We start from the raw sequence: 225886 nt of genomic DNA, 5'->3' as shown, positions 1-225886 counted from the left end.
AGGGTAGCGAACAGGACCCACTGCCAGTGGAACGCGAACTGGTCAATCACCATCACCACATTGGTGCGCAGCCAGAACGTACGCGATTCCACCTCGATGTCATGGGCTGAGAAGATTGCAATCAGGGCCCCTTTGCCTAGAAGCAGGCCGATCAGCAAGGCGAATGCTGAGGAGAGTGGGAATTGCACCTGCTTGCCGACCCATCGGGCCATCAGCAAACTGACGAGAAGAGCGCCTGCAGCGACGACGCCCTGCTCGAAGTGTTGCATGCCGAGGAGCACGCCTAGGGTCAACACTGCCCACTGGTGGGACGCCGCGACAAGCACGAGTGCAGTCAGAAGCAACGTCAGTCCGTCCATGCCGACCCAGAAGTAGGCCGTTCCGGATACGGGGAGTGTCGCAAAAATCACCGCGGCCGACCGACCCAGGTCACGGGGAAGCCGACGCAGCAGGAGCGCGAACATCACGATTTCGAAGGCTACGGCGAACCCGAGATGCAACAGAAAGTATGGGGCGAAGCTTGTCGCTCCGAGGGCCCAGGCCAAGAACATCGCCAACCAGTTCCAGAACAGGTAGTCGGCATTCGGGTCGGCGAAGTTGGGGTCAGCGAAGGGATTTTGGGCAGCCATTATGGACAGTGAGAGGTTAGGGATCCACCACACACCGGTCTTGAGCAGGATCACGCCGATAAGAATCGCGGTGAAGAGCCACGGTCGGGTCTCAAAGACGAGGCGCTCGAGAATACGAAGGACCTTCATCGTCGCGAGTCCCCCAGGGACCATCGTCGGTGAAGGCTCAGACCCTCCAAGGGATGATTTCGAACCTCTCGCGAACAATGGGGGCGCGTTCGCAGGCAAGGCCAGCGTCCTGGCGCGTTTGACTTCTGGCGTACGCGTTCGTGGTAATGATCGATGGTGTTGGCCGCCACCGGTACGCGAACCACCGAGTCACTATTCACGAACATGACCTTCTCATTCCATGAGTTGACGCGTGGGGGTTGACGGCAATGCACGCGACCTGCTGCGAACTGGTGCGGGACATGAGCAGGCGCAAAGGGGAGCCAGCGCAGGCATTCAGGGAGCAATGGCATCCTCCTGACCAGCGTCTAAGCGTCCGCATACTGTGAAAGGAACTCCGGGCGGAAGGTCTACGAGGAGCCCCACGCCTGGTGCCGTGACGCCGACGTAGACCTCGCTGGTGTCGCCGACGACCATTGGCACGGACGCGCTCGTCACGGTTCCGTCCCGCAGACGAACGGTGGTGCGGTCGGTCTCCGAGAGAATCAGCCTGGCTTGGGCCCCTTCCCTTCCTGATGGGATCTCGAGGACGCTGCCGACTGCCCCGAGGCCGATGGAGCAGTCGCCTGAGGGCGATGTCTCAGTGCCCTCGACAGTGGCTACCGCCTCGGGCAACCCCCAGGAGGTCGGAGCCGCGCTCACCTGGAGAGCCGCCCGGGCGGTGAGGCGATCGCGTGCGGTCACGGGACCGTCCGGGAGGGCGGCGGCCACTGAGTCGAGACGCAGCGCGTCGGCCGTGATGTTCGGGTTGTAGGACTCGTCAACGGCGTTGTCCAGAAGTCGCTCGGACGAACGAGCCAGCTCGCTGGCGGCAATGGTGCGAGCGCGCAGGTCGGGAGTGAGGGTGTCCCGACCCACGCGGAAGTCGACCGTTCCGAGGATCCCCGGGATGACTAGCAGGCCCAGGATCGCCGCTAGCGCGACCGACCCTTCGACCCGCCGGGTCTTCAACCGGTCCCACAGGCTGTGCAGCACGAGGGCGAGCGCAGGGAGCAGCATCAGCGCGCCGAAGTAGGAGTAGCGAGACGGCGAGGTCGACTCAGGTCCCAGGCCGCCGCGCGAGTCCGCAAGGATCAGGTAAGTGATCACTGCGGTGGCTGCGCCCGACAGCGCCAGGGCGCGGCGCGCGCTGTCAGGTTGGAGCGTCAAGGCGGCCGTCAGCAGTCCGATCACTAGGACCGGTCCGACCCCTTCGAAGCCGGTCATGCGCTCCCAGGTGACGGACAGGCCCTTCCAGGCCAGAGGCATCACGTCGACCGGCCGGCTTTCCGGGATGCCGGTCTCGGCCTGACGACCCCAGACGATGAACCAGGCGGCGTACACGATCATCGGCGGGACCGCGAGCACCAGCGCTCGCCGCAGACCGTGGCGCGCGAATGTGAACGCGCCGAGCCAGATGAGCATCGGAATGCTCGTGCTGGCTGTCATCAGCGACAGGACCGAAAGCGTCCAGATGATCACAACGGTCCGGCGACCCGTCCAGCCGGCGGAAAGCAGGAGGGCGGCCAGGCCGAAGACCGCAGTGCCGATCATTCCGATCTGGAACGACCACAGCAGGTTCTCAGCTCCGGCGCCGAGGAAGACCAGCACCGCGGTGACGCCGGCGGAGACCCACGGGTGGATGCCGCAGCGGCTCTGCACCAGGAAGAGCAAGACGCACGCGACAGCGTGTGCTGCGACCGGGAGCGCCGCGAACACCAGGAAGTGGTGCAGCCCGAACACGGAGTAGAGCGCCCGGTAGATCAGGACCGGGACGGTGCTCCAGTGCTCGTTGTGCGGAGCCATCAGGCTCTCGACCGGACGCTCGCCGAGGTCGCGAGCCAGCAGGAAGGCCCAGTCGTCGCCGAAGAACCACAGGTGGCGCGCCTGCGTCAGCAAGAACACCGAGCCGATCAGGACGATCAGGACGGTCGTGACGAGCGGCCACCGCTCCCTGGGCAGTCGCACCGAGAGGTCGTCGAGCTCAGAGACGACCGTCGGCGACGGCCTGCGTCACCCACGGGATGACCTCGTCGAGCATGTCGTCGAGCGTCGTGGTGCACTCGAAGCCCAGCACGTCCTTGGCCTTCTGGACGTCGGGCACGCGCTTCTGCACGTCGTACTCGTAGGCCTCGTCGCTCACCAGCGTCAGGGGCGCGTCGCCCTTGATCTTGCGCCAGATCACCTCGGCGAGCTCGCGGACGGTGGTCGACTCGGCCGTCGAGATGTTGAAGTCCTCGTTGTAGGCCGCGTCCTGGCTCATGCACTCGACGATGCCCCGGGCGAGGTCGCCGCCGTAGGTGTAGTGGCGGACCTGGTTGCCCTCGCCCAGGATGTGCAGCGGGTCCTGGCCCTTGACGATCTTCTGCACGATGTCGGGCACGACGTGGCTCATGGCCAGCTTGACGTTGCCGGAGGTCACCTCGACGTCACCGAGGGCACGGCCCTCACCGACGCCGACGCAGTTGAAGGGGCGCACGATCGTGTAGGGCACCTTGTACTGGTCCCAAGCGGCCTTGGCGAAGTATTCGACCGCGAGCTTCTGGAAGCCGTACGACGACAGGGGCGGCGGGATCTTCCGCTCGTCGCCCTCCTTGGAGGGCCAGTGCTCGGTCGACTCGAAGACCATCGAGCTCGAGAGATAGGTGACCTTCTTGAGCTTGCCGTGCTGGAAGGCCTCGATCGCCGCGTCGCACTGGGAGGCCATGATCCGCTCGTTCTGGGCGAGGAGGTCGTAGGCGTAGGCGTGGAAGTAGGAGATGCCGCCGATCAGGGCTGCGCCGGCGATGAGGTGGTCGCAGTCGGCGAGCAGCTTCTTCATGACGTCAACGTTGCGGCAGTCGTCCTCGTAGAAGTGGTAGTTGGGGTGGTTGTCGTAGGACTTCTCGACCTTGCCGTACTTGGAGTAGTTGTCGATGCCGACCACGGTGTATCCGCGGCTGAGGAGCTCCTCGACGACGTAGCCGCCGATGAAGCCGGCCGAACCCGAGACGAGGACCTTCTGGTCGTTGCTCACGATGACTTTCCGTTCGTTGTGGTGGCGCGTTGATTGAGGGCGGCGATCCGGGCGGCCTGCTCGGAGACCTGTTCGAGGCTGAGGGCCGGACCGAAGGCGAAGCGGTACCAGCGGAGATACTTGGGGATCCAGGCCTTCATGTCGAAGTTGGAGTCGCCGATGGTGCGGTCGAGCCAGATGGTCGGGAGCTCCGCGACCGGGCGGCGCAGGCGTCGCGCCTTGGCCGTGAGCTCGAGGCCGATCTCGAAGCCGCTGGTGCTGTGGATCCCGACCTCGCGGATGAAGTCGGTCGAGTAGGCCTTGAAGCTGTTGGTCGCGTCCTGCGTGCCGACCCGGGCCAGGACTCCCAGCGAGCGCCCGGCGCCCTGGGAGATGAGGCTCTTGAGGAGCGGGCCGCCGACCTGCTGCCCACCGGGGCAGTAGCGCGACGCAGCGGCGACCACGACCCCGCGCTCGACGAGGCGTGCCAACGGGTCGATCTGGCGCGGGTCGTCGGACCCGTCGGCCATGGTGACGACGACGACGTCGTGGCTGGCGTGGTCGATGCCATAGCGGATGGCGTGGGCCGGGCCGCGACCATAGGTGTTGACCAGGACGCTCAGCCCGTCGCCATACCTGGGGTGGCCCTTGACGACCGGGACCGTGCTGTCCTCGGCGAAGTCGACGACGACGAGCACCTCGAGGACCGACTCGACCGCCTGGAAGATGCGGTCGAGGACGGGCACGACGCCGTCCTGCTCGTTGTAGGCGGGAATGACGACCGACACCGCCAGCGTCATACGGTCGTCCCGTTGCCGAGGAGGTTCCACACGTCCACAACCGGCTTGTCGGTCACCACGTCGGCGTAGGTCTTGTGCGGAGCCCCGATGACGAGCACGTCGGAGCGCTCGAGGACCTCCTCGAGCGGCAGCAGGCTGTCGTCCACGGTGACGTAGGGGTCGGTGCAGAACACCTCCCGCGAGCGGAACTCGAGGATCCGCTTGAGCTTGTAGGAGAGGCTGGAGCGGATGTCGTCGCTCTCGCCCTTGAAGGCCATGCCCAGGATGCCGACGCGGAGGTCGGCGAGGTCGTGGGCCTGCTCCATGCGGGTGACGAGATAGAGAGGGAGCCCCTCGTTGACCAGCATCGCCGAGTGACCCAGGACGTAGGAGTTGTCGGTGAAGGCCGCGAGCTGCATCGTGTCCTTGAACAGGCACGGGCCGGCGGCGAAGCCCGCACCGGGCATGTCGGCGGCGCGGGGGTAGTCGTGGGCGAGCGCCTTGCGGATCCGGTCGTAGTCGAGACCGTGGTCGTTGGCCATGACGTAGAACTGGTTGGCGGCGGCGAACTTGATGTAGCGCCAGTTGTTGGTGAACAGCTTGGCCAGCTCGGCCTCTTCGGGATCCAGCTCGACGACGCTCGGCGTGAGCGCTCCGAACAGCTTCGCCGCACGGTCGCGCGCATCCTGGGTGCGGGCGGAGACGATCTGGGGCAGCGTGAAGAGCTCCTCCATCGCCCTGCCCTCCGCGATCCGCTCGGGACAGAAGGCGACGTCGAGGTCGAGACCCGCGTCGGCGAAGAGCCGCTCGATCGTGCGCGTGACTCCGGGATAGACGGTGCTCCGCAGCACGACGAGCTGCCCGTCGCGGAACGAGCCGAGCGACTCGCGCAGGGCCTTGGTGACCGCGTGCGGGTCGGGGTTGAGGTGCTCGTCGACCGGGGTGCCGATCACGACGACGACCACCTCGGAGCGACCGATGACCTCTGGGTCGGTGGTGGCGGTCAACCTGCCGGCGGCCAGGCCCTGCTGGAGGACCTCCTGGGCGCCGTCCTCCATGAAGGGGAGCTCGCCGCTGAGGACGAGGTCGACGGCGCGTGCGTCGATGTCCTGGATGGCGACGTCGAGCCCGCGCGAGGCGAGAGCGATGGCGAGCGGGAGACCGACGTGGCCGCAGCCGCCCACCACGACCACGTCGTGGTCGAATGTCGTGCCGGACAAGGGCCAGTCCTCCTGGGTCGGGAAATCTGGCCCCAACCTATAGGCCGCGGGCCTAGGACTGCGCAGCCGGCCGCAGGGTGAGGCTGATCGAGTTGATGCAGTAGCGGTCACCCGTAGGGGTGCCATGGCCGTCGGGGAACACGTGACCCAGGTGTGAGCCGCAGTTGGCGCACCTCACCTCGACGCGGTCCATCCCGTGGGAGGTGTCCTTGATGTATTCGACCGTGTCGCTGATCGGCTGGTAGAAGCTGGGCCAGCCGCACCCGGAGTGGAACTTGGTGCCCGAGGTGAACAGCTCGTGCCCGCACGCCTTGCAGGAGTAGGTGCCCTCGTCCTCGGTGTCGGTGTAGGTGCCGGTGAAGGCGCGCTCGGTGCCGGCCTGGCGCAGCACCGCGTATTCCTCGGCGCTGAGCTCGGCGCGCCACTCCTCGTCGGTCTTCTCCACCTCGTAACCCATGTCCATCAGCCTACGGGGCCGACCCAGAGGCCGGCCCCACGTGCTGGGCCACGTGCTGGGCATCACCTTGACGAGAGTGAGTGGACGCTTGTTCACTGAGTCGATGGCAGCCACCAAGACCCTCACCCTCGCGCGGCGGGCAGGAGCACGTCTCACCACGCCGTTGCACCCCGACGACTACCTGTCCATGATCAACCCGCTCTGGTCCGCGCGCGAGCTGCGCGGGCGGATCGAGAAGGTGATCCCCGAGACCGAGGACGCCGCGACCGTGGTGATCCGGCCCGGATGGGGCTGGCACTACGAGCACCGCCCCGGCCAATACGTCGGCATCGGCGTGCAGGTCGACGGCAAGTTCCACTGGCGCTCCTACTCGGTGAGCACGCCCCCCAAGCGGTCCGGGCGCACCATCGCCATCACCGTCAGGGCCATGCCCGAGGGTTTCCTGTCCAAACACCTCGTGGGCGGGCTGGAGCCCGGAACCATCGTCCGGCTGGCCCTGCCGGCGGGTGAGTTCGTGCTGCCGTCGCCGCCGCCGGCCAAGATGCTGATGCTGGTGGGCGGATCGGGCATCACCCCGGTCATGTCGATGCTCCGCACGCTCGACCGACGCGACACCATGCCCGACGTCGTCGTCCACTACTCCTCGACCACCGAGGAGCGGATGATCTTCCGCGACGAGATCGTGGCGCTGGCCGAGAAGCACCCGACGCTGACGCTGCACCGCCTCCACACCGACCACGACGGGATGCTCGAGCTCGCCGACCTCGACCGGATCGTGCCCGACTGGCGCGACCGCGAGACCTGGGCCTGCGGCCCGGCGCCGATGCTCGACGCCATCGAGGAGCACTGGGAGGACGCCTCGCTCAGCGACCAGCTCCACCTCGAGCGGTTCTCGCTCAAGTTCGACGGTGACGGCGGAGAGGGCGGCACCCTCACGTTCCAGAACTCCAACAAGACCATCGAGGCGGACGGCGCCACGACCGTGCTCGAGGCAGGCGAGGAAGCCGGGGTCGGGATGCCCTACGGCTGCCGGGCCGGCATCTGCCACACCTGCACCCTCACCCTCGTCGAAGGCACGGTGCGCGACCTGCGCAACGGCGAGGAGTACTCCAACCCCAACGATCGGGTACAGACCTGCGTGACCGTCCCGGTCGGCCCCTGCACCCTTGCGATCTAGGAAGGACCAACCATGGCCATCAGTGACGTCAAGGAATACACCCACCTCACCGCCGAGGAGGTCGAGCAGCTCGGACGCGAGCTCGACGCCATCCGCCGGGAGGTCGAGGAGTCCCGCGGTGATGACGACGCGGCATACATCAACCGCCTGATCAAGATCCAGCGCAGCCTCGCGGTGGCCGGTCGGGTCACCCTCTTCGCCTCGCGCTTCCCACCCGCGTGGGCCGCCGGCGCCGCCATGCTCGGAGTGGCCAAGATCCTCGAGAACATGGAGATCGGCCACAACGTCATGCACGGCCAGTGGGACTGGATGAACGACCCGGAGATCCACTCCTCCAACTGGGAGTGGGACACCGCGCAGCCCGCGGAGCAGTGGAAGCACAGCCACAACTACATCCACCACCAGTTCACCAACGTGCTGGGCTTCGACAACGACATCGGCTACGGCATCCTGCGGATGGCGCGCGAGCAGAAGTGGCACCCGGTCTACCTCGGCCAGCCCGTCTACAACGCGTTGCTCGCGACGCTCTTCCAGTGGGGCGTCGCGCTGCACGACCTCGACCTCGAGGCGATCCGCAAGCGCGAGAAGGACCCCAAGGTGCTCGCCAAGCAGCTGCGTCAGATCCGGCGCAAGATCAGTCGCCAGATCGGGAAGGACTACGTCTTCTTCCCGCTGCTCACCGGGCTGGCCGGTCCGGGCAACATCGTGCCGACCATGACGGCCAACGCCACGGCCAACCTGATGCGCAACCTGTGGTCCTACATGATCATCTTCTGCGGGCACTTCCCCGACGGGGCGCTGCACTTCACCGAGGAGGAGCTCGAGGACGAGACCCGCGCGGAGTGGTACCTCCGCCAGATGCTGGGCTCGGCGAACTTCGAGGGCGGACGTCTCCTGCACGTCATGAGCGGCAGCCTGGGCTACCAGATCGAGCACCACCTGTTCCCCGACCTGCCGTCCAACCGCTACCCCCAGATCTCGGTGCGGGTGCGCGAGCTCGCGGCGAAGTACGACATTCCCTACACGACCGGCCCGCTCCACCGGCAGTACGGCCAGGCGCTGCGGACGATCATGAAGCTCTCGCTCCCCAACCGCTTCACCTCCTCCGACCAGCCCGAGCCGCCGACGCCGCCCGTGGACCGGCGTCGCCGTACGGACGCCGAGCGCCCGACCCGGATGGTCGAGACGGGCGGCTGGTCCTCGCGCGCAGCGGCCTCGACGGCATGAGGGCCGACCTGCGCGACGGCTCCAACCGGCTGCGCGAACCCACTCGGGCCTGGGTCACGCAGTGCGCGCTCTCGCGCATCTGCGGGGTCTGTGAGGACGGCCTCGGACGGCCCATCGCGTTCGTGGGGACCCCCTCGAGCGCGACCGGCTCGAGTTCCACCTCCCGCCCATGCACGAAGGGTGTGCAGAGTCGGTGGCGGAGCCCGACCAGGTGGTGGTGACGACGAGCGGGTTCGAGTTCATCCGGCCCGACCGCGACGACCCCGACCAGTCGCCGAGGTTCGCGCCCAACTCACTCCTCTGAGCGGCCGGCCGCTCGGGACTGGCAGGGTGGTGGGATGCAGACCACCCAGATCCTCCTGGCCCAGCGGCCGGTCGGCGAGCCCGACGCCGCCACCTTCAGCACGACGACGCGGTCCCTGCCCGAGCTGGAGGAGGGGCAGGTCGCACTCGCGATCCGCTACCTGTCCCTCGACCCCTACATGCGCGGGCGGCTGAGCGCCGCCAAGTCCTATGCCGCACCGGTCGAGATCGGTGACGTGATGGTCGGCGGGACCGTCGGCGAGGTCGTCGAGTCCAGGTTCGATGGTCTCGCCCCGGGCGACATGGTGCTGTCCTACTCAGGCTGGCAGAGCGCCGACGTGGTGGACGGGCGTCACGTCCGCAAGCTCGATCCCACCCTCGCACCGGTGACGACGGCGCTGGGGGTGCTCGGCATGCCCGGCTTCACGGCCTACGCCGGGCTCCTCGAGATCGGCAGGCCGAAGGAGGGCGAGACGGTCGTGGTGGCCGCTGCCACCGGGCCCGTCGGCAGCGCGGTGGGCCAGATCGCCCGGATCAAGGGCGCGCGCGCCGTCGGGATCGCCGGCGGGCCTACGAAGGTGCGGGCCCTGACGGAGGAGTTCGGCTTCGACGCCGCCCTCGACCACCGCGCCCCTGACTTCCGCGACCAGCTCAAGGCGGCCACCCCGGACGGCATCGACGTCTACTTCGAGAACGTGGGCGGTGGGGTCTTCGACGCCGTACGCCGACGTCTCAACACCTATGCCCGGATCCCGGTCTGCGGGCTGGTCGCCAACTACAACCTCACCTCGCAGCCGGAGGGCCCCGACCAGCTGGCCGGGTTCATGGGCCAGGTGCTGACCCAGAGCCTGACGATTCGCGGCTTCATCCAGGACGAGTTCACCCGGAGCCACGGGCGCGACTTCGTGCGCGAGATGGGTGAGTGGGTCGCGAGCGGGCAGGTGCGCTATCGCGAGGACGTCGTGGAGGGGCTGGAGAACGCCGGTGCGGCGTTCGCCGGGATGTTGCGGGGCGACAACTTCGGCAAGCTCGTCGTCAAGGTGAGCTGATCGGCGCAGCCGCTAGGTTTGCTCCATGGCAGCGGCGAAGGCGGCGATGGTGCTGGCCGGTGAGCGGGAGGTGCGGATCTCCTCGCCCGACCGGGTCATCTATGAGGCGACCGACACCACGCCCGAGGTGACCAAGGTGATGGTCGCGGAATACTTCGCGAGCGTCGAGGAGGGGCTGATGCGCGCGCTGCGCGACCGGCCGACGGCGCTCGAGCGGTGGACGTCCGGGGTGCGGCCGGGGATGAAGCTGGCGACCGGGCCGCAGGACAAGGACGCCGACGCGTTCTACCAGAAACGTGTCCCCAAGGGCGCGCCCGACTATCTCGAGACGGTGCAGATCACCTTCCCGTCGGGACGCACGGCCGAGGAGATCTGCCCGACCGAGATCGCCGTGCCCGTGTGGTGCGCCCACATGGGCACCCTGACGTTCCACCCGTGGCCGGTCCGCCGCGACGACGTCGACCATCCCGACGAGCTGCGCATCGACCTCGACCCGCAGCCCGGGACCACGTTCGGCGACGCCGTGCGCGTGGCTGGGGTGGCGCGTGAGCTGCTGTCCGACCTGGGGATCACCGGCTATGCCAAGACATCGGGCAACCGGGGGATCCACATCTATGTCCGGATCGCGCCGGAGTGGGAGTTCTCGGACGTCCGGCACGCGGCGATCGCCTTCGGGCGCGAGCTGGAGAAGCGGGACGGCGGCGTGACCACGGCCTGGTGGAAGGAGGAGCGCGGCGAGCGGATCTTCATCGACTTCAACCAGAACACCAGGGACCGGACCATCGCATCGGCATACTCCCTGCGGCCGCTGCCGGGCGCGCCCGTCTCGACCCCGATGTCCTGGGACGAGCTCGCGACGGTGACCGACCCGAGGGCCTACAACCTGTTCTCGGTGCCGTCGCGGCTGGCCGTCGACGGCGACCCGTGGGAGGGCATCGACGACGTCCACCACTCCCTGCAGCCGCTGCTCGACCTGTGGGAGCAGCACCCCGTCGAGCTCAACTATCCGCCCGACCACCCCAAGATGCCCGGCGAGCCGCCGCGGGTGCAGCCGTCGAAGAAGGTGGCGTCGCACTGGGACGCCGCGGGCAACCGAGTCGAGTGAGGGACGAACGAGCGACGGCGCCCGCAGACCAGGACCGCGGGCAACAGAGTCGAGTGAGGGACGAGCGAGCGACCGCGCCCGACCAGAGCGCAGGAGGGCAACCGGATCGAGGGGACGTGAGCCTGGCGGGGGGCGCGCGTGTCCACCAGCTGGCGGCGCCCAACGTCCAGAACGGGTCTCGGGTTGTCGCCCGCCGCCATTTCCGGAGCGGTCGGCGCAGTGGACTAGCCTCGCGTCCGTGAGTCCCCACCTGCTCCTCGTCACCGGGTCCGGCCGGTCCGGCACGTCGAGCGTGGCCGGAGCGCTGAAGCGACTCGGCCTGCACGTGCCGCAGCCCGAGGTGCCGGCCGACGAGAAGAACCCCCGCGGCTACTACGAGCCGCAGTGGGTCACCGAGTTCCACAAGCGCGTCCTCAACCCCGTGCCGGTGCGGACGATCGACACCCGTCCGACGGCTGGTGCGATCGCCGCCGAGGCGGGTGGACGGCCGGAGGTCGAGGCCGAGCTGCGCGAGTGGCTCTCGGGCCAGCTCGACGCCGAGCAGGTCCTCGTCAAGGACCCGCGCGCCTTCTGGATCCTCCCGGTGTGGACGCGGGTCGCCGGGGAGCTCGGTGCAGACGTCAGCACCCTGACGATGCTGCGGCACCCGACCGAGGTGGTGCGGTCGCGTGACTCGGCATACCTCACCGAGCAGACGCCGACCTTCCGCCGCCAGCGCGAGACCGCCAACGTCGCCGCCTGGGTCAACGCGGCCTTCGAGACCGAGCGATCGACGAGGTCGCTGGGCCGCGCCTTCGTCCGGTATGCCGACCTGCTGGCCGACTGGCGCACGGCGCTCCACCGGGCGGGGGAGCAGGCGGGGTTGACCTACAACGCCGACCTGACCGTGAACGAGCCGCACCCGGTCGACGACTTCATCGACGCCAAGCTCAACCGCTCGGCGATCACCTGGGACGACATCGCCGTCCCGGCACAGCTGCGCGACCTGGCCGAGCAGACCTGGCAGGCGATGAACACCCTCGTCGACTCCCCGCAGTCGAGGGATGCCATCGCGTCGCTGGCGCGGCTGCGCGAGGACTACGTCGAGCTCTTCGACTTCTCCGAGGCGATCGCGATGGATGCCACCACCGCCCGGGTGAGCGAGGGCAAGCGCGAGGTCCGTCGCAAGCTGCGCGCCGAGATCGACGAGCTGCAGCGCGAGGTCGAGGACCTCAGGTCTCGGCGCTCAAGCTTCTTCCGACGCTGACCGCTCCCACGGCGCCACGAGCGGGAAGTAGCCGGCCAGGAAGTCGGCCAGGGCCGCGTCCACTCGCTCGGTGTCGATGGCGAAGTCGTGGTGGTCGCCGACGCAGAAGAAGTCGTGGTCGCGCGCGCGCAGCTGCTTGAGGTGGCGCTCGACCCGCGCATTGCTGAGGTCGACGAACGCGTGCCTGGCGTCGGCGGCGAACGCGGAACCCGTGATCAGACCGTAGTGCTGCGCGAGGTTGGACAGCATCGAGACATCGGTCGGGCTGCGGAAGGGCGCGCGAGCCGTGCGGGCCACGGCGTCGGGGAAGCGCTCCTCGATCTCGGCCAGGACCGAGACGCGGTGGGGATGGGGGGAGTGCGCCATCACGTGGGTGATGTCCACCCCGAACGCGTCGCGGAGCAGCGCACGGTTGTTCGCAGCCGCTTGCAGGAAGGGCTTGTGGGCCGAGCCCGGCAGCCCGATCGGGGCCTCCCCGACGAAGGCCGCAGCAGCGCCGCCCGGGGAGAAGAACAGCTCCGGTCGGGTCGGGCGGCCGAGGAAGACGTCGTCGTTGACATAGACGAAGTGCTCGGCCAGCCCGGGGATCTTGTGCAGTGCGGTCTCGATGGCCTGGGAGTTGAAGGTCGGCAGGGCATCGGTCGGGAGGATGTCGCGGTGGTCCACCAGCGAGACCCGGGGGTGGTCGGCGAGCCACGCCGGGCGCTGGCCCGCGGTGACGAGGTGGATGTGCCGGACCCAGGGCGCGAACAGGTGCACGCTGCGCATGGAGTGGCGCAGCTCGTCGCGGCTGCGGAACCGCGCCTGACCGGCGGCCTCCTTCGGCGCATCCGACCCCGCCCGGGTGGCCCGGGCTGCGTTCCAGTCCGGGTCGTCGCCGTCGACCCAGGTGTAGACGACGTCGATCGGGAAGGTCACGTCGCTCGGCGTCGGAGCCGCCATCAGCTCCAGGGTCGGTACGGCGACGCCAGCGACATCGACGGACGCGACCGGGGTCCCGGGCGGCACCTGCCTGGTCCACCGGTTGGGGCGCGGCGCGACGAGCGTGCCGTCGGGCAGCTGGTCCCAGAACTCGATCTCGACGCCGGCGTCCTCGCCCAGCCAGGACCGCTGACCCCTGCTGCGCGGCCAGGGCTCGAGCACGACCCGGATGGGTGCCGCGTTGCGCAGTGCCGCGACGAGGTCGCGGGCCGGCATGCGCCGTTCGGGCCAGCCGCGGTCGCCGGGGTCGAGCAGCGAGAAGTGGTCGGGCACCTCCGCGAGCCGCGCCAGGACCGCCGCGCGGTGGGGGGCTGGGACGACCACGACCGGCGCCGGGTTGTCGTGGGTCGGCATCACGAACCATCCGGGGCCGCCCGCGTCAGCCGCAGCGACGGCCAGCCTCAACGCCTCGGCGCGGGCCTCGGTCGGGGTGGCGGACGGTATGGCGACGGGCATCCCCTCCCTGGTGAAGGGGACATCCATGGGAGAAACGGGGGTGCGGGTCGGCGTGTCGCCCCCGGTTTCTCCCATGGATATCCGAGAGAAGATCGCCTCCCACCGCGCCGCAAGGACATCGGCGTCGTAGGCCCGCGAGGCGGCGAGCGCACCGGCGCCGAGGCGTGAGCGCAGGTCGGGGTCGCTCGCGACGGCATGCAGGGCAGCAGCCAGGCCCGCCTTGGAGCCGGCGCCGACGAGGAGGCCGCTGACGTCGTGCTCGATGAGCTCGCGCGGGCCCGACGGGCAGTCGTAGGAGACGACGGGGACGCCCGCCGACATCGCCTCCTGGGCGACCAGCGGGAAACCCTCCGTCTTCGACGACAGCGCGCAGATCGAGGCGGCTGCCCACTCGGGCGCCATGTCGGGCACGGCGCCCGGGAGCTCGATCCGGTCGGCGAGACCGACCTTGGCGGCGTGCGCCAGCAGCTCCTCGCGCAACGGGCCGTCGCCCAGGATCCGCAGCCGCCAGCCGGGGAGGTCGTCGGCGATCTGCTCGAAGGCCCGGACGAGGTGGATGAACTGCTTCTCCTGCACAATCCGCCCAGCCGCGACGATCGTCATCGACTCGAGGGTCGAACACGGCTGCGCGGAGACCGGCAGCGGGTTGGGCATCACCAGCAGCTCGGGCGCCGTGGCTCCGAGCTCGGCTCCCAGCCAGGCGGCGGTCGACTCGGTGAGGAGTGCGACGGCCGACACCCGCGGCGCGAAGGCCAGCAGTGGCTCCATGCCGCCGACACGGTCAGCGGAGCTGCGGTGCTCCTGGTGGAGGATCCTGGTGGCCAGCGGCAGCAGCTGCACGGCGACCGCCATCAGGGCCGGCGTCACGGTGACGACGAGGTCGACGTCGAGGTCGCCCAGCGCGACCATCGCGTCGTCGGTCAGCTCGGAGAACTGTCCGTCCCAGCGCTTCGGCACGAGCCGTGACAACCGGCCGGCGCGCGGGTCGTCCTGCCGGACGTCGGCGAGGTAGTCCACCGCCACCCCGGCGTCGATCGCGTAGTGGGGAGCGTCGGCGCTGCGCGTGACCGAGACGAGGCGTACGTCGACGACTCCCCGACGGGCGAGCGCGTTGGCCTGCGTGATCGCCGAGCGCGACGTGCCCCCCATCCCGTCCAGGTTGAAGACGAGGAACGCGACGCTCGGGCGACTCGAGCGGCGCGGGCGACCCGCGAACCTCACGCGCTCAGAGGCCCGTCACGCCCTCGCCGCTGCCGGCCTGCTCGTCGAAGCTCTCGTGCTCGAGCAGGTGGAGGACGGGCACGCCGATCTTGCGTCGCGCGCGGGAGGTCCAGTCGAGGTGGAAGAACTCGGCGACGACGTGGGGGCGGGTGAGCACGATGACCTCCCGCGCATCGACCTCGTTGACCTTGTCGACGAGGGCGTCGACCGGCGGCTCCGAGGTCACCGCTCCGGTCGCCTGGGCCCCGGCGGTCCGGAGCGCAGTGATCGTCGCCTCCAGGTCGCGGTCGGAGCGCTCACGGCACTCCTCGCGGACGGCCTCGAGGTCGACCTCGCTCATCACCATGGCGGGCGCGGCCATCACGTCGCCGGCCCCGAGGCTGCCCAGGGACGCCTCGATGCGGGCGGAGGCGTCCTCCATCGGGAGCAGCACGTGATAGACGACCCGGTCGGGGATCTCGTTGTGCAGCGATCGAACCTGGGCGGCGTCCTTGGCCGACATGGCCTGCTCGACGAGCAGCACGACGTCGTAGGTGCCGACCCCGTCGTTGATGTCATCGGTCATGTTGCATCGCCTCCACGCGGTTGGTCGGCCCCACTCAGGATCTTAGCGAGGTCATAGGACACAGGCTCCTCCAACTGGTCGTAGCCGCAGGACTCGGGGTCGCGGTCGGGACGCCAGCGCTTGAAGTGTGCGGTATGGCGAAAGCGCCGCCCCTCCATGTGGTCGTACTTCACCTCCAGCACCCGCTCCGGGCGCAGCGGGGTGAACGACAGGTCCTTGCCCGCACTCCAGCGGCTCTGCGTGCCGGGGACCCGGTCGGGGTTGGCGGTGAGGAACTCGTTCCACCGGCCCCACGGGTGATCCTCGATCGAGCACACGAGGGGTTGGAGCTCCTCGATGAGCTCGGCCCGCCGGGCCGCGGTGAAGCTGGCGCTCACCCCGATGTGCTGGAGCTCGCCATCGGCATACAACCCGAGGAGGAGGCTGCCGAGAAGGGGCTTCTCGGGCGTGGAGGTCTTGTGCTCGCGATAGCCGGCGACCACGACGTCCGCGGTGCGTTCGTGCTTGACCTTGAGCATCGTGCGGGCGTTCTGCTCATAGCGCGCCCCCAGCGGCTTGGCGATGACGCCGTCGAGGCCGGCCCCCTCGAAGTCGGAGAACCACCGCTCGGCCTCGTCCGGGTCGAGGGTCGTGCGGGTGAGGAAGCACGGACCGCTGAGGCCGCCCAGCGCCTCGGTCATGGCGGCGCGTCGCTCGCTGAACGGGCGATCGACATAGGACTCGTCACCGAGGGCGAGCAGGTCGAAGGCGACGAACGCGGCCGGGGTCTTCTCCGCCAGCATGTCGACACGGCTCTTGGCCGGGTGGATCCGCTCCTGGAGGACCTCGAACTCGAGCCGGTCGCCGACGGCGACGAACAGCTCGCCGTCGAGCACGATCCGCGCCGGCAGCTGCTCCCTGATCGCGGCCACGACCTCGGGGAAGTAGCGCGTCAGCGGCTTGGTGTTGCGGCTGGTCAGCTCGACCTCGTCGCCGTCCTTGAAGACCAGGCAGCGGAAGCCGTCCCACTTGGGCTCGAAGGAGTGGTCGCCGCTCGCAGGCACGCCCTTGACGGACTTCGCGAGCATCGGCTGGACGGGCGGCATCACGGGCAGGTCCACGTCGCTGACACTAGTGCCGCGGCGACGCTCTAGTCTTGGTCCGCGCGTCCCTCCCGAGGGGCGTCGATCCCCGGTTGGTCTGCCGGCAGGGCCCGCCTGACTTTGAATCAGGATTAGCGACGATGGTTCGACTCCATCCCGGGGAGCAAGGTGTGCCGACGCGTCAGGCCTTCTGCACGCGCTCGGCGCGCACGATGATGTTGGACTCCCACGCCTCACCGTTCCAGTCGGTGCAGGTCACCAGCACCAGGTCGCCCCGGCCGCCGTCCTGGCCGAAGAGCTCGACAGCGTTCTCGGCGACCTCGTCGCGGGTGTAGGTGAACACCTCGGTGGTGCGGAACCGGATCGGCTTGCCGCCCGCGCGCAGCACCACCTCGTCACCGGACTCCAGCGTCCCGATCTCGTCGAGGGCGCCGTCGCCGACGCGCACGGTGTGGCCCGTCACCAGGATCTGACCCCTGCGGGCGCCGGCCTTGGCGCTGCGTTGCCACCAGCCCACGCTGTCGACGTCTGCGGGCGGTGTGAGCACGCCGGCGGTGTTCATCTCGATCGGGAGCACCGGCGCCTCGACCCCGAGGGTCGGCAGCTCGAGCCGCCTGGGCGGGGAGGCGGGGCCGGGCCTGTCCTCGGACGAGGCGACGGCGGACCGGTCTGCCGTCTCCTCCCCGTCGTCGGGGAAGGCGAGTCGCAGGCCGCCGAGGAGCCCGGCGAACAGCAGGAGAGCAACCCCCAGCGAGATCGCAAAGCTGGGCGTGGTTGCGAGTGCTGCCTCGTCGGTTCGGGTCTTCTGCTCGTCAGCCATGGTGTCTCCGGGCTCAGCCCCGGGTGATCACCCTGCGGTAGCCGACCAGGCCCGCAGCGCCGGCCAGGAGCAGCGCGACCGTGACGGGGTCGAAGCCGGAGTCGCCCGCGCCGGAGTCGATCACGGTGGGCACGTCGGGCAGCTTCTTGCCCGGGGCCTTGGGCGCAACAGCGCTCTCCTCGGCGACGAAGCGGCCGTTCGGACCACAGCCGACGTTGGCCACCTGGGCCGACACGAGCGACGCGCCGAGCTCGGCGGCCGCGGCCGGCAGGACCTGTGCGTCGATCGCGGTGACCTTGATGTGGCCAGCGGCAGGGAAGACCTGCTTGTTGAGGGTGATGTCGAGGACGTTCTCCTCGAGGGGCGCCAGCTGGGCCGAGATGTCGTTGACGATGGTGTCGACGATGTTGTTCTTGACCCCTTGGGTGACGGCGGTCAGCCCGGCGAGCTGGGCGTCGAGGGTCGTGGTGAGGTCGGTCTCGAGGCCGGTGATCACGGCGTTCACGACTGCGTCGAGGTCGGTGACGACCTTGGTGTTGGGTGCGGGCTCGACAGGCAGGTTGATCACCTGCACCGTGCGACCGCCCAAGGTGATGCCCAGCTTGGCGTCGGCGATGAAGGTAGTGCCCGACGCCGTGCCCGGGCTCGCGACACAGCGGGACTCCACGGCACCGATGGTGCCGCCGATGTCGAGGTCGGAGAGCGGACCGAGGTTCTCCTGCAGTGCAGCCGACAGCGCAGCGGTCAGCGGCTCGAGGACCTGCGCCTCGACCGGGTCGAGCAGCGCGGCCTGCAACGGGCCGAGCGCCGAGGCGGGGTTGACCGCGGCAAACCCGGTGAGGTCGAGGTTGGCGAAGTTGACGCCGATGTTGTCGCCGCCCTCGATGCAGCGCGTGGAGCCGACCTCGGCCACGACCGCACCGTCACCGGCCACCCCGGCGCACGCCGCGGACTGGCCGTCGCGCTTGTCGTCGACGTTGGCCGTCGCGTCCTGGGCGAGCGTGCCCACCTCGAGGACGTCCTGGCCCTGCAGCAGGGAGATCGGGGGCTGGGACTCGCCGGCTCTGGTCAACGCCTGACCGTCGTGGCTGGCCGTGACCGTGCCGGTGCCGGCAGCCCGACCCGCGACCGAGAAGGTCAGGGCGTTGGCATCGGCCTGGGCCACCGTGGCAGCGAAGGCGGGCGCCATGGTGGCGCTGAGCAGGGTCGTGGCGCCCAACAGGGCCGCCCCTCGAATTGCGGTTCGGCTCACGACTGCGTCCTGTCTCGTGGCCGGGCCACGACTCCTCGGGGGATCCTCGTCGTGATGTGTAACTGTGAGTTACAACTTTCGTTACGCCCAGTCGGCTGCCGGTCCAGTCCACCTGTGCCGGGGGCCTACTCCGAGAGCTGGTCGTCGGTGGCGGGTCGCAGTCGGCGTACGGCGTCGAGGTGGTGTGCGATCAGCCCCTGGGCGGCCAGCGCGGCGATCTCGTCGAGGGTCATCGGCGCCGCGAGGGTGACTTCGTAGTCCTCCCGGTCCATGTGTGCGACCTCGCCGACGGCCGGCGAGTCGGCGAGGGTCGCTGTGAGCGCGTCCTCGTCCTCGGGCACGTCGAGGTCCAGCACGGGCTTCAGCTCGTCACCGATCCCGACGGACCAGTGGGCGCTCTGCGTCTGCGAGGGGCCGACGTCGTGTGTCGAGACCCAGACGAAGTTCGCGACCTCGTCCGCGGTGAGCGAGAGGTTCTCCTCGTCGTCGAGGTAGGAGACCTGTTGCCACACCACCGGAGCGGTGCTCCAGGCCTGTCGGACCGCGGGACGGTCGAGCAGCTCGCGCAGCGTGACGTCCACCCCCGGCGGCACGAGCGCGCCCTTCGGCACCGCCGGCGCCCGCGGCTGGAGCGACCGGTTCTGCTGCGCTCGCCACGACGCGATGTTGGCGACGAGCAGTGCCGTCATCACCCCGACCCACGGCCAGTCGCGCTGGGCCACCTGGATCACGAGGAAGATGGCCAGCAGGGCGATGACGAAGCCCCGGAAGGTCTTGCTGCGCGTCCACTCCATGCGGGGAGTGTGCCAGCGCGCCCCTGGGTCACAGGCCCTGTGCCACCTCGTTGAGCAGCAGGGCGAGCACCACGGCTCCGAGCAGGGTCGCCACCATCACCGCGCGCGAGCGGTCGTGATCGCGGATCAGGGCCACGCCCCCGGTCACGGCGCCCGCGGCTCCGCTCGCCAGGATCGCGACCCCCAGGGTGGTCACGACCCAGTCGTCGTCGAAGCTGGAGGCCGACTCGAGGACACCGGTCGCGAAGCCGATGACCGAGAGGACCACACCGAGCACGGCGGCCGCTGCGAACGCCACGGACCAGCGACCGAGCGGGGAGGTCGGGGTCCACCCGGCGTCGTGATGAGAGCCTGTATCGACATACCTCATGACTCGAGCGTCCATCACCCCCGACCGCGGGGCCAGAGGCGAAGGTCCTGACGCAACCCGTGTTGCTGCGTCCGGGATCTGGAGGACCTTCGGCCGTGTTGCTCGAGCCGCTGGCGCAGGAGACTGGTGTTGTCAGGAGGAGGTCCGGATCATGACCACGCAGGTGAGGGGCCACAGGACGACCACCGGATCGGCTCGCGCCGGGAGCGTCACCCTGGCGCTGGGCGTGCTCTTCGCAGCCGCGGTCGCCTTCACCTATGTCCTGAGCCTCAGCGACGTCGTCGACCCGCCCACCTGGCTCCGGGCCATCGGGCTGGTGTGGCTCCCCGTCGGGCTCTTCGGGGTGCCGGTCGGCTATGCGGTCGCCCGGGAAGGCGAAGGGCGCGACCGGGGCCGTGTGGGCGTCCTCGTCGCGGTCGTCGGCCTCCTTGCCTTCGTGGGACTGGTCGTCGCCATCGGCTGAGCCGGCCCCAGCACCCAAGGATTGGAGGAGGTTGTCATGACTGCCACCCAGCACTCGGCGCAGCTGGACGGGGGGCGATTCACCCGATGTGCGTGGTGGTCCCTCCTCGGGTTCGTGCCGAGCTTCGCCCTGGCGTTCCTGGTGGGCGAGGGCCTCGTCTCCGCTCTCGGCTATCCCACCGGCGGCTCCGAGCAGGCTCCGCTGTGGGTCGCACTGGTCGCGACCCTTCCCGCACTCGTGGTGTTCGTCATCCCGGCCCTGCTGGCCGTCTACTTCGCCCGGCGTGCGATGAGGCTCGGTGACGTCCGGGCACGAACGCCGATGATCGTGGGGCTCACCCTCGCCGCCGTCTTCATCGCGATGAACGTCGTCTCCGGTCTGTTCGTCTTCCTCTTCTCCTGACGTCTGAGCGGGTGACCCGGACCAGCTCGCGACCTGTGTCCTGCGCCCCGCCAACGGCAGCGGCCACCCCCTTTCTTCGGTAGATCTGCCGCATTCGGACCGCGCCCCCAGGGCCCGGGCTCACGGTGGGGGACCTAGTCAGCGCCGCGGTTGTCGCTGGTCTCTTCTGGGTCCGGCGCACCCACCGGGGGGAAGATCAATCGAAGGAGACAGCGTCATGCAGGGAACCGATCCGACGGTCGTGCCGGTCATCCTCTCGGGCGGCTCAGGAACACGTCTGTGGCCGGTGTCGAGAAAGCTCAGCCCGAAGCAGTTCGCACCCATGTTGTCGGGTCGGAGCCTCTTCCAGGACACGGTGCTCCGCGCGGCAGCCGCCACCGAGGCGGCACCGGTGGTGGTGTGCAGCGGGGCCCATCGCTTCGTGGTGGAGGAGCAGCTGGACGCCATCGGGATCTCGCCTGCGCTCATCGTCCTGGAGCCCGTCGCCCGGAACACGGCGGCGGCCATCGCCGCGGCCGCCGAGCTGCTGCTCGAGACCGACCCCGACGCCGCGCTCCTGGTCCTCCCGTCCGACCACTTCGTCCCGGACGAGGAGGCCTTTGCATCCGACGTGCGGGCTGCCCTGCCCGCGGCGGCCGTCGGTCATCTCGTCACCTTCGGCATCACGCCTGCGTGTGCCCACACCGGGTACGGATACATCCGACAAGGTGCGCCGATCTCTGGCATCCCGCGGGTCTTCGAGGCTGAGAGGTTCGTCGAGAAGCCGGCACGTGGAGTCGCCGAGGGCTACGTCGAAGAGGGCAAGTGGCACTGGAACAGCGGGATGTTCCTCCTGCCAGCCGCTCTGGTTGTCCGCGAGCTCTCGCTCCACGAGCCGGACGTCGCGGCACACGTCCGGAGTGCGGTGGCGCGTGCCGCTCGTTCCGCTGGGGTCGTCGAGCTCGACGAGGAGTCCTTCGCTGCCGCGCCCAGCGTCTCGATCGACTACGCGGTGATGGAGCGGACCTCGAAGGCCGCAGTCCTGCCCACCCCCTTGAAGTGGAACGACGTCGGGGCCTGGTCCTCCATGTGGGACGTGTCGCAGCACGACGCCGAGGGCAACGCCGGACGGGGCAACGTGATCATGGTCGACACAGCCGACAGCTATGTCCACTCCGACGGTCCCCTCGTGGCGACGCTCGGTGTCCACGGCCTGGCGGTCGTGGCCACCAAGGACGCCGTGCTCGTGACCGAGCGCGGGCGCAGCGAGGAGGTTCGCGCGATCGTCGAGGTGCTGCACGACGGTGGCCGACCCGAGGCGGACTCCGCGCCCGAGTGCCGACGCCCATGGGGGACCTACGAGTCGATCGACCTCGGTCAACGGCACCAGGTCAAGCACATCGTCGTCCGGCCCGGACACAAGCTGTCCCTGCAGCGGCACCAGCATCGCGCTGAGCACTGGGTCGTGGTGCAGGGGACGGCGCGCGTGGTGCGCGGCGACGAGGTCCACACCCTGACAGAGAACATGTCACTGACCATCCCGCAGGGCGAGGTGCACCGCATCGAGAACCCGGGGCCCGAGCCGCTCCACGTGATCGAGGTCCAGGTGGGGAGCTACCTCGGCGAGGACGACATCGAGAGGCTCGACGACTGCTACGGACGCGCCTAGGAATCCCACCTGGCAGTCGTGCTCATGGGCGTCGATCGACGCCTGCCCGGGAGCGACCTCCGGGGCCCGATGACTTCCGTCGAGCACTGCGTGCTGGCCGGGCGGTGCCATGCGTAGCACCGTCGACGGCTTATTGGCTCCTCACGCTGGACGGCGTGCTCCGGCCGGCGTGGGCGGACCGGCCCAGCCGGGGCCCGATCCGACGCTGGTCAGTCGTGCGAGAGCCACCTCACCCTCGGTCGATCAGCCGACGGCACCGAGGTGTAGGAGCTGGCATAGGTCTGGCTGAGCGAGCTGGAGCTGACCAACGCGAAGCTGTAGGTCCCCGGACCGTTGATCGCCTCTCGCAGGTCGATCGTGCCCGGTGGGGTCGGGACCACTCCGGCCCCGGTCACCTTGCCCGATGACGCCAGCACCGTGGGGGACCAGGCCGGCTTGTTGTTCCACGTCAGCGTGGCCCGGTCCCATCCGTTGTCCGCGACCGCGTGCACGTCGAACCCGGGGTTCGATCCATCGGTCGTCGTCAGCTGGAGATAGAGGTGCTCGAGCTCCGGCAGAACGCGCGCCGGCACGTGCACCTTGAGGTAGCCCACCTTCTGGGTGGTTCCACCCGACACCCGGAGGATCGTGGCGAACTTGTAGTTGGTGGCGGCTGAGCTCCCGCTCTGCGCATAGCCCGAGTCGGCGACGGTCAGCCAGCCGCTGTCGTCGGTGCGGATGGCGGGCGTCGTGAACTGGGTCAACACCCGAGGCGACTGGTTCATCGAGGCGTCCTCCGCGGACACCGCGTACTGGTAGGAGGTGGCCGGCGCCGCACTCCCGTCCGTGTAGGACGTGCCCGTCACGTGACCGATCAGGCTGCCGTCACGGTGGATGGCGTAGCGCACCACTGCGACGTTGTCGGTGGCCGGGGGCCAGGTCAACGCCACCGACCGATAGGACGACGCCGTCGCCGTCAGTGACGAGGGTGCCTGCGGTGGGACGTCGTCCGGTGTCGTGAAGGTGACCGGCGCGCTCATGGCGGAGTGGTTGCCGGAGGTGTCCACCGCGTCGACCGTCCACGTCTGGGTCGACGGTGACGACAGCCCCGTGACCTCGAACGAGGTCGACGTGGACGTAAACGCGGGTTCGCCGTCACGGAACACCGTGTAGCTCGCCACCTCGACGTCGTCGGTGGCGGGGTCCCACACGAGTCGGACCGAGGAGCCGGACAGTGCCGTGACGTCGAGGTTCTCGGGCCTGGCGGGAGGTGTCGTGTCGTCCGACGACTGCGGCGTGGTGATCGGTGGTGCCGTCGCGCTGCCCGCGACGCTGGCGTTGCCAGCCGCGTCGAACGCGGAGAGCGAGTAGACGTACGTCGTGCCCGGTTCGAGGCCCGAGTCGACGTAGTGCCGCTCGTCGGGCCCGACCTCCGCGATCGCCACCCCGTCGCGATGGACGACGAAGCCTGCGATCGCCACGTTGTCGTCGCCACCCTCCCAGGTGACCAGGGCTGTCCTCGCCGAGGTCGCCAGCGCCATCGGTCCCTCGACCGCCTCGGGTGCCCGGATGTCGACGGTGGTGGCCTGCACCTGCTCGCTGAGCGGTGACTCGTTGCCGACGTGGTCCACCGCAGAGACGCGGTAGTGCCACGTCTGCCCCGCGCCGACCACGACGTCTCGATACGTCGTCTCGCTGGCCGGCACCTCGTCGTACGCCTCTCCGTCGCGGTAGACGACGTAGTGGTCGAGCAGCACGTCGTCGGTCGCCGGCTGCCATGCGAGGTCGATCTCGTTCTCCCCGTCGGGAGTGGCGGACAGGCCGCCGGGTGTCGTCGGGGGGGTGGTGTCCGGGGGCCGGGTCACCGTGACCGTCAGCCGGGGTGCGGGCTTTCCGGTCGCCTCCTTGCTGTAGAAGCTCATCGTCGTGGTCCCGGACGTCTGCACGAGTGCGAGCGAGTTCGTCTGGCCGGTGCTGATCAGGTCGGTGACGTCGATCTGCACGGGGACGTCCGCCTTCAGGGCTGTCTGGGTGGTGCCACCGGTCGAACCGAGGGCAGGACCTGGCCAGCCGAGCCCCGCCTCGGTCCACGAGGTGTCTGCCACGGCACGTGCGGTGGCCTTGGCGCTCGTGTTCGCCGCGGGGGTCATGGTGAGCGTCGCGGACTCGATGGTTCCGCTGAACTGGCGGAGGTCGAACTTCATGTACGCCACGTTGGTGGCGCTGCTGCTCTGCACCACTCTGAGCCGGTCGGTGGCACCCTTCGGGCTCGGACTCGTGGATGCGACGTAGGTGTCGGCCAGGAGCGGGGCAACGGTCGGGCTCGAGGTCTGCTCAGGAGTGGTGACCGCCACCTCGTCCGAGAGGGTCTTGTTGCCCCAGGCATCCCGGGCTCGAAGCCGGTAGGTGTAGGTGCGGCCGGGTTGCACGGTGGTGTCCAGGAAGCTGGTCGCGGTCGCAGGGAGGCCGGCCTCGATGACGGTGCCGTCGCGGACCACGTCGTAGCGGGCCACCCCTCGGTCGTCCTGGGCGGTCGGCCATTCGAGGCTGACGCGGGGGAGGTTGCCCTGGAGCGACGTGTTCGCGCTCAGCTGGCCGACCGTCGGGGGCGTGGTGTCCTCGGCCAGGGACTGGCAGGGGATCGAGCCCGAGTCCAGCAGGCGGCCACCGCTCGTCCCGTTGGGAGCAGCGACGCTGAAGTCGAGCCGGTCGGGGTGCAGCACCATCTTCATGGCACCGAAGCCGGTCGCCCACTCGACCGGGTCCGGCCCGGGCTGGCTGCCGAGGACCACCTCCTGTGTCGAGTGGCCGCCGGCACCGACGATGAACTGGGTGACTCCTCGCGGGTCCGGCTGGGCCGAGCCGTCGAGGGGGGCGAACCGCTGGTAGTCGTGGTCGTGGGCGGTCAGTGCCGCAGTGACCCGGTTGTTCGCGAGCAGGCTCCACACGGAGCGCATCCGGTCGGCTGCCGACTCCTCGCCCTGGTTGAACACCGGGTGGTGGAAGTAGGCGACCGTGCACTTGCCGGCGTTGGCGGCGAGGTCGTCGGCCAGCCAGTCGTACTGGGTCCGGACACCTGGCACCGTGCTGGGCTCGTTCTGCAGGACGCCGGGCACGGACGTGGCGAACTTGCTCGTGGAGTCGAGCGCGACGAAGTGCCACCCGCCACTGTCGTAGGAGTAGTAGTGGGGCGGGCTCTTCCAATACCCGAAGTAGCCTTGAGCATCGTCGTCGGCGGAGTATTCGTGGTTGCCGATGACGGGGTTGGTCACTGACTTGAGCGCCCCGTAGCCGTACTGGTCGTACCAGTTGTCGAACTCCTCGGGCGTGCCCTTGTCGTAGACGTCGCCGAGGTAGAGGAAGAGACCGGGATCCCAACGCTCGATGAGGCCGGCGACGTTCGCCTCGGCGGGCTCGCCCCGGCACCGTCCCCGACGGCCCCGACGACCAGCCCCGGGTCGGGCGGCGCCTGGTGGGGGGCGAAGCCGGTGGGCAGGGCGGCATCCTGGTCGTTGCCGTTGACCAGCGCGACCTCGGTGGCGGGCGCCTGGGTCGACCAGCCGTCGTTGACCTCGGCGTAGGCATGCAGCGTCGTCGCGGGGTCATCGGCGTAGCGCGTGGTGTCGAACATGAACGTGTAGCGCTTGCCCCCGGCACCGTCGGGGTCCCCGGACCAGTCGGTGATCAGGTATCCGTCGTCCCGGCGGGTGCAGGGCCAGGTGTCCCGACAGAACACGACCGCCTGGACTCGTGTTCCCGACGGCATGCCCGTCGTGGTGACCACGGCACTGACGGCCACCTGGCCCGTCAGCGAGCTGCCCGGGTCAGGCTGCTCGAGGCAGATGGACACCTCGTAGCCGGACGGCGAGGTGGTCGCGTTGCACACCGGGCTGGCCCCTGCCCGAGGCAGTGGGGCCAGCACGATCCCGAGAAGTATCAGAGCAGCCCCGATCGCAGCGGTTCGCGCGGTCCGACGGGGCGTACGGCGCGGTCCGCGATCCGCGCTCCGAAGACTTCTCGTGGGCATGACGTATTCCTATTCGTAGACGGTGGAGGTGCCGAGGTCGCGGATCGGCCCGAGGAGGTTGCCCGTGAAGTCGTTGTCACGGACGACCGTCCCGATCACTGAGGAGGACACGAGGTTCAAGCCGTACCTCTGCGTCTTCGTCGCCTGCGTGTCGGTCGCGGTGTTGCCGCTGACCACGTTGCGCTGCGACGTGATGCCGTCACTCGTGGAGATCCTGATGCCGTCGCGTCCCGAGACGTCGTCGGAGCTGTTGGTGACGGTGTTCGCGATGACCTGGTTGTCGTCACCGCTGTTGACGTTGATGCCGTCCTGCCCGGCCTGGTCGATCACGTTGTTGCGGATGATGTTGCGGCTGGCCTTCTTGTTGGCCTGATCGGCACCGGTCGAGGCCTTGCCCGCCTGGATCCCGTAGGTTCCCGTGTTCGAGATGTGGGAGTTCTCGATCAGGTTGTCCGTCGCCGCCAACAGGTGGATGCCGATCGAGTCGACTCCGGTGATGACGACTCCCCGTACGACGTTGTTCGCCGAGTTCCAGCTGTCGTTCTTGCCATCGAAGACGATGCCCTTGGCGCGCGAGTCAACGACCTTCACGTTCTCGACGAGGCAGTTGTTGCCGTTGTCGAAGTCGAGCGCATCGCTGGTCGAGCGTCCGGGTCCGCCGGCGCTGACCGTCAGGTCGCGAACCGTGATGTCGAAGGCTCCCGAGAAGTTGAACGGTTCTGTGTCGGCCGCCGCGCTCGTGTAGTTGCGGATGATGGTCTCGTCCATCCCGGCTCCCGCGAACGTGACGTTGTGCACGCCTTGGAACTTGAAGTACTCGGACCCGAAGTCGTAGACGCCGGGCGCGAAGTTCAACGTCCCACCACCGCTGTCCTCGAGCTCCGCCACGGCGTGCTCGCCCGCGAACTTCAACGAGCCGGTGTAGGTGCTGCCGGTCTGTGGCGAGACGGCTTGGTAGACGTCCCCGATGCGCTGCAGGTCGAACGAGGTGGAGGTCGGGGGCGGGGAGGTGTCCAGGATGAGCTGGGGGGCGTCCGCGCCGCTCTCCCTGCTCGCGAACTTGACCGAGGTGTTGTTGGTCGTGGTCAGCGCGAACGAGTAGGTGCCGGCGCCGGTGACGAGCGACGACACGTCGACGGTGTACCAGACTCCCGCAGTGGTCGGCCCTGTCTCGCCCAGTGCGGCGCCGACCGGGGGCCGGTTCTGGTAGCTGAGGCCACTCTCGGACCATCCGTTCTCCGCCACCGAGTGCACGGTGACTCCTGTCCGCTGCTGGCTGAGGGCACGCAGCCGAAGTGCGGCGTAGCCGATGGGGCTGCTGCCGGCCACCGTGAACTTCACGTAGCTGACCAAGGTCGGGCTCCCGTCCGACTTCACGTAGGACCGGGCGCCGTAGTTCCGGGTCGGGCTGCCGGAGTCGACGTAGCTGTCGGCGACTGGGCCCAGCGACGTCGCCGCACCGGCGGGCGGGACGAGCGCGGTGGCGGGCAGCACAGCGATGGCAGCGGCAGCCATCACAGTGGTGATCCTCTTCAAGGTCCTGGACATCGTGGTTCCTCTTTTCGGTCGTTGCTGAGTTGGTGGTGTCGGGCTCGTACGCGTCGTTGGGGAGGTCACGGTGGCGTCACGTCCTCCCCGGGGCCGAAGGTCACGCGCAGGACGTCGGCGACCTCGAGGGCCGCATCGCCGGGAAGCCCTTCGGTGGACACGTAGAGCAGGTCGCAGGGTTCGGGGTGCCCTGTCTGCGCCTCGACCACGAACAGGTCTGGCCGGACCCGGGTGGTCCACTTCCGCGGTGGGTTCGTCCCCTCGACGTCCACCGGTACGAAGTCGAGGTCCTCGAACTCGTCCAGCGCGTCGACACCGACCCAGGCGATCACCTTTCGCGACCGCGTGGCCCAGGTGAGCTTCTCGCCCACGACCTCCGGCGCGATCCGCACGGTCTCGGCGTCCACCGCTCGGAGACCCAGCATGCGCGGTCGCCGTGGCGTCACCGTGCACGCTTCCGCGGTGGCGGGTCTCGTGGCCGCCGCAGCACGGTGCGGGCCATCCGACGGCGCGGACTCTGATGAGCAGCCCGAAGCGGCCAGACCGTGAGCACCCAGGACGCCGACCAGCCACGCTGCCGTGGCTCGCCGGGAACGAGTGCCGCTGTCCTGGGGCCTCACCATGGGTCGGACCTCCGCCTCAGCGCCAGCCTCAGGCGGTCGTCGTCCGCTTCCCAGCCGTCGAGATCGAGGTCCTCGTCCGGTCCGTCCGCCGTCGTCTCTACCCCCTGCCGGTTGCGCAGCCGCCGTCGCACGAGCGCCGACAGCGATCCGGCGATGGTGCCGAACGCCACGACCAGCAGTGCGACCGGACGGACGGGAAACCCTGCGCCGCCGCCGGGAGCGCTGGAGTCGGCGGCGATCTCGTCCGGAACGGTCGCGGAGAGGATGGATGCGAGCGCGCGCAGGCTCTCGTTGCCGTAGCGCGTGCTCGGCTCGACGTGCGAGTTCTCGCTGAACTCGTTCCAGCTGAGGATCGCCACAGCGTCCGGCGAGGAGTTCACCGCGAGCCGCCACTCCTCGCGCAGCGTGTCGCCGTCGTGTCGTTCGATCAGCCGGTGTCCTCCCACCAGTCGAGCGTCGAATCCCGGCGAGACGGAGGGGATCCACAGCCCGCCCGAGGCATGCACGGCTGCGGACAGCTCGTCGAGCCGTTCCTGCGCCCACGTGTCGACGTATGGGTCCATGGCCGACCAGTAGTAGGCGTTGCCGTCCACGTGGGGCGCGACCGCGTCGTACTCCTCTGCGCTGCGCTGGGAGGCAAGCACCCGGGCGCGGTCGCGGACCTGCGACGTCACCCGCCCGATCTGGCGGGGAGTCGACTCCCAGGTCCCCGACCAGATGACCAGCGGACGTCCCTGCACGGAGAAGACCGGGTCGTCGCCGTACTGGTCGACGAACCATCGGAGGTCGTCGGCGACCCGCGCCGGCGGGAGCGGCCGCCGGAAGAAGTCGAGGCCCTGGTAGACGATGCCCAGCGTCAGGTCGTGCTCACGTGCAGTCTCGACCATCAGCCCCAGACGCCGATCGAGGTCCGGCGTGTGCTTCCAGCTCACCAGGAACCCGTCGAGACCGGCGGACTTCGCGTCGCGCGCGTGCGCCGCCATCACCGATTTCTCGTCGCTCGAGTAGCGCCCGAGCAGGGGCAGGTCGGTCTTGGCCCTGTCCCAAGAGGTCGGCGTGTACCAGATGTAGTAGTAGGCGAGCACGGGGAAGCCCACCTCGTCGTTCGCGTACGACGCAGGCGCAGTGGTTCCCAGTGTCCCCAGGACGAGCAGCACGGTGATGAGAAATCGAGGGAGTCGGTTCATGTCGTCGCCTTCTCCGGGCTGCGGCCGGTCTCATCGCGGACAGCCGGCCCCTCTGGGTGTTCCTCGGGCAGTGGTGCCACAGGCTGCTTCGGCCGCCCGGCTCGTCCACGTAGACGCCAGCCGACGACGAGCAGTCCGATGGCCACCGAGAAGACCGCCCCGCCAGCGATGATTAGGTCGGCGCGGCTGATGACGGTGAGCTCGGCCTCCTGCGGCCGCGAGACTGCGACGGGCTGTTCGAAGCCCATCGCGATCGAGCCGCCACTCGCCCGCAGGAGGTAGTGGCCGCGGGCGAGCGCGGCGACTTCGCCGCTCGCCTCGGAGTCGAGCCGCACGCCGCGTTTCGACCCGTCAGGTGACACGACGACGACGCGGTCGCCGACCGAGCGGCGCAGGATGACGTCGCGCACCGCAACTCGCAGTGTGAAGAGCATCAGCGGCACCGTGACCGAGCGCGTCTTCCGCGGCTCGAAGCGGACCTGCCCGCGGTTGACGGCCGTGTTCCCCTCGACGTCCGCGCTCTGCACTGACCAGAGGATGTCCTTGCTGACCAGGCCGTTGGAGAAGCGGACGACGCGGCTGGCATGCAGGGTGAGAGTGGAATCGCCGGGCTTCAGCTCCTCCAATGCACCAGTGCTCCCCTTGATGACGATCGTTCCCACGGCGTCACGAGCGACCGGTCGGTCGGCGAGGTCCACGAGCTTCAGGTCCACCTGCACGTCCTGGCTGAAGGCGGCATACAAGGTGCCGTCGCCACGCTCCCGCTCGATCAGCTCCGAGCCGTACCACGCGTCGAACGTCGCAGTCGTGCCGTTGCCCTGGTCGATCTTCTCGGTGATCGGGGCGAGAGCCTCGACTCCTTCCGGGCAGGTCACCGGCTCGATCCGGACCGTGCCGGACCGGCCTGTCCGATAGCGCCGCTCGTCGACCTGGAACGCGAATCCCTGCACGCGTGGCACCGTGGCCACGACCAGGCTGCGGGCCGGGTTCGGCACGCACTCGACCGCGGGCGCTCCCGACGCGGCGACAACCGGGGCCAGGGACGTTGCGCTGATGGTGAGGATCAGGCCTGCGCCGACCAGGAGCACGTGGAAGATCGACCTGACGCTCATCTTTGTCGAACCCCCGCTCGTGCTCGGTGGTGACGGCCCACGTGCAGGACTGCAGCCAGGCTGATGCCGGTCCCGAGGAGGAGCCCGATGCCGTAGCTCGTGTAGACGACGTCCTGGCCGTCGACCCGGACAACCTCCGGCTTCACCTCCGGGCTCACGAACTTGGGCTCGCGCGGTGGAGCACGGAAGTCGAATGCTGATGACAAACCGTTCGCCGCCGCATCGCGCTCGGCGAGGGGGCGCAGGCCCCAGTTCTCCTGGATGAACTTCAGCTGGGAGGTGAAGTCGATCTCGGTGTGGTCGATGTGGCCCTGCTTGGCGTAGGCGCTGACGAGCAGCGCCGGAGCCCGGAAACCGTAGCCGTGGTCGTCGACCTGCGGCGGGGCCACGTGGTCGTAGAAGCCGCCCCAGTCGTCATAGGTCCACATGAACGCTGAGGATGACCACGAGCTGCTTCGCATCAGTGCACTGATCAGGTTGGACACGAAGGCCTGACCGGCGGCGATGCTTCCCGGCGGGTGCTCGCTCGACCCCGACGGCACGAGGTAGCTGACCGCAGGGAGGGTCCCTTCCTCCAGGTCCTTGTAGTACTCATCCATGGACACGATGCGGCTGTTGAGCTCCGGGTCGTCGACGAAACGGGCGTAGGCGAGCAGCGGGCACCAGATGACCTGCGAACCGCGGTCACTCACTCCGCGCGAGCGGAACGTGATCCGGGGGTCGTAGTTCTCGACGTAGAACTTCCAGGAGATCCCGGCTTCCTGCAGACGGTCGAAGATCGTCGGCACCTTGAAGCCCTCGTCCGGGATCGTCTCCGTCTCCCCACCGGGGGTGCCGGTCACCCAGTACATGTGGTTGGCGACGCTCCCCGCGTTCGCGGACGTGAAGTTGCGGTCGAAGAGCACGAACTCATCGGCCACGTTCCAGTAGAAGGGCAGGTCCGTGCGGTCGTAGTAGCCCATCGGGAGGTCCGGGTTCTCCATGCGCGCGTCGGAGAACGTGGTGAGGAAGCCGTCCATCTTCCCGCCGTTGTACTGGTTCTCGAACGTCTCGAAGTTGTGACCGAGGTCCTCGGTGGCCGTCCCGGTGAGGTGCCAGGGCTCCACGCACTCCCCGGGTGTGCCGGTGGGCATGCAGGTGCCGGGCGGGATGCCGTCGGCGCCCGGATAGGTGCCGAAGTAGTTGTCGAACGTGTGGTTCTCCTGCATGAGACTGATGAAGTGCTTGATGGGCGTGGCAGTGGGAGGAGCGCTGTCTCGTGCGTCGGCGTCGGCGCCAGGCAGGCCAGGAGCAACCGTCAGCAGCACGATGGCGGTGACGACAGCGGCCGCGGAGACTGCGCGACGGAGCGGGCGGGCGCTCATGGCCGCACCTCGTAGACGATGATGACCGGTTTGGTCACCGTCTCCCCGTCGCGTCCGCGCACGGACACCGACTCCGTGTGGATGGCGCGGCCGTTGTAGCGCTCGACGTAGCGGCGCATCCTCGCGGAGTAGAAGGGCGACCTGCCCGCGGAGAACGAGTCCCACACGAGGTACTGCAGCGTGTTGCGTCGGATCGCCAGGTCTGGGTTGGGGATGGGCTGGTAGGTGGGGTTGCGGTTCAGTGGATTGGTGCTGACCGACAACCCGTAGACCCGGCGCCGCCCGTAGAACTCGATGATGTTCGCCATGGACGGTCCGAGGGCGAGCATCTGGGCCCCTTCGGGGACGTTGTCGCGGATCCAGTGCCCGGTCTCACGCCCGCCCGGAACCCCACCGCTGCCGGCGAGGAAGGTGTCGCTCTCGGACGGACGGATGCGGGCGATCGTGGGGACCAGGCAGCTGAGGAAGACGGCTGCGACCATGGCCACCGTGACAGGGGTGCGCCACCTGCCGACGTGTGCCGTGAGCCTGACGACGCCCATCGCCGCGAGCACCGCGACCGGCGTGCTGATCGGGAGGAGGTATTGGAAACCCTTCACCGCCCAGATCTCGAACACGACGATCGGGACAGCGATCCAACAGACCAGCAGCGTCTCCCGCCAGCTCCACCGCTTCCGGGAGACGACGACCGCGGCGACGGCGACAGCGACGACACCCCAGCCGATCGCGGGCGGCACGACCTCGGCATAGAACTTCCAGTCATGGTTCGGCCTGCGGAAGAGCTGCCAGGCCAGGAAGTTCTGACCGGTCTCGCCGCGGTCGGCGAACTTGAGCGACACCGGGTAGGGAGCGAACACCACCAACCAGACGCTCAGTGCCAGCACTGCCGTTCGCACCCTCGTTCCGAGGTGTTGGGCGAGGGCCAGGAAGGCATAGACGCTGCCCACCAGCAGCACACCGGTCTCCTTGGTGAGACAGGTCAGCCCGAGCGCGGCCCCGGCCGCCACCAGCCACCCACCGTGACGTGTCTTGCCATACATGGCGGTCATCAGCAGAGCCAGCGTCGAGAAGGTGACCATCGCCCCGTCCAGGAGCACCTGGCGCGTGACCACCACCTGGTAGGGCATCACGGCGATCACGAGTGCGGCGAGCAGGCCGGCGCGGGGGCCGTACATCGTGCGCCCGAGGTAGTAGGTGAGCACGATCGTCGCCATGCCGAACGCCACCGAGACCAGGCGGCCGAGGACGTCGCTGGTCCCGAACTGGTAGGCCAACGAAACCGTGGTCTGGAACAGCAAGGGGTGGGCGCGGAAGATCGGGAAGTAGGGGAACAGCTCCTCGTCCCCGGCGATGGACGCGGCCTGACCCGCATAGACGGCCTCGTCGCTGTTGAAGCCGACGGAGTTGATCCAGGCCAGTCGAACGACCAGGCCCAGGATCAGGACACCCGCTAGGAGCCCAGAACCGGAGGTCCTGGGCTCCCGCGAGACGTCCTGCGGATGGTGTGCCGGCGCGTGCTGAGCAGCCTTCCGGTCATCTAGCAAGCTCACCTGTGCCCCCATGCGTCCCTGCGCCCCACGCGCGGTCCCTCATGACGACCCTCAGCTGACGAGCGGGACAGTGTCCGCCGCCCGCTCGTGCGCCACCTGCTGGTGGCCGCCCTCGAGCAGCAGCTGGGGGATCCTGTCGGCCCAGTCGAAGCAGTCAGATCCCAGGCGCCGCACGCGGATGCCGGACGCCAGAGCCTCACGCAGGATCTGTTCCTCCCTGGCCCGCAGCTCGGCCCACCCCATTCCGTCCATCACGATGGTCGGCGCGAAGGTCGCGAAGGGCGGGAACCCGTAGGCGTCGTCGGTGTTCTCCAGCAGCTCGGAGACAGCGTCGTCGAGCTCGATCGGTTCCAGGCAGTGCGCAGATCGCTCGATGATGAACAGCTCGCGCACCCTGACCGAGTCCATGGTCAGGCACGGCACGAGCCGGCCTGCGGTGTACTTCGGGGGCGGCACGATGCGTTGGGTCACCGCGTTCATGGCCATGATCGGCAGGTTCGACTTGGCCAGCCACAAGCCGATGCCTCGGCCCTCCTTGCTGTGAAGGCGGCTCTGCAGCCGGAGCTTGCGCCACTCCTTGGCCGTCAGGTCGTCAGCCTCGATCGCACGCAAGGTGTGCTGGCTGATCGTCAGCGGCTTGGGGAAGGTCCTGGCCAGGCCGTCGGTGTCCACGATCGTCATGTCGTCAGACAGGAAGGTGGCCCGTTGCTCGCGCAGCAGCCGCAGGATGGTCCCGGTCTTGCCGGTGTCCGTGCGGGCAGAGAGCATCACGCCGACGCCGCCGATGTCGAGACAGGCCGAGTGCAGCAGGATCTTGCCCTTCGTGACGGCATAGAACCGCAGCAGCGCCTCGATGATGTTCGTGTAGGCCACGTGCGGTGACTTCGCGAGCAAGGGCCCGACCGTCACGTGCAGCGGAGAACCCATCTCCACCCGGAAGCTCGACCCGTGTCGACCGAGGTGCTCCTCGTAGACGGTCACGCCGTCGGCCGACGTCACTTGGGAGTGCGCTCTCATGGGTCCGCCGACCTCCCCGACGCGGACCTCGATGCCGTTGGGTTCGGGCCGGGCCGGGATGCGGAAGTACTCCAGCTCCGGCAGCGGGATCTGCGAGCCGACGCGGACCAGGCCGGGGATGTCGTACTGGTAGTCGAGCCACAACGGCTTGCGCAGTGTGGGCGCAGCCGCGGGAGCGGACCTGGGAGCGGACCTGGCGGCGGACCTGGTGGGGAACGTGATGGTCATGCGGGTACTCCTCGATAGATGGTGCGGTCCACGACCGCGAACCGGGCGACGAACACGAGCAGGAGCGTCGCGATGTTGGCGACGCGGTAGTCCATGGCGAGCTGGGCGATCAGGACGCCCATCAGCGGCAGCCGGATCAGCAGGCTGAGGTTGTTGAGCAGGGCGTAGGACACGAAGCTCCGCATCCAGCCGCCCTGGCGTCGGCGTTGGTAGACGAGCCGATCGCACAGCACGAAGTTCCACGCTGTCGAGAGCTGGGTCGCGAGCAGGGCCGCCATCGCGAGGCCGAGTCCTGCGTGCTCCATGAACAGCCAGAGCGCGGCGGTGTTGACCGCGATCCCGGTCCCCCCGACAGTTCCGACGCCGGCCATGCGGAACCAGCTGCTCGACACGCTGGTCTTGAGGCGCAGCAGGTGACGCGCGAACCTCATTCCTTCGCGGAGCGACGCCTTGCTCTCGCCTGCGTGGCGCTCAGCGAAGACGAAAGGCACCTCCAGCACCTTCAGGGGCGCCAGCCGGACCGCGATCTCCAGCAGGATCTTGAAGCCGATCGGGTTGAACGTCTCGAGATCCAGTGCCGCTCGGCGGACCAGGAACAGCCCGCTCATGGGGTCGGTGATCTGCTGCAGCCGCCGGGGGAAGAACGCCTTCGCCAATCGGCCGGAGCCCAGTGAGACGAGGCTGCGCATCCACGACGACAACCCGTCGGCGTCACCGTCGCCGACGTAGCGGCTCGCAACCACGAGGTCGGCGTCACGGTCGATGGCGGCGCGCAGGAGGCGCGGCACCATCTCCGGGGGTGCTGGAGATCCGCGTCCATCACGACCACCCAGGGCGCTCGGGCGTTCCGGAAGCCGCTGACCACGGCTCCCGACAGGCCACCGGTGCGTTCCTCCCCGGAGCGGTGGACGACTGCGACGCACGTGTTCGTCTCGGCGTACGTGCGCGCGGTGTCCTCGACCACGCGGGGCGTGTCGTCCTCGCTGTCGTCGACGAAGATGACCTCCGCCGGGGTGCCGGCCAACGCGGCGTGCAGCCGCTCCAGCAACGGCACCACGTTGTCGCGCTCGTTCCTGGTCGGCACGATGACGCTGACTTGTGGGACGACCTGGACCTTCTCGGTCGACGCCGGGCTCGAAGCCGTCACGTCGTCGCCGTACGAGTCCTCTCGTCCGTGGTGCCTGAACGAGCCGAGTCGTGCTTCGCCGGTCGTCACAGTCGACATCGGTGCTCCTCTCCCCACCCCTCGTCGGCCTCCGACGAGTGCGCTCCAGCGTGTCCGGAAAGCGGGAGATGCGCGTCACCAAATCAAGTGAACTGGAGAACCGGGCCCGGGCGCGCTCCGGCGCCTGGTCCCTGGTCGTTCCTGTTCTCGGTGTCGCTGGGCGCTTCGCTCAGCGCGCCACGCGGAACAACCCGTGGGCACCCCGCTCGGCATCGACCATGACGTGCGAGACGAACGGGTAGTCGCCCGCCTCGGGGAAGGTCAGCTCCACGAACCCGCCCTGCGCCGCCTGCAGTCCCAGGCTCTGGGCGCCACCCGTGCCGCGGCGGAGCAGATAGCTCCCCTCGGACCAGGTGGTGTCGAACTGGCCGCCGACGACGTGGAACGACGTCGCACGGTTGGGTCCGGCGTCGAGGACCCACACCCGGACCCGCTCGCCGACGCGGGCGGTCAGGGGTTCGTGGTCGTACTGGTTGGCGACCCCGTTGAAGACGACGAGGTCGGGGTCCTCGGCGGCGAGCTTGGTCATGTCGACCTCTCCGCCCTGGTCGCCGAGGAAGAGCTCGGACTGCACCAACACATAGGTGCGGTCCACACGGGGCAGGTCGGGCGGCTCGATGACCACCGCTCCGAACAGACCGTTGGCGATGTGGGCCGACATCGGCATCGTGGAGCAGTGATACATCCAGATCCCTGCACGGTTCGCGCGGAACTCGTAGGTGAGCGACTTGCCCGGAGCGATGGTCCGCATCGGTCGCTCGGGTGCCAGCGCTCCGGCGTGGAAGTCGATCGAGTGACCGATCGAGCCCCGATTGACCAGGGTGATCTCGAACCGGTCGCCCACCTGACCGCGCAGCACCGGGCCGGGCGCGGTCCCGTTGAAGGTCCACAGCCGCTGGGTCACCCCAGGTGCGACCTCTCGCTCGACGTCACGGACCACGAACGTCCGGCGATGCACCCGGCCTGATGGCAACGGCGGCAGCGTCGCGTCGCGCGCCTCGAAGCCCGGTGCCGGGTCGGCCATCAGGTCGAGGTGGTCGGTGGCCGGCGTGGACGCAGTGTCGTCGAGCTCAGCGTCGTCCTCGTGATCGTCCACCTCGGGGAAGTGGCCGGCACTGCTGCCGGCCGGACCGTGCTCGTGGGACGAGTGGTCCCCGGACGTGTCAGCGGCGGGGATGGCGGTGCCGGTCACCTCGACGGCGAGCACCATGCCCATCTGCTTGTGCCCGATCACCGAGCACCAGCCCTCGAGCCCGCGCCCGACAACGCCGACGTCGATGCGCGCGGTCTCGCCGGGGGTGAGGCGGCCGCTGTCGGCCCCGGTGTCGAGCACCAGGTCGTGGACGTCGTCGTCGGTGTTGGTCAGCACGATCACGAGCCGGTTGCCGGCCGGCACCGAGATCTTGTCGGGCACGAAGCGCATGCCCTGCGCCTTCACCTCCGCGGTCGTGGTTCCGCCACTGGCCGCAACACCCGCGGCCGCCGAGGCGCCACCACTGGCGCCGATGGCGGCGGGGTCCACGGCGACGCCCACGGCCACCGTCATGACTGCGAGGGCGAGGCCGGTCGCGGCCAGGCCGGCCACCTGCCCGGCGGGCCGGCCGTGCGTCTCCGGGGTGCGGCCGCGGTCCGCGGGCGGTGTCTCGGACCTGGCGCGGTGCGACGCCCGAACCGCCAGCAGGAGCAGCGGCAGCGTTGCGCCGAGGGCGAGGAGGACGAGCACCGACGCCAGCACCCGCACGACGCTGGGCACCGGCAGGGCGCACAACAGCAGGCCGGCGTTGGCGGCGACCAGCCGCAGGGGCGCGCCCCGGTCCAGGACCGCACTGGCCGCCCGGACGGGCGTCGGGCCGCCACCGAGGGCGACCGGGACGAGGTAGGACAGGGCGCCGAGCAGCACCTGCGCGCCGAAGCCCGCGGCCAGGAACGGCGTCAGCCAGCCGAACACCTCGTCCACGCGCTGCCAGGAGGAGGCGAGCGCGATGCCCAGCCCGAGCGTGGACAGGGCGCCCACCAGCCAGGTGACACCGGCCAGCACCGACCAGGCGGGGAACGATGACGGCGGCTTGCGGCGCAGGGTGTCGGCGAACGCGGGCGCCATCACCAGCAACCCGGCGACATACATCGCGATGCCCAGGGCGGCGACGGGCCGCAGGCCGGCGCCTGCACCCCCCGCCGCGACGACGATCGAGCCGACCAGCACCGGCAGGGCGCGGGCCGATGCCCGCTCGGAGCCAGCCGCGATCCGGGTCCGGAGCATCGTCGGCCACAGGGTCACCAGGGTGCCGACGACGGTCAGGCCGACCCAGCCGAGCAGGTTGACCGCAGCGTGGGCGACTGCCAGCCGGGTGTGCAGCGGGTCGCCGAGCCCGCGTGCGAGCGCCGTGCCGAGGCCGGCCCCGACGGGCAGGAAGCACGCAGCCGCCACATAGAAGCGGACGGACGGGCCGAAGCGGGCCGGGAGCGCTGTCCGCAGCTGGCGCAGGATCGTCCAGCCGTGCCACAGCACAGCGGTGGCGACGGCGGTCGCTCCGGCCAGGGTCAGGAGCCAGACGTCGGACGGGACGCCGGCCACGACGAGGACCACGCCGCCGTTGAGGAGGAGCAGTCGCCGGTTCTGGCCCTGACGGTCCTCGTCGGCCGAGTGCAGGAGCGCGTCGGTGAAATATCTGCTCCAGACCAGGATGGCGTGGCTGACTGCGCCGAGCAGCAGCAGGTGGATCATCAGCCAGCGGGGCGCCGGCACGAACGGGTGCACCAGCGTGATCACGACCGTGGCGGCCAACCAGAACAGCACCGGCAGGTCGCGCAGTGGCCAGAAGCCACGCTTGTCGGGCCGCGTCACGACCGCTCACCCCCGACCGGCTCGGCCTCGCCGCGGACCGTCAGCCCGACAGCGAGGAGCAGGAAGGACAGCACCGCCACGATGTTGAGGACGCCGCCGGTGAGCCAGGAACCGTGGCTGCCGAGGGCGTCGCCCACCCACAACCGCAGCACCAGGGAGGCGTGCAGCAGCACGGCGGGTCCGATGAGTGCGCGGTGGTATGGCAGCGGGCGCCGCACGACCGCGGGCAGGATCACCGGCGCGTGGGCCATGATCATCGAGAACGCGAAGCCGAGGAACACGGCGTGCAGCAGCGCGTCGTAGCGCACGCCGTCGAGGGCCGGACCGTCCAGGAGCCAGATCGCGCCGGCGACACCGAGCCAGCAGTAGCCCGCGAGCATGCACGCCGCCATGTAGCGGGGGAGGCCCGTGGTGTGGATCGTGCGCCGGGCGATGTCGTGGGCTGCCAGCCACCCGGTCAGCGCGAGCAGCGCCGCGCCGAGCAGCGCCGTGCCGGGCCGTGGCCACAGCAGGGCGGCCACCACCCCGGTCGCCAGCCCGGACGCCAGCAGCACCAGCGTCCTGCCGGCTGCCGGGCCCATCGCCAACCTGGCCAGCTCGAGCCGCTCGCCGGCGATGGTCAGCACGATGAACCCGACCAGCCACGGCGCCAGGACCGGGACGGACGCGCCGCCGAGCCACAGCGTCGCCGCTCCGAGGACGAGCACCGCCCCCAGTGCCTGGCACAGGACCGCGTCGTCGCGCTGCCGACGCCACAGCGGCACGTACAACGCGACCAGGGCCGCGGCGCCGGCCGTGAAGAGGCTCTTGCCGAGGACCATCGGGGCCGGCGACAGCAGAGCGAGGGCGCCGAGCCCGAGCAGTGCCGGGGCGACGAAGCCGAGAGGGCGTCGCAGCGCGACGGCCCGTTCCAGGGCGATCAGGGTGCCGACGAAGCCGAGGACCATCAGCATCCCGTGCGCGTCCGGCAACCGGTCGGTCGTCACCGGCGCGGGCAGGCCGAGGAGGAGCAGGGCGGCGTCCAGGCCGGCGAGCAGCGCGAAGCCGGCCGGCGCGAGCAGGGCGAGGCGAGGCAGGAGCGGGGCGGGGACGCGTGGTCGCGCGGTGACTGTCGGCGTGCGGGTCGCGGTGCTCATGCGTCACGCCGCGTCAGGTGCAGGCGGCAGGCGCCGGGCTCGGCGAACGGCACCAGCTCGGTGCCCTCGGTGTCGGCGCCGTACGCCTCGAGTGCGCCCTGGGCGAGGCCGAGGTGCACACCACAGACGACGTCGGGATATTTGTTCGCCGCCTCCAGCAACGGGCACCGGGTGAGCCGGACCACCGAGCTGCGGGCGTCTGCCTGCGGGGCGAACCCGACCTCGTCGAGCAGGGAGACGACCTCTCGTCTCGCTGCGATCGCGCTCGAGCTGGGCTGGGCTCCACGCTCGCGCGCGATCTCCTGGCCCCACTCCCGGCCGGCGGCGGTGGCGTCCTCGACCGGGTTGCTGCTCGTCCGGTGGATGGTCGCGGCCAGGGCCGCGGCGAGGCCTGCATATTCCGGCGACGCAGCCGCGTCGCTGCCGATCGCCTGATAGAGCCAGGCGGGTCGTCCCCGACCGGTGGGGGCGGCCGTACGGCGGTGGGCGTAGCCGTCGCGGACGAGACCGTCGAGGTGCTCGCGCACCGTGTTGGCGTGCAGTCCGGAGCTGGCGACGAGCGCCGCGAGGGTGGTCGGCTCGTTCTGGGCCAGCAGTGCGTCGAGCAGCGAGGCGCGTGACCTGGACAGTGGCGCCCGGACCCGGCCGCTGCTCGGGCGGGGCCCGTGACCGGGGGGTGGCGAGGTGCGCGCGAGGCGATTATTTTCCACGGAGTAGAGTGTACTAAAATCATTCGTACGACGCACAGTTCCCCCCGAAGGAGACGAAAATGTCCGAACTCGTCATCGCCTCGAACGAGGCCGACGCCCACGCAGCCGAAGCGGTCGAGCAGCACCACGCGGTGATGGCCGGTGCCCTCGCGCTCCGCACCGAAGAGCTGGTGGCAGCTGCCTCGCGACCTGACCCGGCCGCGGCAGAGCAGGCTCGTCAGGACCTCGTGGAGTGGTGCGAGCGTGAGCTCGTGCCGCACGCCCTGGCCGAGGAGAAGGCGCTCTATCCAGTGGCACAGGCGACGACCGAGGGCCGCTTGCTGGTCGAGGCGATGCTCGGTGAGCACGTCGTGATCACCTCGCTGCTGCGCCAGGTGTCCGAGGCCGCCGACCCGGTGCGTGCTGCGGCGACGGCGACAGCGCTGCGAGCCGTCTTCGACAGCCACCTGACGAAGGAGAACGAGCTGCTGGTGCCGCTGCTGGCCCGCACCCCCGACGTGTCGCTCCACGACCTGCTGGGCGGCATGCACGAGCTCCTCGGTCATGCCGAAGGAACAGAGGGCAGCGACGCCGAGGCTGGCTGCGGTGGTCACACCTGCTCCTGCGGCGAGGTCGACGGTCCCGGTCATCCTGAGCTGGACGTGCGGACGATCCCGCACGCGATCCGGCACGCCACGATCTTCGGTGCTCTGGAGTCCGTCCGCCCGGGCGGCGGTCTCGAGCTGGTCGCCCCGCACGACCCGCTGCCGCTGCTGGCCCAGCTCGAACAGCGTTGGCCCGCTGCCTTCTCGGTGACCTACAACGAGCGGGGTCCCGAGGCCTGGCGCATCACCCTGGTCCGCAGCATCTGACCGTCAGGACCGGGCTGCGACACGATCTTCGCGCCCGAGTGACGGGCGATACCGTCCATGGGGCTGGGGACCGGGAGGTCCCCAGCCGGTCGGGGACCTCCCTTCCCCAACCGCTGCGCTCGAGAGGAGACTTCGTGGGAGACCAGGTCGACGCTGAGGACGCCCACGAGTGGCAGGACCCGCGATCCACCTATGACGCCCTGCGCTCCAGGTGTCCCGTGGCGCACCAGGCCGACGGCAGCTGGATGGTCCTGCGGCACGCCGAGGTCGTCGCGGCGGCGACGGACCCGCAGACGTTCTCGAGTCGGGTGACCACGCGCCGCGCCATCCCCAACAGCCTGGATGGAGACGACCACGCCGCCTTCCGGGCCGTCGTCGACCGATATCTGACCGACGAGCGGGTCGCGCGCGAGGAGGAGCAGTGCCGAGCGCATGCAGCAGCCATCGTCGACGCCCTGCCTCGCGGGGTGACGGTGAAGACCATCGCCAGTGTCGGCACGCCGTATGCCGTGCGCTCACAGTGCACCTGGCTCGGGTGGCCCGCGGACCTCGAGGACCGGCTGGTCGAGTGGATCCGCGACAACCACGCGGCGTCGAGGTCGGGAGACCGGGACCGGACGAGAGAGGTGGCCGAGCGGTTCGACCACATCATCCGCGAGCTGCTCGACCTCCGTCGCGACGACGAGGCTGCCGCCGACGTCACCAGTGAGCTCCTGCGAGACACCGTCGACGGCCGGCCGCTGACCACCGACGAGATCGTCTCCGTCCTCCGCAACTGGACGGCCGGCGACCTCGGGTCCCTGGCCACCTCGGTCGGCGTGCTCGTCCACTTCCTGGCATCCACGCCCGAGGTCCAGCGACAGGTCCGAGCACTGGTCTCCCACGACGACCGCGCCGCCCTCGACGCGGCGGTCGAGGAGATCCTGCGGATCGACGACCCGTTCGTCTCCAACCGCCGGATCGCAACGCGGGCCGTCGAGCTCGGGGGCGAGGACATCGCAGAGGGCGGACGGGTGCTGCTGAACTGGACGGCGGCCAACCGCGATCCGCTGGTCTTCGGAGATCCCGACCGCTACGACCCTGTCGGCAACGCCGCCGACAACCTGGTGTTCGGGGCCGGGCCGCACGTGTGCCCCGGCCGCGCCCTGACGCTGATGGAGCTCCGGGTGATGCTCGAGGAGCTGCTGCGCCGGACCACCTGGATCGAGCTCGCACCCGATCGCCCGCAGGTCAGGGAGACGCCGCCCATGGGCGGCTGGGCGCGAGTGCCGATCGTGCTGCGCTGACGGGCGCGACGCCTGCCATAGGTTGTCGGCCGTGACCACCAAGCTGATGTTTGCGTTGTGGGACGTCGACGCTGCCGCCCTGCACGCTCCCGAGCTCCACGCCGTCCTCGCTGCGGCCGGTGTCGTCCGACTGCAGCTCAACACCGACGACGAGCACGTCGCCGCAGCCATGCGCATCCCCACGGGCCCGGCGCCCATCGCGGCCGTCGTGAGCGTGTGGGTGCCCTCGGTCGAGGCGGCGTCGCTCGTGACCGCCGCCCTCGCTGCCGTGACCGGCACCCTGGCGGGCTGGGAGGTCGAGGAGCGCCGCCCGATCGAACCGCCCGAGACCTGGGACGGCTCCCGGCTCGACGGCCTGGCCAACATCGCGATCTTGCGCCGGCCCGATGAGCTCGACGTGGAGGAGTGGCGAAACCGCTGGCTCGTCGACCACACGCCGGTGGCGATCGAGACCCAGGCGACGTTCGGCTATCTGCAGAACGTCGTCGTCGCACCGGTCACCGCGATGCCCGACGACGTCGCTCCGGTCGCAGCGCTGGTCGAGGAGCTGTTCCCGGCCGAGGCCATGACCGACATGCACGCCTTCTATGGCAGCGGCGGCGACGACGTCGAGCTCACCGACCGGATCACCCGGCTGATGGCGAGCGTGGCCCGCATCGGGGCCGATCGGGGTCTCGACCTGGTGCCGACGAGTCGTCACCTCTACGAGCTGTCGGACCGGACCTGACGGCTCACTCGTCGCCGGTCAGCGAGAACGACCGCAGCCGGTCGCCCGCGAACCACACGCCGCCGAGGGTGACTGCGACGCTGGCCAGCACCGACCACAGCAGGTTGGCCGGGTCGTCCAGCGACGCCGAGACCTCGTGGCCGATCCGGATCCCCCACTGGCCGATGCTCAGCCACGCGACCCCGCTGAGGAAGCCGCCAGCCAGCCCCTCCCAGACCAGGACGAAGACGAGTCCGACGACCACCGCATGCCGGGTGATCGCCGACAGCGCGAGGAACAGCGCGGAGTACGTCGTCCCGGCCACCAACGAGGCGACCCACCAGGCTGTCGCCTGCTCACCGCCACCGGCGACGAGCCCCGCCGCCAGCACGCCGAGCGAGCCGACGACGAGGGTGGCGGCCCAGGCGACCACCCACTTCGAGATCGCGACCGCGTGCCGGTTGACCGGCTTGGAGAGGAGATAGACGATCGACCCGTCGTCGACCTCCGGACCCAGCACGGAGGACGCAGCGAGGATGGCGACGAGGGGCAGGACCAGGGGATAGCCCAGGACGCTGACCATCGGCCAGGCCGCCTCGCTGTCGGAGGAGAGAGTGCGGATGAGCAGCGTCAGCCCCACGAGCGCCAGTGGCAGGGCGAGCAGCAGCCAGAAGCGACGGCGCCCCAGCAGGGCCTGGAGCGCGAGCTTGGTGATGGTTGCGTTCATCGGTCCACCAGGTAGGAGAAGACGCTCTCCAGCGAGTCATCGCTGGGCGAGAGGTCGAACAGGGTCACGCCGTGCGTGCGGGCCAGCGAGGGCAGCTCGGAGGCGAAGGTGCCGAGGTCGCTGACCTGGACCTCCAGACCCGTGGGGTGCCGGAGGGCGACCGCGGTCACGGCCGCCCGACTCATCAGTACGGCGGCGAGCGCCCGGTCGTCGCTGGAGCTCATCGAGTAGCGCACGGGGCGGTCGGTCATGAGGCGACGGATCGCACCGAAGTCGCCCGAGGCTGCGTGACGGCCCGAGACGACGACCTCGATGTGCCGTGCCAGCCGTTCGACCTCCTCGAGGATGTGCGAGCTGAAGAGCACGGTGCGCCCCTCGTCGCCCAGCCGCCGCAGCAGCTCCATCAGCTGCATGCGTTGTCGCGGGTCGACGCCGTTGAACGGCTCGTCGAGGAGCAGCACGGTCGGGTCGTGCACCAGCGCGGCGGCGATCTTGACCCGCTGGCGCATGCCCTTGGAATAGGTGTCGAGCCGTCGCCCGGCGGGCTCGACCATGTCCACGACCCCGAGGACCCTCTCGGTCGCCTCGGCTGCGTCGGGCAGGCGGTGCAGGTCGGCGTTGGCGCGGACGAACTGGCGGCCGGTGAGATAGCCGAAGCTCAGCTCGCGCTCGGGCACGAGGCCGAGCAGGGGATAGGCGTCCGTGTGCCGCCAGACCGGCTCGCCGTTGAGGGTGACCGAGCCGGACGAGGGAGGCAGGAACCCCGACATCATGGCCATCAGGGTGGTCTTCCCCGCCCCGTTGGGGCCGAGCAGGCCGGTGACGCCAGGCCCGATCGTCATGGTGACGTCGTTGACGGCCACCACGTTGCCGAACCACCGCGAGACCTTGTCCAGGACCAGCGTGCTCATCGGGCACCCGCCTTCGTGAATCGCCTCACCAGGAGCAGCACGGAGCCCGTGACGACGAGCAACGACACGGCTGCGTACGCCACGACCCACGCGCCGGTGGGCTCGGTGAACATCTCGACACCCGCGTCCCACGCGTCGGCCAAGCCGTAGTAGAGCGAACCGGGGGAGAACAGGCCCGCCGCAAGCCCGACCTCGGGAAGGCCCTCTTCCTGCGCGACAGCCTGCACGATCGTCACCAGCGTGCCGACCACGACAAGCATGACGACCGATCCGACGATCGCGAAGCCGCGGCGCAGCGAGTAGGACGAGATCAGTCCCGTCAGTCCGGCGAGCGTCGCAGCCAGCACGACGACCAGCACGAGCGCCTTGCCGAGCGCTCTCGTCTGGGTGCCCACCTCAAGGCCGGCCAGCAACGCTCCGGCGTACAGGACGAGGACCGGACCCGCGATGAAGACGATCAGCGCCGTGGTCAGAGAGAGCCAGCGCACGAGCGCGAAGGTGCTCGGCGAGAGTGGACGTGCGAGATAGAGCACGATCGAGCGGTGCCGCAGGTCACGCGAGAACAGCACGGGGGCCTGGGCGGCCGCGAAGAGGGCGATGAGGGACTGCACCTGGTTGACGTAGCTCGCGTAGGAGACCGGGAGCTCGCTGAGACCGGTGATGGTCACGACTCCGACCAGGATCGCGGCTGGCACTGTGCACATGGCGAGGAGCACGAAAGGCAGGATCTTGGACTTGCCCGACCTGCCGAGGCCGAAGGCGTGACGCAGGCCGGTGACGAAGAGCTGCGTCGCGAGCGCGGCGCTGCCTTCGCGGGGGCCGTCGTAGCCGCGGTAGCCGATGTCGTGGATGGTGCCCGTGCGCTCAGCCATGCGTGCCACCTCCCGGCAGGAAGACGTCCTCGAGGTGCCCCTGGTCGGCCTGGAGGCGGACCAGGCCGAGGCCGAGGTCGGCGACCGTGTCGCGCACGAGGTCGTGGACGGCCAGCGGGTCGGACGGGGGATCCACGACCACGACTGCGCCGCGGGGACGGCATGCCAGCCCGGCCCGGGCGAGTGCTTCGCCGAGCTGGTCGCGTGCCGCGTCGCCTCCCAGCACCTCGACCAGGAGGCCGCCGGTGTGGTGCAGGAAGTCGGCAGTGGCCGAGGAGCGGAGCAGGTGCCCGCCGTCGAGCACGATCACGTGGTCACTGACCTTCTCGAGCTCGCCCAGCAGGTGGGACGTCACGAGCACGGCGATGCCGAAGTCACGTCCGATGCGCTGCACCAGCTGGAGCATGTCGACGCGGGCAGCGGGGTCGAGCCCGTTGGTCGGCTCGTCGAGGAAGACCAGCCGCGGGTCGTGCACGAGCGCCTGGGCGAGCTTGGCCCGCTGCTTCATGCCGGTCGAGTAGCCGCCCATCTGGCGGTAGCGCTCCTCGTCGAGCCCCACGTGGCGCAGGATGTCGGCTGCCCGCTCGCGGGCGACCGTCGCCGGCAGGCCCGACATCCGTCCGAGGTGGACCACGAAGTCGCTGGCGCTCACGTCGGGTGGCAGGCAGTCGTGCTCGGGCATGTAGCCGACGAGCCGCCGGATCTCCGGGCCCTGGGTGGCGACGTCGTGACCCAGGACGCTCGCGGTGCCGCTCGTCGGCTCCAGCAGGCCGAGCAGGATCTTGATCAACGTCGACTTGCCGGCGCCGTTGGCTCCGACGAGGCCGGTGACCCCGTCACCCACCGCGATGTCGAGCGAGGTGAGCGCCTCGATCTGACCGAAGCGCATGGTCAACGCCCTGGTCTCGATCACGTCGCCGCTGGTCCGTGTCACGTCCGCCACGCTAGCGACCGTCGACGATCCGGCCATCAGGGATGGCCCTGACCGCGACCTGACACACTGCCCGCATGGACAACCTCACCGTGATCGTGCTCGCCGCGGGCGGCGGCACCCGCATGAAGTCCAAGACGATGAAGGTGCTGCACCCCATCGGCGGCCGCTCGATGATCGGCCACGTCCTGGCGGCCGTCCAGGCGGTCGAACCGCAGCGGATCGTCGCCGTGGTCGGCCACCAGCGTGACCAGGTGGGGCCGCACATCCAGCAGCTGGTGCCGGACTGCGTGCTGGCCGTCCAGGAGACGCAGGAGGGGACGGGTCACGCCGTCCGCGTCGCGATCGAAGCGGCTGGTACGGCGAGGGGCACCGTGGTCGTGGCCGCAGGCGACACCCCGCTGCTGCGCGGGGAGTCGCTGCGCGCCTTCATCGCCGAGCACGAGGCGGCGCAGCGGGCGGTGAGCATCCTGTCCGGCATCGTGGCCGACCCGTTCGGCTATGGCCGCGTCATCCGCAACCCCGAGGGCGACGTCGAGGCGATCGTCGAGGAGAAGGACGCGACGCCCGAGCAGCGCGAGATCGCCGAGATCAACTCCGGCATCCTGGCCTTCGACGCCGAGTTCCTCGCCGACGCGCTGCCGCGGATCAGCAACGACAACAACAAGGGTGAGTACTACCTCACCGACACCGTGCAGATCGCGCGGGATGCGGGAATGACCGTCGGAGCCTTCGCGATCGACGACGTGAGCGAGACCGAGGGGGCCAACGACCGAGCGCAGCTCGCCGAGCTCGGCCGCTTGCTCAACCAGCGCATCGTCACCGACTGGATGCGCGAGGGCGTGACGGTGATGGACCCGGCGACGACGTGGATCGACGCCGACGTCCAGCTCGCCCAGGACGTGACGATCCTGCCCGGCACCCAGCTGCTCGGCGCCACCGTCGTGGCCGACGACGCGGTCATCGGCCCCGACACCACGCTCAAGGACTGTGAGGTCGGCGCCGGCGCGCGGGTCGTCCGCACGCACGCCGAGCTGGCCGTGATCGGCGACCAGGCCGTGGTCGGCCCTTTCTCCTACCTCCGACCCGGCACCCGGCTGGGCGCGAGGGGAAAGATCGGCGCCTTCGTGGAGACCAAGAACGCGCAGATCGGCGACGAGGCGAAGGTCCCGCACCTCTCCTATGTCGGCGACGCCGAGATCGGCGAGGGCACCAACATCGGGGCGGGGACGATCTTCGCCAACTACGACGGTGTCGCCAAGCACCGCACCGTCGTCGGCCGTCACGCCCGCACCGGTTCCAACAACACCTTCGTCGCGCCCGTGACGATCGGCGACGGAGCGGGGACGGCCGGCGGGACCACGGTGCGCCGCGACGTACCCCCCGGGGCGCTGGCCGTGAGCAGCGGTCCGCAGCGCAACCTCGAGGGCTGGGCGCAGTCGAAGCGTGCCGGCACGGCGCAGGCGGACGCGGCCTCACGGGCAGGTGAACAACAGGTGTCCGACCTCACCGACCCCGGGGTTGGGAACGCAGACGCCGGTGGGACACAATCCTGACGTCGGCAACGAACCCCCGTCGTTGACCGCAGCACCCCGCAGCGAGGAGTCACAGACCGTGAGCGGTTTGAAGAAGACGACCGAGAAGAACCTGATGGTCTTCAGTGGGCGGGCGCACCCCACGCTGGCCACCGAGGTCGTCGACCTGCTCGACTGCGGGCTCGTGCCGCAGTCGGCCTACGAGTTCGCCAACGGCGAGATCTACGTCCGCTACGAGGAGTCGGTCCGTGGCTGCGACGCGTTCGTGATCCAGAGCCACACCTCGCCGATCAACGAGTGGATCATGGAGCACCTGCTCATGGTCGACGCGCTGAAGCGGGCCTCGGCCAAGCGGATCACCGTCGTGATGCCCTTCTACGGCTATGCCCGCCAGGACAAGAAGCACCGCGGCCGCGAGCCGATCTCGGCCCGCCTGGTCGCCGACCTCTTCAAGACCGCCGGCGCCGACCGGTTGATCACCGTCGACCTGCACGCCGACCAGATCCAGGGCTTCTTCGACGGCCCCGTCGACCACCTGATGGCGCTGCCGATCCTCACCGACTACGTCAAGCAGAAGTACGGCGACCAGGAGCTCGCGGTCGTCTCGCCCGACGCCGGCCGGATCAAGGTCGCCGAGCGCTGGTCGGCCCGCCTCGGCGGGGTGCCGCTGGCGTTCATCCACAAGACGCGGCGCACCGACGTGGCCAACGAGGTCGTGGCCAACCGGGTCGTCGGTGACGTCGACGGCAAGATCTGCGTCCTCACCGACGACATGATCGACACCGGCGGCACCATCGTGAAGGCTGCCGAGGCCTGTGTCGCCGCCGGCGCTGCAGGCGTCGTCATCGCAGCCACCCACCCGATCCTCAGCGACCCCGCCGTCGACCGGTTGAAGAACTCGCCGGCCACCGAGGTCGTCGTCACCAACACCCTGCCGATCCCTGCTGACAAGCAGTTCGACAAGCTCACGACCCTCTCGATCGCCCCGCTCATCGCGCGTGCCATCCGCGAGGTCTTCGAGGACGGCTCGGTCACCTCGATGTTCGACGGTCACGCCTGACGCCGGCTCAGGTCGACACGAGCTCCAGGCCGTCGCCCACGAGGTCCTGCGCGACCCTCGCCCGCCCCATGCACACCATCAACAGCTCCTGCATCGGGCCCTCGATCGTCGGCCCGCGACCCCTCACCCAGTCGAGGTCGGTGGCGACCATCCGGGTGCTCCGGACGACCTCGCGTGAGCCGTTGAGGAACGCCAGGGTCCGCGCGCGGTCCGCCGCGACCGCGGCGGCCACCGGAGACATCTCGCGGTGCAGGCCGAGCGCACGCGTCACGTCCTGGTGGTGGACGAGGACGTCGATGAGGGGGTCGACGACCGTGGTCGTGGGCACCTTGCGCAGCGACGTGTCGTAGGTGGCGAAGTCGGCCAGGACGGAGGCCGGGGTGGCACCTGTGCCGAGTCGCTTGACCTCGCGGAACATGATCGTGTTGTAGCCCCGGCCCAGGTTGCGCACCAGCATCGGCGCAAGCTGGGCCCACCCGGTCTGGGGGTGGGCGATGACGTGGGCCGCGACGTCCTTGACGCTCCATCCCGCGCAGAGCGAGGGAGCCTCCCACTGGTCCGGGGCCAGGCCGGCCAGGGTCGTGGCCATGGCGCGCCGTTCCTCGTGGATGTGGCGCCAGGTGGTGGGCTTGTCCATGGCGAGCCTCCTGGAGTTGATCAGAGAGCCTGACTAATATGGTCAGTCTCGCTGACCAATGTGTCAACCCTCGAGGGAGGTGGACGATGTCGTTGCCCACGCCGCTGCTGATGTTCATCGTGCAGCGCCACGCCGAGCAGCGCATCTGGGCGCACCTGGCGGAGAACGGCTTCGAGATGACGCCCGCGCAGGGGCGACTGGCGGCTCGGGTGGACGAGGGCGGGAGCCGTCTCACGACGCTCGCCGAAGCGGCCGGCGTCACCAAGCAGACGGCGGGGTTCCTGGTCGACCAGCTGGAGCGCGCCGGCTATGTCGAGCGGGTGCCGGACCCCACCGACGGTCGGGCCAGGCTGGTCCGGATCGCCTCCCGGGGCCGTGCTGCGCAGGCCTGCGCGCGCGAGATGGAGCAACGGATCGAGGCAGAGTTCGCCGAGCACCTCGGTCCGCGCCGCACCCGGGAGCTGCGCCGGGCACTCGAGGCGTTGCGTGAGGTCACCGACCCCTACCTGTGACTCAGCCGAGCACCCGGTCGAGGTCGTCGAGGGCGTCGTTCCAGGTGCGGGCCAGCACCGTCGGGACGGCGTCGTCGCCGGTGGCGGCCAACGCGTCGGCCAGGCGGGAGCGCAAGGCCCGGCGCGCCTCGTCGGGCAGCGGCAGCCACGGGAAGGCGTGCCCGATCACCCTGCCCATGGCTTGCCCGGAGCGACGCCCCAGGTCGAGCCCGTCGGTGACGTAGCGCTCGACCCAGGGTTCCGTGAGCGCGGCCTGCTCCCAGCCCCAGAATCCCGAGGCCACGGCACTGAACTCGTGACTGCCGAGGGTCCCGCCCATGAGCAGGTCCCACGCCTCGGCCTTGGCCTCCGGGGTCGGTATGGCGGCGCGCGCGGTCAACGCGGCGTGGTGTCCGGCGACCGAGCGGTCGCGCTCCGCCTCGGGGTCGATGAAGGCTCCGTCGCCCAGCGAGGCCAGGCGTTGCACGATCCGCCACCGGACCTCCTGGTCGACGTCTGGCAGGTCGAGCCAACGCACGAGGTATTCGTGGTCGTTGGTGGTGGACGCGAGTGCTCGCGCGGCCGCGGCCTCGAGGGCCGGGTCCTCGGCATCCAGCACCACGCGAGCGACGTTGGAGACGCGGTCGAGCAGGGTCGCCAGCTCCGAGGGCGCGGCCTGGCTGCGCACGACCCTCAGGATCAGCGACATCGTCGCCTCGAAGACGATGGGGTGCCGTTCGCGACGCAGGTGGCGGTCGACCAGCCCGGCGAGCTCGGTCAGGTCCAGCTCGTGGGACATCGCCAGGTCGATGACCGACCACCACAGGAGTGCGCGCGTCAGCGGGGACTCGACGTCGGCGAGCCCCTCGGTCACGGCGGCCCACGACTGCTCGTCGAGCCGCAGGCGGGCGAAGGTCTCGTCGCCGGCGTTGGGGACCACGGCCCTCCCGGCGAGCTGCTCGAGACGGATCGGCTCGTCGCCCACGTCGACCACGACCTCGTCCACCTGGTGCATCGCGTCGTCGAACGCCGCGACGGTGATCCGGTGGGGCCGGCTTCCCTCGCGGCGCAGGACGGGCACGGTGCCGTCGCGAGTGGTCACGAGGGTGTCGTGACCGGTCGTGCGGAGCCAGGCCTCGGCCCAGCCGCGGACGTCGCGGTCGGTGCACGAGGCGAGCGAGTCGAGGAAGTCCGCCAGGGAGGCGTTGCCGAAGGCGTGCGTGGTCAGGTGCAGGTTGACGCCGGCCAGGAAGTCGTCGCCCAGCCACAGCCCGAGCTGGCGCAGGACAGCGTTGCCCTTGGCATAGGTGATCATGTCGAAGTTGGCGAACGCGGTGTCGACGTCGACGAGGCGCTCGGCGTCCTCGGCGATGGGGTGGGTGGAGCGGCGGCGGTCGGCGAGATAGCCGGTGGGCTTGCGGGCCAGCGCCGCGTCGGTCCAGGAGTCGGCATACCCGGCAGCGACCCCGGCCACGTCATATCCCATGAAGTCGGCGAACGACTCGTTGAGCCATGAGTCCTCCCACCAGCGCATTGTCACCAGGTCGCCGAACCACATGTGCGCCATCTCGTGGGCGATCACCGACGCGGTGTCCTGGCGCTCCACGGCGGTCGGGGTGCCCTGGGTCAGGATCTCGTCGCGGAACGCGACGCACCCGGGGAACTCCATCGCACCCCAGTTGAGGCCGGGGGTGAACACCTGCTGGTAGTCGTCGAACGGATAGGGCTCGTCGAAGACCGAGGTGTAGTGCTGGAAGCAGGTGCTGGTGATCCGGCGCAGCTCCTCGAAGTCGCGCCGCAGCTCCGGCTCCTGCGAGGCGCGGGCGTGCCAGCCGAAGGGGAGCGTGCCGTCGCCGTACGGCTCGTCCCACGTGGCCGAGACCCACGGGCCGCCCGCGACGAAGAACAGGTAGGACGAGATGCGCGGGGTGGGCTCGAAGCGCCAGGTGTCGCCGTCACGACCGGCGAGGAGCCCGTTGGCCAGCACGGTCCAGTGCGGGGGAGCCGTGACCGAGACCGTGAACGTGCTCTTGAGGTCCGGCTGGTCGAAGCAGGGGATCACGCGCTGGGCGATGTCCATCGCGGTGAATCCGCACACATACCGCTCGCCGTCGGCGGGGTCGGTCGTGACCGTCATCCCGTCGCCGTCGGTGACGTAGGGGAGCCGGGCGCTGACGCTCACCTCGTTGACGGCGGTGAGGTCGTGGAGCGGGATGCGCCCGTCGGCGTACGGCGCCGGCTGCCCGTCCAGCCTCACGTCGGTGCCGCCGACCAGCTCGAGGAAGGTGTTGGCCCCCGGGGACGTGCAGCCGAACCTGATGGTGGCCTCCACGGAGAAGTCCTCGGTGCGGGTCAGGTCGAGGTGGACCGTGGTCTCGACGTCGGTGATCAGCGCGGCGCGCTGGCGTGCCTCGGACAGCTGTAGCGACATGCCGGCCACGCTATCGCCGGAGTGGGCCGGGCGGCACCGCGAGCCGGGCGACGATTGGCGCGCTCACCGGCCTGCCGACTACTCTTGTGCAGTTGCCTCGGCGAGGGAGCTTCGCACTCCGTGATCGACTGGGCCGGCTGGACTTCACGCCGCGCGCCCACGACCTGGATGCGCGGCGTTCTTCGTCTGCTGGCCCACCGACCGCCCCACCCACAGGAGCTGAAATGTCTGAAGCAGAGAAGATCGCCACCGAGACCCGGAGCGAGTTCGGCAAGGGCGCGGCCCGCCGCATCCGCCGCGACAACAAGATCCCCGCCGTCATCTATGGCCACGGCAACGACCCGGTCCACGTCATCCTGCCGGGCCACCAGACCATGATGGCGCTCAAGCACGGCGGCGCGAACGCCCTGCTCGCGCTCGACGTCGAGGGCACCGAGCAGCTCGCCCTGACCAAGGACGTGCAGGTCGACCCGATCCGCCGTGTCATCGAGCACATCGACTTCGTGGCCGTCCGTCGCGGCGAGAAGGTCACTGTCGACGTCCCGATCCACGTCGTCGGCGACGCCGCTCCCGACACGCTGGTCGTGACCGAGAACGCGGTCATCTCCGTCGAGGCCGAGGCCACCCACATCCCCGAGTTCTTCGAGGTGTCGGTGCAGGGCGCCAAGGAGGGCACGCAGATCCTGGCCAAGGAGCTCGACCTCCCGAAGGGCACCACGCTGCTCGCCGACGAGGACCTGCTCATCGTCAACGTGACCCAGCAGATCTCGGCCGAGGCGCTCGAGGCGGAGCTGGAGGAGGCCGAGGCCGAGGCCGGCATCGAGCACGACGTGTCCGACGCCGAGATCGCCGAGGCCCAGGACGAGGCCGCCGCGATCGACGCCGGCGACGACGCTGCTGCCAAGGGCGACTCCGCGGAGTGATCCACCCGTTCCACTGGCTGCGCCGCATCGGGTCCCCCGGTGCGGCGCAGCCGCATTTGCGCCGCCCTCGTGGCGGGGAGGCGCCCTCCGGCTGGGAGGATGAGGCCATGAGCGAGGACGTGTGGCTGGTCGTCGGTCTCGGCAACCCCGGACCGACGTATGCCAACCACCGCCACAACGTCGGCTACCTGGTCACCGACGAGCTGGCCGACCGGATGGGCTCGTCCTTCCGTGCCCACAAGTCCGGTCGGGCTGACGTGGTCGAGGGCCGGCTGGCCGCCCCCGGCGTCCCCGGCCCGCGGGTCGTGCTGGCCCGGCCGCGGTGCTACATGAACGAGTCGGGTGGACCGGTGAAGGCGCTCGCGACGTTCTACAAGGTGTCCCCCGAGCGGATCATCGCGATCCACGACGAGCTCGACATCGCCTTCAACACGCTCCGGGTCAAGCTCGGTGGGGGCGACAACGGTCACAACGGCCTGCGCTCGATGCGCTCCTCCATGGGCACGGGTGACTTCTATCGCGTGCGAGCCGGCATCGGCCGCCCGCCCGGGCGCCAGGAGGTCGCCGACTTCGTGCTGTCCAACTATTCGACCGCTGAGAAGAAGGACCTCCCCTTCCAGGTGTTCGACGCGGCCGACGCGGTCGAGTCGCTGATCAACGACGGCCTGGAGAAGACCCAGCAGCGCTTCAACTCCTGAGTGCCGGGGTCCCGGGAAGCCGGTCACCAATATTGACGAACACCGAACCGGGGCAGGATCCGTCGTCATCGACCGACCGACCATGGCCGGGTCACACCGTGCGGGGCGTGACAAGCGGAACTTGGGGAGAGGCCCATGTCTGTGGCGAGCGTGGTGATACCGGCTCACAACGAGGCTGCCACCATCGAGCGCAACCTGGCCTACCTGTTCCAGGACGTCTGGCCGCTGGAGCTCGACGTCCTCGTGGTCTGCAACGGCTGCACGGACGAGACCGCGAGCCGGGCTCGGGAGGCGGTCGCCGGCATCAGGGTGCTGGAGATCGAGGATCCCTCCAAGGCCGTGGCCGTCAGGGTGGGCAACGAGGCGAGCGGATGCTTCCCTCGAGTCCACGTCGACGCGGACGTGGTCCTGTCGGGCGCCGACCTGCGACGACTGATCCAGCCCTTGCAGGACGGCGGCGTGCTCGCCGCCGCCCCTCGACGAGTCCTGGTGACGGCGCGCAGCAGCTTGGCTGTCCGCTGGTACTACGACGTGTGGGAACGCCTGCCGCGAGCTTGTGACGGGCTGTCCGGCCGCGGGGTCGTGGCCCTGTCCGAGGAGGGGCAGGCTCGAGTCGACGCCTTCTGCGAGGTGATGGGTGAGGAGGACCTCGCCATGACGGAGGCTTTCGCCCCGTCGGAGCGTGTCCTGGTGCAGGACGCAGAGGTCCGCGTGGCGGCGCCCCGTCGATTCGGCGACCTGGTGCGTCGTGGGGTGCGCGCGGCCGCTGGTGACGTCCGGGTCACGCGTGCGACAGCGCGGCTCCAGCGCTCGAGCTTCTGGCGCGAGCTGTGCGGCGCGGTCGTCCACCACCCCCCCCTCATCGTCAAGGTTCCGGTGTTCGTCGCGGTCTCGGCCGTCATCGGGGTCCTTGCCAGACGAGCGATCCGCACGGGTTGACGTCGAGAAGCAGCCTCGCGACGAGCGGTGGGGCAGTGGTCGCCTTGCCACTGCGGGACGCCGAACGATCGGGGCGTGGTGCGAGACGACCGTTGCCGGCTGCAGGGGTGGCTCAGGCCCCCGCGGCGGCGTTGGTCGTGGGATGGACGGTGGCTCCGCCCTTGCTGTGGTGAAGAGCGCCGACACGCTGGCGGTGCCGTCGGCACAGGGGCGGAGCCACCGGTTGCTGCGTCGGCGTGGCCCCCGGGACGTCGAAGGCCCAGCTGTGGGGGGCGGCCCGCCCGATGGGGACCTGCGGCCGGTCGCCTACCAGGCCCTGGACCGAGGGCACGGTGACCTGCGTCATCTGTTCCCTCTTTCCCGACCACGCGTCAACAGTGCTTGGAGCCTAGGGAGCCGACGCGTGCAGCACATGCCGAAAATGCGGCAAAGCCATGCACGATCAGCCGGGAGGTTGCCAGCGGGCGTGACGCGCCATCCCGACGGCGGCCAGCTGTGACGAGACCTCGAGCTTGCTGAGGATCGACTTGACCTGGGTGCGCACGGTCGCCTCCGACACCACGCTCGAGCGGGCGATGTCGCGAACCGTGTGACCCTCCAGGAGATGGCCCAGGACCTGCTTCTCACGAGCGGTGAGCATCTCGAGTCGACGTCGCATGTCCTCGGTCAGCATCCGTTCTCTCCGCCAGGCCTCGAGGAGGCTCTCCAGCTCCTCCGGCGGCATCACGGTCAGTCCTTGCGCGAGCCGTCGAACAACGCTGAGGATCTCCTGCATCGGCCGGCTCTTGGAGATCACCTTGCGAGCACCGGCGCGGGCGCACTCTCCCCAGCGGCCGCGCTCGTCCGACGCCGTCACGACGACGACGTTGGCGCCGGCGCGGGCCAGTGGCGAGATGAGCGGAGTGGCGTCACCGAACCGACCGAGGTCGAGGTCCAGCAGGACGATGCGGGCATTGATGCGCAACGCGGCTGACTTCAAGGTGGCGAGGGAGCCACCAATCTCGGGAAGGCTCAGGCGGCGGACGTCGTAGCCGTCGCGGGACAGTGCGATCTCGAGGGACTCCGCCAGGAGCGTGTGGTCCTCGATCACCAGGACCCGGGTGCTAGGACGAACGCCTTGCGTCACTGACGCTCGCCCCCTCCTGGAGCCGTCCCCGCGGGAGGCGGATGACGAAGGACGAGCCACTCGAGGCATCCGAGTCCGCCAGGACCAGCGATCCACCGTGCTCGGCCACCAGCCGGCGTGCGAGGTTGAGGCCGATCCCCTGACCCGGGGACTCGCTCCGGTGGACCCCCCACTCGAAGATCTGGTCGCGAGCCTCGGGCGGGACGCCGGGACCTTCGTCGGTCACGGCGATCTCCACGACGTCCTCCGCCGACGAGACTGCGATCCTGCTGCGGCTGCCACCGTGGACCGCCGCGTTGTCGAGCAGGATGTTGAGCGCCTCTGCGACGACATCGGGCCGGGCATGGACCACGGCACCTGACGGCTCCCACTCGATGGTGCGTCCCTGCGCACGATGCGACTCCAGGAGCACGTCGAGCGTTGCGTCGACGTCCACCGGTCCGGGCGGGTGGGACGAGTCGCCCACCACCAGTCGCTCGAGGCGGTCCAGCTCGGTGCTGATCGCTCGCTCGAGCCGGGCATGGGCGGAAGATCCAGGGCTCGCGTCGTGGAGGAGTCGCGAGGCCGACGCCGCCCCCACGACGGTGCTGCGGATCTCGTGCAGGGTCTCGTGACTGTGGCGCACGGTGGACTCGACCTCGAGCATCGAGTCCTCGAGGGCGACCATCCGGCGGTGCTGCCAGACGAGAGCCTCACGCAGGAGCCGGAAGGACGCTCCGGCCCAGAGAGCGGCTGCCCCGACCTGCATGCAGGCTGTGAAGAGATCTGTCGCGTCGACGTGTCCGGGCCAGGCCCGCACCGCGTTGCCGAACGCGATCAGCGTGATCGCTGTGGCGAGGCGCCTGCGCGCCCACTGGACCAGGCCGATGTCACGCAGGACGAGACCCGCGACGGCCAAGTAGCCGCACAGGACCATGAGTGACGCGGCCAGGGCTGCCGGCCTCGAGGAGACCGACACCAGGGGATCGAGATGGCCGGTGACGTTCAGCGCGGCCAGGGTGATGCCCGCCCCCAGGCCCAGACCCAGGGGGATGGGCATCGGCAAACCGCGGGCACCGAGGGCTACCAGCCCCAGCACCACGGCGGGGGCCAGGATGTCGTAGCCCACCCCCGAGGTGGCGAACAGGTTCCGGTCCTGCGACAGCACCGACAGGTTGTAGCCGGACGACACCACGACCTGCGTGCCCATCACCACCATGGCTGCCACGGTCCACCCCAGCCGTCGACTGGGTGTCGTGAGCCAGTGGAAGTAGAAGGTCAGCGATGCTGCCAGGAGCATCAGCCCGGCTACCAGGCCGGCGAGCAGCGCCGTGACAGCAGGCCCCCGACCCCCCGGGGCGGTCAGCAGGACGACGACCACCGCTGCCACGGTCAACACCGCGGCCAACACCCCCGACTGCCAGCTGCTCCTCTTGAATTCCTCGAAATCCAGCACAGTCACCACCCTTGCGCCAGTCGGCTAGCGCGCCGATCGGCTCCCCAAACGGTCCCCTGACCGCAAAATTTTGCGTGATATCCCCGAGAACTGCCCGTGAAACATATGCCTGTGGTATTGGCACCTCGTTCGATATTCAACCCATACCCAATTCTGGGCAAGATCCGGACTAGACCACCTCGCGAGCCGCACGGAGACAAGGCCGACGAACCGTCACGATCTCGGCCGGACAGGTCCGCATCCCCAATTCGGTTGAGACCCGGCACCGTTGTGGGGGGCTGCAGGCCGGTGCGTGCACGCTTCCGGGAGAGGTGAGGGAGCCTCTGGTGGGAGAGTTCCATGCGTAAGTTGTGGGCAGCGCACGTCTCGGGAGCAATCGTCCCCGGGACTGCGGTGCTGGTCGTCTCACCCCTGCTGTTGAACGCGCAGGCGGTGTCTGCTGCCCTCCGGGGACGTGGCGTCGCTGCCGAACCGGCCGACTGGGTGGAGGGGGTGCGTCGGGCACGGCAGACGCTCACCGACCGCGACACCGTCCTCATGCTCCACGACCTCAACGACCTCGGAGAGGTCATGGCCGCCCAGGACCTCATCTCGCACTCGCAGGCACGCTTCCTGGTGCTGACCAGCCGCGACGAGGGCCCCGCCTGGGGTGCCCTCCTGGCGGGGGGTGCCGCCGGGATGATGCCGGCCGGCTCGTCCCTCGACGAAGTCGAGGCGGCGCTGGTCCGCACCGGTGAGGGTCTGCCTGTGCTCGTCGAGACCCGACGGTCGAGGCTGGTGCGCGAGTGGTTCCGCTGGCAGGACGAGAACGACGACCTGCGCAGGCGGCTCGGGACCCTGTCGCCGCGGGAGCGCGACATCCTTGCTCGGCTGTCCGCGGGCTCGTCGGTCAAGGACATCGCGGCCGCCCTGGGCATCGCCGAGACCACCGTGCGCGGCCACATCAAGTCGCTGCGGCGCAAGCTCGATGCGGGCTCCGTGCTCACCGCCGTGGCAGCGGCACATCGGTTGGGCAGCCTGCTCCTGGGGGTCGCGGGCCGACCGGGTGCAAGCACCGAGGGGCGACAGCACGACGAGAGCGAGCTGGTGCGCCACTAGGCTGGCGATCGTGACCGAAGCGACCAGCCCTTCCCCGGACGACCTCTCCGACGACCACGCCTTCGCGGCCTGGGCCGCCGACCAGGCAGGTGAGGTCCTGCTGCAGGTCCGCGCCGAGAGCGGCCTCGAGGGCAAGGAGCTCAAGGACGCGGGCGACGCCGCGGCCCAGGAGCTGTTGGCGCGGCTGCTCGCCGAGCACCGCCCCGACGACGCCGTCCTCAGCGAGGAGGCCACCGACGACAAGGCCCGCCTCGACGCCTCACGGGTCTGGATCATCGACCCCCTCGACGGCACCCGCGAGTTCTCCGAGCCGCCGCGCGACGACTGGGCGGTGCATGTCGCCCTCTGGGAGGCCACCGCAGACGGCGGCGAGCTGACCGCGGGCGCGGTGGCCCAGCCCGCGCTGGGGGAGACCTTCAACACCGGTGCGCCCAGCGCCATACCCCCCCGCACGTCCGAGCGCCCGCGGATCGCCGTGAGCCGCACCCGGCCGCCGGCGTTCGTCCAGGCGCTGGCCGCCGAGATCGACGCGGAGCTCGTGCCGATGGGCAGCGCCGGCGTCAAGGTGATGAGCGTCGTGCGCGACGTCGCCGACGCCTATGTCCACGCCGGCGGGCAATACCAGTGGGACAACGCCGCGCCCGTGGCAGTGGCTCGCGCGGCCGGCCTGCACTGCTCGCGCGTCGACGGCTCACCGCTGGTCTACAACGAGGACGACACCTCGCTGCCCGACCTGATCGTGTGCCGCCCCGAGCTCGCCGACCAGATCATCGACTTCGTCAAGCGCCACGGCACCGACTGAGCGGCCGCCGGGCTTCCTCTAGGGCAGTGCCTCCGGATGCCGCTCGAGATAGCGGTCGACCGGGATCGGCCGCTTCGAGGCATAGCCCTCCTCGAGCAGCACGCTCCCGCGCTGCGTGAGGTAGTAGACCTGCCAGCCGTGGTAGCCCAGGAAGGCCTCGGGACGCCGCTGCATCACCTGCGCGTGCAGCGTCACGCCGCGGACGTATGCCGATGAGTTGTTGTAGCGGTAGAGCGCGGCCGCCTTGTTGCGGCTGAAGCCGTTGGCCCGCAGCAGGCGACCGGCGGCGAGGATCGCATCGTGCGGGTCGTTGATGTCGCCGCCGTTGCCATAGATGTCCCAGGTCGTGGGGATGAACTGCATCGGACCCTGGGCGCCGGCGACGGAGGTGCCCCGGATGCGGCCGTAGGCCGTCTCCACGAGGTGGATGGCCGCCAGGAACTCCCAGTCGACGTCATATCGACGCTCTGCCTCGCGGTAGTGGCTGCGCAGGGTGCGCGGACTCGGCGGGGCGACGATCCGCCAGGCGGGGAGCTCGTCCGACAGGCCGGCGGGGCTGGTGGGGTGCATCGAGCGGAACTCGCGACGCGAAGCCACGTTGTCGCGGACGTCGCGACGCCACCTCGCGGGCAGCCGGCGCAGGACTCGAGGCAGCCACCGGTCGTGCAGGCTGGTCTCCCGGATCGCAAGCTGCTCCTGGTGTCCTGCGAGCTCGACCTGCGCGGCGGTGGAGTCCGGGTCGGTGATGACCGACATGGCGGCCTCGAGTTTGCGGGCGGCATCCGCCGGTCCGCTCGGACGGCTGGGGCGCAGGAGTGGCTCCCCGGTGGTGGGGGAGGGCGGCGACGTACGACTGGATGGCGCGCTGCTCGAGCCGGGTCCGCCGGCTGACGGGTCGTCCTCCGCGCAGGCCGGGGCACCGACCAGCAGGAGCAGGACGACCAGAGCGGTTCGCTTCACCGCCTCACCCTACGACCGCGGAGGGCGGCGCTCCGTCGCCCCGTAGACTCACACCCGAACCCCCCTCCGCTGCCGGTTGGGGGTCTAGCCGCGTTCTGGAGCGATGGAGGTCGCCGTGCCACACCCCCCGACGGCGACGCCACTGGCGGCCGCGGCCGATGCAGTGCTGGCCGGACCGGTCCTGGCCGAGGCGATGTCGCAGGCCGCGCAGGTCCGCACCCTGGACCTGACGGGACCGCTGGCAGTGCGGCCGCTGGTCGTCAAGGGGCTCTTCGACGTCGGACGCACCGTGCTCGCCGTGACCGCGACCGCGCGCGAGGCCGAGGACCTGGTCGTCGAGCTCGGTGACCTCATCGACCCCTCGTTGGTCGCCCACTTCCCGTCGTGGGAGACCCTGCCGCACGAACGGCTGAGCCCTCGCAGCGACACCGTCGGTCGTCGACTGGCGGTGCTGCGTCGGCTCAAGCACCCCGGCACCGACGCGAGCAACGGCCCGCTTCGCGTCGTCGTCGCGCCGGTGCGCTCGCTCCTCCAGCCGCAGGTCGCGGGGCTGGCAGACCTGGCGCCGGTCGAGCTGACTCCCGGCTCGTCGATCCCGATGGACGAGGTCGTGCGAGGGCTGGCCGACGCCGCCTACTCCCGGGTCGACATGGTCGAGAAGCGCGGGGAGTTCGCCGTGCGCGGCGGGCTGGTCGACGTCTTCCCGCCCACCGAGGAGCACCCGGTCCGAGTGGAGTTCTGGGGTGACGAGATCGAGGAGATCCGCTCCTTCTCCGTCGCCGACCAGCGGACCCTCGAGAGCCTGGAGAGGTTGTGGGCGCCGCCGTGTCGTGAGCTGCTCCTGACCGATGACGTACGCCGACGCGCCGCCGAGCTCGGGCAGGCCCACCCGCAGCTCGTCGAGCTCACCGACAAGATCGCCGCCGGCATCGCCGTCGAGGGCATGGAGTCCCTCGCACCCGTGCTGGTGGACGAGCTGGAGCTGCTGGTCGATCTCTTCCCCGACAGCACCACCGTCCTGGTGCTCGACCCGGAGCGGGTCCGCACGCGCGCGCACGACCTGGTGGCGACCAGCGAGGAGTTCCTCGGCGCCAGCTGGGCCGCGGCCGCGAGCGGCGGCCAGTCGCCCATCGACCTGGGTGCCGCCTCCTACCGCGAGGTGGCCGACGTGCGCGGGGTGGCCATCGGCCGCAACCTCGGGTGGTGGACCGTCAGCCCCTTCGGCATCGAGAGTCCCGAGCCCGCGCTGTCGACGGGGCCCGAGTCCGACGTCGACGTGCTCGTCGGCGCCGTACCGTCCCGGGCGCTGGGGATCCAGCCGTCCGAGGCCTATCGAGGCGACATCGAGCGGGCCGTGGCCGACATCCGTGCCCTGCTCGCCGACGGCTATCGGGTCACGGTGGTGCACCAGGGGCACGGCCCTGCCCAGCGGATGGTCGAGGTGCTGGCCGAGCACGACGTCGCGGCCACCCTCTCCGACGTCGAGGCAGCCGCCGATCGCAGCGTGGTGACGGTGACGACGGGCTGCCTGGTCACCGGGTTCAACGACCCGACGACGCGCACCGCGGTCCTGACCGGTGAGGACCTCTCGGGCCAGAAGGCCTCCACGCGCGACATGCGCAAGATGCCCGCGCGCCGCAAGAAGCAGATCGACCCGCTCGAGCTCAAGGCCGGCGACTACGTCGTGCACGAGCAGCACGGGGTGGGGCGCTTCGTCGAGATGCAGCAGCGGGTGATGCAGGGCGCCACCCGCGAATACCTCGTCCTGGAATACGGCTCCTCCAAGCGGGGCGCACCCGCTGACAAGCTGTTCGTGCCGGCCGACACGCTCGACCAGGTCACCCGCTACGTCGGTGGCGAGCAGCCCAGCCTCGACCGGCTCGGCGGCGGCGACTGGACCAAGCGCAAGAACCGCGCCCGCAAGGCAGTGCGCGAGATCGCCGCCGAGCTGATCAAGCTCTATGCAGCGCGGCAGGCCACCCAGGGGCACGCGTTCGGCCCCGACACCCCCTGGCAGCGCGAGCTCGAGGACGCGTTCCCCTTCCACGAGACGCCCGACCAGCTGACCACCGTCGACGAGGTCAAGGCCGACATGCGCCGGACGGTGCCGATGGACCGGCTGATCTGCGGCGACGTGGGCTATGGCAAGACCGAGATCGCCGTCCGTGCCGCCTTCAAGGCGGTCCAGGACGGCAAGCAGGTCGCCGTGCTCGTCCCGACGACGCTGCTCGTGACGCAGCACCTGTCGACGTTCACCGAGCGGATGAGCGGCTTCCCGGTCGTGCTCAAGGGATTGTCGAGGTTCCAGACCGACAAGGAGGCCAAGGAGGTCATGGCCGGTCTCGCCGACGGCACCGTCGACATCGTGGTGGGGACCCACCGGCTGCTCAACCCCGACACCCGGATCAAGGACCTCGGCCTGATCATCGTCGACGAGGAGCAGCGCTTCGGTGTCGAGCACAAGGAGCAGATGAAGCGGCTGCGCACCAGCGTCGACGTGCTGGCGATGAGCGCGACCCCGATCCCGCGCACGCTCGAGATGGCGGTCACCGGCATCCGGGAGATGTCCACGATCACCACGCCGCCCGAGGAGCGGCACCCGGTGCTGACCTATGTCGGTGCCTACGAGGACCGGCAGGTGGTCGCCGCCGTACGCCGTGAGCTGCTCCGTGAGGGACAGGTCTTCTTCATCCACAACCGGGTGAACTCCATCGAGAAGGCGGCCGCGCACATCCGCGAGCTCGTGCCGGAGGCGCGGGTCGCGACGGCGCACGGCCAGATGGGCGAGCACCAGCTCGAGCAGGTGATGCTCGACTTCTGGGAGAAGCGCTTCGACGTGCTCGTCTGCACCACCATCGTCGAGTCCGGCCTCGACGTCTCCAACGCCAACACGATGATCATCGAGCGCGCCGACACCCTCGGTCTCTCCCAGCTGCACCAGCTCCGTGGCCGCGTCGGTCGCTCGCGCGAGCGTGCCTACGCCTACTTCCTCTATCCGGCCGAGAAGCCGCTGACCGAGACCGCCCACGAGCGGCTGGCGACGTTGGCGCAGCACTCCGACCTCGGCGGCGGCATGGCGATCGCGATGAAGGACCTGGAGATCCGCGGCGCCGGCAACCTCCTCGGCGGGGAGCAGTCGGGCCACATCGCCGACGTCGGCTTCGACCTCTATGTCCGGCTCGTCGGGGAGGCGGTCGCCGACTTCAAGGGGGAGGCCGAGGCAGAGGCCAAGGAGGTGCGCATCGAGCTGCCCGTCGACGCGCACCTGCCCCACACCTACATCCCCTCGGAGCGACTGCGGCTGGAGATGTACAAGCGACTCTCCGAGGTCCGCGCCGACGAGGACGTCGACCAGCTCCGCGAAGAGCTCGTGGACCGCTACGGCGAGCCCCCGATCGAGGTGGAGTCGCTGCTGATCGTGGCCCGGTTCCGGGCACGCGCCCGACAGGCCGGCATCGGCGAGATCACGATCGCGGGCAAGCACGTCCGGTTCGCTCCCGTCGACCTGCCCGACTCGCGGGTGGTGCGCCTGAACCGTGTCTATCCCAGGAGCATCGTCAAGGCCCCGGTCAGTACGATCCTGGTGCCGCGTCCGCAGACTGCCGTCATCGGGGGCAAGCCCATCGACGGGATCGCCCTGCTTGAATGGGCGCGGCACGTGATCGACGACATCATCGATCCGCCTGCAACCACGTCCTGACCCTGGAGCGAAGAATCGTGCACAAGTTCCGCCTGCTCGTCCCGGTTGTCCTCGCCGGCGTCCTGACGACCACCGGCTGCGCAGGCAGCGCCTCGCCGGGTGTGGCCGCACGCGTCGGGGACGAGACGATCACCGCGGGAGAGGTCGACGAGACGACACGTCACCTCTGCACCGCGCTGGGTGAGCGGTTCAAGGAAGAAGGGCGGCTGGTCCAGCTGGGTGTCATCCGGCAGGGCGTCCTGCAGTTCCTGGTCCTTCGCTCACAGGCCGACCAGCTGGCCGAGGAGTACGGCGTCGAGCCCTCCGCGGCCTATCGGCAGGCCGTGGCCGAGCACGCGCGCACCGCGACCGACTTCCCCGAAGAGGTCCGCGACGACTACGTCACCGTCCTGAGCACCGACGCCCTCGCCTCCGACATCGCCAGCCAGGTCGGACGGATCGAGCTGGCCGAGGAGGGCTTCACCGAGCCGACCGAGGAGCAGGTCCAGCAGGCGGCGCGCGACGCGTTCACCTCCTGGCCCGATGCCAACGGCATCGACGTCGACCCGAAGTACGGCATCGAGCTCGTCGACGGCGTCCTCACCGAGGTCGACACGAGCCTCTCCTTCGCCGTCAGCGACAAGGCCAGGGCGGGTCTGCCCGTAGACCCCGATCCGGCCGACCCAGGTGCAGTCCCCGAGCCCGACCCGGCCTACGTCGGCTCGTTGCCGAGCAACCAGACCTGCGGCTGAGCCTGCCGATGCCCGCGCGCCGATGAACCACGCCGACGGCTCCCCGCTGGTCGAGTTCATCGAGGTGATGCACCAGCTGCGCCAGCGGTGCCCGTGGAAGGCCGAGCAGACCCACCGCTCCCTCGCACGCCACCTGCTCGAGGAGACGCACGAGGCGATCGAGGCGATCGAGGCGGGCGAGGCGGGCGAACCCGGACACCTGTGCGAGGAGCTCGGCGACGTCCTGCTGCAGGTCTACTTCCACGCCGAGATCGCCAGCGAGGCAGGGCAGTTCACCATCGACGACGTCGCGCGCGGCCTGACCGAGAAGATGCGCCGCCGCAACCCGCACGTCTTTGGACCGGCCGACAGCGCCCTGAGCGCGACCGAGGTCAACGACCAGTGGCAACAGCTGAAGGCGGCCGAGAAGACGCGGACTTCGATCACCGACGGCCTGCCTCCGGGCCTGCCCGCCCTGCTGCATGCCGACAAGGTGCTCGACCGGCTGCAGCGCGTCGACGCAGAGCCGGACCCGACAGCGGCGCCGGCGCCCTCCGCGGGGATCGGTGATCGCCTGCTCGACCTCGTGCGCGAGGCGCGAGCCGACGGGATCGACCCGGAGCAGGCGCTGCGCGACGCCATACGTCGTGTCGTGGCTGCGCACGACGGCTCCGACCTGCCGGACGACGAGGGCGGGCGTCCCGCTCGCTGAGGGCCGTACGCCGCGGCCAACCGCTGCGTCTAGGGTGAAGCCCACTGTCTTCCACCCTCACAGGAGCACCCGTGGCATCAATCGCAGCTGTCGGCGCCCGCGAGATCCTCGACTCGCGCGGCAACCCCACCGTCGAGGTCGAGGTCGTCCTCGATGACGGCGCGTTCGGCCGCGCTGCTGTCCCCAGTGGTGCCTCGACCGGTGCCTTCGAGGCCGTGGAGCTGCGCGACGGTGGCAAGCGCTACCTCGGCAAGGGCGTCCAGAACGCCGTCAAGGCCGTGAGCGAGAACATCGCCGGCGCGATCGTCGGCCTCGACGCCGACGACCAGCGGCTGGTCGACCAGACGATGCTCGACCTCGACGCCACGCCCAACAAGGCCAAGCTCGGTGCCAACGCCATCCTCGGCGCCTCGCTCGCCACCGCCAAGGCCGCGGCGGAGTCGGCCGGCCTGCCGCTGTTCCGCTATGTCGGCGGCTCCAACGCCCACCTCCTGCCGGTGCCGATGATGAACATCGTCAACGGTGGCGCCCACGCCGACTCCAACGTCGACGTCCAGGAGTTCATGATCGCGCCGATCGGTGCGGCCACGTTCGCCGAGGCGCTCCAGCAGGGTGCCGAGGTCTACCACGCCCTCAAGTCCGTGCTGAAGAAGAAGGGCCTCTCGACCGGGCTCGGCGACGAGGGCGGTTTCGCCCCCGACCTGGACAGCAACCGAGCGGCGCTCGACCTGATCGCCGAGGCCGTCAAGAGCGCCGGCTTCAAGCTGGGCAAGGACATCGCCCTGGCCATGGACGTCGCGGCCAGCGAGTTCCACGAGAAGGGCAAGTACACCTTCGAGGGCAAGAAGCAGTCGAGCGAGAAGATGATCGACTACTACGCCGACCTCGTCGCGTCCTACCCGATCGTCTCGATCGAGGACCCGCTCGACGAGGAGGACTGGGACGGCTGGAAGGCCATCACCACCGCCCTCGGCGACAAGACCCAGCTCGTCGGCGACGACCTGTTCGTCACCAACGTCGAGCGGCTCCAGCGCGGCATCAGCGGCGGGCAGGGCAACGCGATGCTCGTCAAGGTCAACCAGATCGGCTCGCTGACCGAGACCCTCGACGCGGTCGAGCTGGCCCACCGGGCCGGCTTCCGCAACATGATGAGCCACCGTTCGGGCGAGACCGAGGACACCACCATCGCCGACCTGGCCGTGGCCACCAACTGCGGTCAGATCAAGACCGGCGCCCCGGCCCGTTCCGACCGCGTCGCGAAGTACAACCAGCTGCTCCGGATCGAGGACGCGCTCGGTGACGCGGCTCGCTACGCCGGGGCGGCTGCCTTCCCGCGATTCGGCGGCTGAGCGGGGCAGACTGCTCCACATGGCGCCCCCTTCCCAACGTCGCACTCCGCGGGGTGGTCCCGGCGGCAGCACGCGGCCGGGCACCCGCAGCGGCGTAGAACGAGGAGCGTCGCGCGCTCGGTCGGCCGGATCACGCCCGGCGGTTGCGAGCTCGCAGCCCACCGGTGCCGGGTCCGGTGGGCCTCGTCGACCGCGCCTGACCGGACGGGCTGCCGTGCTGGTGCTGGTGCTGGCCGTGCTGACCGTCTCCTACGCCTCCTCGCTGCGCGCCTACCTCCAGCAGCGTTCCCACATCGACGACCTCAAGACCGCGATCGCCGAGCGGGAGGCCAGCATCAACGCGCTCGAACGCGAGAAGCGGCGCTGGCAGGACCCCGCGTTCGTCCGTGCGCAGGCCCGCGCGCGCTTCGGCTACCTGATGCCCGGGGAGACCGGGTTCCTCGTGCTCGACGAGAACGGCGACCCGCTGGAGACCCGGGTCTCGCTCAGCGACCCCGACGACCGGGCGAGCGTGCCCACGGCCTGGTGGTCGCAGGCCTGGGCGTCGGTCGAGCTCGCCGGCAACCCACCCGCCCCCAGCGAGGGCCCGGCCCTCGAGATCGATGGTGTCAAGAAGCAGTGAACGACCAGCCCACCGATGACCAGCCTGCCGACGCCCCGCCACGGATCCGCGCCGCCGACGTGACCGCGATCGCCGCCCAGCTCGGACGGGAACCACGCGGCATCCACGACATCGGCCACCGGTGCCCCTGCGGCAACCCCGACGTCGTGACGACCGAGCCGCGGCTGCCCAACGGCACCCCGTTCCCCACGACCTTCTATCTCACCTGTCCGCGCGCAGCCTCGCGGATCGGTCGGCTGGAGGGCTCGCACGTGATGAAGGAGATGGAGGAGCGGCTCGCCGACGACCCTGACCTGGCCGCTGCCTACCGTCGGGCCCACGAGCGCTATCTCGAGGCCCGTGCCGAGCTCGGTGAGGTCCCCGAGATCGAGGGCATCTCGGCCGGCGGCATGCCTGAACGGGTCAAGTGCCTGCACGTCCTGGCAGGTCAGTCGCTGGCCCAGGGTCGCGGGGTCAACCCGTTCGGCGACGAGGTGCTCGACCTGCTCGGCGAGTGGTGGGAGTCGGGTCCGTGCGTGTAGCCGCGATCGACTGCGGCACCAACTCGATCAAGCTGCTGATAGGCGAGCGCACCGACGACGGGTTCTTGGTCGCCGTGCGCGACTCACGCGTCGTCCGTCTCGGACAAGGCGTCGACCGCACCGGCGAGCTCGCGACCGAGGCGCTGGAGCGGACCTTCGCCGCGGTCGAGGAGTTCGCCCGGACCATCGAGGGCTTCGGGGTCCCCGCTGACCGCATCCGCTTCTGTGCGACCTCCGCCACGCGCGACGCCCGCAACGCGGCCGTGTTCACCACGGGCGTCGAGCAGCGACTCGGCGTACGCCCCGAGGTCCTCTCGGGCGACGAGGAGGCGGCCCTGGTCTTCGCCGGCGCGCTGGGAGCGGCCCCGGTCACGATCAGCACCCCGGCGCTGGTCGTCGACATCGGCGGTGGCTCGACCGAGCTGGTCCTGGGTGAGCAGCAGCCGAGCCAGTCGACCTCCATGGACATCGGGTCGGTGCGGCTGACCGAGCGCCACCTGCCTGACGATCCGCCCGGCCACGAGCAGGTGGCCGCCTGCGTCGCGGACGTCGACAAGCACCTCGCCGAGTCGGGCGTCGACGTGGCTGCCGCCCGCACGGTCGTCGGCACGTCGGGCACCATCAAGACGATCGCCTGCGGGGTGCTGGAGCTGCCCGGCTATGACCGCGAGGCGTTCGACGGGGTGACCCTGCGCACCGACCGCACGCTGGAGTTCTGCGACGACCTCGTCGCGATGACGGTCGAACAACGTCGTGCCCTGCCCTACATGCACCCCGGCCGCGCCGACGTGATCGCCGCCGGTGCCCTGATCTGGGCTCGCATCCTGGTCCGGTCGGGTGCCGAGACCTACGTCGTCTCCGAGGCGGACATCCTGCACGGGATGGCCCGGGCCATCCAGGCTTGAGCGCGCGCCGTGATGCTGCCCCACCCGCTCACCGGTCAGCCGTTCGAGAGCCCCGTCCCGCCGGGCACCGGCTGGCCCGACGACCCGGCAGCGCCCGACACGCGGGTGGCCCGCACCCCCGCGGGCGTACGCCGACTGGCGCGCGTCGACACGCTCGCCGAGGTCGACGCCCGGGTGAGCGTCTGCTCCGCGTGCCCTCGACTCGTGACGTGGCGCGAGGAGGTCGCGGTGACCAAGCGCGCCTCGTTCTCCGACCAGCCCTACTGGGGCCGGCCGATCGCGGGGTGGGGTGACCCGGAGCCCGAGCTGCTGATCGTCGGCCTGGCCCCCGCCGCCAACGGCGGCAACCGGACCGGGCGGGTGTTCACCGGTGACTCCAGCGGCGACTGGCTCTTCGCCTCGCTCCACCGGACCGGATGGGCTGCCCAGGCCAGCAGCGAGCACGCGGGCGACGGCCAACGGCTGCTGGGCGCCCGGATGGTCGCGACGGTGAGGTGTGCGCCGCCGGCCAACAAGCCGACTCCGGAGGAACGGGACACCTGCGCGCCGTGGATCGCCGCCGAGATCAAGCTGCTGATGCCGAGCGTGCGGGTCGTGGTCGCCCTGGGGGCCTATGGCTGGGACGGCGCCCTGCGGTCGTTCGCAGCGGCCGGCGTCGGCATACCGAAGCCCAGGCCGCGCTTCGGCCACGGCGCCGAGGCGGCCCTGGGTGACGCCACCCTGCTGGGGTGCTACCACCCCTCGCAGCACAACACCTTCACCGGGCGGCTGACCCCCACCATGCTGGATGAGGTGTTCGAGCGGGCCCGCGCGCTGACACAATGAGCCGGTGACCCTCCACGCCATCACCGTCCTCGGGCACGACCGGCCCGGCATCATCGCCGAGACGACCGACCGCCTCGCCGACCTCGGGCTCAACCTCGAGGACTCCTCGATGACCCTGCTGCGCGGCCACTTCGCGATGACGTTGATCTGCGCCGGCGACGCCACCGACGCGGACATCTCGTCCGCGCTCTCGCCGCTCGCCGACGACGGGACGCTCACCGTGACCGTCCGGGAGGTGCCGGCCGAGCCGGCCCCGGTGGCGACCGGGTCGACCTGGGTGCTGACGGTGCACGGGGGAGACCGGCCGGGCATCGTGTCCGCGTTCGCCTCCGAGGTGGCCCGCGTCGGTGGCAACATCACCGACCTCACCACGCGACTCGGTGGGGAGCTCTACCTCCTCGTCGCCGAGGTCGACCTGCCCGCCGACGCCGACCCGGACGCGCTGCGTGCCGCCCTGGACGCTGCTGCCGACCGCCTCGGGGTCGGCGCCACCCTGCGCGAGGCCGAGGCCGACGACCTGTGATCGACGAACGCCTGCGCGCCTGGAGCGAGGACGAGCTGGGCGTGGCCGGGGTCGTCCTCGACGTCGTGCGCGCGCCCGCCGGCGTCCTCTCCCACGACGGTGCGCGCGTCGACCCGACTGCTCCAGAGACGGTCCAGCTCGCCGCCGACCTGGTCGCGACGATGCGGGTCTCGCCCGGCTGCGTGGGACTGGCAGCCCCGCAGGTGGGCGCCGGCGTCAAGGTGTTCTGCGTCGACGTCTCCGCGCACCCCAAGACGCGTGACCACCACGGGACCTTCGTGCTCTGCAACGCCGAGGTCGTCGAGGCGTCGCGCAACGAGAAGGCCCGCGAGGGGTGCATGAGCGTCCCCGACTTCACCGGCGACGTGAAGCGGGCGACCCGGCTCGTGGTGACGGGGGAACTGCCGGGGACCGGCGAGCGGGTCACGTTCGAGACCAACGCCTTCGAGGCGAGGGCACTGCAGCACGAGATCGACCACTGCGACGGGCTGCTGTTTCTCGACCGCGCCGCCGGCGCCCACGCCATCCACGCCCGCAAGACCTACCTCTAGCAGCGCCCTTGCGAGCAGCACGCCCCCGTATCCCAATCGGCAGAGGAAATCGCCTTAAAAGCGACTCAGTCTGGGTTCGAGTCCCAGCGGGGGCACCATCGGGGAACACCCGACCCCGCTGAGGCGTTTGAACTCATGAGCTGCTGCGTAGACTGGCAGCACACGACGCAACGGATCACACACGGCCGTCGCAAGGCCTCCAAGGAGAGACCATGAAGAGCAACAACCCAATTTTCGCCCGATCCGAGCAGTTCAACGGTCGGGCCGCCGGCTACGGTCAGGCGCCGACGTACGGCGACCCCTCCCAGTGGGGGACCGGCACCCCGACCCAGCAGGTCGACCAGGACCGGATGACCGTCGACTCGGTCGTGCAGAAGACCGCCATGACGCTGTTCGTCGTGGTCGTGGCCGCTGCGCTGACCTGGTACTGGACCGGTGACTCGATCACCGAGTCCGGTGCCGCCAACCAGGACGCCATCGGCAAGCTCTACCTCGCGCTGATGGTGGGCTCGTTCGGTGCCTTCGCCCTGTCGATGGTCAACTCCTTCAAGCGGGTCATCAGCCCGGCCCTGGTGATCGCCTTCGCGGTCCTCGAGGGCGTCGCGCTCGGCGCGTTGTCCAAGGTCATCCCTGCCTTCGCCGGGGTGAGCACCGACATCGTGCTGCAGGCGGTCATCGGCACGTTCGCCGCCTTCGCCGGCACGCTGGCTGTCTACAAGTTCTTCGACATCCAGGTCGGCAACAAGTTCCGCACCTTCGTGATGGCGGCCATGTTCGGCATGGTGGCCCTCGGCCTGATGGAGATGGTGCTCGGCGCCTTCGGCAACCAGATCGGCTTCTTCGGCTTCGGCGGCATCGGCCTGCTCTTCGCTGTCGGCGGCCTGGTGCTCGGTGTGTTCATGCTGATCCTCGACTTCGACTTCGTCGAGAAGGGCGTGGCCGCCGGCCTCCCCGAGCGGGAGTCGTGGCGCGCGGCGTTCGCGCTGACCGTCAGCCTGGTCTGGATCTACACCAACCTGCTCCGGATCCTGGCGATCTTCCAGCAGGACTGATCTCCTCGTTCCACACGCGTTGGCCCCGGGATCTCCCGGGGCCTTCGTCGTCTTCGGGGCGCGCCCGGCACGGCGCTGCGTACGGCGCTGCGTACGGCGCCTGCGTACGGCGCAGCCAGGTCCTGCGTCCGCCTCAGGGTCGACCTCGCCTGCGCGCCACCTGCCGGCGGGCTCTCGACTGCTCGCCATACGCCCCCGTCACAGGCGGGTGGTGGGGTCTGGTGGTCCCTGGTGCGGTGTTGTCCGCGGGTGGGAGCAGCACCAGGACCACACCACCCGCGGGTGGTCAAGGGCCGCCGCGGGTGGCCAAGGGCCGCCGGCGGGTGGTCAAGGGCCGCCGGCGGGGGGCTGGGCTGACCTACGCGACGGGACTGGCGGGGTCGACCTCGGTGTCGTCCGAGCCGGCGGGGTCGTCCGACTCCACGGACTCGGGCGACTCGACGTCGGAGGCAGGCTGGCGGCGACGGTGGCGCAGCTCCACCCACCGGCCGCGGAGGCCGCGCTGCGCACCGGAGACCTCGGTGCCGTCGAGCTCGGTGCCGGGGGTACGGGCAGCCTCGGCCGCTGCGGCGGCGACGGGCAGGATCCCCTCGCCGCGCATGGCCTCGAGCGAGACCTCGGCCTCCGGTGCGACGCCGAGGGCGGCCAGCGCGGAGGGGACGAGCACGGCCGCGAGCGACCGGTAGCCGTCGGCGGAGGGGTGGAACCGGTCGGGTCCGAACAGCAGCGCCGGGGCGGCGTCGAACTCCGGGCCCAGAACGTCGCCCAGCGACACGGTGCGCCCGCCTGCCTCGACGACCGCGATGGTCTGGGCCGCTGCGAGCCGACGTGACCAGGTGCGGGCGACCTGCTTGAGCGGCGGAGCGATCGGCTTGATGGTGCCCAGGTCGGGGCAGGTGCCGACGACGACCTCCACGTCTGCGTCGCGCAGCCGACGAACGGCCTCGGCGAGGTGCTGCACCGACTGGGCCGGGGTGACGGTGTGGGTGACGTCGTTGCCACCGATCAGGATGATGGCCACGTCCGGGTCGGTGGGCAGGGCCTTGTCGATCTGGTCGGCGAGGTCGCGCGACTGGGCGCCGACCACGGCGAACTCCCGGAGGTGGACGCGGCGGTCGGCGCGGGCCGCGATTCCGGAGGCGAGGTGGGCACCCGGGGTGTCCTCGACCTTGTCGACGCCATAGCCGGCCGCGCTGGAGTCACCGAGCAGCGCGAGCTTGAGGGCCGGGCCGGGTCGTCCGCGGCCATACCAGCCGGTCGCGTCGGGGGGTGCAGCGTCGGCGATGACGCCGATGGCCCGGCGGGCCAGCTTGGCCTCGGCCACGAGCACGCCATAGAGGCCTGCGCCCAGCACTGAGAGGCCGCCGCCGCCATACACGGCGGCGGAGGCGAGCTTGCGTGCTGCTCCGGCTGTGCCCACGACTTCATGCTACGGGCCAGTACGTGACTACATTGGCCGGTGTGAAGTATGTGAACTCGCTCCTCGACCTCATCGGCAACACCCCGCTGCTGAGGCTGTCCACCTCCCTCGACGATCTCGGGGCTGCTGCTGGTCCGCTCGTGCTCGCCAAGATCGAATACCTCAACCCCGGCGGCTCGGTGAAGGACCGCATCGCGACGCGCATGATCGACGCCGCCGAGGCGTCCGGCGAGCTGCAGCCCGGCGGCACGATCGTCGAGCCGACCTCGGGCAACACCGGCGTCGGGCTGGCGATGGTCGCGCAGGCCAGGGGCTACAAGTGCGTCTTCGTGTGCCCCGACAAGGTCAGCGAGGACAAGCGCAACGTCCTCAAGGCGTATGGCGCTGAGGTGGTCGTCTGCCCGACGGCCGTCGCTCCCGAGCACCCCGACTCCTACTACAACGTGAGCGACCGGCTGGCCTCCCAGCCGGGAGCGTGGAAGCCGGATCAGTACTCCAACCCCCACAACCCGCGCTCCCACTACGAGACCACGGGGCCGGAGATCTGGGAGCAGACCGACGGCAGGATCACGCACTTCGTCGCCGGCGTCGGCACGGGCGGCACCATCAGCGGCATCGGGCGCTACCTCAAGGAGCGCAACCCCGACATCCAGGTGATCGGCGCAGACCCGGCCGGCTCGGTCTATTCCGGAGGCACCGGCCGCCCCTATCTCGTCGAGGGGGTGGGCGAGGACTTCTGGCCCGAGACCTATGACAAGTCCATCGCCGACCGGATCATCGAGGTCTCCGACGCCGACTCGTTCGCGTTCACCCGGCGCCTGGCCCGGGAGGAGGCACTGCTGGTCGGTGGCTCGTCCGGGATGGCAGCGTTCGCGGCCAAGCAGCTTGCCACCGAGCTCGCCGCCGAGGGTCGCGAGGACGCCGTCATCGTGGTGCTGCTGCCCGACTCGGGCCGTGGCTACCTCACCAAGGTGTTCAACGACGAGTGGCTGGGCTCCTACGGCTTCGCCACCGAGAGCGACTCGCACACGCGCACCGTCGGTGAGGTGCTGCGCGGCAAGTCCGGGCAGCTGCCCGACCTGGTGCACACGCACCCCAGCGAGACGGTCGCCGAGGCGGTGCACATCCTGCAGGAGTACGGCGTCTCGCAGATGCCGGTCGTGCGGGCCGAGCCGCCGATCGTCGCCGCCGAGGTGGCCGGTTCGGTCTCCGAGCGCACCCTGCTCGACGCGCTCTTCGCCGGCACGGCCAAGCTCACCGACCCGGTGGAGGAGCACATGTCGGCGCCGCTGCCGACGATCGGCTCCACGTCGCCGGCTCGCGAAGCCGTGAAGATGCTCGAGTCGTCCGACGCCGTGCTCGTCCAGGAGGACGGCAAGCCGGTCGGTGTCCTGACCCGTCAGGACCTGCTCGCGTTCCTCGCGCGCGAGTAGTCCTCCGCGGATGGATCTCTCGACCACCCTGATCGCGCTCCTGGTCGTGGCCGCGCTGGCGGCCGGCTTCGTCGACGCGGTCGTGGGTGGCGGGGGACTGATCCAGCTGCCGGCCCTGCTGATCGGCTTGCCCGGAGCCCCGGTGGTGGAGATCGCAGCCACCAACAAGCTCGCATCGTTCTGCGGGACGTCGATCAGCGCAGCGACATACGTGCGTCGGATCAAACCGGATCCGCGCACCTTCCTGCCGCTGATGCTGGCGGCGTTCATCGGCTCCAGCGGTGGTGCACTGGTGGCCTCGCTGCTGCCGCGCTCGGCCTTCGACCCGATCATCCTGGTCGTGCTGGTGGTGGTCGGGACCTATGTGTGGTTCAAGCCGAGCGTCGGCGAGCTGACCAGGCTGCGGTTCAGCGGTGGCCAGCACATGTCGATCGTCGCGATCACCGGTCTCGGCATCGGGTTCTATGACGGCGCCATCGGTCCGGGCACCGGGTCGTTCTTCGTGGTGGCGCTCGTGGGCCTGCTCGGCTACAACTTCCTCGAGGCCTCGGCGAAGGCCAAGCTGGCCAACTGGGCCACCAACCTCGCCGCGCTCGTCGTCTTCGTCCCTCAGGGGGCGGTGCTGTGGCAGCTGGCGCTGCCGATGGCCGCGGCCAACATCGTGGGCGGCTATCTCGGCGCCCGGGTCGCTGTGGCGCGGGGCGCCCGCTTCGTGCGGGTGTTCTTCCTCGTCGTCGTCGCAGCCCTCGTGATCCGGCTCGCCGCCGGCCTGCTCTTCTAGGACCGTGCGGGCGTGTGCCAGGGGGCTTCCGAAGCAGCTCGGCTCAACCGGTCTCCGTGCCCGTGACGTAGACCCAGCGCCCGCCGCGCCGCTCGAAGACGCTGCGCTCGTGCAGTGTGCCGGCGCCGGCGGGGGAGTCGTAGTGCGCCACGAACTCGACCTGGTCCTGCGAGGCGTCCAGCACCTCGAGCCGGGTCCACGTCACCCCGGCGTCGGAGGTGAGGTCGTCGGGCCGGGTCCGCGGGTGCCAGGTGCGGAAGAGGTAGTCGGTCTCGCCCAGGGCATAGGCAGCGAACCGCGAACGCATCAGCTCCTCGGGTGAGGCTGCGTGGGCAGCACCCCGGTGGAGCACGCCGCAGCACGCGTCGTACGTCGAGCCGGAACCGCACGGGCAGGGGTTGGCGAACACGGGTGCACCCTAGGTGGGGGTGCTGGACAACTTAGCCGCGACACGTAACGTCTCACCCGTCCCCCGAGTAGAAGGAGATCCACAGTGAGCACCACTCGACTCAAGCAGGGCGCAGGCGCCGGAGCGTTCGTGCTGGCAGCAGCCCTGGGCCTGGGCGCGGCAGCCGTCGTGCCGGCCCAGTCAGCCGTCGTCGCCGCCGTCCCCACCGCGACCACGACGACCGTCACCGTGCAGGACTCGACCGTCGCCCACGGCGAGGCGACCAGGATCACCGTCTCGGTCGACTCGGTCACCAACGGTCCCAAGCCTGCAGGCAAGGTGGAGCTCAAGGTCGACGACAAGTCCTACTTCGCCGACCTGACCAACAGCGGCAAGGTCGACTTCGACCTGCCCGTGCTCGACGCGTCGACCACGCCCTATCCGCTGGTCGCGACGTTCACCCCCGCGGATGCCGCTGCGTTCAGCTCCTCGACGTCGGCCCCCGTGCCGGTGACGGTGAGCAAGGACGGGACCACCTCCACGGTCACCGCACGTCACAACAAGATGAAGCGCAAGATCGTTGCCAAGAACACGGTGACCTCTGACCACGGTCAGGTGCCGGTCGGCAAGGTGAAGTTCGTCCTGCGTCGCAACGGCATCAAGATCGCCAAGACGGTCGAGACCCTCAACACCGCCGGCGTGGCCAAGGCCAAGTTCCGCAACGTCCGCAACCGGGGCGACTACAAGGTGGTCTCGCGCTACCTCGGCAGCGACAACTTCACTGCGTCGAAGGGCTCGTTCAAGATCACGCGCTGATCCTCCGTCTGCGCGATGTCGACGCCGCCCGTCCCCGACCTGGGGGCGGGCGGCGTTGTCCGTCTGACGCCTCGTGCTGCCGCTTCCCTAGAACCTGTTCTAGTCTGTGGCCATGACTGTCACGCCTGTGATCGAGGGTTGGTTCAGCACGGGTGAGCGGCCGGCGCTGTTGGGGTCGGCGTGCACGTCGTGTCGCACCGTGTATTTCCCGCCGGTGGGGGGGTTTTGTCGTAGTCCGGTGTGTGAGGGGGTGGGGTTCGAGTCGGTCGAGCTGGGTCGGCGGGGTCGGGTGTGGTCCTACACCGATGCGCAGTACCAGCCGCCGCCGCCCTACATCGCGGCTCACGAGGTGCATGTGCCGTTCGCGTTGGCTGCGGTCGAGCTTCCCGAGGGGTTGGTGGTGCTGGGTCAGGTCGCGGACGGGTTCGGTGTCGCTGAGTTGAGCGTGGGGGCGGTGGTCGAGCTGGTGGTGGAGACGTTGTACGCCGACGAGTCGGGTGAGCGCACGATCTGGCGTTGGAAGCCGGTCGTGGACGACGGGGACGAGGAGACGTCATGACGGGGAAGGTCACGGTCGCGGGGGTGGGGATGCACCCGTGGGGCAAGTGGGGCAAGAGCTTCGTGGAGTACGGGGTGGTCGCGGCCCGGGCGGCGTTGGCTGATGCGCAGATCGGCTGGTCCGAGGTGGACCTGGTCGTGGGTGGGGAGACGGTCCGCAACGGTTATGGCGGGTATGTCGCGGGGGCGACGTTCGCGCAGGCGTTGGGGTGGAACGGTGCGCGGGTCGCGACGTCGTATGCCGCGTGCGCGACCGGTGCCCAGGCCCTCGACACTGCCCGGGCGCGGATCCTGGCGGGTCTCTCGGAGGTGGCGTTGGTGGTCGGGGCGGACACGACCCCGAAGGGGTTCCTGGCCCCGAATGCCGGGGAGCGGTGGGACGACCCGGACTGGTTGCGGTTCCGGTTGCTGGGGATGACCAACCCGGCCTATTTCGCGTTGTATGCGCGGCGTCGGATGGACTTGTATGGCGCCACGTCGGAGGATTTTGCGGCCGTGAAGGTCAAGAACTCCCGCCATGGCCTGGCCAACCCGAACGCGCGGTATCGCAAGCAGGTCAGTGTCGCTGAGGTGATGTCCAGCGCTGTGGTGTGCGACCCGCTGCACCTGCTCGACATCTGCGCGACCAGTGATGGCGCGGCCGCGGTGGTGTTGTGCTCACCCGACTACGCGCGCCGCCACGGGCTGGTCGAGGCGGTGCAGGTCGCGGCGATCTCGACGGTGACCCCGACGTTCCCGAACACGGTGATCGACATGCCGTTGTTGTCCACTGATGCACCCCCACCCTCGTCGCCGGAGGGTGAGGAGAGTGCTCTGTGCCCGTCACGAAACCGGACCTTCAAGCAGTCGATCGCCCACGCGGCCTACGAGGAGGCCGGCATCGGGCCCGACGATGTCGACGTCGCCGAGGTCTATGACCTGTCCACCGCGCTCGAGCTGGACTGGATGGAGGACCTCGCGTTGTGCAAGGAGGGCGAGGCCGAACAGCTCCTGCGTGCCGGGGAGACCACCATCGGTGGCCGGGTCCCGGTCAACCCCAGTGGTGGGTTGGCGTGCTTCGGTGAGGCCGTCCCGGCCCAGGCGCTCGCACAGGTCTGCGAGCTCACCTGGCAGCTGCGCGGCCAGGCCCACGGCCGCCAGGTCGACGGCGCCCGGGTCGGAATCACCGCCAACCAGGGCCTCTTCGGCCACGGCTCCTCGGTGATCCTGACGCGTTGAGGCTCGATGGACCCGCGCGTGCGGCCCGTTGGGCCGGCCGACGTGCTTCGATGGACCTGTGACTGAGATGATCCGTGTCTTCCTGCTCGACGACCACGACGTGGTCCGCGAGGGCCTGCGCTTCCTGCTCGAACGGCAGGACGACATCGAGGTGGTGGGCGACTCCGCGTCGGCGGTGGAGGCGATCGCCCGCATTCCCGCTCTCAAGCCACACGTCGCCGTGCTGGACGGGCGCCTGCCCGACGGGTCCGGGATCGAGGTGTGTCGCGCCGTGCGATCGGTCGACCCGGAGATCCGGGCGCTGATCCTGACCTCCTACGACGACGACGAGGCGCTGTTCGCCGCGATCATGGCCGGCGCGTCCGGCTATGTCCTCAAGGAGATCCGCAGCAGCGACCTCGTCACGGCGATCCGCCAGGTGGCGGCCGGCAACTCGCTCATCGACCCCACCCTGACCGCGAAGGTGCTCGAACGGGTGCGCAACGGCCCGGCGACCGCACCGGAGCTGGCAGAGCTCACCGAGCAGGAGCTGAAGCTGTTGGCCTACATCGCCGAGGGGCTGACCAACCGTCAGATCGGCGAGCAGATGTTCCTGGCCGAGAAGACGGTCAAGAACTACGTCTCGAGCATCCTCGCCAAGCTTGGGGTCGAGCGCCGTACGCAGGCCGCCGTGCTCGCCTCCAAGCTGCTTGGTCCCGGCAACTAGGGACCATCGGCGGTTCGCGCAGGGACCTCGTCCCCTGCCTGGGCAGGGGGCGGCAGGCGAGAGTTGTGGTGCAAAGGAAAACAAGCACCACTACTCGCAAAGAAGGGTTCGTCATGGCCGTCATCCAGCGTCACCACACCATCAGCAGTGAGGGCGTCACGACTGTGACGTCCGAGCCCAGCACCGCGTTCGACAAGGCTCTTGCCGTCCTGCGCATCGCCTTCGGGGTCACCTTCCTGTGGGCCTTCCTCGACAAGACCTTCGCCCTGGGGTTCCACACCGGCTATGACCAGGAGGGCAACCTCGACCGGTTCGGCGACGCCGCCTGGATCAACGGTGGCAGCCCGACCGAAGGGTTCTTGACCTTCGGGGTCCCGGCCGACAACCCGTTCAAGGGCTTCTTCAACGGCCTGGCCGGATATGCAGTCGTCGACTGGCTGTTCATGCTCGGTCTCCTCGGCATCGGCCTGACGCTCATCCTCGGGGTGGGCATGAAGATCGGCACCGCGGCCGGCGCTCTGATGTATGCATTCATGTACGCCGCAGTCCTCCCCCTGGAGAACAACCCCGTCGTCGACGACCACCTCATCGGTGTCATCGTGATGGTCGTCCTCGCCCTCGGCGCAGCCGGCACCACCTGGGGCCTCGGCAGGGTATGGCAACGAACCTCCCTCGTGGAGAAGTTCCCCATCCTGAAGTGACCTGACCGGTCACCCATCCACCAAGACCCGCCCGGTCCACCGGGCGGGTCTCTCGTGTCTGTCCGACAGGTCGCGGGGGTGGCGGCCCACGGCCGGGGGGACCCGGTCAGGCGAGCGGGACCCGCCATACGAGCGTGGTGCCCCGCCCGTCACCCGCCAGCACCTCCAGCGCTCCACCGAGGTCGGCGGCCCGTCGCCGGGCGTTGCGCAGCCCGCTCTCGTGGGGGTCGGACGGCATCCCGATCCCGTCGTCGACCGCCCGCAGCACCAGCTCGTCGGCGCTCACCAGCACCTCGATCTCTGCAGACTCGGCGAGGGCGTGGCGAGCGACGTTGGAGATGGCCTCGCGCAGCACGGCGAGGACCTGGTCGGCCCTGCGGTCGTCGACGGCGGTGTCGATGGGACCACTGGTCCGCACCGTCGGGCTGAAGCCCAGCACCGGGACGTAGTCGCGCACCAGCGCCCGGACCTGTGAGCGCAGGGACGTGCGGTTCTTGTGCTGGAGCTCGAAGATGGTGCTGCGGATCGCCTTGATCGTCTCGTCGAGCGAGGACACCGCGTCGTCGATGCGGCGGGCGACCTCCGGGTTGGAGGCCATCAACGCCACCCCCTGGAGCTGCAGGCCGGCGGCGAAGAGCTGCTGGATCACGACGTCGTGGAGGTCACGGGCGATGCGCTCACGGTCGGTGATCAGGGCAAGCTCCTGGCGGTCCGCGACGGCCTGGCCCCGGTCGAGCGCCAGGGCCACCTGGTCGGCGAAGGTCGCCAGCAGGTCACGCTCGTCGGCGTCGACCAGCGGGGACGTCCGGTCATAGAGCGCGGCGAGCGCGGTGACCGACGCGAGGTGAGCCCGGACGGGGATGACGACCGCCTCGAGGTCGCCCACGGAAAGGCGGAGCAGTGGCGAGACGGTGTCGAGCGTGGGGTCGTCGCGCACCATGTCGACCAGCTCGCGCACGGCAGCGTGGTCGGCCGGGTCGGCTGCGAACGTGTCGCCGTCGGCCGGGTCGGAGGCAAGCAGCACCACGGCTCGAGCGCCCGCGACCGCGCGCGCCGTGCCCACGATGTTGTCGAGGGCGGCCTGGCCGTGCTGGAGGTCGACCCCGATCTCGGCAGTGGCCTCGAGCCAGCGCCGCCGTCGCTCGCTGAGGCCGTAGGTGCGGGCGTTGTCGATGACCAGCCCCGCAGCCCGGGCCAGTGCCTCGACGAGGAGCTCGTCCTGCTCGCTGAAGGGCTGCCCGCCGCGCTTCTCGGTGAGATAGAGGTTGCCGAAGACCGTTCCGCGGATGCGCACCGGCATCCCCAGGAAGGTGTTCATCGGGGGATGGTTGGCGGGGAAGCCGACCGAGCGCGGGTGGGCGGAGAGGTCCACCAGGCGCAACCCCTCGGGCTCGGAGATGATCACTCCCAAGATGCCGTCGCCGTGGGGGAGGTCGCCGATCAGCGCCCTCGTCGCCTCGTCGATCCCGGTGGTGATGAACTCCACCAGCCGGCCGTCGTGGCCCAGGACGCCCAGCGCGCCGTACTCAGCGTCGGTGAGCTCGGTGGCCGCGGTGACGATGCGGGTCAGCACGCTCGTCAGGTCGAGGTCGCTGGCGATCGCCGAGACCGCGTCGAGAAGGGCGGTGGCCGACCCGGTCAGGGGCGGCGTGGTCGTGGGGTCCTCGGGCGTGCTCACGAGGGACAGTGTGACGCGGACCTCGGTGGCGGTCACGCACGGAGCTCACAATGCGCGATGGACCGGGAGGTTCTCCTCGAGGTCCCACCCCGCGCCGAGGCGGCGACCGGTGACCTCGTCCAGGGGGATGCGGAGGTAGAGGGACCGGTGGCCGGACGCCCACGGGCGGGGCAGGACCCGCATGAGGGCACGCAGCTCCTCGTGGTCCTCGACGGCCTCGGTGCGGCCGCGGACGACGACGCTCCAGCCCCGCATCCGGGGATGCTCGAAGTGGTCGACCTCGAAGGCGACCAGACGGTCGCGGCCCTGACTGCCCAGCAGGCTGTACGGCGTCGTGCAGACGACGACGTGTCCGACGCTCACCGAGTAGTTGATGGGCACGATGTAGGGACCGGCGGGGGTCGCGATGGCGACACGACCGACCACGCCTCGACGCAGCAGCGTCTCGCACTCGCTCCTGCTCAGCTCCATCGGCTCAGTCATCGTCGTGGCCCTTCAAGTGGTGGTGGACCTCCATCGTCATCCGCGGCGCGACTGCCCGGCAGGGCCCTTGGTCCCGGGTCGACGGTCCATTGCTCCCGACCGGCCTTTGGCCCCGGGTCTAGCGTGGGCGTCGTGACCAACCAGACCTCCGGCTCACCGACCATGGCCACCCTCGGCGAGCTGCGTGCCTCCGGACACGAGCTCAAGCCCCTCCGCGACGAGATCCGCGCCAACCTCCTCGCTCGGCTCCGGGCAGGGGAGGACCCCTGGCCCGGTCTCCACGGCTTCAGCGACACCGTCATCCCGCAGCTCGAGCGGGCCCTGATCGCCGGCCACGACGTGGTGCTGCTGGGCGAGCGCGGCCAGGGCAAGACCAGGCTGCTGCGCTCGTTGGTGGGCCTGCTGGACGAGTGGTCGCCGGTGATCGCCGGCTCCGAGCTCGGTGAGCACCCCTTCGACCCGATCACCCACGGCGCCAAGCGCGCCGTCGCCACCCAGGGTGACGACCTGCCGATCAGCTGGCGTCACCGCGACGAGCGCTATGCCGAGAAGCTGGCGACCCCCGACACGAGCGTGGCCGACCTGATCGGTGACGTCGACCCGATGAAGGTCGCCGAAGGTCGTTCGCTGGGCGACCCGGAGACGATCCACTTCGGGCTGATCCCGCGCGCCCACCGCGGGATCGTGTCGATCAACGAGCTGCCCGACCTCGCGGAGCGCATCCAGGTGGCGATGCTCAACGTGATGGAGGAGCGCGACATCCAGATCCGCGGCTACGTCCTGCGGCTGCCCCTCGACGTGCTCGTCGTGGCGTCTGCCAACCCCGAGGACTACACCAACCGCGGGCGCATCATCACCCCGCTCAAGGACCGCTTCGGCGCCGAGATCCGCACCCACTACCCGACCGAGATCGACGACGAGATCGCCGTGATCCGGCAGGAGGCGCACCTGGTCGCCGAGGTGCCCGACGTGCTGGTCGAGATCCTGGCCCGCTTCACCCGCAACCTGCGCGGCTCCAGCGCCGTCGACCAGCGCTCCGGGGTGAGCGCCCGGTTCGCGATCGCCGGGGCCGAGACGATCGCCGCCGCTGCGCTGCACCGCGCGACCGTCAACGGCGAGGACGTCGCGGTCGCGCGCGTCGTCGACCTCGAGACGGCCGTCGAGGTGCTCGGCGGCAAGATCGAGTTCGAGACCGGCGAGGAGGGACGTGAGGGCGAGGTCCTCACCCACCTGCTCCGTACGGCGACCGCGGAGGCCGTCCGCGAGCACTTCCGCGGCCTCGACCTCGCGCTCCTGGTGGAGGCCATCGAGGACGGGGCGACCATCTCGACCGGCGCGCAGACCACCGCTCGCGACTTCCTGTCCGGCCTGCCGGTGCTCGGAGAGTCCGAGGTCTATGACGACATCGGCGAACGGATCGGCGCACAGAACGACGGGGAGCGCGCCTGCGCCATCGAGCTGGCGCTCGAGGGGCTCTATCTCGCCCGCAGGGTCGGCAAGGAGTCCGACGGCCGGGAGACGGTCTATGGCTGAGGTCGACCACCCGTGAGCCGCTACCGCAAGTACGACGGCGGCGACCCGTTGGCCCCGCCCGTCGACCTCGCCGAGGCGCTGGACGCGATCGGCCAGGACGTGATGGCCGGCTACAGCCCCGAGCGCGCGATGCGTGAGTTCCTGCGCCGCGGTGGGCAGGAACACCAGGGGCTCGACGACCTGGCCCGGCAGGTCGCGGCCAAGCGGCGCGAGCTGCTCCAGCGGCACAACCTCGACGGCACGATGCAGCAGGTGCGAGAGCTGCTCGACAAGGCGGTGCTGGCCGAGCGCGGACAGCTGGCGCGCGACGTCGTGCTCGATGACACCGACCGGGCGTTGCGTGAGCTCCAGCTCGACAGCCTGCCCGACTCCACGGCGGCGGCAGTCAGCGAGCTGGCCGCCTATGACTGGACCTCGACCGAGGCGCGCGAGGCCTATGAGGAGATCAAGGACCTGCTCGGCCGCGAGCTGCTCGACCAACGCTTCGCCGGCATGAAGGAGGCGATGGCAGGCGCGACCGAGGAGGACCGCGAGGCCATCAACAAGATGCTCGGCGACCTCAACGACCTGCTGGAGAAGCACGCTCGGGGCGAGGACACCGACCAGGACTTCGCCGACTTCATGTCCGAGCACGGTGACTTCTTCCCGGAGAACCCCTCGAACATCGACGAGCTGATGGACGCCCTGGCGGAGCGCTCGGCCGCGGCCCAGCGGATGCTCAACTCGATGACGCCCGAGCAGCGGGCCGAGCTGATGGAGCTCTCGCAGCAGGCCTTCGGCTCGCCACAGCTGATGGCGCAGCTGGCTCGAATGGACGCCAACCTCATGGCTTTGCGGCCCGACCTCGACTGGGGTGGGTCCGAGGGCTTCGGCGGTGACGAGGGGCTGGGGCTCGGGGACGGCACCGGGGTCTTCCAGGACCTCGCCGAGCTCGACTCCCTGGGCGAGCAGCTCTCGCAGTCCTATGGCGGCGCCCGCATGGACGACCTGGACCTCGACGCCCTCGCCCGGCAGCTCGGCGACCAGGCCGCCGTCGACGCCCGGACCCTCTCCGAGCTCGAGAAGGCCCTGCGTGACTCGGGCTATCTCAAGCGTGGCTCCGACGGGGAGCTGCGGCTTTCACCCAAGGCCATGCGCGAGCTCGGCAAGGCGCTCCTGCGCGACGTCGCCACCCGGATGTCGGGACGCCAGGGCCAACGCGAGAACCGCAGTGCCGGCGCGGCGGGCGAGCTGTCCGGGGCGACGAAGGCGTGGGAGTACGGCGCCACCGAGCCCTGGGACGTCACACGGACGATCACCAACGCGGTGTTGCGGACGGCGGGGTCGCCGGCGGTCGAGGAGGTCGCGCAGCGACCGTCACGAAACCCCGGCGTGCGCATTCGCGTCGACGACGTCGAGGTGCAGGAGACCGAGGAACGCACGCAGGCGGCGGTCGCCCTGCTCGTCGACACCTCCTTCTCGATGGCGATGGACGGCCGTTGGGTGCCGATGAAGCGCACAGCCCTGGCGCTGCACCAGCTGGTCCGGTCGCGCTTCCGGGGCGACCACCTCCAGCTGATCGCCTTCGGCCGCCAGGCGCGGGTGATGGAGATCGAGCAGCTCACCGGTCTCGACGCGCGCTGGGACAAGGGCACCAACCTCCACCACGGGCTGCTGCTGGCCAACCGCCACTTCCGCAAGCACCCCAACGCCCAGCCCGTGCTGCTCATCGTCACCGACGGCGAGCCCACCAGCCACCTCGAGCCGGACGGACAGGTGTGGTTCTCCTACCCGCCCCATCCGCTGACGATCGCCAACACGGTGCGCGAGCTGGACAGTTCGCGTCGACTCGGTGCGCAGACGACGTTCTTCCGGCTCGGGGACGATCCGGGGCTGGCGCGGTTCATCGAGTCGATGGCGCGCCGGGTCGACGGACGGATGGTCTCGCCCGAGCTCGACGACCTGGGAGCTGCTGTCGTCGGGTCCTATCTCGGTGACCGGTCGGCGTCGACGTACCGCGACCACTTCGGCGGCTGGGCGGGCGGCCGCGGGTTCTGGGTGGGCTGAGCCTCAGCCTTCGGCGAGCATCCGCATCAGCTCGGCACCCATGTGCTCGACGACGGTGTTGAGCGCCTTCAGGGGGCGGATCATCACCGTGAAGTCGACGATCTGCCCGTCGGCGTCCCACGTGATCATGTCGACGCCGCTCACGTCGAGTCCGCCGACGCTGGTGCGGAACTGCAGCACGGCCGAGTCCGGACCCAGCCACTCCCGCTCATAGGTGAGGCGGGGTCCGAGGACGACGAAGGCGGCGGTGAGATAGCCCACGACGGTCTCCCGGCCCTCCTGGGGCGTGTGCACGGCCGGGCTGCGGAAGACTGCGTCCTCGGCCAGCAGGGCGGGCAGTCCGCCCGCATCGCGGCGCGAGACGACGTCGTGCCAGCGGGCAAGGGCGGCGGCTGAGTCCATGCCCGGGATGGTGCCACGTCCGGGCCCGTGAGGGTCAGGACCGCGGTGCGCGAGCCTCAGGCGTCAGCGAAGCCCGGGAGGTGCTCCTCCATGAGCCGGCGGAACGGGGCTTCTGCCTCCAGCTGGCTGAGCAGGCCGAGGCCGCCGAGCCAGGTGCGGTGGATCAGGAGATAGCCGGCGGGGAGATTGAGCTTGGTCGCCACGGTGAAGGCAGGGTCGCGGGGGTTGTTGACGCGCTCGAACTGGGTGCGCATCCACTCGCGGGTGAACTGGAAGCGCTCGACGCTCGCCGGCTCGATGAACGGGCCGAGGTAGTCGAGCACCAGCACCGGGTCCACCTTCATCTGGGGCTTGATGAAGCCCTCCGCGCGCAGACCGGCGACCAGCTCGTCGACGTCGGCGTCGCGGGCGATGCGGATCAGCCGTCCCATCGCCTCCGGGAGGTGCTGTTCGGGCAGCCGGGCGACGGCCCCGAAGTCGAGGATGCCGAGTCGACCGGGCCCGCCGTCGGGGTCCGGGATCAGCCTGAAGTTCCCCGGGTGGGGGTCGGCGTGCAACATGCCGGTGCGGGCGGGGCCGGTGAACAGGAAGCGCGTGAGCAGCTCGCCGTAGTGGTCGCGCTCCTCCTGGGTCCCGACGCGGATGGCGTGGGCCAGGGAGTGTGGCGACTCGAGCCACTCGGTGATCAGCACCGTGCCGCCGTGGGCCACCACGTCGGGGATGACGAAGTCCGGGTCGTCACGGAAGGCCTTGGCGAAGGCTCGCTGGGCCTGGGCCTCGAGGGAGTAGTCGAGCTCCTCGGCGGCGCGGGCCTGGAGCTCGGCCACCAGCGGCTTGATGTCGATGCCGGGGAACACCGGGGCCACGCCGCGCGCCACGCGGGCGAGCTGGCGCAGGTCGCTCATGAGGGCCTCGCCGGCCCCGGGATATTGCACCTTGACCGCCACGTCGCGCCCGTCGTGCCACCGGCCCTTGTGGACCTGGCCGATGCTGGCTGCGGCGGTGGGCCCGCCGTCGAGCCAGACGAGCTGTTCCTGCCAGTCGGGTCCGAGCTCGATCGCCAGCTGCTCGCGCACCGTCTGCGTGGGCATGGGTGGCGCATCGTCCTGCAGCTTGTTGAGGTTCTCGCGGTATGGCGCCACGAGCTCCTCGGGCAGCGCCGCCTCGAGCACGCTCAGCGCCTGACCGAACTTCATCGCCCCGCCCTTGAGCTCGCCCAGGGTGCGGAAGAGCTGTTCGGCCGTCCGCTGCTGGACCTCGGTCAGGACCGCCTCGGCCGGCGCGCCGCCGAGGCGCTTGCCGAAGCCCAGGGCCGTGCGCCCGGCATACCCCAGGGGCAGCGCGGCCAGACGGGCGCTGCGGGAGATGGCCTTGCGGGGGAGCTCGGTCATGCTGCCAGTGTCGCCGATGGGTGGGCACCGTGGTGTATCCGCGCCGTGCGGCAGGATGGCCGGGTGCCCGCACCCCACGTCGTCGCCGTCAGCCGGGACGAGACGCACCGGTTCAGCAAGGTCCCGGTCGAGTCGATCACGCTCGTCGCCGGTCTCGGGGTGCTGGGCGACGCCCACGCCGGCACGCTGGTCCAGCACCGCTCGCGCGTGCGCCGTGACCCCAACCAGCCCAACCTGCGGCAGGTGCACCTCCTGCACTCCGAGGTCTTCGAGGACGCACGCACGATGGGCTACGAGCTCGGGCCGGGCGACCTGGGGGAGAACATCCTCACGGCTGGGATCGACATCCTCGGGCTGCCGGCGGGGACGCTGCTCGACCTCGGCGGCCCCGTCGTCCGACTGACCGGTCTGCGCAACCCGTGCTCCCAGATCAACACGTTCAGGGCAGGGCTCCTCAGGGTCGTGCTGGCCCGCGCCGACGGGACCCCCACCGACCAGCCCGCTCCCTCGACGGCCTCGCCCGCGGCCGCGAGCACGCCGGTCATCCGCAAGGCCGGCGTGATGGCGGTCGTCGAGCACGGCGGCGACGTCGTGCCGGGCCGGGGCATCGTCGTGACGCTTCCCGACACGCCGCACACGCCCCTGGCGCCGGTCTAGGAGGACCGACCACATGGCTGACCGCGATCGCAACGAGCAGGGCCGGGCCGAGCAGGCGCGACCCCGCGACAAGCTCGGGCGGCCGTTGCCCTACGGCGCCGCAGGTGTCGAGCCCATCTCCGAGGAGCCGCTGTCACCCGAGGCGACGCTGGCCTATGCCCGCAGCCTGCTCGACGACGGACGCCCGTTCGCCGCTCATGAGGCCCTCGAGGTCCGCTGGAAGTCGTGCCCCGAGGAGGAGCGCGCGCTGTGGCAGGGACTCGCGCAGCTGTGCGTCGGCCTCACCCATCACGCCCGCGGCAACGCGGTCGGCGCGGCGAGGCTCGTCGAGCGCGCCGCGGGCCGGCTGGAGTCGTATGCGGTGGGCTCCGGGTCGACGTACGGCCTCGACCTCAGCGCGCTGGTCGAGTGCGTGCGAAGTCGGGTGCGGGGCGACTGAGCCGACCCGTCGACGGCGGCCGCCTGCCGGTGGGATAACCCGCGGACCCGCGACTCGTTTGACCTTCTGACGACTCACTGCGGAGGTTGACCACGATGTTGCGATCCACCCGACGACTTGCGGCTCTTGTTGCCGTCCTCGTGACCGCGGCCACTGCGCCCATGGTGCCGGTGTCCGCCGGCGCGAGTCCCGAGCTGCCAGCGGTCGAGGTGCCCTCGTGGCCGACCGACGAGGCCGGGCTCGGCAAGGTCATCGTGGCGTTCGAGGGCGAGGTGATCCCGGGTGGCACGCTCAGCGCGCTGCGGGACCTCGGTGTCGAACGTGCGGTCGAGCTGCCGACCATCGGAGCCGTGGCCGTGACTGCCGAGCTGCCCGTGGTGGACCTCCTCGGCGCGCTCCCTGGTGTCGTCGCCGTCGAGCCCCAGCGCCGGCTGGTGTCCCACCTGTATGCCTCCAAGGAGCAGATCAACGCGATCGGTGTCGAGGAGCCCTCGGCCTACACGACGCGGGTCGGCGGGAAGCGGGTCACCGGCACTCGCCCGGGCGTGACGGGCGATGGCGTGACCGTGGCCGTGCTCGACTCCGGCATCTTCGCCGGCCATCCCGACTTCGGCGACCGCGTGGTCAAGGGACTGAACTTCTCCTATGCCGAGGCGGCCCAGCAGGCGGGCTTCACGGCTGCCCAGTGGGATGCCTATGCCGAGTCCACCGGGGCGTTGGCGCTGCAGGACGAGATCGGGCACGGCACCCACGTCGCCAGCACCGTCGGCGGCGACGGCAGCCTCTCCGAGTCGCAGGGCGGTCCCGACCTGGCCGGCGTCGCGCCCGGCGTCGACTTCATCTCCATGCGGGTGGCGACTCCCGGCTTCGGCATCGTCGACGACATCGACTGGGAGGAGGCCGCGCTCGCGGCGTTCGACTGGACGATCCGCCACCGCGAGGAGAGCGGCATCGACATCACGCAGAACTCCTGGGGCCTCCTCCCGACCGAGCCCAACTGCCTGGGCCTCGACTGCGGTGAGCCGACCGACTTCGACGCGATGTCGGCGATGATCGCCACCGTGGTGGACAACGGCGTGCACGTCGTCTTCTCCGCCGGCAACGACGGCCCCGAGCCGGGGACGATCGGCGGCTACCACGACGCGGCCAACGGGGCAGTCCTCGTGGGCGCGGCGTGCAAGTCGGTCGACTCCTCGGGATGTGTGCCCGGGCAGGAGATCACCGACTTCTCGAGCCGTGGCGCGGCCGACGGCACCGGACCGCAGGTCGACGTGGTGGCGCCGGGCGACACGATCATGGCCGCCCTGTCCCCGTCCGTGCTGGCCCCGCTCACCGAGTGTGCGGAGATCCAGCAGCCCGGCTACTTCTGCATCTCCGGCACGTCGATGTCGTCGCCCCACGTCGCGGGTGTCACTGCGCTCATGCTCGAGGCCAACCCGCAGGCGACCCCGGTCGAGGTGAAGCAGTGCCTGACGTCGACTGCCGTCGACATGATGACTCCTGGCTTCGACATCCACTCCGGGGTCGGGATGGTGGACACCAAGGCGGCGCTGACCTGCGTCCACGCGCTGACGGTGGGGAAGAAGAGGCGCTAGGCCCTCACTGGCGGCGAAGTGCTTCACGGGGAGCAGCGGTCCGCTCACCTGTCGTCGGCCTCCTCCCTCACCAGCCGCGCCCACACAAGGGCGGGAGTGGTGGGCGCGAGGGGGAGATTGTGGGGAAGCGGGCTTGTGTAGAGCGTTCGAACAGGTGTACGATTGAAGGGTACTGGCACCCGTCCCTGGAGAAGGGGCAGGAGACACGCAGAGAACCGGATGTGCCCCGGACGCCGAACGGCTCACGCGTGTCGGACTGGCGCAGCCCGACAAAGCCTCGGGGAACCCACCGCAACCGATCCCGGGCCGGTGGTGACACTCCCCACCGCGATCGGAGGCCAGCCGGATGACGACACGATCACTGGTTCGCGAGTGCGAGCGTGAGATCGACACGGCGCTGGACCGGATGGACGGGATCGAGTTCCTGTGGCTATCACCGGATGAGAAGGCCGAGTCCTTGCGGGCGCTCATGAGGCTCGAGACCAGGATCGCCGCTACTCGGCTGCGTCTGCTGGCGGTGGCTGGCGACGTGGCAGAGAAGTCCGGCGCCCGCGACATCGGGACGTGGCTGCAGCACGCCGCCCGAGTCGACCGGGGGATGGCGCGCCGCACGATGGCCCTGGCGCAGGCGCTCGACCAACGCTGGTCAGTGGTGGCCGCTGCCCATCGCGCCGGAGAGGTCTCGACCGAGCAGGCAGACACGATCGCGCGGGCTCTCGACGCGCTGCCCGACGACGTGGGGGTGGAGGTGTTGGCGCGCGCTGAGCAGGTCCTGGTCGGGCACGCATCGACATACGCGCCGCGAGCTCTGCGGGTGCTGGGGCGCCGCATCCTCGACGTAGTCGCCCCGGAGGTGGGTGAGGACCACGAGCGCCGTCAGCTAGAGGAGGAGGAGCGGCGTGCCCGCCAGACCACCCGGCTCACCACCCAGTCCCACGGAGACGGCACGGCGACCATCCGCATCCGCATGCCCGAGGCGTCCGTCGACCGACTCACGACCTATCTCCACGCGATCACCAACCCGCGCCGGCCCGACGGGTCGCCGGGACACACCGACGCGATGCGCGAGGTGCCCTATGCCACGCGCCTGGGGCACGCCTTCTGCGCGCTGCTCGAGCAGCTCGACCCGGCGGCGCTGCCCGCTCATGGCGGCACGGCCACCACGGTGCTGGTGACCATCCCGCTCGAGGAGCTGCTGAGCGGCCTCGGCGTCGCCACCACCGGCTCCGACGGCCGGATCACCGCTGGCCAGGCGCGCAGGCTGGCCTGCACTGCCAAGATCGTCCCGGTCGTGCTGGGCGCGAAGTCGCAGATCCTCGACCTCGGTCGCGCCCAGCGGCTCTTCACCGCGGCGCAACGCCGAGCCCTCGCGTTCCGCGACAAGCGCTGCCGGGCAGTCGGGTGCGACATCCCCGCCGACTGGGCCGAGGCACACCATCTGCACGCGTGGAGCCGGGGAGGCGCGACCGACCTGTCCAATGCAGTGCTTCTCTGCAGCCACCACCATCACCTGGCCCACGACGACCGCTATCTGCACGACCGTCTGCCCAACGGGGATCTCAGGTTCCACCGGCGGACGTAGGAAGGCGCACGGGTCACCGGGAGACCGCTCTATCGTGGCGGTCGTGGAGCTCGAGTTCGCCGGTGAGGTCGTGGAGTGGCGGGGGCCCGCGCCCTACCACTTCGTCCAGCTGCCCCCGGACGAGGCCGACCTGGTCGACGAGGTCAAGGCCGAGGTGGCCTACTGGGGGGTGGTCCCGGTGACCGCGCGGCTGGGGGAGACCACCTTCACCACGTCGATGTTCCCGCGAGAGGGGACCTACTTCCTCCCGCTCAAGGATGCCGTGCGTCGTGCCGAGGGCGTCGCGCTGGGCGACGTGGTGGACCTGCACGTGGAGGTCGGTCGATGACCGGTCCGAGGCTCATCAACCCCGAGACGCTGGGCGCATGGGTGATCAAGTGCCAGCCGAAGGTGAACCCCGGGGTGACCACAGCGATCCTCGACCGGGACCTCGAGCCGATCACCAGGTTCTGCGTGGCGGACAACTACCGAAGCCGGATGATGGCGGCTGACGACCCGGCGATCCTCTGGATCTCGGGAGACGGCCGGCAGCTGGCGCGGGGGATCTGGGGGCTGGGGCGGGTGACCGGCCCGATCCGCGCCATCCTCGGCGAGGTGGCGAGCTGGGATGTCGGCAAGCTGGAGGTGCCGCTCCATGTCGAGCTGCTGGCCGACGGGGTCTCCGTCGAGGCGATCAGGGCCGCCGGCGTCGGTGACCTCGAGGTGCTGGTGCAGCCGCAGGCCTCCAACCCGTCGTGGGTCTCCAGGGACCAGCTGGCCGCGCTGTCGGGGCTGTTGGACTGGCCTACGACGTCGCCTTCGTGACGCGGTGCAGCACCACGTCGCCGAGCCTTCCTGAGTCGGCTGTCGCCGTCAGGTAGGTGCAGAAGGGCTGGCGGCGGCGGTCGGTGGGGGAGCCGGGGTTGAGCAACCGCAGACCGGTGGCGGTCGTGGTGTCCCAGGGGATGTGGCTGTGCCCGAAGACGAGGACGTCGAGCTCGGGGAACTGGACGCTGCAGCGTTCTTCGCGCCCCTTGGCCTGCCCCGTCTCGTGCACGACCCCGAGGCGGATCCCCTCGATCTCGACGCTCGCGACCTCGGGGAGACGGTCGCGCAGGGCGCCGTGGTCGTTGTTGCCCCAGACGCCGACCAGGCTCCTGGCCCTGGTCTCGAGCTCGTCCAGCAGGCGCTCGTCCACCCAGTCGCCGGCGTGGATGACGACGTCAGCGGTCTCGACATGTCGCCATACCTCGGCCGGCAGGTCGCGAGCATGCTTGGGCAGGTGGGTGTCGGCGAGGATGAGCAACCGGGTCGACATGGGATCCAGTGAAGCCGCGGTGCACCTGTCTGGACAACTTCGGGCCGAGGCGAACCTTTGCCGGCGCCCAGACGTCTCAGTCTGTGCCGCTGTCGAACCGGGAGCGGACACCACGAAACCAGAACGGACAGTCCCATGCGCTCCACCTTCGCCGCACTCGTCGCCCTCGTGGCCGTTCCAGCCGCAGCCTTCTCCCTCGCGACGGCTCCGAGTGCCAACGCCGACTCCATCGGGGTCAAGGACCCCCGCGACATCAACCACGGTGTCGACCTCCGCTCGGTCGAGGTCGATCACGGCACCGACGACATCCGGATCGTCACCACCCACACCAACCTGCGCAGGTCGTTCCGATCGGGCTCGTCGGGCGCCGTCTATCTCGACACCGACCCTGCTCGCCGCGGCCCGGAATATGTGTTCGTCGGCGGCTACTTCGTCGGAACCGACTACACGCTCCTGAAGACCGACGGGTTCGGTTCGCACAACTGGGGCCGACGGGTGAAGGGCAGCTATGACCTCTCGCTCGACTTCGCCGACGAGCAGGTCCGGATGCGGGTCGCCACCACCACCCTCGGATCACCCGAGCGTGTCCGGGTGGCCGTGCGCGTCGCCGGAACCCGTTCCGACGGCACGAGCAAGGGGCTGGTCGACTGGCTTCGCGCGCCCCGCAGCTTCACCGACTGGGTCGCGCAGTAGCCGGCAACGCTTGACTGTGGACTTGGTGTCGCTCCGTGACACCAGGTCCACAGTCAGTGCGCACGCCGGGCTGTGGGCGGGCCAGCAAGCTCGCGGCGGACCGGCTCAGTGGAGTATGGCGACGGCTCTCGCATGCTGCACGAGCACCTCGCTCCTGAGCTCGCGATCGACCACCTGGCTTGCCAGGACGCTGAGCTTGATTCCGTGGTCACGCGCGTAGCGGCGCAGGACGGCGAACGCGTGATCCATGTCCAGGTCCGCCGAGTGAGCGATCACCCCCTTGGCCTGTTCGACGACGATGCGGCTGCTCAGTGCCCGTTGCAGCTGTGAGTTGACCGTTGCGCGGTCGGTCGCGGAACGCTCGTTGACGATGGCGACGCTGGCGACGTGGAGGAGGGCCTGGGCGAGGGCGAGGTCATCGTCCTCGAGGGTGCCTGGCATGTCCCCGAACAGACCCATCGCCCCCAGGACGTGCCCCGTGAGCACCATGGGGAGTGCATGGACTGAGCGATAGCCCACCTCCTGTGCGGCCCGGGAGAACTGCGGCCACCGCTGCTCCTCGTCCGCCAGATCAGGGACCAGCACCTGGTGCCCGTCGCGGAAGCAGTCCAGGCAGGGTCCCTCGTCGCGCTGGAGCTGGAAGACCTCCAGCTGGTGAACTCGATCTGAGGAAGAAGCGGCGAGGTGCAACACACCGCGGCCGTCAGCCAGGAGCAGTCCTGCAGAGGCGACGTCGAGCAGACGGGCGCAGTGATCCGTCAGCTGCTTGAGCACATCGACGACGTCATAGTCATCGACGAGCTCGTTCGACATCTCCACGAAGGCGCGGATGATCTCGCGTTCCCGATTCTCGCTCACCTCGTGCCACCTCCCGCACCGCCGCTGGTGTCCCGCTCCAGCATGAGCCTGCGCTCGACGACGGCCCGCGCGACCTCGATCGCGGTCTGCCCCGTAGCGATGGCATGAGCCCGCAGGCGCACCAGTGCCTCGGTCGCGTCGACGTCGAGGGCCGAGATGAGAATCCCGGTCGCCTGGTAGATCTCCACCCGGTCGAGCTCGGCCAGGTGGTCGGGTTCGCTCCCCATCCTCCGGACCATGGAGTCCTCGTCGGCGCTGAGTTCCCCCGCCCCGGCAATCAGGTCGAGCAACGGCGCAGCGGCCAGCTCCGCGGCCAGCTTGGCACCGGCCAGGGCGTCGCGATCCAACGGCCCAGGGGTCGATCGGAACAGGTCCAGTGCCCCGACGCACACGGACATGATCATGACGGGCATGGCGAAGACTCCACGGACCCCGTCGTCGAGCAGCGCCCCCTTCAGCAGGGGCCATCGCCGTTCCTGCGGCGAGGCGAGGTTGGGAACCAGGACCGTCTCGCGCGTGGCCACGGCATCCAGGCAGGGCCCCTCGCCGAAGGTGAACTGGTATTCGTCCAGGCGACGGCTGGCCTCGCTGCTTGATCCGAACGTCCCGGTGGACGAGCCCTCATGGACCATCGACAGCGCTGCGCCGTCAACGCCGATCAGGCCGACGCAGGTGGAGCACAGCTGGTCGGCAGCGGCGATTCCGCGCTCGCTGTTGGTCATCGCGGCGGTCAGCTCAGCCTTGATGACGTCCAACGAAGCACTCACGGGGTCGATCCTCACACGCTGGTCACGCCGCCGGGCGGCAGCGGAGCAACAAGCGTAGTCCCGTCAGCAGGTCGGGACCCCTCTTGCCCGGGGACTTCCTGTGTGGATCCAGGCCCCCCGATTGGGTCCGGAGCCCGGCGCAGCCGCCTGTCGGCCGGACGGGCGACCGCCGTACCCGTGCTGAGCGGTGTGGCGGCGACCGGCAATGGCATTCTGGGCCGCATGCAGCCCGTCCATGTGTGGATCAGGTCCGAGTCCCGCGACACCGAGCGGCGCGCGCCCGTCGTGCCCGCCGACGTCCCGCTGTTGCTCGACGCCGGGTTCGAGGTGACCGTCGAGGACTCACCCCAACGGATCTTCGAGACCGAGGAGTATGCTGCCGCCGGGGCGTTCGTCGTGGGTGAGGGCACCTGGACAGAGGCGCCCCACGACGCCTATGTCCTCGGGATCAAGGAGCTCCCCGACGAGCCGGCGTCGCTGCACCACCGGCACATCTACTTCGCGCACGCGTTCAAGGGGCAGGAGGACGCCCGGGCGACCCTGGAGAGGTTCCGCCGTGGCGGGGGTCGGTTGCTCGACATCGAATACCTCACCGACGCCGACGGCAGGCGAGTGGTCGCGTTCGGCTACTGGGCCGGATATGTCGGTGCCGCGCTGGGCGTCCTGCACCTGGCCGGCAGGCTCGACGCGCCGCTCGCCCCCATGGGCAAGCACGAGCTCGACGCGGAGCTGGAGCAGGCCGGCAAGGACGGGGCCGATCAGCTGCTGGGGCTCGTCACCGGGGCGCGTGGGCGATCCGGCCGCGGTGCGCAGCGGGCACTGATGACCTCGGGCGTCCCGATCACCCGGTGGGACCGCCAGGAGACGCGCGACCTGCACAAGCAGGCGCTCCTCGGCCATGACCTGCTGGTCAACTGCGTGGTCACCCACACCCCGACGGCTCCGTTCGTGGAGCGGGCGGACCTCGACCACGAGCGTCGGCTGCGGGTCCTTGCCGACGTGACCTGCGACGTGACCGGCCCCACCAACATGCTGCCGGTGAACACCGAGATCACCACGTGGCAGGAGCCGGTCCGGCGACTGCACGGCGGCGACCCGGATCACGGCAGTGCGCCGCTGGAGGTCATCGCCATCGACAACCTGCCCTCCCTGCTCCCGCGCGAGGCCAGCGAGGGATTCAGTGCTGACCTGGTCCCGCACCTGCTCGGTCTCGCCGAGGGTGGCGGGCCGTCGGGGCCGTGGCGAGCGGCCGGCAAGGCCTTCGACGAGGCGATCGCAGCGCTGGAGGCAGGCTCCTAGGTCGCGACCGTCGTCGCCACGTGGCGGCCGCCCGTCACACCTCGGGGAACTTGACCCCGGTGTTGGCGTGGCAGCGGTAGCCGAACGGGTTCTTCGCCAGGTATTGCTGGTGCGCGTCCTCGGCGTAGTAGTACGCCACCCCGTCGGGCAGGGGAGCGGCGGGACGGATCTCGGTGGTGACGTCGCCGAGCCGACGGCGGGCCAGCTCGTCGGCATACACCTTGGTCAGCTCGCGCGCCGTGGCCTCCTGCTCGGGCGAGGTGAAGTAGATCGCCGAGCGATACTGCGTGCCGACGTCGTTGCCCTGGCGCATCCCCTGGGTCGGGTCGTGGATCTCGAAGAACCGCTTCACCAGGTCGCCGAACGAGACGACGGCCGGGTCGAAGACGATGCGGACGGCCTCGGTGTGCCCGGTGCGGCCGGAGCAGACCTCGTCGTACGTCGGGTGCGTGGTGTGACCGCCGGCGTAGCCCACCGACGTCGACCAGACGCCGGGGACCTGCCAATAGATCTCCTCGGCGCCCCAGAAGCAGCCGAGGCCGAAGATCGCGACCTCGTGACCGGCCGGCACGGCGCCGTCACCGAGGTCGGTGACGACGGGCGTCCGGAGGACGACGTGCTCGCCGAGGGTCCAGGGCTGGGAGGACCGCCCGGGCAGTGCCTCGTCGGCGGAGGGGAGGGTGGAGGGCTTGCCGAGTCCGAACATGGCTCCAGTCTCCCCGGCGACCCAAGGAGCACTGGGTCTAGTGTCGATCCGTGACCCAGTCGACCAACAACGAACACACCGACAAGGCCGGCTTCGAGACGCGTGCGATCCATGCGGGCTTCGAGCCGGACGAGATGACCGGTGCGGTGATCCCGCCCATCTATGCGACGAGCACCTACAAGCAGGACGGTGTCGGCGGGATGCGCGGCGGCTACGAGTACAGCCGCTCGGCCAACCCGACCCGCACCGCGCTCGAGGGCGCCCTGGCCGCCGTCGAGCAGGGCGAGCGCGGGTTCGCCTTCGCCAGCGGGCTGGCCGCCGAGGACACCCTGATCCGCTCGCTGACCGGGCCCGGTGACCACGCGGTGATCCCCGACGACGCGTATGGCGGCACGTTCCGCCTCTTCGACAAGGTGGCCAAGGTCTGGGGGCTCGACCACACGCCCGCCGCAGTCTCGGACGTCGAGGCCATGCAGGCGGCGATCGTGCCGGGCCGGACCAAGCTGGTATGGGTGGAGACGCCCACCAACCCGATGCTCACCATCGGCGACATCGAGGCGCTGGCTGCGGTCGCCCACGACGCGGGCGCACTGCTCGTCGTCGACAACACCTTCGCCTCGCCCTACCTCCAGCAGCCGCTCGTCCTGGGGGCCGACGTCGTGGTCCACTCGACGACGAAGTATGTCGGCGGCCACTCCGACGTGGTCGGCGGCGCGCTCGTCGTCCGCGACCTGGAGATCGCCGACAAGATCGCCTTCCACCAGAACTCCATGGGCGCCGTCGCCGGCCCCTTCGACGCCTTCCTCACCCACCGGGGCCTGAAGACGCTGGGGGTGCGGATGGACCGCCACTGCGACAACGCCGAGAAGGTCGTGGAGTTCCTCACCGGGCACGCCAAGGTCGCCGAGGTCATCTATCCCGGTCTCGCCTCCCACGCAGGCCACGAGATCGCGGCCAGGCAGATGAAGCGCTTCGGTGGCATCGTCAGCTTCCGGGTCACCGGTGGTGAGCAGCACGCCCTCGACGTCTGCGCCAGGGCGGAGGTCTTCACCCTCGGTGAGTCGCTCGGCGGGGTCGAGTCGCTGATCGAGCACCCGGGCCGGATGACGCACGCGAGCGTCGCGGGCACCGACCTGGAGGTCCCGGCGGACCTGATCCGGCTCAGCGTCGGCATCGAGACGATCGAGGACCTGCTCGCAGACCTCGACCGCGCGCTCGCGTGAGCCACCTGCAACCGGACGACGTGCCGGAGGCGATCGAGCCCGACATCCGCTTCACCTTGGCGAACGAGCGCACCTTCCTGGCCTGGGTCCGCACGGCCATCGGACTGGTGGGAGGCGGTGTGGCTGTCTTCCACCTGCTGGCCGACTCCGCGGCAACGACCGCCCTCTCCCTGGTGCTCCTGGTGGCTGGTTCGTTCGCGGTGATCGCGGGTTATTCGCACTTCCGCCGGGCGGATCGAGCCATCCGCTCCGGTGAGTCGCTGCCGACGACCGGGGTCGTGGTGGTCGTCATGAGCTGTTCGGTCCTTCTCGCAGCCCTGATCGGCGCCGCGTCGGTGGTCCTGGATGCGTGACGTGCGCCGCCCGAGCCCGGTTGTCGTCTGCGTCGACTTCGGCTCGACCTTCACCAAGGCGGTCCTGGTCGACGTCGAGCGCGGAGACCTCGTCGCCCGCGCCGACCACCCCACGACCCTGCCGGCCGCCGACGGGACCGGCGACGTCCTCGACGGCTACGACGCCTGCCTGGCACAGCTGGCGGAGCAGGACCCGCGGGCCCGGGACGCCGAGGTGCTCGCCTGCTCGAGCGCGGGCGGGGGGCTGCGGATCGCCGTGGTCGGCAACGAGGAGCTGGTGACCGCCGAGGCCGGTCGCCGGGTCGCGCTCAGCAGCGGCGGCAAGGTCGTCGCGGTGCTGTCCGGCGGCCTGGACGCGGATCGCCACGGCGAGCTGCGGGCGGCTGCGCCTGACGTCCTGCTCCTCGTCGGCGGCACCGACGGCGGCAACAGTGCACAGCTCGTCGGCGACGCCGACTTCCTCGCCGCCGCACGGTGGCCGGGTCCGGTCGTCGTCGCCGGGGACGTCGAGTCCCGCGCACGGGTCGCCGCTGCCCTCGAGGAGTCGCAGACGCCATACGTCCTGGCCGACAACGTGGTGCCGCAGATCGGTGTCCTGGCTCCCGACTCGGCCCGCGCCGCGATCCGGGAGATGTTCCTGGCCCATGTGATCGGCGGCAAGCACCTGAGCAAGCGCGCCGACTTCGTCGCGATGGTCCGCGGCGCGACGCCGGACGTCGTCCTGACCGGCGTCGAGCTCCTCGCCCGCGGTCTGGACGAGGCCCGCGCGGGCGCCGGCGACGTGGTCGTGGTCGACGTCGGCGGCGCCACCACCGACGTCCACAGCGTCGTCGAGCTCGACCCGGAGGTCGGCGCGGGTCTCTCGCGCGAGGTGGTGGCCACCACTCCCGTCACGCGGACGGTCGAGGGCGACCTCGGGATGCGCTGGTCGGCTGTCACCACCGTCGCCGCCGGGCAGCTCGACCACCTGACCTCCGCCGCCGAGCGCCGGCACGCCGATCCCGGGTTCCTGCCCGACGACGCTGACGGGCGCGCGGTCGACGAGGCCATCGCAGCGGCAGCGATCGAGGTCGCCCTCAAGCGACACGCCGGCCGCAGCAAGGTCGTGCTCAGCCCCGAGGGTCGGGTGGTCGAGCGCACCGGCAAGGACCTGCGCGAGGTCGAGCTCCTGGTCGGCTCGGGCGGGGTCCTGCGCCACGGCGAGCCGGATGCCGTACGGCGCATGCTGCTCCCCGCGACGGGCCAGCACGACGGGGGTTGGCAGCTGCCACGTGCGCCCAGGATCGTCGTCGACCACGACTACGTGCTGGCCGCCGCGGGGCTGCTCGCCGCCGACCACCCGGAGACGGCCCATCGGCTGCTCACGGGCCTGCGCGAGCGTCGGGTCGGCCATGAGTAGCCTGCAGGCGTGAGGGACGAAGACGCGGAGGGATCCGCAGGGCGCCAGCGTGGCGGCGGAGCCGACGCGCTCGCCCCGACCAGCAGGGCCGTGGCCCCGGTCGGGGACAGTGCGGGGGCCGCCGGTCATCGCGAACGCCGGACGTCGCAGCTGGTGCAGCAGTGGGCGGCGCTGCGCGCCGAACGACGCCCCGCGCCCATCCAGATCTCGACGGGGACGAGCAACTTCAGCCGGGCCCAGGTGCCGTGGGGGCTCGACCTCGCAGCTGCCTGGTCGTGGCGGATGCTCATCATCGGCGGGGCCGTCTATGTGCTCGCCCTCGTGCTGGCGCGCCTCGCGGTCGTCACGCTGCCGCTGGCGATCTCCCTGCTCCTGGCAGCGCTCGCCGGGCCGGGCGTGACGCTTCTGCAGAGGATCGGGCTGCCTCGTGCGCTCGCGGCCGCGATCGTGATGCTGTTCGGGCTCACCACCGTCGTGCTGCTGCTGACCTATGTCGGCCAGCAGGTCGCCGCCGGCGCCCAGGACCTCGCCGACTCGGTGGTCGCCGGCCTGGGTGAGGTCAAGAACTGGCTGCGGCAGGGGCCCCTCAACCTCAGCCAGGGCCAGCTCGACGGCTGGATCGAGTCCACGCAGAAGGCGATCACCGAGAACTCCCGCGAGGGCGGCGCCCTCACCCAGGTGACCGAGGTGGGCACGGCCGTCGGCCACGTCCTGGCCGGGTTCTTCATCGTCATCTTCGCGACCTACTTCTTCCTCGCCGACGGCGGCCGCATCTGGGCGTGGTTGGTGCAGCTGGCCCCGCGCGCCGCCCGGGCACACGTCGACGGCTGCGGTCGCGTGGCATGGGTCTCGCTCGAGCAGTTCGTCCGCGCCACCGTGCTCGTCGCCCTCGCAGACGCGATCGGCGTGATGGTGGTGGCAGCGCTGCTCGGCGTCCCGTTCGTGCTGGCGCTCGGTGTCCTGGTGTTCCTCGGCGCCTTCGTCCCGATGGTCGGCGCGACCGTCGCGGGCAGCGTCGCGATCCTCGTCGCGCTCGTCGACCAGGGGCCGATCACCGCACTGCTGATGCTGGGCGGGGTGATCCTGGTCCAGCAGATCGAGGGCCACATCCTCCAGCCGTTCCTGATGGGGCGCTTCGTCTCGGTGCACCCACTCGGGGTGATCATCGCGATCGGCTGCGGCGTGCTGGTGGCGGGCATCGCCGGAGCACTCATCGCCGTACCCCTCGTCGCGGCGGCCAACGCCGTGGCCAACCACCTGGCCCAGGAGGTCGAGCCCGAGCACTACGACACCCCGTTGATCACCGACGAAGAAGTCGACGACGTCGAACCGGACTTCCAGCAGGACGAGCCCGAGAGGAACCCCCGTGACTGAGGCCGGACCCCTCGGCGTGACGCTGGCCGACATCGAGGACGCTCGCAGCCTCGTCGACGAGATCGCGGTTCGCACCCCGATGGAGGAGTCGCGCTGGCTCTCGGCCCTGGTCGACGGGCCGGTCAGCCTGAAGTGCGAGAACCTCCAGCGCACAGGGTCCTTCAAGATCCGCGGCGCCTACGTCCGCATCTCGCGGCTCTCGGCGGATGAGCGTGCCGCCGGTGTCGTCGCCGCCAGCGCGGGCAACCACGCCCAGGGCGTGGCGCTCGCGGCCACCACGCTCGGGATCAGGTCGACGGTCTTCATGCCCGAGGGCGCGCCGATCCCCAAGGAGAAGGCGACGCGGGGGTATGGCGCCGACGTCCGCTTCCACGGGCGTTATCTCGAGGACGCGCTGGACGAGGCGAAGAGGTTCGCCGAGGAGACCGGTGCCGTGCTGATCCACCCCTTCGACCACGTCGACATCGTCGCCGGGCAAGGGACCGCGGGGCTCGAGGTCCTCGAGCAGGAGCCCGACGTCCGCACCTTGATCGTGCCGACCGGCGGCGGCGGACTGCTGGCCGGGATGGCCGTGGCGATCAAGCTGCGCGCCCGCGCCGAGGGGCGTCCCGAGGTCCGCGTGATCGGTGTCCAGGCTGAGGGTGCCGCCGCCTTCCCCGACTCGCTGCGCGCCGGCGCGCCCGTGGCGCTGTCGTCGATGAACACGATGGCCGACGGGATCGCGGTCGGTCGCCCCGGCGACATCACCTTCGCTGCGGTGCGCGACCACGTCGACGAGATCCGGACGGTCTCCGAGGAGTCGCTCTCCCGGGCGCTGCTGGCGCTGGTCGAGCGCGCCAAGATGATCGTCGAGCCGGCCGGGGCCGCAGCCGTCGCTGCGATCCTGGACTCACCGAGCCACTTCGAGGCCCCCACGGTCGCCGTGCTCTCCGGCGGCAACATCGACCCGCTGCTGCTGAGCAAGGTCATCCGCCACGGCCTGGCCGCCGGTGGACGCTTCCTCTATCTGCGCGTCGTCATCCCCGACCTGCCCGGCGGGCTGGCGGGGCTGCTCGCGCAGGTCGGGTCGGCGGGCGCCAACGTGCTCGAGGTCGCCCACGAGCGCATCTCGCCCACCCTCCACCTCAACGAGGTCGAGGTGCGGATCCAGCTGGAGACGCGCGGCGAGGTGCACGCGGGCAAGGTGATGGCCCAGCTGCGTGCGGCCGGCTACACCGTCTACGAATAGACGACGGTCAGGCGCGGTAGGGCTCGGCGTCGAGGATCTCGACGGTGACGTCCTTGCCCGTGGGTGCGGCGTAGGTGACGGTCTCGCCCTTGCTGTGCCCGTTGATGGCGGCACCCATGGCCGACTGCGGCGAATAGACGTCGAGCTTGTCACCCTCGGCGAGGTTCTCGCGCGCGCCGAGGAGGAACTTCTCCTCCTCGTCGAAGTCGGTCAGGCGCACGGTGACGACCATGCCCGGCTCCACGACGCCGTCGTTGGGCGGCGTCTCGCCGACCTCGGCGCGCCGCAGCATGTCCTCGAGCTGACGGATCCGGGCCTCCTGCTTGCCCTGCTCGTCCTTCGCGGCGTGATAGCCGCTGTTCTCCTTCAGGTCGCCCTCGTCACGCGCAGCCGAGATCTTCTCGATGATCTCGGCGCGGCGGGGGCCCTTGAGGTCCTCGAGCTCGTTCGTGAGCTTGTCGAAGGCATCCTGCGTGAGCCAGATGGTGCCGGCGTCCTGAGTCATGTCGGTGTGCTCCTACTTGTGAATACAACATCTGAATGCGACATCGCATCCACGTGGTGGTGGTGTGGTCCTGCCCATGGGCTTCGGCGGGCGCTCGCGGCCGCAGAGGGCCGGCGCTGCCGGGTGGCAGGTGCTCAGGTTAGCAAGTCAGCGGGGACGCTGCTGATCCGAGGTGACGCAGCCCACAAGCTCGACGGTGTTGGCGCGGCGCTCGGTCCGCACGGTGACCTCGTTGCGACCCTCCTCAGGGGTGAACGAGACCTCCCCGACGATCGTGTGGTCCTCCGCGAACGCTCGCACCTTGCAGGTGGCCTCGACGCCGGTTTCGAGCTGGACGTCGACCTGGGCCGTCGCGGAGCTGTCGCTCGCCACGTCGAACCCGACCATGGCGGACTCGGCATCCGGGGTGCCGTGGCTCCAGGCCACCCACGCGACCCAGCTGAGGAACACGGCCGCCAGCAGGACGGTCAGCGCGGTCAGGGCCCTGCGGCGCCAGGGCGGCGCAGCGCCATACCTCTGCGCGAGGTGGGGGCTGCCGGCTCGGTCACAGTGCCCAGCGTAGAGAACCTAGACTCAGGGCCATGTCGCAGCCCGCCCCCGCCGACGAGCCGCGCCGCGGCTTTCGCCTCATGCACGTGCACGCCCACCCCGACGACGAGTCGAGCAAGGGCGCCGCGTCCACCGCGATGTATGTCTCCCAGGGGGTCGACGTCCACGTCGTCACCTGCACGGGGGGTGAGCGCGGCTCGATCCTCAACCCCAAGATGGACCGCCCCGACATCGCGGCGAACATCACCGAGGTCCGGCGCCAGGAGATGGAGCGGGCCCGCGACATCCTCGGCGTCCGACAGGACTGGCTCGGCTTCATCGACTCCGGCTGGCCCGAGGGCGATCCGTTGCCGCCGCTGCCCGAGGGCTGCTTCGGCCTGATCGACGTCGAGGTCGGCGCCGAGCCACTGGTGCGCCTGATCCGTGAGTTCCGTCCGCACGTCCTGACGACCTATGACGAGAAGGGGGCTATCCGCACCCCGACCACATCATGTGCCACAAGATCTCCGTCGAGGCCTTCCACGCGGCCGGCGACCCGGAGCGCTATCCCGACGCGGGGGAGCCGTGGCAGCCGCTGAAGCTCTACTACCAGCACGGACACAGCCGACCGAAGGCCGTCGCGCTGCACGAGGCGATGCTGGCCCACGACCTCGAGTCGCCCTGGGCCGAGCGTCTCGCCGACTGGCCCGAGCGGCCCGACTGGGACGCCCGCGTCACCACCAAGGTGCCGTGCTCGGAGTTCTTCGGGGTGCGCGACCAGGCCCTGCTGGCCCACGCGACCCAGATCGATCCCGACGGCTGGTTCTTCTCCATCCCCCGTGAGATCCAGGCCGCCGTGTGGCCCACCGAGGACTTCGAGCTCGTCGTCAGCCACGTCGAGTCGCAGCTGCCCGAGGACGACCTGTTCGCCGGCATCCCCCGGCCGAGCGACGCCGACCCTGCCTGAGACACTGGCTGCATGTTCGCCTACACGCACGGCTCAAGCGTCGCCCTGCTCCTGGCCGCAGTCGAGGAGGGCCCCGCGCCCGAGGACGTCAAGGCCGGGTGGACGGCCCTGATCATCTTCCTGCTGCTGGCCGTCGCGGTCGCCGTCCTGGGCTTCAGCCTGGTCAAGCACCTGCGCAAGGCCGAGGCGGCCAAGGACGCGGGGGCGTATGGCGACGAGCCCAAGCGACCCGATCACGACTCGACGACCTGATCCCCGGGGTGCGCTTCGCGGGGTAGTTCTCGGGTAGCACAACCACCCCCGCGACCGAGTAAATTAGGTAAGGCTAACCTTACCCATGTGACACAGACCCTCATCGGCGACGACCTCGTCCTGGGCTACCAGGACACCACCGTGGTGCACGGCGTCTCCGTGCAGCTGCGTCCGGGAATGGTGACCGCCCTCATCGGCCCCAACGGCAGCGGCAAGTCGACGGTGCTGAGGTCGCTGGCGCGCCTGCACCGTCCCGTCACCGGCAGGGTCGGCCTGCGTGACGGGCTGGGGGACGTGGAGGACGTCGCCCCACTGTCGGCGCGCGACTTCGCCCGCCGCGTCACCCTCCTGTCCCAGTCGCGTCCCCACCCGTCCGGCCTCCAGGTCAGGGACGTGGTCGCGTTCGGGCGCCACCCGCACCGTCGCCGCTTCGACGGGCTCCGCGGGGCCGACCACGCCGCCATCGACCGCGCGATGGCCGTCACCGGCATCACGGCGATGGCCGACCGTGCGGTCGACCAGCTCTCCGGCGGTGAGCTGCAGCGCGTCTGGCTGGCGACCTGCCTGGCCCAGGACACGGGTGTCGTGCTCCTCGACGAGCCGACCAACCACCTCGACCTGCGCTACCAGGTGGAGACGCTCGACCTGCTGCGCGACCTCGCCGACGACCACGGCACAGCTCTCGGGGTCGTCCTGCACGACCTCAACCACACCGCCCTCGTGGCCGACCACGTCGTGCTGATGCACGACGGCCGGCTGCGCGCGGCAGGCGCCCCGGCCGAGGTGCTCACCGGCGAGCACCTCTCGGACGTCTACGGCCTGTCCATCGACACGACGCTCGACCCGGAGACCGGGACCGTGCGGATCGAGCCCCAGGGCAGGCACCACCGACGCACCCCGCGTCACACCCATCACCACCACCAGTGAGGAACGCTCATGTTGTCCCTGACCAAGGCCGTGCTGGCCCCTGTCACCCTGCTCGCCGCCCTGACCGCCTGCGGCACCACCGAGGCGAGCGAGGTCGCCGGCAGCGAGGCCGCGCCCGCTGCCTCGTCGAAGGAGTGCACCGACGACACCGAGACGTCGACGGAGCCCGTCAGCCTGACCGACTCCTTCGGCCGTGAGGTCGAGCTGGAGAAGCCCGCGGAGCGGGTGGCCGTCCTGGAGTGGCAGCAGACCGAGGACGTGCTCACTCTCTGCGTCGCGCCCGTGGCCGTCGCGGACGCCGAGGGCTACGCCACCTGGAACACCGCCGAGGAGCTGCCCGAGGGCGTCACCGACGTCGGCACCCGCGGGGAGCCCAACCTCGACGCCCTCTTCGGCGCCAACCCCGACCTGGTGATCATCGAGGCCTACACGCCCGACGACGCGATCATCAAGCAGCTCGAGAAGTACGACGTGCCCGTCCTGGCGACCAGGGGCGCCGACGCCGAGGACCCGATCAGGAACATGACCGACACGTTCGAGCTGATCGCCGCGGCGACCGGCCGCGAGGAGCGGGCCGAGGCCGTCGTGGCGGAGCTCGAGGCGAGCCTCGCCGAGGCGACCGAGGCGCTGGCCGACGTCGAGGACACCGACTTCGTCTACTTCGACGGCTGGATCCAGGGCGGCAACGTCGCCCTGCGGCCCTTCGGCCAGGGGTCGCTGATGGGGGAGCTCGGTGAGTCGATCGGCCTCACCAACGTCTGGGACGGCAAGGTCGACGAGGCCTATGGGCTCGGCCAGACCGACATCGAGGGCCTGGCCGAGGTCAAGGACGCGACCTTCTTCCACACCGGCACGGTCGACCCCGCAGGCGACTTCGTGGTCGAGATGGAGAAGAACGCGATCTTCGAGTCCTTCCCGGCGGTCCGTGAGGGTCGCGTCCACGCGTTCCCGGCAGGCACCTGGACGTTCGGGGGACCCCGTTCGGCACAGCAGGCGGTCGAGGCGTACGTCGACCTGCTGACCGACTGACCTGACAGCGACCGAACGAGAGCACCGATGAGCGACACCGTGCAGCTCGCGCGCCGACCCGCGGCGACGCTGCTCCTGCTGGGGGCTGCCCTGGTGCTGAGTGCCGGCTGGCACCTCACCCAGGGCACCTCCGGCCTGGGCCTGGGTGACGTGCTCGCCCGGGCCGGGGGTGACGCGACCTCGCAGGAGGCCCGCGACATCCTGTGGGGCTCGCGGGTGCCGCGTCTGGCGGCCGGGGTCACGGTCGGCTTCGCCCTTGGCGTCGCGGGTGCGCTGTTCCAGTCGCTGGCGCGCAACGCCCTGGCCTCGCCCGACACCCTGGGCGTGACCGGTGGGGCGTATCTCGCAGTGACGGCCGTGGCCGCCTTCGGGCTGTCGGTCCCGTTGTGGGCCTCCGGCGTCGTCGCCTTCGTCGGTGGCCTCCTGGCGGCCGGCCTGGTGCTGGCCCTCGCCGGCGGCGCGGGGGCGTCGACGACGCGGCTGATCCTGGGTGGCTCGGCGGTCGCCATGGCGCTGCAGGCGGCCACCTCCACCCTGCTCATCCTCTTCGCGCAGGAGACCACCGGTCTCTTCGCCTGGGGGAGCGGGTCGCTCAGCCAGCTCGGCCTCGGCACGTTCCAGCAGCTGGCGCCCCTCGTCGTGGTCGCGACCGGTCTCGGCGTGCTGCTGTCGCGCCAGCTCGACCTGCTCGGCCTGGGCGACGACACGGCGGCGGTCCTGGGCGTGCGGGTGCGCTCGACGCGGGCGATCGGCACGGTGCTGGCGGTCGTGCTGACTGCGAGCGCCGTGACGCTCGCCGGACCCATCGGCTTCGTCGGGTTGTGCGCCCCGGTGCTCACCCGGCTGGTGGGTCGCTTCGTCCCGGCCCTGCTCAAGCACGGTGTCACCCTCCCGGCCGCGGGGCTGGTCGGCGCGCTCCTCGTGGTGCTGGCGGACGCGGTGCTTCGCGGGGTCCTGGGCGCCGACGACGCCATCGCGATCCCGACCGGCGTCACGACCACGTTGGTCGGGGCCGTCGTGCTGGTGGTGCTGGCGCGCCGGGGCCGGGACTCCGGCCCCACCCGACGTCCCCCGGGCAGCCGGGCGGACATGCGCAGCACCCGCCGCGTCGTCGGGGCGATGGTGCTGCTCGTGGTGGCCACGGCGGCGGTCGCCGTTGTCGGCCTGCTCGCCGGGAGCACCTGGCTCAAGCTGGGCGACGTGCTCCTCTGGGCCCGCGGCGAGGGGGCGCCACTGGTCCGCTTCGCCCTCGACGAGCGCAGCCCCCGGATCGCCGCTGCCCTGCTCGCCGGCGGCGCGCTGGCTCTGTCGGGGGCCCTCGTGCAGTCGTCGTGCCGCAACCCGCTGGCGGAGCCCGGCCTGCTCGGGATCACCGGAGGGGCCGGCCTCGGAGCGGTCCTGGCGTCGACGGTGCTGGATGGCGGCAGCACTGTCACGCTCCTGTGCGCCACGGTGGGCGCGCTGGTGGCCTTCGGGCTCGTCTACGCCCTGTCGTGGCGATCCGGTCTCGACGCCGATCGGCTGGTGCTCGTCGGCATCGGCTTCTGGTTCGGCTCCGCGGCAGCCACGACCTTCCTCCTGCTCCGCGCCAATCCCTGGGACACCCCGACGATCTACACGTTCCTGTCCGGCACGACCTACGGACGAAGCTGGGACCAGGTCGTGCCGGTCGCCGTCGCGCTGCTCGCCGCCCTGCCGATCGCGCTGCTCCTGCGCCGCGACCTCGACCTGCTGGCGCTCGACGAGGACACGCCGCGGCTCGTCGGGATGAGGCACGAGCGCGTCCGGCTGGCGGTGCTGACGGTGGCGGCCCTGCTGGCCGCGGCGAGCGTCGCCGCGGTCGGGGTGGTCGGCTTCGTGGGCCTGGTCGCCCCGCACGCGGCGAAGGCGCTCGTGGGCGGTCGTCACGCCCGAACGGTGCCGGTCGCCGTACTCCTCGGGATGCTGCTCCTCGGGGTCGCCGACACCATCGGGCGTACGGCGATCGCGCCGGCCCAGGTCCCGGCCGGGCTGGTGGTCGCCCTGATCGGTGCGCCCTACTTCGTCTGGCTGTTGTCCCGCTCGCGGGCCTGAGTCAGCTCTCCACCCTGCGGGCGTGCGGCTGGCCGGGGTCCGCGAGGACGGGGTGGGTGTCGCCGGCGCGCAGCGCCTCCAGCTGGGCGCAGACCGCCGTGCCGAAGAACAGCGCGATCGAGGACAGCAGCGCCCACAGCAGCAGGGCGAAGATGCCGGCCAGAGGCCCGTAGACACTGCCGAACGAGGCGCTCAGCGAGACGTAGAGCGCGAGCCCGACCGTGGCCACGGCGCTCAGGACGACCGCGATCCCCGAGCCCAGGGCCAGCCAGGTCATCGAGGGCTGCCGCCGCCGCGGTGCGTGGTCCAGCACCAGCGCGATGGCCACGACCAGCAGCGTGAGGCCGATCGGCCAGCGGAGCACGTTCCACCACGTGACCGCGCCGTCCGACCACCCATAGCTCTCGGCCATCGACTCGCCGAACGCGGCGCCGCCCACGATCATCAAGAAGCCGGTCCCGACGGGCAGGGCCAGGACCGCGGTCAGCACGGCCGCGCGGCCATACTTGGCCAGCGCCTTCCGGTCGCGACGGATGCCATAGATCCGGTTCGCACCCCGCTCGATCTGTGCCATGGCGGTGGTCATCGAGAGCAGCGCGAAGCCGAGGCCGAAGACGAGGGCCACCTCGCCGGCCTTTTCCGCCTCGTCCGACTTCTCCACCGCCGACGTCAGGGCGTCGCTGTCGCCGGTGCCGGGGGACAGGGAGTCGACGACGTGGGCCACGACTCGCGCGGGTCGCTCCTCGTCCAGGTCGGCCGCCAGGCCGGTCAGCGCGAGGAGGAACGGCACGACCGCCAGGCAGGTCTGGAGGGCGAGGGCGCGGGAGTTGGTGAAGCCGTCGCCATAGCGGAACCGGACGAAGGACTCCACGAAGATCTTGACCAGACCGTGCTTGCGGGCGAGGCGCCAGGCGTCCAGGGCGTCGAGCTCGTCACCGTCCATCTCGGTGGTGACGGGGACGGTGCGCGCGGTCGTCATGCCCGCACCCTAGGTTCGGTCCCGGTCACCCTGCTGCACCGGGAGTGACTACTGGCCGAGCGGGTTGGCCGCGGCGACCTCGTCCATCACGTCGATGATGTTGCGCAGGTTGATGATCAAGGCTCCATAGATGGGCCACTCGGGCGAACGTTCGGTGGCTCGCAGCTCATCGCTGAGGCCTTGCAGGCGGCTGCGCACCACGAGGATGGCCGCGGGGTCCGCATCCAGGGCTGCGCGACCCGTGTCGCGCAACATCTGGGTCCAGGGCACGGCGAAGAAATCACCCCAGGCCTCCCGGTGCGCCTGTTGACCACCGAGCGTGTGTCCCATGCTGCGGATCTCGGCGATCGCCTGTTCCAGTCGGTGGAGCAGGGCGCGCCAGTCCTGCGGATCTCGCACCGGCCCTGCGGCAGGTCGCGGGTTCCAACGTGCGCTCTCCTGCGCCTGTCGGACGAGTCCCCACGAATGGTCGACATCGTCCTCGAGGTCACGAGCGCGGTCGATCCACCCGACGATGTCCTCGGGCGTGCAGGTGTCGCGGAGACCGTCGGCCATGTCGACGAGCAGCTCGCCGATGCTGTCGTCGATCTTGTCCAGGGCCAGGGCGGCTGTGCGTTGCCGCAGGGGCGGCCAGACGAGGAGGTTGACGAGCAGGCCGACTGCAACGCCGATCGCAGTGTCGAGCAGTCTTGACAGCAGCACGGTGTCGTCGCTGAACCCCGTCGTGAGCACGACCAGGCCCGTGGTGGCGATCGTCGTGGCCTCGGCCCCGAACCAGGGCAGCGCACCGATCACGAGACCGAGGACCAGCAGCACGGCGACCGCCGCCGTGTCCAGCCCCATCACCTCGCCGACGAGGGCCGCGAGCAGCACCGCCAGCACCGTCGCGGCAACCTGTCGCAGCCCACGGGAGAACGTGCGGTAGACGGTGGCGTGGACGACCAGCAGCGCCGACCACGGCGCAAGGAAGGGTTGTTGCAGGTCCAGCACGTTGGCCGCGATCACCCAGGCGACGACCGCGGCCAGGGCGGTCTTGGCGAGCTGGAGCAGGTCGTTCCACCAGATCGGGTCTCTCAGCCTGCGTCTGGTCTTCTCCCTCAGGGTCTCCCTCATCCGATCGACGATACGGAGAAGACCTCGAAGGGACCGGGCGGGGCTCGCGTCGGCCCGAGGCGGCAGGGAGGGTCAGCGCAGTGCGTAGGTCGCCAGCGAGACGCCGACGTAGTGCGTCACGAACGCCAGGATCGTGAACGTGTGGAACACCTCGTGGAAGCCGAACCAGCGCGGCCAGGGGTTGGGTCGCTTGGCGCCGTAGACGATGCCGCCGAGGGTGTAGAGCCCGCCGCCGACGGCGACGAGCACGAGGACGGCGGTGCCGGTCGTGGAGTCGTAGCGACTCATGGCGCCGCTGACGAAGTCACCGAAGAAGAAGACCGGCGCCCAGCCGAGCGCCATGTAGACCGGGGCCGATATCCAGCGGGGTGCACCCGTCCAGAGCACCTTCATCAACACCCCGAAGATCGCACCGCCCCACATCACCGCGAGCATCGTCAACCGGTCGTTGCCCTCGAGCAGCAGCAGCGCGAACGGGGTGCAGGACCCGGCGATGAGCAAGAAGATGTTGGAGTGGTCGAAGCGGCGGAGCCGGCCATGGGCCCTGGGCGACCAGTCGCCGCGGTGATAGATGGCCGAGACCGTGAACAGCACCAGCGCGGTACCCGTGAACACGGCCGACCCGGTGCGGGTCATGGTCGTGGGCGACAACAGGACCAGCACGATCCCGGCAGCGAGGGCCAGGGGTGCCGTGCCGAGGTGCAGCCAGCCTCGAAGGTGCGGCTTGGCCTCGGCGATGACCTCTTCGATGCGCTCGGAGAAGTCGTCGAGGCGATGGCGAAGGACGTCGTTCATTGGACCCAACTTACGGCACAGTAGGTGAGAGATCTCGGCTTCGCGACCCATCTCACGTGAGGCGATGGTCTCCCTGTGCCCCTCGACCGCCCTCGTCATGCGCCTCGTCGGTGAAGAACGAGAAGGAGCCGTCGGTCTCGAGCACGCACAGCTCGATGTCGCTCAGCCGGCGGATGCCCTGGCGGCGGGCCGCCTCGTGGACGTCCTGGATCGTCATCCGCTCGCCTCGCAGGACATCGAGGAGCGGCTCGCCGTCGCGTACGACGATGCGAGCCCGCCCGGCGAGCCACGGCCGGAAGCCGGGGAAGCGCTGGGCCAGCGACCCGAGGGCGAGGCCGGCCACCGCGAAGGTCGCGACCGCGATCACCGCAGTCGTCAGCGAGTAGTCCTCCTGGACGATCCCCTGGCTCACCAGGTCGCCGACCGTGATGAGCAGGATCATGTCGAACGCCGTGAGCTGTGCGACCTCGCGCTTGCCCCCCACGCGGACCACGAGCCACAGGAACAGGAAGATCACCAAGGACCTGATCAGGATGTCCATCAGGGCAGCCTCCAGACGTTGAACGACGTCGAGACGACGGGCTCGTCCTCGACCAGCACGCTGACCGTGCAGTCATCGACCTCCCCGAACTGCCCGGGCGCCTCCCGGGCGTCCAGATGGATCTCGAGGACGTCGCCCGCGACGGGTGGGTCGAACTCGTAGTCGATCCACGAGGGCGCTGCCGTCTCGGCAGCCGGGTTCGGATACCAGTTCTGGAAGTCCATGTCGTCGAAGAGCTCGGCGCACAGCCGCACCTGCACGGCCTTCTCGAACCCCACCGAGGACTCGATGCGCAGCTGCAGCGGCGCGGGCTGGCCGGCCCGGGTGACCCGGGGATGCTCGACGGACAGCGTGTAGCCGGCTGCGCTGGCCGTCTTGTCCCCCGTCATCGGGCCCAGGAGCCCCAGGGCAGCAGCGACGATGATCAGGACGAGCAGGGCGACCCCTGCACGCCGGGACCAGCGGCCTTTCGGGCCCGGTGGGGTGTCGCGGAGGTGCTCGGTGGTGTCGTCGACACCGAGCAGCGGTTCGGTCTTCACGCAGGCCACCCTAGGGGCGGGCTACGATCGCGCTGTGGCTGGCTTGAAGGACGCCGTTCGCCGGGTTCTCTACCCGGCCTACGAGCACCGCGTGGTGAAGTTCCTCCCACCCGACCGCATTCCCCAGCACATCGGCGTCATGCTGGACGGCAACCGGCGCTGGGCCAAGGCCGTTGGCCTGGACACCGCGGGCGGCTACCAGGCCGGCGCCGACAACATCTTCCCGCTCCTGGGCTGGTGCGAGGAGGTGGGCGTCAAGGTCGTCACCCTGTGGCTCCTCTCCAGCGACAACCTGACCAACCGCCCGCCCGAGCAGCTCACCGGCCTGCTCGAGATCATCGAGGGAGCGGTCGCGTCGCTGGCCGCCCAGCGCAAGTGGCGCATCCACCCCGTCGGCGCCCTCGACCTCCTGCCCGCCCGCACCGCCGAACGGCTCAAGGCCGCCGAGGACGAGACCCGCGACATCGACGGCATCCTGGTCAACATCGCCGTGGGCTATGGCGGCCGCCGCGAGATCGCCGACGCCGTACGCTCGCTGCTCCATGAGCACGCAGCGCGGGGGACCTCGCTGGAGGACCTCGCCGACCTCATCGACGCCGAGCACATCGCCGACCACCTCTACACCAAGGGCCAGCCCGACCCCGACCTCGTGATCCGCACGTCGGGGGAGCAGCGACTCGGGGGCTTCCTGCTCTGGCAGAGCGCCAACTCGGAGTTCTACTTCTGCGAGGCGCTGTGGCCCGACTTCCGCCGCGTCGACTTCCTGCGGGCGATCCGCGCGTATGCCGAGCGCGAGCGCCGCTTCGGTTCCTGACCGCAGCCGTTCATCCTGCGTTCGGGCGTGTCGCTCCGGAACGGGCACGACCCGGGCGTACTTTCGAGGGCATCGGCGAGTGGGGAAGCCCGCCGTACTGGAGGCCAGAGATGCGAAGCAACGCACAGCTTCAGAGGGTCCACCGGTCCATTTGTTGAACTGGACCGGGTGAGGTGCGTCGCGCCGGTTCGATAGGGGTAGGCACTCCGTGAGCGCGAAGAAGCAGGTCTCCCAGAACCGCACCTATGTCCTCGACACCAGCGTCCTGCTGGCCGACCCGGGGGCCCTCAACCGGTTCGCCGAGCACGAGGTGGTGCTGCCCGTCGTGGTCATCACCGAGCTCGAGGGCAAGCGTCATCACCCCGAGCTCGGCTTCTTCGCGCGCTCGGCGCTGAGGATGCTCGACGAGCTGCGCATCGAGCACGGTCGGCTCGACGAGCCGGTCCCGGTCGGCGAGGAGGGCGGGTCGCTGCGCGTCGAGCTCAACCACACCGACGCGGCCTCCCTGCCCTCGGGCTTCCGCCTCGGTGACAACGACACGCGGATCCTGGCCGTCGCCAAGAACCTCGCCGACGAAGGCCACGCAGTGACCCTCGTCTCCAAGGACCTGCCGTTGCGGATCAAGGCATCGGCGGTCGGGCTGGACGCGGAGGAATACCGCGCCGAGGCGATCAGCGACTCCGACACGGGCTACACCGGGATGGCCGAGCTCGAGGTCGACGCGACCGAGCTCGACGAGCTCTATGCCGACGGGGTGCTCGACCTGGCCGCCGCCCGCGACCTGCCCTGCCACAACGGCCTGGTGCTGCTCTCGGACCGCGGCACTGCCCTGGGCCGCATCGGCGCCGACAAGCAGGTCCATCTCGTCCGTGGTGACCGGGAGGCCTTCGGGATCCACGGCCGGTCGGCGGAGCAGCGCATCGCACTCGAGATGCTGCTCGACCCCGAGGTGGGCATCGTCTCCCTCGGTGGCCGGGCCGGAACCGGGAAGTCCGCCCTGGCTCTGTGCGCCGGCCTGGAGGCGGTGATGGAGCGCGGCCACCACAAGAAGGTCGTCGTCTTCCGGCCGTTGTTCGCCGTCGGTGGCCAGGAGCTGGGCTATCTCCCCGGGTCGGAGACGGAGAAGATGAGCCCCTGGGGTCAGGCCGTCTTCGACACCCTCGGAGCGCTCGCCTCTCCGGACGTGATCGACGAGGTGATGGATCGTGGGATGCTCGAGGTGCTCCCGCTGACCCACATCCGCGGGCGGTCGCTGCACGACGCGTTCGTGATCGTCGACGAGGCGCAGTCGCTCGAGCGCAACGTGCTGCTGACGGTGCTGTCGCGGATCGGGGCCAACTCCAAGGTGGTGCTGACCCACGACGTCGCCCAGCGCGACAACCTGCGCGTCGGTCGTCACGACGGCATCGTGGCGGTGATCGACAAGCTCAAGGGACACCCGTTGTTCGCCCACGTCACCCTCACCCGCTCCGAGCGCTCGCCGATCGCGGCGCTGGTGACGGAGATGTTGGAGAACGTCGTCCTCTGACTGCGAGGCGGTCCCTGGCGCTGAGTGAGCCACCTTCTGCAACCGCGGAAGGTGGCTCACGCACCGCTGGGGCCGCGCTGCCTGTGGCGCGTGTGAAAGAAGTGACGCAAGCGTCGGGTGAGGCAGGAGATTCCCCCCAGTTCTCGCGTTTGGTTTGCACGACCCCATCAAGTCCTGCATGGTGGCCCGTGACCGTTTCGTGACATCCCCCTGCGTCGCCCGTCCGAGCGGTCAGCCGTCTTCGTGCGGCCTCCCTGTCTTCTACCCCGTGAGAGCTCCTCTGTGACCAAGCCTGAGAAGCACGTTCCCAAGCACCGCGCGCCCGGCAAGCACAAGGCAGTCCGATCAGCTCCCCAGCGGGCCCTGCGACGCTCGGTGGCCCTGACCGGGCTCGCGGCCGTGGCGACCGGCATGGCCGTCTCCAGCGGCGTGGTCGGTGCCCCCGGTCACGAGGTGGGCGATCTCGCCTCCGCCGCGGTGTCCGGCGTCGGGTCGACCGAGCCGGAGTCGGAGCTCACCCGTGCCACGATCGAGCGGCGCAGCGTGTCCCGGACGGTGTCACGATCGGACCGGCGTGGCGCCACCGACGCCCGCAAGGTCGTCGCCCTCTCAGCGGGCCGGGGGCTCGCCGTGACGCGGACCGAGGACCTCTCCGCCGCAGACCCGCGAGACATCGCCCGCGCCCTGCTGCCCGAGTTCGGCTTCGACTCCTCGCAGTTCTCCTGCCTCGACTCGCTCTATGTCTCCGAGTCGGACTGGCGCATCGATGCCGACAACCCGACCTCCTCGGCCTACGGCATCCCCCAGGCGCTGACCCAGCTCCACGACCTGCCGGCCGACTACATGACCTCGGCGGAGTCGCAGATCCGCTGGGGCCTGGGCTACATCCAGGACACCTACGGCACTCCCTGCAACGCCTGGTCGTTCAAGCAGGGCAACAACTGGTACTGAGCAACGACCACGACAAATCACAACCGCCCGGACCGATCGGTCCGGGCGGTTGTGCTGTGACGTGGGGGTCAGCGGCGGTCGCTGCCGACCTCGTCGTCGTAGTAGTCGCGCGAGCCCGACTTGGCCAGGCCGCGGCTGATCATGTAGCCGATCGTCAGCAGCGAGATGTAGAACCACGCCTCCTGGCTGCCGAAGTCGCTCTCGGCGTCGGCCATCGCGGAGGCGATGAGGACGCCGATCACGGCAACCACGTAGGCGATGAGCTCGGTGGTCTTGTAGGAGGACTTCGTCTCGGTGCTGATCCGACGCGCCACGTTGGTGCGGTTGGCGGTGGTGTCATTGGTGTGCGAGGACATGTGATGTCTCCTTCTGGGCGGACGTGAAGTCCGCCGGCTGCTTGCGAAAGCGCCCGTGTCGGGCGCACGACGGCAAGTATCCGGCCCCGACCTGGACATACACACCGCCACTGTGCGCCGGGTCACCCTCGGGACCAGGTCTGGACCTGCGTGCCCGTCGGGCGGCCACCGGGTGGTGGCTTCAGCGAGCCTCGAAGATCGTGACGTGACCGGCGTATTCGCGCTGACCCTCGAACGCCGGCAGGGTGAGGTCGCCTCCGAGGGTGTCGAGGTAGGCCTGTGCGCTCGCGTGGTCGCCGAAGACCGCACGGGTCTCGAGGTCATGGCGGCGGACGTCGTCGAAACGGCGACGCAGGACCGACTCGCCGGTCTCACTGCTGAACCGGGTGACCAGGGGCTTGCCGCCTGCCTCGCGCAGGAGGTCGGCGAGGTGGCCGTTGCCGTTGGTGACGGCCACGAACGTCCCGCCCGGGCGCAGCACCCGACGAACCTCGTTGAGCGCACGCTCGATGTCACGCACGTGATAGAGCATCCACCCTGCATACGCGACGTCGAAGGACGCATCGTCGAAGGGGAGGTAGCAGATGTCGGCCTGCCGGGCGTCGACGCCGCGGGCCGCGGTGAGCTCGACGAAGCGCTCGGAGAAGTCGGTGGCGACCAGCGTGACGCCGGGGAGGGCGTGGATCCGCTCCGCCATCGCGCCGGTGCCGCACCCGATCTCGAGGACGTCGGCGTCCCCGACCAGGGCCCGGTCGATGGCCCGCAGCGCCTCGGTCGTCGGATCGAGGCCGTCGGAGGTCGGCCGCCACACCGAGGCGCGGGTGTCGAGCTTGTCCTCGCTCGCGTACTGCTCACGGACGTAGTCGGCGTCACTCATCTCAAAGGTCACGCGAGAACGGTCTCACGGGTTGCTCACGACACCCACCGCTCAGGGGTGAGTCATCGACTCCAGGTCGAGCGCTGCGTCGAGCTCGTCCTCGGTGAGGTCGCCGCGATCGACATAGCCCATCGCGAGGACCGTCTCGCGGATCGTGGCACCCTCCTTGAGGGCCCTCTTGGCGACCTTGGCCGCCTCCTCATAGCCGATGTGCTTGTTGAGCGGCGTGACGACGCTGGGTGAGGACGCGGCATAGGCGCGCATGCGCTCGGCGTCGGCCGTGATGCCGTCGACGCAGCGCTCGGCGAGCAGCGTCGAGGCGGTGGCGAGGATGCGGATCGACTCGAGGACGTTGCGGGCGATGACCGGCAGCTGGACGTTGAGCTCGAAGCTGCCGCTCGCTCCGGCCCAGGCCACTGCCGCGTCGTTGCCGACGACCTGCGCGCACACCATCAGGGTCGCCTCCGGCAGGACCGGGTTGACCTTGCCGGGCATGATGCTCGACCCGGGCTGCAGGTCAGGCAGGTGGATCTCTGCGAGGCCCGTCGTCGGGCCCGACGACATCCAGCGCAGGTCGTTGCAGATCTTGGTCAGCCCGACTGCGATGGTGCGAAGGACGCCCGAGAGCTCGACGAGGGAGTCCCGGGTGCCCTGCGCCTCGAAGTGGTCGCGGGCCTCGGTGAACTCCTGCCCCGTCTCCTGGCCCAGGTGCGCGATCACCTTGGCGGCGAAGCCCGCAGGAGTGTTGATCCCGGTGCCGACGGCGGTGCCGCCCAGTGGCAGCTCGCGAACGCGCGGGAGGACGGAGCCGAGCCGCTCCGCGGCGTAGGCGAGCGTGGCGGCATACCCTCCGAACTCCTGTCCGAGCATCACCGGCGTCGCGTCCATCAGGTGGGTGCGACCGGCCTTGACCAGGCCGGCGAACTCCTCGGCCTTGGCAGCCAGCGACGACTCGAGGGTCGCCAGCGCCGGCAGCAGGTCCTCGACGACCGCCAGCGTCGCCGCGACGTGGATCGCCGAGGGGAAGGTGTCGTTGGAGGACTGCGAGGCGTTGACGTGGTCGTTGGGGTGGATCCCTTCGCCCGCCAGCGAGGCGAGGACCTCGTTCATGTTCATGTTGGAGCTGGTGCCGGAGCCGGTCTGGAAGACGTCGAGCGGGAACGCGTCGAGGTGGTCACCGCCCGCGACCGTGCGCGCAGCGTCGACGATCGCGCTGCCCTGCTCGGCGGTGATCACCCCGAGCTCGGCGTTGACGCTCGCGGCGCCTGCCTTGATCAGGGCGAGCGCCCGGACCAGCCGAGGCTCCAGGGTGGTGCCGCTGATCGGGAAGTTCTCGATCGCCCGCTGGGTCTGGGCACGCCACAGCGCGTCGGCGGGGACCTCGATCTCGCCGAGGGAGTCGTGCTCGGTCCGGGTCCTTGCGCTCGTCTCGCTCACCCGGCCGACGTTACTCCGCGCGCGCCGGCCCCGGCGAGCCGTGGTCGAACGCTTGTCAGACCGGCTTTGCCAGCATCGTGGCGGTGTCTCCCGAGCGGGGCTCGCGCCAGTCGACCCTCAGCTTCGCGCCCGACCGGTGGACCTTGACCTTGACCCGCTTGACGCAGTTCCAGCCGGCCCGCTCCCGGGTGATCCTCTCGGTGAAGCGGAAGGTGCCCCCGCTCCTGCCGTCGAAGGTCCAGCGGCCGATGCAGCCACCCGCGACGACCCGACCTCGCAGGCGGCCGTCACGCTTGGTGATCCGCACCTTCGCGCCATAGCCGGCGGCCGCGCCGTCGTCGCCATAGACACGTCCCCGCCAGGTCCCGGTGATACCGGTCCCCGCGCTCGCCGACTCCGCACTGATCGGGGAGCCCGCGGCGGCGGTGCTGGCCGTCGTGCTGCCTCCCAGCGGCGAGAAGAGGGCGAGCGTGAGCGCTGCGGCGATGGATGTCCTGCGCATGTGAAACCTCCGAGATGAGATCCGAGTGTCCCGACCGGTGTCGGTCTGTCCTCACCCTAGGAGCGTCAGCGCCGTGCGAGATAGAGGTGATAGGTCTCGGGGCGGTCCTGCAGCAGCACGTCGTGGACCTGCTCCTCGGCGTCGCCGAAGACGCTGCGCAGCGTCGAGAGGAGCTCGGGCGCCTGCGCGGCCGACCAGATGACGAGCACGCCCTCGCGATTGAGCAGGTCGCGGCAACGAGCGAGGAAGGCGCGCTCGTAGACCTGCGCGTTGGCGTCGTGGACGAGATAGCCGGGACCGTTGTCGACGTCGAGGAGGATCAGGTCATAGGTCGAGCGCGCCTCGGCGATCGCCATCGAGATGTCGGTGTTGACGACCTTGACCCGCTGGTCTGCCAGCACCGCGGGTCCGTGCGGGATCGTGCCGTCACGCATCCAGCCGATCAGGGCTTCCTCGATCTCCACCACCATGACCTTCTCGACCCGCCGGTCGGCCAGCACCCGCTGGAGGGTGAAGCCCAGCCCGAGGCCACCGACCACGACGTCGCGCGGGTCGGGGACCAGGTCGAGCGCGGCACCGGCGAGCTCGATCTCGGTGGTGGTCTCGAGGGTGTCCATCACGAAGACCCCGTTGGCGCGCAGCTCGATCACGTCGGGGGCGGTGGGCGACGTACGCCGACGCAGCACCAGCTCTCCGCGCTCTGACTCTGCCCGCGCGATCTCCGCCTGTTCGTTCACGCCGCCCACGCTATCGAGTGACAGGTCTGGACCAGTGGGGGGTCCAAACGGACTATTTTCCGCGGCGCGGCGGGATGTTCCGGATATTTGCTCTCCCGTTGTGCTAATGGGCAGAAGGCGCGCCTAGCGTCCAAGCATCGACCAGTTCGCGGCCCGATCTCTCGGGCGGCCGCATCGTCCCAGTGGGGGATGACTGCCGGCCGACCACGCGGACCGGAGATCCCGGCTCGTGACGCGAGATGGGGCGTTCACAGATGAAGATCATCAGCAATCGGGCCGTCATCGGCTCGCTGGGCCTGGCGGGGGCAGCGGCCGTGCTGCTGGGGCCGGCACACCGGCCACAGCAGGAACCACCACGACGGCAGTGGCGGGCAACCCGACCTGTGTCGGGCAGGGCTACGACTACGGCTTCAAGACCAACGCCGGCGGCGACGAGGACGCGGCGGGCACCTTCGACGACCCGAACAGCGGCGTCGTCGTCACCTGGTCCTACGCCGGCACCTCGAACAGCACGATCAACTGGTCGTCCAACACCGCAGTCAGTGCGGTGATCGTGAAGGGCGGAGATGCGGGCAACGTCCATGCCTACGACCCCGCAGTCCTCAGTGACTCCGGGCTCAGGACTCCGCTGAAGAACGACGGCTACCCAGGTGTCAGCCACGTGGAGTTCTGCTTCAACTACAACGTGACCGTGACCAAGACGGCCAACACGTCCTTCACGCGCACCTACACCTGGGGCATCGACAAGACGGGCTCGGAGACGAGCCTCACCCTGTCGGCCGGTCAGACCCATCCCGTGAACTACACCGTGACCACGACCCGCACCCACGCCGACAGCAACTTCGTCGTGAGCGGCACGATCACGGTCAGCAATCCGTGGCCGATCGCGGCGACCGCTCTGCAGGTCTCCGACTCGCTGGCGGGAGCGGTGGTCGACTGCGGTGGTGCGACGACGGTCCCGGCGAACGGGTCGGTGCAGTGCACCTACTCGGCATCGGTGGCCAGCAACACCGGCGGCACCAACACCGCCACGGCGTCGGCGATCTTCACCACCGCCCGGCGAAGTGCGACCGGCAGTGCGCCATACACCTTCGGCAGCACCCCGAGCGCCGAGATCGACGAGTGCATCACGGTCACCGACACGCTGCAGGGCCCGCTGGGGCAGACGTGCCAGCCACGCATCTTCACCTACACACGCAACGTCGGTCCCTACGCGAGTCCCGGGGTCTACACCGTGCGCAACGTCGCGTCCTTCGTCACCAACGACACCGGAACGACAGGCAGTGACGACCACACCGTGACGATCACCGTCCCCGGTGGTGGCTGCACGCTGACCCAGGGCTACTGGAAGACGCACTCGGCTGAGGGTCCCGCGCCGTACGACGACGGGTGGCTCGCCATCGGCGCAGCCCAGGAGGACACGCCGTTCTACAGCTCCGGCAAGACGTGGCTCCAGGTGTTCAGCACCCCGCCGGCCGGCAACGCCTACTACATCCTGGCCCACCAGTACATGGCGGCGAAGCTCAACGTCCTGAACGGTGCCACTGCCCCGGCAGCCGTCACCTCAGCGCTGACCTCGGCGGAGTCGCTCTTCTCCTCGGTCGGAGGCACCACGCTGACCAAGGCGCAGACGACCACGGCCAAGCAGCTCGCCGGGGTGCTCGGGAGCTTCAACGAGGGAGGCACCGGCCCGGGTCACTGCGACGAGTGACTCCGGCTGCTCTCGGGCTCCGCGCCTATTCCGCCGAGCGGACGCGGATGCCCGAGAGCGGCACGGTCGTGGTGCCGGAGGGGTCGGTGAAGAAGTCGTTGCCCTTGTCGTCGACGACGATGAAGGCAGGGAAGTCCTCGACCTCGATCTTCCACACCGCCTCCATGCCGAGCTCCTCGTACTCCAGCACCGACACCGAGGTGATGCAGTCCTGGGCGAGGCGAGCGGCAGGTCCACCGATCGACCCGAGGTAGAACCCGCCGTGCTCCGCGCACGCCTGGGTCACCACCTTGGAGCGGTTGCCCTTCGCGAGCATCACCTTCGATCCGCCGGCTGCCTGGAACTGCGCGACATAGGAGTCCATCCGGCCGGCGGTCGTCGGACCGAACGAGCCTGACGCCATCCCGGCCGGTGTCTTGGCGGGACCGGCGTAGTAGACGGGGTGGTCGCGGAGATAGGAGGGCATCTCCTCGCCCGCGTCGAGCCGCTCCTGGATCTTGGCGTGCGCGATGTCGCGAGCCACGACGAGTGGGCCGGTCAGCGAGAGTCGCGTCTTCACCGGGTGCTTCGAGAGCTCCGCCAAGATCGCGTCCATCGGCTGGTTGAGGTCGATCTTGACGACCTCGCCGGCAGCGATCTCCTCGGAGACGCCGGCCGAGGGCATGTAGTGCGCCGGGTCGGTCTCGAGCTGCTCGAGGAAGACGCCCTCGGGAGTGATCTTGCCCAGGGCCTGACGGTCGGCCGAGCACGACACCGCGATCGCCACCGGGCACGACGCGCCGTGGCGGGGGAGTCGAACGACGCGGACGTCGTGGCAGAAGTACTTCCCGCCGAACTGGGCTCCGATTCCGAAGGAACGGGTCAGCTCGAGCACCTGCTCCTCGAGCTCGACGTCGCGGATGCCGTGGGCGCTCATCGAGCCCTGGGTCGGCAGGTCGTCGAGGTAGCGAGCGCTGGCCAGCTTGGCGGTCTTGAGCGCGAACTCCGCGCTCGTGCCGCCGATCACGACGGCCAAGTGGTAGGGCGGGCAGGCCGCTGTGCCGAGCGAGCGGATCTTCTCGTCGAGATAGGTCAGCAGGCGCTGCGGGTTGAGGATCGCCTTGGTCTCCTGGAAGAGGAAGGACTTGTTGGCCGACCCGCCCCCCTTGGCCATGAAGAGGAACTTGTACTCCGGCTTCCCCGTTGTCTGCGGCGTCGAGTAGATCTCGATCTGAGCCGGCAGGTTGGTGCCGGTGTTCTTCTCCTCGAACGTCGTCAGCGGCGCGAGCTGGGAGTAGCGCAGGTTGAGCTTCGTGTAGGCGTCATAGACACCCTGGCTGATCGCCTCTGCGTCGTCGGCTCCGGTGAGCACGCCCTCGGACTTCTTGCCCATCACGATGGCGGTGCCGGTGTCCTGACACATCGGCAGCACGCCGCCGGCGGAGATGTTCACGTTCTTGAGCAGGTCGAGGGCCACGAAGCGGTCGTTGCCGGAGGCCTCCGGGTCGTCGATGATCTTGCGCAGCTGGGCGAGGTGGCCGGGCCGCAGGTAGTGGCTGATGTCGTGCATCGCCTCGGCGCTGAGTCGCCGGATCGCCTCGGGGTCGACCTTGAGGAAGGTCTGGGTCTGCCCGTCCTCGCCTGCCACCTCGAACGTGCTGACTCCCTCGGTCGTGACGAGGCGGTAGGGAGTCTCGTCCTCCCCGTTGGAGCCGGCGGTGGGGAGCAGGTCTGAGTAGCGGAACTCGGGCCCGGTCGACGGGCTGGCGGGGGCTGCAGTCACGCCGGAATGCTACGCGTGCGCGACGCTCACCCGGACCGGGGCACCGGCGTGCTGCAGCTCCTCGCGCAGGATCCGGTGGAACGTCCGCGCCATCTCCGCGGGGATGACGCCCTTGCAGTCCACGTGGACCTGCGGTCCTCGTGCGGTGGGCACGGGGTCCGAGACGTAGTTGGGGGTGTATCGGCCCTGCTCCAGGCAAGCCTGGGCGGTGGCGTCGTCGGGGTGCTCCGTGCCGGTCTCGTCCACCCGCATGAACCGGGCTGCGGCTCTCTCCAGCGCACCTGCGACGGCTGCTGCATCCCCGCCGATGACGGTGAACGTCTCGTTGGAGCTGCCCTGGACGTCGTCATGGGCGAACACGGCCGGGTCGATGGTCACCGCCGGCGCCGGCGCCGGGGCGCTCGTGTCCTGGGCCGGCTCGTCGCGCCGCCGCTGCTGCTGGGCACGCGAGCGCACCTGCCACAAGAAGTCCTCCCGATCCTCGGGCGCCACCTCGGGCGGCGGCGCCGGGCGTGCGCGTCGTCGGCCGAGCGCGCCGACCACGACATAGACGACGAGCGCCACCACGATGACGACGAGGACGAACTTGAGCATGGTCAGCGCCAACCCTCGACGAGGGCCGCCAGGTCGGCTGCCAGCTCCTGCTGGAGCTTCGGCCCGAACGTCACTCGCTGCACCCCCAGCTCGCGGAGCTCCTCCAGCGAGCCGGCGGCTGACCCGCTGCGGGGGTTGGCGATCACGTTGACCGGGCCGCTGAGCTCGGCGAGCAGCGTCTTCACCGCGGCTGCGTCAGGAGCGCCGACCGGATAGACGCAGCGCGCACCCGCCTCCTCGCACGCCTTCAACCGGATGATCGCCTCCGACAGCGGGTCGTCGAACTCGCCCTTGCGCAGGAACACGTCGGTGCGGGCGTTGATCACGACGTCGACCCCGGCATCGTCCGCGGCCGCGCGCAGCCCACCGACGTAGTCGGCGTGCTCGGCGACCGAGCGGAGCCGGCCGCCCTCGGAGTGGACCGTGTCCTCGATGTTCAGCCCCACCGCCCCGGCCGCCAGCATCCGCTCGATCAGCTCGGACGGGGCCGCGCCGTAGCCCGCCTCGAGGTCTGCCGTCACAGGCACGTGCGGTACGGCGCCACAGATCCGGCGCACGCCGTCGAGTGCGTCGTCGAGCGACATGTCCTCCTTGTCGCCCTGGCCGCGGGAGTCCGCGAGCGGGTGGCTGCCGATGCTGAGGGCCGCGAACCCGGCGTCGGCGACCGTTCGGGCCGACCAGGCGTCCCAGACGTTGGGCAGGACCAGCGTGGTGCCGGTGTGGTGGAGGTCGAGGAGCGCTCGGGCGCGGGTGGCGGTGTCCATGCAAAGAGCCTGCCACGGCCCTGTGCAGACGTCTGCTAGCGTCCTCGTCGTCCCCACGGGAGCCCGCGGCAGCGGGCTGAGAGGGAGCTGGACGCCGCTCCGACCGTCAAACCTGATCCGGATAATGCCGGCGAAGGAAGCGATCCGATGCTGTCCCGCACCCCTGTGACCCGCCCCTGTGTTCCCCGTCTCTTCTGCCTGGTCTCGGCCGCCGACGAGCTCCACCTGCTCGAGGACCTCGCCCTCGCCGGGGTGACGGGCTTCCAGGTCCGTGACAAGCACGCCACCACCCGCGAGCTGGTCGAGCTCACCCGGCTCGTGCTGGCCGCCGTCTGGCCGGCGGGCGCGACGGTCATCGTCGACGACCGGCTCGACGTCGCACTGGCGGCCGGCGCGGACGGGGTGCACCTGGGAGCCACCGACATGTCGGTCGCGGACGCCCGGCGGGTCGCCCCCGGCCTCGTCATCGGTGCCACCTGTCGCGACGCAGCCGCCGTCGAGCGTGCTGCCGCGGACGGTGCGACCTATGCCGGCTTCGGGCCCGTGTTCAACACGTCCAGCAAGTCCGGCCTCCCGGACCCGCTGGGGGTCGAGGCGATCAGGGGAGCCACGGGGGTGCTTCCCCTGATCGCCATCGGTGGAATCGACGCCGTGGGCGCCCGGCAGTGCCGGGATGCGGGTGCCCACGGCGTTGCCGTCATCGGCGCCCTCTGGCGACCCCCCGACCCGCTCTCGGCCGCGAAGGAGCTGGTGCAGGCGGTCGGCTGATGCGGGTGCACGTCCTGGGCGGCGGGATCATCGGGCTCGCCTGCGCGGTCGAGCTGGTCGATCGCGGTCACGAGGTCGCGGTCAGCGACCCGGCCCCGGGCTCCGGGGCGAGCCACGCCGCGGCGGGGATGCTGTCGCCGGCGGCCGAGGCCTGGCACGGAGAGGCCGCCCTGCACGAGCTCTGCCTCGGGTCTGCATCCCTGTGGCCGGCCTATGCCGCACGGCTGTCCGTGCCGCTGCAGGAGGTCGGCACCCTCCTGGTCGGAGTGGATGCCGGTGATCGCCAGGAGGTCGAGCGCCGGGCGGCGCTGCTCGCAGCCAGCGGTGCCGGCGTCGAGGTCCTGGACGGTCAGCACGTGCGAGCCCTCGAGCCTGCCCTGGGTCGCGTCACCGCCGCGGCCGTGCTCGCGCAGGACCATGCCGTCGACCCCAGACGGGTCGTCTCGGCCCTGCTGTCGAGGCTCGGCGCCCGGGTCGGGGACCAGCCCCCGGGCAGGAGCCCGGACGCGACGGTGATCGCGACGGGGGCTCGGTTGCCGGCGGCATACGCCCATCTCGTTCGTGGCGTGCGCGGCGAGATCCTGCGGCTGCGCGGTGACGTCGGGCTGGGCCGGATCGTGCGGGGATGGGTGCGCGGCGAACCCGTCTATGTCGTGCCCCGCCCCGACGGCGAGCTGGTCGTCGGGGCGACGTCCGAGGAGCACGACGACGCTCCGGTGGTCACCGCGGGAGGCGTACGCCGACTGCTGGGCGCCGCGACCGAGCTGGTGCCCGCCCTCGACCGGGTCGAGCTCGTCGAGGCCCTCGCCCGGGACCGACCCGGCACGCCGGACAACCGGCCACTGGTCGGTCCGACCGCGGACCCCGGGGTCTTCCTGGCCGCGGGCCACTTCCGCCACGGCGTGCTGCTGGCCCCGCTGACCGCGCGACTGCTCGCCGACGCAGTCGAGGGGGCGGCCCCCGACCCCACCTTCGATCCCCGCCGCTTCGCCCCCAGGAGGACCCATGCTGATCAGGCTCAACGGCACACCGCGCGAGGTCGACGCTGCGACCCTCGGAGAGCTGCTCGGCCGGCTGCAGACGGGGTGCGCCGTCGCCGTCAACGGCCAGGTCGTCCGTCGCGGCGAGGTGCTCCACCGGGTGCTGCGCGAGGGCGACGAGGTCGAGGTCGTGACGGCGGTGGCGGGCGGATGAGCTCGCTGGTGATCGCGGGCCGGACGCTCGACTCGCGGCTCTTCCTCGGCACCGGTGGACTCCCGCGCCCGGCGTTGCTCGAGCCGCTGCTCGACGCGACCGAGCCTGGGCTGGTCACGGTCAGCATGCGGAGGGCGCCGTCGACCGCCGCGGGCGGTGTGCTCGACGTGCTGCGGCGTCGTGGAGCCAGGCTGCTGCCCAACACGGCGGGCTGCCTGTCGGCCCGCGAAGCCGTGCTGACCGCCGAGCTCGCTCGCGAGGCGTTGGCGACCGACTGGATCAAGCTGGAGGTCATCGGCGACGAGCGAAGCCTGCTCCCGGATGCGGTCGAGCTGCTCGAAGCGGCGGGGGTGCTCGTCCGGGCGGGCTTCACCGTCCTGCCCTACACCACCGACGACCCCGTGCTCGCGAGTCGACTGGCCGACCTGGGGTGTGCTGCGGTGATGCCGCTGGGCTCGCCGATCGGCTCGGGGCTGGGGGTGCTCAACCCGCACGCCATCGAGGCGGTCGTGGCCGCCGTGGACGTGCCGGTGGTGCTCGACGCGGGCGTCGGCACGGCCTCCGACGCGGCGTTGGCGATGGAGCTCGGCTGCGACGCCGTGCTGGCGGCGACGGCCATCACACGGGCGGAGGACCCGGTCGGCATGGGCCTCGCGCTGCGGCTCGGCGTCGAGGCCGGTTGGGCTGCGAGACAGGCAGGTCGGATCCCGCGGCGTGCCACCGCCCGCGCCTCCAGCCCGGTCGCGGGGAGGATCGGATGAACCTGCCCCGACTGCTCGTGCTCACCGATCGGTCCCAGCTGCGGCTGGGTCGTGGGCTGGCGCGCACCATCGAGGAGTGCGTCGCCGCCGGCCTCGAGGCCGTGGTGGTGAGGGAGCACGACCTCGAGCCGCCGGCCCGACGGGCCCTGGTGGCACACCTCGCCGCGATCGACGGGTTGTTCGTCATCAGCTCCCGCACCAGTGACCCGACGGCCGACGCTGTCCACCTCGCCGCCGCCCAGGATCCGCCGGCGGACGGACTCTTCGGACGCTCCTGCCACACCCGCGAGGAGGTCGGGGCCGCCGCGCGTGCAGGCGCGTCGTGGGCGCTGCTGTCGCCGTACGCCGATGGCGTAACCAAACCCGGACGAGACCCGCTGCCGCCGAGCGCGTGGTCGGGGAACCCGATCCCGGTCTTCGCCCTCGGCGGGGTCGACCCTGCCAACGCTGCCGCAGCACGCGAGCGGGGCGCCCACGGGGTGGCCGTGATGGGCGCGGTGATGCGCTCACCCGATCCGTCGCAGGTCGTCGCCGACCTGCTGGGAGCGCTGCGATGAGCTCACCGCCCGTCGTCCTGGCCGTCGCCGGCACCGACTCCGGAGGCGCAGCCGGCTTGGCCGCCGACCTCGCCACGCTCGGCGCGCTCGGCTGCCACGGTGCCTGCGCGGTCACCGCCGTCACGGCCCAGGACACCACCGGTGTGCACGGGATCCATCCGGTGCCCCGCGCTGTCGTCTCAGCCCAGCTCGACGCCGTGGTCGCAGACCTGCCGGTGTCGGTGGTGAAGACCGGGATGCTCGGCACCTCCGCGGTCGTCCGGCTCGTCGCCGAGCGGCTGGCCCACCTGCCGATCGTCGTCGACCCGGTGCTCGCCGCGACCAGCGGAGCAGTCCTCGGCGACGGTGACGTCGTGCGCGCCTATGTCACGCAGCTGCTGCCGAGGGCCACGCTGGCCACCCCCAACCTCGACGAGGCCCGGGCGCTCACCGGCCTGGACGGGTCTCCCGCCGAGCTGGCCGCGCGACTCGCCGATCTCGGCTGTGCGGTCGTCGTCACCGGCGGAGGCGAAGCGGCCGCCGACTGGTTCGCCCTGCCCGGCGGTCCTGCCCGGGCGTTCGAGCACGTCCGGGTCGACACCTCCAACGACCACGGCACCGGCTGCACCTTCGCCAGCGCCATCGCCGCCGGGCTCGCGAACGGCCACGAGCTCGACGTCGCCATACCTGCTGCCGCGGCCTTCGTCACCGGGCAGCTCACCGTCAGCCGCGACTGGGACCTCGGTCGCGGTCGTGGACCCATCGCCCACACCACGACCACCAACCGCACCGACCATCTCGAGGAGACCCCATGACCGTCCACCCCGCCCACACCCGCGTCCTCGAAGGCCCGCTCGGCGTGCCCCGCACGCGCGTGCAGCTCACCAACGGCGAGACGTTCGACCGCTACTGCACGCAAGGACCCGGTTCGGAGCCCGAGGTCGGCCTGCCCCGGCTGCGTGAGAAGTGGATCGCGGCGCGCGGCGACACCGAGACCTATGCCGGGCGCGAGACGCAGCTGCTCGACAACGGCAAGGGCGCCGTGCGGCGGGGAGAGGCGGCGGGGGAGTGGCGCGGGCACGCCGTGCAGCCGCTGCGGGCGGTGTCCGGTCGCACGGTCACGCAGATGCACTACGCGAGGCGAGGGATCGTCACCGCGGAGATGGAATACGTCGCCGCGCGCGAGTCGTGCGACGTCGAGCTGGTGCGCAGCGAGCTCGCTGCCGGTCGCGCGATCATCCCCGTCAACGTCAACCACCCCGAGGTCGAGCCGATGATCATCGGTCGGCGCTTCCTGGTGAAGGTCAACGCCAACATCGGCAACAGTGCCGTCACCTCCTCCATCGCCGAGGAGGTCGACAAGCTGACCTGGGCGGTGACCTGGGGTGCGGACACGGTCATGGACCTGTCCACCGGGGACGACATCCACACCACGAGGGAGTGGATCGTGCGCAACTCACCGGTGCCGATCGGCACGGTGCCGATCTATCAGGCGCTGGAGAAGGTCGACGGCCAGGCCGACCGGCTGACGTGGGAGATCTTCCGCGACACCGTGATCGAGCAGTGTGAGCAGGGCGTCGACTACATGACGATCCACGCGGGTGTGCTGCTGCGCTACGTCCCCATGACGGCCGACCGGATCACCGGCATCGTGTCGCGCGGCGGCTCGATCATGGCTGGCTGGTGCCTGGCCCACCACGAGGAGAACTTCCTTTACACCCACTTCGACGAGCTGTGCGAGATCTTCGCGCGCTACGACGTCGCGTTCTCCCTCGGCGACGGGTTGCGTCCGGGCTGCACCGCCGACGCCAACGACGAGGCCCAGTTCTCCGAGCTCCGGACCCTCGCCGAGCTCACGTCCCGTGCCTGGGAGCACGACGTCCAGGTGATGGTCGAGGGGCCAGGGCACGTGCCGCTGGACCTGGTCGAGGAGAACGTCGTGCTCCAGCAGGAGTGGTGCCACGGCGCGCCGTTCTACACGCTCGGGCCGCTGACCACCGACATCGCGCCCGGCTACGACCACATCACCTCGGCGATCGGTGCTGCCACGATCGCGATGCACGGCACCGCGATGCTCTGCTACGTCACGCCCAAGGAGCACCTCGGGCTGCCCAACCGCGACGACGTGAAGACGGGTGTGATCACCTACAAGCTCTCGGCGCACGCCGCCGACGTCGCCAAGGGCCACCCCGGCGCACGCGACTGGGACGACGCGCTGTCGAGGGCGCGCTTCGAGTTCCGCTGGCGCGACCAGTTCGCGCTGTCCCTCGACCCGCACACCGCCGAGGCGTTCCACGACGAGACGCTGCCGGCGGAGGGGGCCAAGACGGCCCACTTCTGCTCGATGTGCGGCCCGAAGTTCTGTTCCATGAAGATCAGCCAGGACGTGCGCGACCGGTTCGGGTCCGGCCTCGATCCCGAGGTGGGGATGAAGGAGAAGTCGGCTCGGTTCATGGAGCTGGGTGGGACGGTGTACGTCGAGGGGTGACGCCGCCGGGTCAGGAACCCGCCGGCTCGGCCTCCGGAATCGGTGCCTCCGGGGCTTCACCCGGATCCAGGGGATCCATCCCCGGGTCACCGGCTGGGACAACCTCGGGGTCGGTCTCGGGCTCGATCGGTGTGCTGGTCATGTTCAAGCAGTACTCCTCAGCGAGTCGGCGCGCAAGGCACGACGAGTGGGCGCGCAGTGCATGCCGAGTCGGCGCGCAGGACACGTCGAGTCGGCGCGCGAGCCACTCTGCATGCATCCGGCGCCGACTCGGTGTGTGTTCTGCGCCGACTCGGCGTGCGGCCCGCGCCGACTCGGGTGCGTTCTGGATCAGCGCTGGGCGGGCGGCGCCTCATCTAGGCTGGCGGCATGGGGGAGATGGAGAACCGGCCGCACGACCCGTCGCAGATGCGCATCGGCGACGACGACCGCCACAAGGTGGCAGAGCTCCTCCGGACAGCGGCGGGAGAGGGCCGGCTCGACCTCGACGAGCTCGACGAGCGGCTCGAGGCCACGTGGAGCGCCAAGACGTATGCCGACCTGATCCCCATCACCGCAGACCTTCACCCAGCAGCGCCGGTCGCCCACGCGCTGGTGCCCCGGGCCGGTGCGGGAGCCCCCGCAGTTCCGGGTCACGCCAGCTCGGTGGCGATCATGGGCGACTGCAAACGTCGCGGCGCATGGCACGTCCCGGCCAACCATGCGGCGTTCTCGCTGATGGGCAGCGTCGTGCTCGACCTGCGCGAGGCGACGCTGACCAGCCCCGACACCCTGATCAATGCCAGCGCGATCATGGGCGACGTCAAGATCCTCGTCCCCGCGCACTTCCACGTCGTCGTCGACGGCACGCCGATCATGGGTGACTACGGCCAGGGCAGGGACAAGGTGCCGGCCGACCTGCGACCGGACTCGCCCACCGTGCGCGTGCGAGGGATGGCCTTGATGGGCTCGGTCCAGGTCCAGCGGCTGCCAGCCCCGGGAACCCCCAAGAAATACCTCGGCAGCTACTGACCTCAGGACTTCTCGGCGGAGTGGATCTCCTCGCCCTGGTCAGCCATCTTCTCTGCCCTGGCCATTGACTTGGGATCCTCATGGCCGTGGATCCGGCCTGCGTGCTCCAGGTCGACGGTGAGGTTCTCGCCGGTGGCGGGGTCGAAGAGGTGGATCTTCTCGGCGTCGACCCAGATCTCCGCCTCGTCGCCCTCCCTGATCTTGCTCGCACCGTCGAGGGACACGACGAGCTGGGTGCGCATCGCCTCGCCGTCCAGGTCCTTCTCCAGCTGCGTGAGCTGCTCCTTGACCTCGGGCGGAGCCTCGAACGGGATGTAGGCATAGGCCTCGTTGCCGAGCCACTCGACCACGTCGACCGTGGTCTTGAAGGTCGAGCCCTCCTTCTTGGTCTGCATCACCGATGCGTCCTCGAAGTGCTGGGGCCGGATGCCGGCGATGAGGAGCCCCTTGCCCTGGGCGTTCTTCGACCGGGCCTCGGGGATCTGGACGGTGCCGAAGGGCATCTTGACCGAGGTGCCGTCGACCTCGGCAGGCACGAAGTTCATCGGCGGGGAGCCGATGAAGCCGGCGACGAAGAGGTTGCCGGGGTTCTCGTACAGCTCGCGCGGTGTCGCGAGCTGCTGCAGGATCCCGCGCTTCATCACTGCGACCCGGTCGCCGAGCGTCATCGCCTCGGTCTGGTCGTGGGTGACATAGACCGTGGTGATGCCGAGCTTCTTCTGCAGGCGGGCGATCTCGGTGCGCATCTGCCCGCGCAGCTTGGCGTCGAGGTTGGACAGCGGCTCGTCGAAGAGGAACGCGTCCGCGTCGCGGACGATGGCGCGACCCATCGCGACCCGCTGACGCTGACCACCCGAGAGGTTGCCGGGCTTGCGGTCGAGGTGCTCGTCGAGCTCGAGGGTCTTCGAGGCGTTGCGGACCTTCTCGTCGACCTCGCTGTCCTTGGCCCCGGCCAGCCGGAGGGGGAAGGCGATGTTCTCGTAGACCGTGAGGTGGGGATAGAGCGCATAGTTCTGGAACACCATCGCCAGGTTGCGGTCGCGCGGCGCCAGGTCGTTGACCTTGCGGTCGCCGATGATCATGTCGCCCGAGGTGATGTCCTCGAGCCCCACGATCATCCGCAGCAGGGTCGACTTCCCGCAGCCGGAGGGACCGACGAGGATCATGAACTCCCCGTCGGCCACGTCGATGCTGACGTCGTTGACGGCCGGGAAGCCGTCGCCGTACTTCTTGACGATGTTCTTCATGTTGATGGCAGACATCAGATCAACCCTTCACTGCGCCGGAGGTGAGTCCAGCGACGATCTTGCGCTGGAACAGCAGGACGATGATGATGATCGGGATCGTTGAGATCACCGCTGCGGCCGCCAGCAGGGACGCCGGCCGGTTGAACGGATCGGCCCCCACGAAGAAGGCCAGTGACGCCGGGATGGGTCGTGCCGCCTCGGTCGAGGTCAGCGAGATCCCGAAGACGAAGTCGTTCCAGGCGAAGAAGAACGTCAGGATCGCCGCGGTGAACACCCCGGGTGCCGCCAGCGGCACGATCACCTTGCGGAAGGCCTGCCACGACGTCGCCCCGTCGACCTGGGCCGCCTGCTCCATCTCCCACGGGATCTCGCGGAAGAAGGCCGACAGGGTCCAGATCGCCAGCGGCAGCGTGAACGACATGTAGGGGATGATCAGGCCGATCCAGGTGTCATAGATCCCCAGGGTGCGCCACATGTCGAACAGCGGCCCGACCAGCGACACCACCGGGAACATCGCGATCACCAGCGCCAGCGACAGCACCAGGCGCTTGCCCTTGAACTCGAGGCGGGCGATGGCGTATGCCGCCAGGGTGGCCACGATCACCGAGAGCGCCGTGGCGATCAGGCTGATGCCGATGGAGTTGAGGATCGCGCGGGGGAAGTAGTCGTAGAGCGGGTCGCTGAGGACCTTGTCGTAGTTGGCCCACCCCGCGAAGGTGCCCTCGCCCGGCAGGAAGCCGGGGTTGCCCGCGGTGATGGACTCCTCGGACTTGAACGACAAGGAGATGATCCAGGCCACGGGGAGCAGGCACCACAGCAAGATGAGCGTCACCCCGATGGGGACTCCGAGCTTCTTCATCTCAACTCACCCTTCCTGCCGGGCTGCGGCCAGGTCGACTCGGAACAGCTTGATGATCAAGAACGCGATGACGAGCACCGAGAGGAACAGCAGCACCGACAAGGCGGAGCCCATGCCGAGCTGGAACTGCTCGATCGTCTGCCGGTAGGTGAGGAAGCTGATCGAGGCGGTGTCCTCGGCCCCGGCAGTCATCACAAAGATGTTGTCGAAGATGCGGTAGGCGTCGAGCGCCCGGAACAGCACCGCGACCATGATCGCCGAGCGCATGTTGGGCAGCACCACCTTCCACAGGCGCTGCCACCAGGTGGCGCCGTCGACCTTGGCCGCCTCGACCATGTCCTCGGACACCTGGGCCAGTCCTGCGAGCAGCAGCAGCGACATGAACGGCGTCGTCTTCCAGATCTCGGAGACACAGATCGCGATGACCGCGGGCGTGGTGTCGCCGAACCAGTTGAAGTCTGCGCCGATGAACGGCAGCCACGAGTTGACGAAGCCGTTCTGGTAGGAGAACGCGAACTGCCAGGCGAACCCCGAGACCACGGTGATGATGCCGTAGGGGATCAGGATCGAGGTCCTCACCACCCCCCGGGCGAAGATCAGCCGGTGCATCACCATGGCGAAGATGAAGCCGATGACCAGCTCGATCGCCACGGTCACCAACATGTAGAGGACCGTGATGCCGGTGGACGTCCAGAACAGCGGGTCGGTCAACGCGGTGACGTAGTTGGAGAAGCCCACGAAGCTGCGGTCGTCGGGTGCGGTCAGGGTGTAGTCGAAGACCGAGAGATAGAGCGCCCGCAGCATCGGGAACGCGGTCACGATCAACATCAGGATGATCGAGGGCAGGACCAGCCGCTGGCCCAGCCTGTTCTCGGACTTGCTGCGATCGCTCTCGGCCTTTGGCACCTTCGAGGTCGGGGTCGCCGTCTGCACGGCTGTTGTGCTCATAGCAGCTTCTTCCCTTCCAGTACGGCCTCGAGATATTCAGCGGAGTTCTTGGGTGTGCTCTCCGGGTCGACCGACCTCGGTGAGTGCCACTCGTTCTGGATGGCGCTGGAGATCGTGGCGTAGAACGCGCTCTTCGGCCGGGGCCCTCCGGTGTCCACGCTCTCCTGGTAGAGCTTGATCAGGTCCTCGGGGAAGTCGCCGCTGGCGGCGACCTCGTCGTAGGCCTCGTTGGTCGAGGGCATGAGCCCGTCGTTGAGGGCCAGGTCGACCTGGGCCTCGGTGGAGGTGATGCACTCGGCCGCCTCGATGGCGAACTCGGGCTCGTCGGAGAACGCACCCACGCCGATGTCGATCCCGCCGATGGGCGGCTTGGACTCCTCGCCCTCGACGGTGGCCGGATAGCGCGCCCAGCCGAGGTCCTCGAAGGCCTCCTCGTCGGCCGGGCCGCCGGCCCCACCGATCAGGCCCTTGTAGTTGGCGTAGACGAACGTCCAGTTCACCATGAACTCGCCCGGGTCCTGCCACATCGGGCCCAGCACGGTGCCCTCGTTGGAGACCGAGAGGTCGGGTTGTGCGGCTTCGGACTCGGCGAGCGCCTGCACCACCTCGGCGGCCTTGCGTCCCGCGTCGGAGTCGATGGTCACCTCCGCGTCGCGCCCGGCCTCGGTGTCCTCCACGATGGCGCCTCCGGCACCCGTGACGAGAGCGTTGATCCAGACGAGGTAGCCCTCGTAGAGGTTGGCCTGCACCCCGACCGAGGCGCCGTTGGACTCGGCCGCCTCGATGATCTGCTTCCAGGTGACGGGCTGCTCCATGTCGAGGCCGGCCTTCTCGGCGAGCGACCTGCGATACCAGAGCACCTGGGTGTTGGCCCACAGCGGAATCGCGAAGGCCTTGTCCTCCCAGATGACGGTCTCGGCAGCGCCGGAGAGGTATTCACCCTCGCCCTCGGCACTGGCGATGATCTCCTGCGCCTTCTCCTCCGGCACCTCCGCCAGCCAGCCGGCGTTGGCGAACTCGGCGACGAACACCGGGTCGAGGTTCATCAGGTCGGTGGAGGAGTCCTCGGCGGCCAAGCGGCGGGCGAGCTGCACCCGCTGGTCGGTGGCGCCGGCAGGCAGCTGGTCGACGACGATGTCGTAGTCGTCGGTGCTGCACGACTTCGCGTATTCCTGGAAGGTGGCCACGCCGTCCGGGTTGACGTACCAGTTCAGCTGAGCCTTCCCGGAGTCGTCGCCCGAACAGGACGCGAGCAGCCCGCAGGCCAGCGTCAAGGCTCCTGCCTGAGCCGCCCAGCGGCGTGTACGTCTGCGTGGCTGCGTCGATGAACGAGTCATCCGCCCCCTCCATTCATTTGTGTCCCGGGTCACAGGTCTAGTCCTGATGGGGTCCAGTTGGCAACCTTGAGCCCATGGCAGCCCGTGCGTTCGCACCCGGACGGGTGAACCTGATCGGCGAGCACACCGACTACAACGACGGATTCGTCCTCCCGATGGCCCTGGAGATGGGGTGTACGGCGAGCGTGCGACTCGGCGGGAATGCGTGGGTCGCCCATTCTCGTCAGCAGGCGGCCGAGGTGTCGGTGCAGCCGACGGCGACGCCCGACGAGGCCCCCGTCTGGGCGCGCTACGTCCTCGGCCCGCTGTGGTTGCTGCAGCGCGCCGGTGTGGAGGTCCCGCCGCTGAGGGTCGAGGTGGACAGCGACGTACCCCTCGGTGCCGGCCTGTCGTCGTCGGCAGCCCTGGTCTGCTCCGTCGCCACTGCGCTGGTCGCTGCCCTGGAGCTGGACCCGGACGGGGCGCCCGACCTGCTTGCCCTGACGCGTGCCGTCGAGAACGACGTCGTGGGTGTGCCGACCGGTGGCATGGACCAGCTCGTCTCGCTGCGGGCCCGGCAGGGACATGCGTTGTGGTGCGACATGCGCTCGCTCGTGACGCGGCCGGTGCCGTTCGACCTGGCCGCGGACGGGCTGGCCCTCCTCGTCGTCGACACCCGGGTCTCCCACCGCAACGCCGACGGTGCGTATGCCGATCGCTGCGCCGGCTGCCAGGAGGCCGCTCGGCGGCTGGGCGTCCGTGCACTGCGAGACGTGGCGGGCGAGGAGCTCGAACCCGCTCTGTCGCGGCTCGACGACGAGGTGTTGCGGCGCCTGGTCCGTCACGTGGTGACCGAGAACGAGCGGGTGCTGCGGACGGTGGAGCTGCTCGAGGCCGGCCGCACCCGGGACGTCGGTCGGCTCCTGAGCGACTCCCACAGCTCGATGCGTGACGACTTCCGCATCACCGTCTCCGAGGTCGACCTCGCGGTCAGGGCGCTGGTCGGCGCCGGCGCACACGGCGCGCGGATGACCGGCGGCGGGTTCGGTGGTTGCGTGCTCGGCCTGGTCGAGTCGCAGGCCGTGCAGGAGGCCGAGGCGGCCGTCCTTCACGCGTTCGCGCACGCCGGCCTCACCACGCCGGCCACCTTCACCGCGTCAGCCGGCGGCGGTGCCCGTGTGGTCGACGGCTGAGCCGGACCGGTCAGCCGTGCGGCGGATCCCGTCGACGAACGTGTCGTAGAGGTCGACCGGCAGGTCGTGGCCCATGCCGTCGATGAGCAACAGCTCGGCGCCGGGGATGGCTGCCGCCGTGGCGCGCCCGCCGCTGACGTGCACCATCTTGTCGGCCATCCCGTGGATCACCAGCGTGGGCACGCGCAGGTTGCGCAGGCGCAGTGTGCGGTTGGGCTGGCGCAGGACGGCCAGCATCTGTCGCAGGACCCCGCTGGCCGAGACGCCCCGGTCGAAGGTGTCGCCGCCGCGCTCGCGCAGGACGGCGGGCTCGACGGGGAAGTCGGGAGACCCGATCAGGTTCCAGATCAACGAGTTGGTCTCGATGTAGGTCTCGCGGCCGCCCCGACGGGGCTTGATCAGCGTGGGCAGCAGGTTGGGGCTCTGCCAGCCCACGGTGCGTCGGCCGGTGGTCGACATGATGCTCGTCATGGACAGGACCCGCGTGGGCGCCTCGAGCGCCATCGTCTGCGCGATCATCCCGCCCATGGAGACACCGGCAACATGGGCGGCCTCGATCCCGAGGTGGTCGAGGAGGGCGAGCCCGTCGCCGGCGAGGTCGCTCATGGAGTAGGGCACGCTGCCGCGGCCGGTGGTGAAGGCGCGGACGAGCTGGGCGCGGGTCACGCGCTGGTTGATGCGCGAGGACCGACCGGTGTCGCGGTTGTCGTAGCGGATGACGTGGAAGCCGGCCCGTGCGAGTCGGGCGCAGAAGTCTTCGTCCCACCAGATCATTGGGCCACCGAGGCCCATCACCAGCAGCAGCGGGTCGTCGTCGGGGGAGCCGAACGTCTGGTAGCAGATCTCGACCGTGGGGCTGACGGGAGCGAAGAGCTCCTCGGAGACCGCGACGGAGGAGGGGTTCTCGGGCTTCGATGCTGACGACCTGACCATGCGGTCAAGTGAACACGACCGATTGCAACGATCCGATATCGGCAGTGATCCGAGGGCGGAAATGCTGTTGATTGGTTGAAACGAGGCCTAGGTTCGCGGATGTGACCCACACAACACTCGCTGACTTCCTGCTGCCCGAGGGCTTCGGTCGTCCGCGGGCGCACGCGCTGCTCGGTGAGGGCCGGATCGTCGGTGAGGCCGGGCGCTATGCCCTGTCGACGGTGAGTCGCCGCAGCGAGCGCAAGCAGCTGCCCTACGCCCGTCGCTTCCCAGCACGCGGCGACGAGCCGGTGTTGCTGGTCCCGGGTTTCCTCGCCGGGGACGGCAGCCTCGCCCTCATGCGGCGCGCCCTCCAGCAACAAGGTTTGCGCACCTACCGCTCCCACATCCACGCCAACGTCGGCTGCCCCCTGGGTGTCTCAGAACAGCTCGAGGCGCGACTCGAGTCGATCGCCGAGCGCCGGGGGAGCAAGGTCCGGTTGGTGGGTCACAGCCTGGGCGGCATGCTCGCGCGCGGTGTCGCCGCCCGCCGACCCGACCTCGTGTCGGGGCTGGTGACGATGGGCAGCCCGATGATGGCGCCGGCTGCCCACCACGCCAGCCTCTCGGCCGGCGTGGCCGTGCTCATCCGGCTGAGCCGGGCAGGGCTCTCCGGGGCCATGTCGGAGGACTGCGTCTCCGGTCCCTGCGCTCGTCGCAGCTTCGACGACTGTCAGTCGCCGCTCGCCGAGACGGTCGACTTCACCGCGATCTTCTCCCGCCGCGACGGGATCGTGGACTGGCGAGCTTGCATCGACCCGGCAGCAGAGCCGGTCGAGGTGAGCGCGTCGCACGTCGGCATGGCCGTCGACCCCAGGGTGGTGGCAGCGGTCGCGACGGCCCTGCGGCCCGCCCGCCTAGCTGTCGAAGTCGATTGCGGAGAAATCGCGTAGCTTCGAGAGCTGGTGCTCGCTGCTGATGCGACGGATCGTGCCGCTGCGTGAGCGCATCACGAGCGAGTCGGTCGTCGCACAGTCGGCGCGATAGCGGACGCCGCGCATCAGTTCGCCGTCGGTGATGCCGGTCGCGACGAAGAAGCAGTCGTCGCCGGTGACCAGGTCGTCGGTCGACAGCACGAAGTCCTGGTCGAGGTTGTGGCCGGCGTCGAGGGCACGCTGGCGCTCGTCGTCGTCCTGGGGCCACAACCGACCCTGGATGACGCCTCCGAGCGCCTTCATGGCGCAGGCGGCGATGATGCCCTCAGGCGTGCCGCCGACACCGAGCAGCAGGTCGATGCCGGTGTCGGGACGGGCCGCCATGATCGCCCCGGCCACGTCGCCGTCGATGATGAACTTGATGCGGGCACCGGTCGCGCGGATCTCCTCGGCGATGGCGGCGTGCCGCGGACGGTCGAGGAGCACGACCGTCACGTCGGACGTCGAGCTGCCCTTGGCCTTGGCGACCTGGTGGATGTTCTCGGCGACCGAGTTGCGGATGTCGACGACGTCGGCCGCCTCGGGGCCGGTGACCAGCTTCTCCATGTAGAACACCGCCGAGGGGTCGTACATCGAGCCGCGAGGCGCCACGGCGAGCACCGAGATCGCGTTGTTCATGCCCTTCGCGGTGAGCGTGGTGCCGTCGATGGGGTCGACCGCCACGTCGCACTTGGGGCCGGTGCCGTCGCCGACCTGCTCGCCGTTGTAGAGCATCGGGGCGTTGTCCTTCTCGCCCTCGCCGATCACGACGACGCCGTCCATGCCGATGCTGGAGATCATCACGCGCATCGCGTTGACGGCCACGCCGTCGGCGTCGTTCTTGTCGCCACGACCGACCCAGCGGCCCGCGGCCATCGCGGCCGCCTCGGTCACCCGCACGAGCTCGAGGGCGAGGTTGCGGTCTGGCGGCTGCGTGGACGGCGTCATGGGCGCATGTTATCGGTCATCGGCGTCCGCGCCGTACCGGCTCACGGCGGTGGCCTTGACGCTCAGCCACACCTCGCGGCCGGGGGCGAGCCCGAGCTCGGCGGCCGCCTGGGGGGTGACGTCCGCGAGCAACGGGGGCGAAGTCTCCACCAGGAGGCGTACGGCGTCCCCGTGCGGCTGCGCGCTGGCGACCTGCCCGCTCCACTGCAGGCGCGCCGAACCTTCCGGTCGGGCCAGGCTGACCGTCACGTCACGCGGTGAGAACGTCGTGAAGGTGTCGTCGTCGCGCAGGAGGTTGACACCGACGAGACGGGCGACGTGGTCGGTGGCCGGGCGCGCCGCGACCTCGCGCGGGGTCCCGCGCTGCGCGACCCGGCCCTGGTCGAGGACCAGCACCTCGTCGGCGAGGGTGAGAGCGTCGATGGCCTCGTGCGTGACCAGGATGGCGATGCCGCCGTACGTCGCGAGGTGGCTGGCCAGCTCGATGCGCAACGCCATCGCGACCGTGACGTCGAGTCCGGCGAAGGGCTCGTCGAGCAGCAGGAGGTCGGGCTCGGTGGCGAGCGCCCGGGCGATGGCGACCCGCTGGGCCTGGCCGCCCGACAGCTCGCGAGGTCGGCGGTGGCTGAGGTCACCGATGCCGAACACGTCGAGGAGCTCCTGAGCCCGGCGGTCGGCCTCCTTGCGCGACCTGCCGCGCGCCCGCGGACCGAAGGCGACGTTGTCGAGCGCGCTCAGGTGGGGGAACAACAGCTGGTCCTGGAAGACCAGGCCGATCTGTCTGTCCCGAGCGGGGACGCGGAGCAGGTCGGTGCCGTCGAGCACGGCGACTCCCTGCGCCGGCACGAGCCCGGCCAGAGCGCGCACGAACGACGACTTGCCGGCCCCGTTGGGCCCGATCACGGCGACCACGGAGCCCGCTGCGACGTCGAGCTCGACCTGGGCGCGGCCGGGCACGGACAGGTCGACGTGCAGCCCGGACGACGGGTTCATGGCGTGCCCAGCCAACGGTCGCGGAGCAGCAGCAGGACCGAGACCGAGACGACGAGCATCACGAGGCTCAGCGCCAGCGCGGCGTCCTGGTCGCCCTGACGGGTGACATAGATCAGTGTCGGCATCGTCTGCGTGCTGCCGGGGTAGTTGCCGTTGAACGTGATGGTCGCGCCGAACTCACCCAGCGACCGTGCCCACCCGAGCACCATCCCGGCCACGATGCCGGGCAGCGCCAGCGGAACGGTCACCCGGCGGAAGGTCGTCAGCCGCGAGGCGCCCAGGGTGGCGGCGGCCGCGTCATAGTCGGGATCGGCCGAGCGCAGCGCCCCCTCGATGGCCAGCACCACGAACGGCATCGAGACGAAGACGTGCGCCAGCACCACGCCCCACGCGGTGTAGGGGAAGGCGAAGCCGGTGGTGGCGAGCAAGGGTTCGCCCAGCAGCCCCGTGCGGCCGAACGCCGTCCGCAGCGCGATGCCTGCCACGACCGGCGGGAGGACCAGGGGCACCGTCACCAGCACCCGCACCAGCATGCGTCCGGGGAAGTCGACCCGGGCCAGCAACCAGGCCACGGGCAGCCCCAGGACCAGGCAGACCACCATCGCGGCCGTCGACGTGGTGATGCTCAGCCACAGGGCGCTGCGAAGCGGCGCCGAGCCGAGGTCCTCGGGGAGCGAGCGCCAGTCGACGGCGCCGAGCAGCGCGACCAGCGGCAGCACCAGCAGCGCCACTGCCACCATGGCCGGCACGAGGAGCAGCACGGGCGGTCGACCGAGCGGGTCGCCCCGCCCCGGCGTCCGCCTCGGCGTCCGCCTCGGCGGTTGCTTCGTCGCCTGCTTCGACGCTTGCTCAGGCGCTCGCCTCATGGTGCCTCGAACCCAGCGTCGTCGAGGATGGCTCGGCCCCGTTCGGAGACGACGAAGTCGACCCATCGCTGCGCCAGCTCCGGCGACCCGGACTGCTCGAGCACCGTGACGTAGTGAGTCGTGGACGCGGCGTCCGCCCCGGGAATGTCGATCGCCTCGACGCTGTCGCCGGCTGCCACGGCATCGGTGACATAGACCAGCCCGGCCTCGGCCTCACCCGAGGCGACCTTGTCCAGGGTCGCTCTGACGTCCTCCTCGAGGCTGGCCGGCTCGGCGGCCACGCCCGCGTCCTCGAGCAGGGCCGTCGCGACCCGGCCGCAGGGCGCCTCCTCGGCGCAGCGCACCCAGGTCGTGCCCGTCAGGTCGGCGAGCGAGCGGACGTCGGCCGGGTTGCCCGGGGGAGTCACGATCGTGAGCTCGTTGGTCGCGAACGGCACGATCTCGCCACCCACGCCTGCGTCCTGGGCCACGTCGATCGAGGCCCGGTCGGCCGTCGCCAGGACGTCGCCCGGCGCCCCGTCAGCGGCCTGCCCGGCCAGCTCGCTGCTGGAGCCGAACGAGAAGGTGACCGACACATCGTCATACTCGGCCTCGAAGGCGGTGCCGAGGTCCTCGAAGACGTCGGTCAGCGACGCCGCGGCCAGCACGGTGACCTCGGAGTCGGCGGCCCGGCTGCCGGCACCGCACCCGGTGAAGGACACGGCCAACGTGAGTGCGATGAGCCCACGGCCGAACGCCCGTGTGGAGGGGGTCACGTCCAGGCGGGGCGGCACGGGCGAACGCTAGCCCACCTGTGACAATCGGCGGCGTGAGTGAGAAGCCCGGCCGCTACCAACGCTCGGCCACCGGCATGATCGGCGCCATGCTGGTCACCTTGTTGGCCATCGGCGCCTTCGTCCTGCTGCGTTCGCTCGTGCGCGCGGACGTCGAGGTCGAACCGGAACCCGTCGACTATGCAGCCGCCGCCGATGCTGCCCGCGAGGCCGGGTTCGGCGTCGTGGCTCCCGCGAGCCTGCCCTCGGGCTGGACGGCGACGTCGATCGAGTTCTCCCAGATCGATCCGCAGCTGTGGCGGCTCGGGATGCTCACCGACGACGGGAAGTTCGTCGGCGTCCGTCAGGAGGACGAGTCGGTCAGCGAGCTGGTCGACCTCAACATCGACGAGGACGCGGTCGAGGGCGAGCCGCTGCGCCTGCCGAGTGTCGTCGGCGACACCTGGACCACCTGGACCGACGAAGGCGGTGACACCGGCTATTCGATCGAGTACGGCGACGAGACGGTGCTCGTCTATGGCTCGGCCCCGGCCGAGGACCTGCGCGAACTCATCTCCCGGCTGGAGAAGTAGCCACGGGGACCCGGCTCACGGCGGGGCGCCGGCCGTCTTGGTGGCGAAGCCCATGTAGGAAACCTTGGTGTCCTTGACCTGTCCGAAGTCGAGCCGGCGGCTCAGCTCCCCGTAGGAGATCTTCCCCCGTTTCGCCCTGGACACGTTGAGGAGGAGCGACACCGGGTTCGCGCGTGGTGCCAGACCAGCGATCTCCTGCACGATCAAGCCCTCGGAGCGTAGTCCGGCCTCCAGCTCTTCGGGCGTGATGAACATGTCCCAGTCATGAATGGTGACGTCGTTGATCCGGGTGGCTCGCCATTCCTGAAGCACCTTGATGGCGAGCAGCCTGCTCGTCCTGGTGCGGTTGACGGTGTCGAAGAGGAAGACGCCCTGGGGCGTCAACGCGCGCGAGATCTCGCCGAGCACCCTCTGGAGGTCGGACACGTGCTCGAGCACGTCGCACGAGTAGACGAGATCGAACTCGCCGTCCGCCACGGGCAGGTCCTCCCCGTGGCCGACCCGGTAGTCGATCTCGAGCCCGTTCTCCGCTGCGTGGCGACGTGCGGTGTCGATGGACACCGCGGAGGGATCGACGCCGACGACCCTCGAGCCGAGTCGCGCGAACTGCTCAGCCAGGAATCCACCGCCGCAGCCGACGTCGAGCACCCGCCGTCCCTGCGGGTCCAGACGCAGCCGCTGCGTCAGCACCGTGCGGAAGTAGGTGAGCCTCGCCGGCGTCATGCTCCCGTGGAGCATGTTGAGCGGGTTGTCCTCGTCCCACCAGCCAGCGCCCTCACGCTCGTACACCTCGTTGTCGATCGGCATCGCCGCACCCTCCCGCCAGGTGGATGCCACCACCGTACGAGTGGCTGAGCCGGGCAACGCGATCTCGGTCCTCGAATACCCATTCGTCGGCATGCGGATTGCTGCTCACTCCCGGGCGATGACCTGGTCACTCCTCGGCGGCCGCATCGAGCACGCGTTGGATCAGGAGGGTGGTCGAGATCTCGCCGCTGCGCGGGACGAACACGAGGTTCCCGGCGGTCACGGCGGCGCTGTAGACCGAGTCTGCTGCCTCGGGTGCCAAGTCGTCGCCATGGACCACCGTGGTGATCCCATGCTCGTCCAGGAAGTCCTCTGTGACTCGATCAGGCGAGTCCGGGATCACCTCGTCGACGTATCTGCACGACTCGATCACCGCGACGCGCTCGGCGAGGGTCATGATCGGGCGTCTCTTGTATGAGGCGGCGGTTTCGTCGGACAGCACTCCGACGATCAGCCAGTCACCGTGACGGCGCGCTTCGCGAAGAAGCGCGACATGGCCGGCGTGGAACAGGTCTCCCACCATGTCGACATAGACCCGCGCCGCCCCGGGGTCCGCAGCCACGTCCGGTCTAGCCATGACAGCGCTCCTGCCTTCTCGTCCGCATGGGACATCGAGTCCACAGTTCTACCCGAGGACGCCCTCGGGTCGTCGGCACGACCGGGGCGCGCGAAGCCCGCAGATCACCCCCCGCGAGCCGGTGACTGCAAGGATGCGGCCATGACCTCTTCCGGCGTGGGGCTGAGCCGTCGCGCCAGTCGATTCCTGGCCTTGGCGTCGGCAGTTGCTCTCGCGTCCGGGTGCAGTGGCACCGCGGCGAATCCGGAGGCCGGGGGGACGCCGCGACCGACGTCGGCTGCTCCTACGACCGCGGCCCCGCAGACGCTGGCCGACCTCCCTCGCGGCTCAGCAGAAGCGCCGTACGCACTCGGCCGGACCCTCTTCCTCGGTGACCGCCAGGTCGAGCTCGAGAGCAAGCCGGTGCGCATCCTCGACTCGCCCCATGCCGTCATCGTGTCCGACGCAAGGTTCTCGCTCCTGCGCGTCGACAAGCGCTCCTTCGCGGTGGAAACGATCACGGACGAGGCGACCGGCCCCCCTGTTCTCGATCCGACTGGGCGTCATCTCGCGTGGCAGCAGGATGGGCAGGGCCACCCCGAGGTCGTGGTCGTCGCTCTGGGTCGGTCGGGAGCCCGGTCGATTGCCCGACGCTCCTTCCCGGCAACGCCGACGTGCTGTGACAACCCGTTCCAGGTCGTGGGCATCACGACGCCCGGTGACCTGTATGCCGCCCTTCCCGGCCAGCGCCGAGCCTGGGTCTGGAACGTCCACCACGGACAAGGCCCCCGAGAGATCCGAGGTCTCCGAGGTGGTTTTCTCGTGGACACCACGGCGACCGAGGTCGTGGTGTCTCGCGGGGCAGCGCCGTTGAGCGTCGGCGATGCCAGCGACGGGTCCTATCGCGAGCGCGTGCGGATCGACGCTTCCGAAGCCGTCAGCCAGGACTGGGTCTTCTCCTGGCTTGACGGGGGCAAGGCTCAGGTCGCAGCCACGGACCCCGGTGGTGAGTCTCCAAGCGAGGTGCATCCCGTCAGGCTGCCCCCGGTGGCCGGCCCGCCCCATGAGCTGCCCAGTCTCCAGTGGCTGGATGCAGATGCGTTCGTGCTCGACGTGACCGACAGGTCGGGCCAACGGGCTCTCGTACGGTGCGAAGCACCCTCGGGCGAGTGCGAAGTCGTGCTCGAGCTGGACCGGCGAGCGCTTGTCCCGGAGTGAACGGCGGCGCAAGAGTCGAGTTCACGCACTCTCGGTGCCGTAGTCGTGGTCGCAGCGCCGATGCTCCACGGGTGAGTCCAAGAACCCCGTCACTGTGCCGGTGTTGATGCCTCTCGGCTAGGTCCGTCGGACGAATCGGTAGTCGCCGTTGGGCATGTGTTGGGTGAGGTAGCGGGTGTCGTGGGCGCGGTGGTGATGGTGACAGCAGAGCAGGGCGGCGTTGTCGAGGTCGGTGGTGCCGCCGTCGGACCACGCGCGGGGGTGGTGGGTCTCGCACCAGGCGGCAGGGACGCTGCAGCCGACGGTCTGGCACTGGTGTTGTTGGATCCGGAGGGCTTTGCGCTGCGCCGCTGAGTGGAGGCGGCGGGAGCGGCCGAGGTCGAGGACTGCTGATCGTCCGCCGAGGACGGCGGGCAGGATCTTGGCCTGGCAGGCGAGGCGCCGGGCCTGCGAGGCGGTGATGGTGTCGCCGGTCTCGAGGGTCGCGACCCCGGCTCGTTCGAGGGCGGCGGTGAGCTGGTCGTGGTCGAGGTGGACGGTCACGGTGGTCGCGGTCCCGCCGTGGGCGGGCAGGACCTGGGCGGGCAGGGCTTCGAGGAGGTCGGTCAGCGCCAGGCCGAGAAGGCGCGGCGTGGGGACGCGTTGTCCGTCGGACTCGGACGCCGTACGGCGCGGTGAGGCGAACGCTTCGAGATAGGTCCGCAACCGCGCGGCTGCGGCGTCACTGATCCTTCCCGAGATGCGGGTGGTGCCGTCGCCCTGGGGTGTCAGGGTCAGTCGGGTGCGTTCGGCGGCAGCGTGTTCTTCGCGTTCGAGGGCTTCGCGTTCGGCTTGTTCGCCGATCTCGGGGGCGATGACGTCGAGGACCTTGCGGGCCAGGCGCCGCAGCGGGGTGGGTGCCCAGTGGTCGGCGAGGTCGATGAGGTGGAGCTCGGCCCGTTCGCGGACCGCGGGGGTGACGGTGTCGGGGAGGTCGTCGAGGGCAGAGGCGATGACCCGGGCCTGGTCGAGGTTGACCCGGCCGGCGCGGACCGCGGCGCCGAGGTGGACGTGGTCGGTGTCGAGGGTTCGGGCGAGCCGGTGAAGGCCGATGCTCGGCCGGTGGTCGTGGCGGGTGGTGGCGGCGAACCAGTCGCCTGCCGAGCGGGCCCCGGCCTCTCGGCCACGTCGGCGGAGGCGGCCAGCACCGAGAGCATCAGTCCCTGGGCGCGGGAGACGACGCCGGAAAGCTGGCTGAGGGCTTCGGCCTTGTCGCTGGTGGAGAGGAACGTCGGGTTGAACGTGGCGGCCTTGTCGAAGCCCTCGGAAATGCTCTCGACGACGTCCAGCAGCGTATGCTCTGGGGCTTTGTCGAGGGTCATTTCCATGGCTTGATTCTAGGCAAATTATGAATACAAGGGAACGCCTGTTCGATTTCTTCACAGGTGCGCATCGTGCGAACGGGATATTCACAGGAAAGTCGGTGAGAGCGGCCCGCAATCCACCAGGGCGCAACGCCCGGCACGCGGCGTCACGCCGCCCTCAGCGGGCACCCGCTCGTGCCTCTTGACCCGCTTCCGGACGGGAGCGATGGTGGCAGTCCACACATCGTCCCCGGGAGTCGAGATGCGCCGCCGTCTGTCCACCATCCTCATGCTCGTCAGCGTGCTGCTGGGTTCGCTGCTCACAGGACCGCCGGCAACGGCGATCATCAACGGCACGCTCGACGGCAACCAGCACCCAGCGGTCGGTGGCCTCGTCTCGCCGACCCAGTATTCCGACGGCACGTGGATCTATTGTTCCGGCACCCTGATCTCGCCGACCGTCTTCCTCACCGCCGCGCACTGCGCCACGGACGGCGAGCGCGTCGCGGTGACCTTCGACAGCGACTACGAGGACGGTGACAAGCTCTACTACGGCACGTTCGAGGCAGACCCGGCCTACCCCGGCACCCAGAGCGACTCCCACGACATCGCCGTCGTCGTGCTCGACAAGTCCGTCAAGGGCGTCAAGCCCGCGCAGCTGCCCGAGGCCGACTCGCTCTCCGACCTGTCCGCGACCCAGCGCTTCACGTCCGTCGGCTATGGCGCCTACGAGGTGACCAACGAGCCAGGCGGGCACCGCTATCTCTATGACGACCGTCGCATGGTCGCCACCGGCGAGCTCAACGCGATCAACAAGACCTGGCTGCGCATCTCGATGAACGCCAGCACGGGCGATGGTGGGACCTGCTACGGCGACTCCGGCGGCCCGAACTTCCTCGGCACGACCGACGTCATCGCGGGCATCACGATCACCGGTGACGCTGTCTGTCGTTCCACCAACGTGGTCTATCGCCTGGACACCGAGTCGGCTCGGGCCTTCCTGGGGCAGTTCGTCTCGCTGCCCTGAGCCTCACTCCTCGTCGGCGACGACGGCATCGAGACGTTCGCGCGCGCCGTCGAGCCAGGCCTGCGCGATCTTGGCCAGCTTCTCGCCACGCTCCCACAGCGCCAGGGACTCCTCGAGACTGGTGCCACCCGCCTCGAGGGTGCGCACCACCTCGATGAGCTCCTCGCGGGCCGCCTCGTAGGACGGGTTGTCGTCACTCATCGCTGTCTCCTCCTGCGGGTGGGTCTGCCTGGGTGCTGGTCGCGGTGGCGGCGATGCGTCCGTCCACGACCCGGATGCTGAGCTCCTGCTTGGCTGCGATCGAGCCGACGCTGGTGACGACGTGCCCCTCGGCGTCCTGGACGACGGCATAGCCGCGTCGCAGGGTCGCCAGCGGCGACAGCGACTGCGCCCGAGCGCGTTGGTGGCCGATGTCGTCGGCGGCCCGGTCGAGACGGTGGGAGAGGTGGCGTCGTGCCCGGTCGCGCAGCTCGCTCACCTCGACCGAGCGCTGGTCGAGGATCGTGCGCGGGTCGCGCATGACCGGCCGGGCGCGTATGTCGAGGAGCCGGTCCTGCTCGCGGGAGATGAGCTGGTCGACGAGCTGGCGCAGCCGGTCGCGGGCCCAGACCACGCCGCGGACCTCCTCGGCCATGTCGGGCACGATCAGCTTGGCGGCGTCGGTCGGCGTGGAGGCCCGCACGTCGGCCACGAGGTCGAGCAACGGTGAGTCGGGTTCGTGTCCGATGGCCGACACGACCGGGGTCCGGGCGCGATGGACCGCCCGGATCAGCGCTTCGTCGGAGAAGGGCAGCAGGTCCTCGACAGCGCCTCCGCCGCGCGCGATCACGATCACGTCGATGCCCGGGTCCTTGTCGAGCCGGGCGAGCGCGTCCATCACCTCGGCCGCGCAGCGCACTCCCTGCATGGCGGCGTGGGCGACCTCGAACTCGACCGCCGGCCAGCGCCGCCGCGCGTTGTCGAGGACGTCGCGCTCGGCCGCGCTGTTGGGGCGGTGATCAGACCGATGCGCGCGGGCAGGAAGGGCAGGTCGCGCTTGAGCTCGGGCGCGAACAGGCCTTCGGCTGCCAGGAGCTGTCGGCGACGCTCCAGCTGGGCGAGCAGCTCGCCGATGCCCACCATCCTGATCTCACGGGCCTGCAGGGAGAAGGTGCCGCGGTTGGGGTAGAACGACGGGCGGGCGTGGACCACCACGCTGGCGCCCTCGACGAGCGGAGGGTTGAGCGAGTCGAACAGGGTGCGCTGGCAGGTCAGGGGGATCGAGATGTCGGCGACCGTGTCGCGCAGGGTCATGAAGACGGTGTTGATGCCGGGGCGTCGGCTGACCTGGGCCAGCTGACCCTCCACCCAGACCGCGCCGAGACGGTCGATCCACTGGGTGACCGCATTGGCGACGGCACGCACCGGTGCTGGGGACTCGGGGGTCGCGTCGCGCAGGGTGGGCACGCAGGCGAGCGTAGGCGAGAGGTCCGACAGCGGTCGCCGATCGTCCCCTCAGCCGCGCCACAACTAGACTCGGGCTCATGACCACCGACCTCGGCCTCCCTCCCGTCCTCGACCCCGAGTCGGCTCGTGAGGTGCTGCTCGCAGCGCCCCGCGGCTACTGCGCCGGCGTCGACCGGGCGGTCATCACGGTCGAGAAGGCGCTGGACCTCTATGGCGCCCCCGTCTATGTCCGCAAGCAGATCGTCCACAACAAGCACGTCGTGGCCAACCTGGAGTCGCGGGGTGCGATCTTCGTCGAGGAGCTGCACGAGGTGCCCCAGGGACAGACGGTCGTCTTCTCTGCCCACGGCGTCTCACCCGCGGTGCACGCGGAGGCGTCCGAGCGGGGCCTGAAGACCATCGACGCGACCTGCCCGCTGGTGACCAAGGTGCACCACGAGGCCAAGCGCTTCGCCAGCGACGACTACGACATCTTGCTGATCGGGCACGAGGGACACGAAGAGGTCGAGGGAACCGCTGGTGAGGCCCCCGACCACATCCAGCTCGTGCAGAGCCCCGACGACGTCGCCAACATCGTGGTGCGTGACCCGGCGAAGGTGGCCTGGCTCTCGCAGACCACCCTGTCGGTCGACGAGACGCTCGAGACGGTCGCCGCGATCCGCGAGCGCTTCCCCCTCCTGCTCGACCCGCCCAGCGACGACATCTGCTACGCCACCCAGAACCGCCAGCTGGCCGTCAAGGAGATCTCGCCCCAGGCCGACCTGGTGATCGTGGTCGGCTCGCGCAACTCCTCCAACTCAGTGCGACTGGTCGAGGTGGCGCTCGAGGCGGGGGCCAAGGCGTCCTACCTCGTCGACGACCACACCGAGATCGACGAGGCGTGGCTCGATGGCGTCTCCAACGTGTCGGTGACCTCCGGAGCCTCCGTCCCCGAAGACCTGGTCGAGGGCGTGCTCGCCTTCTTGGCCGAGCGTGGCTATCCCGCCGCCCGCGCGGTCCACTCCGCGGAGGAGTCGCTGATCTTCGCGTTGCCGCCCGAGCTGCGCCGCGACATGCGTCTGGCCAAGCAGGGCTGAGTCAACCGTGGCGCGCTATCTCGACATCCATCCCGACAACCCGCAGCCGCGCCTGGTCACCCAGGTCGTCCAGGCGCTCCGCGACGACGCGCTGATCGCCTATCCGACCGACTCGGGCTATGCCCTCGGCGCCCAGCTGGGCAACCGCGACGGCCGCGATCGGATCCTGTCCATCAGAGGCCTCGACGACCGCCACCACTTCACCTTGATGTGTCGCGACTTCTCCCAGCTGGGTCAGTTCGTGCACGTCGACAACTCGGCGTTCCGGGCGATCAAGTCGGCGACGCCGGGTCCCTACACCTTCATCCTTCCTGCGACCGGTGAGGTGCCGAAGCGGTTGATGCACCCGAAGAAGCGCACGGTGGGGGTCCGCATCCCCGACCACACCCTGGTCTCCGCGATCCTCGAGGAGCTCGGCGAGCCCATCCTCACCAGCACGTTGATCCTGCCGGGGGAGACGGAGGCCCGGACCATGGGCTGGGAGATCAAGGAAGAGCTCGACCACGTCGTCGACGTCGTGATCGAGGGCGAGACGACAGCCGAGCCGACGACCGTCATCGACTGGTCGGGCTCGGAGCCGGAGGTCGTACGCCGCGGTGCCGGTGACGCCGGACGCTTCGAGGCCTGAGGCGTGCTCAGTCCGCCTGCCGGAGACTGCGCTGCCGCAGGGCGAGCGTGCCCAGACAGGTGGCATAGCCGGCCACCAGCGCCCCGCTGTGATGGGCGAGGCCGGAGATGACGGCCTGGACCATGGCGTCGTCGGGACGCGCAACGGTGCCGGGCGCGACCGCCGCCAGCAGGATGAACACCGCCAGCATCATCAGGGGCGGCAGGACCCCGACGGTGAAGAAGTCGTGTGGCTTGACGATGAGCGCCAGGCCGAGGCACAGGACGATGAAGCACAGGTCGAAGAAGAAGCTCAGCTCGCCGACGAGGAGCACGTCGATCGCCACGATCGTGAGCACCAGCGCGATCCCGAGCGCGACAGCCTGGCGGCCGGGCTCGACCCCCTCGCTCCACACGGAACCGGTCTGACTCACGTCCATCAACCTAGGGCGGGGGTGCGGCTGCTCCTCGGCGGCGCGCCGGGTGCCGAGCCCGTCAGGCGCCACGGATGCTCCGGGCCGAGCCGTGCGGGGGCAGGCCCCCGGAGTCGTCGAGCAGCGCCTCCTCGACAGCGCCGGGGACCGCGAGCTCCTCGAGCGCAGCGAACTCCGGCGCGCTGAGGCTCCGTGGGCCCTCCTCGACCTGGCGCGGGGTCGTCAGGTCGTCGGTGGTGACACCCAGCTCGTTGAACCTGCGTGCCGTCACCAGCACCCGTCCCTCGATGGAGCCGACGGCTGCGTTGTAGGCGGTGACTGCCGCCCCGAGCGAGCGACCGACCCTGTCCAGGTGGCCGCCCATCGAGGCGAGCCGCTGGTGCAGCTCGGTGCCGAGCCGACGGACCTCGGCGGCCTGAGCGGCGAGCGTCTCGTGGGACCAGCCGTGGGCAACGGTGCGCAGCAGCGCGATCAGCGTGGTGGGGGTGGCCAGGATGACGTTCTTGGCGGCGGCGTAGTCGAGCAGGTCGGTCTGTGTGTCCAGGGCTGCCGAGAGGAATGCCTCGGCCGGCACGAACATCACCACGAACTCGGGCGTTTCCTCGAGCGAGCGCCAATAAGCCTTGCCGCTGAGCTGATCGACGTGGGTGCGCAGCTGGCGCACGTGTCGCTGCAGGTGGGCTTCGCGCTCGTCGTCGTCCTCGCTCGCGGCTGCATCCAGGAATGCGTCGAGGGGCACCTTCGCGTCGACCACCACCGACTTGCCGCCGGCGAGGTGCACGACCACGTCGGGCCGCAGCACCCCGTCTGCCAGCTGCACCTGCTCGGTGAAGTCGCACCGCGAGACCAGCCCCGCGAGCTCGACCGCCCGACGCAGGTGGAGCTCGCCCCACTGTCCCCGGACCTGCGGCTTGCGCAGCGCCGAGGTCAGCGAGGACGTCTCGCGCCGCAGGGACTCAGTCGTCAAGCGCATGTCGCTCACCTGTTGGCTGAACTGTCCCTGCCATGACGAGCGTGCGTGCTCGAGATCCCTCAGCTGGTCCTGGAGCCGTTCCAGGCCCTCCCGCACGACCGCCTGCTCCTGTCCGCGTTCGGTCAACGCGGCCAGCACGCCCTCGTCGCGCGGACGCGAGCGTGACACGAACCAGCCCAGCCCGAAGCCGAGCAGCACACCGACCGCGAGCATCAACAGGATCGTCAGGATCTCCATGTCGTCGATGGTGCCCGCGACCACCGACAACGGCCGGGAGCCCACGCCCCCGGGCGTCGCTCAGACCAGGTCGACGACCACCGGGGCGTGGTCGGACGGCGCGCCGGCGAAGGCGGCCGGGTCGCGCTCCTCGCGGTCGATGAAGGCGCTGCTCACGCGCCCGGCCAGGGCGGGGGAGGCCACGACGAAGTCGATCTTGAGGCCGCGGTCGCGCTCGAACCGCTGGCGGTAGTAGTCCCAGTAGGTGTAGCCGGGCGCATGCTCGCGCGTCACCTCGACGAAGCCGTCGTCGAGGAAGCCCTGGAACGCCGCACGCTCCGGCGGTGTCACGTGCGTCGACTTCCGGAACTGCGCAGGGTCGAAGACGTCGTCGTCGGTCGGACAGACGTTCCAGTCGCCCACCAGCGCGGTCTCGGTGTCCAGCCAGTCGCCCGCGGCCTCCCGGAGCCGAGCCAGCCAGTCGAGCTTGTAGGCGTAGTGCGGGTCGTCGGGCTTGCGCCCGTTGGGGACGTAGAGGGACCAGATGCGCACGCCACCGCACGTGGCGCCGATGGCCCGCGACTCGGCGGCCAGCGGATCGCCATACGCAGGCATGCCGGGGAAGCCGACAGTGACGTCCTCCAGGCCGACGCGGGAGATCAGGGCGACCCCGTTCCACTGGTTGAGCCCGGCGACGGCGACCTCGTAGCCGCGGGCCTGGAGGCCCATCAGCGGCAGCTGGTCCTCGCGGGCCTTGGTCTCCTGGAGGGCCAGGACGTCGACGTCGTGGCGGTCGAGGAACGCCTCGACCCGGTCGATGCGGGAGCGGAGGGAGTTGACGTTCCAGGTCGCGATGCGCACCCACCCACTTTAGGAGGGGGCAGGGAGAAGGTTTTTGTGCGGTCCTTGCCACGGACGCCGCGGTGGGGGAGGTTCAGCGCACGCACTGTTCTCGGGAAGCGCTGCGTAATCCGAAGTGAACCCCGGGAGCGGTGTGCCCTCACCCACCCACATGGAGGTTTCACATGCGAACTCGACTCGGGTCGATCGCTCTCTCGTCCGTCGCCGTGATGGCAGCTGCCGCGCTGGCAGCCCCGTCCGGAGCGACGGACTCCGGCGCCGCGGCGCCGACCTATCAGGAGTTCAAGGCGTCCACGCTTCAGGACACCGACAACCAGTACATCGTCAACGGTGACGAGCCCGTCGGCTCCAACGCCGACCTGCGCGGCTTCTATGACCGGATGGTCGGCGAATCGGGCCACGAGGACGGCCTGGTCGTCAACACCGTCGGTGGCGTCGACGACCGGTGGTCAGCGACCCAGGCGATGAACCTGACCTACTGCGTGAGCAACAAGTTCGGGACGCAGAAGGCCAACGTCGTGACCGCCATGAACGCCGGCGTCGACATGTGGGAGAGCGCCAGCTCGAAGGTCAACTACACGCACGTGACCTCCCAGGACGGCAGCTGCACCACTCGCAACAACCAGGTGCTGTTCTCGGTCGAGCCGACGAACACCACGCAATACATCGCGCGCGCGTTCTTCCCCAGCACGTCCAAGCGCAGCCGCAACGTCCTCGTCAACGCCAGCTCACTGATGAGCTCTGGTTCCTGGACGCCCGGCAACATCATGGGCCACGAGCTCGGACACACGTTGGGCTTCCGGCACGAGCACACCCGACCTGAGGCCGGCACGTGCTTCGAGGACAACAACTGGCGTCCGCTGACTCCCTATGACGCGGCGTCGATCATGCACTACCCGCAGTGCAACGGCAGCTCGGAGGACCTGTCGATGACCGACACCGACCGGGCGGGAGTGCGCAGCCTGTACGGCGCCTGACAGCCATCGCCATGACGCCCCTCCGGTCACCTGACCGGAGGGGCGCTTGCATCCGCTCGTCCGGGCGTGGGTGCGAGGAAGGCGGTGAGGAGCTGCGGCGTCGATCGGTCAGCGACCTGGATCGCGGTCGTCAGCGGGATGTCCCGGGCGACCACCCGCTCGGACCCGGCGGCCGTGGTGGCAGTGAGCGTCACCAGCCCCGCGCGGCGCTGGAACCACGACGCACTCACCACCCAGCCGATGATGCCGTCGTTCTCCAGGACGGTGCGCACGCGGGTCAGCTCGCCGCTGCCCACCACGAGGTGCTCCGAGGTCGTGGCATGCCCCAGGTTGCGGTATGCCGACTCCGCCACCACGACGGCAAGCAGTGCCGACACGGCCAGGACTGCCAGCGGAACCCACCAGGCCACGTCGACCCAGATCATCGCGACCAGCACCAGGACGGGAGGAACGAGGGCGTTGTCGAGGTGGCGCAGCCATGCGCGGCGCCTGGCTCGCGGTCCGTGGCTGACCAGCGGGACCGTCATGGGCTCGGGGTGCTCGAGCACGTCGGCGCCCACGCGGCGGGCGACCTCGTCGGGGCACGGAGGCAGGATCGCCGTCACGCCCCCTGAGCCCACCCCGGTGGCCAGGGCGGCCAGCTCGGCCCCTCCGACCAGCCGCAGCAGCACCGGCTCGGTGAGCCGGACCCCCCGCACCCGCTGCTCCTCCACAGTGATCGAGCGGGTCGTCAGCAGGCCGGCCGTCAGGTGGAGCGAGCCCGCGTCGCGGGTCAGTCGCATGTTCCACCACTGGACGACATAGCCAGTCACGGCGACGGTGACCCAGCTGGTCAGTCCCGCGACGAAGAGGCCGGCGATCACGAGGGGGAGGGCGAACTGCAGCACCCAGGCCCAGGCCGACCCCGCCACCGCCGCGATCGGCAGCTCATCGCCGACCTGGCCCAGGACACCGGCGACCGCGGCGAGCAGGACGAGCCTGGCCAGGCTGAAGGGCGCGAACCGGATCCAGGACCAATCGATCTCGGCCAGCACCTCGGCTGGTCGCGTCGGCGCCTGGAGCTCGGGCGCCACCTCGGCCCGGTCGTCGGAGGCGGTTGCGGTGCTCGGGTCGCCCATCGGCGTACGACGAGAGAGCAGGCTCGACCGCAGGGCCGACGCCACCTCGCGGGAGACGGCGTCGAGGCTGATGCGGTCGTCGTCGACACCGGTGCCGATCTGGACCTTGGAGACGCCGACGACGCGGTGGAGGAGCGATGCCTCGAGGTCGACGCTGCGGATCCGCTCGAGGGGCGCCGTCTTGGTCCTCTTGTTCAACAACCCCTGCCGGAGCTGGAGCTGGGTGTCGGTGGTCCGGTAGAAGGTCGTGAGCCATGGGATCGCACCGAGCACCAGCGTGCCGATCACGACGATCGGCACCGCCCACCACGGCATGCCACGATCCCCCTGGCTGATCCCGACGAAGGCGACGACGGCGGGGAAGGCGAACTGTCCGACGACCTTGACCGGGTTGATCAGCAGCATCCGCGGGGACAGGCGCCGCCAGGGGTCGGTGGCTGGAGCCGCGGGGTCGGCGGCTGGAGCCGCCGGGTCGGCGGACGGGCCGGTCGCGCCGGGTTCGCTCACGTGGCGTCGCCCTCGGAGGCGCCGGTGATCTCGGTGAGCTCCTGCACGAGCCGGCGGGCGTCCTCGTGATCGAGGCAGTCGATGGTGATCGGACCGGCGGCGGAGGCGGTCGTGACGGTCAGCGAGGCCAGCCCGAACACGCGCATCAGCACGCCCTGGGTCGAGTCCACCGTCTGCACGCGGCTCAGGGGCGCCACCCGGTTCTCGATGGTCAGCCAGCCGGCGCGGGTGTGGATCGCCGTGGGCGTCACCTCCCAGCGGTGGATCCGGAACCGCAGCGTCGGCATGACCAGGACGTGGGCCAAGGGGGCGAGGAGAGCCACCGCGAGGAGCAGGGTCGACCACCAAGGACGTTGAGGCACGAGGGCATAGGTCGTGAGGGCGGCGATCCACACGACCGAGGCGGTGATCAGCGCCGTGACCCGCCAATAGGGAACTGCGCGCGGCGAGACCTGGTGCGCCGGCTCGCGCAGGGCGACGGGGATGTCGACGTGCGTGTCGGGGGACGGCTGGGACGCTGCCGGGATCATGGTCGGAGCCTTTCACGATGCTGGCTGTCGACGTTTCGCCCGAGGGTCCGGCCCGGCCGTAGACTCCCCGCCCGTGGCCCTCACCATCGGCATCGTCGGTCTCCCCAACGCGGGCAAGTCGACCCTCTTCAACGCCCTGACCAAGAACGACGTGCTGGCGGCGAACTATCCGTTCGCCACGATCGAGCCCAACGTCGGGGTGGTGGGGGTGCCCGACGAGCGCCTGCCCCAGCTCGCCGAGGTGTTCGGCTCGGCCAAGATCCTCCCCGCGACGGTGGAGTTCGTCGACATCGCCGGCATCGTGGCGGGCGCCTCGCAGGGTGAGGGCCTGGGCAACAAGTTCCTCTCCCACATCCGCGAGTCCTCGGCGATCTGCCAGGTGACCCGCGTCTTCCGCGACGAGGACGTGACCCACGTCGACGGCGAGGTCAACCCCGCCTCCGACATCGGCACCATCCAGACCGAGCTGATCCTGGCCGACATCCAGACGGTGGAGAAGTCGATCCCACGGCTGGAGAAGGAGGTGCGCGGCGACAAGTCGAAGGCGGCGGTCCTCGATGCTGCGCGTATGGCGCTGTCAGCCCTGGAGGGCGGCACGCCGATCATCGACACCACCATCGACCGTGAGCTGCTGCGCGAGCTGTCGCTGCTCACCGCCAAGCCGTTCATCTACGTCTTCAACTGCGACGCCGACGAGCTCTCCGACGTCGCCCTGCTGGACAAGATGCGGGCGATCATCGCGCCCGCCGAGGCGATCTTCCTCGACGCGAAGTTCGAGTCCGAGCTCGTCGAGCTCGACTCGGACGAGGAGGCTCACGAGATGCTCGCCGAGATGGGCATCACCGAGTCGGGGCTCGACCAGCTCGCCCGCGTCGGCTTCGACACCCTGGGGCTGCAGACCTATCTCACCGCCGGCCCCAAGGAGACGCGGGCCTGGACGATCAAGAAGGGCGCTACCGCGCCCGAGGCCGCCGGGGTCATCCACACCGACTTCCAGAAGGGCTTCATCAAGGCCGAGATCGTCTCCTTCGACGACCTGATGTCGGCCGGCTCCATGCAGAAGGCCAAGGAGGCCGGCAAGGTGCGCATGGAGGGCAAGGACTACGTGATGGCCGACGGCGACGTGGTGGAGTTCCGCTTCAACGTGTGAGTCGATCTCGACCGCTAGGTTCGTCTGGTGACGACACAGATCTCACCCGCACGCCAGCGCAGCCTGCGCCGCTTCAACCTCGCGGCCGCGGCCCTGCACGTCGTGCAGGCCGTGGTGGTCCTCGTCCTGGCGACCGACTTCGCGCTCCCGGTCACGGCCAGCTATCTGGCCGGCCCGCCCGGGACGACACCGCAGGATCCCGTGGTCCTGTTCGACCTGTCGACCGGGCTCGCGGTGGCGGCGTTCCTGGCGCTGTCCGCCCTGGCGCACCTGATCGTCTCCACGCTGTGGTGGCGGGGATATGTCACTGACCTGAGCCGGGGGATCAACCGCGCCCGCTGGGTCGAGTACTCGGTGTCGTCCTCGCTGATGATGGTCGTGATCGCGCAGCTGGTGGGGATCGCCGACGTGACCGCGCTGCTGGCGATCATCGGGGTGAACGCCTCGATGATCCTGTTCGGCTGGCTGCAGGAGAAGTACGAGCAGCCCGGAAGCGGCGGCTGGCTGCCGTTCTGGTTCGGCTGCATCGCCGGGGTGGTGCCGTGGATCGCGGTCGTCGTCTACACCATCGCTCCTCAGAGCGCGTCGGACGCGAGCCCGCCCGGGTTCGTCTACGCGATCATCGTGTCGCTGTTCGTGTTCTTCAACATCTTCGCCCTCAACCAGGTGCTGCAGTACAGGGCCCGAGGTCGCTGGGCCGACTACCTGTTCGGTGAGAACATCTACATCGTGCTCAGCCTCGTCGCGAAGTCGCTGCTGGCGTGGCAGGTCTTCGGCGGCACGCTCGCAGGGTGACCAACGCCGCTCCCGGACCCTGAGAAGTTGGAGCCCGACGGGGCTACGGTTGAGTAACCACCCCCTCGACGCTCAGGAGCACCCACCATGGCGCACATGGCTCCACACAAGGTCCAGCTCCACGGCCACGAGCTCTCCTACGTCGACAGCGGCTCCGGCCCGGTGGTGCTCTTCATCCACGGCATCCTCGGGTCGCAGGGCCAGTGGGCCCACCTCGTCGACGAGATGGACGACGAGCACCGGGTCGTCGTGCCCGACCTCTTCGGGCACGGCGAGTCGGCCAAACCGACGGGGGACTATTCGCTCAGCTCGCACGCCGCGACCCTGCGCGACCTCCTCGACCACCTGGGCATCGAGCGCGTGACGCTCGTCGGGCACTCCCTCGGTGGCGGGATCGCGATGCAGTTCTTCTACCTCTTCCCCGAGCGGGTCGACCGCCTCGTCCTGGTCGCCAGCGGCGGCCTCGGGCGCGAGGTCAACTTCGTCCTGCGCTCGGCGACGCTGCCCGGCGCCCAGCAGGTGTTGGGTGTCGCCGCCTCGGCGCCCGTCCTGGCGCGGGTCGAGGCGCTGGGACGTGGCGCGCAGAAGGTCGGCTGGCGACCGGGCGCCGACGTCGGTGCGATCTGGCGCGGGTTCACCTCGCTCGGTGACCGCGAGAGCCGCCGCGCCTTCCTCGCCACCACACGGGCCGTGATCGACATCGGCGGCCAGAGCATCAACGCCTACGACCACCTCGGCTCCGTGGACCCCATCCCGACCCTGATCGTGTGGGGCTCCAAGGACCGGATGATCCCGGCCTGGCACGCGCTCAGCGCCCAGAGCGCGGTCCCCGACTGCCGTGTGGAGCTGTTCGAGGGCGCGGGTCACTTCCCCCACCTCGACGACCCTGACCGGTTCGCGCGGTTGTTGCGCGAGTTCATCGCCGAGGGCGCGGCCGATCACCCACCGACCGCGGCCGACGACACCTGACGCCGAGCGTCACCGAGCCGTCGACGTGTGCGCACCGACGTTGACGACGCGGCCCGACGAGTCGCGGTAGAAGAACCGCGTGACCCCCCACTCCTCCGCGGTCAGCGGGTGGACGATCTCGACGCCGGTCGAGAGCGCGTTGGCATACGCCGAGTGCACGTCGTCGACGAAGACCGACACGTCCGGGTTGAGCCAGGCCGTGGCGTCGGCGGTCATCAGGCTCAGCTGATGGCCGGCCGGATCGGAGAGCGTCACGATCCAGCCGTGGTCCATCACGACCTGCATCCCCAGTACCTCCGTGTGCTGCCGCACGGCCTCAGCCAGGTCGTCGACTGTCAGGTCGGGGACGATGCGCTCGATCTGCATGGGGTGAGTCGATCAGCCACGCGGCGCCGAGTCCAGCGCCGTGACCTCAGGACGTCCTGCCCGTTGGACCCCTCAGACGAAGCACAGTCCCGACGGAAAGGCATGCCCTATGCGCCGTACGCTCAGATCAGCCCTCGCTCTCGCCCTCCCGCTCACCTTGGCAGGCGCGTTGCAGCACGGCACCGCCCACGCAGCGACGAGCGACCCGCTGCGCGACCTGCAGTGGGGCCTGGACCAGGTCCGAGCCGAGCAGGCCTGGCCCACGTCCACCGGCGCTGGCGCCGTCGTGGCAGTTGTCGACACCGGTGTCGACTTCACGCACCCGGACCTGAGGGCCAACCTGCTGCAGGGCGCGACGTTCACGGGCTGCAAGGGCCAGTCACCGTGCGGGAACGGTGACTTCCGTGGTCCGGACGGCGAGAACAACGCCGACGAGCACGGCACCCACGTCGCCGGCATCGTCGCGGCAGTCACCGACAACGGCCTCGGCGTCGCAGGCACCGCGCCGGACGCCAAGATCCTGCCGGTCAAGGTCCTGGAGGACGGCAGCGGCTCGTTCGAGGAGATCGCCGCCGGCATCCGCTGGTCGGCCGACAAAGGCGCAGACGTCATCAACCTCAGCCTCGGCGGCCTCGCCGGGACCCAGGCCCTCACCCTGACGGGTCTCGAGAGCTCGGTGCCGGAGGCCATCGCCTATGCCAACAGTCGGGGCGTCTCGGTGATCGCAGCCGCCGGCAACTCCGCCACCCCGCTCTGCAACACCCCGGCGTTCGAGCCGGGCGCCGTGTGCGTCGCCTCCACCGACCGCAACGAGACGAAGAGCTGGTTCTCCGAGCTGCCCAACAAGACCGACCTCAAGGCGGTCTCGGCACCCGGTGGCGCCGGCACCCTCTTCTGCGAGGACGACATCGTCTCGACCGTGCCGCTGGGCACCGGCAGCGAGGCGTGCGGTGAGAGCGACTATGACTTCTACGCCGGTACGTCGATGGCCACCCCCCATGTCGCAGGGGTCGCGGCCCTGCTCTTCGCCCAGGGCCGCACCCTGGCCGACGTCGAGGCCGCGCTGCTCGACACCGCACGCCAACCCCTGACCGACGTCACCGGGGTCTACTCCCCGGTCTTCGGCTGGGGCATCGTCGACGCCGCGGCGGCCGTGGCCACCCCGGTCACGGCGACGCCGACCTCGACCGACGGGTCCACCAAGGGCGGCGGCAAGGGCGGCCAGGGCGGCGGCAAGGGCGGCAAGTCCCGCGGCTGACTGACGGCCCTCGTCCGGACCTGAACTTCCACTCCGATGCGTGGAAGTTCGGGCTCACACCCCTCGTCGGACCTGAACTTCCACGCCGATGCGTGGAAGTTCAGGTCCGCTCGCGTTCTCCGCGCCCGAGCCGGCGCAGGCCAAGACGGGGGAGGACCAGCAGGACACCCAGCACGACCGTGGCCACGACCACGAATGGCGTGGCTGTGCCCTGGCCGCTCGACACGCGGAGCAGCAGGCCCCCGACCACCGTGACCAGCCACACCAGCACGCCGGCCGCGACCGTCCCGCCCGGGCGGCGCACCAGCAGCAGCACTGCCCACGCGAGCACGGTGGCAAGCAGGAACGGCCATGCGGTGGCCCACCAGCCGCCGAGCGAGAGGGAGTCGTAGTGGCTCAGGCGTCCCGCGACCGCGAAGAGGCTGACGGCGGCGAGGTCGACCGGGAGCCAGGATCCGTTGCGCACGCCGCGACACTACGTGGCGTACCGCGGGTATCTTCTCCCGCAGAGGCAGCGGAGGGATGGACACGATGGTCTTGCAGGGCGTTGGCAACGAGGTGCGGTCGGCGATCAACTGGGGGGTCGCCCATGGCGTGCCCCGGGTGTTCATCGGGCGGGCGGAGTCCAGGGGCGACCTGCAGGCGGCGCTGATCCGCAGCCGGAGCAACGGGGAGGACCGCACCACCGAGGTGATCGAGGAGATCCGAGCCCGAGGCCCGCTCTACAAGGGGGTCATGGGCTATGTCGCGACCTCGCACTCAGCGGTTCGCCAGGTCCTGACGAGTGACGACTTCCGCAGCGGTTTCCCGGGCAGCGACGGGGCGATCGGCCGCTTGGCGGTGTGGTCGGGGATGCGCGGCTTCCACCCGGTCGAGCCGCCGTCGCTGCTGGTCACCGAGCCCCCGGACCACACGCGCTACCGCAAGCTGGTGATGCGTGTCTTCACGAGGCGGGCGGTGCAGAAGCTCACCGACCGCACCCAGGAGGTCGCCGACCGTCTCCTCGACGACCTCGAGGGTCGAGGCGGCCGCCAGGTCGACCTGGTCGAGGCCTACTGCAGCCAGCTGCCGCTGACGATCATCGCCGAGATCCTCGGGGTTCCCGAGGAGGACCGTCCCCGCGTGCTGGAGTTCGGCGAGGCCGCAGCCCCCAGCCTCGACCTCGGTCTCGACTATGCCCAGCACCGCCGGGTCCGGGCGGGTCTGCAGGCCTTCGACCAGTGGCTGACGGTGCACCTGGACAACCTGCGGCGCAACCCCGGGGACAACCTCCTCAGCGAGCTCGTGGCAGTGCGCGACGAGGACGGTGGCCTCGACGAGCTCGAGCTCAAGGCGACGGCCGGACTCGTCCTGGCGGCCGGCTTCGAGACCACCGTCAACCTGCTCAGCAACGGCATCGCGCTCCTCCACGACCACCCCGAGCAGCGCAAGCTCCTCGAGCACGACCCCTCCCTGTGGGCCAACGCCGTCGAGGAGGTCCTGCGCGTCGACCCACCCGTGCTCCTCACCGGTCGGATGGCGCTTCGCGACACGGTGGTGGCCGGTCGGGCGGTGTCCGCAGGCTCGATGGTCACCACCGTCCTGGCGGGGGCCAACCGCGACCCCGAGGTCTTCGACGATCCGATGACCTTCGACGTCGCGCGTCCCAACGCCCGCGACCACATCTCCTTCTCGGCGGGGCGGCACCACTGCCTCGGCGCGGCCCTGGCCCGGATGGAGGGCGAGATCGGGCTCCGCTCGCTGTGGGAGCGCTATCCCGACCTGCGCCTGCTGCCGGGTGCGCAGCGCCGTACGACCCGGCTCCTGCGTGGCTTCGAGACGCAACCGGCGATCCTGCGACCTTGACCCTGACCCTGACCATGCCGTGGGCGCCGGGCCGATCCACTCCCATGGAGCGACCCCCAGCCATCGGCAGCAGCGCTCCTGCCTAGGCTCGCGCTCATGACGATCATCGAGTGGGACGACCACGTCGCCCTCACGCAGTCCGCCCCCGGCGAGTTCGCCGCCAGCCTCTCCGACGGCTGGGTGGTGGGAGGCGGGGTCAACGGTGGCTACCTGCTCGCGACCATCGGCAACGCTCTGGGCCGGACCGCGCCGGGCAAGCCCGACCCCCTCTCGGTCAGCGCCTACTACCTCTCGGCTGCCGTGCCCGGACCGGCGACGATCTCCACCCGGGTGATCCGCGACGGCGGCAGCGTCGCCACGCTCGCGGCCGACCTGGAGCAGGGCGACGAGAGCCGCATCACCGTCCTGGCGACGTATGGCGACCTCGGCCGTCTCCCCGACGATGTCCGCACCACTGCCGAGCCGCCTGTCCTGCCGCCGCGCGAGGAGTGCTTCTCCAACTCGATGGCGCCGCCGGAGGTGCGTGAGATGGCGCCGTTGATGGACCGCTTCGACATGCTCTTCGACCCGGCCTGCGTCGGCTGGGCTGTGGGTGCGCCGAGCGGCGAAGGCCACATCCAGGCGTGGTTCCGCCTCAACGGCGAGCGCGACCCCGACCCGATCCAGCTGTTGATGGTCGTCGACGCGCTGCCGCCCGTCTCCTTCGACCTCGGGCTGATGGGGTGGGCGCCGACGCTCGAGCTCACGGCGCACGTGCGGGCCCGGCCCGCCCCGGGCTGGCTGCGGGTCAGCCACCGCACCCGCAACGTGGCGGGCGGGATGTTCGAGGAGGACTGCGAGGTCTGGGACTCCGCCGACCGCCTGGTCGCCCAGAGCCGACAGCTCGCCCGGCTGCCGCGTCCCTGACCGCTCAGTCGAACCGTGAGCGCTCCATCGACACGATCCAGCGTCGCCGGGGATGCTCGGTCAGCGACCACAGCCGGTCGGTCGAGGGCCAGTAGGCAAGGTCCTCAGGCCCCATGGGCAACGCCAGCCGCAGCGGCCTGAACCGCCCCGGCTGGCCGGCCAGGATCGTGCCCGGCCACCACCGGCCGTTGGAGACCGAGAGGTGATATCGCCCCCCGGCCAGCACCGCGCCCTGCATCCGCGCCACCCCGCCGTCGTCGAGGGCGATGGGCCGCGAGAACCCGTCCTGGCCGCTGTGGAGCTGCCAGTTGTCGGTGTCGAGCGGGAAGCGCGCGAGCCGGCTGGGCGCGTTGCCCAGGTTGTACTCCCCGCACACGAGGGCCGGCGGGTCAGATCGGCGGTCGAGGGAGAGGAAGGAGTAGCGAAGCTGGTGATGACCCTCGTCGGTGAAGGCCTTGTAGGTGAACCGCACGGGCAGCAGGTAGCGGTGGCCGTAGGACGCCACGCGCTGTCCGTCCACGCCGATCTCGTCGGGGTGGTCGTCATCGCCGAGGACCCGCATGATGTCGTCGACCCGAGCGCTCACGAAGCCGCGCCTCGTCGCCGCGATGTGGAGCCACGAGCCTGCCCAGGCGATCCCGCCGGCGTGGATCTTCAGCGGCCGGAGCTGGAGGTTGGCGTCCTGGTCGAGGACGGGGTGCACGAGCAGCACGTGGCGGTACTTCAAGGTGTCGAGGTCGATGAAGGTGACCCGCGAGCCTCGCTTCACACCGTCGCCGCCGGTGGAATACCAGGTGGTGACGAGCAGTCGGCGCCCGGCGACGTCCTCGGTGTCGCTGGCGTCGGCACTCGTGGAGATGCCCTGGGGGAACCAGGACCGGTCGCGCTGGTCGTAGGCGTCCCAGGTGTAGGCCTCGCTGACGGCACGCCCCAGGAGCCGTGCCGGGACCCGGCTGCGACGGGCCTGCCACTTCAGGTCGCCGAGCAGCCCGTCCAGGCCCGCCGGCTCGCCCAGCAGGGCTGCCAGGGCGGCTATCTCGCGGACGTTCTCGTCGGTCCGCTGGAGGTGGACGCCCTGGACGTAGGACGGTGCAGGCTGGTCGCCGGTGAGCATGCGCCCAACCTAGTTGGACCATCGAGGAGGATGGGGCCCGTGAGCCGAGCGATCTTCTTCGAGGAGGACGACGCGCGCGCCGCCGTACGGCGCCTGCTCGCCAACGGGTTCGACGCGGTCGTCGACCGGGAGCTCCTGTCCGGCGAGGACGACGACGAGGGTCACCCGTGGGCGGTGGTGACCGATGCTCCCGACCTGATGCTCGAGCTGCTGGTCGACGAGCACGACGGGTGGCTGGACAGCGAGACGCCCCTGCCGACCGCGCCGCCGCTCGAGCTGCCGACCGCGCCGAAGCGGATCAAGAAGCCCCTTGGCTGACGCGCCCGTGCGCCCGGTCGGCGCGCTGCCGCTCTTCCCGGCGGTCGCCTTCGTGCTGGTGTGGTCGTCGGGCTACATCTCCGGCCCCTACGGGATCCAGCACGTCGCACCGTTCACGCTGCTGACGTTCCGCTTCGGCGTGGCGGCGGCCATCGCCCTGCTGCTGGCGCGGCTGTTGCGCGGGCCGCTGCGCATCGATCGCTCCACCGCCGTCCGGATCGGGCTGACCGGACTCGCGATGAACGCGGTGCAGTTCGGTGCGATCTACCTCGCGTTCGACGCCGGCCTCGGCGCCACCCTGGCCTCGTTGCTCCATGCGCTCACCCCGGTGCTCACCGCGGCCCTCGCCGCGCTCTTCCTGAAGGAGTCGCTCTCGGCCCGACAGCTGCTGGGGCTCGTCATCGGGGTGGCCGGAGTGGTGATCGTGCTCGGCCCGGACATCGAGGGCGCGGGCGGGCCGGTGGCCGTCGGGCTGGGGGTGTTCAGTGCCATCACGCTCAGTCTCGGCACCCTGGGCCAGCGGTGGATCGGCCACGCACCAGATCCCCTCTGGGCGGCAGCGGTGCAGTTCGCGGTGTCGGTACCGCCCCTCGCCGTTCTCGCCCTCGCGCTCGAGGGCACCCATGCCGTCAGCGATCCCGTGCGGGGAGGCCTGGCGGTCGCCTTCCTGGCGATCGTGAACTCCATCGTCGGCCTGCTCCTGCTGGCTGCGCTCGTGCGCCGTGGGGGTGCAGGATCGGGTTCCAGCCTGTTCTTCCTGTCGCCGCCGGTCACAGCCGTGCTGGCCTGGCTCGTGCTCGGCGAGACCCTCACTGGGCTGGAGGTCCTCGGCCTCTTCGTCGCCGTGGTCGGCGTAGCCCTCGGCACCCGTCGGGCGGCCCCTAGGCTGATCTCATGAGCCTCGACCAGCGTGCCCTCTTCGTGCACGCACACCCCGACGACGAGACGATCAACAACGGCGCGACGATGGCGAGATATGTCGCCGAGGGTCGTGGCGTCACGGTGGTGACGTGCACGGCGGGGGAGATGGGCGAGGTGCTGGTCCCTGACCTGCTGCACCTCTCCCACGAGCGGGACGGGGGCCTGGGCGCGCACCGCCGGGGTGAGATCGCTGACGCGCTGGCCCACCTCGGGGTCACCGACCACCGGTGGCTGGGCGGGTTCGGTCGCTTCCACGACTCCGGCATGGCCTGGCACGCGGACGGACACGCGGTCGCGGCAGAGGTCGTCCCCGACAACGCCTTCTGGCACGCCGACCTCACCGAGGCCGCGGACGAGCTGGTGAAGGTGATCCGGGAGCTGCGACCACAGGTGCTGGTGACCTACAACGAGTTCGGCGGCTACGGCCATCCCGACCACATCCAGGCCCACCGGGTCGCGATGTATGCCGCGTCGCTGGCCGCGGCCCCGGCCTACAAGCTCGCCTTCGGCGAGCCCCACGACATCGCCAAGATCTATTGGTGCGCGATCAGCGAGTCGCGGATGCGCCAGAGCCTGCGCCAGATCCGCGAGTCCGGCGACACCGAGACGTTCGAGGGGATGGATCCGGACGGTGAGATGGGACCGTTCGTGACCCCTGACGAGCAGATCGCGGCGTGCGTGGACGGCACCGACTTCGTGCACACCAAGATGGACGCGCTCAAGCTGCACCGCACGCAGGTCGACCCGGAAGGCTTCTTCTTCTCCGGTGCGGAGTCGGGTCACGCGTTCTGGGGGGAGGAGTTCTACGTCCTGGCGAAGGGCCGGCGTGGGCAGGTGGGCGAGGACGGTCTCGAGACCGACCTGTTCGCCGGTCTGTGAGTGAGCCGGTGAGTGAGCCGGTCCGGGAGCCGGGAGCCGGCGCGCTTGGGCCACTGACGGTGCTGGGCCTGCTGGTCGCGGGTGCGGCGTGCGGCGCCGCGGCGACGCTGGTGCACCGGTGGGGGTGGGGACTGGCGATCGGACTGTTCGCCGCAGTCCTGGGCGTCGTGGCACTACCCGCAGGGTCTCGCAGGCTGGCCTTCGCGGCCGGCTGGATGGCAGCGGTCGGCCTTGCGCTGTGGCCGCGTCCCGAGGGTGACTACTTGATCGCCGCCGATGCCGTCGGATACGCCCTGCTCATCGCCTCCTTCGGGGTCTTCCTGGTCGCTCTCGTCACGCTGCCGGGGCGCGGGAGTCCCACCCCGCGCGATGGTGACGATCAAGGAGAAGTTGGCCGCAGAACCTAGGATCGGGGCCGTGCCGATCTTCGCCAACCAGTCCGACGTCGCCGAGCAGGACGCCGACCTACCCGACCGCGCGGGTGGTCGGGTGGTCTTCTGGCTGCTGCTGGGGCTGGCGCTGCTGGTCGCGGGCGGCTATGTCGCGGCCCACTACGCAGCGGCCGACAACGTCCCCCGCGGCACGACCGTCTCAGGTGTGGACATCGGTGGCCACCCGCGGGCCGAGGCGGCGCAGCGGCTCCAGGCCGGGCTGGCGGAGCGGGTGTCCGGACCGATCGAGATCACGATCGAGGGCGAGCCGGTCAGCGTCGATCCCGACGTCGCCGGCATCGCCGTGGACTACGAGGCCTCCGTGTCCGAGGCAGGCGGCGAGCGCAGCTGGGACCCGGTCCGGTTGTGGAACTACTTCACCGGCGGTCAGGACTTCGAGGCCGAGATCGACGTCGACGAGGAAGCCTTCGGACAGGCCCTCGCTGCCCTCGACAAGGAGCACGGCACCCCGCCCCGCGAGGGCAAGGTGGGCTTCGAGGGCGCCTCCATCACCACGGTGGAGCCGCGGATCGGCCGGGCTCTCGACCCGGCGACGACGCGCGATGCCCTGGTTGCGAGCTATCTGGCCGACGACGGGGACGTCCCTGACCTCGAGCTGTCGAAGTCGGTGCCCGAGGTCGACGAGGGTGACGTCGCCGAGGCCAAGCAGGCCTTCGCCAACCCGGCTGTCTCCGGGCCGGTCACCCTCAACTTCGGCGAGTCGAGCGTCCAGCTCGCCCCGGCCGACTACACCGCTGCCCTGCGCCTCCAACCGGTCGACGGCGAGCTCGTCCCGGTGCTCAAGCCCAAGAGGCTGGCCGAAGTCGTCTCCGGTGTCGTCGCCGACGGAGCGCCGGTCGACGCGACCGTCGCGCTCGTCGGTGGCCGGCCGACGGTGGTCCCCGCCAAGCCGGGCGTCACCTTCGACCAGAAGCAGGTCGAGGCGGGCTTCCTCGACGTGGTCGCGGCGCCCGGGCCCGAGCGGACCCTGACCGTCGACGCGAAGGTCGACAAGGCCGACTTCACCACCAAGGACGCCCAGGCTCTCCAGATCAAGGAGCGCGTGTCGACGTTCACCACCTACTACCCCCACGCCGAATACCGCAACGTCAACCTCGGGCGGGCCGCGGAGCTGGTCAACGGCACCGTGCTCAAGCCGGGGGAGACCTTCAGCCTCAACGAGACCGTCGGCGAGCGCACGGTAGCCAACGGATTCACCAAGGGCTACATCATCTCCGACGGCATCCTCGTCCAGGACCTCGGCGGTGGGGTCTCGCAGATGGCGACCACCACCTTCAACGCGATGTTCTTCGCCGGGCTCGAGGACGTCGAGCACAAGCCCCACTCCTTCTACATCGACCGCTACCCGATCGGCCGCGAGGCCACGGTCGCCTGGGGCTCGGTCGACCTGAGGTTCAAGAACGACACGCCGTACGGCGTGCTCATCCAGGCCAGCGTCACGCCCTCGACCCCGTCGTCCAGCGGGGTGGTCACGGTCTCGATGTATTCCACCAAGCACTGGAACATCACCACCACCACCGGCGAGCGGCACAACATCACCAAGGCGGAGGTCCGCCGGATCGATGACCGGAAGTGCCACCCCAACGAGGGGTACGGCGGCTTCGACATCGACGTCGTGCGCTACTTCGAGCCGGCAGGCGCCAACACCGAGACCCGTGAGCCCGAGACGTTCTCGACCACCTACACGCCCAGCGACACCGTCATCTGCACCAACCCGAACGCGGTCGACGAGTAGGACCCGCCCCCGCGCCCCGCGCCCCGGTCCCGGTCCTCCGGAGCCGGCGTGACTCCCCGGGTGACCCCTCGTTGGACCTGGTGTGCGCCGACTCCTCGCTGTCCTGACGACGTCAGTCCTGCTCGCTGTCGCTGTCGCGCTGGCGCCCCAGCCGGCCCACGCCTTCGTCGGCGACCCGGTCGGTTCCAACGACTGGGCCTGCGCGCCGACCGCTGCCCAGCCGACCCCGGTCGTGCTCGTGCACGGCACGTTCGGTGACCGCCGGAGCCTGCTCGACCGGATCTCCTGGCGTCTCGAGCAGCGCGGCTTCTGCGTCTACTCCCTCGACTACGGGTCCCGCGCCACCGGCCCCATCGAGGAATCAGCGGCCCAGCTGTCGACGTTCGTGGACCGGGTCCTTGCCGCCACCGGAGCGCCGAAGGTGAGCATGGTCGGCCACTCCCAGGGTGGGATGATGCCGCGCTACTACATCAAGTTCCTCGGTGGAGCCGACAAGGTCGACGACCTCGTTGGTCTGGCCGCCTCCAACCACGGCACCTCGCGCTCCGACTCGATGGGCGACTCGGGCTCCTTCTGCTACTCCTGCACCCAGCAGGCCGCCGGCTCGGACTTCCTCACCGCGCTCAACGCGGGAGACGAATCACTCGGCGACGTGAGCTACACCAACGTGGTGACGCGCTACGACGAGGTCGTCGTGCCCTTCGACTCCGGTCACCTCGCTCCGGGACCCGGAGTCACCAACGTGGTGCTCCAGGACACCTGCGGGCTCGACCTCACCGAGCACGTCCAGATCCCGCAGGACGGTCCCGCCATCGCCTGGGCGCTCGACGCGCTGACCCGTCCCGGTCCGGCCGACCCGGCGTTCCGCCCGAGCTGCCTGCCCTGAACCGAATCCGCACGTCCGGGCATCAAGGCGCCGCGAGATAGCGGTTGGAGTGGTGGGTGACGAACCCAATTCCTTCGTATGCCGCGAGGCCGGCGTGGTTGTCGGTCTCGACGTGCAGCCACGCCGTCGTCGCCCCGCGGGACGCACCCCAGTCGAGCAGCTCGGCCATGACGGCCGTCCCGAGCCCCGCGCGGCGGCGATCGGGCTCGACGAAGACGCCGTGCACGCCGAGCCAGTCACCGTCGAGGACGGCCCGGCCCCGCGCCGTACCCGCGCCGAGCACCACCTCGACCCGGTCCCCCTCCTCGTTGCAACGCGCTGTCAGCTGCTCTCCTGCGTCGTTGGTACGGCGCTCTCGAGCACCTGACCGCGCGTTGCAGGTCCGCAGGGCGCGCGAGAGGGGCGCGAGCTGGAAGTGCGAGTCGCCGCCGGGGACCGGCTCCCAGCCGAGCGAGGAGAACCAGTCCTCGTGGCTCGATCCCACGAGCACCTGGACCATCGGCGTCGCGCCGCGCTCGAGATAGAAGTTGCGCACCACGTTGGTGGCGTGGAAGAGCGGCACGCCGGCGTCGCCCATGGCGAGGGCGGAGTTGCCGCGCTTGCGGGGACGCTCGGGGGCCACGACGGGCGTATGGCGCAGCACCCACTCGCCCAGGTCCACCCGCTCGGTCGCGGCCCACAGCGCCAGCCCGTGTCCCTCGGCCTCGCGCGCCGAGACTCGCTGGCGCACGGACGCGCGCGGCGGGACCGGCTTGCCCGTGACGAGGTCGGCCAGCCGGACCTGCACGGGCCCGACGCCCTCCCGGTCGATCACGAGAGCATCCTCGCCCCACGCCGTGCACACGCCCAGGACGTCGGTCGCGCGACCGTCGGGGAGCAGGTGACGGACCACCACGCGCTGGCCCACGACGTGGGGACCAAGCAGGTGCTTGCCCACACTGTGGGGTTCCGACGTGTCCGGCATGTCGAGATACTAAGGTTGGCGGCGTCCCAACCCGTGCCCCAGTAGGAGGATCCGGTGACCTACGTCATCGCCCAGCCGTGCGTCGACCTCAAGGACCGCGCGTGCGTCGACGAATGCCCCGTCGACTGCATCTACGAGGGCAAGCGCATGCTCTACATCCACCCCGACGAGTGCGTCGACTGCGGCGCCTGCGAGCCGGTCTGCCCGGTCGAGGCGATCTTCTACGAGGACGACACGCCGGAGGAGTGGAAGGAGTACTACACGGCCAACGTGGGCTTCTTCGACGACCTCGGCTCCCCCGGTGGCGCGGCCAAGATGGGTGAGATCGACAAGGACCACCCGATCGTCGCTGCGCTGCCGCCCCAAGAGCACGACGAGTGAGTCCGTCGGAGGTTGAGGCGGTCGCACCGCGGCCGTCACCAAACCCCCGACCGCCAGTCTCGACGAAGCTCCCCGACTTCCCCTGGGACAAGCTGACGGCCCTCGCCGCCACGGCGCGGGCCCATCCGGACGGGATCGTCGACCTCTCGGTCGGCACCCCGGTCGATCCCACCCCTGACCTGGTGCAGCAGGCGCTGCGCGACGCCGCCGACTCGCCGGGCTATCCCACGACGATCGGGCTGCCCGAGACGCGGCAGGCGGCGATCGACTGGCTGGCCCGACGCTTCGGTGTGACGGGCCTCGGCCTCGACTCGGTCCTGCCCGTGATCGGCTCCAAGGAGCTCATCGCCTCCCTCCCCGGTCACCTGGGGATCGGCCCCGGTGACCTGGTCGGCTATCCGGAGCTGGCCTACCCCACCTACGAGGTCGGCGCCGTGCTGGCCGGTGCCCGCGGTCTCGCCACCGACTCGTTGACCGCGTTCGGGCCCGAGGTCCCCCGCCTGCTGTGGCTCAACTCGCCGTCCAACCCGACCGGCCGGGTGCTGCCCCCCGACCACCTGCGCAAGGTCGTCGACTGGTGTCGCCAGCGCGGGACGATCCTGGTCTCCGACGAGTGCTACCTCGAGTGCGCGTGGGACGTCCAACCCTCCAGCGTGCTGCACCCCGACATCTGTGGGGGGTCCCACGAGGGCATCCTCGCCGTCCACTCGCTGTCCAAGCGCTCCAACCTGGCCGGCTATCGCTGCGCCTTCGTGGCGGGGGACCCGACCCTGGTCGGCGAGCTCCTCGCCGTACGCAAGAACCTCGGACTCCAGATGCCCGGGCCGCAGCAGCGGGCGATGATCGTGGCGCTGGAGGACGACGCCCACGTCGTCGAGCAGCACGCGACGTATGCCGCGCGGCGGGCCAAGCTCAAGGAGGCCCTGATGATGGCGGGCTTCACCATCGACCACTCCGAGGCGTCGCTCTATCTGTGGGCGCGGCGCGCGGCAGGGTCAGGCGGTGAGGACTGCTGGCAGACCGTCGCCGACCTCGCCGACCTCGGCATCCTGGTGGCGCCCGGTGACTTCTACGGAGCCGCAGGCTCCCAGCACGTCCGGGTCGCCTTCACCGCGACCGACGAGCGCATCGACGCGGCCGTCGCGCGGCTGACCGGCTGAGTCTCACCTGCGGTCGCCGGGCGCTGCCGGCATCGGGTGCGCCTCGTCGGGCTCGGCGTGGGCCTCGACCTGGGGCGTGCCCTCGAATGCCTCCGCGTGTCGCACCCGGACGACGTCGATGGACGACATGCGCAGCACTGAGAGCCCGTCGTCGGCTCCGTGCAGGACGAGACCGTGGCCGTCGAAGGAGCTGACCATGCCGCTCAGCCACTGGCCGGCGACCAGCAGCTCCACCGGGATGTCGGCGTCCTTGGCGCGGCTCAGTGCCGTGCCGATGGTGAGGATGGTGGAGCTCATGCTGCTCATCGAGTGTCCTCAGGGTCGACCCGGGGCCGGTGCCCGGTTCGGGCCACGGTAGTTCATCTTTCTCCCAGCCGCTGTCAGTCGGACACGTCGACGTGGACGTGATCGCGGTGCTCGAGGATGGCGCGGTCACCGCGCGAGGATCCGGGCACGTCGTAGTCGGTCCAGCCGGCGTCCGAGCGGGACCCTGCGTGCCAGATCCGGTCGTCGAAGATCACGGTCTTGATCGAGAGCCGGTCGGCCTGCGCGACGAGGTAGGAGGCGATCGCCCAGCCGCGCTTGCGGTTCGCCGCATTGATCGGCCGGACGAACACGTCGATCGCTCGTCCTTCGTAGTGGGCGGAGCCGGTCATGTGGCCGCTGTTGACACCCCCTGCCTGGAAGCCACCGAGGGACAAGGTGCCGAAGACCGCCTCGAGATCTGCACGCACAGTCGCTGCTCTCTTGACCAGGCCGACGTCGTCGAGCCGGTCGCTGGCCTCGTCGGCACTCCCGCTGGTCTCGCACCAGAAGGCGCCGGGGCTGTTGCCGGTCAGTGCGGACGCGAGTGCCCGTGCATCGGCCTCGTGGTCGGCGTAGGCGTCGGGGAAGCCCGAGCGCTGGACCTCCTGGGCCGCCTCGGTGATCTCCATCGTCTCGTAGGCGTCGACCTTGACCAGCGCGTCATAGAAGGCGTTGGTCGAGTAGACGGGGTCCGTGAGCTGCTCGGGGGTTCCCCAGCCCTGCGACGGGCGCTGCTGGAACAGGCCGACCGAGTCCCGGTCGCCATAGTCGATGTTGACGATCTTGGACTCCTGGTAGGCCGTCGCCAGGGCGATGCTCGCAGCCCGGGCCGGCAGCCCGCGCTGGACGGAGATGGCCGTGATGAGTGCGGCGTTCTCGGCCTGTTCGTGGCTCAGCTCCACGGTGAGGTCGCCGACCTCGGCGGTGCAGCCGGCCGGGTCGATGAGAGGACGGACGCCGCGATCGAACACGACACCGACCGCGACGAAGACGAGCGCTGCCACCAGGGCACCGATGAGCAGCCCGGCCCAGCGTCTGCGGGGTCGCCGGGGGCTCACCTGTCTGCCCATGGTCGTCGTGCTTCAGTCGTTGGCGTGCAGGGCCGCGTTGAGGGTGATTCCCGTCCCCACCCGGGCCCGGGCCTCGACGGCACCGGTCTGGCTGTTGCGGATGAACAGGACGTTGTCGGCACCCGAGAGCTCCTTGGCCTTGACCACGTCGCCGTCGGGCAGCGTCACCTTGGTGCCGGCCGTGACATAGAGCCCTGCCTCGACCACGCAGTCGTCGCCGAGCGCGATGCCGATGCCGGCGTTGGCCCCGAGCAGGCAGCCTCGGCCGATGCTGACGCGCTCGGTGCCCCCGCCGGACAGGGTGCCCATGATCGAGGCGCCGGCGCCGATGTCGGACCCGTCGCCGACGACCACGCCGGCGACGATGCGGCCCTCGACCATCGAGGTGCCGAGGGTGCCGGCGTTGAAGTTGATGAAGCCCTCGTGCATGACGGTGGTGCCGCTGGCGACGTGGGCGCCGAGGCGCACCCGGTCGGCGTCACCGATCCGGACCCCGCTCGGCACGACGTAGTCGACCATTCGTGGGAACTTGTCCACGCTGAAGACGGTGACGTGCTGGCCGGCCGCCCTCAGCCGGGCACGGGTGAGCTCGAAGCCGTCCACGGCGCACGGACCCGCGCTCGTCCACACCACGTTCGTGAGCAGGCCGAAGACACCGTCGAGGTTGATGGAGTTCGGCACGACGAGCCGCGTCGAGAGCAGGTGGAGCCGCAGCCACACGTCGGCGGTGTCGGTCGGCGGGGAGTCCAGGTCGGCGATCTCGACCAGACGAACCTCACGCCGTACGCCGCGGAGCTCGTCGTCGCCCTCGAGCGCGCTCAGCTCGGCGGGAACCGCCGACGCGTCGTGCTCGCCGAGCGTGGGGGAGGGGAACCACACGTCGAGGACGGTGTCGGTGGCGTCGAGGGTCACAAGGCCGTAGCCGGAAGCAGCAGTCACGCGCCAAGCCTACGGAGGAGGCCGAAGGCGCCTGGCGGACCCCGAGCCATGTCCTCGATGTGGACACCGCACGTCGGTCGACGACGACGAGAGCCGCCGCCCTTGGGGGGCGACGGCTCTCGATGCCGATCTCGTGCTGCCTGGTGTCAGCCGGATCTCACCTGCTCACGATGGATCAGGGGACGACCGTGATCGCGATCATGTCGGAGTAGACGTATTCGGCGTACGAAGCGGTCGGCGTGTAGAGCAGCTTCACGTTGTGGGTGCCGACGCCGAGCTCCTTGACCTTGTCCCACAGGGTGTCGCAGACGCCGAAGTCGAACGCGCCAGGGGCCTCGACCGAGTCAAAGGTCAGGTAGCCGGGGGAGGCGCTGCCGCCCTGGATGTCACCGTTGAGGTAGGCGTCGACGTAGCCCTCGCTGGGGTGTCCGCCCTTGAAGGTCACCTGTCCGGTCAGGACCGGGTCGGAGGTGCTGCAGTTGGCCGACTGGGAGACCGTGAACGAGAGTGCGCTGAGGGAGAGCGAGGAGTTGTAGACCACGACCTTCGTGGCGGCCTTGCCGACCCCCTTGACCTTGGCCCTCACCTTGTAGGTGCCGGGGGCCAGCGTCGAGGGCAGCTGGAACTTGGCCTTGCCCTTCTTGAGCTTCTTCTTCTCCTTGATGGGCTGGCCCGCCACCGTGAAGGTGATCTTGCCCCTCTTCTTCTTGCTCTTGGCCGTGACGATGACACCGGCCTGGCCCCAGTGCGAGCCGGGCTTGCTCTTGCTGAGCGTGAGGGCTCGGGCTGCCTTGACCTGGGCAGCAGCGGACACCTGGGTCTGGCCGACCTGGGTGGCGGCGCCGGCTGTGGTGGCCGCGAAGGTCAAGGCAGGGGCCGCCAGGGCGCCGGCCGCGACTGCGGTGGTGATGAGAGTGGCCAACTTGCGCACGTCTGTGCTCCTCGTCTGTTGCACTGAATGGGTGATCTGACTGAACTGCCGATGACGCTTGGCACAGTGTCCGGCAGGCCTCTCCTACCCGTTGGGCGGGTCACGAAACGTCGGCGGGGCGAACGACGAGCTGAGGTCACCCGTCGGGACACGGCGCGAGGACCAGTGGACCGAACGGCGGCTTCACTGGCCCGCACGCCCGTCGATGCACTCGCGCACGAGGTCGGCGTGGCCGCAGTGCCGGGCATATTCCTCGATCATGTGCACGATGAGGTCGCGCACCTCCGTGGGCTGGCCGTGCACGTCGACGACCCTGTCGAGGTCGGTGCGGCCGAGCACCTCGCGTGCGTGCTCGACCTCCGCTCGCCACAGTGACCAGGCTTCGGCGACCAGCGCGTCGTCGGTGTCCCCGGGCCAGCTGAAGCCGGCGTCCTCGTCGGCGCCGCCGAAGAGCCGTGGCAGCTCGGGCCGGCCGGCGATGACGCGGCGGAACCAGCTCTGCTCCACCCGCGCCATGTGCCGCACCAGACCCAGCAGGGAGATGTTGGAGGGCGGCACCGAGCGCGTGCCGAGCTGCTCGGGGCTGAGGTCTGCGCACTTGAGCTCCAGCGTCGTGCGGTAGTGCTCCAGATAGCCGACCAGGCACTCGCGCTCGCCCGACGTCGCCCCCTGCTGCATCCTCGGGTCCTCCGCCTGGGGGAGCCACATGCCGTCGAAGCCAGGTTTCGTCATGCGAGCAGCCAAGCAGACACGAGCCTGCTCGGTCGACGGACTTGCCGCCCACGCCGGCTCACGACCAACACTGCCCGGAAGGGCTCGCCGCAGGGCTACCATCCGGCATGCGCACACGGGGAGTCATTCTGAGCCTGCTGGTCACACCCTTGTTCCTGTCACCGGTTCCGGTGCAGGCGGAGAGCGTCCGGGTGGGGGTCGACGGCGTGGCAACGACGCACGACGCCGGCCATCCGACCAGCTCGGACCCGGGGCGCACCTTGACGAAGGCGACGATCTCCACCGACACCGTCCGCAGCGAGTGGTCGGCCACCGCAACGCTCGCTGGTCAGGTGCCGGCCGGCACCAGCCTCCGGGTCGACTGGACGCTCGGTCGCCAACATCCCCACGGCTGCGAGCCGCTGGTGACGGTTGCCGAGCCCGCGGCTGTCGTCGGGCCGGACAACACCGTCTCGGTGGAGCAGCACGGCTATCCCTTCGACGACCTGGACGGCGACTTCTCGTGCATGACGGCGGTGGTGATCGTCAACGGCGCCGTCTCCGACAGGCTCGTCGGCCCGGTGTCCGAGCGCAACCGGATCGCCGGGGCGCAGGCCGCGCCGGCGGCACCCCTGCTCGTCGCAGCCGGTCGCAGGACCCCGGTGCTGCTCATGGTCACCGCGCACGTGCGAGCCACCACCAAGGTCGTCGTCTCGGGCGCCGGACCCGGGGTTCGGATGAAGGACGTGGTCGTGGGCCCGGTCTCCGCCGAGCAGACCCGGCCGGTGGTCGCCCGCCTTGCCGCACCCGGGATCGCCGACTCCGAGCTGGCTCTCACCGCACGCGACGACGTCGGCAGCGACTCCTTCGACCAGCCGTATGCGTTCAGGGCTCGCAAGATCGAGGCGCAGCGGCCACTGCCGGGGCGCTACGAGTCGAAGGACGGCTCGGTGCGCTTCCAGGTCACCGAGGAGAACCGGGTGGTGCGCCTGCGCACGTCCGCCGTGCTGTGTGAGGGATCCGGCGTCAAGCGGGCGACCTATCCCGTCGAGCTCCGCATGCCGCGGAGCGGTGCGACCGCCAAGGTGACCCAGCTCAGCAGCCGGTGGTTCGGTGCGCAACTCATGACCGTCAGGTCCGGTCGCGTTCGGGGGACGTTCGCGTTCAGCACTCCGACGTGCTCGATGTCGCAGGTCTTCGTGGCCACACGCCAGCGCTGACGGGTCAACTGATTCGCGCTGGGGCGCGGCAGCGCCGTACGATCGCAGGCACAGGCGTCTGAGCCGTCATCAGCGGTGAGCCTCCGGAAGAACGGCGTGGCGACACGCTCACTAGAACCGGACGGGTGGGCCCGTCACAGCCGTGCAGCACGAGTGGCAGCGTCGGGAGACGCCGCAAGCGAGGTGGTACCGCGGCCCGACCCGAAGGTGGGGAGTCGTCCTCGTGGGTCAGATCGATCACCCTCGAGCAGGAGCCACCACCCATGACCTATCCGTTGGTCTCGCACACGTCCGGCAACCCCAAGGCCGTCACCAGCTCGCCGTCCTTCCCGGCGATCGAGGAAGCCGTGCTGGCCTACTGGGACGCCGACGGCACCTTCCAGGCGAGCATCGACCAGCGCGACGCCGAGACCGACGGTGAGTTCGTCTTCTACGACGGACCGCCGTTCGCCAACGGGTTGCCGCACTACGGCCACCTGCTGACCGGCTACGTCAAGGACCTGATCCCTCGCTACCAGACGATGCGCGGAAAGCGCGTCGAGCGCCGCTTCGGCTGGGACACCCACGGACTGCCCGCCGAGCTCGAGGCGATGCGCCAGCTGGGGCTCAAGACCACCGACGAGATCCACGACCTGGGCATCGAGAAGTTCAACGACGCGTGCCGCGAGTCGGTGCTGAAGTACACCGGCGAGTGGCGCGACTACGTCACCCGACAGGCGCGCTGGGTGGACTTCGAGAACGACTACAAGACGATGAACCCCGAGTTCATGGAGTCGGTCATGTGGGCGTTCAAGCAGCTTCACGAGAAGGGGCTGATCTACGAGGGCTTCCGGGTCCTGCCCTACTGCTGGAACGACGAGACCCCGCTGTCCAACCACGAGCTGCGCATGGACGACGACGTCTACAAGCTGCGTCAGGACCCGGCCGTCACGGTCGGTGTCCGCCTCGAGGACCGCGGCGACGACCTCGACGGGGTGCTCGCCCTGGTGTGGACGACGACTCCGTGGACCCTGCCCTCCAACCTCGCGGTCATGGTGGGCGAGGAGATCGACTACGTCGTCGTGGAGGCTCCTGTTCCCGGCACCGACCGGACCGCGCGCTATCTCGTCGCGGAGCCGCGGCTGTCGGCGCACAAGAAGGAGCTCTACCCCGACAGCGACGAGCCGGTGATCGTCGCTCGCCGGACCGGCGCCGAGCTCGTCGGTCGCGCCTACACCCCGCCGTTCTCCTACTACCTCGGCCACGACAACGCGTTCCGCCTCGTGCCGGCGGAGTTCGTGACCACCACGGACGGCACCGGTCTGGTGCACACGGCCGGCGCCTTCGGTGAGGACGACAAGATCGTCACCGACCGCGAAGGAATCGAGCCGGTGATGCCGGTCGGCAAGGACGGGCGCTTCACCGCACCGGTCGACGAGTACGCCGGGATGCTGGTCTTCGACGCCAACCTGCAGATCATGGACCACCTCAAGGCCGCGACCAGGGGCGACGCGGGCGGGTCGGTCACCCCCGGGACCGTGCTGCTGCGCCGCGAGACCTACGACCACTCCTACCCCCACTGCTGGCGCTGCCGCGAGCCGCTGATCTACAAGGGTGTCTCGTCGTGGTTCGTCGAGGTGACCGCGGTCAAGCAGCGGCTGCTCGAGCTCAACGAGGACATCCGCTGGGTGCCCGACCACATCCAGCACGGCTCCTTCGGCAAGTGGCTGGAGAACGCCCGCGACTGGTCGATCACCCGCAACCGCTTCTGGGGCTCCCCGGTCCCGGTCTGGAAGTCCGACGACCCGGCCTATCCGCGCCTCGACGTCTATGGCTCCTTCGAGGAGGTCGAGCGCGACTTCGGTCGGCTCCCGGTCGACCACGAGGGCAACCCCGACCTCCACCGTCCGTTCGTCGACGAGCTGACGCGCCCCAACCCCGACGACCCGCGCTCGCCGGAGGAGGGTCAGTCCACGATGCGCCGGGTCAGCGACGTGCTCGACGTGTGGTTCGACTCCGGCTCGATGAGCTTCGCCCAGGTGCACTACCCGTTCGAGAACGCCGACTGGTTCGAGGGGCACTTCCCGGGCGACTTCATCGTCGAATACATCGGCCAGACGCGCGGCTGGTTCTACACGATGCACGTCCTGGCGGGCGCGATCTTCGACAAGCCGGCCTTCTCCACCTGCGTCAGCCACGGCATCGTCCTGGGCAGCGACGGGCAGAAGATGAGCAAGTCGCTGCGCAACTATCCCGACGTGCGCGAGGTCTTCGACCGCGACGGCGCCGACGCGATGCGCTGGTTCCTGATGAGCTCGCCCATCCTGCGCGGCGGCAACCTCGTCGTCACCGAGCAGGGCATCCGCGACTCGGTGCGCCAGGTGCTGATCCCGCTGTGGAACAGCTGGTCGTTCTTCAGCCTCTATGCCAATGCCGAGTCCTATGCCGCGACGCGCAGCACCAGCAGCAGCCACCCGATGGACCGCTACATCCTGGCCAAGCTGCGTGACTACGTGGCCGCCATGACCCACGAGCTCGACAACTACGAGGTCGCGAACGCCTGCGACTCCACCCGCTCCTTCCTCGACGCGCTGACCAACTGGTACATCCGCCGTTCGCGTGAGCGGTTCTGGAACAGCGACTCCACCCACGCCTTCGACACGCTCTACACGGTGCTCGAGACGGTCTGCCGGGTGACGGCGCCGTTGCTGCCGCTGGTCAGCGAGGAGGTATGGCGAGGACTCACCGGCGAGCGCTCGGTGCACCTGACCGACTGGCCGCTGTCCGAGGAGCTGCCGGCCGACGACGAGCTCGTGACTGCGATGGACTCGATCCGCGAGGTCTGCTCCGCGGGGTCGGCGCTCCGCAAGGCCGCCAGCCTGCGCAACCGCCTGCCGTTGTCCCAGCTGACGGTCGTGGTCGCCGACCCGGACCAGTTGGCGCCGTTCACCTCGATCGTGGCCGACGAGCTCAACGTCAAGAGCGTGCGCCTCCTCGACGTCGCCACCGACGAGGCCCACGCCTATGGCGTCGAGCAGCGGCTCACCGTCAACGCCCGCGCTGCCGGCCCTCGGCTGGGCAAGGACGTACAGCTGGCGATCAAGGGCTCCAAGACGGGCGACTGGTCGCTCTCGGACGACGGGACCGTGACGTCGGGTGGGCTCGTGCTCGTCGAGGGGGAGTTCTCCCTCGAGACCGTCGCCGCCGACACCGGTGCCGACACGGCCACCGGCATGCTGCCGGGCGGCGGCTTCGTCGTCCTCGACACCGCCGTGACGCCCGAGCTCGAGGCCGAAGGTGTCGCCCGTGACCTCATCCGCTCGGTTCAGCAGGCCCGACGCGACGCGGGTCTCGACGTCAGCGACCGGATCTCGCTGCTGGTGAGCGGTCCAGTCGACCTGGTCACCGCCGCAAGGACACACGAGCGGCTGCTGGCCCAGGAGACCCTGGCCACGTCCGTGTCCTATGCCGAAGGGCCGGACGTCGCTGTGGAGGTCACCGCGGTCTGACCCGCTCCGTGGTCGCCGGAGGGGTCAGACGGGCTCGCTGGCCAAAGGTCAGTGGGTCATTGGTGGAAGCGGTTGATCTCGGCCACGAGGTGTCCGAAGCCCTTGTCGACCGGTGTGCCGCTCGGCAGCCAGCCCCACTCCTCCTCGTGGTCGGCGACCCCGCTGGCGAACGCGCCCGTCTCGTCGCGGAACAACAGTCCCTGCACGTGGGGTCGGACCAGCGTCGTCCCGGGTGTCGTGCCGGTTCCGTCACCACGCACCTCGATGCCGGGGGTCTGCTGTCGCAGCTCCGCGGCCGTCGGAGCCGGGGACGCCAGCAGGATCACCCTGGTGCCGACGGGCACCGCCGCGGCGAGCTCGTCGATCGAGGCGACGACCGGCTCGGTCCCTTCCGGGGCAGCGCCGTCGACCTTCACCTCACCGCCTCGCTGGACCTCGACGCTGATCAGGTCGCCGGGGCGGTGCCCGGCCGACCTGGACGTCGAGACCTTGACCGTCAGGACGGCGTTGTAGAGGAACGACTCGTAGCCGGAGCCGTCCGACTCCACGCTCGAGCGTCCGTCCGCCCAGCCGACGACCTCGCCGACCACGACGGAGGAGACCCGGCGCGCCGCCTGGGAGACGGACGCGGTGGCGGGGAAGTCGTACTCGCTGCGACCACGCACCACCGCAGCGTCCACGGCAGCGTCGCCCGGCGCGGCGTCCGCGGTGGCCGCGTGCACGCGGCTGGTCGGTCCCGGCGTCGATCCGGCGTCCGTCACCTGGGTGCTGTTGCAGGCACTGGCGAGCAGGGAGAGGGCGACCGCGGCAGTCACCGTCGAGAGCATCTTCGGCATGGCGTGCGCTCCTGTCAGAAGGATTCGTTGATGTGCTGGGTCTTGTGGTGGTTGCCGTACAGCGTGATGTTGGTCCAGTTGGCGGTCACCTCGCCCGAGCGCAGACAGCTGTGTGCGGTGTCGTTGCCCGGGAAGTCGTTGTCCCAGTAGTGGCGGACCCCGACGGTGTGCCCGAGCTCGTGACAACTTGTCTTGGTGCGCTGGTCGATGGGTCGGGCAGCGGCGTTGATCGTGCCCATGTCGAGCGTGACGTTGTGGATGTCGCACGTCCCGTTGGCCCGGGTCGCGACGCACAGCGCCTGTCCGTAGGCTCCGGAGAGGTCGCCCTGTCGCCACCGCACGTCGGTGTGCTCCTGGCACGACCCGGGGTAGAACGTGGTCACATCGGTCTGGTTGCGCAACCGGGTCATGGCCGCGTCGGCTGCGGTCTGCTGGTTGAAGCTGGAGAGATAGCACCACGCGTGATCCCCGCCGTCGGGGCCACCGTCAGGCTGGGGCGTGTCGGCTCCCGCCGGACTCGTGACCGAGATGAGTCCCGACGCCAGGCCCACGAGCAGGAGCAGCGTGCCCGAGCGTCGACGTCGGTGGTGGGACGCGTCGGTCGTCCGGGTCGTTCCCGTTGCTGAGAAATTCATCCTGTCTCCTTGACCTGAAGGGATGCCCGACGGGTGAACGACCTCGGGCGGACCGGCGTCGGGGCTCTCGTGATCTCGATGCCCGCGTGGGCGGGCAGGCCAAAGTTCCCGAGAGGTGACGACCACGTCGATGGTGACGCAGGTCACACCGAGCGGGCATCCCCCGGTGGGCTCGTTCTTCATGGCACGAACGGGCCATTGCCCGCTCTCGCCTCGACCCCTAAGGAAGCCGCGCGGAGATCTTGTCGAGATAACCCACGACGACGCCCTCCTCGGCGTCGGGGACGCCCCAGATCAGGTCGGTGACGCCCGCCTCGACCCACGTGGCGAAGTCCTCGGGAGCAGGCCTGCTCGTGATCAGCAGGTGGATCTGCGGAGACCCGTCGCGCCCGGCCTCGACCCATGCCTCATGCAGGAGCTTGGACTTGTCGGCGATGCCCTCGGTGCGTGGGGTCGTCATCCAGCCGTCGGCGTTGGCAGCGATCCAGGCGACGGTCTTCGGCCCGGCCTCGGCGCCGATGACGAGAGGGATGTGCGCCTGGACGGGCTTGGGGTAGGCCCAGGAGGGGCCGAAGGAGACGAACTCCCCGCCGTACGACGCCTCCTCCTGTGTCCACAGTGAGCGCATCGCCTCGACGTATTCCTTCAGGACCGTTCGCCGCTTGCCGGCAGGCACGTGGTGGTCGGCGAGCTCGTCGGTGTTCCAGCCGAAGCCGGCTCCGATGGTGACCCGGCCGCCCGAGAGGTGGTCGAGGGTGGCGATCGTCTTGGCCAGCGTGATCGGGTCGGACTCCACGGGGAGCGCGACCGCCGTGGCCAGACGGATCGTGGACGTCACTGCCGCAGCAGTGGCCAGCGAGACCCACGGGTCCAGGGTGCGCATGTAGCGGTCGTCGGGCAGGCTCTCGTCGCCCGTGCCCGGGTGTGCGGCCTGCCGCTTCACCGGGATGTGGGTGTGCTCGGGACGTAGAAGGTGTCGAAGCCGCGCTCCTCGGCAGCCTGGGCACAGGCCGCCGGCGTGATGCCCCGGTCGCTGGTGAAGAGGACGACTCCGTTTCGCATGGCTGCAGACTAGAACACGTTCTCGTTCCGTGTCGTCTGTCGTGTGCGCGGGGATGATTGGATGAATGCATGGCCCATGCCCCCACCCTCGACCTCGGCACCGACGTCGTCTCGTTGACCGAGCAGCTGGTCAACATCGAGTCGGTCTCCCACGACGAGGCGCTGATCGCTGACGCCGTCGAGCACGCCCTGCGCGCGCTGGCGCACCTCACCGTGACCAGGCGGGGCCACACCATCGTCGCCCGCACCGACCTCGACCGCGGTGAACGAGTCGTGATCGCCGGACACCTCGACACCGTGCCGCTCAACGACAACCTGCCCGCTCGGCGCGACGCCGACCTGCTCCACGGCCTGGGGACCTGCGACATGAAGGCCGGGGACGCGGTGATGCTCAAGCTCGCAGCGGACGTCACCGAGCCCAGTCGCGACATCACGTTCATCTTCTACGAGGCCGAAGAGGTGGCCTCGGTGCACAACGGTCTGCGGCTGCTCAGCGAGAGCGACCCCGACCTGGTGCGTGCCGACTTCGCCATCCTGATGGAGCCGAGCAACGCGAGTGTCGAGGCGGGCTGTCAGGGGACCATGCGGGTCGACGTCCGCACCTCGGGCGAACGCGCACACTCAGCGCGCAGCTGGCGGGGCGTCAACGCGATCCACGCGGCGGCACCGGTCCTCGCGCGACTCCAGGAATACGTCGCCCGTCAGCCGGTGATCGATGGACTGACCTATCACGAGGGCCTGAACGCGACCCGGATCCACGGCGGTGTCGCAGGCAACGTGATCCCCGACGAGTGCGTGGTGGAGGTCAACTTCAGGTTCGCCCCCGACCGGAGCGAGGCCGACGCCGAGGCCTTCGTGCGCGACTTCTTCGACGGGTTCGACGTCACCGTCACCGACATGGCGCCCGGTGCGCTGCCCGGCCTCGACCGCCCAGCGGCCAAGGCGTTCGTGGAGGCCGTCGGTGGCGAGGTCGCTCCGAAGTTCGGCTGGACCGACGTGGCCCGCTTCACCGCACTCGGCATCCCGGCGGTCAACTTCGGGCCCGGCGACCCGACCTATGCGCACAAGCAGGACGAGCACGTGCCGATCGAGCACATCGTGCGCTGCGAGCGGCTGCTCAAGGAGTGGCTGGCGTGAAGGCGCGGTTCAAGGGCCCGGTGATGACTCGCCGCGGCCAGGTCGACCAGGGCACGACCGACCAGCGACTCCTCGACTCGGCGGGCTCGGCCGACTGGGTCCACACCGATCCGTGGCGCGTGCTCCGCATCCAGGCCGAGTTCGTCGAGGGCTTCGGGGCGCTGGCCGAGCTCGGGCCTGCGATCGCGGTCTTCGGCTCCGCGCGCACACCCGTCGACCATCCCGACTACGAGCTGGCCGAGCAGGTGGGACGACGGCTCGTCGAGGAGGGCTTCGCCGTCATCACCGGCGGCGGGCCGGGGGCGATGGAAGCGGCCAACAAGGGTGCCAGCGAAGCCGGCGGTGCGAGCGTCGGGCTGGGGATCGAGCTGCCCTTCGAGGCGGGCCTCAACCAGTGGGTCGACATGGGCATCAACTTCCGATACTTCTTCGCCCGGAAGACCATGTTCGTCAAGTACAGCCAGGGATTCGTCGTGCTGCCAGGGGGCCTCGGCACCTTCGACGAGCTCTTCGAGGCCCTGACCCTGGTGCAGACCCAGAAGGTCACCTCGTTCCCGGTGGTCCTGGTCGGAACCGCCTATTGGCAAGGGCTCGTGACCTGGCTCCGCGACACGGTGTTCGCCGAGGGCAAGATCAGCGCCGCGGACCTCGACATGTTCACCGTGACCGATGACCTCGAGGAAGCCGTCCAGCTGATGGTCCGCGCCCGCGCGGGCGCGATCGAGACCCCCGAAGCCGAGCGTCCGGAGTGAGCCGATGATGTGGTTGTTCGCAGTCCTGGTGGTGCTGGCGATGGCCGCGGTCGCCGTGGTGGCCTCAGGCCGCACAGGCGCCCTGCCGGAGGAGTACGACGACCGGCCCGACGTGCGCGTGCCCGCCGGCCGGCTCGCCGGGGACGACCTGCGGCGGGTGAGGTTCTCGCTGGCCTTCCGCGGCTATCGGATGAGTGAGGTCGACACACTGCTCGCTCGTCTCGCCGACCAGCTCGACCGGGGGACGGCAGCCGAGGAGGAGGCCCGCGAGGAGCGCCTGCGTGGCGGCGAAGAGCCTGTCTGAGGCACACTCCGCAGAATGTTCCTCGAAGTGCTCGTCTATGTGCTGACTCCACTGGCAGTCGTGGTGGTCGTGCTGACCCGACTCCGCCTGGGGCGTGAAGAGGGTGCCGCGGGGCGCCTGCAGATCAGCGACCGGCTGCTTCTCGCCCACACAGCCGTCGGTGGGCTCGCGCTGTTCCTGTGGGTGCTCTTCCTGGTCTTCCCGGCCGACGGTGCCCTGGGCGGGGCGGCCGTTGGCATCGCTGCGCTGGGGCTCCTGTGGGTGACGACGGTCATCGGGCTGATGATCCTCGCCCGCTGGCTCCCGGCCCGCGGGAAGCACGCGCAGCCGGCCGCGACGGACAACTGGAGCCAGGGCCCCGGCCTGTCGATCCTGGCCCACGTCGGGCTGCTCGTCGGCGTCCTGGTCTTCACCTACGCCTACCTCACGGCAGCCGTATGACCCGCAGGGCTGTCGCGGCGGCGCTGCTGCTCGGTCTCGTGCTGCCGTGGGCGCCGGCATCGACGTACGCGGCGCAGGACACCCCACCGCGGGCTGTCGTCGAACGCGCGGTGATCGGCACGTCCGTCGCGGGCAGGCCGATCCGGGCCTGGAGACTGGGGGAGCCGGGACGGCGCAGGGTCGTGCTCGTCTCGACGATGCACGGCAACGAGCCGCACACGCGCCAGATCCTCACCAGCCTGCGCGACGGGCGGCGCATCCGGGGCATCGACCTGTGGGTGGTCCCGACCTACAACCCCGACGGGCTCGCGCGCCACACCCGTCGCAACGCGCGCGGAGTCGACCTCAACCGCAACTACCCCAACGACTGGGTCGATCTCGACGGCAGCCACGAGTCGGGCACCGGCCCGGCCAGCGAACCCGAGACCAGGGCACTGATGCGCTTCCTGCGCCGCGTCGACCCGGTGCGGCTGATCAGCTTCCACCAGCCGCTCGTGGGCGTCGACACCGACACCAAGGACCCGCGCTTCGCCCGGCGGCTGGCCCGAGAGCTGCGCCTGCCGCGGACCAGGCTCGACTGCGGGGGCCGGTGCCACGGCACCATGACCGGTTGGTTCAACGCCAACTTCACGGGCTCCGCCCTCACGGTGGAGTATGGCGCCCGCCCGACCCGGCACCGCATGGTCGTGCAAGCGCCCCGGCAGCTGCTCCGCGCCCTCGGTGCCCGTCGGGTGGGGCGCTAGCTAGCGCCCCTCGAAGACGGGCTTCTGCTTCGCGACGAACGCGGTCACGGCCGCGGCGTGGTCGGCGGTGGCGCCCGTGCGGTTCATCATCTGGCCCTCGTTGGCGAGCGAGTCGGCGAACGAGTGCTGGGCCGAGTAGGCGACCGACTGACGGATCGAGGCGAAGGCCACGGTGGGGCCGGCGGCCAGCCGGGTGGCGAGGGCATGGACGGTGTCATCGAGCTCGGCCGCCGGGACGACCTGGTTGGCCAGCCCGATCTCCTGGGAGTCAGCGGCCGAGATGGTGCTGGGGAAGTAGAGCAGCTCGAGTGCCTTGGCCTGACCGACCAGGCGGGGCAGGTGGTAGCTCGCCCCGGTGTCGCAGGAGAGTGCGACGCCGGCGAAGGCGAAGTTGAATCCTGCGGTGTCGGCCAGCACCCGGATGTCGCAGGCCATCGCCAGGGACGCGCCGGCACCGGCAGCCACCCCGTTGACGGCCGCGACGACCGGCTTGGGCATGGTGGCGAGCGCCGTCACGATGGGGTTGTAGTGACGCTCGACGGTGGTGAACAGCTCGTCGCTGGAGCCGCTCTCGAGAAGCTGGATGTGCTCCTTGAGGTCCTGGCCCACACAGAAGCCCCGACCCGTTCCCGTCAGGACCACGCAGCGCACCGAGTCGTCGGCGGCGACGCTCTCGACCGTGTCGCGCAGGAGCTCCTTGGTCGCGATGTCGAGGCTGTTCATGGCCTCGGGCCGGTTGAGCGTGATCGTGGCGATTCCGCCTTCGACGGCGAGGAGGACGGGTGGGGCGCTGGGCTCGGTCATGCCACGAAGTGTGCCCGATCGCCGCGGTTGCTCAGCCCTGTGGTCCCGGTCACGCCGGTCATGGGGGATAATGGATCCGTACGACGCCGTCGAGGAGGCCATGCCGCCTCGATTTCGCATGTGGAGCCATCGCTGGGTGGGACTCCCACAGAGTCAGGAAGAGGTGCGCCGATGGCCGCCATGAAGCCCAGGACGGGTGACGGACCGCTCGAGGTGACCAAGGAGGGCCGGGGCATCGTCATGCGTGTCCCGCTCGAGGGTGGTGGCCGACTCGTGGTCGAGCTCAACGCCGACGAGGCGGGGGCGCTCGGCAACGCGCTCAAGGAGGTCGTCGGCTGATCGTGGCCGCGACGTCGCAGCAGCTCCCCGACCAGGTCTCACCGCCGCAGTTCGCGCTCAGCGCCGCACTGCCGCACCAGATCGGCGGTGCTCAGATCTGGGCACTGCCGGTCGTTCCCGCGGACGGCGACGACTCCTCGGTCGCGCTGGGTCCAGGAGCGGCGGAGGCGGGTGAGCTGCTCGCGCTCGACCTCCTCGCGATCCTCGAGGCCCACCGGGCCACGGGACGGACCGGTGAGGTCATCACCGTCCCGGTCGTCCACGACGAGGTCGAGCTGCTGATGCTCGTCGGGGTGGGGGACGGGTCGACCACGGCGTTCCGCCGCGCCGGGGCGAGCCTGGCGCGTGCCGCCAAGGACCGCGCGAGCGTGGCGACGTCTATCACCTCGATCGCTCCCGAGGGAGCGCTGGGTGCGTTCGTCGTCGGCGCGATGCTGGGCTCGTTCGGCTTCCACTGGCGATCCGACGGACCGACGGAGCGCCCGGTCTCTCGCATCGTCCTGGCCGGCACGAGCGACGACGCGGCCGATGAGGAGCTCGCTCGAGCCCTCGCCGCGGGCGGGGCAGGCTGGCGCTCGCGGTTGCTGGCCACCGTGCCTGCCAACCTCAAGACGCCGGCCTGGCTGGCCGAGCAGGCATCCGAGATCGCTGTCGCCGCCGGACTCGAGGCGACCATCTGGGACGAGGCTCGGCTGGCCGAGGACGGCTTCGGTGGCCTGCTGGCCGTCGGTGGTGCATCCGCCTCGCCGCCGAGGCTGATCCGACTCGACTACGCCCCGCGGAAGGTCACGCGCTCGACGCCGACCGTGGTCCTGGTCGGCAAGGGCATCACCTTCGACAGTGGCGGCCTGGACATCAAGCCGGCAGCGAGCATGCTCGCGATGAAGCGCGACATGTCCGGTGGCTCTGCTGTCCTCGCCACCATGGCTGCCCTGCGGGACGTCGACTGCCCGGTCCGGGTGGTCGGCCTGGTCCCCGCCGCGGAGAACGCGATCGGCGCCTCGGCGATGCGCCCGGGCGACGTGATCCGTCACTACGGCGGCCGCACCAGCGAGGTCAACAACACCGATGCCGAGGGACGCCTCGTCCTGGCCGACGCGATGGCCTATGCCGTGGCCGAGCTCCGGCCCGACGTCCTCGTCGACATCGCCACCCTCACCGGTGCGATCAAGGTGGCCCTTGGCCAAGGAACCGCCGGGGTCTTCGCCAACCATGAGGGCCTCGCCGAGCGGCTGACCGAGGCATCGGTCGCATCCGGTGAGCTGGTCTGGCGCATGCCGCTCGTGCGGGACTACGAGGATCGGATCGAGTCCAAGGTCGCCGACGGCGACAACGCTGCCGGTGGCGCCGGCGCGATCACCGCGGCCCTCTATCTCCAGCACTTCGCCGGAGACGTTCCGTGGGCCCACATCGACTTCGCCTCCGTTGCGGAGGCACCCGCGGAGCGCTACGAATGGACCGAGGGACCGACCGGGTTCGGACCCCGTCTCCTCCTCGCCTGGCTCGGCTCGCACGCGCCACTGGAAGGGATCGTGGAATGAAGGGTCTCACCGTGCGGTGGTCGCTGACCGAAGCCCACCAGGGAGTCGAGGACGAGCTGGCGACATACGTCGCGGACACCTCGCACGCTCGGTTCACCGGCATGGTCGGGCTTGCCCACAAGACCTGGCGGATGGTCCCGCGACAGTGGTTCGAGGGCTCCTACGTCTTCGCCGACGACGAGGCGAGAGAGCAGTTCCAGGAGACGTTCACCGCCGGGGCAGCCGAGTCGCCGGTGTCGGTCATCGTGGGTTCTGCGCCCGTCCTGATCGAGGCGTGCGAGATCGTGGCGATCGCCGAGGGCTGGGACGGGTTCACCGCCGCCGCTCGCGCCTAGATCGGACGGTCGGCCGACCGCCCGCGCTCAGGCCTCGGGCTCCCAGACCTTCTTGGCCATGAGGAGCCCGTCACCGACGGGCAGCAGCACCGGCACGAGCGACTCGTTGTCGGCGACGGCCCGGCCGAGGTCGCGGATGGCGGTCGTCTCCTCGTCCCGCTGGGCCGGATCGGCGACGCGGTCGTGCCACAGGGCGTTGTCGAAGGCGACCACGCCGCCGGGCCGGAGCAGGCGCAGGGCCTCGGCCATGTAGGCGGCGTATTCGCGCTTGTCGCCGTCGCAGAACACCAGGTCGTAGTGACCGTCCGTCAGGCGCGGGAGGACGTCGAGGCCAGCCCCGGTGATGGTGCGGGCCCGGTTGCTGGCGATGCCTGCGTCGGCGAACGTCTCCTTGGCCAGGCGCTGGTGCTCGGCCTCGATGTCGACGGTGGTCAGGACCCCGTCGGAGCGCATCCCGCGAAGCAGCCACAGGCCAGACACGCCGGTGCCGGTGCCGATCTCGACGACGGCTCGGGCGTCCAGCACGGAGGCCAGGAAGCGCAGGGCCGCGCCGCAGCCGGAGCCGATCGGCGCGACTCCGACCTCCTCGGCGCGGGCACGAGCGGCGACGAGGAACTCGTCCTCCGCAACGAACTGCTCGGCATAGGTCCAGCTCGCGGGCTTGATCGGGGTGGTGATGGTGGGCCTCCTGACGGCGGACGCATCGCACGACGCGTGGCAGGGACTCTATCGCCCCACCACCCTCGGGCGGGAACACCGACGGGGCTGTGCTCGTTGGCTGCTTTCACAGGGTCCTCTCAGGGCCGCTGCCTAGATTGGAAGAGGTCAGGACACTGTCCGATCAGCAGCTCGAGCGCCAAGGGGCACCGATGAGGGATTCCAGCGAGGTCACCGTGGGCGTGCCCACCTGGGACGAAGTGGTCGAGAACCACTCCGACCGCGTCTTCAGGCTCGCCTACCGTCTCACCGGCAACCGCCACGATGCCGAGGACCTCACGCAGGAGGTGTTCGTCCGGGTCTTCCGCTCCCTGGAGACCTACACGCCCGGCACCTTCGAGGGCTGGTTGCACCGCATCACCACCAACCTGTTCCTCGACGGTGCCCGCCGCAAGCAACGCCTCCGCTTCGACGCGCTCTCCGACGAGCGGGCTGCGCGGCTGGAGAGCGCCGACGGGGCACCCGACACGGCGTACGCCGACCAGCGGTTCGACGCCGACATCGAGCTGGCGCTGGCGACCCTGCCCCCCGACTTCCGGGCGGCGGTCGTGCTGTGCGACGTCGAGGGCATGACCTACGAGGAGATCGCGGACATCCTCGACGCCAAGCTCGGCACGGTGCGTTCGCGCATCCACCGCGGCCGAGCGATGCTGCGTCGGGCGTTGGTCCATCGCGCCCCGACGTCGGGCCGCGAACGCTATGCGGGGGTCAGCGACGACGTGCCCACCGCGCGGGACGCCCGAGGGTCGGGCTCATGATGCACCTCGGTTCCCGGGTCAGCGCCCTGCTCGACGGCAGGTTGCCCCTCCACGAGGAGGAGCGCGCCTGGGCGCACGTCCACGAGTGCCATCCCTGTCGCGACCTGGTGGAGCGTGAGGGCTGGGTCAAGACCCAGCTCGCCGGCCTGTCCATGGCCGACCGGACCGGGCGAGAGGCGCCGGACCGCCTCAAGCACTCCCTCCTGGCGTCGGCGCGCGACGACGGGCCGGCGCCGATGCTGGCTCCCGTCCCGTTCGCGACCGTGTCCACTCGCTCACGCCACCGGTCGCTGGCCGCCATCGGCGGGGGTGCGGCGGGTGCAGCGGTCGTCGGTCTGCTCGCGCTCGGCTCGCCCCTGACGTCGCAGCAGCTGGATCGTCGGGCGCCGGTCACCGACCTCGGCCGGCCGATCCAGACCGCGACCCCGACGGTCGATCGCACCCAGGACCGGGTGGCCCGCCGACGAGGCGCGCGCGACGACCTCCGCAAGACCTCGCCCGGTGCAAGTACCCCGGCGGTCGTAGTGGTGAGCAAGGGTCCCCGGGTGACAATGGCACCGTGAGCGACCACGACGACAGCCCGCAGCAAGGGCACGGCCACCCCGAGACCGACCCGACCCAGCCGATCTCGGGAACGGGCTGGACGTCGCCGTCACACTCACACCCAGGTGCCAGCCCGGCTCCCGGGCCCACCCCGATCCCGCCGCCGTCCTCTCCGTGGGGACCCGCCCCTTCGCCGGGGCCGATGCAGGGCGCGCAGCCCACGACGTCGTACGCCGAGGCCGGCCCCCGGCCAGACATCGCGGCCCCTCACGCGCGGCGCTCGGTGCCCGGCTGGACGTGGCCGGTGATCGCGGCGCTCTCGCTGGTGCTCGGGCTCGTGGGGGGCTTCCTGGGCGCCCTCGGTCAGCAGCGCCTGGACGACGGGCCCACGACCTACGACGGCGGACTGGACTCGGTGCAGACGCAGGACGCGGCACCGTTGGAGGCAGACAACGGCTCGGTGCCGGCCGTCGCCCAGGCGCTGCTTCCCAGCACGGTGCAGATCATCGCCGCCTTCGAGGGCGAGGACGCAGGGGCCACGGGTTCTGGTTTCGTCCTGGACCGTCAGGGTCACATCGTGACCAACAACCACGTCGTCGCGTCCGCAGCCGAGGGCAGCGACCCGATCAAGGTCGTGGACTCCGAGGGCGTGCGCCACGATGCGACGGTGATCGGCCGCAGCCCGGTCTACGACCTGGCGATCCTGCAGGTGAAGGACGCCGCCGGGCTCGAGCCCGCGGCCCTGGGGTCGTCACGGGTGCTTCGCATCGGTGACCCGGTCGTGGCGTTCGGATCCCCGCTCGGACTGAGCCAGACGGTGACGTCGGGCATCGTGAGTGCCCTCGACCGTCCGGTGACGACCGGCGACGAGGAGAACACCTCCTCCTACATCAACGCGGTCCAGACAGATGCTGCGATCAACCCGGGCAACTCCGGTGGGCCGTTGGTCAACCTCGCCGGCGAGGTCGTGGGGGTCAACTCCGCGATCGCCACGACCGGGGGCGGGTTGATGGGTGGCGGATCGGGCAACATCGGTGTGGGCTTCGCGATCCCGATCGAGCAGGTGCGCACCACGGCCGACCAGATCCTCAAGACCGGGGAGGCGCGCTATCCGGTCATCGGGGCCCAGGTCCGCACCGGGGGCACGGACTCGTCGGGTGCCTTGATCACCGAGGTCAACGAGGGGACCCCCGCGCAGGCCGCCGGGCTGAGGAAGGACGACGTGGTGACGGAGGTCGACGGACAGCCGGTCACCGACGGGATCGCCCTGATCGTGGCCATCCGCACCCATCAACCCGGGGAGACGATCGAGTTCACGGTCCGTCGGGGCAATGACGAGCAGTCCGTCGAGATCACCCTCGACGGAGAGGTCGGCTGACCCGGCTAGCTGTCGCCGCGACTGGAGTCCTCCACGAACGGGTGGGCCGAGACGAAGCTCTGCGTCTCGGCATACATCCGCTCGATGAACTTCTCGAGCTCGCTGCCCTCGACCCGCCACTGCCCCCGGCCGCCGATCTTGATCGCAGGCAGGTCGCCGCGGCGGACGAGCGCATAGACCTGCGCGCTGGAGGTGTTGAGCACCTCCGCCACGTCTGCCAGCGTGAGGAAGCGGGGAGTGGCGGCCATGGCGCCATGGTGCCACCTGCCTGTCGGGTATGGGCGCACCGTCCCTCCGACCTGTGGAGAACGGTTGAGTCTTCTTGCACCTGTGGACCGAGCCTCGTCACGGGACGGGCGCACGGCCATGATGACCGGGTGTCTCGGACCCACACTCCTTCCGACGTGCCCGTTGCCACCCGGACCCGGCCTCCGGGTTGGCGAGATCCGCGACTGTGGGTCGGGGTGGCGATCGTGGCCGCCTCGCTCCTGGCGGGTGCGCGGATCCTGGGGTCCGCCGACGACTCGATCCGGGTGTGGGCGGCGGCGCGCGACCTGGCTCCCGGCGACACGATCGCCCAGGAGGACCTGGTCGCGTCGTCGGTCCGGTTCGGTGACCCCGCCGACCTGGCCCGCTATCTCGTGGCCTCCGAACCCCTGCCGTCCGACACCCGCTTGACCCGAGGGTTGGGCGAAGGGGAGCTCGTGCCCGCCGGGGCGCTCAGGTCGGGCGAGGAGGAGGACGTCGTGATCGTGTCCCTGGCCTTCCCGCCCGAGCTGGTCCCCACCAACATCGGCGCCGGTTCGGTGATCGAGCTGCTGGTCATCCACGACGGCGACGACGCGAGCGCGACCGGACGCGCAGCTGAGCCGACCACTGTGCTCTCGGACGTGACGGTCATCGATGCGCCGTCCCAGACCGACTCCTTGGGCAGTGTCAGTCGCGGACGGCAGCTGGTGCTGGGGGTGCCTGACGCAGAGTCGGACGCACTGCCCGAGATCCTGGCCGCGAGCGAGGACCAACGCGTCCGCGTCCTCGTCCGCAGCTGAGAGGGTCTTCTCGATGATCTGTGTGCTGATGATGGCCTCGGGTGCCGCCTGGGAGTCGGACGCATTCGCCACGCTGACCCGGGCCGGCGGCATCGTCGTCCTCAAGCGGTGCGTCGACGTCGATGACCTGCTGGCCACGGCGACCAGCGGCCAGACCGACGTGGCAGTGGTCGGGCTCGACGCGCCGGGGCTCGACCCCGCCGCGCTTGCCCACCTGCGCCGCCACGCAGTTCGTCCGGTCGCGGTGTGCGCCGGCGACGCCGCCGATCCGAGGGTCGTGGGCCGGGCCCAGAGACTGGGCATCTCCACGCTCGTCCCGGACGCTGACCTGGCTTCCCTGGCCGAGGTGGTCTCCACCGTGGAGGCCGTTGCTGACACCCGCGTCCGTGGCGATGCGGAGCCCGCTCCGCCGGCGACTGCTGAGACCCGGGGGCGGGTGCTGGCGGTCTGGGGTCCCGGCGGGGCACCCGGCCGCACCACGGTGGCGGTCTCCGTGGCGGCGGAGCTGGCCAGGCGAAACACCGACTGCGTGCTGGTCGACGCCGATCCCTATGGCGGCGGCATCGCCCAGCAGCTCGGCATCCTCGACGAGGTGTCAGGACTCCTCTCGGCGGTCCGGCTGGCCGGCGCCGGCCAGCTCGGGGAACGGTTCGCCTCGACGACGCGGGCGATCGGCGAGCGTCTCTCGGTCGTGACCGGGCTGCCGCGGGCCGACCGGTGGATCGAGGTCAGGTCGAGCCATCTGGAGACGCTCCTGGACGAGGCCCGGGAGGCCGGCGAGGTCGTGGTCGACACCGGCTTCAGCGTCGAGGGGGACCCGACCGGTGACTTCGGCACCCGCCCCTCGCGCAACGCCATGACCGTGACGTCCTTGACGCTGGCAGACGAGATCGTGGTGGTCGGTGCCGCCGACCCGGTGGGTCTCTCCCGCCTGGCACGCTCCCTGGTGGATCTGCGCGACGTCACCGGTGGGGCGCCGGTGCGGGTCGTGGTCAACAAGATGCGCGCCAGCCTGGGCTGGAGCGAGCGGGAGATCGCCGGGATGGTGGAGGGCTTCTCTCGGGTCTCCAGTCTCCACTTCCTCCCGTGGGACCAGGCCGTGACTGACCGTGCATTGGTCGCCGGGCGGGCCCTGCCCGAGGTCTCGGACGGTCCGTTGCCGCGCGCCCTGAGCGGGCTCGTCGATGCGCTCGCGCCGGCGTCGGTCGTCGGCTCCGCCACCCGCAGGACTCGACTGAGACGCCGAAGGTCCGTGCGCTGACCCCACCGGCTGCACCCCTACGTATTTCTTTAACCACGGAGTTTCGCCATTCGGCCGCGAGGGTCTGTGGCCCTGCTGTTGACTTCCTGTTGCCAAGCACATCAGTGAAGGAACTCCATGACCCGCACTCGTCGCATCGTCGCCCCCGCCGTCCTGGCCCTGTGCCTGTCGGCCCCCGCGCTGGCCTTCGCCGGCAACGCCACCCAGGGCAACGACAAGATCAACGGCACCTCGAAGCCGGACCGGATCGTCTCCATGGGCGGCAACGACAAGATCAAGAGCAAGGGCGGGAACGACAAGGTCCTGTCCGGCCCCGGCAACGACAAGGTCGACGGCGGCTCGGGCTCGGACAACGTCCAGTCCGGTCCCGGCAACGACCGCGTCGAGGGGGGCACCGGCAACGACAAGCTCGCCGGCAGCTCGGGCGACGACACCATCAACGGCAGCGTCGGCAACGACACGCTGCTCGGCGCCGTTGGTCTCGACACCCTCGATGGTGGAGAGGGCGACGACAGGATCCAGGGCCAGGGCAGCTCCGACGTGCTGATCGGGGGCCCCGGTGTCGACATCATCGACGGCGCCGACGGCGACGACACGATCGACGCGGGCCCCGACAACGACCGCGTGACCGGCGGCACCGGCAACGACAACATCGTCGGTGGCGACGGCAGCGACTACCTCGACGGCAGCGGCGACAACGACACGATCGACGGCGGCCCCGGTGACGACAGCCTGGCTGGTGCGTCGGGTGACGACAGCATCACCGGCGGCGAGGGCAACGAGAACATGAACGGCGGTGACGGGAACGACTTCCTCGACGGCGGCCCCGGTGACGACGGCATCGCCCCGGTCGGTGACGGTCGCAGCGCGAAGGAGGGCCTCCCGGAGATCAACGGCGGCCCCGGCAACGACCGCCTCATCGGTGGCGACGGTCGGGACAAGCTGATCGGTGGCGAGGGTGACGACTACCTCGAGGGTGGCGTGGGCGACGACCACTCGCTCAGCGGCGGCCCGGGGAGCGACGTCATCGTCGACGGCGACGGCGACGACCTCTACATCAAGGGCGACGAGGACGGTGACACGATCTTCGTCGGTCGAGGCGCGGACAAGGTCTACTCCGAACAGGGCAACGACACGATCTACCTCTTCGACGACGGTGCCCGGGACGAGTTCTACTGCGACGACTCCGATGACGCCGGCACTCCGCTCGAGGGCAAGAACGACCGCGTCATCTACATCGGTCGCATCGACCCGCTCGACAAGCCCAGCGACACGATGAAGTCCTGTGAGTCGGTCACCGTCATCAACTACCTCCCCGAGGGGTGGCCCTACGGTCCGATCGAGCTCGCCGCACCCCTGCAGAGGACTGCTTCCCCGCTCGCGCGTGCTGCCGCGGACCTGCCGGTCCACGGACCGGTCATGCCCGGCTTCGTGGCCTGATCAGGCAGCGAACAGCAGGTAGAGCCCACCGACGGTGAAGCCGACCATCGCGAACAGCAACGGCAGCTGACCGGTCAGCTGGTGCCTGACCGGCAGCAGCCGGACCGCTCGCTCGTGGGCCGCCACGACACCCAGGACGTGTCCGGTGACCACCGCCAGCACCTTGACGGTGGCGACGAACGTCGGGTGGTAGGACAGCCATGGGTTCACCGTCATGTCGGACAGGCCGAGCAGGTCGTCGCCGCGACTCAGCGGGTCGCTGAGCTGGATCAGCGTCATCTGCCCGACCATGACGAAGTAGGTCAGGTAGTGGGCCACGATGTAGCCCACGATGATCGGGATGACTGAGTGGGCGAAGAGGTCGGGCAGAGTCGATCTGCGTATGCCGCCGTCCTCCCCGACCGCGCGCAGGCCGGTCGCCATCGTCCCGATCGCGAGGACCAGGCCGACGCCCGCACAGAACCCGAGCAGACCGAGGTTGCTGAGCAGGGTGCTCTCGAGCGAGCTGCTCTGGATGAACTTCACCCACGGCGTCGACTCGCGGAAGGAGTCGAAGGCGGTGCTCCCGAAGAGCACGGCGACCACGGCCACCAGGCCGGGCCGGGCGTCGGTGGTGTCGAGGTTGGCGAGCGGGGAGCGGAGCACCAGGCGGCTGTCCTCGTCCGGCCGCCCTGCGACGGTCTCGACGGAGCCGTCGCGGCGCCCCCAGACGGACAGCTTGGCGCAGAGGCTGGAATAGACCTCGAACGGGTCGGCGTGGGCATAGAAGCGGTTTCCGAAGAGGGCGCCGCCGATCAGCATGATGCCGAGGTAGGTGGCGAACCACAGCCGTACGGTGCCGACGTCGGTGGACCCGGGGTGGACCAGCTCGAGCCAGACGAAGGCGAAGAGCCCGACGGCGGCGGGCCAGTAGCCCAACCGTGGGGGATAGGTGTAGAGCCCGACGTCCGGGTCGCTGCCGGACACCTTGGCCAGCAACAGGTTGATGGTCCGGCTGGGACTGATCGCCCTCCACACGGGGCCGAGGAGGACCGACAGCGGGACGATCCCCACCCACAGCAGGACGTAGAACACGCCCAGGGTCGGGTTGATGAGCGTGTCCGACCCGGCGACGGCCGCCCATCCCACATAGAGCAGCCACGCCATGCCGAAGACCCGCCACCAGACCCGCCAGGCGGTCGACGAGACCAACCGATCCAGCCACTCCGGGGCGGGGCGGCCGCTCGTGGCGCTGTCGTAGCGTGGCTCGCGCCAGGCCAGGGCCAGGACGGTGAACGAGATGACCAGGGCGGCGACGGCGCCGGCGACGGTCAGAGCGAGCGGCAGGGGCAGGTCCTTGGCGCCCCCGAGCCCGTGGGCCAGGATCCGGTCGTCCACGTCAGCGGACTTCGAGCTGCACGACCACCACGCCGAGCTCGTGCGACTCCACCTCGACGATGCCGGGCACGTCGAGGGTCAGCGACAGGTCGCTCGTGCCGGGGTTGTAGGCGAGCACCTGCTCAGGCGTGGAGTGCACGTGCAGCTCACCGGGAGCGTCCGCGGTGACGGCCAGCGTGATCTTCTCGCCTGCGCTGACCCTGACCCGGTCGCCGTTGGGGCTGACGGTGTTGCCTTCGAAGGTGATCTGGATGGCGTCGTCGGGCTCTTCGGCGGGTGCCGCCGTGGGGCTCTCCGTCGCGCTGGGCTCCTGCTCCGACGACTGACTGGCGCTCGGCTCGGGTGCAGCGGCGGAGTCGCTGTCGGATTCGTTCTCGCCGCAACCGCTGAGGGAAAGGGCAAGCACCACGCTCACGGCGAGGGCTGTCAGGGGGCGAGAGCGGACGGCGGTGGTGCTGCTCAAGGGGGTTCTCCTCATCTCACGACTGTTCCTCTGCCACAATCCCACGCGGAGCATCAATGCCGGCACCAGGGTCCTTGGCCGTGGCGCACGGCACCTCACGAAGGGGCAGACATGGACGAGCGCCTGCGGCCGCGCGACCTGGCGTTCCTGGCGGCTGAGTCACCGCGAACTCCGATGCACAACGCCACGCTGGAGATCTTCGAGCCGGGGGAGTCCGGGTTCGACTACGCCGCGCTCGTCGAGCTGATCGCGGATCGCATCGCCTTCGTCCCTCGCTATCGCCAGCGGTTGCAGACGGTGCCGGGGCGGCTGGCGACACCGGTCTGGGTGGATGACACCGACTTCGAGCTGAGCTATCACGTCCGGCGCTCAGCGCTGCCGGCTCCTGGGGACCACGGTCGGCTCCGCGAGCTCGTGGCCCGGATCGTGTCGCGTCCCCTGGACCGCTCGCGACCCCTCTGGGAGATCTACTTCATCGAGGGGCTGGCGCAGGGACGGGTGGCCGTCCTGACCAAGAGCCACCAGATCCTGGTCGACGGCCGGGAGACCGTCGACATCGGTCAGGTGCTGCTCGACACCGAGCCCGACCGTCCTGAGCTGGGGCACGACGAGTGGCGCCCGCAGAACCGCCCCGACGCGCTGTCCCTGGCCATCGGCGCCCTCACCGACTCCATCGAGCGGCCGGCGACCGTGGTCAACACGGTGCAGGCCAACACCCAGGCCCTGCTGCGTACGGCGAATGCCACCCGTCAGCGGGTCGGCGACCTGACGGGCGCGCTTGCCGGCCGCAAGCCGGTCGCGTCGTCGCCACTCAACCGACGGCTGTCCCAGCAGCGGCGCTTCTTGTCGATCCACACCGAGCTGGACGACTACAAGCGGATCCGGCGCGTCCACGGCGGCACCATCAACGACGTCATCCTGGCCACGATCACGGGCGGCCTGCGCGGCTGGCTGATGACCCGCACGGAGTCGATGGCAGGCCTGAAGTCGGTCAAGGCCATCGTGCCGATGTCGGTGATCGACGACGAGCTCGAACCGACCTCGCTCGGCAGCCAGGTCACCGGGCACCTGGTCCACCTGCCGATCTCCGAGCCGTCGCCGGTCGTGCGACTCCACCAGGTCAGCTACAGCTTCCGGGCACACAAGGAGACCGGTCGCGGTGTCGGTGCCGAGCGGCTCGCGGGTGTCTCTGGCTTCGCGCCGACCACGTTCCACGCCCTGGGATCCCGGGTGGCGGCCGCGGAGCAGCGCCGTGGCTTCCACCTGTCGGTGACCAACGTCCCCGGTCCGCAGTTCCCCCTCTATTCGGGGGGAGCGAAGATGATCGAGACCTATCCTGTTCACCCGCTCCTGCCCGACCACGCCCTCTCCATCGGCGTCACCTCCTACAACGGCGGTGTGTTCTACGGCATCACCGCCGACCGGGACGCCCTCGCCGATGTCGACACGCTCGGTGCCTGCATCCTCGAGGCGCTCGACGAGCTGAAGGAGTCCGCCAGCGACACCCGCAAGCGCGCTCCGCGCGGGCGCAAGAAGGCTGCGACCCCCAAGGAGCCGAAGCGGTGAGGGTCTATCTGCCCCTCACCCTCGCCACGCTCCGCGGGGCCGACGAAGCCGGTGAAGTGCCTGAGCACTGCGAGAGGTTCACGGCCGAGGACGAGTCCGAGGAGGCGGAGTACGCCGCCCTGATGACCGCCGCCGACGCCTCCGCCGAGCAGCTCGACGGAGCAGGTCGGCGCGTCGTCCTGGTCGCCGACGTGGTCGAGCCTGCAGGCGCCATACCGAAGAAGAGGTGGGCGGCGGTGCACGTCGACACCGACGCGGACGCCGATCCGGACGACGACCTCGCCTGGTATGGGATCCAGGAAATTCCGGAGCTCATCGCAGGTGACTAGGGTCGGGTCATGGACGCGATCACCTTCCCTCCGGCTCCCACCAACGAGCCCAACCTGACCTACGCCCCCGGCAGCCCCGAACGGGCCGCCCTCAAGGCGGAGCTCGCCCGACTCGAGAGCAAGCAGCACACCCTGCGCGCTCACGTCAACGGCAAGAAGCGCAACGGCGGGGGCGCCGAGATCAAGGTCGTGCAGCCGCACGACCACCAGCACGTCCTCGGGGTCTTGAAGAACTCGACGACCAAGGACGCCGAGGCGGCGCTCAAGGCGGCCAAGTCTGCCGCCCTGCCGTGGCAGCGGATGCCGTTCGACGACAAGTGCGCGATCCTGCTCAAGGCCGCCGACCTGCTCGCCGGGCCCTGGCGCCAGCGGATCAACGCCGCCACCATGCTCGGGCAGTCCAAGACCGCCTATCAGGCCGAGATCGACGCGGCCTGCGAGCTGATCGACTTCTGGCGCTTCAACGTCCACTACGCCAAGCAGATCCACACCGACCAGCCGATCGCCAACAGCCCCGGCATCTGGAACCGCACCGACCACCGGCCGCTCGAGGGCTTCGTCTATGCGATCTCGCCGTTCAACTTCACCGCGATCGCCGGCAACCTGCCCACCGCCCCGGCGCTGATGGGCAACACGGTCATCTGGAAGCCGTCTCCGACCCAGCAGCTCGCCGCGTCGCTGACGATGGAGCTCCTCGAGGAGGCCGGGATGCCGCCCGGTGTCATCAACATGCTGCCCGGCGACGGCCTCGAGGTGTCGAAGGTGGCCCTGGCGAGCCCCGACCTCGCGGGGATCCACTTCACCGGCTCGACCCCGACGTTCCAGCACCTGTGGCGCACCGTCGGTGAGAACATCGCCGGCTATCGCGCCTATCCGCGCATCGTCGGGGAGACCGGCGGCAAGGACTTCATCGTCGCCCACCCCAGTGCCGACCCCGACGTCGTCCGGGTCGCGATGCTGCGGGGCGCCTTCGAATACCAGGGCCAGAAGTGCAGCGCCGCGTCGCGTGCATACGTCGCCAGGTCGGTGTGGGACAAGATGAAGGACCAACTGATCGCCGACACCGACGGGCTCGCGATGGGCGACGTCACCGACTTCTCCAACTTCATAGGCGCGGTGATCGACGACCGTGCGTTCGCCAAGCACAAGGCGGCGATCGCCCGGGTCAAGAAGAGCCGTCACCTGACGCTGCTGGCGGGCGGACAGACCGACGACTCGGTGGGCTACTTCGTCAGGCCGACGATCGTGGAGTCGACCGACCCCACCGACCAGATGTTCTCGGACGAATACTTCGGCCCGATCCTGGCTGTGCACGTCTATGACGACGACCGCTTCGAGTCGGTCGTCGCCCAGATGGAGTCGTTCGCGCCGTACGCCCTGACCGGGGCGATCATCGCCCAGGACCGCGCCGCGATCGCGTGGGCCCGTCGTGAGCTCCGCTTCGCTGCCGGCAACTTCTACATCAACGACAAGCCGACCGGCGCCGTCGTCGGCCAGCAGCCCTTCGGCGGGGGTCGCGCCTCAGGCACCAACGACAAGGCCGGCGCCGCGGTCAACCTGCTGCGCTGGACGTCACCGCGCTCGATCAAGGAGACGTTCGTGCCGCCGACCGACCACCGCTATCCCCACATGGACGCCGAGTGACCGTTCTCCACCTGGGCGCCCTGCACCCGATCGAGCAGGCCCTCACCATCGCGCTGGCGTTCGGCCCGTTCTTGCTGCTCGGCCTCGTGATCTGGTGGCGCCGGCGGCACGAGGCCGGCGACTGACGCCGCAGTGGGGCCCGCTCGCGGGGTCGCGATGAGGGTCCACGCAGTTGCGTGGAAGTACGGGCTCGAGCCCGGGTCGCCGGGCGAACTTCGACGCAGGTGCGTCGACGTGCAGCTGCCGTCAGCCGAGGCAACCAGTCGGCGTCCACTCGTCGGCGTCCGGAAGACCATCCACGACAGGAAGGTTCGGTTCAGGTGGCGGCCAACCACGTCCGGCCGACGGCGTTCTCCGCACGGTAGGCCTTGGTCAGCAGCCCGACGATCAGGTCCTCGAGCTTCCCGCCCACCAGCGGGATGCCGACCTTGACGGTCAGCTGCAGGCTCTGCACGACGTCGTCCCCGACCTGCGCGAGGTCGAGGGTGCCCGACACGTCCCCGGGCTTGCCCGGGATCGTGACCGCGACGTCGGCGTGCGAGTCGGACGTCCACGTCTCCTCCGAGATGATGGAGATCTCCTCGCCGACGAACTTGCGGGCGAACGACGGGACATGGTCGGTGCCGTGGACGACCTCGATGCGCGCTGTGCGGGCGTCACCGGTTCCGGTGGTGGCGGCAGAGCTGCGCAGGGCGCGCTGGTAGGTCGCGACCTCCTCACGGAAGGCGGGGTCTGCCAGCATCGCGGCGACCTGGCCGGTCGTCGCGGCTGGGTAGGTGAGCTGCTCGTGGATGCGCTTGGACATCTCAGCGCTCGCCCCGCAGCCAGGCCTGGCCGACGGCGTGCTCGACGTCGATGCTCTCGACGATCGTGTCGTGCAGGAGCTGCTCGAGCTTGCCGGCGAGGAGCGGGATCTTGATCTTGAGGTCCAGCTCGATGGTCTCGAGGGTGCCTGAGCCGTTCGGGGCGAGGGAGATGGTGCCGGCGATCTGTGCAGGTTTGCCGGGGGAGTCGATCGTCACCGTGGCGCCGCTGCTGTCCTCCCACACCTCGCGCTGGATCGCGCGGGTGGTGTCGCCGGTGAACTTGGCCGCGAACGACGGCAGTCCTGCGGTCTTCTGCACGTGGTCGTTGACAAAGGTGAATCCCTCGCCGGTGCGGGTCACGTCGATGTCGTGCGAGACCACGTCGAGGGCCTCGCTGACCTTCACCCGGAAGGCCTTGTCGCCCAACATCTCGAAGACCTCGTCGGGCGTCGCTTCATAGGTGATCTCGTGGTGGAGGCGCATGCGGGACATCATCGCCGAGGCCCGCCGCGGTGACTACGCCACCCGTGTTGTGTGCGTCACAATCGGCCGCCTAGGGTCGAGGCGTGGCGAAGCTCGAGGACGACAAGGCCGTACTACTGGACCGTGCTGCTGCGGCGGCAGCCGACGCGTCGCGAGGTGCGGGCGGAGAGCCGACCGAGGGGGTCTCCGAGCTGCTCGGTGCCTACTACCGACATGTCGCGCCCGAGGACCTGACCGGCCGCAGTCCGCAGGACCTGTACGGCGCCCTCTCCTCCCACTACGAGGCCGCCGCCGAGCGACCGCAGGGCACGGCAACGGTGCGCGTCGTGACGCCCGGCCCCGGGGACGAGGGTTGGTCAGCCGCCGGTCACTCGGTCGTCGAGGTGGTGATCGACGACATGCCGTTCCTCGTCGACTCGGTGACGATGGAGCTCACCCGTCAGAAGCACCACGTCCACGTCGTGATCCACCCGCGGTTCGAGGTCTCCCGCGACATCACCGGTCGCCTCCAGGGCGTCAGCGCGATCGCCGACGGAGTGGTGGAGGACGCAGCGCCCCACGCTCTCGAGGAGTCGTGGATGCACGTCGAGATCGAGCGGGTCGCAGACGAGACGGAGGTCGCCGAGATCGTCGACGGTCTGCAGCGGGTGCTGCGCGACGTACGCGAATCGGTCGAGGACTGGTCGAAGATGAGCGACCGGGCGCTGACCCTGGTCCGTGAGGTCGAGGCCGACCCGCCGCCGCTGGACCGGGCCGAGGTCCAGCGGAGCTGTGACTTCATCCGATGGCTCGCCGATGACCACTTCACCTTCCTCGGCTACCGCGAATACCGCCTCGAGTCGATCGGGTCGGAGGACGGCGAGGAGGACTGGGCGCTCCGGGCCGTTCCCGGCACCGGTCTGGGCATCCTGCGGGCCGACCAGGACATGTCCACCTCCTTCGCCAAGCTCCCACCGCTGGTGAAGGACAAGGCTCGCGAGAAGACCCTGCTCGTGCTGGCGAAGGCCAACTCCCGTGCCACCGTCCACCGCAACGCCTATCTCGACTACGTCGGCGTCAAGACGTTCGACGAGGCGGGCGAGGTCGTGGGCGAGCGCCGGTTCCTGGGCCTCTACTCCAGCGCCGCCTACACCGAGTCGATCACCCGGATCCCGCTGCTGCGCGAGAAGACGGCGAGGGTCATGCGGCAGGTCGGGTTCGACCCCCGCAGCCACGCGGGCAAGGCGTTGATGGACACGCTGGAGAACTATCCCCGCGACGAGCTCTTCCACACCCCGGCCGACGAGCTGGCCCCGACGGTGGAAGCCGTCATGTTCGCCCGGCAGCGCCGTGCGCCGCGACTGTTCGCCCGACGCGACACCTATGGACGTTACGTCTCGGTCCTGGTCTACCTGCCCCGCGACCGCTACAACACCACCGTCCGCGAGCGTTTCGCCGAGATCCTCAAGGACCGGCTCAACGGCGACACCGTCGAGTTCACGGCGCGCGTCAACGAGGCGACCACCGCCAGCGTCCACTTCGTCGTCCATCCGCCCAAGGGTGAGTCGGTCCCCGAGTTCGACGCCGCAGAGCTCGAACGAGCCATGGTCGAGGCGGCACGCTCGTGGCGCGACGACTTCAACGCCGCGGTGATCGAGGAGTACGGCGAGGATCGTGGCGCGAGCCTGGCGCGAGCCTGGGCCGACTCGTTCCCGGAGGCCTACAAGGAGGACTTCACTCCCGACATCGGCGCCGACGACGTCCGCCTGATGGAGTCCATCGAGGGCGACGAGGGCATCGACCTGGCGCTCTTCGACCCGCTGGGCGCCGGTCGCGGCGAGGCGCGGCTCAAGGTGTTCCGGGTGGGGTCGCCGCTCTCGCTGAGCCAGGTCCTGCCGATGCTGTCGTCGATGGGTGTCGAGGTGGTCGACGAGCGGCCCTACGAGCTCAGTGGACATGACCGGCCCCAGCACATCTACGAGTTCGGCCTGCGCTACGGCCACCAGTTCTCGCCCCATGCTCGCGAGCTCTTCGTCGACGCCCTGCGCGCTGTGTGGGACGGCTACAACGAGATCGACGGGTTCAACACCCTCGTCCTCGGCGCGGGCCTGACCTGGCGTCAGGCGACGGTGCTGCGGGCCTACGCGAAATACATGAAGCAGGGCAACTCCCCCTTCGCCCTGGACTACATCGAGGGCGCCCTCGGCAGCAACGTCGACATCACCCGGCTCCTGGTCGACCTCTTCGAGGCCCGCTTCGCCCCCGGCAAGGGCGGCCTGCCTGCCGACGCCGAGGCGAGGACGGCCAGGGTCGAGGTGGTCGAGGAGAAGATCGCCCGAGCCCTCGACGACGTGGTCAGCCTCGACCACGACCGCATCCTGCGGTCCTACCTCACCCACATCCGCGCGACGCTCCGCACCAACTACTTCCAGCGCGCCGCCGACGGCTCGGCGCACCCCTACATCTCGTTCAAGCTCGAACCCTCTGCGATCCCCGACCTGCCCGAGCCCCGCCCGAGCTACGAGATCTTCGTCTACTCGCCCCGGGTCGAGGGTGTGCACCTGCGTTTCGGCTCGGTCGCGCGTGGTGGGCTGCGCTGGTCGGACAGGCGCGACGACTTCCGGACCGAGGTGCTGGGGCTGGTCAAGGCGCAGATGGTGAAGAACACCGTGATCGTCCCGGTCGGCGCGAAGGGCGGCTTCTTCTGCAAGCAGCTCCCCGACTCCGGTGATCGGGAGGCGTGGCTGGCCGAGGGCATCGCCTGCTACAAGACCTTCATCTCCGGCCTGCTCGACATCACCGACAACCTCGTCGACGGCGAGGTGTCGCCACCGCGGGACGTGGTGCGCCACGACGGCGACGACACCTATCTCGTGGTCGCCGCCGACAAGGGCACTGCGACCTTCTCCGACATCGCCAACGGCGTGTCGGCCGACTACGGCTTCTGGCTGGGCGACGCGTTCGCCTCCGGCGGCTCGGTGGGCTATGACCACAAGGCGATGGGCATCACCGCACGAGGAGCGTGGGTCTCGGTCCAGCGGCACTTCCGCGAGCGTGGCATCGACTGCCAGCACGAGGACTTCACGGCCGTCGGGATCGGCGACATGTCCGGCGACGTGTTCGGCAACGGCATGCTCTGCTCCGAGCACACGCGACTGGTGGCGGCCTTCGACCACCGCGACATCTTCATCGACCCCGCCCCCGACGCGGCGGTGTCGTTCGCGGAGCGCAAGCGCCTCTTCGAGCTTCCCAGGTCCTCGTGGCAGGACTACGACAAGAGCCTCATCTCGACCGGGGGAGGAGTGTGGTCACGCTCGCTGAAGTCGATCGACGTCTCGGCCGAGATGCGCAGGGTGATCGGGCTCGGTGACGACGTCACCAAGCTGACGCCCGCCGAGCTGATGAAGGCGATCCTGCTGGCCCCGGTCGACCTGCTGTGGAACGGCGGCATCGGCACCTACGTCAAGGGCGCTGACGAGACCAACGCCGACGCCGGTGACAAGGCCAACGACCCGATCCGGGTCAACGGCAGCGAGCTGCGCGCCAAGTGTGTCGGGGAGGGCGGCAACCTCGGCCTCACCCAGCGGGGGCGGATCGAGTACGCCCGTGAAGGCTGCGGGGGCAGGGAGGGCGCATCAACACCGACTTCATCGACAACTCCGCCGGCGTCGACACCTCCGACCACGAGGTCAACATCAAGGTGCTCCTCGACAAGGTCGTCGCCGCAGGAGAGATGACCCGGGAGCAGCGCAACACGCTGCTCGCGGAGATGACCGACGAGGTCGCCGGCCTGGTGCTGCGCGACAACTACGAGCAGAACCTCGCGCTGGCCAACGCCGCCGCCCACGCTCCGGCGCTCCTCCACGTCCACGAGGACTGGATGAAGGACCTCGAACGCCGCGGCGTGCTCAATCGTGAGCTGGAGGCTCTTCCCAGCTCACGCCAGGTGCGCCACCTGCTCGACCGGGGCGAGAGCCTCTCGGTCCCCGAGCTGTCGGTGCTCCTGTCGTGGACCAAGATCGTCCTCGCCGACGAGCTCCTTGCCTCCGACCTTCCCGACGACCCCTACCTGCGCGAGGACCTGCTGTCCTACTTCCCGCCTCGGATGCGGGCCGACCACGTGCCGGCGATGGAGGACCACCCCCTGCGCCGCGAGATCATCGTCACCCAGGTGGTCAACGACCTCGTCAACGGCGCGGGAATGACCTTCATCCCCCGCCTGGCGGGAGAGACCGGTGCCAGCGTGGCGGACCTGACGCGAGCCAACTTCGTCGCGAGGGAGATCTTCGACTCCCTGCCGCTGCGTGAGGAGATCGCGTCCTACGACAACCAGGTCCCGGCCGAGCGCCAGACCAGGATGCGGATCGAGATGCGCACCCTGGTCGAGCGGGCCTCCCGGTGGCTGGTCAACAACCGGCGCCAGCCCCTCGACTCGACGGCGACGGTGGAGTTCTTCCAGTCGCGGGTGCAGTCGGTGATGCAGGTGCTGCCGCAGATCATGAGTGGGCAGGAGCTCGACGACTTCGTCGCCCGTCGTGACCGGCTCACGGCTCAGCACGTGCCCGACGACCTGGCCACCCGGGTCGCCGTGCTGGCACCGGCCTACGCACTGCTGGGGATCATCGAGACGGCCGACGAGCAGGGTCTCGACCCGGCCGATGTCGCGCGCGTCCACTTCGCCCTGGGCGAACGCCTCGGCCTGCCGACACTGGTGCACCGGATCTTCGCCCTGCCTCGCGACGACCGGTGGCAGACGATGGCCCGCGCCGCCGTGCGCGACGACCTCTATGCCGTGCACCAGCAGCTCACCGCTGCCGTGCTGGCCTCGACCGACACCGACGAGTCGGCGCCCGCACGGGTCGCGACCTGGGAGGAGAGTGAGACCGAGCTGATCGCTCGTTCGGCCGCCACGCTGGAGGAGATCTGCCGCGACGAGTCGGCTGACCTGGCGCGGCTCTCGGTCGGCCTGCGGGTGGTGCGTGGACTCCTTGCCACCAACTGAGCGGCGAGCCATATCGTCGTCGACGTGAGCCTGCTCCTCCAGACACCGCGCGCCGCGCTGACCCGCGTGGCGCGAGCGCTGCGACCCGGCGCCCCCAGCCCTCTCCTCGGAGCCACGGTGTGCGTGACCGGCGCGTCGTCGGGGATCGGCGAGGCGACAGCCAAGGCCGCTGCCCGCCGGGGCGCGCTGGTGCTGCTCGTCGCCCGTCGCTCCGAGGAGCTCGAGCGGGTGGCGGGGGAGATCCGCGCAGAGGGGGGTCATGCAGCGCCATACGTCGTGGACCTGACCGACGGTGACGCCGTCGACGCCCTCGTGGCCGACCTCCTGTCCGAGTACGGCGCTGTCGACTACCTCGTCAACAACGCCGGCCGGTCGATCCGTCGCTCGCTCGAGCTGAGTGGTGACCGCTTCCACGACTTCGAGCGGATGATGGCGATCAACTTCTTCGGACCGGTCCGGCTCACGATGGGGCTGCTGCCGACGATGCGCGAGCAGCGCTTCGGGCACATCGTCAACATCGTCACCTGGGGCAACCAGATCAAGGCGCCCAAGTTCGCGGCCTACATCGCCGCCAAGAGCGCGCTCGACGTGTTCGGCCGCATCCTGGGCAGGGAGGCGTTCTTCGACAACGTCACCTGCACCAACGTGCGGGTCGCGCTCGTCGCGACCGACATGATCGGGCCGACCGAGGCCTATCGGGACCGGAAGGCCGAGACCCCTGAGCACTGCGCCGAGCGGATCGTGCGGGCCCTGGAGGACCGCCCGGTCACGGTGAACGGAGCCGTCGGCTCATTCTTCGAGGTCCTCAACCTTGCAGCCCCCAGGCTGTCCGACTTCATCGCGGCCGAGATGTCGCGCCGCATGCCCGACTCAGCGGCGGCGCGCGGCGAGGTGTCCTGACCGGACGCCAGGCCTAGCTCGCCTTCTTGGCGGGTGTCCGCTTGGAGGCCGCCTTCTTGGTCGTGCTCTTCTTCGCCGCGGTCTTCTTGGCCGGCGTGCTCTTCTTCGCGCTCGTCTTCTTGGCCGGCTTCTCGTCCGCTGCCTCGTCGGAGGTCTCTGCGGCAGTCTCCCCCCGGGCCGACTTCGCCGCTGCGACCGACTTCTGCAGGGCCGCGAGCAGGTCGACGACCTCGCCCGACGACTTGGTGGAGGTGGTCGTCTTGGTGACCTCGCCACCCTCGATCTTGTTCTTGACCATCGCCTCGACGGCTCCCGCGTAGTCGTCCTCGAACTCGGCCGGGTCGAAGTCGCCGGCCAGCGTCTCGACCAGCATCTTGGCCATCTTGACCTCGGACGCCTTCGGCTCGCCGGCGTCGACGGAGAAGTCGGGGGTGCGGACCTCGTCGGGCCACATCATCGTCTGCAGCACGATCACGTCGCCAGCCTCGGTCTCGCGCACCCGCAGCACCGCGACGGAGGTCCGCTGCCGCAGGGCCACGGTCACCACCGCCATGCGGTCGGCCTCCCGCAGCGCCTGGCGCAGCAGGGCATAGGGCTTGGCGCCGGACTTCTCCGGCTCGAGGTAGTAGGCCTTCTCGAAGAGCATCGGGTCGATCTGGTCGCTCGGCACGAACTTCTCGACGGCGATCTCGCGTGAGGACGTCGACGGGAGCTGGGCCATGTCGTCGTCATCGAGGATGACCATCTCGCCGTCCTCGGTCTCGTAGCCCTTGGCGATGTCGGAGTAGGGGACTTCCTCGCCGTCGAGGGAGCAGACGCGCTGATACTTGATCCGCCCACCGTCCTTGGCATGCACCTGACGGAATGACACGTCGTGAGACTCGGTGGCCGCATAGACCTTGACCGGCACGCTGACCAGGCCGAAGGACACTGCGCCCTTCCAGATCGCTCGCATGTCTCGAAGACCTTTCGCCAGGGATGGTGTGCCCAGTATCGCCCAGCGAAAGATGTGACGCACGCCACCCGAACTAGAACGTGTTCCTGTACCCTCCCGATCCATGAGCCAGCGCCCCCTCAACCTTGCAGACGTCCTCGAGGTCATGGCCGACTCCGTCCCCGACCGCAACGCGGTCGTGACGATGGACCACGCCTACACCTATGCAGAGCTCGACGAGCGGTCCACCCGGTTCGCCAACCACCTGATCAGCCTCGGTGTGCAGCCAGGCGACCACGTCGCGGTGCACAGCGACAACCGGATCGAGTGGGTCGACGCCTTCTATGGCTGCTTCAAGGCGCGGGCAGTGCCGATCAACATCAACTACAAGTACCTGCGCGAGGAGCTGGCCTACCTCTACGACAACTCCGATGCCGTGGTCGCGGTCGTCGCACCTGCCTATGCCGAGGCGCTGGAGGCCGTACGCACCGACCGGCTGCGCCACGTGATCGTGCTCGATGAGGGATACGACGCCGCGCTGGCCGCTGCCTCGACCGAGCGCCGGGTCGAGGGCCGCGCCGAGGACGACCTCTACATCGTCTACACCGGTGGCACCACCGGGAACCCCAAGGGCGTGATGTGGCGCCAGGCCGACATCGTGCGCTCGGCGCTCAACGCTGCGCGCTACGGCGCTCCCATCGAGTCGGTGGAGAAGCTGGGCGAGGAGGCTGCGGCCAACGAGAACCCGATGGTGATCATGGCCGCCGGCCCGATGATGCACGGCGGCAGCCAGTGGATCCTGGGCAACGCTCACGTCTCCGGCCAGACGGTCGCCTTCTACACCGAGCACAGCTTCGACGCGGCCAAGGTGCTCGACCTCGCCGCCAAGGCGGGAGTCGTCTCGCTGGCGATGCTGGGCGACGCGATGGCCCGTCCGATCGCCGAGGCCGTGCTGGCGGAGCCTGATCGCTGGGACCTCTCGGGTCTGATGGCGCTCTCCAACGGGGCCGCGCCCCTGTCCAAGGCCGTCCGCGACGAGCTCCGCGAGGCCTTCCCGGGCAAGTTCATCCTCGACACCTTCGGCTCCTCCGAGGCAGGCGCCTCCGGCAGCCACATGGACACCGGCGAGGGTGGCGAGGTGCGCTTCTCGATGAGCGACGAGATGGAGGTCCTCGACGCAGACATGAAGCCCGCAGCGGTCGGAGAGCGCGGCATGTTCGCCAAGACGGGAGCGATCCCGCTGGGCTACTACAAGGACGAGAAGAAGACCGCCGCGACCTTCCCCGAGGTCGACGGTCGGCGCTGGGTGATGCCCGGCGACTTCGCCCAGCGCGAGGAGGACGGAAGCATCACGCTGCTCGGCCGCGGCTCGGTGTGCATCAACACCGGCGGCGAGAAGGTCCACCCCGAAGAGGTCGAGGCCGTGCTCAAGCGCCACCCCGACGTCTTCGACGCCGTGGTCGTCGGCACCCCGAGCGAGCGCTGGGGCCAGCAGGTCACCGCGCTCGTCCACCCGCGTGCCGGGTCCAGCCTGACCGAGGAGCAGGTGCGGGAGCACTGCCACTCGCTGATCGCCAACTACAAGTGCCCCAAACAGGTCTTCATCGTCGACGAGGTGCCGCGCACCCCCGTCAGCAAGGTCGACTACCCGGCCGCCACCAGGCGGGCGATCGAGCTCACCGGGCGCTGAGCGCTCCGCTGGTGCGACACTTGCGCCACACTTGCGCCATGCGTCCGATGCTGGCCTCCAAGGGCACGCACGTCCCGTCGGGTGACGCCTGGACCCACGAGGTCAAGTGGGACGGCGTGCGCATCCTGGCCGATGTCCGTGCCGGTTCCGGTCGGGCCCGGCTGCTGACCCGCAACGGCAACGACGCGTCGGTGGCGTGGCCGGACGTCGTGACCAGCCCGCTCGCCGATCGCGACGTGCTGGTCGACGGCGAGATCATCGGTCTCAACGACGCCGGGCTGCCTGACTTCGGCGTGCTCCAGGAACGGATGCACGTGCGCTCGGCCGTCACGGCGGCCCGGCTGGCCGATCGTGTGCCGGCGACGTTCATGGTCTTCGACCTGCTGCGCCTCGACGGCGACGACCTCACGGGCCTGCCGCTCGACGAGCGTCGGGAACGGTTGCAGGAGCTGGAGCTCGACGCGTCGTGGCAGGTGCCGTCGGCGTACGACGACGGACAGATGCTCTTCGAAGCCACTCTCCAGCAGGGCCTGGAGGGCATCGTCAGCAAGAAGCGCACCTCCCGCTACACCTTCGACACGCGCAGCCCGCACTGGATCAAGCTCGCGCACCGCCACCGCCACTCGTTCGTCGTGGGCGGCTGGCGACCGCAGGAGGGGACGAGCGACCGGCTGGCGTCGGTGCTGGTGGGGGAGCCCGGTCCCGGCGGGCTGCTCTACCGCGGTCGTGTCGGCAGTGGCATCGGAGCGGCGGCGAGCCGCCTGCTGTCCGAGCTGGTGGCACCGCTGACGATCGCCGAGTCGCCGTTCGCCGACGAGGTGCCGCGGGTGGACGCCGTCGGCACCCACTGGGTCCAGCCGTCGGTCGTCGTCGACGTCGACGCCCACAGCCGTGCCCCGGTCTCACGTCTTCGCCAACCCTCCTTCCGGGGAGTGCGCTCCGACATCGGGCCGGAGGACCTGCTGTGACACCGACCAGCGAGGTCCACGTCGACGTGGAGGGACGCACCCTGCGGATCACCAGCCTGGACAAGGTGCTCTATCCCCGCACCGGCACCACCAAGGGCGAGGTCCTCAACTACTACGCATCGGTGGCCGGCGTGCTCCTCCCGCAACTGCGGGACCGGGCGGTCACCCGGATCCGCTGGCCCCACGGCGTGCAGGGCAGCAGCTTCTTCGAGAAGAACGCGCCCAGCGGCACGCCGTCGTGGGTGCGGACCGCGACCGTGCCGACGACGGGGACCCGGTCGGCGAGCGACAGCGACACGATCCGGTTCCCGATCTGCGACGACCTCGCCACGCTGACCTGGCTGGTCAACCTCTCGGCGCTCGAGCTGCACGTGCACCAGTGGCGGGTGACCAAGGCGGGCCGGCCGCGCAAGCCGGACCGGCTGGTGATCGACCTCGACCCGGGTGAGCCCGCCGGCCTCCACGAGTGCTGCCAGGTGGCGCTGCGGGTCCGCGACGCGCTCGCGGAGCGTGGCCTCACCTGCAGTCCTGTCACCAGCGGAAGCAAGGGCCTCCACCTGTATGCCGTGCTGCCGGCCTCCGGTCGGCCGCGGCTCGACAGCGACGGCACGACGGCGCTGGCCAAGGAGATCGCCGAGGGCCTGCAGAAGGCAGACCCCGCACTGGTGACCGCCACGATGACCAAGGCCAAACGGCCCGGCAAGGTCTTCTTGGACTGGTCGCAGAACTCGGGCTCCAAGACGACCATCTCCCCCTACTCCCTGCGGGGGCGCGAGCGGCCCACGGTGGCCACCCCCGTGACGTGGGACGAGGTGGAGCGGGGGGCCGAGGATCCGCTCGGGCTGGAGCAGTTCCGCTTCGAGGAAGTCATCGATCGTGTCCGCGACATGGGAGACCTCTTCTTGGGATAGCCGGTGTTCGTGGGACATGACCCCTATGCTCTGACCCATGGCGCAGGTGCTGCTCGTCGAGGACGAGGAAGACATCGCGTTCCCGCTTGTCCGCACGCTGGAGCGCGACGGCTACGACGTGTCCTGGATCGTGTCGGGTGGCGAGGCCCTGTCGTTCCTCAACGCCAACCCCGTCGACCTGATGATCCTCGACCTCGGCCTTCCTGACATGGACGGGCTCGAGGTCTGCCGTTCGGCTCGCTCGAACGGCTTCGACGGCGGCATCCTCGTGGTCACCGCACGCGCCGGCGAGCTGGATCGCGTGGTGGGCCTCGACAACGGAGCCGACGACTACCTCCCCAAGCCGTTCGGCCTGGCCGAGCTGCAGGCGCGCGTCCGCGCCCTGCTGCGGCGCACCCAAGCGGCGCGTGAGGCGGCTCTGTCGTCCGACTCGGCTGCCGCGGCCAACGGCCTGCGGATCGACACGGCAGCGCGCCGGGTCATGCATCGTGAGGTCGAGCTGGCCCTCACTGCCAAGGAGTTCGACGTCCTGGCTCTCCTGGCGGCCAACCGGGAGAAGGTCGTCGCGCGAGAACAGCTGATGCGCGAGGTGTGGGACGAGCACTGGTTCGGATCGACCAAGACTCTCGACGTCACCATCGGACGGTTGCGGAGCAAGCTCGAACAAGCGGGGGTAACAGAGCGGATCCAGGCCGTACGCGGCGTGGGTTTCCGGCTCGAGATCGGCGAGTGACATGCGGCTGAGGTTCACCCTCGCCTTCATGTTCATCGCTCTCGTGGTCGCCGGCGTCACCGGGACGGTGCGCGCCGGCGTTCTCAGTGATGACAACCGCGCCGACGAGCTCGAGGACCTCACCCGCCACGCCAGGGTGATCGGCGGGGTCGCCGAGATCCTGGCGGTCGACGCGAAGACCGTGCAGGTCGACGAGCTCGCGCCCTTCGTGCCCGACTACACCGAGGCGAGCGTGCAGTGGCCCGACGCCTCGACGATCACCATCGCCGGCTCCGAGTTCGACCGCCGCAACGTCGGGACCGCCGACGACCTGCTGTTCGTCCGGGAGACAGTCGGTGGGACGACCGTCAGCCTGGTCGAGGAGGCGCACGTCGTCGTCGACCAGACCCGGCGTCAGCAGACCTCGTTGTTCGCCCTGCTGGTCCTGGTGGTGCTCCTGTCAGGCGTCGTCGGCCTCTTCATCGCCGGCTGGCTGGCCCGCCCGTTCGGACAGCTGGCCGCCGCCGCCTGCGACCTGGGCCGGGGGCGCTTCGACATCGATCCACCCAACTCGACGATCCCCGAGATCTCCTCGATGTCCACCTCCCTCAAGGCCAGCGCGACCAGGCTCCAGGACTCGCTCCACCGCGACCGCGAGTTCTTCCACCACGCGTCCCACGTGCTTCGCACGCCGTTGACCGGGATCCGGCTCGAGCTCGACGACATGCTGAGCCGCGACGACCTCGGGGATGACGTCCGGCACACGGCGACGAGGTGCCTGCGCGACGTGGAGCGACTCGACGCCACCGTGGCCGAGCTGCTCAGCTTCGCCCGGGGCCGTGCCCTGGTCGCCGGGGCCGAGGTGCCGCTGCTCACGTTCAGTGCGCAGGTCGCCCAGCGGTGGCGCGATCGGCTGCCGGAGTCGCGGGAGGTCAGGGCACTGGTCGACGAGGGGCCTGAGTGCTTCCTGACGCCGGGACCCGTCGAACAGCTCCTCGACAGCGTGCTCAGCGACGTGAGCGCGCACGGGACCGGCGCGGTCAGCCTGCGCTTCGGTGGCCAGGACGACTACCTGAGGATCTCCGTGGTGTGTGACGGGCGACGCGAGGGCGCCCCGCCGGACACCGACATCGCCCTGGCCCGATCGATCATCGAGGCCCTGGGCGGGCGCTGCGTCGGTGACGCGACCGACGGTGGTCTCGAGATCCTGCTGCCCCGGCGCTGACGGCCTGTCCGAGCCTTTACCCCTGCGTGGCGGGCGTGTGCACTGGCCGTGGCGGCGGATTCCATATGGTTGAATCGTCCGATTCCGGATCTCGTCGGGGGAGAAAAGCGGATGATGATCGCCCCCCACGAACCCTATGTCGAGCTGATCCCGCAGCCGCGGCGTCGGCGACCGCGGCTGCGACAGGTGCTCGCGACCGTGTGCGTCCTGCTCGGACTGGCCCTGGCGGCGCTCGTGGTCCTGCCGTCCGCCCTGGGCCTGTCCGGTCACGTCGTGCGTGACGACGCGATGTCCGGATCCATCTCCGCCGGCTCGATGATCTTCACCAAGCCCGTCCCCGTCGCTGACCTCGTGGTCGGCGACGTGATCTCCTACCTGCCCCCGGACGGCTCGGGTGTGGACGAGGTGGTCACCCGCCGTGTCTCGGCCATCGAGCACGATGCGTTCACGACCGCCCGCGACGTCGATGGCGTCGTCGACCCGTGGACCGTGCGGTTCGACGACCCCATCCAGCAGCAGGTCGTCCTCGACCTGCCGGTCCTCGGTTCCGTGGCCGACGCAGTGACCTCCTCGTGGCTGGTCTGGGGCCTGGGGCTCCCGTTCGCCCTGCTCGCCCTCGTCGTGCTGGGGGAGGCCGTGGTGCGGCGGTGGCCGGCTCGCGCGCCGGAGCGAGCCCCCCGCACCAACTAGCCGACGGAGGGGCCGACAAACCGGCCGAGCGCCTCTCGCGGCGGCGTGCTGCCATCGGCGTACGGCGTGGCGCGGCCCTGGCGTCCGGGTCGTGGCCCTGAGACCTTCACGCCGCTACGGTGCAGTCGGTAGCACCGTCTCGGGACAGGAACCACACATGACGCTGACGCGTTCGGACGACCATGCCAGGAGCACTGCTCGCCTCGGGGGTGTGCGGGTCGCCTCGGTGGACGCGAGCCGCCACACGATGCCTGCGGATCGCCTGCTGCGATATCTGGAGATCAAGGTCCACCACGCGATCCAGCGCCGCCGGTGGCGACGGATCGACGTGGTCGGAGCCTATGACCGGAGCTGCGCCGTCTCCGAGCTGGAGAAGGACGACAAGCAGTTCAACCACGAACGGCCCACCGCAGCGCACAGCGGCGACTCGCTGGAGCTCAGGTGCTTCCCGGGCCGGGACTACGTCCACCACTACGGCCTGGTCGTCGCGACCTACCTCGAGATGACCGGCACGCGCGACACCGAGGTCCGGGTCCACCTGCCCGGCGAGGCCACGATGCGGCGCGCGCTGGAGCAGCTCCGCCTCGACCTGTCGGTCACCGAGCTCGTCGTGGTCGGCTGGGGCCTCGACGCCTTCACCGACCGCGCGGGCTGGGTCAGCGGTCCGGGCTTCGCGTCCAAGCAGGACCGCCTGGGCGGCGTGCCGGTCACCTATCTCGGCTTCGCCCACTCGATCTGGGGCGACGTCGCGGGGCGGGTGGTGCAGCGGCTCGCCGAGCTGGGGGCCACCAGGGTCGTCTACGTCGGCAAGGTCGGCGGCCTCGATCCGGCGGTCGAGCCGAACACCACCCTCGCCACGGGCAGTCGGAGCCTCCTGGGAGCCGAGCTCGTCGAGTGGAGGGACTTCTTCGGCGGCACCCTGGGCGACGTCGACGGCGTCATCGAAGGGTTGCACGTCTCCTCGCCGTCGATCCTCCTCGAGGATGTCGACTGGCTGGCCGATCAACCACGCGAGGCCTCGTTCGTCGATCCCGAGATCGGCTGGATGGGCCGGGCCGCTGCCGACGCGGACATCGAGTTCGGCTATCTCCACGTCATCTCCAACAACCTTGCGCTGCCCTTCGACCAGGACCTCTCCAACGAGCGGGGTGCGGACGTCGTCGCTCGCCGGCGCAGGCTGACCGGCCACATCCGCGAGCTGGTCGCGGCGCGCCTCAGCGGGGGGAGTGCAGCTTCGCCGGCGCTCGGATGATGTCGACGCGGACGACGCGACCGTCGGCGATGGTGGGCACGACCAGGGTCGTGAGTCGCTCGCCGGCGTGGACGGCGATGGCCGGGAGTCCGTTGACCGCCACGAGGCTGGACTCCTCGTTGCCCCGGCGCGCACTGAGGTCTGCGATCCCGAGCAGGAACCGGGCGACGCGGTCCGCGCCCTTGACCGGTCTGGTGGCAGCGCTGACCTGACCGCCGCCGTCCGAGGTGGCGACGACGTCCGGGTCGAGGGTGGCGACCAGCGCCGCGAGGTCTCCGCCGGCAGCGGCGGTGACGAACCGGCTGAACACCTCGTGGTGCTCGACCGGGTCGACCTCGAAGCGCGGCGCGCCCTCACGCACGCGGGCGCGGGCCCGGGACGCGAGCTGGCGGACGGCCGCGGGGGTGCGACCGACCAGGTCCGCCACCTCCGGGAAGGGCACGCCGAAGAGCTCGTGCAGGACCCAGGTCACCCGCTCGGCGGGCGTGAGCGTCTCGAGCACGACCAGCAGCGCATAGCTCACCGTCTCGTCGAGGGTCACCCGGTCGGCGGGGTCAGCGAGGTCGATCTGGGCCGCGGTGACCACCGGCTCCGGCAGCCACGGTCCGACATAGACCTCGCGCTGCTTCCGCGCGGTGCGCAACAGGTCGATCGAGGCGCGGGCCACAGCGACCGTGCACCACTTGCCGACGTCGACGACGGGTTCGCGCGCGTGCGCCGTCACCAGCCGCAGCCAGCACGCGGCCACGACGTCCTCGGCGTCGGCGTGGCTGCCGACGACGGCATAGGCCACGCGCACCAGCCGCGGTCGCACCCGCTCGAAGGCGAGGGCCAGCGCCTCGTCGTCCATCTTCGGCTGCCCGACGAGCTGGTCGGGCTCCTCGTCGCTCATCGGACGCCCTCGAGCCACTCGCCGAACGTCCGCGTCCCACGAGGCCCGGGACTGGTGGGCAGCAGGGCGCCCTGGCGCATGCCCCGGCCGGTGGCCCCCGGCAGGGGCAGGGTGAGCACGAGCGGCCGACGACCCTGTGCTGCTGCGAGGCGCCGGACCATGTCCGGGACCCGCTCCTCCCTGGGCCCGGCGATCTCCGGGGCCATGCCGGCGGGGGGCGAGGTCGCGAGGCGGACGACCTCGTCGGCGACCTCCTGGGCGGCGACCGGCTGGCTCAGCATCGAGGGGACGGCAGCAACCGGACCACCACCCAGCATCTGCGCGGCGAACTCGTGGAACTGCGTCGCCCGCAGGATGGTCCACGCGACGCGGCCCTCACGGACGAGGTCCTCCTGGGCCAGCTTTGCCCGGTAGTAGCCGAAGCCCACGCGGTCGATGCCGACGATGGACAGCACCACGTGGTGTCCGACGCCCTGGCGGACCTCAGCATCGAGCAGGTTGCGGGTCGATGCCTCGAAGAACTCGGTGGCTCGGCGCCGGTTCTGCGTGACGATGTTGGTCACGTCGATCACCGCGTCAGCGCCCTCGAGGGCCCGGTCGAGACCCTTGCCGATGGAGAGGTCGACCCCCGCCGAGCGGGCGATGACGACCGCCTCGGCGCCCGAGCGGCGCACACCCTCGACCACCAGGCGCCCGACCAGGCCGGTGCCGCCTGCGACTGCGATCGTGGTCATCGGCTCTCCTCCACCTTCGGGACCGGGCGGCCGGCCGGCGCCGTGGCGTCGCCCCGAAGCAGCACCAGCATCGCGGCACCGAGCGCGGCGAGAGCGAGCGGGGTCAGGCTCGCCGACCACTCGACCGCGGAGAACCCATGGCGGTGCGTGGCATGGAACGCGAGATGTGGCAGGCCGAAGGCCAGCCAGGCCAGGCCGAGCGCCCGGAGCGCACCCACCTCGCCGCTGCGGGCGGCCCAGCAGGACAAGACCAGCAGGGCGACGTACAACCCGCCCACGTCCCGGACGAGGTGCTCGTTGAAGGGACCCAGGGGAGACACCCACGCCTGCCCCAGCCCGGGGAACGTGGTGAAGAAGGAGTGGGGCCGGGCCAGGGCCCAGAAGCCGACACAGGCGGCGGACGCTGCCAGCGCCGCGGCGATGCCTCGTGCGAGTGAGAGGTTCATGCTTCATGGACGAGACAGCGGCCGGGAGTGTGACATCTGGCGCCCGTCACCCGCCAACGAAGCTGCCCCCGCCCGCCGAGGTCGTCGGCGGGCGGGGGCAGCAATCGAGCTGGTGGAGGACTCAGTCCTGCTTGCGCTCCTGCTTCTTGGCCTCGGTGAGGTCGCTGAGGCGCTCGGCGTCGGCGCGAGCCTCGGCAGCAGCCTTCTTGGTCTCGCGAGCGTCGTCGAGCTCGGCCTTCGCCGAGCGCTGGGCCGCCTTCTTCTTGGTGTCCGCGGCGGAGGCAACGGTGGCCTTGCGCTGCTCGGCCGTGGCGGTCTTCTTGGCGGCCCGCTTGTTGGCGGCGGCCTTCTTGGCGGCGGCAGTGCGGGTGGCCTTGGCCTTGGCCTCCTGCTTGGCGCGGGCCTCGGCTGCGTCGGCCTCGACGAGCCCGGCAGCCGCCTTGTCCTTGGCCTGCTGGCGCTTGCGGGCGGCCTCGTCGCGGCCGGACTCGAGCTTCTGCGACGCCTTGGTCCGACGGACCTCGGCCTCCTGCTCGAGGCGGGCCGCCGTCATCAGCTTGTCCGAGCGCTCGAGGCGCTTCGCGCCACGCTGGGCGAGGTCGCGGTTGCTCAGGAGCACACCAGCGAGCTTGTCGGCCGAGCCGACCGCCCGGTCGAAGGTGACGCGGGGAGCGGAGGTCTCGTCCATCCGGGCGGCGATGGTCTTGTCGACCACTGTCAGGGGGAGGCGGGCGAGCTCGTAGGGCAGGGCGATCAGGGTGTTGATCATCGTGTTCCTCACTTCTCGGTCTGGGCGCGCAGCTGGGCGGCCTGCTTCTCGGCGGCGGCGGCCTCACGCTCGAGACGGATCTTCTCGGCGGCTGCCTCCTTCTCGGTGTCGGTGGCGTCCTCGGCGAGGTCGGCGGCTTCACTCAGGCGGGACTCGGCGAGGGCGTCCGCCTTTGCCTCGGCCTGCTGGCGGCCTGCCTGCTCGACCCGCTCGGCGTCGCGCTCGGCGGCAGCGGCCTCGGTGGCGCGCTCACGCTCGATCGCGGACTCCTCACGCTGCGCCTGGGCCCCGGCTGCACTCTTGCGCTGAGCGGCTTCGAGGTTGGTCTCGCGGATCTCCTGCGAGGCCTCCTCGCGCTTGGCGTCGGCGACGGCTTCGTCGGCGACTGCCTCCTTGCGCTTGCTGGCCTCGGCCTGCTGGAGCTGTCCCTCCTCGACGAGCTCGTCCTTGCCGGTCAAGGCGCCGGCGAACTCCTTGGCCTTCCCCGCGACGCTGTCGAGCATTCCCTCACGGGCTTGCGATGCTTTGTCGTTGGTCATGTCCTTCCGGTGCCCGATGCGCCGGGGGATACACCCCCGGACCCCTGTGATCCGGGTCTCGTCGTGGCAACGGGATTTCGCAATGGCGGGGACGTTGGGCCCGTCGCGGCCGCCGTTGACTGAAGCTTTGGTGTCACCCAGTGACACCGAGTCCACAATGAGGCAGCGACGCATGGACCTACTGAGCTGGTGGAAAGAGCTGCACGCGTTGAACACCCTGGATGTGAGGTTGTGCGGCCACTCGATTGCGAGCGAAAGTAAGAGCGTCGCGCGGGGTGAGCAAGGCCTGGTCTGAATTGGTGTGGACGGCCGACGGCACTCATGCTGCACGCGCAGGCAAATTGAATGTTCAAGAGAATCGGGCCTCCAGCAATGAGCAGCTGCAGAATCCACTGTGGCGGGTGATGTGAATGAGGCGTGCTTGGCAAAACTTTGTCCACAACCCCTGACTTGCCCGTGGTCACGATGCTTTCTCGCAACTAGCCTCTGTGCGCGTAGCACCATCTCGGGACAGGGGACTACACATGACGCTGACGCGTCCGGACAGTCATGCCGATCTGCTGGATGACCTCGACGCACTCGTGCGCGAGCAGGTCCGCGCAGAAGGCGTCGACCCTCAGCGCGACGCCGTCATCGTGCGCCGCATCGCAGAGGACGTCGTACGCCGACACGACGAACGCAGCCTCACCGGTGCCGTGGCTCCCGTCACCGATCCGGGCGCGACCGTCGGCGAGCTGATCGCCCGCGTCTCCGGCTTCGGACCGCTGCAGCCGTTCCTCGACGACCCTGAGGTCGAGGAGATCTGGATCAACGCTCCCGAGCGGGTCTTCGTCGCGCGACGCGGACGACACGAGCTCACCAACCTGATGCTGTCGAGCGCCCAGGTGGACGAGCTGATCGAGCGGATGCTGAAGTCGAGCGGACGGCGCATCGACATCTCCCAGCCGTTCGTCTGTGTACACCTAAGGTCACCTGCAGCCACGGACGTTGGGGCTATTGAGACGCATGGGAAGGGAGTGGCGCAAACCGACCATCATCCCCCACACGCAGCGCGACGAACGTGACCGTGTTCGGGCGTGTCGCATCTGATTCTGGCCCTGCACTGCTCAGACTCTTAGGTAGGCGTTGAGGGTTCTCGTCCGAGAGCCGCGCCTGATCTAGAGGAGTAACAAGGATGAAATTCAAGATCCGCCGCAGTGGGACCGAGTTCTACGTCTCGTTCGTCGCCCGCAACGGCGAGACCCTGGGGCACACTGAGAACTACCAGTCGAAGGCGTCAGCGCTGCACTGCGCCAACCTTCTCAAGGAGCAAGCTGCAGGGGCGGTGATTGACGACCTCACCTGATGAGGCCCTGAAAACAAGCAGCGAGGCCCGCGACGATTCAGAGTGCTACCAACACCCTGAAGGTCGCGGGCCTTCGCGTTCGCCACGATACGCACCGTCGCATGCGGCCGACCATAGGCACTCCGAACTATTCGTCCTCGACGTACTCCCACTGGTCGTTCGCGCAGCCGGTGCACCAGTCTTCAGGCTCTGCAGCGATGGCGTGTGCCTCGCGCCTGTTCTCCAACCACGCCTCAAACAGGTGTTCGTCACACCTGACAACCCAGCGGAATCCCGGCTCGGGCAGTTCCTGCCATCCCTCAGCGTCCAGCACGGTCACGGGTGAGCCGGTGCTGCGAGCGATCTTGGTGTCGATGACCTTCATTACATTCGCCTCATTTCGTTGTAGAAACAACTATTGAGCGCGAACGTACGCAGCAAGGCGTTCCGTGTACACCCCTTGCCGGAGGGACGGTGCTCTGAAGGGACGGATATGTAGCGAACTACCTGCCGCACGACGATCCGAGGCGTCCCGTGGAACCCAGACGCGATGATCCCGCTGTGGCGCGCTTGGTTCCCTGACCAGTTGGTCTAGTTCACCAAAAGACACCTGAGTGGCCCGACGGAGTGTTTCCAGCAAAGTATCTTGTGCACTCACGAAACTTTCGGTAGCATCAGATTATGAGCACAACACCCTTCCAGGACGCAGCGCGGGACGTTGCGCGGCGCACAGGTGACGACTACGTGCGCATGCAGGTCGACTGCGAGGGTGCGCGTTCGCACGCGTGGTGGCGGAACCTCGTTCGCCATGGCGCTTGGGAGCCCGCAGGCTCGCGCGTCGGCCCGCCCACGCCCGAGGCCATCCCGGGCATCGCGGCACTGTTCAGCACGACAGAGGATCAGGTTGCCCGAATGATCGCCGCTGACTGGTACGGGGTCCAGTCTGAGGCGCAGGCGTCGGCACAGGCTCAGAAGATCGCGGCCGTGCTTGGCACCCTCGACCAAGACGACCTCGACCTAGTCGACGACTTGGTGGGGCGGCTCGCCAAGCCGGTCAAGAAGCCGTTGCCGAAGAAGAAGGTGCTAAAACGGAGCAACGCTCGCGTTGCTTAGCCCGCATCGCGTGCCGGATCGGCTCGACAGGGGCCGTAAAAGTTCGTCGAGTTCATCAACAGGCACCCGACTTGGCTGTTCTGCCCAATCGTTGCTCAACTTCTGGAACCCT

At 70.0% G+C, this 225886-nt stretch carries 227 protein-coding genes, 2 tRNA genes, 6 pseudogenes and 1 riboswitch (1 of these 236 running past the window's edge); of the genes and pseudogenes, 126 read left to right on the top strand and 109 right to left on the bottom strand.

The window, feature by feature from the left end; translation table 11 throughout:
• The 6 genes from G7071_RS01480 to msrB all read right to left on the bottom strand — a co-directional run.
• Positions 1-758: the 5' portion of a hypothetical protein gene (locus tag G7071_RS01480; RefSeq protein ID WP_166314018.1), read on the bottom strand. It extends 373 nt beyond the left edge of the window; only the first 758 of its 1131 coding nucleotides appear in the window; the start codon lies at positions 756-758; the stop codon falls past the left edge of the window.
• 315 nt (positions 759-1073) lie between these two features.
• On the bottom strand, positions 1074-2744 hold the full coding sequence (locus G7071_RS01475; protein WP_166314016.1) for a hypothetical protein: 1671 nt from the start codon (positions 2742-2744) through the stop codon (positions 1074-1076).
• A 16-nt stretch (positions 2745-2760) separates the two neighbouring features.
• Positions 2761-3792: an NAD-dependent epimerase/dehydratase family protein gene (locus tag G7071_RS01470; RefSeq protein ID WP_166314014.1), complete on the bottom strand. Its 1032-nt coding sequence runs from the start codon at positions 3790-3792 to the stop codon at positions 2761-2763.
• Entirely contained in the window at positions 3789-4571 is a 783-nt protein-coding gene (locus G7071_RS01465; protein WP_166314012.1) for a glycosyltransferase family 2 protein, read from the bottom strand. The genes G7071_RS01470 and G7071_RS01465 overlap by 4 nt, the downstream gene beginning before the upstream one ends.
• A complete protein-coding gene (locus tag G7071_RS01460; protein WP_246210303.1) occupies positions 4568-5770 on the bottom strand; it encodes a nucleotide sugar dehydrogenase in 1203 nt (400 codons plus the stop codon). The genes G7071_RS01465 and G7071_RS01460 overlap by 4 nt, the downstream gene beginning before the upstream one ends.
• Before the next feature lie 52 nt (positions 5771-5822).
• A complete protein-coding gene (gene msrB, locus G7071_RS01455) occupies positions 5823-6227 on the bottom strand; it encodes a peptide-methionine (R)-S-oxide reductase MsrB (protein ID WP_166314008.1) in 405 nt (134 codons plus the stop codon).
• A 103-nt stretch (positions 6228-6330) separates the two neighbouring features.
• Between msrB and G7071_RS01450 the strand changes: the two genes are divergently transcribed.
• From G7071_RS01450 to G7071_RS01430, 5 genes are all read left to right on the top strand, one after another.
• The gene (locus G7071_RS01450) at positions 6331-7404 is read left to right on the top strand and encodes a ferredoxin reductase (protein WP_166314006.1); all 1074 of its coding nucleotides are present in this window, start codon (positions 6331-6333) and stop codon (positions 7402-7404) included.
• A 12-nt stretch (positions 7405-7416) separates the two neighbouring features.
• Positions 7417-8631, top strand: coding sequence for a fatty acid desaturase family protein (locus G7071_RS01445; RefSeq protein ID WP_166314004.1), 1215 nt, complete (start codon positions 7417-7419; stop codon positions 8629-8631).
• 338 nt (positions 8632-8969) lie between these two features.
• Entirely contained in the window at positions 8970-9983 is a 1014-nt protein-coding gene (locus tag G7071_RS01440) for an NADP-dependent oxidoreductase (protein ID WP_166314002.1), read from the top strand.
• Positions 9984-10008: 25 nt separating this feature from the next.
• A complete protein-coding gene (locus tag G7071_RS01435; RefSeq protein ID WP_166314000.1) occupies positions 10009-11088 on the top strand; it encodes a DNA polymerase domain-containing protein in 1080 nt (359 codons plus the stop codon).
• A gap of 238 nt (positions 11089-11326) precedes the next feature.
• Positions 11327-12334: a sulfotransferase family protein gene (locus G7071_RS01430; protein ID WP_166313998.1), complete on the top strand. Its 1008-nt coding sequence runs from the start codon at positions 11327-11329 to the stop codon at positions 12332-12334.
• Here G7071_RS01430 and G7071_RS01425 read toward each other — a convergent pair.
• The 3 genes from G7071_RS01425 to G7071_RS01415 all read right to left on the bottom strand — a co-directional run bounded on the left by G7071_RS01425 (position 12314) and on the right by G7071_RS01415 (position 16657).
• The gene (locus tag G7071_RS01425; RefSeq protein ID WP_166313996.1) at positions 12314-14920 is read right to left on the bottom strand and encodes a stealth conserved region 3 domain-containing protein; all 2607 of its coding nucleotides are present in this window, start codon (positions 14918-14920) and stop codon (positions 12314-12316) included. The two genes, G7071_RS01430 and G7071_RS01425, sit on opposite strands and share 21 nt — an antisense overlap.
• Before the next feature lie 76 nt (positions 14921-14996).
• Positions 14997-15557 carry a hypothetical protein gene (locus G7071_RS01420; protein WP_166313994.1) on the bottom strand — a complete coding sequence of 187 codons (561 nt, stop codon included), beginning with the start codon at positions 15555-15557 and terminating at the stop codon, positions 14997-14999.
• Positions 15554-16657: an ATP-dependent DNA ligase gene (locus G7071_RS01415; RefSeq protein WP_206062871.1), complete on the bottom strand. Its 1104-nt coding sequence runs from the start codon at positions 16655-16657 to the stop codon at positions 15554-15556. The genes G7071_RS01420 and G7071_RS01415 overlap by 4 nt, the downstream gene beginning before the upstream one ends.
• A gap of 67 nt (positions 16658-16724) precedes the next feature.
• On the opposite strand from G7071_RS01415, the gene G7071_RS01410 reads away from it, so the two are divergent.
• Positions 16725-16803 (top strand) — tRNA-Gln (locus tag G7071_RS01410).
• A 17-nt stretch (positions 16804-16820) separates the two neighbouring features.
• Here G7071_RS01410 and G7071_RS01405 read toward each other — a convergent pair.
• The 4 genes from G7071_RS01405 to G7071_RS01390 form a co-directional block, all read right to left on the bottom strand.
• Positions 16821-17459 (bottom strand): class F sortase, encoded by a 639-nt coding sequence (locus tag G7071_RS01405; RefSeq protein WP_166313992.1) that lies wholly within the window; start codon positions 17457-17459, stop codon positions 16821-16823.
• Positions 17460-17472: 13 nt separating this feature from the next.
• Positions 17473-18711, bottom strand: coding sequence for a hypothetical protein (locus tag G7071_RS01400; protein WP_166313990.1), 1239 nt, complete (start codon positions 18709-18711; stop codon positions 17473-17475).
• A 125-nt stretch (positions 18712-18836) separates the two neighbouring features.
• A complete protein-coding gene (locus G7071_RS01395) occupies positions 18837-19505 on the bottom strand; it encodes a hypothetical protein (RefSeq protein ID WP_166313988.1) in 669 nt (222 codons plus the stop codon).
• Positions 19506-19533: 28 nt separating this feature from the next.
• Complete coding sequence (locus G7071_RS01390) at positions 19534-19875, bottom strand: hypothetical protein (protein ID WP_166313986.1); 342 nt, start codon at positions 19873-19875, stop codon at positions 19534-19536.
• 151 nt (positions 19876-20026) lie between these two features.
• Between G7071_RS01390 and G7071_RS01385 the strand changes: the two genes are divergently transcribed.
• From G7071_RS01385 to G7071_RS01375, 3 genes are all read left to right on the top strand, one after another.
• Positions 20027-20338, top strand: coding sequence for a hypothetical protein (locus G7071_RS01385; RefSeq protein WP_166313984.1), 312 nt, complete (start codon positions 20027-20029; stop codon positions 20336-20338).
• A 36-nt stretch (positions 20339-20374) separates the two neighbouring features.
• Positions 20375-20740, top strand: coding sequence for a hypothetical protein (locus G7071_RS01380; protein WP_166313982.1), 366 nt, complete (start codon positions 20375-20377; stop codon positions 20738-20740).
• Between the two features lie 217 nt (positions 20741-20957).
• Positions 20958-22388: a mannose-1-phosphate guanylyltransferase/mannose-6-phosphate isomerase gene (locus G7071_RS01375; protein ID WP_166313980.1), complete on the top strand. Its 1431-nt coding sequence runs from the start codon at positions 20958-20960 to the stop codon at positions 22386-22388.
• A gap of 209 nt (positions 22389-22597) precedes the next feature.
• On the opposite strand, the gene G7071_RS01370 is transcribed toward G7071_RS01375, so the two are convergent.
• The 14 genes and pseudogenes from G7071_RS01370 to G7071_RS01305 form a co-directional block, all read right to left on the bottom strand.
• Entirely contained in the window at positions 22598-25753 is a 3156-nt protein-coding gene (locus G7071_RS01370) for a CBM96 family carbohydrate-binding protein (RefSeq protein WP_246210601.1), read from the bottom strand.
• Positions 25636-26253, bottom strand: a complete 618-nt coding sequence (locus G7071_RS01365) for a hypothetical protein (RefSeq protein WP_166313976.1) — start codon at positions 26251-26253, stop codon at positions 25636-25638. Before G7071_RS01365 ends, G7071_RS01370 begins: the two co-directional genes overlap by 118 nt.
• Positions 26254-26403: 150 nt before the next feature.
• Complete coding sequence (locus G7071_RS01360) at positions 26404-27942, bottom strand: CBM96 family carbohydrate-binding protein (protein WP_166313974.1); 1539 nt, start codon at positions 27940-27942, stop codon at positions 26404-26406.
• 65 nt (positions 27943-28007) lie between these two features.
• A complete protein-coding gene (locus G7071_RS01355) occupies positions 28008-28367 on the bottom strand; it encodes a hypothetical protein (protein ID WP_166313972.1) in 360 nt (119 codons plus the stop codon).
• Between the two features lie 191 nt (positions 28368-28558).
• Positions 28559-29752, bottom strand: a complete 1194-nt coding sequence (locus G7071_RS01350; RefSeq protein WP_166313970.1) for an endo-1,3-alpha-glucanase family glycosylhydrolase — start codon at positions 29750-29752, stop codon at positions 28559-28561.
• Entirely contained in the window at positions 29749-30864 is a 1116-nt protein-coding gene (locus G7071_RS01345) for a hypothetical protein (RefSeq protein ID WP_166313968.1), read from the bottom strand. The genes G7071_RS01350 and G7071_RS01345 overlap by 4 nt, the downstream gene beginning before the upstream one ends.
• Positions 30861-32228 (bottom strand): phospholipase C, encoded by a 1368-nt coding sequence (locus tag G7071_RS01340; protein ID WP_166313966.1) that lies wholly within the window; start codon positions 32226-32228, stop codon positions 30861-30863. Before G7071_RS01340 ends, G7071_RS01345 begins: the two co-directional genes overlap by 4 nt.
• The gene (locus G7071_RS01335; RefSeq protein ID WP_166313964.1) at positions 32225-33778 is read right to left on the bottom strand and encodes an ArnT family glycosyltransferase; all 1554 of its coding nucleotides are present in this window, start codon (positions 33776-33778) and stop codon (positions 32225-32227) included. Before G7071_RS01335 ends, G7071_RS01340 begins: the two co-directional genes overlap by 4 nt.
• Positions 33779-33829: 51 nt before the next feature.
• Positions 33830-35023: a phosphoenolpyruvate carboxykinase (ATP) gene (locus G7071_RS01330; RefSeq protein WP_166313962.1), complete on the bottom strand. Its 1194-nt coding sequence runs from the start codon at positions 35021-35023 to the stop codon at positions 33830-33832.
• Positions 35020-35814 (bottom strand): GtrA family protein, encoded by a 795-nt coding sequence (locus G7071_RS01325; RefSeq protein ID WP_246210302.1) that lies wholly within the window; start codon positions 35812-35814, stop codon positions 35020-35022. The genes G7071_RS01330 and G7071_RS01325 overlap by 4 nt, the downstream gene beginning before the upstream one ends.
• Before the next feature lie 53 nt (positions 35815-35867).
• Positions 35868-36248 (bottom strand): annotated as a pseudogene (locus tag G7071_RS19890) (glycosyltransferase); the annotation flags it as partial.
• A gap of 169 nt (positions 36249-36417) precedes the next feature.
• Positions 36418-39093 (bottom strand): multicopper oxidase domain-containing protein, encoded by a 2676-nt coding sequence (locus tag G7071_RS01315; RefSeq protein ID WP_206062870.1) that lies wholly within the window; start codon positions 39091-39093, stop codon positions 36418-36420.
• The gene (locus tag G7071_RS01310; protein WP_206062869.1) at positions 39090-40229 is read right to left on the bottom strand and encodes a hypothetical protein; all 1140 of its coding nucleotides are present in this window, start codon (positions 40227-40229) and stop codon (positions 39090-39092) included. Before G7071_RS01310 ends, G7071_RS01315 begins: the two co-directional genes overlap by 4 nt.
• On the bottom strand, positions 40226-40939 hold the full coding sequence (locus tag G7071_RS01305; protein ID WP_246210301.1) for a helix-turn-helix transcriptional regulator: 714 nt from the start codon (positions 40937-40939) through the stop codon (positions 40226-40228). The genes G7071_RS01310 and G7071_RS01305 overlap by 4 nt, the downstream gene beginning before the upstream one ends.
• 59 nt (positions 40940-40998) lie before the next feature.
• Between G7071_RS01305 and G7071_RS18875 the strand changes: the two are divergent.
• The 4 genes and pseudogenes from G7071_RS18875 to G7071_RS01290 form a co-directional block, all read left to right on the top strand.
• A pseudogene (locus G7071_RS18875) lies at positions 40999-41409 on the top strand (hemerythrin domain-containing protein); the annotation flags it as partial.
• 120 nt (positions 41410-41529) lie between these two features.
• Positions 41530-41790, top strand: a pseudogene (locus tag G7071_RS18870) (DUF2249 domain-containing protein); the annotation flags it as partial.
• Positions 41791-41924: 134 nt separating this feature from the next.
• Positions 41925-43076: a cytochrome P450 gene (locus G7071_RS01295; RefSeq protein WP_246210300.1), complete on the top strand. Its 1152-nt coding sequence runs from the start codon at positions 41925-41927 to the stop codon at positions 43074-43076.
• Positions 43077-43107: 31 nt separating this feature from the next.
• The gene (locus G7071_RS01290; RefSeq protein WP_246210299.1) at positions 43108-43803 is read left to right on the top strand and encodes a hypothetical protein; all 696 of its coding nucleotides are present in this window, start codon (positions 43108-43110) and stop codon (positions 43801-43803) included.
• A 4-nt stretch (positions 43804-43807) separates the two neighbouring features.
• On the opposite strand, the gene G7071_RS01285 is transcribed toward G7071_RS01290, so the two are convergent.
• The 4 genes from G7071_RS01285 to G7071_RS01270 are packed head-to-tail and all read right to left on the bottom strand — an operon-like array spanning position 43808 to position 47226.
• A complete protein-coding gene (locus G7071_RS01285) occupies positions 43808-44509 on the bottom strand; it encodes an ABC transporter permease subunit (RefSeq protein WP_166313954.1) in 702 nt (233 codons plus the stop codon).
• Positions 44506-45420 carry an ABC transporter ATP-binding protein gene (locus G7071_RS01280; RefSeq protein ID WP_166313952.1) on the bottom strand — a complete coding sequence of 305 codons (915 nt, stop codon included), beginning with the start codon at positions 45418-45420 and terminating at the stop codon, positions 44506-44508. Before G7071_RS01280 ends, G7071_RS01285 begins: the two co-directional genes overlap by 4 nt.
• Positions 45417-46292, bottom strand: coding sequence for an ABC transporter permease (locus G7071_RS01275; protein WP_166313950.1), 876 nt, complete (start codon positions 46290-46292; stop codon positions 45417-45419). The genes G7071_RS01280 and G7071_RS01275 overlap by 4 nt, the downstream gene beginning before the upstream one ends.
• A complete protein-coding gene (locus G7071_RS01270) occupies positions 46285-47226 on the bottom strand; it encodes an ABC transporter ATP-binding protein (protein ID WP_246210298.1) in 942 nt (313 codons plus the stop codon). The genes G7071_RS01275 and G7071_RS01270 overlap by 8 nt, the downstream gene beginning before the upstream one ends.
• Positions 47227-47300: 74 nt before the next feature.
• Between G7071_RS01270 and glmU the strand changes: the two genes are divergently transcribed.
• On the top strand, positions 47301-48779 hold the full coding sequence (gene glmU / locus G7071_RS01265; RefSeq protein ID WP_166313948.1) for a bifunctional UDP-N-acetylglucosamine diphosphorylase/glucosamine-1-phosphate N-acetyltransferase GlmU: 1479 nt from the start codon (positions 47301-47303) through the stop codon (positions 48777-48779).
• A gap of 58 nt (positions 48780-48837) precedes the next feature.
• Positions 48838-49818: a ribose-phosphate diphosphokinase gene (locus G7071_RS01260; protein ID WP_166313946.1), complete on the top strand. Its 981-nt coding sequence runs from the start codon at positions 48838-48840 to the stop codon at positions 49816-49818.
• 7 nt (positions 49819-49825) lie between these two features.
• Here G7071_RS01260 and G7071_RS01255 read toward each other — a convergent pair whose 3' ends face one another.
• A complete protein-coding gene (locus tag G7071_RS01255) occupies positions 49826-50455 on the bottom strand; it encodes a maleylpyruvate isomerase family mycothiol-dependent enzyme (RefSeq protein WP_166313944.1) in 630 nt (209 codons plus the stop codon).
• 86 nt (positions 50456-50541) lie between these two features.
• On the opposite strand from G7071_RS01255, the gene G7071_RS01250 reads away from it, so the two are divergent.
• Positions 50542-50967, top strand: coding sequence for a MarR family winged helix-turn-helix transcriptional regulator (locus tag G7071_RS01250; RefSeq protein WP_166313942.1), 426 nt, complete (start codon positions 50542-50544; stop codon positions 50965-50967).
• A gap of 1 nt (position 50968) precedes the next feature.
• Here the strand turns inward: G7071_RS01250 and pepN are convergent, their stop codons facing one another.
• Positions 50969-53377 carry an aminopeptidase N gene (gene pepN / locus G7071_RS01245; RefSeq protein ID WP_166313940.1) on the bottom strand — a complete coding sequence of 803 codons (2409 nt, stop codon included), beginning with the start codon at positions 53375-53377 and terminating at the stop codon, positions 50969-50971.
• Positions 53378-53601: 224 nt separating this feature from the next.
• Here pepN and G7071_RS01240 point away from each other — a divergent pair, with 224 nt between their 5' ends.
• The 3 genes from G7071_RS01240 (at position 53602) to G7071_RS01230 (ending at position 55937) form a co-directional block, all read left to right on the top strand.
• On the top strand, positions 53602-54300 hold the full coding sequence (locus G7071_RS01240) for a 50S ribosomal protein L25/general stress protein Ctc (RefSeq protein ID WP_166313938.1): 699 nt from the start codon (positions 53602-53604) through the stop codon (positions 54298-54300).
• Positions 54301-54407: 107 nt separating this feature from the next.
• Positions 54408-54998: an aminoacyl-tRNA hydrolase gene (pth, locus tag G7071_RS01235; protein ID WP_166313936.1), complete on the top strand. Its 591-nt coding sequence runs from the start codon at positions 54408-54410 to the stop codon at positions 54996-54998.
• Positions 54999-55133: 135 nt separating this feature from the next.
• Positions 55134-55937 carry a glycosyltransferase family 2 protein gene (locus G7071_RS01230; protein WP_166313934.1) on the top strand — a complete coding sequence of 268 codons (804 nt, stop codon included), beginning with the start codon at positions 55134-55136 and terminating at the stop codon, positions 55935-55937.
• A 112-nt stretch (positions 55938-56049) separates the two neighbouring features.
• Here G7071_RS01230 and G7071_RS01225 read toward each other — a convergent pair whose 3' ends face one another.
• From G7071_RS01225 to G7071_RS01215, 3 genes are all read right to left on the bottom strand, one after another.
• The gene (locus G7071_RS01225) at positions 56050-56283 is read right to left on the bottom strand and encodes a hypothetical protein (protein WP_166313932.1); all 234 of its coding nucleotides are present in this window, start codon (positions 56281-56283) and stop codon (positions 56050-56052) included.
• A 96-nt stretch (positions 56284-56379) separates the two neighbouring features.
• Positions 56380-57027: a response regulator transcription factor gene (locus tag G7071_RS01220; RefSeq protein ID WP_246210297.1), complete on the bottom strand. Its 648-nt coding sequence runs from the start codon at positions 57025-57027 to the stop codon at positions 56380-56382.
• A 13-nt stretch (positions 57028-57040) separates the two neighbouring features.
• The gene (locus G7071_RS01215) at positions 57041-58498 is read right to left on the bottom strand and encodes a sensor histidine kinase (RefSeq protein ID WP_166313928.1); all 1458 of its coding nucleotides are present in this window, start codon (positions 58496-58498) and stop codon (positions 57041-57043) included.
• A 339-nt stretch (positions 58499-58837) separates the two neighbouring features.
• Here G7071_RS01215 and G7071_RS18865 point away from each other — a divergent pair, with 339 nt between their 5' ends.
• Entirely contained in the window at positions 58838-59596 is a 759-nt protein-coding gene (locus G7071_RS18865; RefSeq protein WP_246210296.1) for a helix-turn-helix transcriptional regulator, read from the top strand.
• A gap of 10 nt (positions 59597-59606) precedes the next feature.
• The gene (locus tag G7071_RS01210) at positions 59607-60398 is read left to right on the top strand and encodes a 3'(2'),5'-bisphosphate nucleotidase CysQ (protein ID WP_246210295.1); all 792 of its coding nucleotides are present in this window, start codon (positions 59607-59609) and stop codon (positions 60396-60398) included.
• Between the two features lie 18 nt (positions 60399-60416).
• On the opposite strand, the gene G7071_RS01205 is transcribed toward G7071_RS01210, so the two are convergent.
• Positions 60417-61358, bottom strand: coding sequence for a lytic transglycosylase domain-containing protein (locus tag G7071_RS01205; RefSeq protein ID WP_246210294.1), 942 nt, complete (start codon positions 61356-61358; stop codon positions 60417-60419).
• Positions 61359-61551: 193 nt separating this feature from the next.
• On the opposite strand from G7071_RS01205, the gene mfd reads away from it, so the two are divergent.
• From mfd to G7071_RS01145, 12 genes are all read left to right on the top strand, one after another.
• Positions 61552-65058, top strand: a complete 3507-nt coding sequence (mfd, locus tag G7071_RS01200; protein ID WP_166320859.1) for a transcription-repair coupling factor — start codon at positions 61552-61554, stop codon at positions 65056-65058.
• Between the two features lie 17 nt (positions 65059-65075).
• Complete coding sequence (locus G7071_RS01195) at positions 65076-65789, top strand: SurA N-terminal domain-containing protein (protein WP_166313924.1); 714 nt, start codon at positions 65076-65078, stop codon at positions 65787-65789.
• 22 nt (positions 65790-65811) lie between these two features.
• On the top strand, positions 65812-66480 hold the full coding sequence (locus G7071_RS01190; RefSeq protein ID WP_166313922.1) for a nucleoside triphosphate pyrophosphohydrolase: 669 nt from the start codon (positions 65812-65814) through the stop codon (positions 66478-66480).
• A 71-nt stretch (positions 66481-66551) separates the two neighbouring features.
• On the top strand, positions 66552-67829 hold the full coding sequence (gene eno / locus G7071_RS01185; protein WP_166313920.1) for a phosphopyruvate hydratase: 1278 nt from the start codon (positions 66552-66554) through the stop codon (positions 67827-67829).
• Between the two features lie 214 nt (positions 67830-68043).
• On the top strand, positions 68044-68451 hold the full coding sequence (locus G7071_RS01180; protein ID WP_246210293.1) for an FtsB family cell division protein: 408 nt from the start codon (positions 68044-68046) through the stop codon (positions 68449-68451).
• A gap of 44 nt (positions 68452-68495) precedes the next feature.
• A complete protein-coding gene (locus G7071_RS01175; protein ID WP_206062969.1) occupies positions 68496-68972 on the top strand; it encodes a DUF501 domain-containing protein in 477 nt (158 codons plus the stop codon).
• The gene (locus G7071_RS01170) at positions 68963-69877 is read left to right on the top strand and encodes a Ppx/GppA phosphatase family protein (protein WP_206062866.1); all 915 of its coding nucleotides are present in this window, start codon (positions 68963-68965) and stop codon (positions 69875-69877) included. The genes G7071_RS01175 and G7071_RS01170 overlap by 10 nt, the downstream gene beginning before the upstream one ends.
• Before the next feature lie 12 nt (positions 69878-69889).
• A complete protein-coding gene (locus tag G7071_RS01165; protein WP_166320858.1) occupies positions 69890-70702 on the top strand; it encodes a uracil-DNA glycosylase in 813 nt (270 codons plus the stop codon).
• A 4-nt stretch (positions 70703-70706) separates the two neighbouring features.
• On the top strand, positions 70707-71225 hold the full coding sequence (locus G7071_RS01160) for a glycine cleavage system transcriptional repressor (RefSeq protein WP_166313912.1): 519 nt from the start codon (positions 70707-70709) through the stop codon (positions 71223-71225).
• Positions 71222-71776, top strand: coding sequence for a peptide deformylase (locus G7071_RS01155; RefSeq protein ID WP_166313910.1), 555 nt, complete (start codon positions 71222-71224; stop codon positions 71774-71776). The genes G7071_RS01160 and G7071_RS01155 overlap by 4 nt, the downstream gene beginning before the upstream one ends.
• Before the next feature lie 21 nt (positions 71777-71797).
• Positions 71798-71874: transfer RNA gene (locus tag G7071_RS01150), tRNA-Leu, on the top strand.
• 114 nt (positions 71875-71988) lie between these two features.
• Positions 71989-72828 carry a Bax inhibitor-1/YccA family protein gene (locus G7071_RS01145; RefSeq protein ID WP_166313908.1) on the top strand — a complete coding sequence of 280 codons (840 nt, stop codon included), beginning with the start codon at positions 71989-71991 and terminating at the stop codon, positions 72826-72828.
• A gap of 358 nt (positions 72829-73186) precedes the next feature.
• Here the strand turns inward: G7071_RS01145 and G7071_RS01140 are convergent, their stop codons facing one another.
• Positions 73187-74248, bottom strand: a complete 1062-nt coding sequence (locus tag G7071_RS01140; protein WP_166313906.1) for an SGNH/GDSL hydrolase family protein — start codon at positions 74246-74248, stop codon at positions 73187-73189.
• Positions 74249-74289: 41 nt separating this feature from the next.
• Between G7071_RS01140 and G7071_RS01135 the strand changes: the two genes are divergently transcribed.
• Both G7071_RS01135 and G7071_RS01130 read left to right on the top strand, forming a co-directional pair.
• Entirely contained in the window at positions 74290-75681 is a 1392-nt protein-coding gene (locus G7071_RS01135) for a cystathionine beta-synthase (RefSeq protein WP_166313904.1), read from the top strand.
• A 10-nt stretch (positions 75682-75691) separates the two neighbouring features.
• The gene (locus G7071_RS01130) at positions 75692-76462 is read left to right on the top strand and encodes a TSUP family transporter (protein WP_166313902.1); all 771 of its coding nucleotides are present in this window, start codon (positions 75692-75694) and stop codon (positions 76460-76462) included.
• A gap of 43 nt (positions 76463-76505) precedes the next feature.
• On the opposite strand, the gene G7071_RS01125 is transcribed toward G7071_RS01130, so the two are convergent.
• On the bottom strand, positions 76506-76871 hold the full coding sequence (locus tag G7071_RS01125; protein ID WP_166313900.1) for a YchJ family protein: 366 nt from the start codon (positions 76869-76871) through the stop codon (positions 76506-76508).
• Positions 76872-76955: 84 nt separating this feature from the next.
• Between G7071_RS01125 and G7071_RS01120 the strand changes: the two genes are divergently transcribed.
• The 6 genes and pseudogenes from G7071_RS01120 to G7071_RS01100 all read left to right on the top strand — a co-directional run bounded on the left by G7071_RS01120 (position 76956) and on the right by G7071_RS01100 (position 80849).
• Entirely contained in the window at positions 76956-77666 is a 711-nt protein-coding gene (locus tag G7071_RS01120) for an Ig-like domain repeat protein (RefSeq protein WP_166313898.1), read from the top strand.
• 112 nt (positions 77667-77778) lie between these two features.
• Positions 77779-77901, top strand: a pseudogene (locus G7071_RS18860) (zinc ribbon domain-containing protein); the annotation flags it as partial.
• A gap of 3 nt (positions 77902-77904) precedes the next feature.
• Complete coding sequence (locus tag G7071_RS01115) at positions 77905-78225, top strand: Zn-ribbon domain-containing OB-fold protein (protein ID WP_246210599.1); 321 nt, start codon at positions 77905-77907, stop codon at positions 78223-78225.
• Positions 78222-79442 carry a lipid-transfer protein gene (locus tag G7071_RS01110; protein WP_166313894.1) on the top strand — a complete coding sequence of 407 codons (1221 nt, stop codon included), beginning with the start codon at positions 78222-78224 and terminating at the stop codon, positions 79440-79442. Before G7071_RS01115 ends, G7071_RS01110 begins: the two co-directional genes overlap by 4 nt.
• 67 nt (positions 79443-79509) lie before the next feature.
• The gene (locus tag G7071_RS01105) at positions 79510-80148 is read left to right on the top strand and encodes a response regulator (protein ID WP_166320857.1); all 639 of its coding nucleotides are present in this window, start codon (positions 79510-79512) and stop codon (positions 80146-80148) included.
• 113 nt (positions 80149-80261) lie between these two features.
• Positions 80262-80849 (top strand): hypothetical protein, encoded by a 588-nt coding sequence (locus G7071_RS01100; protein ID WP_166313892.1) that lies wholly within the window; start codon positions 80262-80264, stop codon positions 80847-80849.
• Positions 80850-80955: 106 nt separating this feature from the next.
• Here G7071_RS01100 and G7071_RS01095 read toward each other — a convergent pair whose 3' ends face one another.
• Positions 80956-82527, bottom strand: coding sequence for a GAF domain-containing sensor histidine kinase (locus G7071_RS01095; RefSeq protein ID WP_166313890.1), 1572 nt, complete (start codon positions 82525-82527; stop codon positions 80956-80958).
• A 45-nt stretch (positions 82528-82572) separates the two neighbouring features.
• Positions 82573-83010: a pyridoxamine 5'-phosphate oxidase family protein gene (locus G7071_RS01090; RefSeq protein WP_166313888.1), complete on the bottom strand. Its 438-nt coding sequence runs from the start codon at positions 83008-83010 to the stop codon at positions 82573-82575.
• A gap of 162 nt (positions 83011-83172) precedes the next feature.
• Here G7071_RS01090 and G7071_RS01085 point away from each other — a divergent pair, with 162 nt between their 5' ends.
• Positions 83173-84543: a sigma 54-interacting transcriptional regulator gene (locus G7071_RS01085; protein ID WP_166320856.1), complete on the top strand. Its 1371-nt coding sequence runs from the start codon at positions 83173-83175 to the stop codon at positions 84541-84543.
• Between the two features lie 12 nt (positions 84544-84555).
• Positions 84556-86589: a vWA domain-containing protein gene (locus G7071_RS01080; protein WP_166313886.1), complete on the top strand. Its 2034-nt coding sequence runs from the start codon at positions 84556-84558 to the stop codon at positions 86587-86589.
• A 3-nt stretch (positions 86590-86592) separates the two neighbouring features.
• On the opposite strand, the gene G7071_RS01075 is transcribed toward G7071_RS01080, so the two are convergent.
• Together G7071_RS01075 and G7071_RS01070 are read right to left on the bottom strand one after the other, a co-directional pair.
• A complete protein-coding gene (locus G7071_RS01075; protein ID WP_166313884.1) occupies positions 86593-86991 on the bottom strand; it encodes a nuclear transport factor 2 family protein in 399 nt (132 codons plus the stop codon).
• Positions 86992-87047: 56 nt separating this feature from the next.
• Positions 87048-88382: an ABC1 kinase family protein gene (locus G7071_RS01070; RefSeq protein ID WP_166313882.1), complete on the bottom strand. Its 1335-nt coding sequence runs from the start codon at positions 88380-88382 to the stop codon at positions 87048-87050.
• Positions 88383-88445: 63 nt separating this feature from the next.
• On the opposite strand from G7071_RS01070, the gene G7071_RS01065 reads away from it, so the two are divergent.
• From G7071_RS01065 to G7071_RS01040, 6 genes are all read left to right on the top strand, one after another.
• On the top strand, positions 88446-89039 hold the full coding sequence (locus G7071_RS01065) for an MOSC domain-containing protein (RefSeq protein ID WP_166313880.1): 594 nt from the start codon (positions 88446-88448) through the stop codon (positions 89037-89039).
• A gap of 13 nt (positions 89040-89052) precedes the next feature.
• The gene (locus G7071_RS01060) at positions 89053-89478 is read left to right on the top strand and encodes a DUF309 domain-containing protein (protein ID WP_166313878.1); all 426 of its coding nucleotides are present in this window, start codon (positions 89053-89055) and stop codon (positions 89476-89478) included.
• A 95-nt stretch (positions 89479-89573) separates the two neighbouring features.
• Complete coding sequence (locus tag G7071_RS01055; protein WP_166313876.1) at positions 89574-91073, top strand: S8 family serine peptidase; 1500 nt, start codon at positions 89574-89576, stop codon at positions 91071-91073.
• A gap of 346 nt (positions 91074-91419) precedes the next feature.
• Positions 91420-92655 carry an HNH endonuclease signature motif containing protein gene (locus G7071_RS01050; protein WP_166313874.1) on the top strand — a complete coding sequence of 412 codons (1236 nt, stop codon included), beginning with the start codon at positions 91420-91422 and terminating at the stop codon, positions 92653-92655.
• A 43-nt stretch (positions 92656-92698) separates the two neighbouring features.
• On the top strand, positions 92699-92983 hold the full coding sequence (locus G7071_RS01045; protein WP_166313872.1) for a DUF1905 domain-containing protein: 285 nt from the start codon (positions 92699-92701) through the stop codon (positions 92981-92983).
• The gene (locus G7071_RS01040) at positions 92980-93459 is read left to right on the top strand and encodes a hypothetical protein (RefSeq protein WP_166313870.1); all 480 of its coding nucleotides are present in this window, start codon (positions 92980-92982) and stop codon (positions 93457-93459) included. The genes G7071_RS01045 and G7071_RS01040 overlap by 4 nt, the downstream gene beginning before the upstream one ends.
• Here G7071_RS01040 and G7071_RS01035 read toward each other — a convergent pair.
• Entirely contained in the window at positions 93440-93952 is a 513-nt protein-coding gene (locus G7071_RS01035; RefSeq protein ID WP_166313868.1) for a metallophosphoesterase family protein, read from the bottom strand. The genes G7071_RS01040 and G7071_RS01035 overlap by 20 nt on opposite strands.
• A gap of 135 nt (positions 93953-94087) precedes the next feature.
• On the opposite strand from G7071_RS01035, the gene G7071_RS01030 reads away from it, so the two are divergent.
• On the top strand, positions 94088-94645 hold the full coding sequence (locus G7071_RS01030; protein WP_166313866.1) for a hypothetical protein: 558 nt from the start codon (positions 94088-94090) through the stop codon (positions 94643-94645).
• A 105-nt stretch (positions 94646-94750) separates the two neighbouring features.
• On the opposite strand, the gene G7071_RS01025 is transcribed toward G7071_RS01030, so the two are convergent.
• Both G7071_RS01025 and G7071_RS01020 read right to left on the bottom strand, forming a co-directional pair.
• Complete coding sequence (locus tag G7071_RS01025) at positions 94751-95503, bottom strand: GAF and ANTAR domain-containing protein (RefSeq protein WP_206062865.1); 753 nt, start codon at positions 95501-95503, stop codon at positions 94751-94753.
• Positions 95500-96270 (bottom strand): ANTAR domain-containing protein, encoded by a 771-nt coding sequence (locus tag G7071_RS01020; RefSeq protein WP_206062864.1) that lies wholly within the window; start codon positions 96268-96270, stop codon positions 95500-95502. The genes G7071_RS01025 and G7071_RS01020 overlap by 4 nt, the downstream gene beginning before the upstream one ends.
• 222 nt (positions 96271-96492) lie before the next feature.
• Here G7071_RS01020 and G7071_RS01015 point away from each other — a divergent pair, with 222 nt between their 5' ends.
• Positions 96493-97569 carry a saccharopine dehydrogenase gene (locus tag G7071_RS01015; RefSeq protein ID WP_166313864.1) on the top strand — a complete coding sequence of 359 codons (1077 nt, stop codon included), beginning with the start codon at positions 96493-96495 and terminating at the stop codon, positions 97567-97569.
• A gap of 34 nt (positions 97570-97603) precedes the next feature.
• Here the strand turns inward: G7071_RS01015 and msrA are convergent, their stop codons facing one another.
• Entirely contained in the window at positions 97604-98275 is a 672-nt protein-coding gene (gene msrA / locus G7071_RS01010; RefSeq protein WP_166313862.1) for a peptide-methionine (S)-S-oxide reductase MsrA, read from the bottom strand.
• Between the two features lie 50 nt (positions 98276-98325).
• Here msrA and G7071_RS01005 point away from each other — a divergent pair, with 50 nt between their 5' ends.
• From G7071_RS01005 to ilvA, 5 genes are read left to right on the top strand one after another with little or no spacing between them, the layout of a single operon-like run.
• On the top strand, positions 98326-99498 hold the full coding sequence (locus G7071_RS01005) for a cystathionine gamma-synthase (RefSeq protein ID WP_166313860.1): 1173 nt from the start codon (positions 98326-98328) through the stop codon (positions 99496-99498).
• Positions 99495-99851, top strand: a complete 357-nt coding sequence (locus G7071_RS01000) for a YidH family protein (protein ID WP_166313858.1) — start codon at positions 99495-99497, stop codon at positions 99849-99851. Before G7071_RS01005 ends, G7071_RS01000 begins: the two co-directional genes overlap by 4 nt.
• A gap of 1 nt (position 99852) precedes the next feature.
• Positions 99853-101250, top strand: coding sequence for a glutamate mutase L (locus G7071_RS00995; RefSeq protein WP_246210286.1), 1398 nt, complete (start codon positions 99853-99855; stop codon positions 101248-101250).
• A 9-nt stretch (positions 101251-101259) separates the two neighbouring features.
• Entirely contained in the window at positions 101260-102624 is a 1365-nt protein-coding gene (locus G7071_RS00990) for an AI-2E family transporter (RefSeq protein ID WP_166313854.1), read from the top strand.
• Complete coding sequence (gene ilvA / locus G7071_RS00985) at positions 102617-103852, top strand: threonine ammonia-lyase (protein ID WP_166313852.1); 1236 nt, start codon at positions 102617-102619, stop codon at positions 103850-103852. Before G7071_RS00990 ends, ilvA begins: the two co-directional genes overlap by 8 nt.
• A gap of 7 nt (positions 103853-103859) precedes the next feature.
• Here the strand turns inward: ilvA and greA are convergent, their stop codons facing one another.
• Together greA and G7071_RS00975 are read right to left on the bottom strand one after the other, a co-directional pair.
• The gene (gene greA, locus G7071_RS00980; protein ID WP_166313850.1) at positions 103860-104357 is read right to left on the bottom strand and encodes a transcription elongation factor GreA; all 498 of its coding nucleotides are present in this window, start codon (positions 104355-104357) and stop codon (positions 103860-103862) included.
• Between the two features lie 147 nt (positions 104358-104504).
• Positions 104505-104807 (bottom strand): DUF4307 domain-containing protein, encoded by a 303-nt coding sequence (locus tag G7071_RS00975; protein ID WP_246210279.1) that lies wholly within the window; start codon positions 104805-104807, stop codon positions 104505-104507.
• 131 nt (positions 104808-104938) lie between these two features.
• On the opposite strand from G7071_RS00975, the pseudogene mca reads away from it, so the two are divergent.
• From mca to G7071_RS00950, 5 genes and pseudogenes are all read left to right on the top strand, one after another.
• Positions 104939-105852, top strand: a pseudogene (gene mca / locus G7071_RS00970) (mycothiol conjugate amidase Mca).
• A 12-nt stretch (positions 105853-105864) separates the two neighbouring features.
• Positions 105865-106104, top strand: a complete 240-nt coding sequence (locus tag G7071_RS00965; RefSeq protein ID WP_166313848.1) for a hypothetical protein — start codon at positions 105865-105867, stop codon at positions 106102-106104.
• Positions 106105-106191: 87 nt separating this feature from the next.
• Positions 106192-107031 (top strand): ABC transporter ATP-binding protein, encoded by an 840-nt coding sequence (locus G7071_RS00960; protein WP_166313846.1) that lies wholly within the window; start codon positions 106192-106194, stop codon positions 107029-107031.
• 9 nt (positions 107032-107040) lie between these two features.
• Positions 107041-108060, top strand: coding sequence for an ABC transporter substrate-binding protein (locus G7071_RS00955; protein ID WP_166313844.1), 1020 nt, complete (start codon positions 107041-107043; stop codon positions 108058-108060).
• A gap of 27 nt (positions 108061-108087) precedes the next feature.
• A complete protein-coding gene (locus G7071_RS00950; protein ID WP_166313842.1) occupies positions 108088-110133 on the top strand; it encodes an iron ABC transporter permease in 2046 nt (681 codons plus the stop codon).
• A 1-nt stretch (position 110134) separates the two neighbouring features.
• Here G7071_RS00950 and G7071_RS00945 read toward each other — a convergent pair whose 3' ends face one another.
• The 5 genes from G7071_RS00945 to G7071_RS00925 form a co-directional block, all read right to left on the bottom strand.
• Entirely contained in the window at positions 110135-111112 is a 978-nt protein-coding gene (locus tag G7071_RS00945; protein ID WP_166313840.1) for a YihY/virulence factor BrkB family protein, read from the bottom strand.
• Between the two features lie 48 nt (positions 111113-111160).
• Positions 111161-112225, bottom strand: coding sequence for an FUSC family protein (locus G7071_RS00940; protein ID WP_166313838.1), 1065 nt, complete (start codon positions 112223-112225; stop codon positions 111161-111163).
• Between the two features lie 72 nt (positions 112226-112297).
• The gene (gene trhA / locus G7071_RS00935) at positions 112298-113020 is read right to left on the bottom strand and encodes a PAQR family membrane homeostasis protein TrhA (RefSeq protein WP_166313836.1); all 723 of its coding nucleotides are present in this window, start codon (positions 113018-113020) and stop codon (positions 112298-112300) included.
• 52 nt (positions 113021-113072) lie between these two features.
• On the bottom strand, positions 113073-113561 hold the full coding sequence (locus tag G7071_RS00930) for a DUF421 domain-containing protein (RefSeq protein WP_166313834.1): 489 nt from the start codon (positions 113559-113561) through the stop codon (positions 113073-113075).
• Positions 113561-114100, bottom strand: a complete 540-nt coding sequence (locus G7071_RS00925; protein ID WP_166313509.1) for a hypothetical protein — start codon at positions 114098-114100, stop codon at positions 113561-113563. The genes G7071_RS00930 and G7071_RS00925 overlap by 1 nt, the downstream gene beginning before the upstream one ends.
• A gap of 34 nt (positions 114101-114134) precedes the next feature.
• Here G7071_RS00925 and G7071_RS00920 point away from each other — a divergent pair, with 34 nt between their 5' ends.
• The 3 genes from G7071_RS00920 to G7071_RS00910 all read left to right on the top strand — a co-directional run bounded on the left by G7071_RS00920 (position 114135) and on the right by G7071_RS00910 (position 117393).
• Positions 114135-114914, top strand: a complete 780-nt coding sequence (locus G7071_RS00920) for an isoprenyl transferase (RefSeq protein WP_246210277.1) — start codon at positions 114135-114137, stop codon at positions 114912-114914.
• 208 nt (positions 114915-115122) lie between these two features.
• Positions 115123-116442: an RNA 5'-3' helicase PhoH2 gene (gene phoH2 / locus G7071_RS00915; RefSeq protein WP_166313830.1), complete on the top strand. Its 1320-nt coding sequence runs from the start codon at positions 115123-115125 to the stop codon at positions 116440-116442.
• A gap of 282 nt (positions 116443-116724) precedes the next feature.
• Complete coding sequence (locus tag G7071_RS00910; protein ID WP_166313828.1) at positions 116725-117393, top strand: aggregation-promoting factor C-terminal-like domain-containing protein; 669 nt, start codon at positions 116725-116727, stop codon at positions 117391-117393.
• A 68-nt stretch (positions 117394-117461) separates the two neighbouring features.
• On the opposite strand, the gene G7071_RS00905 is transcribed toward G7071_RS00910, so the two are convergent.
• From G7071_RS00905 to G7071_RS00885, 5 genes are all read right to left on the bottom strand, one after another.
• Positions 117462-117749 (bottom strand): hypothetical protein, encoded by a 288-nt coding sequence (locus tag G7071_RS00905; RefSeq protein WP_206062863.1) that lies wholly within the window; start codon positions 117747-117749, stop codon positions 117462-117464.
• A 181-nt stretch (positions 117750-117930) separates the two neighbouring features.
• Positions 117931-118638 (bottom strand): class I SAM-dependent methyltransferase, encoded by a 708-nt coding sequence (locus G7071_RS00900; protein ID WP_166313826.1) that lies wholly within the window; start codon positions 118636-118638, stop codon positions 117931-117933.
• A 39-nt stretch (positions 118639-118677) separates the two neighbouring features.
• Positions 118678-120063 carry a class II fumarate hydratase gene (locus tag G7071_RS00895; RefSeq protein WP_166313824.1) on the bottom strand — a complete coding sequence of 462 codons (1386 nt, stop codon included), beginning with the start codon at positions 120061-120063 and terminating at the stop codon, positions 118678-118680.
• 55 nt (positions 120064-120118) lie between these two features.
• A complete protein-coding gene (locus tag G7071_RS00890) occupies positions 120119-120565 on the bottom strand; it encodes a DUF2147 domain-containing protein (RefSeq protein WP_166313822.1) in 447 nt (148 codons plus the stop codon).
• Positions 120566-120630: 65 nt separating this feature from the next.
• Positions 120631-121302: a spermidine synthase gene (locus G7071_RS00885; RefSeq protein WP_166313820.1), complete on the bottom strand. Its 672-nt coding sequence runs from the start codon at positions 121300-121302 to the stop codon at positions 120631-120633.
• Positions 121303-121666: 364 nt separating this feature from the next.
• Between G7071_RS00885 and G7071_RS00880 the strand changes: the two genes are divergently transcribed.
• Positions 121667-123013: a hypothetical protein gene (locus G7071_RS00880; protein WP_166313818.1), complete on the top strand. Its 1347-nt coding sequence runs from the start codon at positions 121667-121669 to the stop codon at positions 123011-123013.
• A gap of 25 nt (positions 123014-123038) precedes the next feature.
• Here the strand turns inward: G7071_RS00880 and G7071_RS00875 are convergent, their stop codons facing one another.
• Genes G7071_RS00875 through G7071_RS00865 form a run of 3 tightly spaced genes read right to left on the bottom strand, consistent with a single transcriptional unit; the run spans position 123039 to position 126133 of the window.
• Positions 123039-124775, bottom strand: coding sequence for a fumarate hydratase (locus G7071_RS00875; RefSeq protein ID WP_166313816.1), 1737 nt, complete (start codon positions 124773-124775; stop codon positions 123039-123041).
• A gap of 9 nt (positions 124776-124784) precedes the next feature.
• Positions 124785-125369, bottom strand: a complete 585-nt coding sequence (locus G7071_RS00870; protein ID WP_166313814.1) for a hypothetical protein — start codon at positions 125367-125369, stop codon at positions 124785-124787.
• A 2-nt stretch (positions 125370-125371) separates the two neighbouring features.
• Positions 125372-126133 (bottom strand): isocitrate lyase/PEP mutase family protein, encoded by a 762-nt coding sequence (locus G7071_RS00865; RefSeq protein ID WP_166313812.1) that lies wholly within the window; start codon positions 126131-126133, stop codon positions 125372-125374.
• Between the two features lie 45 nt (positions 126134-126178).
• A riboswitch (TPP riboswitch) is annotated at positions 126179-126289 on the top strand.
• Between G7071_RS00865 and G7071_RS00860 the strand changes: the two genes are divergently transcribed.
• From G7071_RS00860 to G7071_RS00825, 6 genes are all read left to right on the top strand, one after another.
• Positions 126281-126901 carry a thiamine phosphate synthase gene (locus tag G7071_RS00860; RefSeq protein WP_166313810.1) on the top strand — a complete coding sequence of 207 codons (621 nt, stop codon included), beginning with the start codon at positions 126281-126283 and terminating at the stop codon, positions 126899-126901. (Overlaps the previous riboswitch by 9 nt.)
• A complete protein-coding gene (gene thiO / locus G7071_RS19885; protein WP_425489407.1) occupies positions 126901-128856 on the top strand; it encodes a glycine oxidase ThiO in 1956 nt (651 codons plus the stop codon). Before G7071_RS00860 ends, thiO begins: the two co-directional genes overlap by 1 nt.
• Positions 128853-129413, top strand: a complete 561-nt coding sequence (locus tag G7071_RS00840) for a thiamine phosphate synthase (RefSeq protein ID WP_166313808.1) — start codon at positions 128853-128855, stop codon at positions 129411-129413. The genes thiO and G7071_RS00840 overlap by 4 nt, the downstream gene beginning before the upstream one ends.
• Positions 129410-130207, top strand: a complete 798-nt coding sequence (gene thiD / locus G7071_RS00835) for a bifunctional hydroxymethylpyrimidine kinase/phosphomethylpyrimidine kinase (protein WP_166313806.1) — start codon at positions 129410-129412, stop codon at positions 130205-130207. The genes G7071_RS00840 and thiD overlap by 4 nt, the downstream gene beginning before the upstream one ends.
• On the top strand, positions 130204-131880 hold the full coding sequence (thiC, locus tag G7071_RS00830) for a phosphomethylpyrimidine synthase ThiC (protein ID WP_166313804.1): 1677 nt from the start codon (positions 130204-130206) through the stop codon (positions 131878-131880). The genes thiD and thiC overlap by 4 nt, the downstream gene beginning before the upstream one ends.
• 369 nt (positions 131881-132249) lie before the next feature.
• Positions 132250-132891, top strand: coding sequence for a DUF1707 SHOCT-like domain-containing protein (locus G7071_RS00825; RefSeq protein ID WP_166313802.1), 642 nt, complete (start codon positions 132250-132252; stop codon positions 132889-132891).
• Positions 132892-132893: 2 nt separating this feature from the next.
• On the opposite strand, the gene G7071_RS00820 is transcribed toward G7071_RS00825, so the two are convergent.
• From G7071_RS00820 to G7071_RS00805, 4 genes are read right to left on the bottom strand one after another with little or no spacing between them, the layout of a single operon-like run.
• Positions 132894-134153, bottom strand: coding sequence for an ABC transporter ATP-binding protein (locus tag G7071_RS00820; protein WP_166313800.1), 1260 nt, complete (start codon positions 134151-134153; stop codon positions 132894-132896).
• A 4-nt stretch (positions 134154-134157) separates the two neighbouring features.
• Positions 134158-134997 (bottom strand): carbohydrate ABC transporter permease, encoded by an 840-nt coding sequence (locus G7071_RS00815; RefSeq protein ID WP_166313798.1) that lies wholly within the window; start codon positions 134995-134997, stop codon positions 134158-134160.
• Between the two features lie 6 nt (positions 134998-135003).
• Positions 135004-135945 (bottom strand): carbohydrate ABC transporter permease, encoded by a 942-nt coding sequence (locus tag G7071_RS00810; protein ID WP_166313796.1) that lies wholly within the window; start codon positions 135943-135945, stop codon positions 135004-135006.
• Positions 135942-137219: an extracellular solute-binding protein gene (locus G7071_RS00805; protein WP_166313794.1), complete on the bottom strand. Its 1278-nt coding sequence runs from the start codon at positions 137217-137219 to the stop codon at positions 135942-135944. The genes G7071_RS00810 and G7071_RS00805 overlap by 4 nt, the downstream gene beginning before the upstream one ends.
• Before the next feature lie 137 nt (positions 137220-137356).
• Between G7071_RS00805 and galK the strand changes: the two genes are divergently transcribed.
• Positions 137357-138454 (top strand): galactokinase, encoded by a 1098-nt coding sequence (galK, locus tag G7071_RS00800; RefSeq protein ID WP_166313792.1) that lies wholly within the window; start codon positions 137357-137359, stop codon positions 138452-138454.
• Here galK and G7071_RS00795 read toward each other — a convergent pair.
• Positions 138419-139387: an alpha/beta fold hydrolase gene (locus G7071_RS00795; RefSeq protein ID WP_166313790.1), complete on the bottom strand. Its 969-nt coding sequence runs from the start codon at positions 139385-139387 to the stop codon at positions 138419-138421. The genes galK and G7071_RS00795 overlap by 36 nt on opposite strands.
• Positions 139388-139488: 101 nt before the next feature.
• Here G7071_RS00795 and G7071_RS00790 point away from each other — a divergent pair, with 101 nt between their 5' ends.
• Positions 139489-140319, top strand: a complete 831-nt coding sequence (locus G7071_RS00790) for an alpha/beta fold hydrolase (RefSeq protein ID WP_166313788.1) — start codon at positions 139489-139491, stop codon at positions 140317-140319.
• Here the strand turns inward: G7071_RS00790 and glpX are convergent.
• From glpX to modA, 4 genes are all read right to left on the bottom strand, one after another.
• Complete coding sequence (gene glpX, locus G7071_RS00785) at positions 140284-141288, bottom strand: class II fructose-bisphosphatase (protein ID WP_166313786.1); 1005 nt, start codon at positions 141286-141288, stop codon at positions 140284-140286. The two genes, G7071_RS00790 and glpX, sit on opposite strands and share 36 nt — an antisense overlap.
• Positions 141289-141297: 9 nt before the next feature.
• The gene (locus G7071_RS00780; protein ID WP_166313784.1) at positions 141298-142281 is read right to left on the bottom strand and encodes a sulfate/molybdate ABC transporter ATP-binding protein; all 984 of its coding nucleotides are present in this window, start codon (positions 142279-142281) and stop codon (positions 141298-141300) included.
• Positions 142278-143042, bottom strand: a complete 765-nt coding sequence (locus tag G7071_RS00775) for an ABC transporter permease (protein ID WP_246210275.1) — start codon at positions 143040-143042, stop codon at positions 142278-142280. Before G7071_RS00775 ends, G7071_RS00780 begins: the two co-directional genes overlap by 4 nt.
• 101 nt (positions 143043-143143) lie before the next feature.
• Positions 143144-143920, bottom strand: coding sequence for a molybdate ABC transporter substrate-binding protein (gene modA, locus G7071_RS00770; RefSeq protein WP_166313780.1), 777 nt, complete (start codon positions 143918-143920; stop codon positions 143144-143146).
• A 35-nt stretch (positions 143921-143955) separates the two neighbouring features.
• On the opposite strand from modA, the gene G7071_RS00765 reads away from it, so the two are divergent.
• Positions 143956-144492: a DUF4245 domain-containing protein gene (locus tag G7071_RS00765; RefSeq protein WP_166313778.1), complete on the top strand. Its 537-nt coding sequence runs from the start codon at positions 143956-143958 to the stop codon at positions 144490-144492.
• Positions 144493-144507: 15 nt separating this feature from the next.
• Here the strand turns inward: G7071_RS00765 and ubiG are convergent, their stop codons facing one another.
• Positions 144508-145299 carry a bifunctional 2-polyprenyl-6-hydroxyphenol methylase/3-demethylubiquinol 3-O-methyltransferase UbiG gene (gene ubiG, locus G7071_RS00760; RefSeq protein ID WP_166313776.1) on the bottom strand — a complete coding sequence of 264 codons (792 nt, stop codon included), beginning with the start codon at positions 145297-145299 and terminating at the stop codon, positions 144508-144510.
• A 127-nt stretch (positions 145300-145426) separates the two neighbouring features.
• Positions 145427-145876, bottom strand: a complete 450-nt coding sequence (locus G7071_RS00755) for an FAD synthase family protein (protein WP_166313774.1) — start codon at positions 145874-145876, stop codon at positions 145427-145429.
• Between the two features lie 141 nt (positions 145877-146017).
• Between G7071_RS00755 and G7071_RS00750 the strand changes: the two genes are divergently transcribed.
• Positions 146018-147073, top strand: a complete 1056-nt coding sequence (locus tag G7071_RS00750; protein ID WP_166313772.1) for a hypothetical protein — start codon at positions 146018-146020, stop codon at positions 147071-147073.
• Between the two features lie 117 nt (positions 147074-147190).
• On the opposite strand, the gene G7071_RS00745 is transcribed toward G7071_RS00750, so the two are convergent.
• Positions 147191-148495, bottom strand: a complete 1305-nt coding sequence (locus G7071_RS00745) for an HNH endonuclease signature motif containing protein (RefSeq protein WP_166313770.1) — start codon at positions 148493-148495, stop codon at positions 147191-147193.
• Positions 148496-148678: 183 nt separating this feature from the next.
• On the opposite strand from G7071_RS00745, the gene G7071_RS00740 reads away from it, so the two are divergent.
• Positions 148679-149443, top strand: coding sequence for a trypsin-like serine protease (locus tag G7071_RS00740; protein WP_206062862.1), 765 nt, complete (start codon positions 148679-148681; stop codon positions 149441-149443).
• A 3-nt stretch (positions 149444-149446) separates the two neighbouring features.
• Here the strand turns inward: G7071_RS00740 and G7071_RS00735 are convergent, their stop codons facing one another.
• The 3 genes and pseudogenes from G7071_RS00735 to G7071_RS19760 all read right to left on the bottom strand — a co-directional run bounded on the left by G7071_RS00735 (position 149447) and on the right by G7071_RS19760 (position 150790).
• Positions 149447-149644, bottom strand: coding sequence for an exodeoxyribonuclease VII small subunit (locus tag G7071_RS00735; protein ID WP_166313768.1), 198 nt, complete (start codon positions 149642-149644; stop codon positions 149447-149449).
• A pseudogene (gene xseA / locus G7071_RS19765) lies at positions 149637-150374 on the bottom strand (exodeoxyribonuclease VII large subunit); the annotation flags it as partial. The gene G7071_RS00735 and the pseudogene xseA, both read right to left, overlap by 8 nt.
• Entirely contained in the window at positions 150320-150790 is a 471-nt protein-coding gene (locus G7071_RS19760; protein ID WP_343043559.1) for an exodeoxyribonuclease VII large subunit, read from the bottom strand. The gene G7071_RS19760 and the pseudogene xseA, both read right to left, overlap by 55 nt.
• A gap of 176 nt (positions 150791-150966) precedes the next feature.
• Here G7071_RS19760 and G7071_RS00725 point away from each other — a divergent pair, with 176 nt between their 5' ends.
• Together G7071_RS00725 and G7071_RS00720 are read left to right on the top strand one after the other, a co-directional pair.
• Positions 150967-151965 carry a 4-hydroxy-3-methylbut-2-enyl diphosphate reductase gene (locus G7071_RS00725; protein WP_166313766.1) on the top strand — a complete coding sequence of 333 codons (999 nt, stop codon included), beginning with the start codon at positions 150967-150969 and terminating at the stop codon, positions 151963-151965.
• A 7-nt stretch (positions 151966-151972) separates the two neighbouring features.
• Positions 151973-152593: an L-threonylcarbamoyladenylate synthase gene (locus G7071_RS00720; protein WP_166313764.1), complete on the top strand. Its 621-nt coding sequence runs from the start codon at positions 151973-151975 to the stop codon at positions 152591-152593.
• Between the two features lie 7 nt (positions 152594-152600).
• On the opposite strand, the gene G7071_RS00715 is transcribed toward G7071_RS00720, so the two are convergent.
• The 3 genes from G7071_RS00715 to G7071_RS00705 all read right to left on the bottom strand — a co-directional run bounded on the left by G7071_RS00715 (position 152601) and on the right by G7071_RS00705 (position 155055).
• A complete protein-coding gene (locus G7071_RS00715; protein ID WP_166313762.1) occupies positions 152601-153005 on the bottom strand; it encodes a DUF6542 domain-containing protein in 405 nt (134 codons plus the stop codon).
• A 61-nt stretch (positions 153006-153066) separates the two neighbouring features.
• Entirely contained in the window at positions 153067-154215 is a 1149-nt protein-coding gene (locus tag G7071_RS00710; RefSeq protein WP_166313760.1) for a DNA recombination protein RmuC, read from the bottom strand.
• Between the two features lie 60 nt (positions 154216-154275).
• Positions 154276-155055 carry an exodeoxyribonuclease III gene (locus G7071_RS00705; RefSeq protein ID WP_166313758.1) on the bottom strand — a complete coding sequence of 260 codons (780 nt, stop codon included), beginning with the start codon at positions 155053-155055 and terminating at the stop codon, positions 154276-154278.
• A gap of 164 nt (positions 155056-155219) precedes the next feature.
• Between G7071_RS00705 and G7071_RS00700 the strand changes: the two genes are divergently transcribed.
• Positions 155220-156032, top strand: a complete 813-nt coding sequence (locus G7071_RS00700) for a M57 family metalloprotease (protein ID WP_166313756.1) — start codon at positions 155220-155222, stop codon at positions 156030-156032.
• 26 nt (positions 156033-156058) lie between these two features.
• On the opposite strand, the gene G7071_RS00695 is transcribed toward G7071_RS00700, so the two are convergent.
• Positions 156059-157657, bottom strand: a complete 1599-nt coding sequence (locus G7071_RS00695; protein WP_166313754.1) for a PH domain-containing protein — start codon at positions 157655-157657, stop codon at positions 156059-156061.
• Positions 157654-158187, bottom strand: a complete 534-nt coding sequence (locus G7071_RS00690) for a PH domain-containing protein (RefSeq protein ID WP_166313752.1) — start codon at positions 158185-158187, stop codon at positions 157654-157656. Before G7071_RS00690 ends, G7071_RS00695 begins: the two co-directional genes overlap by 4 nt.
• A gap of 73 nt (positions 158188-158260) precedes the next feature.
• Between G7071_RS00690 and ychF the strand changes: the two genes are divergently transcribed.
• From ychF to G7071_RS00675, 3 genes are all read left to right on the top strand, one after another.
• Complete coding sequence (ychF, locus tag G7071_RS00685; protein WP_166313750.1) at positions 158261-159337, top strand: redox-regulated ATPase YchF; 1077 nt, start codon at positions 158261-158263, stop codon at positions 159335-159337.
• A gap of 27 nt (positions 159338-159364) precedes the next feature.
• Positions 159365-160132 (top strand): heliorhodopsin HeR, encoded by a 768-nt coding sequence (gene heR / locus G7071_RS00680; protein ID WP_206062861.1) that lies wholly within the window; start codon positions 159365-159367, stop codon positions 160130-160132.
• Between the two features lie 96 nt (positions 160133-160228).
• A complete protein-coding gene (locus G7071_RS00675; protein WP_166313748.1) occupies positions 160229-161101 on the top strand; it encodes an alpha/beta fold hydrolase in 873 nt (290 codons plus the stop codon).
• 9 nt (positions 161102-161110) lie between these two features.
• Here G7071_RS00675 and G7071_RS00670 read toward each other — a convergent pair whose 3' ends face one another.
• Positions 161111-161467 carry a VOC family protein gene (locus G7071_RS00670; protein ID WP_166313746.1) on the bottom strand — a complete coding sequence of 119 codons (357 nt, stop codon included), beginning with the start codon at positions 161465-161467 and terminating at the stop codon, positions 161111-161113.
• Positions 161468-161576: 109 nt separating this feature from the next.
• Between G7071_RS00670 and G7071_RS00665 the strand changes: the two genes are divergently transcribed.
• Positions 161577-162725, top strand: a complete 1149-nt coding sequence (locus G7071_RS00665) for a S8 family peptidase (RefSeq protein ID WP_166313744.1) — start codon at positions 161577-161579, stop codon at positions 162723-162725.
• A gap of 100 nt (positions 162726-162825) precedes the next feature.
• Here G7071_RS00665 and G7071_RS00660 read toward each other — a convergent pair whose 3' ends face one another.
• Positions 162826-163191, bottom strand: a complete 366-nt coding sequence (locus tag G7071_RS00660) for a DUF3054 domain-containing protein (protein ID WP_166313742.1) — start codon at positions 163189-163191, stop codon at positions 162826-162828.
• A 56-nt stretch (positions 163192-163247) separates the two neighbouring features.
• Here G7071_RS00660 and G7071_RS00655 point away from each other — a divergent pair, with 56 nt between their 5' ends.
• Complete coding sequence (locus tag G7071_RS00655; RefSeq protein ID WP_166313740.1) at positions 163248-164570, top strand: cytochrome P450; 1323 nt, start codon at positions 163248-163250, stop codon at positions 164568-164570.
• A 96-nt stretch (positions 164571-164666) separates the two neighbouring features.
• The gene (locus tag G7071_RS00650) at positions 164667-165476 is read left to right on the top strand and encodes a thioesterase family protein (RefSeq protein ID WP_166313738.1); all 810 of its coding nucleotides are present in this window, start codon (positions 164667-164669) and stop codon (positions 165474-165476) included.
• A gap of 4 nt (positions 165477-165480) precedes the next feature.
• Here the strand turns inward: G7071_RS00650 and G7071_RS00645 are convergent, their stop codons facing one another.
• The gene (locus G7071_RS00645; protein WP_166313736.1) at positions 165481-166590 is read right to left on the bottom strand and encodes a hypothetical protein; all 1110 of its coding nucleotides are present in this window, start codon (positions 166588-166590) and stop codon (positions 165481-165483) included.
• Positions 166591-166629: 39 nt separating this feature from the next.
• On the opposite strand from G7071_RS00645, the gene G7071_RS00640 reads away from it, so the two are divergent.
• The 6 genes from G7071_RS00640 to G7071_RS00615 all read left to right on the top strand — a co-directional run bounded on the left by G7071_RS00640 (position 166630) and on the right by G7071_RS00615 (position 171781).
• Positions 166630-166908, top strand: a complete 279-nt coding sequence (locus G7071_RS00640) for a hypothetical protein (protein WP_425489406.1) — start codon at positions 166630-166632, stop codon at positions 166906-166908.
• Positions 166901-167806, top strand: coding sequence for a DMT family transporter (locus G7071_RS00635; RefSeq protein ID WP_166313732.1), 906 nt, complete (start codon positions 166901-166903; stop codon positions 167804-167806). The genes G7071_RS00640 and G7071_RS00635 overlap by 8 nt, the downstream gene beginning before the upstream one ends.
• A complete protein-coding gene (gene mshB / locus G7071_RS00630) occupies positions 167803-168708 on the top strand; it encodes an N-acetyl-1-D-myo-inositol-2-amino-2-deoxy-alpha-D-glucopyranoside deacetylase (protein ID WP_166313730.1) in 906 nt (301 codons plus the stop codon). Before G7071_RS00635 ends, mshB begins: the two co-directional genes overlap by 4 nt.
• 8 nt (positions 168709-168716) lie before the next feature.
• Complete coding sequence (locus G7071_RS00625) at positions 168717-169115, top strand: hypothetical protein (protein WP_166313728.1); 399 nt, start codon at positions 168717-168719, stop codon at positions 169113-169115.
• 10 nt (positions 169116-169125) lie between these two features.
• Positions 169126-170895: a VanW family protein gene (locus G7071_RS00620; RefSeq protein ID WP_166313726.1), complete on the top strand. Its 1770-nt coding sequence runs from the start codon at positions 169126-169128 to the stop codon at positions 170893-170895.
• Positions 170896-170977: 82 nt separating this feature from the next.
• Positions 170978-171781: an esterase/lipase family protein gene (locus G7071_RS00615; protein WP_166313724.1), complete on the top strand. Its 804-nt coding sequence runs from the start codon at positions 170978-170980 to the stop codon at positions 171779-171781.
• A gap of 22 nt (positions 171782-171803) precedes the next feature.
• Here the strand turns inward: G7071_RS00615 and G7071_RS00610 are convergent, their stop codons facing one another.
• Positions 171804-172745: a GNAT family N-acetyltransferase gene (locus G7071_RS00610; RefSeq protein WP_166313722.1), complete on the bottom strand. Its 942-nt coding sequence runs from the start codon at positions 172743-172745 to the stop codon at positions 171804-171806.
• 54 nt (positions 172746-172799) lie between these two features.
• On the opposite strand from G7071_RS00610, the gene fdxA reads away from it, so the two are divergent.
• Positions 172800-173126 (top strand): ferredoxin, encoded by a 327-nt coding sequence (fdxA, locus tag G7071_RS00605; RefSeq protein WP_166313720.1) that lies wholly within the window; start codon positions 172800-172802, stop codon positions 173124-173126.
• Entirely contained in the window at positions 173123-174286 is a 1164-nt protein-coding gene (dapC, locus tag G7071_RS00600) for a succinyldiaminopimelate transaminase (protein ID WP_166313718.1), read from the top strand. Before fdxA ends, dapC begins: the two co-directional genes overlap by 4 nt.
• A 3-nt stretch (positions 174287-174289) precedes the next feature.
• Here dapC and G7071_RS00595 read toward each other — a convergent pair whose 3' ends face one another.
• The 5 genes from G7071_RS00595 to G7071_RS00575 all read right to left on the bottom strand — a co-directional run bounded on the left by G7071_RS00595 (position 174290) and on the right by G7071_RS00575 (position 178264).
• Positions 174290-174592: a hypothetical protein gene (locus G7071_RS00595; RefSeq protein ID WP_166313716.1), complete on the bottom strand. Its 303-nt coding sequence runs from the start codon at positions 174590-174592 to the stop codon at positions 174290-174292.
• Between the two features lie 74 nt (positions 174593-174666).
• Positions 174667-175662: a VldE C-terminal domain-containing protein gene (locus G7071_RS00590; RefSeq protein WP_246210268.1), complete on the bottom strand. Its 996-nt coding sequence runs from the start codon at positions 175660-175662 to the stop codon at positions 174667-174669.
• A 12-nt stretch (positions 175663-175674) separates the two neighbouring features.
• The gene (dapD, locus tag G7071_RS00585) at positions 175675-176601 is read right to left on the bottom strand and encodes a 2,3,4,5-tetrahydropyridine-2,6-dicarboxylate N-succinyltransferase (protein WP_166313714.1); all 927 of its coding nucleotides are present in this window, start codon (positions 176599-176601) and stop codon (positions 175675-175677) included.
• Between the two features lie 175 nt (positions 176602-176776).
• On the bottom strand, positions 176777-177532 hold the full coding sequence (locus G7071_RS00580) for a hypothetical protein (protein ID WP_166313712.1): 756 nt from the start codon (positions 177530-177532) through the stop codon (positions 176777-176779).
• Positions 177533-177715: 183 nt separating this feature from the next.
• Complete coding sequence (locus tag G7071_RS00575; RefSeq protein ID WP_206062860.1) at positions 177716-178264, bottom strand: DinB family protein; 549 nt, start codon at positions 178262-178264, stop codon at positions 177716-177718.
• Positions 178265-178371: 107 nt separating this feature from the next.
• Here G7071_RS00575 and G7071_RS00570 point away from each other — a divergent pair, with 107 nt between their 5' ends.
• Together G7071_RS00570 and ileS are read left to right on the top strand one after the other, a co-directional pair.
• The gene (locus G7071_RS00570) at positions 178372-179463 is read left to right on the top strand and encodes a hypothetical protein (RefSeq protein WP_166313710.1); all 1092 of its coding nucleotides are present in this window, start codon (positions 178372-178374) and stop codon (positions 179461-179463) included.
• A 263-nt stretch (positions 179464-179726) separates the two neighbouring features.
• On the top strand, positions 179727-182951 hold the full coding sequence (gene ileS, locus G7071_RS00565; protein ID WP_166313708.1) for an isoleucine--tRNA ligase: 3225 nt from the start codon (positions 179727-179729) through the stop codon (positions 182949-182951).
• Between the two features lie 56 nt (positions 182952-183007).
• Here ileS and G7071_RS00560 read toward each other — a convergent pair whose 3' ends face one another.
• The 4 genes from G7071_RS00560 to G7071_RS19540 all read right to left on the bottom strand — a co-directional run bounded on the left by G7071_RS00560 (position 183008) and on the right by G7071_RS19540 (position 185484).
• Positions 183008-183787 (bottom strand): hypothetical protein, encoded by a 780-nt coding sequence (locus G7071_RS00560; protein ID WP_166313706.1) that lies wholly within the window; start codon positions 183785-183787, stop codon positions 183008-183010.
• A gap of 14 nt (positions 183788-183801) precedes the next feature.
• Complete coding sequence (locus tag G7071_RS00555; protein WP_166313704.1) at positions 183802-184422, bottom strand: hypothetical protein; 621 nt, start codon at positions 184420-184422, stop codon at positions 183802-183804.
• A gap of 220 nt (positions 184423-184642) precedes the next feature.
• Complete coding sequence (locus G7071_RS00550; protein WP_246210267.1) at positions 184643-185365, bottom strand: TIGR03619 family F420-dependent LLM class oxidoreductase; 723 nt, start codon at positions 185363-185365, stop codon at positions 184643-184645.
• Entirely contained in the window at positions 185362-185484 is a 123-nt protein-coding gene (locus G7071_RS19540) for a hypothetical protein (RefSeq protein WP_281351712.1), read from the bottom strand. Before G7071_RS19540 ends, G7071_RS00550 begins: the two co-directional genes overlap by 4 nt.
• Positions 185485-185553: 69 nt before the next feature.
• On the opposite strand from G7071_RS19540, the gene dapE reads away from it, so the two are divergent.
• Genes dapE through G7071_RS00525 form a run of 5 tightly spaced genes read left to right on the top strand, consistent with a single transcriptional unit; the run spans position 185554 to position 188861 of the window.
• Entirely contained in the window at positions 185554-186621 is a 1068-nt protein-coding gene (gene dapE / locus G7071_RS00545) for a succinyl-diaminopimelate desuccinylase (protein WP_166313702.1), read from the top strand.
• Between the two features lie 23 nt (positions 186622-186644).
• Positions 186645-187373, top strand: coding sequence for an LOG family protein (locus G7071_RS00540; protein WP_166320846.1), 729 nt, complete (start codon positions 186645-186647; stop codon positions 187371-187373).
• A gap of 4 nt (positions 187374-187377) precedes the next feature.
• Positions 187378-187677, top strand: a complete 300-nt coding sequence (locus G7071_RS00535) for a DivIVA domain-containing protein (protein WP_246210265.1) — start codon at positions 187378-187380, stop codon at positions 187675-187677.
• 15 nt (positions 187678-187692) lie between these two features.
• Positions 187693-188118: a hypothetical protein gene (locus G7071_RS00530; RefSeq protein WP_166313700.1), complete on the top strand. Its 426-nt coding sequence runs from the start codon at positions 187693-187695 to the stop codon at positions 188116-188118.
• Positions 188115-188861, top strand: coding sequence for a M14 family zinc carboxypeptidase (locus G7071_RS00525; protein WP_166313698.1), 747 nt, complete (start codon positions 188115-188117; stop codon positions 188859-188861). Before G7071_RS00530 ends, G7071_RS00525 begins: the two co-directional genes overlap by 4 nt.
• On the opposite strand, the gene G7071_RS00520 is transcribed toward G7071_RS00525, so the two are convergent.
• Entirely contained in the window at positions 188862-189665 is an 804-nt protein-coding gene (locus G7071_RS00520; RefSeq protein ID WP_166313696.1) for an enoyl-CoA hydratase/isomerase family protein, read from the bottom strand.
• A 171-nt stretch (positions 189666-189836) separates the two neighbouring features.
• On the opposite strand from G7071_RS00520, the gene G7071_RS18635 reads away from it, so the two are divergent.
• The 3 genes from G7071_RS18635 to G7071_RS00505 are packed head-to-tail and all read left to right on the top strand — an operon-like array spanning position 189837 to position 191880.
• Positions 189837-190004 carry a DUF3117 domain-containing protein gene (locus G7071_RS18635; RefSeq protein ID WP_206062859.1) on the top strand — a complete coding sequence of 56 codons (168 nt, stop codon included), beginning with the start codon at positions 189837-189839 and terminating at the stop codon, positions 190002-190004.
• Positions 190005-190006: 2 nt separating this feature from the next.
• On the top strand, positions 190007-191545 hold the full coding sequence (locus G7071_RS00510) for a leucyl aminopeptidase family protein (RefSeq protein WP_246210258.1): 1539 nt from the start codon (positions 190007-190009) through the stop codon (positions 191543-191545).
• Positions 191542-191880, top strand: a complete 339-nt coding sequence (locus tag G7071_RS00505; protein ID WP_166313692.1) for a hypothetical protein — start codon at positions 191542-191544, stop codon at positions 191878-191880. The genes G7071_RS00510 and G7071_RS00505 overlap by 4 nt, the downstream gene beginning before the upstream one ends.
• A 27-nt stretch (positions 191881-191907) precedes the next feature.
• On the opposite strand, the gene G7071_RS00500 is transcribed toward G7071_RS00505, so the two are convergent.
• Positions 191908-192405 (bottom strand): O-methyltransferase, encoded by a 498-nt coding sequence (locus G7071_RS00500; RefSeq protein WP_425489404.1) that lies wholly within the window; start codon positions 192403-192405, stop codon positions 191908-191910.
• Positions 192406-192749: 344 nt separating this feature from the next.
• Here G7071_RS00500 and sigE point away from each other — a divergent pair, with 344 nt between their 5' ends.
• Genes sigE through G7071_RS00485 form a run of 3 tightly spaced genes read left to right on the top strand, consistent with a single transcriptional unit; the run spans position 192750 to position 195276 of the window.
• Positions 192750-193355 (top strand): RNA polymerase sigma factor SigE, encoded by a 606-nt coding sequence (sigE, locus tag G7071_RS00495; RefSeq protein WP_166313690.1) that lies wholly within the window; start codon positions 192750-192752, stop codon positions 193353-193355.
• Entirely contained in the window at positions 193352-193918 is a 567-nt protein-coding gene (locus G7071_RS00490; protein WP_166313688.1) for a hypothetical protein, read from the top strand. The genes sigE and G7071_RS00490 overlap by 4 nt, the downstream gene beginning before the upstream one ends.
• Positions 193915-195276, top strand: coding sequence for a S1C family serine protease (locus G7071_RS00485; RefSeq protein ID WP_166313686.1), 1362 nt, complete (start codon positions 193915-193917; stop codon positions 195274-195276). The genes G7071_RS00490 and G7071_RS00485 overlap by 4 nt, the downstream gene beginning before the upstream one ends.
• A 5-nt stretch (positions 195277-195281) precedes the next feature.
• Here the strand turns inward: G7071_RS00485 and G7071_RS00480 are convergent, their stop codons facing one another.
• Positions 195282-195524 carry a helix-turn-helix domain-containing protein gene (locus G7071_RS00480; RefSeq protein ID WP_166313684.1) on the bottom strand — a complete coding sequence of 81 codons (243 nt, stop codon included), beginning with the start codon at positions 195522-195524 and terminating at the stop codon, positions 195282-195284.
• Between the two features lie 156 nt (positions 195525-195680).
• Between G7071_RS00480 and G7071_RS00475 the strand changes: the two genes are divergently transcribed.
• The 3 genes from G7071_RS00475 (at position 195681) to G7071_RS00465 (ending at position 199026) form a co-directional block, all read left to right on the top strand.
• Complete coding sequence (locus G7071_RS00475) at positions 195681-196325, top strand: hypothetical protein (RefSeq protein ID WP_166313682.1); 645 nt, start codon at positions 195681-195683, stop codon at positions 196323-196325.
• 13 nt (positions 196326-196338) lie between these two features.
• Positions 196339-197586 (top strand): CpaE/TadZ family protein, encoded by a 1248-nt coding sequence (locus G7071_RS00470; protein WP_166313680.1) that lies wholly within the window; start codon positions 196339-196341, stop codon positions 197584-197586.
• 117 nt (positions 197587-197703) lie between these two features.
• Entirely contained in the window at positions 197704-199026 is a 1323-nt protein-coding gene (locus G7071_RS00465; RefSeq protein ID WP_166313678.1) for a calcium-binding protein, read from the top strand.
• Here the strand turns inward: G7071_RS00465 and G7071_RS00460 are convergent, their stop codons facing one another.
• Positions 199027-200403: a hypothetical protein gene (locus G7071_RS00460; RefSeq protein ID WP_166313676.1), complete on the bottom strand. Its 1377-nt coding sequence runs from the start codon at positions 200401-200403 to the stop codon at positions 199027-199029.
• Position 200404: 1 nt separating this feature from the next.
• On the bottom strand, positions 200405-200866 hold the full coding sequence (locus G7071_RS00455) for a hypothetical protein (protein WP_166313674.1): 462 nt from the start codon (positions 200864-200866) through the stop codon (positions 200405-200407).
• A 111-nt stretch (positions 200867-200977) separates the two neighbouring features.
• Between G7071_RS00455 and G7071_RS00450 the strand changes: the two genes are divergently transcribed.
• From G7071_RS00450 to G7071_RS19535, 4 genes are read left to right on the top strand one after another with little or no spacing between them, the layout of a single operon-like run.
• On the top strand, positions 200978-202432 hold the full coding sequence (locus tag G7071_RS00450) for a WS/DGAT/MGAT family O-acyltransferase (protein ID WP_166313672.1): 1455 nt from the start codon (positions 200978-200980) through the stop codon (positions 202430-202432).
• The gene (locus G7071_RS00445) at positions 202429-202761 is read left to right on the top strand and encodes a DUF6912 family protein (protein ID WP_166313670.1); all 333 of its coding nucleotides are present in this window, start codon (positions 202429-202431) and stop codon (positions 202759-202761) included. The genes G7071_RS00450 and G7071_RS00445 overlap by 4 nt, the downstream gene beginning before the upstream one ends.
• 9 nt (positions 202762-202770) lie before the next feature.
• Positions 202771-204405: an L-glutamate gamma-semialdehyde dehydrogenase gene (gene pruA, locus G7071_RS00440; RefSeq protein ID WP_166313668.1), complete on the top strand. Its 1635-nt coding sequence runs from the start codon at positions 202771-202773 to the stop codon at positions 204403-204405.
• A complete protein-coding gene (locus G7071_RS19535; RefSeq protein ID WP_281351711.1) occupies positions 204402-204530 on the top strand; it encodes a hypothetical protein in 129 nt (42 codons plus the stop codon). The genes pruA and G7071_RS19535 overlap by 4 nt, the downstream gene beginning before the upstream one ends.
• Before the next feature lie 191 nt (positions 204531-204721).
• On the opposite strand, the gene G7071_RS00435 is transcribed toward G7071_RS19535, so the two are convergent.
• Together G7071_RS00435 and G7071_RS00430 are read right to left on the bottom strand one after the other, a co-directional pair.
• Positions 204722-205210 carry a DUF2505 domain-containing protein gene (locus G7071_RS00435; RefSeq protein ID WP_166313666.1) on the bottom strand — a complete coding sequence of 163 codons (489 nt, stop codon included), beginning with the start codon at positions 205208-205210 and terminating at the stop codon, positions 204722-204724.
• Position 205211: 1 nt separating this feature from the next.
• The gene (locus G7071_RS00430; RefSeq protein WP_166313664.1) at positions 205212-205694 is read right to left on the bottom strand and encodes a DUF2505 domain-containing protein; all 483 of its coding nucleotides are present in this window, start codon (positions 205692-205694) and stop codon (positions 205212-205214) included.
• Positions 205695-205777: 83 nt separating this feature from the next.
• Between G7071_RS00430 and G7071_RS00425 the strand changes: the two genes are divergently transcribed.
• Genes G7071_RS00425 through G7071_RS00420 form a run of 3 tightly spaced genes read left to right on the top strand, consistent with a single transcriptional unit; the run spans position 205778 to position 211575 of the window.
• Positions 205778-209410: an NAD-glutamate dehydrogenase gene (locus G7071_RS00425; RefSeq protein ID WP_246210256.1), complete on the top strand. Its 3633-nt coding sequence runs from the start codon at positions 205778-205780 to the stop codon at positions 209408-209410.
• Positions 209308-210675, top strand: a complete 1368-nt coding sequence (locus tag G7071_RS18855) for an NAD-glutamate dehydrogenase domain-containing protein (RefSeq protein ID WP_343043558.1) — start codon at positions 209308-209310, stop codon at positions 210673-210675. The genes G7071_RS00425 and G7071_RS18855 overlap by 103 nt, the downstream gene beginning before the upstream one ends.
• Positions 210676-210699: 24 nt before the next feature.
• Complete coding sequence (locus G7071_RS00420; RefSeq protein ID WP_246210254.1) at positions 210700-211575, top strand: SDR family NAD(P)-dependent oxidoreductase; 876 nt, start codon at positions 210700-210702, stop codon at positions 211573-211575.
• A 13-nt stretch (positions 211576-211588) separates the two neighbouring features.
• Here G7071_RS00420 and ku read toward each other — a convergent pair whose 3' ends face one another.
• Complete coding sequence (gene ku, locus G7071_RS00415) at positions 211589-212530, bottom strand: non-homologous end joining protein Ku (RefSeq protein ID WP_166313662.1); 942 nt, start codon at positions 212528-212530, stop codon at positions 211589-211591.
• A gap of 103 nt (positions 212531-212633) precedes the next feature.
• Between ku and G7071_RS00410 the strand changes: the two genes are divergently transcribed.
• The 7 genes from G7071_RS00410 to G7071_RS00380 all read left to right on the top strand — a co-directional run bounded on the left by G7071_RS00410 (position 212634) and on the right by G7071_RS00380 (position 219957).
• On the top strand, positions 212634-214199 hold the full coding sequence (locus tag G7071_RS00410; RefSeq protein ID WP_166313660.1) for an AMP-binding protein: 1566 nt from the start codon (positions 212634-212636) through the stop codon (positions 214197-214199).
• Between the two features lie 38 nt (positions 214200-214237).
• Positions 214238-215167, top strand: coding sequence for a non-homologous end-joining DNA ligase (ligD, locus tag G7071_RS00405; RefSeq protein WP_166313658.1), 930 nt, complete (start codon positions 214238-214240; stop codon positions 215165-215167).
• Positions 215164-216078, top strand: coding sequence for a non-homologous end-joining DNA ligase (ligD, locus tag G7071_RS00400; RefSeq protein ID WP_166313656.1), 915 nt, complete (start codon positions 215164-215166; stop codon positions 216076-216078). The genes ligD (G7071_RS00405) and ligD (G7071_RS00400) overlap by 4 nt, the downstream gene beginning before the upstream one ends.
• Before the next feature lie 37 nt (positions 216079-216115).
• The gene (locus tag G7071_RS00395) at positions 216116-216811 is read left to right on the top strand and encodes a response regulator transcription factor (RefSeq protein WP_166313654.1); all 696 of its coding nucleotides are present in this window, start codon (positions 216116-216118) and stop codon (positions 216809-216811) included.
• Position 216812: 1 nt separating this feature from the next.
• Positions 216813-218015, top strand: a complete 1203-nt coding sequence (locus G7071_RS00390) for a HAMP domain-containing sensor histidine kinase (protein ID WP_166313652.1) — start codon at positions 216813-216815, stop codon at positions 218013-218015.
• A gap of 111 nt (positions 218016-218126) precedes the next feature.
• Entirely contained in the window at positions 218127-218705 is a 579-nt protein-coding gene (locus tag G7071_RS00385; protein ID WP_166313650.1) for a hypothetical protein, read from the top strand.
• Between the two features lie 157 nt (positions 218706-218862).
• Positions 218863-219957: a hypothetical protein gene (locus tag G7071_RS00380; protein WP_206062858.1), complete on the top strand. Its 1095-nt coding sequence runs from the start codon at positions 218863-218865 to the stop codon at positions 219955-219957.
• On the opposite strand, the gene sigJ is transcribed toward G7071_RS00380, so the two are convergent.
• The 5 genes from sigJ to G7071_RS00355 form a co-directional block, all read right to left on the bottom strand.
• Positions 219920-220849 carry an RNA polymerase sigma factor SigJ gene (sigJ, locus tag G7071_RS00375; protein WP_206062857.1) on the bottom strand — a complete coding sequence of 310 codons (930 nt, stop codon included), beginning with the start codon at positions 220847-220849 and terminating at the stop codon, positions 219920-219922. The two genes, G7071_RS00380 and sigJ, sit on opposite strands and share 38 nt — an antisense overlap.
• A complete protein-coding gene (locus G7071_RS00370) occupies positions 220846-221583 on the bottom strand; it encodes an SDR family oxidoreductase (protein ID WP_166313648.1) in 738 nt (245 codons plus the stop codon). The genes sigJ and G7071_RS00370 overlap by 4 nt, the downstream gene beginning before the upstream one ends.
• Positions 221580-222029 carry a hypothetical protein gene (locus G7071_RS00365; RefSeq protein ID WP_166313646.1) on the bottom strand — a complete coding sequence of 150 codons (450 nt, stop codon included), beginning with the start codon at positions 222027-222029 and terminating at the stop codon, positions 221580-221582. Before G7071_RS00365 ends, G7071_RS00370 begins: the two co-directional genes overlap by 4 nt.
• A gap of 121 nt (positions 222030-222150) precedes the next feature.
• Positions 222151-222798, bottom strand: coding sequence for a hypothetical protein (locus G7071_RS00360; RefSeq protein ID WP_166313644.1), 648 nt, complete (start codon positions 222796-222798; stop codon positions 222151-222153).
• Between the two features lie 8 nt (positions 222799-222806).
• Positions 222807-223337: a CsbD family protein gene (locus G7071_RS00355; protein WP_166313642.1), complete on the bottom strand. Its 531-nt coding sequence runs from the start codon at positions 223335-223337 to the stop codon at positions 222807-222809.
• Positions 223338-223861: 524 nt separating this feature from the next.
• Here G7071_RS00355 and G7071_RS00350 point away from each other — a divergent pair.
• Positions 223862-224401, top strand: coding sequence for a Flp pilus assembly complex ATPase component TadA (locus tag G7071_RS00350; RefSeq protein ID WP_166313641.1), 540 nt, complete (start codon positions 223862-223864; stop codon positions 224399-224401).
• A 110-nt stretch (positions 224402-224511) separates the two neighbouring features.
• Entirely contained in the window at positions 224512-224682 is a 171-nt protein-coding gene (locus G7071_RS00345) for a YegP family protein (RefSeq protein WP_166313639.1), read from the top strand.
• Between the two features lie 127 nt (positions 224683-224809).
• Here G7071_RS00345 and G7071_RS00340 read toward each other — a convergent pair whose 3' ends face one another.
• Positions 224810-225046: a hypothetical protein gene (locus G7071_RS00340; RefSeq protein ID WP_166313637.1), complete on the bottom strand. Its 237-nt coding sequence runs from the start codon at positions 225044-225046 to the stop codon at positions 224810-224812.
• 296 nt (positions 225047-225342) lie between these two features.
• On the opposite strand from G7071_RS00340, the gene G7071_RS00335 reads away from it, so the two are divergent.
• Positions 225343-225774 carry a hypothetical protein gene (locus G7071_RS00335; protein ID WP_166313635.1) on the top strand — a complete coding sequence of 144 codons (432 nt, stop codon included), beginning with the start codon at positions 225343-225345 and terminating at the stop codon, positions 225772-225774.
• Positions 225775-225886 lie beyond the last annotated feature (112 nt).

Origin of the sequence: Nocardioides piscis (assembly GCF_011300215.1) — a bacterium.
Taxonomy (GTDB): Bacteria; Actinomycetota; Actinomycetes; order Propionibacteriales; family Nocardioidaceae; genus Nocardioides; species Nocardioides piscis.
This window is presented reverse-complemented; position numbering and strand designations above follow the sequence as displayed.

Excerpts from the sequence above, each read along its gene's own strand:
- G7071_RS01465 (WP_166314012.1), bottom strand. The coding sequence starts at position 4,571 with ATGACGCTGGCGGTGTCGGTCGTCATTCCCGCCTACAACGAGCAGGAC.
- G7071_RS00810 (WP_166313796.1), bottom strand. The coding sequence starts at position 135,945 with ATGAGCACAACAGCCGTGCAGACGGCGACCCCGACCTCGAAGGTGCCA.
- G7071_RS01275 (WP_166313950.1), bottom strand. The coding sequence starts at position 46,292 with ATGGCTGAGCGCACGGGCACCATCCACGACATCGGCTACCGCGGCTAC.
- G7071_RS01395 (WP_166313988.1), bottom strand. The coding sequence starts at position 19,505 with ATGGAGTGGACGCGCAGCAAGACCTTCCGGGGCTTCGTCATCGCCCTG.
- G7071_RS01355 (WP_166313972.1), bottom strand. The coding sequence starts at position 28,367 with ATGCTGGGTCTCCGAGCGGTGGACGCCGAGACCGTGCGGATCGCGCCG.
- G7071_RS18635 (WP_206062859.1), top strand. The coding sequence starts at position 189,837 with ATGGCCGCCATGAAGCCCAGGACGGGTGACGGACCGCTCGAGGTGACC.
- G7071_RS01390 (WP_166313986.1), bottom strand. The coding sequence starts at position 19,875 with ATGAGGTATGTCGATACAGGCTCTCATCACGACGCCGGGTGGACCCCG.
- G7071_RS00595 (WP_166313716.1), bottom strand. The coding sequence starts at position 174,592 with ATGAGCAGCATGAGCTCCACCATCCTCACCATCGGCACGGCACTGAGC.
- G7071_RS00780 (WP_166313784.1), bottom strand. The coding sequence starts at position 142,281 with ATGAACCCGTCGTCCGGGCTGCACGTCGACCTGTCCGTGCCCGGCCGC.
- G7071_RS00435 (WP_166313666.1), bottom strand. The coding sequence starts at position 205,210 with ATGTCCAAGCGCATCCACGAGCAGCTCACCTACCCAGCCGCGACGACC.
- G7071_RS01255 (WP_166313944.1), bottom strand. The coding sequence starts at position 50,455 with ATGGACAAGCCCACCACCTGGCGCCACATCCACGAGGAACGGCGCGCC.
- G7071_RS01440 (WP_166314002.1), top strand. The coding sequence starts at position 8,970 with ATGCAGACCACCCAGATCCTCCTGGCCCAGCGGCCGGTCGGCGAGCCC.
- G7071_RS01070 (WP_166313882.1), bottom strand. The coding sequence starts at position 88,382 with ATGACCGAGCTCCCCCGCAAGGCCATCTCCCGCAGCGCCCGTCTGGCC.
- G7071_RS01165 (WP_166320858.1), top strand. The coding sequence starts at position 69,890 with ATGCTGCCCCACCCGCTCACCGGTCAGCCGTTCGAGAGCCCCGTCCCG.
- G7071_RS00670 (WP_166313746.1), bottom strand. The coding sequence starts at position 161,467 with ATGCAGATCGAGCGCATCGTCCCCGACCTGACAGTCGACGACCTGGCT.
- G7071_RS01380 (WP_166313982.1), top strand. The coding sequence starts at position 20,375 with ATGACTGCCACCCAGCACTCGGCGCAGCTGGACGGGGGGCGATTCACC.
- pth (WP_166313936.1), top strand. The coding sequence starts at position 54,408 with ATGAGCGAGGACGTGTGGCTGGTCGTCGGTCTCGGCAACCCCGGACCG.
- G7071_RS01130 (WP_166313902.1), top strand. The coding sequence starts at position 75,692 with ATGGATCTCTCGACCACCCTGATCGCGCTCCTGGTCGTGGCCGCGCTG.
- G7071_RS01105 (WP_166320857.1), top strand. The coding sequence starts at position 79,510 with ATGATCCGTGTCTTCCTGCTCGACGACCACGACGTGGTCCGCGAGGGC.
- G7071_RS00390 (WP_166313652.1), top strand. The coding sequence starts at position 216,813 with ATGCGGCTGAGGTTCACCCTCGCCTTCATGTTCATCGCTCTCGTGGTC.
- G7071_RS00395 (WP_166313654.1), top strand. The coding sequence starts at position 216,116 with ATGGCGCAGGTGCTGCTCGTCGAGGACGAGGAAGACATCGCGTTCCCG.
- G7071_RS01420 (WP_166313994.1), bottom strand. The coding sequence starts at position 15,557 with ATGACCGATGACATCAACGACGGGGTCGGCACCTACGACGTCGTGCTG.
- G7071_RS01230 (WP_166313934.1), top strand. The coding sequence starts at position 55,134 with ATGTCTGTGGCGAGCGTGGTGATACCGGCTCACAACGAGGCTGCCACC.
- G7071_RS01375 (WP_166313980.1), top strand. The coding sequence starts at position 20,958 with ATGCAGGGAACCGATCCGACGGTCGTGCCGGTCATCCTCTCGGGCGGC.
- G7071_RS00380 (WP_206062858.1), top strand. The coding sequence starts at position 218,863 with ATGACGCTGACGCGTTCGGACGACCATGCCAGGAGCACTGCTCGCCTC.
- G7071_RS00505 (WP_166313692.1), top strand. The coding sequence starts at position 191,542 with ATGAAGGGTCTCACCGTGCGGTGGTCGCTGACCGAAGCCCACCAGGGA.
- ubiG (WP_166313776.1), bottom strand. The coding sequence starts at position 145,299 with ATGCCGATCGACAACGAGGTGTACGAGCGTGAGGGCGCTGGCTGGTGG.
- glmU (WP_166313948.1), top strand. The coding sequence starts at position 47,301 with ATGGACAACCTCACCGTGATCGTGCTCGCCGCGGGCGGCGGCACCCGC.
- G7071_RS00945 (WP_166313840.1), bottom strand. The coding sequence starts at position 111,112 with ATGACGACCGCGCGCACCGTCCCCGTCACCACCGAGATGGACGGTGAC.
- G7071_RS00410 (WP_166313660.1), top strand. The coding sequence starts at position 212,634 with ATGAGCCAGCGCCCCCTCAACCTTGCAGACGTCCTCGAGGTCATGGCC.
- thiC (WP_166313804.1), top strand. The coding sequence starts at position 130,204 with ATGACCGTCCACCCCGCCCACACCCGCGTCCTCGAAGGCCCGCTCGGC.
- G7071_RS01110 (WP_166313894.1), top strand. The coding sequence starts at position 78,222 with ATGACGGGGAAGGTCACGGTCGCGGGGGTGGGGATGCACCCGTGGGGC.
- G7071_RS01090 (WP_166313888.1), bottom strand. The coding sequence starts at position 83,010 with ATGACTGAGCCGATGGAGCTGAGCAGGAGCGAGTGCGAGACGCTGCTG.
- G7071_RS00520 (WP_166313696.1), bottom strand. The coding sequence starts at position 189,665 with ATGACCGAGCCCAGCGCCCCACCCGTCCTCCTCGCCGTCGAAGGCGGA.
- G7071_RS00335 (WP_166313635.1), top strand. The coding sequence starts at position 225,343 with ATGAGCACAACACCCTTCCAGGACGCAGCGCGGGACGTTGCGCGGCGC.
- G7071_RS00665 (WP_166313744.1), top strand. The coding sequence starts at position 161,577 with ATGCGCCGTACGCTCAGATCAGCCCTCGCTCTCGCCCTCCCGCTCACC.
- G7071_RS01240 (WP_166313938.1), top strand. The coding sequence starts at position 53,602 with ATGTCTGAAGCAGAGAAGATCGCCACCGAGACCCGGAGCGAGTTCGGC.
- G7071_RS00340 (WP_166313637.1), bottom strand. The coding sequence starts at position 225,046 with ATGAAGGTCATCGACACCAAGATCGCTCGCAGCACCGGCTCACCCGTG.
- G7071_RS00490 (WP_166313688.1), top strand. The coding sequence starts at position 193,352 with ATGATGCACCTCGGTTCCCGGGTCAGCGCCCTGCTCGACGGCAGGTTG.
- G7071_RS01280 (WP_166313952.1), bottom strand. The coding sequence starts at position 45,420 with ATGAGCACGCTGGTCCTGGACAAGGTCTCGCGGTGGTTCGGCAACGTG.
- glpX (WP_166313786.1), bottom strand. The coding sequence starts at position 141,288 with ATGACGCCGTCCACGCAGCCGCCAGACCGCAACCTCGCCCTCGAGCTC.
- G7071_RS00350 (WP_166313641.1), top strand. The coding sequence starts at position 223,862 with ATGACGCTGACGCGTCCGGACAGTCATGCCGATCTGCTGGATGACCTC.
- G7071_RS00965 (WP_166313848.1), top strand. The coding sequence starts at position 105,865 with ATGTTCGCCTACACGCACGGCTCAAGCGTCGCCCTGCTCCTGGCCGCA.
- G7071_RS00840 (WP_166313808.1), top strand. The coding sequence starts at position 128,853 with ATGAACCTGCCCCGACTGCTCGTGCTCACCGATCGGTCCCAGCTGCGG.
- ligD (WP_166313658.1), top strand. The coding sequence starts at position 214,238 with ATGCGTCCGATGCTGGCCTCCAAGGGCACGCACGTCCCGTCGGGTGAC.
- G7071_RS00740 (WP_206062862.1), top strand. The coding sequence starts at position 148,679 with ATGCGCCGCCGTCTGTCCACCATCCTCATGCTCGTCAGCGTGCTGCTG.
- thiO (WP_425489407.1), top strand. The coding sequence starts at position 126,901 with ATGCGGGTGCACGTCCTGGGCGGCGGGATCATCGGGCTCGCCTGCGCG.
- G7071_RS00655 (WP_166313740.1), top strand. The coding sequence starts at position 163,248 with ATGGACACGATGGTCTTGCAGGGCGTTGGCAACGAGGTGCGGTCGGCG.
- G7071_RS01405 (WP_166313992.1), bottom strand. The coding sequence starts at position 17,459 with ATGGCTGACGAGCAGAAGACCCGAACCGACGAGGCAGCACTCGCAACC.
- dapE (WP_166313702.1), top strand. The coding sequence starts at position 185,554 with ATGGCCCATGCCCCCACCCTCGACCTCGGCACCGACGTCGTCTCGTTG.
- G7071_RS00930 (WP_166313834.1), bottom strand. The coding sequence starts at position 113,561 with ATGGACATCCTGATCAGGTCCTTGGTGATCTTCCTGTTCCTGTGGCTC.
- G7071_RS01015 (WP_166313864.1), top strand. The coding sequence starts at position 96,493 with ATGCAGCCCGTCCATGTGTGGATCAGGTCCGAGTCCCGCGACACCGAG.
- G7071_RS19540 (WP_281351712.1), bottom strand. The coding sequence starts at position 185,484 with ATGCGAAACGGAGTCGTCCTCTTCACCAGCGACCGGGGCATCACGCCG.
- G7071_RS00610 (WP_166313722.1), bottom strand. The coding sequence starts at position 172,745 with ATGCCGGACACGTCGGAACCCCACAGTGTGGGCAAGCACCTGCTTGGT.
- G7071_RS00450 (WP_166313672.1), top strand. The coding sequence starts at position 200,978 with ATGGACGAGCGCCTGCGGCCGCGCGACCTGGCGTTCCTGGCGGCTGAG.
- msrA (WP_166313862.1), bottom strand. The coding sequence starts at position 98,275 with ATGTTCGGACTCGGCAAGCCCTCCACCCTCCCCTCCGCCGACGAGGCA.
- G7071_RS01225 (WP_166313932.1), bottom strand. The coding sequence starts at position 56,283 with ATGACGCAGGTCACCGTGCCCTCGGTCCAGGGCCTGGTAGGCGACCGG.
- G7071_RS00465 (WP_166313678.1), top strand. The coding sequence starts at position 197,704 with ATGACCCGCACTCGTCGCATCGTCGCCCCCGCCGTCCTGGCCCTGTGC.
- sigE (WP_166313690.1), top strand. The coding sequence starts at position 192,750 with ATGAGGGATTCCAGCGAGGTCACCGTGGGCGTGCCCACCTGGGACGAA.
- G7071_RS00535 (WP_246210265.1), top strand. The coding sequence starts at position 187,378 with ATGATGTGGTTGTTCGCAGTCCTGGTGGTGCTGGCGATGGCCGCGGTC.
- G7071_RS01085 (WP_166320856.1), top strand. The coding sequence starts at position 83,173 with ATGGCCACCCTCGGCGAGCTGCGTGCCTCCGGACACGAGCTCAAGCCC.
- G7071_RS01040 (WP_166313870.1), top strand. The coding sequence starts at position 92,980 with ATGACCGGTCCGAGGCTCATCAACCCCGAGACGCTGGGCGCATGGGTG.
- G7071_RS00815 (WP_166313798.1), bottom strand. The coding sequence starts at position 134,997 with ATGAAGAAGCTCGGAGTCCCCATCGGGGTGACGCTCATCTTGCTGTGG.
- G7071_RS00575 (WP_206062860.1), bottom strand. The coding sequence starts at position 178,264 with ATGACGAAACCTGGCTTCGACGGCATGTGGCTCCCCCAGGCGGAGGAC.
- G7071_RS00540 (WP_166320846.1), top strand. The coding sequence starts at position 186,645 with ATGACTCGCCGCGGCCAGGTCGACCAGGGCACGACCGACCAGCGACTC.
- G7071_RS00710 (WP_166313760.1), bottom strand. The coding sequence starts at position 154,215 with ATGGAGATCCTGACGATCCTGTTGATGCTCGCGGTCGGTGTGCTGCTC.
- G7071_RS00940 (WP_166313838.1), bottom strand. The coding sequence starts at position 112,225 with ATGAGGGAGACCCTGAGGGAGAAGACCAGACGCAGGCTGAGAGACCCG.
- greA (WP_166313850.1), bottom strand. The coding sequence starts at position 104,357 with ATGACTCAGGACGCCGGCACCATCTGGCTCACGCAGGATGCCTTCGAC.
- G7071_RS00905 (WP_206062863.1), bottom strand. The coding sequence starts at position 117,749 with ATGTCCTCGCACACCAATGACACCACCGCCAACCGCACCAACGTGGCG.
- G7071_RS00530 (WP_166313700.1), top strand. The coding sequence starts at position 187,693 with ATGTTCCTCGAAGTGCTCGTCTATGTGCTGACTCCACTGGCAGTCGTG.
- G7071_RS00735 (WP_166313768.1), bottom strand. The coding sequence starts at position 149,644 with ATGAGTGACGACAACCCGTCCTACGAGGCGGCCCGCGAGGAGCTCATC.
- G7071_RS00570 (WP_166313710.1), top strand. The coding sequence starts at position 178,372 with ATGCGCACACGGGGAGTCATTCTGAGCCTGCTGGTCACACCCTTGTTC.
- sigJ (WP_206062857.1), bottom strand. The coding sequence starts at position 220,849 with ATGAGCGACGAGGAGCCCGACCAGCTCGTCGGGCAGCCGAAGATGGAC.
- G7071_RS00345 (WP_166313639.1), top strand. The coding sequence starts at position 224,512 with ATGAAATTCAAGATCCGCCGCAGTGGGACCGAGTTCTACGTCTCGTTC.
- G7071_RS01035 (WP_166313868.1), bottom strand. The coding sequence starts at position 93,952 with ATGTCGACCCGGTTGCTCATCCTCGCCGACACCCACCTGCCCAAGCAT.
- ileS (WP_166313708.1), top strand. The coding sequence starts at position 179,727 with ATGACCTATCCGTTGGTCTCGCACACGTCCGGCAACCCCAAGGCCGTC.
- G7071_RS01340 (WP_166313966.1), bottom strand. The coding sequence starts at position 32,228 with ATGAGCGCCCGCCCGCTCCGTCGCGCAGTCTCCGCGGCCGCTGTCGTC.
- mshB (WP_166313730.1), top strand. The coding sequence starts at position 167,803 with ATGAGCCTCGACCAGCGTGCCCTCTTCGTGCACGCACACCCCGACGAC.
- G7071_RS00365 (WP_166313646.1), bottom strand. The coding sequence starts at position 222,029 with ATGAACCTCTCACTCGCACGAGGCATCGCCGCGGCGCTGGCAGCGTCC.
- G7071_RS00590 (WP_246210268.1), bottom strand. The coding sequence starts at position 175,662 with ATGGGCAGACAGGTGAGCCCCCGGCGACCCCGCAGACGCTGGGCCGGG.
- G7071_RS00385 (WP_166313650.1), top strand. The coding sequence starts at position 218,127 with ATGATGATCGCCCCCCACGAACCCTATGTCGAGCTGATCCCGCAGCCG.
- G7071_RS01075 (WP_166313884.1), bottom strand. The coding sequence starts at position 86,991 with ATGGACTCAGCCGCCGCCCTTGCCCGCTGGCACGACGTCGTCTCGCGC.
- G7071_RS00725 (WP_166313766.1), top strand. The coding sequence starts at position 150,967 with ATGACCACCGACCTCGGCCTCCCTCCCGTCCTCGACCCCGAGTCGGCT.
- G7071_RS00360 (WP_166313644.1), bottom strand. The coding sequence starts at position 222,798 with ATGATCAACACCCTGATCGCCCTGCCCTACGAGCTCGCCCGCCTCCCC.
- pruA (WP_166313668.1), top strand. The coding sequence starts at position 202,771 with ATGGACGCGATCACCTTCCCTCCGGCTCCCACCAACGAGCCCAACCTG.
- G7071_RS00525 (WP_166313698.1), top strand. The coding sequence starts at position 188,115 with ATGACCCGCAGGGCTGTCGCGGCGGCGCTGCTGCTCGGTCTCGTGCTG.
- G7071_RS01190 (WP_166313922.1), top strand. The coding sequence starts at position 65,812 with ATGAACCACGCCGACGGCTCCCCGCTGGTCGAGTTCATCGAGGTGATG.
- G7071_RS01050 (WP_166313874.1), top strand. The coding sequence starts at position 91,420 with ATGACGACACGATCACTGGTTCGCGAGTGCGAGCGTGAGATCGACACG.
- G7071_RS00650 (WP_166313738.1), top strand. The coding sequence starts at position 164,667 with ATGACGATCATCGAGTGGGACGACCACGTCGCCCTCACGCAGTCCGCC.
- G7071_RS00860 (WP_166313810.1), top strand. The coding sequence starts at position 126,281 with ATGCTGTCCCGCACCCCTGTGACCCGCCCCTGTGTTCCCCGTCTCTTC.
- G7071_RS00700 (WP_166313756.1), top strand. The coding sequence starts at position 155,220 with ATGCGAACTCGACTCGGGTCGATCGCTCTCTCGTCCGTCGCCGTGATG.
- G7071_RS00690 (WP_166313752.1), bottom strand. The coding sequence starts at position 158,187 with ATGATCCCGGCAGCGTCCCAGCCGTCCCCCGACACGCACGTCGACATC.
- G7071_RS00950 (WP_166313842.1), top strand. The coding sequence starts at position 108,088 with ATGAGCGACACCGTGCAGCTCGCGCGCCGACCCGCGGCGACGCTGCTC.
- G7071_RS00355 (WP_166313642.1), bottom strand. The coding sequence starts at position 223,337 with ATGACCAACGACAAAGCATCGCAAGCCCGTGAGGGAATGCTCGACAGC.
- G7071_RS00560 (WP_166313706.1), bottom strand. The coding sequence starts at position 183,787 with ATGCCGAAGATGCTCTCGACGGTGACTGCCGCGGTCGCCCTCTCCCTG.
- G7071_RS00750 (WP_166313772.1), top strand. The coding sequence starts at position 146,018 with ATGACCTCTTCCGGCGTGGGGCTGAGCCGTCGCGCCAGTCGATTCCTG.
- G7071_RS01360 (WP_166313974.1), bottom strand. The coding sequence starts at position 27,942 with ATGTCCAGGACCTTGAAGAGGATCACCACTGTGATGGCTGCCGCTGCC.
- G7071_RS00870 (WP_166313814.1), bottom strand. The coding sequence starts at position 125,369 with ATGCTCAAGTTCGTCCTCGTCGTCATCGTGGTGGCGCTCGTCGTCTAT.
- G7071_RS00555 (WP_166313704.1), bottom strand. The coding sequence starts at position 184,422 with ATGAATTTCTCAGCAACGGGAACGACCCGGACGACCGACGCGTCCCAC.
- msrB (WP_166314008.1), bottom strand. The coding sequence starts at position 6,227 with ATGGGTTACGAGGTGGAGAAGACCGACGAGGAGTGGCGCGCCGAGCTC.
- G7071_RS01385 (WP_166313984.1), top strand. The coding sequence starts at position 20,027 with ATGACCACGCAGGTGAGGGGCCACAGGACGACCACCGGATCGGCTCGC.
- G7071_RS00470 (WP_166313680.1), top strand. The coding sequence starts at position 196,339 with ATGATCTGTGTGCTGATGATGGCCTCGGGTGCCGCCTGGGAGTCGGAC.
- trhA (WP_166313836.1), bottom strand. The coding sequence starts at position 113,020 with ATGAACGACGTCCTTCGCCATCGCCTCGACGACTTCTCCGAGCGCATC.
- pepN (WP_166313940.1), bottom strand. The coding sequence starts at position 53,377 with ATGTCGCTACAGCTGTCCGAGGCACGCCAGCGCGCCGCGCTGATCACC.
- G7071_RS01100 (WP_166313892.1), top strand. The coding sequence starts at position 80,262 with ATGGCCGTCATCCAGCGTCACCACACCATCAGCAGTGAGGGCGTCACG.
- G7071_RS01145 (WP_166313908.1), top strand. The coding sequence starts at position 71,989 with ATGAAGAGCAACAACCCAATTTTCGCCCGATCCGAGCAGTTCAACGGT.
- G7071_RS00820 (WP_166313800.1), bottom strand. The coding sequence starts at position 134,153 with ATGTCTGCCATCAACATGAAGAACATCGTCAAGAAGTACGGCGACGGC.
- G7071_RS01330 (WP_166313962.1), bottom strand. The coding sequence starts at position 35,023 with ATGACCATCACGTTCCCCACCAGGTCCGCCGCCAGGTCCGCTCCCAGG.
- G7071_RS01350 (WP_166313970.1), bottom strand. The coding sequence starts at position 29,752 with ATGAACCGACTCCCTCGATTTCTCATCACCGTGCTGCTCGTCCTGGGG.
- G7071_RS00675 (WP_166313748.1), top strand. The coding sequence starts at position 160,229 with ATGGCTCCACACAAGGTCCAGCTCCACGGCCACGAGCTCTCCTACGTC.
- G7071_RS00480 (WP_166313684.1), bottom strand. The coding sequence starts at position 195,524 with ATGGCCGCCACTCCCCGCTTCCTCACGCTGGCAGACGTGGCGGAGGTG.
- G7071_RS01445 (WP_166314004.1), top strand. The coding sequence starts at position 7,417 with ATGGCCATCAGTGACGTCAAGGAATACACCCACCTCACCGCCGAGGAG.
- G7071_RS01425 (WP_166313996.1), bottom strand. The coding sequence starts at position 14,920 with ATGGGGGGCACGTCGCGCTCGGCGATCACGCAGGCCAACGCGCTCGCC.
- G7071_RS01435 (WP_166314000.1), top strand. The coding sequence starts at position 10,009 with ATGGCAGCGGCGAAGGCGGCGATGGTGCTGGCCGGTGAGCGGGAGGTG.
- G7071_RS01450 (WP_166314006.1), top strand. The coding sequence starts at position 6,331 with ATGGCAGCCACCAAGACCCTCACCCTCGCGCGGCGGGCAGGAGCACGT.
- G7071_RS00795 (WP_166313790.1), bottom strand. The coding sequence starts at position 139,387 with ATGGTCAGGTCGTCAGCATCGAAGCCCGAGAACCCCTCCTCCGTCGCG.
- G7071_RS01055 (WP_166313876.1), top strand. The coding sequence starts at position 89,574 with ATGTTGCGATCCACCCGACGACTTGCGGCTCTTGTTGCCGTCCTCGTG.
- G7071_RS00955 (WP_166313844.1), top strand. The coding sequence starts at position 107,041 with ATGTTGTCCCTGACCAAGGCCGTGCTGGCCCCTGTCACCCTGCTCGCC.
- G7071_RS01310 (WP_206062869.1), bottom strand. The coding sequence starts at position 40,229 with ATGAGCACCGCGACCCGCACGCCGACAGTCACCGCGCGACCACGCGTC.
- G7071_RS01325 (WP_246210302.1), bottom strand. The coding sequence starts at position 35,814 with ATGGTGCCGCGCCTCCTGCGCGCCGCCATCGACCGTGACGCCGACCTC.
- G7071_RS00865 (WP_166313812.1), bottom strand. The coding sequence starts at position 126,133 with ATGGACACCGCCACCCGCGCCCGAGCGCTCCTCGACCTCCACCACACC.
- galK (WP_166313792.1), top strand. The coding sequence starts at position 137,357 with ATGGCAGCCCGTGCGTTCGCACCCGGACGGGTGAACCTGATCGGCGAG.
- G7071_RS00645 (WP_166313736.1), bottom strand. The coding sequence starts at position 166,590 with ATGCTCACCGGCGACCAGCCTGCACCGTCCTACGTCCAGGGCGTCCAC.
- G7071_RS18865 (WP_246210296.1), top strand. The coding sequence starts at position 58,838 with ATGCGTAAGTTGTGGGCAGCGCACGTCTCGGGAGCAATCGTCCCCGGG.
- mfd (WP_166320859.1), top strand. The coding sequence starts at position 61,552 with ATGTCGCAGGCCGCGCAGGTCCGCACCCTGGACCTGACGGGACCGCTG.
- G7071_RS00755 (WP_166313774.1), bottom strand. The coding sequence starts at position 145,876 with ATGGCTAGACCGGACGTGGCTGCGGACCCCGGGGCGGCGCGGGTCTAT.
- G7071_RS00370 (WP_166313648.1), bottom strand. The coding sequence starts at position 221,583 with ATGACCACGATCGCAGTCGCAGGCGGCACCGGCCTGGTCGGGCGCCTG.
- G7071_RS01285 (WP_166313954.1), bottom strand. The coding sequence starts at position 44,509 with ATGAACGCAACCATCACCAAGCTCGCGCTCCAGGCCCTGCTGGGGCGC.
- G7071_RS01030 (WP_166313866.1), top strand. The coding sequence starts at position 94,088 with ATGCGCTCCACCTTCGCCGCACTCGTCGCCCTCGTGGCCGTTCCAGCC.
- G7071_RS00890 (WP_166313822.1), bottom strand. The coding sequence starts at position 120,565 with ATGCGCAGGACATCCATCGCCGCAGCGCTCACGCTCGCCCTCTTCTCG.
- G7071_RS01250 (WP_166313942.1), top strand. The coding sequence starts at position 50,542 with ATGTCGTTGCCCACGCCGCTGCTGATGTTCATCGTGCAGCGCCACGCC.
- G7071_RS01060 (WP_166313878.1), top strand. The coding sequence starts at position 89,053 with ATGGCTGACCGCGATCGCAACGAGCAGGGCCGGGCCGAGCAGGCGCGA.
- thiD (WP_166313806.1), top strand. The coding sequence starts at position 129,410 with ATGAGCTCACCGCCCGTCGTCCTGGCCGTCGCCGGCACCGACTCCGGA.
- ku (WP_166313662.1), bottom strand. The coding sequence starts at position 212,530 with ATGCGAGCGATCTGGAAGGGCGCAGTGTCCTTCGGCCTGGTCAGCGTG.
- G7071_RS01345 (WP_166313968.1), bottom strand. The coding sequence starts at position 30,864 with ATGAGCGTCAGGTCGATCTTCCACGTGCTCCTGGTCGGCGCAGGCCTG.
- G7071_RS00430 (WP_166313664.1), bottom strand. The coding sequence starts at position 205,694 with ATGCGCCTCCACCACGAGATCACCTATGAAGCGACGCCCGACGAGGTC.
- G7071_RS00825 (WP_166313802.1), top strand. The coding sequence starts at position 132,250 with ATGGGGGAGATGGAGAACCGGCCGCACGACCCGTCGCAGATGCGCATC.